This is a genomic window from Phenylobacterium sp. (assembly GCF_030680185.1).
In the GTDB taxonomy this organism is placed as follows: Bacteria; Pseudomonadota; Alphaproteobacteria; order Caulobacterales; family Caulobacteraceae; genus Phenylobacterium.
Genome location: NZ_JAUXVZ010000054.1, coordinates 1 through 222,570, shown reverse-complemented (window position 1 = coordinate 222,570; position 222,570 = coordinate 1). Strand labels below are relative to the sequence as shown.

Here is a 222,570-nt window from a genome sequence, read left to right as displayed (position 1 = left end):
ATCCACAAGGGGCTGCGTGATGATCATTCTTCTGGCGCGGGAATCGCTGGCATTTGTCGCTGTGGCGAGCTTCGTAGGTATGGTCTGTCAGTTCGCCTTTCTGGTCGGCTGACGGGGCGGGGCCATGGCTCGCGTGTCGGAGGCTCGAATGCAACAGCAGGATGGCGGGTTCGTGCACCTTCGGGTGCGCTCGGCCTATTCGCTGCTGGAAGGCGCCATCAAGGCTGACGCCATCGGCGCCCTGGCCGCCGCCCACGACATGCCCGCCGTCGCCCTGACCGACCGCACCAACCTCTATGGCGCGCTGGAGTTTTCCGTCGCCACCCAGGGGCAGGGGGTCCAGCCCATTGTCGGTTGCGCCCTGGCGGTGACCGGCATCGGTGATCGTCAGCCGGACAAGTGGGCGCGGACCCCGACCATTGTGCTCCTGGCCCAGAGCGAGGCGGGCTATCTCAATCTCTCGCGCCTGTCGTCCATGGCCTATATCGACAGTGTCGGCGGCGTCGAGGAGCCGGCGGTGGCCTGGGCCAAGGTGGTCGAGCATGCCGAGGGGCTGATCCTGCTGTCGGGGGGCTGGGACGGCCCGGTCGATCCGCTGATGGCGGCGGGCAAGGTGGCCGAGGGCCGCGCGGCCCTGGAAGAGATGCTGCGTGTCTTCGGCGCCCGCTTCTATGTGGAGCTTCAGCGGCACGGCCTGTCGGCCCAGGCCCTGGCGGAGCCGGAACTGGTGGCCTTCGCCTATGAGCGCGACGTGCCCCTGGTGGCGACCAATGACGCCTATTTCGCCAAGCAGGACATGCACCTGGCCCACGATGCGTTGCTGTGCATCGCCGATGGCGCCTTTGTCGGACAGGACGAGCGTCGCCGAGTGAGCCAGGAGCACTGGTTCAAGCCGGCGGCGGACATGCGCGCCCTGTTCGCCGACCTGCCGGAGGCCTGCGACAACACCCTCGACATCGCCCGGCGTTGCGCCTTCATGGTCCGCAAGCGCGACCCCATCCTGCCGCGCTTCCCCACCGAGGGCGATCGCACCGAGGCCGACGAGTTGGCCCATCAGGCCCGCGAAGGGCTCAAGGGCCGGCTCGCCCGGGGGCAGGCCAGTCACGCCCCGGAGGCGGAATATTTCGAACGGCTGGAACGGGAGATCGGGGTCATCACCCAGATGGGTTTCCCCGGCTACTTCCTGATCGTTGCGGACTTCATCAAATGGGCCAAGGCCCACGACATTCCGGTGGGACCTGGCCGGGGCTCGGGCGCCGGCTCGCTGGTGGCCTATTCCCTGACCATCACCGACCTTGACCCCCTGCGCTATGGTTTGCTGTTCGAGCGCTTCCTGAATCCGGAGCGGGTCTCCATGCCCGACTTCGACATCGACTTCTGCCAGGACCGGCGCGAAGAGGTGATCAGCTACGTCCAGCAGCGCTATGGCCGTGACCGGGTGGCGCAGATCATCACCTTCGGCACCCTGCAGGCGCGCGCCGTGCTGCGCGACGTCGGTCGGGTGCTCCAGCTGCCGCTCGGCCAGGTGGACCGTCTGGCCAAGATGGTGCCGGCCAATCCCGCCAACCCGGTGACGCTCGCCAAGGCTATCGAGATCGAGCCCCGGCTTCGACAGGCGCGCGAAGAGGACGAAGCGGTGTCCCGCCTGCTGGATGTCGCCCTGAAGCTCGAGGGCCTTTATCGCAACGCCTCGACCCATGCCGCCGGCGTCGTGATTTCCGATCGGCCCCTGACCGAACTGACGCCCCTCTACCAGGATCCCCGCTCGGACCTGCCAGCCACCCAGTTCAACATGAAGTGGGTGGAGAGCGCGGGCCTGGTGAAGTTCGACTTCCTGGGCCTGAAGACCCTGACGGTGATCGACAAGGCGCTGAAGTTCATGGACCAGCGCGGCGCCCGCGTGGACATGGGCGTGCTGCCGGTCGACGACGCCAAGTCCTATGAGCTGATGTCGGCGGGCCACACGGTGGGGGTCTTCCAGATGGAAGGCCAGGGGATGCGCGACACCCTGCGCCAGCTTCGCCCCAACTCTATCGAGGACGTGACCGCCGTCGGCGCGCTCTATCGACCCGGCCCGATGGACAACATCCCGGCCTTCGTGGACTGCAAGTTCGGCCGCCGGACCATCGACTATCTGCATCCGTCCCTGGAGCCTGTGCTCAAGGAGACCTACGGGATCATCGTCTACCAGGAACAGGTGATGCAGATCGCCCAGATCCTGGCGGGCTACTCGCTCGGGGGCGCCGACCTTCTCCGCCGGGCCATGGGCAAGAAGAAGAAGGACGAGATGGCCGAGCAGAAGGCCATGTTCGTCGCCGGGGCGTCCGCCCGCGGGGTGCCGGAGAGCCAGGCGGCCTCGATCTTCGAGCTGGTGGACAAGTTCGCGGGCTATGGCTTCAACAAGAGCCACGCGGCGGCCTATGCGGTGGTCTCCTACCAGACGGCCTGGCTGAAGGCGAACGCGCCGGTGGAGTTCTTCGCCGCCTCCATGAGCCTGGATATCGCCAACACCGATAAGCTGGCGGTCTTCTACCAGGACGCCAAGCGGTTCGGCGTGAAGGTCCGGGCGCCGGACATCAACGCCTCGGGCGCCGACTTCGAGGTCGAGGCCGGCGAGGTGCTCTACGCCCTGGGCGGCATCCGCAATGTCGGCCTGGCGGCCATGGAGCATGTGGTCGAGACCCGGCGTGAGGGCGGTCCCTTCCGCGACATCTTCGACTTCGTGGAGCGGGTCGATCCGCGCCATGTGAACAAGCGCACCTTCGAGACCTTGGCGCGGGCCGGCGCCTTCGACTCCATCCATCCCAATCGCGCCCAGCTGGCGGCGGCGGCCGACAGTCTGATCGCCTACGCCCAGAGCATGGCCGCAGACCGGGCCTCGGCTCAGGCCAGTCTGTTTGGCGGCGATCAGGCGGGCGTCGGCCGGCCGCGCATGCCGCGGGCCGACATGTGGACGCCGGTCGAGCGGCTGGACGAGGAACTATCGGCCGTGGGTTTCTATCTCTCCGGCCATCCCCTGGAAGACATGATCCCGGCCCTACGTCGGCGACGCACCGAGCTCCTGACCGATGTCATCGTCCGGGCCGAGGCCGGGGCCGAGGTGTTCCGCATGGCCGGCGTTGTGCGCCGCAAGCAGGAGCGCGCCTCCCAGTCCAGCGGCGAAAAGTTCGCCTTCGTCACCCTGTCTGATCCGACGGGGGAGTACGAGGTGCTGTTTCCACCGGAATCCCTGCGTCGCTGCCGCGACGTGCTGGAGCCTGGTCGCGCGGTCTCGATCAAGGTGCGGGCCAAGGCGCGGGACGGGGAGGTGCGGTTCTTCGGCGACGACGCCGAGCCGGTGGAAAAGGCGATCGAGAACGCCGTCGCCGGCCTGCGGGTGCATCTGGCGCCGCGCAGCGCCGAGATCGACGCCCTGAAGCGCAGGTTGGAAAGCGCGGCCAACAGCCGGGGCGGGGAGATCATCCTGACGGCGCCGGTGGAGGGCGGCCGCGAGGTGGAGCTGAAGCTGCCCGGCCGCTTCACCCTGGACGGCTCGGTCCGCGGGGCCCTGAAGACCTCGCCCGGCGTTCTCTACGTGGAAGACATCTGAGGCCCGCGAGCCTGCCCATATTCGCCAAATGGCGCATTAGGCTTGCTTTTTCCCACGCGCGAGCCTATCTCGCGGCCCATCACACACGCAGGCGTTCGGCGACCGACGGGGAGACATCCCAGAGGTTTCCGTTCCGGGCTCCCAAAAGGGGTTTTGGCTTGCGGAGGCATACCGGAAAAAGGAGCCATTCAATGGCGCTGCCCGACTTCACCATGCGTCAGCTTTTGGAAGCTGGTGCCCACTTCGGTCACCAGACCCATCGCTGGAACCCGAAGATGGAGCGCTACATCTTCGGCGCTCGCTCGAACATCCACATCATCGACCTGTCGCAGACCATCCCTCTGCTGCACCAGGCGCTGGTCAAGGCCCGCGACGTGGCCGCCGGCGGCGGTCGCATCCTGTTCGTGGGCACCAAGCGCCAGGCGTCCGATCCCGTGGCGACGGCGGCCAAGCGCTGCGCCCAATACTATGTGAACCACCGCTGGCTGGGCGGCACGCTCACCAACTGGCGCACCGTCTCGGGCTCGATCGCCCGCCTGCGCGAGCTGGAAGGCCTGCTGGAAGGCGAAGGCGTCGGCCGCGGCAAGAAGGAGCTGCTGCAGCTCACCCGCGAACGCGACAAGCTGGAACTGTCCCTGGGCGGCATCAAGGACATGGGCGGCATCCCCGACCTGATGTTCGTGATCGACACCAACAAGGAAGCGATCGCCATCCAGGAGGCCCGGAAGCTCAACATTCCGGTGATCTCGATCCTGGACACCAACTGCGATCCGGCCGGCATCACCTATCCGATCCCGGGCAATGACGACGCCGCCCGCGCGCTGCAGCTCTATTGCGACCTGATGGCCGACGCCATCCTCGACGGCCTCACCGCCGGTCAGGTTGCTTCGGGCGTGGATCTGGGCGCCTCGGAAACGCCGATGGAGCCCGTCCTGGCTCAGACGGCGGCCGCCGAAGCCCCGGCCGAAGCCGCCGCGCCCGTCGAAGGCGAGACCGCCGCGCAATCGTAATTCGGCGCGCCCCGGCCCCCGGGGCGCCGCCGTTCCGATATCAAACTGTGACGGCTGGGCTCCATATGTGGCCCAGCCGTTGATTCTAACCGAAGGAGCCGACCCATGGCGGAAATCACCGCTGCGCTGGTCAAGGAACTGCGCGAGAAGTCTGGCGCAGGCATGATGGACTGCAAGAAGGCCTTGCAGGAAAACGGCGGCGACGTCGATGCGGCCATGGACTGGCTGCGCACCAAGGGCCTCTCCAAGGCCGCCAAGAAGTCCGACCGCGCCGCCGCCGAAGGCCTCGTGGCCGCGGCCGTGCGCCAGGACGGCGCCGGCATGACCGGCGTGCTGGTCGAGCTGAACGCCGAGACCGACTTCGTCGCCCGCAACGAGCTCTTCCAGAATGCGGCCAAGGACGTGGCCCTGGTGGCTCTGGACGTCGAGGGCGTCGAGGCGATCTCGGCGGCCAAGACGGCCAAGGGCGAGGTGGTCTCCGACGTGATCACCAACCTGATCGCCACCATCGGCGAGAACATGATGCTGCGCCGCTCTGCCCGCATGAGCGTGCCGGCTGGCGCTGTGGCCAGCTACGTCCACGCCGCGGCCGCGCCGGACCTCGGCCGCATCGGCGTGCTGGTGGCCCTGGAAGGCGCCGGCGATCAGGCCAAACTGCAGGAGGTCGGTCGCAAGATCGCCATGCACGTGGCCGCGACGAACCCGCTGTCGCTGTCCACCGACGACCTCGATCCCGAGGCCGTGGAGCGTGAAAAGGCCATCTTCACCGAGCAGGCGCTGGCTTCGGGCAAGCCCGCTGGCGTGGTCGAGAAGATGGTCGAGGGCCGCATCCGCAAGTTCTACGAGGAAGTCGTCCTGCTGAAGCAGGCCTTCGTCATGAACCCCGACCAGACCATCGAGCAACTGATCGCCGAGCTTGCCAAGGAAACGGGCGCGCCCGTGACCATGAAGGGCTTTGTGCGCTTCGGTCTGGGTGAGGGCGTCGAGAAGAAGGTCGACGACTTCGCCGCGGAGGTGGCCCAACTCAGCGGTCAGGCGTAGAACCTCACGCAACCACAACGTGGGGCGCGGGCGCGTTCGACGCGCGCCGCGCCCTTGCGTTATCTTGCCTGTGACAGATTCGGAAAGCCGCGCCGATGCCCGAGACCCTTCCTACCCTTCGTTACAAGCGGATCCTGCTCAAGGTGTCGGGCGAGGTCCTGATGGGCGAGCAGGGTTTCGGAATCGATCCCAACACTCTGGAAGCCGTGGCGGAGGATATCGCCGAGGTCGTCAGTCACGGGGTCGAGCTTTGCCTGGTGATTGGCGGCGGAAATATCTTCCGCGGCGTCTCCCTGGCGGGCAAGGGGATGGAGCGGTCCAGCGCCGACTATATGGGCATGCTGGCCACGGTGATGAACGCCCTGGCTCTGCAGGGCGCTCTGGAAAAGGTCGGGGTCTTCACCCGCGTCCAGTCGGCCATCCCCATGGATGCGGTGTGTGAGCCCTATATCCGTCGCCGCGCCATGCGGCATCTGGAGAAGGGCCGTGTGGTGATTTTCGCCGCCGGCCTCGGCGCGCCCTTCTTCACCACCGACACGCCTGCGGCCCTGCGCTCGGCGGAGATGGGCTGCGAGGCCCTCTTCAAGGGCACCAGCGTCGATGGGGTCTACACCGCCGACCCCAAGAAGGCGCCGGACGCCGTGCGCTACGAAACGCTCAGCTATCATGATGTGCTGGCCCAGGACCTGCGGGTCATGGACGCCTCGGCCATCGCCCTGATGCGCGACAACCAGATCCCGATCGTGGTGTTCTCGATCCGCGAGCGGGGCAATTTCCTGAAGGTGCTGAAGGGCCAGGGCGTCTTTACGACGATCGCCTGAACCCCTCACGCCCCCATGTCCTGACCACGATTGGAGGAGCCCCATGGCCGCCGCAGAGAAGCCGGTTCTTGCAAGTTACAAAGATCGCATGGACAAGGCCGTCATCGCGCTGAAGGAGGAGTTCGCCTCCCTGCGTACGGGCCGGGCGTCAGCCGGGCTCCTCGATCAGGTGATGGTCGACGCCTATGGCTCCACCGTGCCGATCAGCCAGGTGGCCGCCGTCAGCGTGCCCGAGCCGCGGATGCTGACGGTCAGCGTCTGGGACAAGGGCGTCGCCGTCTCGGTGGAGAAGGCGATCCGCAATTCCGGTCTCGGCCTCAACCCCGTGGTCGATGGCCAGACCCTGCGCATTCCGATTCCGCCGCTGACCGAAGAACGCCGCAAGGATCTGGTGAAGATCGCCGGCAAGTACGCCGAACAGCAGAAGGTGGCCGTGCGTAACATCCGTCGCGACGCCAATGACGACCTGAAGCGCGCGGAGAAGGACGGCGTCATCAGCCAGGACGAGCAGAAGCGCATGGAGGGCGAGGTCCAGAAGTTCACCGATGAGGCGGTGAAGCGGGTGGACGAAGCCTTGAAAGTCAAAGAACAAGAGATCATGCAGGTCTGATCGTCGGTCTGGCGGCAAAGACGCACGAGGAACCCATGGCCCGCAGCCCCGAGCCGAACGCCGCCCTGCCGGCCGCCCAATCCTCGGCGGGCGAGGCTCTGCACGTGGCCCTCGTCATGGACGGCAACGGCCGCTGGGCCAAGCGCCGGGGCCTGCCGCGCAGCCTTGGGCACCGGGCCGGCGTCGAGGCGCTGAAGCGCACGGTGGCCGCCGCGCCGGATCTCAATATCCGCCATCTTACGGTGTTCGGCTTTTCGACGGAAAACTGGAGCCGGCCGGCCACCGAGGTGGCTGAACTGATGGCCCTGCCGCGCCGCTATTTCGAAAGCGATCTCGGCCGGCTTGAACGCGAGGGCGTCCGCGTCCGCGTCATCGGCCGTCGCCAGGGGCTGAACGCCGACCTGATCGAGATCATCGAGGAGGCCGAGCGCCGTACGGCCGGCAATGACAGCTTCTTCCTCCAGGTGGCCTTCAACTATGGCGGCCAGGCCGACCTGACCGACGGCGCACGGCGTTTCGCCGAGGATGTGGCCGCCGGCCGGCTGGCGCCGGCGGATCTCAATGAGGCGCGGTTCGCCGCCTACCTCTCCACCTCGGCCGCCCCGCCGCCGGACCTGATCGTGCGGCCGTCCGGCGAGCAGCGTCTCTCGAACTTCCTGTTGTGGGAGGCGGCCTATTCCGAGCTCGTCTTCCAGGATGTGCTATGGCCCGACTATGGCCCTGAGCATCTCAAGGCCGCCATCGCCGAGTATCGCACCCGCGACCGGCGCTATGGCGGCGCCGTGGCCGATGACGCCCTTGCCGCCGGCTAAACAGTTCGACTGGTCAAACCTCGCCATCCGCGCAGCCTCAGCCCTTGTGCTGGTGCCGGCGACGGTGGCGGCTGTCTGGTTCGGCGGTTGGCCGTTCCTGCTGCTGATCTCCGTCGGCGTCGCGCTGCTGTCGATCGAGTGGGCCGGGATGACGGCGCCCAAGGCCCCGATTCGGGTGCTGAGCGCGGTCCTGGTGGGGGTGCTGGCCGGGGTCTTCCTCATTTATCTGCGCTATGTGCCCCTGGCCTGGGCGGCCATGGCCCTGGGCGCCGGGGTCGCCGCCTTCATCGCCCGCCGGGTGGCCGAGCGACCAGCCGACGCCGCCTTCGGGGTGGTCTATATCGGCGTTCCCTGCCTGGCCCTGGTCTGGTTGCGGGGCACGCCGGACGGGGCGCTCTGGGTGCTGATGTTGTTCGCCGTCACCTGGGCGGCCGATATCGCCGCCTTCCTGGTGGGCAGCGTGCTCAAGGGCCCCAAGCTCTGGCCGAGGTTTTCGCCCAACAAGACCTGGTCCGGGTTCGTCGGCGGACTGGCTGCGGCCACCTGCGCCGGCGCCGGCTGCTCGATCCTGTTCGGCGAGGTCATGGGCCCCGTGACCGGCGCTGTGATCGGCTTCACGGGCGGCCTGGCGACCATGGGGGGCGACCTCTGGGAATCGATGCTCAAGCGGCGTTTCGGCGTGAAGGATTCAGGCGACCTGATCCCCGGTCATGGCGGCCTGCTTGATCGCGTAGACGGCCTGATGTTCGCCGTTCTTGTCGTGGCGCTCGCCCGCCTTGCGGAGTTTTTCACATGAACGCCCCTGCCGGCCTGCCTCGCAAGGTGACCATCCTCGGCGCCACCGGCTCTGTGGGCGTGTCCACCCTGGACCTGTTCGAACAGGCGCAGGTAGAGGTCGAGGTGGTCGGTCTGACCGGCGGCCGCAATGTGGCGCGGCTGGCGGAGCAGGCGCTGAAGTGGCGCCCGGCTCAGGCGGTCATCGAAGACGAACAAGGCCTGCCGGAACTCCGCGACCGGCTCCGGGGCTCGGGCATCGAGGCCGCAGCGGGCGCCTCGGCCATCGCCGATGTGGCGGCCGCCGACGCCCAATGGGTGATGTCGGCCATCGTAGGATTCGCGGGGCTTGCGCCCACCCTGGCCGCGGCCAGGTCCGGCGCCATCGTCGCCCTGGCCAATAAGGAAAGTCTGGTCTGCGGCGGGCCGGGTCTCCTGCGCACCGCCAAGTTGGCCGGCGGCCTCGTGATCCCGGTGGATTCGGAACACTCGGCGATCTTTCAGGTGTTCGATTCGCGGGCCACGGCCCAGGTCTCCCGGGTCATCCTGACCTCGTCCGGCGGGCCGTTCCGCACCTGGACCAAGGCCCAGATGACCCATGCCACCCCGGAGCAGGCGGTGGCCCACCCGAATTTTAGTATGGGCGCCAAGATTTCGGTCGATTCCGCGTCCATGATGAACAAGGGGCTCGAAATCATCGAGGCCGCCTACCTGTTCGCCATGCCGCCGGAGCGCCTCGACGTCTTGATCCATCACCAGCAGATCATCCATTCCATGGTGGAATATGCCGATGGCTCGACCCTGGCTCAGCTGGGGCCGCCGGACATGCGCGCGCCGATCGCCTGCGCCTTCGCCTGGCCCGACCGCCTGCCGTGGCCGGCGCCGAAGCTCGATCTGGTGGCGTCCGGCCCGCTGACCTTCGAGGCGCCGGACCTCACCCGCTTCCCGGCGCTCAGCCTCGCCAAGGCCGCGCTTTCGGCTGGCGGAGCCGCGCCCGGGGCGCTGAATGCGGCCAATGAGGTGGCTGTCGCCGCCTTCCTTGACCGAAAGATCGGCTTTCTCGATATTGCCGCCACCGTGTCTGAGACTCTGGAGCGTATGGAACGCGACGGGGACCTGGTCGGGGGGGCGAACGGCGACGCACTTGAAACGGCCCGGGAAACGGATGCAGCGGCCCGGCGCATCGCCTCGGCCGTCACGGCGTCGCTTTCCAGCGCCCGCTAGGCCCTTAGGAGCAGCCCCCACCAGATGTTCGGCTTTTTGCAGACCGCACTGACCTACATCGTCCCGTTCCTGCTGGTCCTGACCGTGGTCGTCACGATCCATGAGCTGGGACACTACTGGGCCGCCCGCGCCTGTCGCGTGGCCATCGACCAGTTCTCCATCGGCTTTGGCCGCAGGATCTTCGGCTGGCGCGATCGCCAGGGCGTCGAGTGGCGGGTCGGCTGGATCCCGCTTGGGGGCTATGTCAAGTTTTCCGGCGACGAGAACGCCGCCAGCGTGCCGGACCACGCCAATCTCGAGGCCCTGCGCCAGAAGATCGAGACCGAGCAGGGCAGGGGGGCGGCCGACCGCTACTTCCACTTCAAGCCCGTGTGGCAGCGCGCCTTCATCACCGCAGCCGGCCCCCTGGCTAACTTCGTCCTGGCGATCGTGCTGTTCTCCTTCCTGCTGATGACCGTGGGCGAGACCGTCCTGCCGGCCCGGGTGGCGGGCGTGGAGGCCGGCAGCGCCGCTCAGCGGGCCGGTTTCGTGGTGGACGACGTGGTCGTCGAAGCCAACGGCCAGAAGATCGACAACTTCTTCGACCTGCAGCAGATCATCGCTGTGCGGTCACAGGCGCCGACCACCTTTGTCGTCGATCGCGGCGGCCAGCTGGTGCGTCTCACCGCGACACCGGAGCGACGGATCGTGTCCGACCGCATGGGCGGCGAGCAGAAGATCGGCGTTCTGGGAATCGCCAGCCCAGCAGGAGCCACCGACCGCTCCGTGCGGCGATACGGCCCCCTGGAGGCGGTGGTCGCCGGGACGGAGCGGACCTGGCGGGTGCTGAGCACGACGGTCTATTATCTCGGCCGGGTCGTCACCGGCCGGGAAAGCGCCGATCAGCTGGGCGGGCCGCTCAGGATCGCCCAGGCCTCGGGGCAGGTGGCGCAATCGGGCGCTCAGGGCGCGCCAGACACTGGCGCGATGTTGCTGGGCAGCGCGGTGGCGCTGCTCGGCCTTACCGCGGTGCTGTCGGTGGGGATCGGCTTCATGAACCTGCTGCCGGTTCCGGTTCTCGATGGCGGGCACCTCGTCTTCTACGCCTACGAAGCTGTGGCCCGCCGCCCTCTTGCGGCCAAGGTTCAGGCGGCAGGGTACCGGGTGGGCCTTGCGCTCCTGCTCGGTTTGATGTTGTTCGCCACCTGGAACGATCTGCAGCAACTGCGCGTGTTCAAATTTCTTGGCGGCCTGGTCTCCTAGGCCCGCCTTCCTCCCTTTACGGCTGATCAGATGCAAAGATCTCGCGCTCGTGGCGCTGCGTTCGCTTCCGGCTTCGCCCTGCTGCTCGCCTCCACGGCCCTGACCGTGCCAACCGGCGCTGTGGCCCAGGTCCAGTCGCAGGTGGTGCAGCGCATCGTCGTCCAGGGCAATGAGCGGATCGAGCAGGCGACGGTCCTGTCCTATCTGCCGATCCAGCCTGGCGATCAGGTGGACGCCGAACAGCTCGACCTGGCGCTGAAGGCGCTCTATCGCACCGATCTGTTTGCGGACGTGCGGATCAGCGCCGTCTCAGGCGAGATCGTGGTCGAGGTGGTCGAGAACCCGATCATCAACCGCGTGATCTTCGAGGGGAACCGCGGCCTCAAGGAAGACAAGCTGCGCGACGAGGTCACCCTGCGTCCCCGCAGCATCTTCACCCGCGCCCGGGTGCAGCAGGACGTTCAGCGGATCGTCGAGCTCTATCGTCGCTCCGGCCGGATCTCGGCCGACGTGACGCCGAAGATTGTCGAGCTGCCGCAGAAGCGCGTGGACGTCATCTTCGAGATCGACGAGGGCGCCAAGAGCGGCGTGCTGCGCACCAACTTCCTGGGCAATGTCGAGTTCTCCGACAACGACCTGCGCGACGTGGTCGTGACCGAGCAGAGCGCCTGGTACAAGCTGTTCACCAGCAACGCCAACTACGACCCCGACCGGCTGGAATACGACAAGGAACAGCTGCGCGAGCATTACCGCAACCGTGGCTTCTACGATTTCCGCGTGATCTCCGCTGTGGCGGAACTGGCGCCGGACAAGAACGGCTTCGTCATCACCTATACGATCGACGAAGGGCCAGAATACCGGTTCGGGAAGGTCGAGGTGCAGACCGAGCTTGAGCGTCTCAACAAGGAGACCCTGGTTCAGATCCTGCCGATCCGCGAAGGCCAGATTTATCAGGACGAGCGGATCGAGCAGGCCACCGATACGCTGACCTTCGCCGCCGGCGCCGCGGGCTTTGCGTTCGTCGATGTGCGCCCGCGCTACACGCCCAACCGCGAAACCCGCACTGTGGATGTGACCTTCGCTGTCGATGAAGGGCCCCGGGTCTATGTCGATCGCATCGACATCATCGGCAATACGCGCACCCTGGACTATGTGGTTCGTCGCGAGATGAACCTGGCCGAAGGCGACGCCTATAACCGCGTCCTGGTGGACCGCTCGCGCAATCAGATCCGTGGCCTCGGTTTCTTCGAGAACGTGGCGATCGAGGAGACGCCTGGCTCGGCGCCCGATCGCACCAATCTCCAGGTCCAGGTGACCGAGCAGCCGACGGGCGAGCTGTCCTTCAGCGCCGGCTATTCGTCGGTCGACCAGCTGATCCTCGACCTCGGCGTCACCGAGCGCAATTTCCGCGGACGCGGCCAGAACGTCCGGGCCCGGGTCTCTGTGGGCTCCCTCCGCCAGCAGGTCGATTTCTCGTTTACCGAGCCGCGCTTCCTGGGCCGGGATCTGGGCGCCGGCCTCGACGTCTATTCCTACCGCTACGACCTCACCGACTATTCGTCCTACCGGACCAACACCATCGGCAGCGGCGTCCGGCTGGGCTTCCCGCTGACGCTGAATTCGCGCGCCTCGCTGCGCTACACGCTCCGCCGGGACGAGGTCGAGCTTCCGGCGTCCTACTGCGACCCGACCGCGCTCCTGGTGTCGATCTCGCTATGCCAGCAGCGGGGCTCCTATACGACCTCTCTCGTCGGCTACGGCGTGCGCCTCGACCGGCGTAACGATCCGATCAATCCGACCCGCGGATTCTATACGGCCCTCAACCAGGATCTGGCCGGGGTCGGCGGCGACGTGAACTATCTGAAGACCGAGGTCGAGGGCGGTTGGTACTACGGCTTCTCCCCGAGCTTCATCTTCAGCGCCACCGGCTCGGCCGGCTATGTGGACGGGTGGAGCGGCGATACGGTTCGGATCAACGACCGCTTCTACAAGGGTGGCAACAGCTTCCGCGGCTTTGAGACCGCCGGCATCGGTCCGCGGGACCTGAACTCCGGCCGCTCCGATTCCATGGGCGGCAAGGCCTACGCCATCGGTAATGTGGAACTCACCGTTCCGACCTTCCTGCCGGAGCAGTACGGGGTGAAGGCCGCCCTGTTCTCCGACTTCGGCACCTTGGGCATGCTGGACGATGAGGATAAGCTCACGGCCGCTGGCGTCGTCGATCCCAACATCGTCGATGACATGTCCCTGCGCGCCTCCGCTGGCCTCAGCATCTTCTGGCGCTCCCCCATGGGGCCCATCCGCTTCGACTTCAGCCAAGTTCTGGCCAAAGAAGATTACGACAAGACGGAAACCTTCCGGTTCTCCACCTCAACGAGGTTCTGATTTCATGACGACCAAAACCCTTGCCGCCGGCTTCGCCGCCGCCGCGGCCCTTGCGCTTACGCTCTCGACGGGCGCTCACGCCCAGCAGGCCGCCGCGGCGCCACAGGTCTCGCACGGCGCGGCCATCGCGGGCGTCTGCGTAATGTCCGTGGATGGCGCGATCGGCGCCTCTACGGTCGGCCAGTATGTCCAGACCCGGCTTCAGCAGATCGCCACCCAGGTGGAGGCTGAACTGAAGTCCGAAGAAACCGCCATCACCACGGAGGCGCAGACGCTGGAAACCCAGCGCACGACCCTGGGCCAGGACGCCTTCGAAACCCGTCGCGCCGCCCTGCAGGTGCGGGTTAACTCGTTCCAGCGCAAGGCCGCCCAACGCGAGCGCGAGCTGGCCGTGACCCAGCAGAAGGCCCTGGCCCGCGTTGGCCAAGAGATGGAGCCCCTGATCCGGGACGTCTACCAGCAGCGCCAGTGCGCCATGCTGGTCAATCGCGACGCCCTGCTGCTGGCCAATCCGCAGATGGACATCACCCAGCCCCTGGTCACGGCCCTGAACGCCAAGATCACGCAGTTTGCTTTTGACCGCGAGCGGCTGGACCAGCAGGCGTCGGGCGCCCAGACTAGATAATCGAACGACTCGCCATGGGGCGCGGGTTGCGCTTGGAATCCTATGCCTGACCCGCGCTTCTTCGAGGACCTCGGTCCCAAAACGCTTTACGATCTCGCCCGGGCCACCGGCGCGGAGCTTCATCCGTCTGCCGATGGCGCGCGGCTGGTCCACGCGGTCTCGGTTCTCGACCGCGCCTCGGCCGACAGCATCACCTTCCTTTCCGACAAGCGCCGCAAGGCCGATCTTGCGGCCAGCCAAGCGGGCGCCTGCTTCCTGCCTGCCAGCCTGGTTGAGGCGGCCCCGGAAGGCTGTGCGGTCCTGCTGACGCCATCGCCCCAGGCGGCCTATGCGATCTCGGCCCAGCTGCTCCACCGGACCCGGATCAACGGGGCGGACGCCTTTGTCTCGCCCACCGCAAAGATCGAGCCCGGCGCGCGGATCGCTCCGGGCGCCGTCGTCGGTGACGGGGCGCAGATCGGCGCCGGATCGGTGATTGGATCGGGGGCGGTCATCGGGCCGGGGGTCGCCATCGGGCGGGACTGCGAGATCGGCCCGCGGGCGGTGATCGGCTTTGCCCTGGTCGGCGACCGGGTGCGAATCTATGCCGGCGCCGTGATCGGCGAGGCTGGCTTCGGCGCCACGCCGGGCCCGTCGGGTCTGATCGACATTCCCCAGCTGGGGCGCGTGATCGTCCAGGACGGGGTGACGATCGGCGCGGGGACCTGCATCGACCGTGGGGCCTTCGACGACACGGTGATCGGCGAGAATACGAAGATCGACAACCTGGTCCAGATCGCCCACAACGTGCGCGTCGGACGCAACTGCGTCATGGCCGCTCACACGGGCATTTCCGGCAGCGTGACGATCGGCGACGGCGCTCAGTTCGGCGGCAGGGCCGGGGTGGCTGACCATGTGGCGATCGGCCAGGGGGCCAGGGTCGCCGCCGGGGCCGGGGTCATGAAAGACATTCCTCCAGGCGAAACCTGGGGCGGCGTGCCGGCGCGGCCGGTAAGAACATGGATGCGCGAGACCGCCTGGCTGTCAAAGATGGCCCAGCGCCGCGGAGAAGGAGCAGGCGCATGAGCCGAAAAGCGCCGGTGAACGAGAACCCGACCGAGATCGACATTTCCGAGGTGCTTCGGCGGATTCCACATCGCTATCCGTTTCTGCTCGTGGATCGCGCCGAGGAATACAAGCCGAGCGAGTCCATTGTCGGCATCAAGTGCGTGACCTTCAACGAGCCGTTCTTCGCCGGCCACTTTCCTGAGTATCCGGTCATGCCCGGCGTGCTGATCGTCGAGGCCCTGGCCCAGACAGGGGCGGTGCTGATGTCCAAGTCGCTCGACGTGGACGTGGCCGGCAAGACCATCCTGTTCATCTCGCTGGACAATTGCCGCTTCCGCAATCCGGTCCGGCCGGGCGACGTGCTGCGCATGCCGGTCGAGGTGGTCCGCCATCGCGGCGACCTGTTCAAATTCAAGGGCCACGCCATGGTCGGCGACAAGATCGCCGCCGAGGCCGAGTTCGCCGCCATGGTCGTGGCGACCCAATGAGCGTGGACATTCATCCCACCGCCATTGTCGCGCCCGGCGCAGAGCTGGCCGACGGGGTGAAGGTCGGCCCCTATTCGATTATCGGCGAGCACGTGAAGATCGGCCCGCGAACCGAGCTTCTGTCGCATGTGGTCATCGAGGGCCACACGACTATCGGCGCCGACTGCAGCATCCGCAACTTCTCCAATCTGGGCGGCCCGCCGCATCATACGGGCTACAAGGGCGAGCCGACCGAGCTGATCATCGGCGATCGCAATCGCCTCTGGGAGCATGTCACCATGCACATCGGCACCCCCGATGGCGGCGGCGTAACCCGGGTTGGCAATGACGGCATGTATATGGCCACCAGCCATGTGGGCCACGACTGCGCGGTCGGCGACAATGTTGTCCTGGCGCACTCGGCGACGCTTGGCGGGCATGTGGATGTCGGCGACTTCGTGATGGTCAGCGGCCTGGCCGCGGTGCACCAGCACTGCCGGGTCGGCCGCTACTCCTTCATCGGCGGCCTGGCGGCGGTGACCAAGGACGTCATCCCCTATGGCCTGGTCTGGGGGAACCACGCCCACCTCGAGGGCCTGAACCTCGTGGGTCTCAAGCGCCGCAACTTCTCCCGCGAAATGATCGCCGAGCTGCGTTCGGCCTATCGGCTGCTGTTCGCCGAGGAAGGCACATTCCAGGAGCGGATCGACGACGCCATGGCCACCTTTGGCCACAGCGCGCCGGTCATGGAAATCATCGACTTCATCCGCGCCGAGGCCAACCGGCCCCTCTGTCTGCCGGAGCGGGAGGTCTAGCACCTTGTCCAAGCTCGGCCTGATCGCCGGCGGCGGCGGACTTCCGGTCGAGATCGCCTCTGCCTGCCAGCAGGCGGGACGCCCCCTCTTTGTCGTGCGCCTCAAGGGGTTCGCCGGGCCTGATCTGGCCGCCTTTCCCGGCGCCGATATCGGCCTGGCCGAACTCGGCAAGTGTATCCGGGCGCTCAAGACGGCGGGATGTGCTTCGGTCTGCTTCGCGGGCAATGTCAGTCGCCCCGACTTTACCGCGCTGCGGCCCGACCTGCGCGGCCTGAAGGCCTTGCCCGGGCTGATCGCGGCGGCGCGTCACGGCGATGATGGTCTGCTTCGCGCCCTGCTGCAGGAATTCGAGGCCGAGGGCTTCGCCATCGAAGGCGCCGACGAGGCCATGGGCGATCTGCGTCTGCCGGCCGGCGCGCTTGGCAAGGTGCGTCCGGGGCCGGAACATGCCGGCGACATAGCCCGCGGCCTCCATGTAGCCCGCGAGCTTGGACGGCTGGACATCGGCCAGGGGGCTGTGGTCTGCGACGGCCTTGTCCTGGCGGTCGAGGCCCAGGAAGGCACCGACGCCATGCTCCGACGTGTGGCCGAGCTGCCTGGCGCGATCCGCGGGGGGCCAGGCGCCCCGCGCGGCGTGCTGGCCAAGGCGCCCAAGCCAATCCAGGAAACCCGGGTTGATCTGCCGACCATTGGCCTTGGCACCATCCAACGGGTGGCGCAGGCAGGGCTGGCGGGCGTGGTGGGGGAGGCTGGCCGCATGCTGGTGCTCGACCGCGCCGAGGTGATCGGCCTGGCCGACGAACTCGGCCTGTTCGTCGTCGGCGTAGAGCCTGAAGGCCGATGACCCAACCCCTCTGCATCATGCTGGTCGCAGCCGAGGCGTCTGGCGACGACCGCGGCGCTGGATTGATGGCCGCCCTGAAGGCGCGCCTTGGTCCGGAGAACGTCCGGTTCGTCGGCCTGGGCGGACAGGGGATGGCGGCCGAGGGGCTGGTCAGTCCCTTCGACATGTCAGAGCTGTCGATCCTGGGCCTTTTGGAGGGCCTGCTGGCCTATCGGAAGGTCGTGCGCCGGGCCGACGAGATGGCGGCCCTGGCGCGCCGGGAGAGGCCGGACGTGGCGGTGCTCATCGATTCCTGGGGCTTCACCCTGCGGGTGGCGCAGCGCCTGAAGGCGCAGCTGCCGGACATGCCGGTCATCAAGTATGTGGCGCCCCAGGTCTGGGCGTCACGGCCGGGCAGGGCCGCGGTTCTGGCGCGATACGTCGACCATCTGCTGTCGATCCACACCTTTGACGCGCCTTATTTCGAGAAGGTCGGCCTGCCAACCACCTTTGTGGGCAACAGCACCCTCAGCCTCGACCTGTCGGCCGCCGATCCCGCGGGCCTGCGCCGCCGCCTGGCGATCGGGCCGAACGAGCCGGTGCTGGTCGTGTTGCCCGGCAGCCGGCCCAGCGAGATCGCCCGCGTCCTGCCCCCGTTCGAGGAGGCCGTCGCGCTGCTGAAGGCGGCCAGGCCTGGCCTTCAGGTCATCGTGCCCGCCGCCGCAACCGTGGCCGACGCGGTCAAGGCGCGGGTCGCCGGGTGGCCGTATCGGGCGCACGTCGTGGAGGGGGAGGCCGATCGCTATTCGGCCATGAAGGCGGCCACCGTGGCGCTGGCCTGTTCCGGTACGGTGACCACCGAGCTCGCCCTGGCCGGCGCCCCCATGGTCGTGGGCTATCGGCTGGGTCCTGTGACCTACGCCATTCTTAAGCGGCTGATCCGCACCGACTATGTCACGCTGTTCAATATCGCCGCCCAGGACTTCGTCGCGCCGGAGCTGATTCAGGCCGACTGCAACGGTCCGAAGATCGCCCGGGAAATCGCCCGGCGGCTGGACGATCCGGACCTGCGCCGCGCCCAGGTTGAGGCCCAGGACAAGGCCCTGGCCCAAATGGGACGCGGCGGCCCCGATCCCTCGGAGGCCGCCGCGCGGGCCGTTCTAGAAGTGCTCGGTCGGGCCGCGGCTTAGCCGCGCTTGTCGACCGAGGTGTAGTCGCGCTGCGCCGCGCCGGTATAGATCTGGCGCGGACGCCCGATCTTCTGCGACGGATCTTCGACCATTTCCTTCCACTGGGCGATCCAGCCGACCGTCCGCGCGAGCGCGAACAGCACGGTGAACATTTCCGGCGGGAAGCCGAGCGCCCGCAGGGTGATGCCCGAATAGAAGTCGACGTTCGGATAGAGCTTGCGCTCGACGAAGTAGGGGTCGTTGAGCGCGATCTTCTCGAGCTCCATGGCCACCTTCAGCAGCGGGTCGTCGGTGTTGCCGACCTCGGCCAGCACTTCGTGGCAGGTGGCCTGCATGACCTTGGCGCGGGGGTCGTAGTTCTTATAGACCCGGTGACCGAAGCCCATCAGCCGGTAGCGACGGTCCTTCACGCCCTGGACGTATTCGGGGATGTTCTCCACCGAACCGATCTCGGCCAGCATGTTGAGCGCTTCTTCGTTGGCGCCCCCATGGCTGGGGCCCCACAGGCAGGCGATGCCGGCGGCGATGCAGGCGAACGGATTGGCGCCCGACGAACCGGCCAGGCGGACGGTCGAGGTCGAGGCGTTCTGTTCGTGATCGGCGTGCAGGATGAAGATGCGGTCCATGGCCCGGGTCAGGACCGGGTTGGGCTTCCAGTCCTCGGCCGGGACCGAGAAGCACATCCGCAGGAAGTTCTCGGCATAGGACTCGTCGTTGCGCGGATGCACGAACGGCTGGCCCTTGGAGTATTTGAAGGCCCGCGCCGCGATCGTCGGCATCTTGGCGATCATGCGATGGGCCGAGATCATCCGCTGCTGCGGATCATCGATGTTCGTGCTGTCGTGATAGAAGGCCGACAGGGCGCCGACCGCGCCGACCATGATGGCCATCGGGTGGGCGTCGCGGCGGAAGCCGGCGAAGAACCGGTCGAACTGTTCGTGCAACATCGTGTGGTAGGTGATGTTGTGGTCGAACTCGGTGAACTGCTCGGCCGTCGGCAGCTCGCCGTGCAGCAGCAGGTAGCAGACTTCCAGGAAGCTGGACTTCTCGGCCAGCTGGTCGATCGGATAGCCCCGGTGCAGCAGAATGCCGGCGTCGCCGTCGATATAGGTGATCTTGCTCTCGCAACTCGCCGTCGAGGTGAAGCCCGGATCGTAGGTAAAGACATCGGCCTCGGCGTACAGCTTGCGCACGTCCACCACGTCCGGACCCGTCGTACCCTTCAAGATGGGTAGCTCGACAGATTTGGCGCCAATGCTGATCTTCGCCGTATCGACCATGCCATCCCCTTTCAAATGACTAGGAATTAAAACGTCTGTTCGCTTGGCCTTATAGCGGTTTACGCAGCGGGCGAAAGCGCATCGTCAAGCCGACCCAGGCTTTCGTCCCGCCCGAGCGCGGTGAGCGCGCCCGCAAGGTCCGGGGCTGAAGCTTCGCCAGCCAGGCAAATGCGAAGCGCTTGGCCGAATTTGCCGATGCCGACACCCTCCGACTCCGCGAACGCCCGGATTTCCGCCTCAAGGGACGGGACGTCCCAGCCCTCGGCCACGGCGAGCCGATCCCGCAGCCGTCCCAGGCGCGCGCGCGTCTCATCGGTCAGCAGACTGGCGGCCTTTTCAGGCAGGGCAAGAGGGCGGCGTGCCAGGACGAACACCGTGGCGTCGGCCAGATCCAGCAGGGTCTTGGCGCCGTCGCGAACCAGCGGAATGGTCCGCTCCAGAACCGGACGCAGGTCGGCCGGGACCTTGAGGTCGCGGCTTTCGTGGATGCTCGTCACCAGGTCGGCCAGGCGGGCGATGTCGGCTTGGCGAATATAGTGGTTGTTGATGTGGTTGAGCTTGGCCCAGTCCAGGCGGGCCGGCGCGCTGACCACATCGGCGATATCGAACCAGCCGATCGCCTGTTCGTCGCTGAAGATCTCGTCGTCCCCATGGCCCCAGCCCAGGCGGGCCAGATAGTTGCGCATGGCCTCGGGCAGGTAGCCCATGGAATCGAACTCGCTCACGGCCTGGGCGCCGTGGCGCTTGGACAGCTTGGCGCCGTCGGGGCCATGGATCAGCGGCAGGTGGGCCCAGACCGGAACCTCCCAGCCCAGCGCCTTGTAGATCAGCGTTTGGCGGGCGGCGTTGTTGAGATGGTCGTCGCCGCGAATCACATGGGTCACGCCCATGTCGTGATCATCGACCACCACGGCCAGATTGTAGGTGGGCGAGCCGTCGGTGCGGAGCAGGATCAGGTCGTCCAGATCCTTGTTCTGAAACCGGATGTCGCCCTTCACCTTGTCGGCCACCACGGTGTCCCCGGTCAGCGGACTCTTGAGCCGCACGACGAACGGCCGGTCGGGGGCGTCATTGGGGGTGATGTCACGCCAAGGCGAGCGGACCACCCGGCCCTCGGCGCGCGCAGTCTCGCGCTCGGCTTCCAACTCCTCGGGCGTCATGTAGTCGCGATAGGCTTCGCCTCGGGCCAGAAGCTCTTCCACGGCGGCGCGGTGAAGCTCGGCGCGGGCCGCCTGGAACACCGGCGCCTCGTCGGCCTCGAGGCCCAGCCACTTCAGGCCCTCGAAGATGACGCCGACGGCGGCCTCGGTGGAGCGCTCGCGATCGGTGTCCTCCACCCGCAAAAGGAACTTTCCCCCGGTGCGCCTGGCATAAAGCCAGTTGAAAAGCGCCGTGCGGGCCGTGCCAATATGCATCGAGCCAGTGGGCGAGGGGGCGATCCGGGTGACGACGGGACGGTCGGGCATCGAGGTCGGGGGTTCTGGGGTGACGCAGGCCGACGGGTTCGCCGGGCGATGGGGCCGGCGTCTTAGCATGCGCTTCGCCAGGGCTCCTAGTCCGGGGGCGCTGGTCGCAGGCCTCGGCGCCGCCGTGCGGGACCAGGCCGACCGGTGGAGTCTGTGGACGCCGGTGGCCTTCGGCCTGGGCTGCGCAACCTACTTCGCCCTGGACCGCGAGCCCCTGGGCCTCGTCGCCTGGGCCGCGGCCGCCTTGGCGCTCACCCTTCTCATCACCGCGCGCCGGCTGAACATCGCGCGCGGCGCGTCCTTGCTGCTGATCCTCACGGCCTTTGGCTTGGCGGGATTTTCGGCCGCCAAGTTCCGCACGGACGCCGTGGCGGGCCCGATCGCGCCCGCCATGGTCCAACCGGCCCATATCGAAGGCTGGGTGGTGGATGTGGCGAGCCCCGGGCAGGGCGGCAGTCGCATCATCGTGGCGCCGACAAGGATTGAGGGCCTTTCGCCGGCCGACACCCCGAGCCGGGTTCGGATCACCCTGCGGGATGTCACGCCGCCGGCCCCGGGCCAGGCCGTGCGCATGCTGGCCCTGGTCAACCCGCCGCCGCCGCCCGCCAGCCCGGGCGGCTACGACTTCGCCCGCGACGCCTATTTCGAAAGCATCGGCGGTGTCGGCTTCGCCCTGACGCCGCCGGAGGCTGCCGACCTGCCGAGGCCTCCGGGTCGATTGCTCCTCGACATGAGGATCAACGCCGCCCGCTGGGTGCTGGCCCAACAGATCGTGGCGTCCATGGGGGCGGAGACGGGGGGCCTGGCCGCCGCCATGGTGATGGGCAACCAGGCCTTCATTCCCGCCGAACAGATCGAGCATATGCGGGCCTCGGGCCTGGCCCATCTGATCTCCATCTCGGGCCTGCACATGGCGATCGTCGGCGGCTTCGTTTTCGCCGGTGTGAGGGCGGGCGTCGCGGCCTGGCCCTGGCTGGCGCTGCGGGTTTCCAGCAAGAAGGTCGCGGCCCTGGCGGGCCTGAGCGCCGTGGCCTGCTATCTGGTGGTGTCAGGGGCGCCCGCGCCAGCCGAGCGGGCGGCCATCACCGCCTCGGTGGCCTTCGCCGCCGTGATCTTCGACCGCCGGGCGATCAGCTTGCATGGCCTGGCCCTGGCGGCTCTGATCGTCATGCTGATCCATCCGGAGGCGGTGACCGAGCCGGGCTTCCAGATGTCGTTCGCTGCGACCGCGGCGCTGGTGGCCCTGGCCGAGGCCTGGCCGCACCCGATCCGTGAGATCAGCGCGCCCTGGCCGATCCGCCTGGTCCAGACCAGCCTGACCTGGCTGGGCGCCAGTCTGGCCGCCAGCTTCGTCGCCGGCATGGCGACCGGTCCCTTTGCCCTGCAGCACTTCAATCGGATGGCGACCTTCGGCCTGGCGGCGAACCTGGCCGCCTCGCCGATCTCGTCCTTCCTGATGATGCCCAGCCTCGCCATCGGGGCGGCGCTGGCGCCCCTTGGCCTGGGCGACATTCCGCTGATGATCTCGGGCTGGGGGATCGGCATGATCACCGACGTGGCCGAGATCGCCGCCGAGGCGCCCGGCGCAAGCCTGCTGGTGGCCAGCGCGCCGTCCTGGGCTCTGCCAAGCGCCTTTCTCGGCATATTGTGGATGTGTCTCTGGAGAGGCCCGGTGCGATGGCTCGGCCTGCCGTTCGCCCTGGCGGTGAGCCTTGCGCCGCGGGGAGAGCCGCCGACACTCTGGGTCGCCGCTGACGGCGCACAGGTGGCCGTGCGGCACGGGGACCAGGCCATTCTGATGCGGCCCGACGTCAAACGGTTCGCCGCCGAACGCTGGGCGCAGAGGCGGGGACTGATCCCTTCGGTGGATGAGGCGCCCCGGGATGAGCTCTATGTCTGTGATCGCTGGACCTGCCGCCCAGGCCCCGGTGCGCCGGCTTCTGTCGCCGCCTACTGGAGCCGAAAGAGGCCTGACGCCGAAACCCTGGCGGAGCTTTGCGCCGCCGCCGAGGTGGTGGTCGTTCGGCCAGCGCTGACGCCGAACCTTTGTCCCGGCGTCATCGTCCTGAGCGGGGCCGATTTCGCCCAAGGCGGGGCGCTGGAATTGAGTCACAAGGACTCGACCTGGCGCGCCCTCTGGACCCAGGATCTGCGCGGGCGCAGACCCTGGTCCTGGGGGTTTAGTGGTAGCGGCGGATAAGGCCCACCAGACGGCCCTGAACGGCCACCTGATCAGGACCGAAAATGCGGGTCTCATAGGCCGGGTTCGCGGCCTCGAGCGCCACAGAGGCGCCCTTGCGGCGCAGGCGCTTGAGCGTCGCTTCCTCGCCCATGACCAGGGCGACGACGATGTCGCCGGAATTGGCGGAGTCGGCCCGGCGGATGACCACGTAGTCGCCGTCGAGAATGCCGGCGTTGATCATCGAGTCGCCCTGCACCTCGAGGACGAAATGCTCGCCGGCCCCCAGCATGGACTCCGGAACGTGGATCCGGTCGCGCTCCTGCTGGATGGCCTCGATGGGGGTGCCGGCGGCGATCTTGCCCAGAACCGAGAGCTCGCGGGTGTCATTGGCCGCGGCCGGAGCAGACGGCCCATCGCCGGGTTCGACCAGTTGAGGCCGAAAGGCCTGTCGACCCTTGGGCGGGGCGGCGGCCGTGGCCTGTTGCGGCAGCTTGACGACTTCCAGGGCCCGCGCCCGATGGGGCAGGCGGCGCAGGAACCCGCGCTCCTCCAGGGCCGTGATCAGGCGGTGGATGCCGGACTTGGAGGCCAGGTCGAGGGCTTCCTTCATCTCGTCGAAGGACGGAGAGACGCCGGTCTCCTTGATCCGCTCATGGATGAACATGAGCAGTTCGTGCTGCTTACGGGTCAGCATTGGACTTTCCCAACCTAAAGAACAAATCGCAAACGTTGTGAATGTTCTCTAGGCGTTCTTCCTTAATGTCAAGTTACCCACAAGGCCTTTGAAATCGTGGGAAATCTCAACATGGGCGGCTGTCCCCAGCGGACTCGGCCAGGTGTCAGCCGAGCAGGGCCCGAGCGGCCTTGGCCACATCAGCCTGACGCATCAGGCTTTCGCCGACCAGCATGGCGCGCGCTCCAGAGGCCTCCAGCCGGCGAACGTCGTCAGGTCCGGCGATGCCGCTTTCAGTGACCAGCAGGGCGCCGGGCGGGGCCAGGGCGGCCAAGCGCTCGGTGATCGAGAGATCTGTCTCAAAGGTGCGGAGATTGCGGTTGTTGACGCCGACCAGCTTGGCGCCCAGGCGACCGGCGCGGGCCATCTCGGCCTCGTCATGCACCTCGACCAGGGCGTCCATCCCCCAGGCGCTCGCCTCGGACAGGAGTTCGCCAGCGAGCGCGTCGTCGACCATGGCCATGATGATCAGGATGGCGTCGGCGCCCAGGGCGCGGGATTCGGCGACCTGCCAGGGATCGACCAGGAAGTCCTTGCGGATCGCCGGCAAGCGAACGGCGTCGCGGGCGGCGGTGAGATAGGCGTCGTCACCCTGGAAACTCGGGCCATCGGTCAGCACCGAGAGGCAGGCCGCGCCGCCGGCCTCATAGGCCTTGGCCAGGGCCGGGGGATCGAAGTCCGCACGGATCAGGCCCTTGGACGGCGAGGCCTTTTTGATCTCGGCGATCAGGGCCAGACGTCCCGGCGCATGGGCCTTGGCCAGGGCGGCTTGGAAGCCCCGGGGCGGGCTGGCGGCCCTGGCGGCGACCTCGACCTCGGACACGGTTCGAGCGGCCTTGCGCTCGGCCACCTCCGTCCGCTTGTAGGCGGCGATCTGGTCGAGGATGTCGCTCATGAGTTGGTGATCTCGCACAGGCGCTCGAGGGCGGTCAGCGCCCGGCCGTCGTCGATCACCTGCCTGGCCAGGGCCACACCCTCGCTGAGCGTCTCAACCTTGTCGGCGACCAGGAAGGCGGCGGCGGCGTTCAGGGCGACGATGTCCCGATAGGCGCCCGTCTCGCCCTGGAGCAGGGCGCGCAGGGCCGCGGCGTTCACGTCTGGCGCGCCGCCGGTCAGGTCCGACAGGGCCGCGCGGGGCAGGCCGACGGCCTCCGGCGTGACGGTGAACAGCCGCACCTGGCCGTCACGATACTCCGCCACCAGGGTCTCTCCGGTGGTGGTCATCTCATCCATGCCGCCGCCATGAACCACCCAGGCGCGCTCGGCGCCCAGCCCGCCCAGCACACGGGCCAGCGGCTCGACCCAGCGCTCGGAGAACACGCCCAGCACCTGGCGCTGGGCGCCGGCTGGATTGGCCAGCGGGCCCAGCAGGTTGAACAGGGTGCGGAAGCCAAGCTCGGCGCGGATAGGGGAGACGTGCTTCATCGCCCCGTGGTGGGCCTGGGCGAACAGAAAGCAGAGGCCGGCCTCGTCCAGGGCGCGAAGCTGCTGCTCGCCGCTGGCGTTGATGTTCACGCCGAGCGCGGCGAGCACGTCGGCGCCCCCGGACCGGGACGACAGGGCGCGATTGCCGTGCTTGGCCACCTTCAAGCCGCCGCCTGCCGCCACGAAGGCCACGGCGGTGGAGATGTTGAGGGTATGGAGCCCGTCGCCGCCGGTGCCGCAGACATCGATCACCTGGAAGGGATGGTCGAGCTTGACGGCGGCTTCGCGCATGGCCCGGGCGCAGGCGGTGATCTCGCCCACGGTCTCGCCGCGCATGCGCATGGCGGTCAGGGCGGCGGCCACCTGGGCCGGCGTCGGTTCGCCCCGCAGGCAGGCGGAGAAGAAAACCTGGGCGTCGGCTTCCGACAGCGTTGCGCCATCGGCCAGGCGCGCCAGCAAGGGCTTGAAAGCTTCCGACATGGGTCGATCTCAGGCCTCGGCGAGGCGCCGCGCGCCGGCGAGGTCGAGGAAGTTGGAGAGCAGGGCGTGGCCGCCCTCGGTGGCGATGGATTCCGGGTGAAATTGAACCCCGAAGATCGGCCGGCTCACATGCTGCACGCCCATGACCTCGCCATCCTCGGTCCAGGCGGTGATCTCCAGCACGTCGGGCATGGTCTCCCGACGCACCGACAGGCTGTGATAGCGGGTGGCGGTGAACGGATTGGGCAGGCCGGCGAAGACGCCCTTGCCGGTGTGATGCATGGGGCTGGTCTTGCCGTGCATCAGGGTGGCGGCCCGAACGACTTCGCCGCCGAACGCCTGGCCGATGGCCTGATGACCCAGGCAGACACCGAAGATCGGCAGGTCGTCGGGCGCCTTGGCCAGCAGGTCGAGGCAGAGGCCCGCCTCATTGGGGGTGCAGGGACCGGGCGACAGCAGCACGCCCTCGGGCTTGAGCGCGATCACCTCTTCGGCGCTCAGCGCGTCATTGCGATGGACCAGCGTCTCGGCCCCAAGCTCGTTCAGATAGTGGACGAGGTTGTAGGTGAAGCTGTCGTAGTTATCGACGACCAGGATCATGGGAGTTCTCTAGGCCAAACCTCTGTGGTGCGCAAAGCGCCGCGTTGCATATGGGGTGGGGCGGGCCGATGCTGCAAACATGACGGTTGCTGATTCCGCCCTCGATCCCGACGCCCTGGCCGAGGCGCGCAGCCTGCTGGCGACGCCGGCCCCGCGCGAACGACTCTGGCCCGTCCTGGCGGCGGCCGCCTTCGCCGCCACGGCGGCCCTGGCCCTGGCGGGCGCCATGATCACGGCCCCGCCGGTCGTCACGCAGCACCTGGCGGTCGAGTCAGGCGCATCCCTGGATGAAGCGCCGCTTGGCCAGGATCCGTTGGACGAAGCGCCCCTGACCGAAATGCCCCTGACCGAACTGCCTCTGGCCGAAGCGCCCTAGACGAATCGCCAGGCGTCCTCGGCGGCGCGGCGAAGGGCGCGGGCCTTGTGCAGGGTCTCGTCGTATTCGGCGTCGGGATCTGAGTCGGCCACCACGCCGCCGCCGGACTGGATGTACATCTGGCCATCCTTGAAGCAGGCGGTGCGCAGGACGATGCAGGTGTCCACCGAGCCATCGGCCCCGAAATAGCCGACCGCGCCGGCATAGGCGATGCCGCGCTTCTCGATCTCCAGTTCGTCGATGATCTGCATGGCGCGCACCTTGGGCGCCCCCGACAGGGTGCCGGCCGGCAGGGCCGCCATCAGCACATCGACCGGATCGACGCCGTCAGGCGCGTCGCCCTCAACATTGGAGACCAGATGCATGACGTGGCTGTAGCGCTCGACGAAGAAGCTGTCGGTCACCCGCACGCTGGGGCCCTTGGGGCGCGTCGCCGCGGCGTTGCGCCCGGGTTGGCGCAGCATGGCCACCCGGCCCACATCGTTGCGTCCCAGATCCAGCAGCATCAGGTGCTCGGCCCGCTCCTTGGGGTCGGCGATCAGCTCCTGTTCGAGAGCCAGATCCTCCTCCGGCGTGGCGCCGCGGGGGCGGGTGCCGGCGATGGGGCGGATGGTGATCTTGCCGTCCCGCAGGCGCACCAGGATTTCCGGGCTGGAGCCGGCCAGCTGGAAGTCGCCAAAGTTCAGATAGAACAGGAACGGCGAGGGGTTGGTCCGTCGCAGGGACCGATAGAGCGCCAGCGGGTCGAGCGCGAACGGCGCGCGGAATCGGTGGCTGGGGACCACCTGGAAGATATCGCCGGCGCGGATATAGGCCTTGGCCTTGCCGACGATCTCCCGATAGGCCTCGCGGCTGATCGGGGTGGTGAAGGCGTCGGCCTGGGGCGCGCCGTCCCGCTTCAGGGCGGGCGTCGGCCGGGCCAGATCGGCGACCACGGCGGCAAGGCGCGCCTGGGCCGCCGCATGGGCGGCCTCGGCGGATCCGGAACCCGGGCGCACGGTGGTGGCCAGGATGATCTCCTGACCGATGGAATCGAAGATCGCCACCACGGACGGCCGCGTCATCACCCCGTCCGGAAGGTCCAGGGGGTCTGGATTGACGTTGGGCAGCCGCTCCACCAGCCGGACCATGTCATAGCCCAGGGCGCCGAACACCCCGGCCACCATGGGCGGCAGGCCGGTGGGAATGTCCAATCGGCAGCCGGCCACCAGGTCGCGCAGGGAATCGAGGCTCGCCGCCGCCTGCGGCGTGAATCGGCCGGCGGCGATGTCGTCGCCCTCGGCGATCTCGGCCTTGTCGCCCCGGCAACGCCAGACCAGGTCCGGCTTCAGGGTGATGACCGAATAGCGCCCCCTCCAGGCACCCCCCTCCACGGATTCGAAAAGGAAGGCGTAGGGCTGGCCATGGCCGATCTTCAGATAGGCCGAGACCGGAGTCTCGAGGTCGTCGATCAGGCGGGTCCAGACCACCTGCGCTGCGCCTGCGTCGTAGCGGGCGGTGAAGTCGGCAATGGCAGGCTCGATGATCACGCCTTGGGCTCCGGCGCCTTGGTGGGGGCCTTTGCAGCCGGGGTGTCGGTCTCGGCGCGGGGCTGAAGACCCAGCACCGCCCGGGCGCGGTTCTCGTCGATGCGGACGCGGACCTTTTCGCGCGCCGACAGGCTGGCGGCCTCGGCGATGTCGCGGAACAGAGCCATGCTGGCCTGGCCACGGCCATTCTCCACGGCCGCAGCGATCTCGGCGGTGGCGCCAGGACGAATGGCCTCCAGCTTGGCGACGACGACGGCGAAGTCCACGGCGCGGGCGGTGAACACCTCATCGGGCTCGGCGGAGAAGGCCTTGACCAGCATGTCTTCGGAGAGCTGCTCGGTCTGCTGAGCGGTGGCGCGGCTCAGGCTGGTGGCGCGTGTCACCCGCGCGCCGATGGTTCCGGCGGCCGCCTCCAGGGTCTGGCCGCCACGCACCAGTTCGGCGAGCTCAGCGGCCTTGGCTTCAAGCCGGCGCACCATCTCCCGCTGCATCCAGGCGCGCGCCAGCAGGGGGCGAACCTCGTCCAGGGGGGGCAGGGCGGCCGGGATCACGCGCTCGACCTTGACGGCGAAGTACTGGCCCTCCGCCAGTTCAGTCAGGTCGCTCTCGCCGCCTTCGGAAAGCCCGAACGCCGTCTCCAGAACCTTCGGCGTGATTCCATCGACGGGCTGGCCCTCTGGGGTGCGGCCCTGTTCGCTGATGGCCGGCAGGGTGATCACGGTGGCTTCGGCGGCCTGGGCGGCCTCGGCCAGGGAAGCGCCGCCGATATGGGCCTCTTCATAGGCCTGGGTGCGCTCGTAGACCTTCTCGGCCGCAGCGTCCTCGCGAATCTCGGCTTCGAGCATCGGCCGGACATCTTCCAGCGTGGGCTGGCGGCCCGGGGTCACAGCGGTGACCTTGACCACCGCGAAGCCAAGGTCGCCCTCGATGGGCGTGCTGACCTCGCCAGCGGCCAGGGCGAAGGCGGCCTCGGCCACCTTGCGGTCGGCGATGGCGGTCCGCGGACGACCGTCGTAGCGGATCGGATCGACGCCCAGATCGCGGGCGACGGCGCCCGGGTCTTCACCCTCACGAAGCCGCTGGGCGATGCGTGCCGCGGCGGCCTGATCCTTGGCCGGGATCTGCACCAGGGTGCGGGTTTCCGGCTGGGACAGCGTGTCGCGACGGAATTCGAACCGCTCCTGAAGTTGGGCTTGGGTGACCTCGACCTCGAAATCCTGGGGGCGTGGCGCGAAGCGGACGAGCGACAGCACGCGGTATTCCGGCTGGGTCAGCTGGGCGGCGTTTTCCTGCATGAAGGCCTGGAGCTGCGCGTCGGTGGGCAGGGCCGGCTCCTCGACATTGTTCACATCCACCTGGAAGTAGCCCAGGTCCCGCTGCTCGCGGTCGATCATGGCCGCCAGGGCGCCATAGGCGCGGGGCGCGCGCAGGCCGCTGACCAGGCCCGCAGCGAAGTGCTGCTGGGCGATCTCGTCCTTCAACTCAACGAGGAAGTCGTCGGGGGTCAGGTCGGCCTGGGACAGGCGCTGGGCCATCAGATTGCTGTCGAACCGGCCGGTGATGGGGTCGAAGAAGGCCGGGATCTGTCGCAGCTGGTCGGCGACCAGGCTATCGCCCGGACGAATGCCCACCTTGTGCAGCATGGCCATCAGGGCCTCGCTGGTGGCGATCTGCTCGAGCAGGCGCGGGATGATGCCGTTCTCGTCGGCCATCTGCGGCGTGATCGGCTGGCCGACCTGCTGCTCGGTCTGCTGGCGCCACTGGTCATACTTCCGGCGGAAGCCCGTGTCGCTGAGCGTGCGGTCGCCCGCCTTGATGACGTCGTTCGAGAACTGTCCCTGCAACACATCGGACATGCCGAACACGGCGAAGCTGATGATCAGCAGGCCAATCAGGAGGGCCGCCACCCAGGATTTGGCGAAGGCGCGGAAAGCGGTAAGCATGGAGGACCCTTCCTCGGGCGCGAAGTCCGGAGGAGCGGGTATAGTGGAGGCGGCTTCCCCCCCGCAAGCACGTGACAGAGTCGATCGCTTGGCTTAACCGCCAGAACGACCTCACGGAGAGCCCAGATGAACGCACCCACCCCCCTGATCGCCGGCAACTGGAAGATGAACGGGACGGCGGGCGCCCTGGCCGAAGCCCAGGCGATTAAGGCCGGCGCGCCAGCCTCCGGCGTGCGGGTGGCCCTATGCCCCCCCGCCACCCTGGTTGAACGGATGAGCCGCGCCCTGGCTGGCGGCGGCGTGATCATCGGCGGCCAGGATTGTCATGCGGAGCCTTCGGGCGCGTTCACCGGGGACGTCTCGGCCGAGATGCTGGCCGACGCCGGCGCGAGCCTGGTGATCCTGGGGCACTCCGAACGCCGGGCGGGCCATGGCGAAAGCGACAGCGATGTGGTGGCCAAGGTCGAGGCCGCGCTGCGCGGCGGGCTGGAGCCCATCATCTGCGTCGGCGAAACCCTGGATGAGCGTGAGGCCGGCCGCGCCATCGAGGTGGTGACGCGGCAGGTGCGCGGCTCCCTGCCGGCCAGCCTCGCAGGCAAGGCCTTCACCGTGGCCTATGAGCCGGTCTGGGCGATCGGCACGGGGCTTACGCCCAGTTCGGACGATATTGTCGAGATCCATCAGGCGATCCGGGCGACGCTGCGCGAGATGTTCGGCGCCGGCGGCGACGGGCCAGCCATTCTCTATGGGGGCTCGGTGAAGCCCGGCAATGCAGCTGAAATCCTTGGCCTGCCTGAGGTTGGCGGGGCCCTGGTGGGCGGCGCCTCGTTGAAGGCCGCGGACTTCCTGGCCATTGTCGCGGGCGCCCCGAAGGCCTAGCTAGGGGCCAATCCCGCCGGCGTGCGGGGACAAATGGCGACGCCTATCGCCCCAAGAACAACGCCTTGGCCCTATGGCCTTGGCGGACGGGGGATGATAGAGCGCGCGCTTGGTTTTTCGGCGCAACCCCTTCTTTGAGGGCGCGCGCCAGACGTTGGACTTGTCCATGCTGCTCGGCATTCTGCTCGTCATTCAGATCATCGTCTGTCTGGTCCTGATCGGCCTCGTTCTGCTCCAGCGCTCCGAAGGGGGCGCGCTCGGCATGGGCGGCGGCGGATCGGGCAACTTCATGAGCGCCCGGGGGGCTGGCGATTTCCTGTCGCGCTTCACCTGGATTCTCGGCGGCGTCTTCTTCGCGCTCAGCCTGACCATCACCCTGGTCTCCGGCCGGCTCAGCGGCGGCTCGGCGGTGGACCGGCTGAACATCGAGTCCCTGGACCCGACGCAGTTGAACCAGCCCCCCGTCGCGCCGATCCCGGCGGCCCCCGCCCAGACCGCGCCGGCCACGGATGGTGTCCTCGACGCCCCGGCCGCCCAGATCCGCAACCCCTTCCTCGACGCCGAACCCGGCGAAGGGGAGGGCGCCCCGGCCGCGCCGGCGCCCTGAGCCCGACCGGCTCTGGCGTCCCTTTGCGGCGCCTGGGCCATGAGCTTTCCGTCACCGGCCGCGCCCTTGCGGCCACCCAAGACGTTTTGGCGCACCCGCAGATGCGGTGCTGCGCCCCGAATCGATGGTAGGTTGATCGCCCATGACCCGGTACATTTTCATCACCGGCGGCGTGGTCTCCTCATTGGGAAAAGGTCTCGCCTCCGCCGCCCTTGGCGCGCTCCTGCAGGCTCGCGGCTATAAGGTCCGCCTGCGCAAGCTCGACCCCTATCTGAACGTCGATCCGGGGACCATGAGCCCCTATCAGCACGGGGAGGTCTTCGTCACCGAGGACGGCGCCGAGACCGACCTCGATCTGGGCCACTACGAGCGGTTCACCGGCGTTAACGCCACCCGCGGCGACAACGTCACCACCGGCCAGATCTACAAGACCATCCTGGAGCGCGAGCGGCGCGGCGACTATCTGGGCGCCACCGTCCAGGTGATTCCCCACGTCACCGACGAGATCAAACGCTTCGTCCTGTCCGACCCCGGCGACGGCGTCGACTTCGTGCTGGTGGAGATCGGCGGCACGGTGGGCGACATCGAGGGCCTGCCCTTCTTCGAGGCCATCCGCCAGCTCGGCCAGCAACTGCCCCGGGGCAATGTCTGTTACGTCCACCTGACGCTGCTGCCCTATATCAAGACCGCCGGCGAGATGAAGACCAAGCCGACCCAGCACTCGGTGAAAGAGCTGCGGTCCATCGGCATCCAGCCCGACATCCTGCTCTGCCGCTGCGAGACCGAGATCCCGGCCGGCGAGCGGCGCAAGATCGCGCTGTTCTGCAATGTCCGCGAGAGCGCGGTGATCGAGGCCCAGGACTCCACCAGCATCTACACCGTGCCCCTGGACTATCACCGCCAGGGCCTGGACACCGAGGTGCTGGACGTCTTCGGCATCACCGACGCCCCGCCGCCGGATCTGTCGCGGTGGGAGACCATCGGCCACACCCTGACCCACCCCGACGGCGAGGTGAACATCGCCATCGTCGGCAAGTATACAGGCCTGACCGACGCCTATAAGTCCCTGGTCGAAGCCCTGGTCCATGGCGGGGTGGCCAACAATGTCCGGGTCAAGTTCGACTGGGTCGAGGGCGAGGCCTTCGAGGGCGGCGAGGAGGAGCTGATCTCCGAGCGCCTCACCGGCGTCCACGGGGTGCTGGTGCCCGGCGCCTTCGGCCAACGCGGCTCCGAAGGCATGATCCAGGCGGTTCGATTCGCCCGCGAGCACGAGATTCCCTATTTCGGCATCTGCTTCGGCATGCAGATGGCGATGATCGAAGCCGCCCGGAACCTGGCGGGCCTGAAGGACGCCTCATCGACCGAGTTCGGCCCGACCTCCGAGCCCGTGGTCGGCCTGATGACCGAATGGGTGCGCGGCAACGCCCGCGAAACCCGCGGCGAGGGCGACGACCTGGGCGGCACCATGCGGCTTGGGGCCTATGACGCCGTCCTGACGCCGGGCTCCAAGGTGTTCGACATCTATGGCGGCCCGGCCATCAGCGAGCGCCATCGCCACCGCTATGAGGTCAATATCGGCTATCGCGAGGCCATCGAGAGCACCGGCCTGCGGATGACCGGCCTGTCGCCGGACGGCGTCCTGCCCGAGATCTGCGAGCGCACCGACCACCCCTGGTTCGTCGGCGTCCAGTTCCACCCCGAACTCAAGAGCCGCCCCTTCGAACCCCACCCCCTGTTCGCCAGCTTCATCGGCGCGGCGAAGGAACGGAGCCGGTTGGTCTGATGACCAGACCCATAGCCCCGGCGGTGTCCCGTCGCCCAAGAGTGCTTGAAACCTCGGGCGGATTGCGTCATACACCCGCGCTCACGTCGGCGGCCCCCGCGGCCGCCGTCTCAATTTTATACGCCTGCGAGACTCCCTATGGCCGTTCCTAAGCGAAAAGTATCGCCCTCGCGGCGCAACATGCGGCGCTCCCATGATGCGCTGGGCAAGAACTCCTTCGTCGAAGACAAGGAAACCGGCGAACTGAAGCGCCCGCACCATGTCGACCTGAAGACCGGCATGTACAAGGGCCGCCAGGTCATGACGCCGAAGGAAGACTGAGGCTCTTTTAGAGTTCGTCTCCGTCGCAAGACATCAAGGCCTCGCCCGGACCGGGCGGGGCCTTTTGCGTGGCCGATTGCCCGCCAAGCCGAAGATGGCTAAGCCTCCCGGGCTTTCTGAAATCCGCCCTGCGCCTGCCGAAACGAGGACCGCCATGACCGAGATCGTCGATATCACCGCCCGCGAAATCCTCGACAGCCGCGGTAACCCTACGATCGAGGTCGATGTAGTGCTGGAAGACGGCTCCATGGGCCGGGCCGCCGTGCCCTCCGGCGCCTCGACTGGGGCTCATGAGGCGGTGGAGAAGCGGGACGGCGAGAAGGGCCGCTATCTGGGCAAGGGCGTCCTGCAGGCCGTCGAGGCGGTCAATGGCGAGATCTATGACGCCCTGTCGGGCTTCGACGCCGAGGACCAGCGCCGGCTGGACGACTTGCTGATCGAGCTGGACGGCACGGCCAACAAGTCGCGCCTGGGCGCCAACGCCATCCTGGGTGTCAGCCTGGCGGCGGCCAAGGCCGCGGCGGGCAGCGCCAACCTGGCGCTCTACAAGTATGTGGGCGGGGTCTCGGCCCGGGTCCTGCCGGTGCCGATGATGAACATCATCAACGGCGGCGCGCACGCCGACAATCCCATCGACATCCAGGAATTCATGATCCTGCCCACAGGCGCCGACTCCTTCGCCGAGGGCCTGCGCATGGGCGCCGAGATCTTCCACGGCCTGAAGAAGGCTCTGAAGGACGCGGGCCACAACACCAATGTCGGCGACGAGGGCGGCTTCGCCCCCAATATCGGCAGCGCCGAAGAGGCCCTGGCCTTCATCGTCAAGGCCGGCGAGTCGGCGGGCTATCGCTGCGGCGACCACTTCCATCTGGCCCTCGACGTGGCGTCGACCGAGTTCTTCAAGGACGGCAAGTACGTCCTGGGCGGCGAGGGCAAGACCTTCGATCAGGCCGGCATGGTCGATTACCTGGCCGCCCTGGTGGCCAAGTTCCCCATCGTCTCCATCGAGGATGGTTGCGCCGAGGATGATTTCGACGGCTGGAAGCTCATGACCGAGAAGCTGGGCGCCAAGGTCCAGCTGGTGGGCGATGATCTGTTCGTCACCAATCCGGCGCGGCTGTCGGACGGCGTCGACCAGGGCCTGGCCAACTCCATCCTGGTGAAGGTCAACCAGATCGGCACCCTGTCGGAGACTCTGGACGCCGTCGATATGGCCCATCGCGCCGGCTACACCGCCGTCATGAGCCATCGCTCGGGCGAGACCGAGGACTCCACCATCGCCGACCTGGCCGTGGCCACCAACTGCGGGCAGATCAAGACCGGCTCGCTGGCCCGCTCGGACCGGACGGCCAAGTACAACCAGCTGCTGCGCATCGAGCAGGAACTGGGCGACCAGGCCCTCTATCTGGGCCGCAAGGCCATCAAGCAGATCTAGCCGCGGCTTCGGGTCAGGATCAGCGTCAGGGCCAGCATGGCGGCTGGGACGGCCACATAGAGGCCCAGTCCCGCCGTCAGGCCCCAGGCGTCGGCCGCCAGCCCCACCAGCGCCGGGAAGCCGGCGCCGGCCAGGCCGATGGCTGACACCACCGCGCCGGTCGATCCCGCCTGTCCGGGGCGCAGGGTGAGGACGAGGCTTTGCAGGGCCGTATAGAAGACCGCCCCGCTGAAGCCGAACACCAGGCCGCCCAATACGACCAGCCAGGCCTGCGGGCCAAAGGCCATCACCGGCAGGCTGAGCGTGGCGATCAGGGCGGTGGGAACCAGCGCCCGTTTGGGCGTCGCGGCGGGGATAAGCCGACCCGCCAGGCTGTGGCCCAGCAACCCGCCGACCAGGGCGCCTGTGGCGAGGATCACCGCCAGGCCTGGCCCGTAGCCCGCCACCTGGTCGAGATAGGCGATCACGAAGGCCAGTAGCGGCTCGTCCAGCAGGGCGAACAGTCCCATGATCACCGCCATCAGCAGCACCCGCCTATCCGTGATCAGGGCGAGGAGGGCGAGGCGGGGTTCGGCGTCCTCGGCCTGCTTGTGGGGCGGCGGAAACCGCTGGGAGGCGAGCCAGAGTCCGTAGCCCAGCATCAGCCCACCGCCGGCCAGAAAGACGCCGCGCCAGCCAAAGCCAAAACCCGCGGCCAGGGCGAGCGTCAGCGGCGCCAGCAGATCGCCCAGGGCCGACCAGGCGTTCACCCGTCCCAGCACCCGTGGGAGGTCCTCGCCAGCCAGGTCGACCAGCGCCACCTCGCATCCATGGATGAAGGCGTCGCTGGCCGCCCCCCAGACGAAGGCGGCGGCGAACAACATGACGAAAGTTTCGGAGAGGCCAAAGGCGATCATGGCGCCGCCATAGGCCAGGGCGCCCAGGGCCGCGAGCCAGCGGCGGCTGACATAGTCTGCGGCCGCCTGGAAGACGATCCCGACGGCGCCGCCCAGGCTGAGCGCAGCCAGGACCAGCCCACCTTGCGCATAGCTTAGGCCGACATCCTCGCGCAGCGCCTCAAGAACGCCGGCCGGCAGGAAGGTGAACCACTCGTCGGCGAAACCGACCAGCAGCAAGGCCGTCACGAGGGAATAGGGCGCACGGACCAGGGGCGGCAGAAGCCATGCCGCGACGCGCTTCAGCCGGCTTGGTGAGGGCTCAGATCAATTGGGGGGATGTTTGTGATCCATGCTGGCCATCTTCATCGCCAAACAGCTGAGCCGCAACGCAAAATTAAGCACAATTGACGAGTCTGAACCGTCTCAATTGCAGAATCGCCGTGCTCACAGGTCTCCGCTCCTACATCTCGACCGCCGCCCTGGCGCTCCTGATCGTCTATTTCGCGTACCACGCCCTGACCGGCGATCAGGGCCTGCTGACCTCCGCCCAGCGAGAGCAGACCCTGGCGACCAAGTCGGCGGAACTGGCGAAGCTGACGGCTCAGAGGCAGGACCTGGAAGTGCGCGCCAAGCTGTTGCGCGACAGCTCGCTTTCGGCCGATCTTCTCGAGGAACGGGCCCGGTCCCTCCTAGGTTATAGCGATCCCAGGGACTATGTGATCCGCATTCAGGGCGATAACCCCACGGGCGGCTGACCAGCAGGCCAGCCCTGGGTTAGAGTGTCTGACGCAGAATCGACCCGGGAGAGACATATGGCGCGCGCCAAATCGGCCGCCAAGGCCGGCGACCAGTCGGCCGACACCGCAAAGAGTCTCGGCAAGGACGCCCTGCTGGGCTTCTACCGGAACATGCTGCTGATCCGCCGCTTCGAGGAGCGGGCCGGCCAGCTCTATGGCATGGGTCTGATCGGCGGGTTCTGCCATCTCTATATCGGCCAGGAGGCCATCGCCGTCGGGGTCCAGTCGATCCAGGAGGAGGGCGACCAGGTCATCACCGCCTATCGCGACCACGGGCACATGCTGGCCTGCGGCATGGACCCCAATGAAGTCATGGCCGAGCTGACCGGCCGGGCCGGGGGATCGTCCAAGGGCAAGGGCGGCTCGATGCACATGTTCTCCCGCGAGGCGGAGTTCTATGGCGGCCACGGGATCGTCGGGGCCTCGGCGCCGCTGGGCACCGGCCTGGCGCTCGCCAACCGCTACCGGGACAATGGCAAGGTCACCTTCACCTATTTCGGCGACGGCGCCGCCAACCAGGGCCAGGTCTATGAGAGCTTCAACATGGCCGCCCTATGGAAGCTCCCGGTCGTCTATGTGATCGAGAACAACCAGTACGCCATGGGCACGTCCCTGGAGCGGTCGTCGTCCGAGACCCACATGTACAAGCGCGGCGCCTCATTCCGCATTCCCGGCGAAGAGGTTGACGGCATGGACGTTCTGGCCGTGCGCGACGCCGCCAAACGCGCCGCCGCCCACGCGCGCAGCGGCGAGGGCCCCTTCATCCTGGAAATGAAGACCTATCGCTATCGCGGCCATTCCATGAGCGATCCGGCCAAGTACCGCACCCGCGAGGAGGTCGACGAGGTCCGCAAGACCCGAGACCCTATCGAGCACCTGCGCGAACTGCTGGAGAAGGAAGGGCTGGCCGACGAGGCCGCCCTCAAGGCGATCGACGCCGATGTGAAGAAGATCGTCGCCGAGGCTGCGGAATTCGCCCGCACCTCGCCCGAGCCTGAGCCGGCCGAGCTCTATACCGAGGTCTATGTGGAGGCCGCCCAGTGACCGACATTCTGATGCCGGCCCTGTCTCCGACCATGGAGGAGGGCACCCTGGCCAAATGGCACGTGAAGGTGGGCGACACCGTCTCTGCCGGCGACGTCATCGCCGAGATCGAGACCGACAAGGCGACCATGGAGGTCGAGGCGGTCGATGAAGGCGTCGTCGAGGAACTGCTGGTCGAGGCCGGCGCCGAAGGCGTGAAGGTCAATGCGCCCATCGCCCGGCTTGCGGGCGGCGCGGCCCCGGCCAAGGCCGAACCAGAGCCCAAGGCGTCCGACACCAAAGAAACCGAGGCCTCCGGCGACCCGGAGAAGACGCCGCCTGCCGACGCCCAGGCCGAGCAGCCCGAAGGCGAGGGACCTGCCGCCGTCCAGCCCGCCGAGGCGCTGGCCGATCCGGAAATCCCCGCCGACGCCAAGCTGGTGAAGACCACGGTCCGCGACGCTCTGCGCGACGCCATGGCCGAGGAGATGCGTCGGGACGAGAATGTCTTCCTGATGGGTGAGGAGGTCGCCCAGTACCAGGGCGCCTACAAGGTCAGCCGCGGCCTGCTGGAGGAGTTCGGCGAGCGCCGGGTGATCGACACCCCGATCACCGAATACGGCTTCGCCGGCCTTGGCGTCGGCGCGGCCATGGCAGGGTTGAAGCCCATCGTTGAGTTCATGACCTGGAACTTCGCCATGCAGGCGATCGACCACATCGTGAATTCCGCAGCCAAGACCCACTACATGTCCGGCGGCCAGATCACGACGCCGATGGTGTTCCGTGGGCCTAATGGCGCAGCGTCCCGAGTCGCGGCCCAGCATAGCCAGGACTATGCCGCCTGGTACGCCCATATTCCGGGCCTGAAGGTGATCGCCCCCTATGACGCCGCCGACGCCAAGGGGCTGCTGAAGGCGGCGATCCGCGACCCCAATCCGGTCGTCTTCCTTGAGCACGAGATGCTCTACGGCCAGGAATTCGACGTGCCTGAGGTGGACGACTACGTCCTGCCCATCGGCAAGGCCAAGGTCCGCCGGACCGGCGCCGACGTCACCATTACCGCCTATTCGCGGATGGTCGGCCTGGCGCTGAAGGCGGCCGAGGAACTGGCCGGCGAGGGCATCGAGGCTGAGGTCGTCGACCTGCGCACCCTGCGGCCCCTGGATCACGAGACGGTGGTCGAAAGCGTCCGCAAGACCCACCGCCTGGTGACCGTCGAGGAAGGATGGGGGCCGATGGGGATCGGCGCCGAGATCATCGCCCGGGTGATCGAGCACGCCTTCGACTATCTGGACGCCCCGCCCGCGCGGGTCTGCCAGGAGGATGTGCCGCTGCCCTATGCGGCCAATCTGGAAGCCCTGTCGCTGCCGTCGGTGGACAAGATCGTCAAGGCGGCCAAGGCGGTCAGCTATAAGTCATGAGCGACCCGGCCGACCTGATCTGGCGCGGCGGCGGCTGCCACTGTCAGCGGGTGCGGTTCGAGGCCGCCCTGCCGGCGCGCGTCGCCGCCCAGGCCTGCAACTGCTCGATCTGCGCCATGACGGGGTTCATCCACGCCATCGTGCCCGCCAGCCGCTTCCGGCTGCTCAAGGGTGAGGACGAACTCACCACCTATGTCTTCAACACCGAGGTCGCGCGCCACACCTTTTGCAAGGTCTGCGGCGTGAAGAGCTTCTATCGGCCGAGATCGAACCCCGATGGGTGGTCGGTGAATGTCCGCTGCCTCGACCCCGCCGACGACCTGGACTTCGACATCGAGCCTTTCGATGGTCAGAACTGGGAGGCCCATGCCGCGGGCCTCGCGCACCTCTCCAAGGAACCCGCATGACCGACATCCTGATGCCGGCGCTGTCGCCCACCATGGAGGAGGGCACCCTCGCCAAATGGCTGGTCAAGAAGGGCGACACCGTCTCGGCCGGTGACGTGATCGCCGAGATCGAGACCGACAAGGCGACCATGGAGGTCGAGGCGGTCGATGAGGGCGTCGTCGAGGAAATCCTCGTCGAGGCCGGGACCGAAGGCGTGAAGGTCAATGCGCCCATCGCCCGCCTGTCCGGCGGAACGGAAGCCAAGGCGCCCGAGCCCAAGCCCGCGGAAAAGGCCGAGCCTGAAGCGCCGGCCAAGGCTGAAGCCAAGTCTGAGGCGCCCGCCAAGGCGGAGCCCGCGCCGCCGAAGTCCGCCTCAACGAAGGCTAAGGGCGGCGAGCGCATCTTCGCCTCGCCGCTGGCGCGCCGGATCGCCGAGCAGAAGGGGCTGGATCTGGCGGCCATCAAGGGCTCTGGACCCCACGGCCGGATTATCGAGCGCGACGTCAAGGACGCCAAGCCGGGCGCAAAACCCGCCGCGACGGCGGCGGCTGCGCCGAGCGAGCGGCGGGGCGAGACGCGTCCGGTCCAGTCCCTGCAGCAGATGGGCATTCCTGAGGGCAGCTACGACCTGATCCCGCTGGACGGCATGCGCAAGACCGTGGCGCGGCGGATGACGGACTCCTTCCGCGACGTGCCCCACTTCCCCCTGACCATCGACCTCGAGATCGACCGCCTGCTCGAGGGCCGCGGCCGCATCAACAGGATGCTCGAGAAGGACGGGGTGAAGGTCAGCGTCAATGACATCATCCTCAAGGCCTGCGCCGTGGCCCTGAAGCGGGTGCCCGAGGCCAACGCCTCCTATTCGCCGGAGGGCATCGCCCTGCACCACCATGCGGACATCGCCATGGCGGTCGCCGTCGAGGGCGGGCTGATCACCCCGATCATCCGCAAGTGCGAGACCAAGGGCCTGGCGCAGATCGCCCAGGAGACCAAGGACCTGGCTGAGCGGGCCCGCACCCGCAAGCTGAAGCCCGAGGAATATCTGGGCGGCACCTTCAGCGTCTCCAATCTCGGCATGTTTGGGATCAAGTCGTTCGGCTCGATCATCAACGAGCCGCAGGGGGCGATCCTGTCGGTCGGGGCGGGGGTGAAGCAGCCCGTGGTCCGCGGCGACGAGCTGGCCATCGCCACGGTGATGTCGGTCACCATGACCTGTGACCACCGGGTGGTGGACGGGGCGACGGGCGCCCGCTGGCTGGAAGCGTTCAAGGCTCTGATCGAAGAGCCCCTGGCGATGATGGTCTAAAGGGGCCTTTCAAACATGGACTTCGACGTCATCATCGTGGGCGCAGGCCCCGGCGGCTATGTGGCTGCGATCCGCGCCAGCCAGTTGGGCTTGAAGACCGCCATCGTCGAGCGCGAGGCCCTGGGCGGGGTCTGCCTGAACTGGGGCTGCATCCCTACCAAGGCCCTGCTGAAGTCGGGCGAGGTCTATGAGCAACTGCACCACCTGGCCGATTACGGCCTGGCCGCCGACAAGCCCCGGTTCGACTTCGCCAAGGTCGTCGAGCGCTCGCGCAAGGTGGCTGGACAGCTGAACTCCGGCGTCGGCTTCCTGATGCGCAAGCACAAGATCGAGGTCATCGAGGGAAGCGCGCGCCTGGAAAAGGGCTCGCCGGCCCCCAAGGTCGTTATCGCCCAGAAGAAGGGCGGCGATCGCACCGTTCAGGCCAAGCACGTGATCCTGGCCACCGGCGCGCGTGCCCGGACCCTGCCGGACATCGGCCTGGAGCCGGACGGCGACCGGGTCTGGTCCTACCGCGAGGCCATGGTCCCGAAGGCGGCGCCCAAGTCGCTGATTGTCATCGGCTCCGGCGCCATCGGCATCGAGTTCGCCAGCTTCTACCGCGCCCTGGGCGCCGAGGTGATGGTGGTCGAAGCCCTGCCGCGCATCCTGCCGGTGGAGGACGAAGAGGTCTCCACCGCCGCCCGCAAGGCTTTTGAGCGGCGAGGCCTGAAGTTCCGCATCGGCGCGACCGTCAAGAAGCTGTCCAAGTCCAGGACCGGCGTCGCCGTCGAGATCGAGACCGGCGGCAAGGCCGAGACCCTGGAGGCCGAGCGCGCCATCGTGGCCGTGGGCATCGTCGGCAATGTCGAGGATCTGGGGCTCGAGGCTCTGGGCGTGAAGGTCGAGAAGACCCACGTGGTCACCGACAAGCACGGCGCCACCGGCGTGCCGGGGCTCTACGCCATCGGCGATGTGGCCGGCCCGCCCTGGCTGGCCCACAAGGCGAGCCACGAGGGCGTGCATTGCGTCGAGCACATCGCCGGCGAGCCCGCCAACAATCTCAACACGCCGATCCCCGGCTGCACCTATTCAAATCCCCAGATCGCCTCCATCGGCCTGACCGAGGCGGCCGCCAAGGCTGCTGGTCGCAAGGTCAAGGTCGGGCGCTTCCCCTTCAAGGCGAACGGCAAGGCCATTGCGGCCGGCGAGACCGATGGCTTTGTGAAGACCCTGTTCGACGACCAGACGGGCGCCCTTGTCGGGGCCCACATGATCGGCTCGGAGGTCACCGAGATGATCCAGGGCTTCGCCCTGGCCATGACGCTGGAGGCCACGGAGGCCGAACTGCAGGCCACCGTCTTCGCCCATCCGACGCTGAGCGAGGCGATGCACGAGTCCGTCCTCGACGCCTATGGCAAGGTCTTGCACATCTAGGCTCAGCCTGTGCGGCGTAGCTCGGCCTCGGCCATGCGCTGGATGGCCACATAGTCGGTCTTACCGGTGCCCAGGACGGGGATTTCCTGGATGCGGATGATCTTGCGCGGCACGGTCAGCTCCGAAGCCCCGATGGCCTTGGCGTGGGCGATCAGCGGATCGGGGGAGGCGTCGCGCTTGTCGGTCAGCAGGATCAGGCGCTCGCCCTTGCGCGCATCGGGCATGGCGATCACCGCGTGTCGGCATTCGGGCCAGACGCTGACCGCCAGGTCTTCGGCCGCGGTCAGGGAGACCATCTCGCCGCCCACCTTGGCGAAGCGCTTCACCCGGCCCAGGATCTTGATCCAGTTGTCGTCGGTGATGCTCACCACGTCGCCGGTGTCGTGCCAGCCGTCCACCGGGGGCTCGATGGTGCCGTCGGCGGCCAGATAGCCGGCCATGACGTTCGGGCCGCGCACGAACAGCTGGCCGCCGCCCGGGATGCCCTTCACCGGTTCCAGCCGCGTCTCGACGCCGGGAAGGACGCCGCCGACCGTGCCGCGGCGATTGTCCGTCGGCTTGTTCACTGCGATGACAGGCGAGGCTTCCGTCGCGCCATAGCCCTCCAGCAGGGGGATAGGGCCGAACCGCTCGGCGATCAGGTTGTGGGTTTCATCGCGCACCTTCTCGGCCCCGCAGACCACGAACTTCAGGCCCGACAGCTCGCCAGGCTCGGCGGCCCGGGCGTACTGGTTCACGAAGGTGTCGGTGGCCAGCAGGATCGAGGCGCCTGAGTCGCGGATCAGCGGCGGGATCTGCTTGGTGTGCAGGGGCGAGGGGTACTGGAAGGCCTTCATGCCGTTCAGGATCGGCAGCAGCACCCCGCCGGTCAGGCCGAAGCAGTGGAAAATGGGCAGGGGGTTGAACATCACCCAGGCCGGATCGAGTTCGATATGGGCGGCGATCTGGCGGGCGTTGGCCACCAGGTTGGCCTGGGTCAGCACCACGCCGCGGGGCGCGCCGAAGCTGCCGGAGGTGAATAGGATCACGCCCGGATCGGACGGCTTGCTTGAGGCGCTGAGCTGTTTCGGCAGGAACCCGCCGGCGGCTGCGAACAGCTTGTCGGCGGCGCCGACCTTTTCCCGGACGTCTTCCAGATAGACGACCCGCGTGATCGGCTCCAGGGCGTCGATCAGGTCGTGCAGCTTGCCCTGCTCGACAAAGCGGTGGGAGGTCAGCACCGTCTTGACCCCGGCCAGCTCGCAGGCGGCCTTCAGGTTGCGAATCCCGGCGGTGAAGTTGAGCATGGTCGGCGTGCGGCCGATGGCGTGCAGGGCGAAGAAGGTCACCACCCCGCCGGCGCTGGACGGCAGCATCACGCCGACCCGCTCGCCCTTGGTGGTGAAGCCCGAGATCTTTCGGCCCAGGGCGAAGGCGGCGCGGATCAGGTCGGTATAGGTGAGCGGATTGCGCTCCTGGTCCTCGAGGATCGCCGTCTTGGCCCCGAATTTGGTGCGGGCCTCGATGAGGGCGTCGAAGATCGAGACCTGGGCGTCGCGCGGATCGAAATCACGGGTCAAGGGCTGAGGTCCTCCGGCAGGTGAGCGCCCATTCGCGTCGGCGCCCGTCTTGTTGCGCCGGACGGTAGAGGCGCCCGACAGGCTTGGGAAGCTGTGTGCGCATGCGGCGTCAGCCAGCGGGGCGCATCATGCGCCAGGGGCGGGCCTCACGGCGCGCGCCTGGCTCGCCGCCTGGGCTAGGTGGTCCGTTATCGTTTCAAACCAGAGTGTTCGGTGGGAGTCTTCGCCCAGATGCAGCGCCGTGCCCGGATCCTGGGTGGCGATGTACTCGCAGGCCGCCAGCGTCGCGCAGAAGGTCTGGGCGGCGTCAGCCCCTTCGGCGGGACCAAGGATCAAGACCGGCATGCTCAAGGCGGGGGCCGCCAGGATCTGCGCCAGGGCCCTGGACTGCGCCGCCGCCCAGCCGAGACTTGGCCCGGTCAGCCTCAGATCGGGATTGGCCGTTTGCCAGGCGTGACGCACCTTGCCGCGCCACGGATCGGAGGCGACGCCGGCGGCGTGATCGTCGGGGGCCTCGCGGCTCCAGGCGCGCCAGCCTGGCGCGGGCGCTCGGGCGAGCCCGACGCGGCTGGCCAGGGACTCCCATCGTTTGGGCGCCGCCTGCGGTCGGAAGTCCGGGCCGCTGAGGATCATGGCGTCGATCGCCGCGCCGCCCTGGGCGGCCATCACGGCGGTGAGCGCCGCGTCGCCGGCGCCCAGCAGGATGAGGGGAACGTCGTCATCGGGACGAATGGCGCCAGCGATGAGGCTTCGCACCGCCTCTGCGCCAGCCTCGAAGCCGTCGGTGTGACCCAGGTCGTGGGGGCTGAGATAGCGGCCAGAGCCGCCCTGGCCGGCGCGCTCAAGCACCCAGACCGCATAGCCGCGGGCGTTCAGCTGTCGCGCCGTCTCGAACCAGACCTCGCCCGATTCGCCATAGGCCGGCACGATCAGCACCTGGGCGCGGGTCCCGACGGCCACCGGTGAGGACACCCCATAGCGCAGCTGAGGCTGGCCCTCGGCCTGGACCACCCCCCAGGCCCAGCCTTCGGGGGCCAGGAAGCGTGGCGACAGGCTGGGCGGCGGCCGGCTGTCGGTGAAGGCTTCGCGCCCCTGGCCCGGATCGCAGGCCGCCAGAACCAGGGCGGCGATGAGGAGGAGGGCGCGACGCATGGCGCAGTTTCAGCCTATGCGCCCCCTGCGACGCAAGTGCGCGCAATCACGGCTTGATCCGAGGCCGTTGAGAGCCGATCTAAGCCCTATGACCGTCGTCATCGACAATCTGGCCCGCCCGCGTCCCCGCCACCCCGAAAAGCAGGCGCGCCCCGACACGCCGCTGCTGCGCAAGCCGGAATGGCTGCGGGTTCGCGCCCCGGGCTCGGCCGGCTATGCCGCCACCCGCGAGGTGGTGAAGGCCCACGGCCTCGTCACAGTCTGCGAAGAGGCCGCCTGTCCGAATATCGGCGAGTGCTGGTCGCAGAGCCACGCCACCATGATGATCATGGGCGAGATCTGCACCCGGGCCTGCGCCTTCTGCAACGTCACCACCGGCAAGCCCGGGGCGCTGGATCCCACCGAGCCCGCGCGGGTCGGCGATGCGGTGGCCAAGATGGGGCTGAAGCACGTCGTCATCACCTCGGTGGACCGCGACGACCTGGCCGATGGCGGCGCCTGGCACTTCGCCGAAGTGGTGCGCGCGATCCGCGCTGCGGCGCCAGGGGCGACGGTGGAGATCCTGACGCCGGACTTCCTTCGCAAGCCCTTGAGCGCGGTGGAGACCATCATCGACGCCCGTCCGGACGTCTTCAACCACAACCTGGAGACCGTGCCGCGGCTCTATCTCTCCATCCGCCCCGGCGCACGCTACTACAACTCCCTGCGGCTGCTGGAGCGCGTCAAAGAACGCGACCCGGCGCAGTTCACCAAGTCCGGCCTGATGGTCGGCCTTGGCGAGAGCAAGGAGGAGGTCATGCAGGTGATGGACGACATGCGCTCGGCCGGCGTCGATTTCCTGACCATCGGCCAATACCTGCAGCCGACCCGCAAGCACGCGGCCATCGACCGCTATGTGACGCCCGAAGAGTTCGCCGGCTACGAAGAGATCGCCCGGGCCAAGGGTTTCCTGATGGTCTCGGCCAGTCCGCTCACCCGCTCGTCGCACCATGCGGGCGAGGACTTCGCCAAGCTGCAGGCCGCCCGCCATGCGCAGGAGGCGCGCCTAGCCGCCCAGGCTTCGGTCCGGGCCTAGAGTTCCCCTTGCATCACCGCGTCACTAAAGTCCTGCCCTATGGACCCGACCAGTTGTTCGCGCTTGTCGGCGATGTGGCGCGCTATCCGGAATTCGTGCCCTGGATCACGGGCATGCGGACCTGGAACCAGCGTGCGGTCGGGGAGGGCGTCGATATGCTGGACGCCGAGGTCGCCGTCGGCTTCTCTTTCCTGAAGGAACGCTTCTCCACCCGCGTGCGCCGCGACGCCAAGGCGCGCACCATCCAGGTCGGGCTGATCTCCGGCCCATTCAAGCGACTGGAGAACCGCTGGCGGTTCCACGACGACCCCGCGGGGACGAAGATCGAGTTCGAAATCGATTTCGAGTTCAAGTCCCGCCTGCTGGCGGCGCTCCTGAGCGCCAATTTCCACCAGGCGGTGGACCGGCTGATCGGCTGTTTCGAGGCCCGGGCCAGCGCGTTGTATGGTCCGCCAGCGGTCGCAGACGATCCCGCGGCCTAGGACTGGCTCAGGCGCTCGCGGAGCATCTCCAAGGCCGCCTGGGCGGCCGCCTGCTGGATTTCGAACCGGGTCTCGAACTCGAACAGCTCAGCCCGATGGGTCAGGCCGTGATTGGTCCGCGCCGTGGCGATGTGGACCGTGCCCACCGGCTTCATCCGCGTGCCGCCGTCGGGGCCGGCGATGCCGGTGATGGCCACGGCCAGGTGAGCGTTGGAGTTCTCCAGGGCGCCTTCGGCCATCATCCGCGCCACCGGCTCGGACACCGCACCGAGGTCGGCGATCAGGTCGCCGGGAACGCCCAGCATCTCCTGCTTGGCCCGGTTGGAATAGGTGACGAAACCCCGGTCCAGGACGTCCGATGCGCCGGGAATCGCGCAGATGGCGGCGCTGACCAGCCCGCCGGTGCAGCTCTCGGCGGTGACGATTCGCAGGGACTTCTGTCGCGCTTCGTCGATCAGCAGGCGGGCCAAGGTCTCGATTTCCAAGGAAAACATGGGCACTCCGACGCAACATCAGTAAGGCGCTAGGCGCCGGGCTGCGCAGACCACACCATTGCCGGACATGACCTTACAAGCCGAATCGGCGCGATGAGCCTGTCAGCGCCTCATCCCCAGGCCGCCCCCGCCGTCGCGCCGGCCCTGTTCGGCGTCACTGTCTTCGCCAGCGCCACGCTTGTGTTCATGGTCCAGCCCATGGCCGCCAAGCTGCTCCTGCCGCTCATGGGGGGCACGCCGGCGGTGTGGAACACCAGCATGGCCTTCTTCCAGGCCGCCCTGCTGGTCGGCTACGCCTATGCCCACCTGTTGCAAAGAGCCGGGTCGGTGCGCCGTCAGGCGATGATCCATGGCGCAGCCCTGCTGATAGCCGCTCTGGTGCTGCCGCTGCGCGTGCACGAGATGTTGGGGCCGCCGACCTCTGATCATCCAGCGCTGTGGCTGCTCGGCGCCTTGGGCTTGATGGTGGGGGCGCCCTTCGCCGTGCTCTCGGCGACGGCTCCGCTCGCGCAGGCCTGGCACGCGCGCATCTATCGGGAGGGGGAAGGGCGGGGCCCCTATGTGCTGTACGCCGCCAGCAATCTCGGCAGCTTGATCGCCCTGCTGGGCTATCCCATCGCCGTCGAGCCGACCCTGGCGGTCCAGGCCCAGACCATCGCCTGGAGCCTGGGCTATGGCGGCTTCGTCGTCTTGATGGCGTGTCTGGGCCTGATGGTCGCCCGCGCCCCGTCCCAGGTCGCCGCGGCGGTCGCCGTCGAGGCCGATGGCCAGGATCTGGCGCCGATCAGGCCATGGCGGACCCGCCTGATCTGGATCGGTCTGGCGGCCATTCCGTCCAGCCTGATGCTGGGGGTCACGACCCACATCACGACCGACGTCGCTTCGGCGCCCTTCATCTGGGTCGTGCCTTTGGCGCTCTATCTGCTGACCTTCGTCATCGCCTTCCAGGATCGGCCGCTGATTTCCCGGCGTGTCGGGCTGCTGTTCCACGCGGCGGCGCTGGCGGCCTGCGCCGTGATCATGCCGTTCCACACCACCAATCTGCTGCTTCAGCTGGGGATTCACCTGGCGGCATTCTTCCTGACGGCGCTGGTGTGCCACCAGACCCTGGTGGAGCGCCGCCCGCCGCCCAGCCGGCTCACAGAATTCTACCTGTGCCTGTCCATCGGCGGCGTGCTGGGGGGCGGGTTCAACGCCTTCGTCGCGCCGGTGATTTTCGTCAATGTCTGGGAATATCCCCTGGTCCTGGCCCTGGCCTGTCTGGGCCGGCCCTGGGAGATGGCGACGGACAAGGCCTGGCGCTGGGGCCTCTTCGCCATCGCCGTCGTCGCTCTGGCGGTCGCGCCTGTCCTGGCAGGCCTCTATGCCGGCAGCGAGTCGGTCGTTCGCATCCTGCTGGGCGTGGTCACCGTCGCCGCCTTTCTCATCCGGCGGAGCACGGTGCTCTTCTTCGCCACCATCACCATGCTGCTGATCTCCGCCCAGATGGTCGGCGACCGGGTCGATGTGCGTCAGCAATGGCGCAGCTTCTTCGGGGTCGCACGCCAGTCGGTGATGCCGGTCGAGGCGCTGGGCGGCACGGTCCATATGCTCGCCCACGGCACCACCCTGCACGGGGCCCAGGCGAGGGCCCCGGAACATCGCTGTCGTCCCATCGTCTACTATGCGCCCGAGACGCCGATCGGACAGGTGTTCGCCGCAAAACGCGCTGAAAAGGCCAGCCTGACCATTGGCGCCGTCGGCCTGGGGACAGGGACGGTGGCGGCCTTTGTACGACCGGAAGATCGGATGACCTTCTTCGAGATCGATCCGATGATGGTCCGCATCGCCAATGACCCGGCCTATTTCACCTACACCACCGAATGCGCCAAGGGGCCGATCGACTATGTGATCGGCGATGCGCGCCTGACCCTGCAGGATCAGCCCGAGGGCCAGTTCGATCTGCTGCTGCTTGACGCCTTCTCCTCGGACGCGGTGCCGGCCCACCTGCTGACGGTGGAGGCGGTGCGGATGTATCTGGCGCGGTTGAAGCCCGACGGGGTGCTGATCATGCACCTCTCGAACCGCAACCTCGACCTGATCTCGCCGGCCATGGCGGTGGTTGAGGCGGCGGGCGGCGTGGGTCTGCTGCAACGTCACGCCGCAGCCTATGAAAGCCCGCCGCTCTGGGAGTCGTCTGAGGATGTGGTGATCGTGGCCCGGTCCGAGGCGGCGCTTGAGCCCTACGAGAACGATGTCCGCTGGGACCCGATCGATCCGACCCTGGCCGCCCCCTGGACCGACGCCTACACCAACCTGCCCGGGGCGATGTATGCGCGGATGAAGGAGATCTGGGCCTGGCTGCCCTGAGAGGCGCTAGGGCGTGAGGCGCTAGCGCGGCGTCTCGACGGTGGCCAGGGCCTGGGCGGCGAGGCCTTCCTGCCGGCCGGTGAAGCCCATGCCCTCGGTGGTGGTGGCCTTGACGCTGATCCGGTCTTCGGGGAGGCCGAGGATCTCGGCGAGGCGCGCGCGCATGGCGTCCCGATGCGGCCGGATCTTGGGCCGCTCGCAGATCAGGGTGACGTCCACGTTGATGATCTCGCCGCCGCGGCTGCGCACCAGCTGGGCGGCGTGAGCCAGGAACTGGTCGGACGACGCGCCTCGCCACTGGGGATCGCTGGGTGGGAAGTGCTCGCCGATGTCGCCAGCGCCGATGGCCCCGAGCAGGGCGTCCGTCAGGGCGTGAAGGCCGGCGTCGGCGTCGGAGTGGCCGATCAGGGTCTGGTCGTGGTCGATGCGCACGCCGCAGAGCCAGACGGCGTCGCCGGGACCCCAGCGGTGGGCGTCAAATCCCTGGCCCGTGCGAACCAGCCGGGCGCCGCTCGCGAGTCGTTCGGCCATGGCGAAGTCCTCTGGATAGGTCAGCTTGAACAGCAAGGGATCGCCGGGACAGATCGCCACCGCGCCACCGGCGGCGGTCATCACCTGGGCGTCGTCCGTCGGCTCCTGGTCGCCGGGCCAGACGGCGTAGGCGGCGCTCAGTCGATCATGGGCGAAGGCCTGGGGGGTCTGGGCGCGCCACAACCCCTCGCGGGACGGGGTCTCAAGGACGCCGTCAGCCTGCCGCTTGAGCGTATCGGCGAGCGGCAGGGCGAGGATCGCCCCATCGGCCTGGGCGAGGGCGCCCAGCGCCTGCGACACATGGTCTCGGCTAAGGAAGGGGCGGGCGGCGTCGTGGATGAGGACAGGCCGATCTTGCCGATGCGGCGGGACGGCCGCCAGCGCAGCCCTGACCGAACCGGATCGGGTGGCGCCGCCCTCGACCAGGGTGATGTTGGGAAGCCCGTGCAAGGCCGTCCTTGCGGTCTCGACCATGTCGGCCGCCACCGCCACCACGACCTCATCGGCGCCGGCCGCCAAAAGGGCCTCAATCGACCAGCGAGCCACCGCCCGTCCGCCCAGCGGGCGCCAGGCCTTAGGCGTCCCTGCGCCCGCGCGGGTCCCGCTTCCCGCGGCGACAACTATGGCCGAAAAGCTCATGCGGCGTGTTTAGGGCGCCAAGGCCTGTTGTCCAGGCTTTACGGCGCCGCACAAATTGCCTAAAAAGGCAGCGGTAAGGGTGATCATAAAATGGGCAATAAGCTCAAGGTCGGGGAAATTGAGGTTGGCGGGCGCGTCTGGATCGCGCCCATGACCGGCGTATCCGACCTTCCATTTCGTCGCGCGGCCAGTCGCCTGGGCGCCCCCTATGTGGCCACGGAAATGGTCGCGTCGGACGAATTCGCCCGTGGCCGGCCTGACGTGGTCCGCCGCGCCGCGGTCGGCGAGGGCCTGCCCCTGATGGTGGTTCAATTGGTCGGGCGAGACCCGGCGACCATGGCCCAGGGCGCCCGGCTGGCGGCCAAGGCCGGCGCCGAGATCATCGACATCAACTTCGGTTGCCCGGCCCGCGAGGTGACCGGGGTCGCCTGCGGCTCGGCCCTGATGCGCGAGCCCGACCTTGCTGAAGCCATCGTCGATGCGATCGCCCAGGCCGTGGACGTGCCCGTCACCGTCAAGATGCGGCTGGGCTGGGACGCCGCCAACCTGAATGCGCCAGAGCTCGCCGCGCGATGCGTCGGCGTCGGCGCCCGGGCGGTCACGGTTCACGGTCGCACCCGCAGCCAGTTCTACAAGGGCGCCGCCGACTGGGCCGCCGTGGCCCGGGTGAAGGCGGCGGTGGACGTGCCGGTCATCGTCAATGGCGACATCGTGGACGGCGAGACCGCCCGCCAGGCCCTGGCGCTCTCGGGCGCCGACGGGGTCATGGTGGGCCGCGGCGTCTATGGCCGGCCCTGGATCGCCGCCGAGATCGAGGCCGCCCTGGAGGGCCGGACTTTCCAAGGGCCGGATGCGCAAACGCGGCTTTCGATCGTCCTCGCCCATTTCGAGGACGCCCTCGACTTCTATGGCGCGCGCCTGGGCCTGCGGATCTTCCGCAAGCATCTGGCCGCCTACATCGATAACGCGCCTTGGCCCATGCAGGCCGAGGCCAGGCGGGCCGCCCGTTCGCGGCTCTGCCGACTGGAGGATCCGTCCGAGGTGAAATCTGAACTGGCTGCGCTCTGGCGCGGCCCTGAGGCGAGGTTGGCCGCATGACGAGCCGGACCAAGACGACATCCAGCGGCGCGGAGCTGTCGGCGCTCAAATCCGCCGCTTTCGACCTGAGCCCCGAGCCGGCCATGGTCATCGATCGCGACGGCGCCCTGATCGCGGTGAATGAGGCGGCCGAGGCGCTGTTCGGCCAGGGCCTGGGCCTGTTGGCCAGAGGCCGTTTCCGGGCCGCCCTGCCGCCGGGCTCTCCCCTGGTCGAACTGCTCAACCGCGCCCTTGAGGAGGGCGGAGCGGTGCGCGAACGGGGTATCGGGATGAACCTCTTCGGCCTGCCGCCCTTCGAGGCCGACGGCGCAGCCGCCCCCCTGGGGGACGGCTCGGTGCTGCTGACCCTGCAGGTCAAGGGCGGGGTGTTCTCGGAGTTCGCCGGCGACGTGGCGGGCCTTCGCTCGATCATGGGTCTGGGCCGCATGCTGGCCCACGAGATCAAGAATCCCCTGGCCGGCATCCGCGGCGCCGCCCAGCTGCTGAAGGCCGGCGCCAAGGCCGAGGACGTGCCCCTGGCCCAGCTGATCGTCGATGAGACCGATCGGGTGAAGCGGCTGGTGGATCGCATGGAGGTGTTCGCCGACGATGCGCCGCCGGCCCGCAATCCGGTCAACATCCACGAAGTCCTCGACCGCGTCCGCGCCCTGGCGGTCAACGGCGTCGCCGATGGCCTGCTGCTGCGCGAACAGTACGATCCGTCCCTGCCATCGACGCCAGGCGACGAGGACCAGCTTATCCAGGTCTTCCTGAACCTGGTGAAGAACGCCTCGGAAGCCGCCCATGCCCGGGGCGACGGTCGCGGCGAGGTGCTGATCACTACCGCCTACCGCCATGGCGTGCGGGTGCGCTCGGCCAAGGACCGCCAGCTCCGCGGCACGCCGCTGGAAGTGCGGATCCAGGACAATGGCCCCGGCGTGCCCTCGCACCTGCGCGAAAGTCTCTTCCAGCCCTTCATCACCACCAAGCCGAATGGGGCCGGCCTTGGCCTGGCCCTGGTCTCCAAGCTGGTCGCCGGCCACGGCGGCCTGATCGATTTCGAGTCTGAACCTGGGCGGACAGTGTTCCGCGTGTTGCTTCCCATTGTGACCGAAAAGGACGTCTCGGCATGAGCGCCGCAGGTAAGAAGATCCTCATTGCGGATGATGATTCCTCCATCCGGCTTGTCCTCTCCCAGTCCTTCACCCGGCTGGGCTACCAGGTCCGGGCCACGGGCAACGCCTCGACCCTGCTGAAGTGGGTGTCGGAAGGCGAGGGCGATCTGGTCATCACCGACGTGATGATGCCCGACGAGAACGTGTTCGACGTCCTGCCGCGCATCCGCAAGGAGCGTCCCAAGCTGCCGGTCATCGTCATGAGCGCGCAGAACACCCTTCTGACCGCCGTCAACGCCGCCGAGATCGGCGCCTTCGACTATGTGCCCAAGCCCTTCGACCTGGACGACATGACCGCCGTGGCCCGCCGGGCCCTGTCGCGCCCCGCCGACGCCGAGGCCTCCCGCGCCCAGGCCCGGGCCATGCGCGACGAGCGGCTGCCGCTGATCGGCCGCTCGACGCCCATGCAGGAGGTCTATCGCACCATCGCCCGTCTGGTGGGCGCCGACCTGACCGTGCTGATCCTCGGCGAGTCCGGCACCGGCAAGGAGCTCGTGGCCCGCGCCCTGCACGACATGGGGCGGCGCAAGGACGGCAAGTTCGTCGTGATCAACCTGGCGGCCACCCCGCGCGAGCGGGTGGAGACCGAGCTGTTTGGCCGCGCCGACACCGACAGCGACAGCGGCAAGCTGGTGGAGGCAGACGGCGGCACCCTGTTCCTGGATGAGATCGGGGACATGCCCCTGGACGCCCAGACGCGCCTTCTGCGGGTGATCGACGGTTCCGAACCGGCTCTGAACCCCAAGACCGGCCGCCGGCCCAACGCCCGCCTGATCGCGGCCACCAATCGCGACCTGCGCGGCCTGATCCAGCAGGGCCTGTTCCGGGAGGACCTCTATTTCCGCCTGAACGTGGCGCCGATCCGTTTGCCGCCCCTGCGTGACCGCACAGAGGACATCCCGGATCTCGCCCGCTCGTTCCTGCTGCGGGCCAACCGCGAGGGCCTGCCGTCCAAGACCATCGACCAGGCGGCCCTGGAACGGCTGAAGCTCCATGCCTGGCCGGGCAATGTGCGCGAGCTGGAAAACCTGATCCGTCGGATCTGCGCCCTTTATGCCGAAGAGCTGATCACCGCCCGCATCGTCGAAAAGGAGCTGGTGGACCAGCAGCCCAGCCAGCCGGGCCAAGAGGGTCCGCTGACCCTGGCCCAGCTCGTGGAGCGGCATCTGGGCGGCTATTTCGCCGAGCAGCCCGATGGGGTCCCGCCGGCCGGCCTCTATGACCGGGTGCTGGAAGAGGTCGAACGGCCGCTGATCCAGCTCACCCTGGCGGCGACCCGGGGCAATCAGGTGCGGGCCGCCGAAATCCTGGGGCTCAACCGCAACACCCTGCGCAAGAAGATCCAGGATCTGGGGGTGGATCTGACCCGAGGGCGGCGCTGATCGACGGCGAATGACGGCGTCCGAACAACCTGGCGTAATCCAGCAACATCAGTGTTGAGTTCTAGACACAGTTGCGCCTAGGCTGACCCTGCATGGCGTCGTTGACTCTGACATCGGTAGCGTCGAGCGCGCCCGCCAGACTCTGGCGGGCGCTGCAGTCCCGCTATGTCCTCGGCGGCGGCTACATTCTGGCGGCGATCCTGACCGCGGTGGCCATTCTGCTGGCCGCCTCGCCGCCCGAGGCCGGGCCTCTGCGGCCGGCCTCCACGACCATCCTGACCGTTCTCAGCCTGAACCTGATCCTGATCCTGGTTCTCGCGGCTCTGGTCGGTTTCCGCCTGCTGGCCCTGCTCGATGCGCGCTCGGTGGACGCGGGCGCCCGGCTGCATCTGCGCTTCGTCACCCTGTTCGCCCTGGCCGCCGTGGCGCCCGCCGTGGTCGTCGCCCTGTTCTACGGGGTGCTTGTCAATCGCGGGGTCGACAACTGGTTCAGCGAACGGGTTCAGACTGTGGTCGAGAACTCGGCCACGGTGGCGCGCTCCTACGTGGAGGATCAGAAGCGCTATATCGGCGAGCACGTCTCCCTGATGTCGGTGGACCTGAACCGCGCCGCGCCGGCCCTGGGCGCCACGCCGGTGACCTTCAGCCACTTCCTGGCCCTGCAGTCTGCCTATCACGGCTTTCCCGCGGCCTATCTGATCGACCGCGAAGGCCGGGTGCTGGCCCGGACCGAGGCGCCCAATGCGCCGCCTTACATGGTGCCACCGGAATCCAGCTTCCAGGCCGCCGATGAAGGTGACATCTCGGTGCCGGCTTTTGATTCCGCCGACCTGATGCGCGCCCTCTATCGGCTGAACTCCTATCCCGACGCCTATCTCTATGTGACGCGGCCGGTGGAGTCGGGGATCATCAACCATCTGATCGAAGCCGAGGGCTCTCTGATCTCCTATCGCGAGGCGGCCCAGAGCCGGGCGCGAATCCAGACGGTCTTTGCGCTCAGCTATGTGGAGACGGCGCTCCTGGTGCTCGTCGGCGCGGTGTGGCTGGGCATGTCGGCGGCCAACGCCATCTCCGGTCCCGTTGCGCGGTTGGTCCAGGCTGCGGGCCGAGTGGCCGGCGGCGATCTGGACGCCCGGGTGGATGCGGACAACGATCCGGAAGAAATCGCCGTCTTGTCCCGTGCATTCAATAGTATGACCCATGATCTTCAGGTTCAGCAGGAGGCCTTGAAGCGGGCGGGCGATGAGGCTGAACGCCGCCGGGAGTTCATCGAGACCGTCCTGTCCGAGGTGAGCGCCGGGGTCATCGGTCTGGACGAGGGCGGGCGGATCTCGGCGGTGAACCGTCAGGCCGCCCACCTGCTGGAGCTGCCCGAAGAGATCGGCGAGGGCCAGACCCTGGCCGATCTCGTGCCGGAGCTTGGTCCCGTGGCCGCCCAGGCGGCCATTTCCGGCGAGGCGGAAGTCGAGGTGGATATCCAGCGCGACCGCGAAAACCACCGCCTGCGCGTCCGCGCCAGCCGCGGGGATAGCGGTCTGGTCCTGACCTTTGACGACATCACCCGCCTGGTGGCCGCTCAGCGAAACGCCGCCTGGAAGGATGTCGCCCGACGCATCGCCCACGAGATCAAGAACCCCCTGACCCCGATCCAGCTCTCGGCCGAGCGCATCCGCCGCAAGTTCCGCAAGGACGTGCCGGTCGCCGACCTGGAAACCTTTGATCGTTGCACCGACACCATTGTGCGCCAGGTGGGCGATATCGGCCGGATGGTCGACGAATTCTCGGCCTTCGCGCGCATGCCGGCGCCCCGGTTCTCGCCGCAGGATCTGGCCGAGCTGGTCCGCGCCCAGGTCTTTTCCCAGCGGGTCGCCAATCCGGACATCGAGATCGAAATCGCCGAGCCGCTGCCGGAGGCCTCGGCCATGGCCGATGGCCGCATGCTGGCCCAGGCCCTGACCAACATCCTGAAGAACGCCGCCGAGGCCGTCCACGCCCGCCTGGAGGCGACGCCCAGTCCGGCGGGCCGTATCCAGGTGCATATGGGCCTGGCCGACGATCTCATCACGATCGAGGTGGAGGACAATGGGGTGGGTCTGCCGGAAAAGGACCGCGACCGGCTGACCGAACCCTATGTGACGACCCGCGAGAAGGGCACCGGCCTGGGGCTGGCCATCGTCAAGCGCATCCTGGAGGACCACGGCGGCGACCTGGCCCTGGCCGATGCGAGGCGAGGGCGCGGCGCGCGGGCCACTTTGCAACTCCCGGCCGGAGGGCGCGCGACCGGCGCGCCCCCGGCTTCCGAAATGATGCTCGAAGGAGAGTCCCATGGCGGCTGACGTTCTGGTGGTGGACGACGAGGCCGACATCCGCGATCTGGTGGCGGGTATCCTGGCTGACGAGGGGTATGAGGTGCGCACCGCCTCTGACTCCGAGTCCGCCCTGGCGGGGGTGCGGGCGAGGCGGCCCTCCCTGTTGATCCTGGATATCTGGATGCAGGGCGGCGGCATGGACGGGCTCGAGCTGCTCGACCTGATCAAGTCGCTGGACCCGGACCTGCCGGTGGTGATGATCTCTGGCCACGGCAATATCGAGACCGCCGTCAGCGCCATCAAGCGCGGCGCCTACGACTTCCTGGAGAAGCCGTTCAAGTCCGACCGGCTGCTGCTGGTGGTCGAACGCGCCCTTGAGGCGGCCAACCTGCGCCGGGAAAATCGCCGTCTGCGGACCCAGGCCATCATGCCCGAGGGCCTGATCGGCAAGTCCATGCCCGCCCAGCATCTGCGCCAGATGATCGCCAAGCTGGCCGCGGCCAACAGCCGGGTTCTGATCGCCGGTCCCCCCGGCTCGGGCAAGGAGACCGTGGCGCGGCTGATCCATTCGGCCAGCCCCCGGGCCAAGGGCGAGTTCGTGGCCATCAGCGCCGCCGGCATGACGCCGGAGCGCATGGACGTGGAGCTCTTCGGCGTGGAAGGCGAGGGCGGTCATCCGGGCAAGATCGGGGTCTTCGAGCGCGCCCATGCCGGCACCCTCTATCTCGATGAAGTGGCCGACATGCCCCGGGAGACTCAGAGCCGCATCCTGCGGGTGCTGGTCGAGCAGCGGTTCAGGCGGGTGAACGGCGACGCCGATGTGCAGGTCGATGTGCGGGTCATCTCGTCCACCTCCCGGAACCTGCGCGAGGAGATCGCCGAGGGCCGGTTCCGCGAAGACCTGTTCCATCGCTTGAATGTGGTTCCCGTGGCCGTGCCCGGCGTCTCCGAGCGCAGGGAGGACATCCCCGAACTGGTGGAGAACTTCATCGAGCGCATCTGCGAGGCCAGCGGCATGCCCCGCCGCATCCTGGCCGAGGACGCCATCGCCTCGCTGCAGGTCCGCCCCTGGCCGGGCAATCTGCGGCAGTTGCGCAATGTGGTGGAGCGGATGCTGATCCTCAGCTCCGGCGATCCGGCCGAGCCGATCACCGCCGATATGGTGCCGTCGGACGCCCCGCCCGGGGATGGCGGCGGCCTGATGGGCGCCGACAAGATCATCGCCCTGCCGCTGCGCGAAGCCCGCGAGACCTTCGAGCGGGAATATCTCAGCGCCCAGATGATGCGCTTCTCCGGCAACATCTCGCGCACCGCAGCCTTCATCGGCATGGAGCGCTCGGCCCTTCACCGCAAACTCAAGTCCCTGGGCCTGTCCGGGGCCCGCGCGCTCGAGGAGGGCGTCGAATAGTCATGGGGCGTATCGCCTATGTGAACGGCCGCTATGGCCCCCATTCCGAAGCTGCGGTCCATATCGAGGATCGCGGCTATCAGCTGGCCGATGCGGTCTATGAAGTCTGGTCGGTGTTCGATGGAAAGCTCGCCGACGCCGAGGGTCACTTTGCGCGGCTGAAGCGCAGCCTGGGCGAGCTGCGGATCCCCGAGCCGATGTCGCGGGCCGCCCTGACCATCGTGCTGCGCGAGATGCTGCGCCGGAACAAGGTGCGCGAAGGCCTGATCTATCTGCAGATCAGCCGCGGCGTCGCGCCTCGCGACCACGCCTTTCCCGACCATCCCATCCGCCCGGCCGTGGTCATCACCGCCAAGTCCCTCGACCGGGCGGCGAGCGAGGCCAAGGCGGCGCTGGGCGTCTCGGTGATCACCACGCCTGAGAACCGCTGGGGCCGTTGTGACATCAAGACCGTCGGCCTGCTGCCCAACGTCCTGGCCCGGCAGGCGGCGCGGGAGCAGGGGGCGGCCGAGGCCCTGTTCGTCGACGAGGCGGGCCTGGTGACCGAGGGCGCCTCCGCCAATGCCTGGATTCTCGATCAGGCCGGCGTGCTGCGCACCCGGGACACCGGCGCCAACATCCTGCGCGGCGTCACCCGCCACACCCTGCTGGACGTGATCGCCCAGGCCCAGCTGAAGGTGGAGGAACGGCCCTTTACGCCGCAGGAGATGGCTGGGGCCAAGGAGGCCCTCATCACCGGCGCGGGCTCCCTCGTGCTGCCGGTGGTGAAGATCGACGGCCAGCCGATCGGCGGCGGAGAGCCGGGGCCAGTGGCGAAGCGTCTGCGGAGCCTCTATATCGAACGGGCGAAGCAGACCGCCCTCTGATCGGCTGACCGTGATTGCACGGCGGCTCCGGGTTGGACTAGCTTGCCTTGTGTGTGTGGGGGCGCGTGGCCCCTCGATCGGAGAAAAGGGCGAAAAGCCATGAGCGAAAAAAAGCAGAACCTGCAGGACACCTTCCTTAACAGCGTCCGCAAGGCCAAGACCCCGCTGACCATCTTCCTCGTGAACGGCGTCAAGCTGCAGGGCGTGGTCAGCTGGTTCGACAATTTCTGCGTGCTCCTGCGTCGCGACGGCCAGTCTCAGCTGGTCTACAAGCACGCCATCTCCACCATTATGCCGGCCCAGCCCGTCCAGCTGTATGAGCCGGCGGAAGACGAGACCGATTGAGCTCCCCACCCATCGACCATGAGACGCCCGTCCAGGGCGCGCTCATCATCCATCCCGAACGTGAAGGCCGCGGCGGCGCCCGGTCCTCGCAGGCGCGTCTCGACGAGGCTGCGGGCCTGGCGCTCGCGCTGGATCTCGAGATCCGCCGCGGGATGGTCGCGCCGCTTCGCAAACGCATGCCCGCCACCTTGTTCGGCAAGGGCAAGGTGGCCGAGATCGGCGAGCTCTGCGAAGAGCTCGAGATCGATGTCGCGGTCGTCGACGACGCCCTGACGCCGGTCCAGCAGCGCAATCTGGAAAAGGCCTGGAAGGTGAAGGTCATCGACCGCACCGGGCTGATCCTGGAAATCTTCGCCAGGCGCGCCCGCACCCGCGAGGGGCGGCTGCAGGTCGAGCTGGCCAGGCTCTCCTATGAGCGTTCGCGTCTGGTCCGCACCTGGACCCACCTGGAGCGTCAGCGGGGCGGCTTCGGCGTCATGGGCGGTCCTGGTGAAACCCAGATCGAGACCGACCGCCGGCTGCTGGCCGAGAAGATCGGCCGCCTGAAGAAGGAGCTGGTGGAGGTTCGCCGCACCCGCACCCTGCAGCGCTCGGCCCGCAAGCGTCGGCCCTATCCGGTCGTCGCCCTGGTCGGCTACACCAACGCCGGCAAGTCGACCCTGTTCAACCGCCTGACCAATTCCGAGGTCATGGCCGAGGACATGCTGTTCGCCACCCTCGATCCCACCCTGCGTATGCTGAACCTGCCCGACGGCCGGCCGGCCATCCTGTCAGATACTGTGGGCTTCATCTCAGACCTGCCGCACGAGCTGGTCGAGGCCTTCCGCGCCACCCTGGAAGAGGTGAAGGAGGCTGACGTCATCCTGCACGTCCGCGATATCGCCAGCCCCGAGAGCGCGGCCGAGGCGGCCGATGTCCGTGAGGTCCTGGAACGTCTCGGCGTCGACATGGATGAGCGCCGGGTGCTGGAGGTCTGGAACAAGATCGACCTGACGGACGCCGAAGATCGGCCGATGATCGAGGGGGATGCGCGCCGCGCCCATCCGCCAGCCCTGCTGGTCTCGGCGGTGACGGGGGAGGGCGTTACGCCCCTGCTGCTGGCGGTCGCCGACCTCGTCGACGAGTCCCCGGCGGTGGAGGCGCATCTGCCGGCCGGTGAAGGGGCCGCTATCGCCTGGCTCTATCAGAACGGCCGGGTGATCGACCGCCACACCGAAGACGACGGCGCTGTGCGGATGGCGGTGCGGCTGACGCCTAAGGCCCTGGGCCAGTTCGAGCAGCTGTTCCCGCGGATCGACCTGGGCGCCGTCTCCATTTCGGACGAAGACCCGATCTAGGCCCGCTCGGCCACCTTGGCGGCGTCCCACAGGGCGTCCATCTCGGCCAGATCCGACTCTTCGGCGGTACGGCCGCGCTCGGCCAGCGCGGCTTCGATGAACTGGAAACGTCGGGCGAACTTGGCGTTGGTGGCGCGCAGGGCGTCCTCGGGCTCGATGTCCAGTTTACGGGCCAGATTGGCCATGACGAACAGCACGTCGCCGATCTCGCCGCGCAGGGCGTCCTGATCGCCAGCCTCGATCTCGGCCTCCATCTCGCCGATCTCTTCGCGCAGCTTCTCCAGCACGAAGGACACCTCTGGCCAGTCGAAGCCGACGCGCGCGGCGCGCTTGGTCAGCTTCACCGCGCGGGTCATGGCGGGCAGGCCGGCGGGCACGTCATCCAGCAGGCTGCGGTCTCGGCCCTTGCCGGCGCGCTCCTGCGCCTTCATCGCCTCCCAGGCGGCGGTCTGCGCCTCGCCGGTGGCGTAGGTCTCCTCGCCGAACACATGGGGGTGGCGGCGGATCATCTTGTCATTGATGGCGCGGGCCACGTCCTCGAAGGCGAAGGCGCCCTGCTCCTCGGCGATGCGGGCGTGGAACACCACCTGCAGCAACAGGTCGCCCAGCTCCTCCTTGAGGTCGCCAAGGTCGTTCCGCTCGATCGCGTCGGCCACCTCATAGGCTTCCTCCACCGTATAGGGGGCGATGGTGGCGAAGCTCTGGGCCAGGTCCCAGGGGCAGCCGTGGGCCGGATCCCGCAACCGGGCCATGATGGCCAGCAGGCGCTCCAGGGGCGGCAGGCTACTGGGCGGGGCGGACGACGGCATGAATCTCCTCGGAGGTCTTGGGCTCGGCGCCAAACTCTGGCGCGGCCTCGGCCAGGTCCCGAGCCTCCAGCGCGCTGCGGATTTCGGCGTGGCGCTCGGCGTTGAGGGGATAGTTGATGATGATCCATCCGGCCAGCAGGGACAGAACCGCAGGCGCGGCCAGGAACATCACCTGCAGACCCACGAGACCCGAGGTCGAGTCCGCGGCCCGGGCGTTGAAGCCCACCAGATCCAGGCCCACATAGGTGATGCCGATGGCCGCAGCCGAGCCGATCTTCACCGTGCCGCTCAGCAACGCATAGAGCAGGCCCGTGCGGTCGGCGCCGGACTCCAGCCGTTCCTCGTCGCCGACATCGGCCATCATCGCGCGCAGCAGGAAGGGACCAGCCGAGAAGGGCAGGCCGATCAGGAACATCAGGCCCGCCGCGATCAGCCAGGCGCCAGGAGGAATGATCAGGGCGCCGGCGGTGACCACGGCGTAGAACACGGTCGAGACCGCGAGCGCCCGGTGCTTGCCAAGCTTGTAGGACAGCCGTGTCCAGATCGGCCCGCCGACCAGGCCGCCGATGAAATAGATCAGCAGCAGGCCGCCGGCCTCGGCCTTGTCGAAGGCCTTGATGCGCTCGAAGTAGAAGAAGAACAGCGCACCCGTGATCGCCGGGCCCGTGCCGATCGCGAGGTCGGCGGCCAGCAGGCGACGCACGCTGTTGCGCTTGAAGAGTCCCAGATATTCCTTCAGGCCCGACCGCTGCTGGGGCCGCACGATGAACGGCTCGGGCACCTTCCACAGCGCCAGGAGCCCGGTCAGCGGCAGCAGCAGGATGATGAACCATCCCATGGCCTCGACCCCCAGGGCGTGGCCGGGCACACCGAGCAGGCCCAGGAGCGGCGGCAGGGTCAGGACCAGGATCATCCCCACAACGTTGCCGCCCTGCCACCAGGAATAGATCCGCGATCGCTCATCATAGCCGGGCGACAGGACCGAGCCCCACGACAGGTGGGCGAGGGTGGCGATGGAGAAGCCGCCATAGATGACCAGCAGCCAGAGCCACAGATAGCCGGCGCTGACGCCGGGCTTGGCCATGAACAGCATGTAGGCCGCCAGCATCAGGATCGGGATGCCGATGCCGAACCAGAGACGGAACCGGCCATAGCGGGTGCGGGTCTTGTCCATGACGCCGCCAATGAACGGGTCAAAGGCGATGTCGAGGAGGCGTACGCCCATAAAGGCCGCCCCCACGGCCGAAAGGCTGAGGCCAAGCTCGTTGGCGTAGAACTCCGGCAGATAGACCACCAGGGGCAGGCCAAGCCCGGCCAATGGCAGGCATGGGGCGGCCAGAGCCGCCAGGGTCCAGCTCGAGCGACGCTCAGACGACATGACGGCAAATCTCACGGGGGGAACTTCGATAGGCGTCGATCAGACGGCGCCCCGCAATGCGAGGCAAGCCTGCATCAGCGTAGGGCGTATAGTTGGCCGCGGCTTAGGCGATGGGCGAAGCGATCGAACGTCCATTGGGCGTCGCCCCACACCGCCTGGCGTCGCGCATCGGTGATGTCGGTGGCGTACCAGCTGAACGAGACGGGGATGACCTTGCCATCGAAGGTGACCATCTGGCCCTCGATCGCCGCGCCGCCGATGGAAAAGCTGCGGAACGAGAGGCCCGGCCGATCACCCAGCTCCTTGCGCGTCGGCCGGTTCGGCTTGGCGTCGGTGAGCACGAGCTCGACCCGGCCGCCGGCCATGACGCCGGTGCGATCCAGTTCGCGGGCGACCTCGTCCCTTAGACCGTCGGCCAGGCGCTCGATCTCGGTCAGGCCGTAAGTATCCAGAGCCTTTTCGCGGAACTCAGGGGCGATGGATACGCTGACCCGCGGCGGTTGCACGGGGTCGATCTGATCGGCGAAAGCCAAGCGCGGCAGGACAAGGCCGGTCAAAGCGACGGCGACAAGGGCGCCAAGCGCGATCCTGAGCATGGAACAGCCTCCGATTGAGTTCCGTGAGGACGATGCGGCGAAACCGTGGCGCCACTGTGACGGAAGGGAAGGTGGCGGCTATTCGACCGAGTGCAACCCCTTTGCCTCAAGGACTCGCCAAAGATCCTCAGGCGTATCGGCGAATCCGAACAGGTCGAGATCGGCCGACGCAATCATGCCGTGCTCAGCCAAGGCCTCGAAATTTATCACCTTTCGCCAATAGGCCTCGTCGAACAGGGCGATGGGGATCGGCGGACTCTTGTGGGTCTGGCGCAGGGTCAGAAGCTCGAAAAATTCGTCCAGGGTGCCGAAGCCGCCAGGGAAGATCACCAGGCCGCTGGCCCGCATGGCCAGATGCATCTTGCGCATGGCGAAGTAGTGGAATCGGAAGGTCAGTTCCGGGGTCGAATAGGGGTTGGGCTCCTGCTCATGGGGCAGGGTGATGTTGAAGCCGATGGACGGCGCGCCGATGTCGAAGGCGCCACGGTTGGCGGCCTCCATGATTCCTGGCCCGCCGCCGGTGGCGACCACATTATGCCGGCCGCCGTCGCCGTTCAGCAGGGCGCCGCCCCGCTCCGAGGCCAGCCGTCCGAAGGCCCGGGCGGCGGCGTACCATCGTGGCTCCTCGCCGGGGCCGTCGGGGCGCACCCGGGCGCTGCCGAACACCACGATGGTCGATAGGACGCCCCATTTTCGCAGGGCGTCTTCGGCCTTGGCGTACTCCAGCAGGAAGCGCACGCCCCGCATGGTGTCGCCCAGCAGAAAGTCCTGATCCAGGGCCGCCAGGCGATAGGACGGCGAGGCCATCTGCTCGGAATTGCCGTTGGGGAAGGGGGTGTCATCTGTCATGGGGTCGGTTGTGCCTGGAGTCGGAATGATGGGTCGAGGCGCCCAAAGCGGGCGAAAAGAGGCGGATGCAACCGCTCGTTCACCTTGCTGAACAAAAAATCCCTTGAATTGTGGGTCTTGGGTCCATTTGCTCAGGTGACACCCGCTCAAGGCCTTGGCAGTGTCCAAGGCCGATTCCCAACCTGGAGCCATCCATGAACACCTCCGACATCATCGATCGCGTCGCCGCGGCCGACGACAAGCTGACCAAGGCGCAAGCCAAGCAGATTGTGGACGGCGTTTTCGCCGCCATCCGCGACGCCGCCATCAGCGGTGAGGAAGTGTCCCTGCCGGGCTTTGGCAAGTTCAAGGTGCAGAACAAGCCGGCGCGCACGGGCCGCAACCCCCAGACCGGCGAAGCCGTCCAGATCGCCGCCTCCAAGAAGGTGTCGTTCCAGCCGGCCAAGGCCCTGAAGGACGCCGTCAACGGCTAAGGCCGAGACGACCTTCGGACGGAATTCGCGGCTGTCACAGGCCGCCCGAGCGCCGTAACCATCCGGCGATCAAGGCCGGTGTCTCCGCGACACCGGCCTTTGTCTTGTCTGGCTCTTGGGTTGGGCGGCTCGACGCGAGGGGGAGGCCACAGGAACAGCCCGTCCAGGTCAGGATCGGACGACGCTACTCGGGGTTGATCACGCCCCCTAAGCTGGGCCATGGTGCGCCGGGGACTGGGCGCCTGTGCGCCTGTTGGGGGGATGGACATGATACGACGGCTCCTGGCCGTGGCTGCCGCATGCTTGGCGATGGCGGCCTGCACAACCACGAATACGAAGGTCGCCCTGGGCGCCGATCAGGCTCCGCCGCCGGGCGCCCGCGTGCTGCTGATGCAACCTGACGTTCAGCTGGGGCTGCTGACCGCCAGCGGGATTACGGAACCTCGGGCCGACTGGAGCCAGGCCGGGCAATCCAATCTCGCTCAAGAAATTCAAGCGCAGTTGAGCACGCGCTCTCACACGCTGAAGGTGTCCGATCCTGACAGCCTGATGGAAGGCCGACAGGGGCAGTTGCTCCGATTGCACCAAGCTGTCGGCGAGTCCGTCCTGATGTTCAACTATGGCCCCTTCAGGCTCCCCACCAAGCCTGGGTTCGATTGGACCCTGGGATCTGGGACTCAGACCATCGCCGCCGCGCAGGAGGCGGACTATGCGCTCTTTGTCCGGGGTCAGGGGAGCTACGCCAGCGGCGCCCGGGTCGCGACGGCGGTGGGCATGAGCTTGCTCGGTGTGGCGGTGCCGCTTGGCGAACAGCGCGTCTTCGCCTCTTTGGTCGACCTTCGGACCGGTAGATCATCTGGTTCAACGTAGCGGTCGCCGGTCCGCAAGCTGACATGCGCGAGGGGGAGGGGGCCGCCTCTCTCACGGCCTCGCTCCTCGAAGACATTCCGCTCTAAGGTGCCGGTCTACAGATCTGTCGCGCGCGCTCTGGTGCTGTCGCTGGCGGCGAACGCTGGGTATGCCGCGCCCCGGCCGCCCGGCATGATTCCGCCACCGGAAAGCGTCGAGGCCGGCTACTGGGATCTCATGGCCAAGGCTGAGCGCCAGGCGCAGCAGTCGGGGGAGCTCAATAAGGACCCGGCGTTGAACGCCTATGTCCGCGAGGTCACCTGCAAGGTCGCCGTCGAGTACTGCGACGAGTTGCGTCTCTACATCATGGACCGGCCGTTCATGAACGCCACCATGGCCCCGAACGGCTTTGGAGAAGTCTGGTCAGGCCTCTTGTTGAGGGTGGAGGACGAAGCTGGCCTCGCCTTTGTCCTGGGGCACGAGGTCAGTCACTATGCCGAGAGTCACTCGGTCGAAGCGGCGCTGGCTCACAAGAACCGACAGAACATCGCCTTGGCCGTGTCCATCGGCGTGGCTGCGGTGGGTGTTTACGCCGCTGCGTCGGTCGGCCCCTACGGCGATCCGGGTCCCATTCTCGATGCGACAGGGAACCTGATCGACGCCGTGTATCTGGCGTCGGTGACCGCCTTTTTCCGGTTCTCGCGCGAACATGAGACCGAGGCTGATCTGCTGGGCTTTCAGCGGGCTGCGGCGGCGGGCTACCGCCCGCAGGCAGCCGCCGAAAGCTGGCGGGTCGTCATGGCCGAAACCAGCGCTTCGGATTTTGAGCGGGTGCGCAAGCGTGACGCCCGTCTAGGGGTGTTCGATAGCCATCCTCTGCATCGCGACAGGGTTGTGGCCCTTGAGGCCGAAGCTGCAAAACTCACCGGCGAAGGGGTCCGGGGCCGTGAGCGGTATCGGGCCGCCATCCGCCCCCACCTGGCCGCATGGCTGAAAGACGATCTGCGTCGCCGGGATTTCGGCCAGACACTCCATCTTCTCGGCCGGTTGGAGACCTCCGGTGAAGACCTGGGGGTGATCAACTTCTACCGCGGTGAGGCCTATCGCCTGCGCAGGCAGTTGGATGACCTTGAGCGCGCCGAGGCGGCCTATTTCACGGCGTCGGTTCACTCTGATGCGCCCGTGGCTGTCTGGCGGGAACTGGGTGATCTGCGGCGTCGCCGCAACGCCGTGACCGAGGCGCTCACCGCCTATGAAACCTACCTCGCTCAAGCCCCCACGGCCGAGGACGCCTGGATCGTCCAGGACGCGGTCGCCAGCCTCAAAAAGGGACTCTCATGATCCGGCTCGTTCGTGTTGGCGCTGGCGTGTTCGGCGCCGCAGCCCTTCTTGCCGGCTGCGCCGGCATCACCAGCCTGCCGCCAGGTCCGGCTCGCATTGGCGGCGCTGAAATCACCCTGGGGCGTCAATGGTCGGACGTCAGCATCCTGATGCCTGGCCGATCGAACAAGGTGCGGTTGCTTTCCATCGATGGGCCGCTTCTGAACCGGCTCTATGTGACGGACGGCCTCGCGCCTGGCGACTATCTGGTCAAGCCGGCGCACAAGGAGCAGCCGACGCCGACGATCCGCGCCGATATGACGGTGAGCGAGCGGATCGAGTTCGTCACCGACAGCATTGCGGCCATGGACTATCTGCGTGTTGAGGCCATACGCCCAAGGCCGGCCACTCTGGAGGGGCAGCCGGCGGTTCGCTTCGATATCTCAGCCACGTCCCGCGACGGGTTGGATGTAAAGGGCGCCGCGCTGGCGTCTGAGGTCAAGGGCAAGACCTACGTTGTGATCTATCTCGCACCGGCCGAACACTATTACGAAGCGACGCTCACAGAGGCCGAAGCGATCATGGCTTCGGTCAAGGCGCGGGGTTGACGGGGCGGGCCTTGTTTCGCCTTCAACAGGCCCCATCCTGACGCTCGATCTCATGGGTGACAGAAGGAGGGGCTCATGTCGTTCATCGAAACCATCGCCGATCTGGAAGCCCTCTACGGCTCTCCCAACGCCGCCTCGACGGTGAAGGTCGCCGACCACGTGACGGCGCTCTACCGGCCGTTCGTGGAGGCCTCGCCCTTCGTGGCCCTGGCGACCAGCGGACCGGAAGGCCTGGACTGCTCGCCGCGGGGGGATCAGCCGGGCTTCGTGCGGATCGAGGCGCCGAACCGGCTGGTGATGCCGGATCGTCGCGGCAACAACCGCTGCGACAGTCTGCGCAATATCGTGGTCGACCCGCGCGCCGCCTTCCTGTTCCTCATACCGGGCTCTGGAACCTGCCTGAGGGTCAACGGGCGGGCGCGCCTGTCGATTGACGCCGATCTCCTGGCCAGTTTCGCGGTTGAGGGAAAACCGCCGCGCTGCGCCATCGTGCTGGAAACCCAGGCGGTCTATTTCCAGTGCGCCCGGGCCATCGTGCGATCCCACCTATGGGACGCCGCGCACCACGTGGACCCCGCCAGCCTGCCGACGCCTGGCCAGATCCTGGCGGCGATGTCCGACCACCAGGAGGGCGGCGAGACCTATGACCGCCAATGGCCCGCACGCGCCCAGGCCAGCCTCTGGTGAGGGCGTCTCAGCCCGCCGGGGTCAGGAACGGCAACGGCTCCATGTCCAGGGCCTTGCGGAAGGTGTTGTGATAGTGGTGCAGCGGCGGTTCGTTGCGGCCAAACAGGACCTCGGGCAGCAGGCCTGAGGCCAGGGCGCGCTGGGTGGTTTCGGCCGTGGCGTAGTCCTCGGCGGCGACCACCCGGGTGAAGCCTTCCGAGAAGGCGATGGCGAATTCCGGGTTTTCGGCCAGCACCTCCGGCGCGAAATAATAGCTGATCTTCGAGACCGACCGGCCGGGGTCGTCGGGATGCGGATAGACCCGCACGACGGCGATGCGGTGGGCGCCGACATTGATCACCACGTTTCGCGGAAGAAGCGGGCCCATTCCTGTTTCGCCAGGTCAGGACAGGTATAGGTCTCGGCCGGCGCGGCGCGGACGCCGCCAGCGTCGGCGTTCACGCCCTCATCGAGCTGTTGCAGGAGTTCGCGGAGGACTTCGACCTGGACGGCGTGTTTCATCGGGACTCACCTGGATCGCAAGGGTCAGAGGGCCGCATCGACAATGCGGAAGGCGGTGTGGATCTGGTTGCGTTGCATCTCTGGGGGCAGGGCGCGCCGGCTGGAGACGCGCAGGCCCTCCAGCAGCAGCATGAGCACCGCCGAGAGGTCGGCGGCCTTCTGCGCTGGGCAACCGGTTGTCAGGAGGCTGGCTTCGAAGGCGGCCTGCACACGGGCCAGATGGGCGCTGGCCCTTTGGCTCAGGGCGTCATCGACGCTGGCCATCTCCAGGCTGGTGTTCACCAGGAGGCAGCCCCAGTGGGACTCGCCGTCGCCCATGCGCCCCAGGCCCATCTCGAAGAACCGCTTCAGGCCGTCCAACGGCGAATGGGTTTCGAGGGTCGTGTTCAGAAAGTTCAGGGTCCGCTCGGCGAACAGGTCCAGGCATTCCAGGAACAGGGCGCGCTTGTCGCCGAAGGCGGCATAAAAGCTGCTGCGGCTGATCTCCATGGCCGCCACGAGGTCGGCGAGCGAGGCGGCCTGATAGCCCCGGCGCCAGAAGAGCAGCAGGGCGCGATCGCGGGCGAGGGTTCGGTCGAATTCAACGGGACGGGCCATGGCCCATAGTTCTGAACCGATCGTTCCGGAATCGCAATGCCTGTTGTTGACCCCTTGGCGCCGACGCATGTTTCGGGGGCAGGGCGCAACGCCGACGCGCCCGTCCCGATCGCGACGGCCCGCCCGGGTTGGGAAGTAGCCTGCGCCGCAGCGCGTTCGCGCGAGGGCTAGGTCCCTGGCTCGGAAGGGGCGGCGACCCCCTCGACCAGGTAGATCTTCCCGCGGCTGCCCTGGAGACGGTGGGGCCGCGCCGCCTGATATTCGGGGCTCGCATACCAGGCCCGGGCCGCCGCCATGTCCGGGAAGGCCAGGATGGCTACCCCATCCACAGGATCGCCTTCCAGCACGTCGTGAGGGCCATAGAAGGCGAGCGGCTCGAGCGGATGGGCCTTTCGCGCCGCGGGCGTCAATTCCCGGTAGCGCTCAAGGGCCGTCGGGTCGGTCACCGCGTCGCGGACGAAGATCACATAGGCGGTCATGGCGAGGCCTTGCGGATGTCGACGACCGGTTGGCCGGCGGTCTGAGGTTTGACGAAGGAATGGGTTAAGGAATGTTCCCGAGGCCGACCGTGTCGATCAGCTCGATGCGACCATAGTGTCGGCGGATCAGGCCTTGGGTCTCCAGCGCCCGAAGCCTGCGGTTCAAGGTCTGACGCGACAGGCCGGCGGGGCCGGACAGGTCGTCCTGACTGATCCTCAGGGTAGGGGGCGTTGGCCCGGCGGGATTTGGGCCAGCCATGGCGAGAAGCGTCTGGGCCAGCCGGCCGTTGACGGTCCGCCGGAGGGAGGCCCCGATATAGTCCAGCGCCATGCGTTGGTGGCGGCAGGCCAGCCGCGCGATGTCGCGATAGAGCCCGGGGTCGGTCTCGCCGAGATGGTTGATGCGCCGCTGGGGGATGTGGAACAGATGGGTCGCGCCCACGGCCACGGCGTCGTGAGGGCGCGGCGCTTCGTCCAAGGTGGACAGCTCCCCGAACCAGCCGGACGGCGGCACGATGAGATTGACCAGCTGTCGCCCGGCTGACGGATAGCTCACCAGCCGGATATGCCCGTCTAGAACCTGATAGAGGCCGTCCGGCGGGTCGCCCACCCGATAGGCCGCGGCCCCGTTGAGAATCTTCAGTCGTCGACCGGCGCCGAGCAGGGCGATGCGGCGCGCCGGCGCCAGGCCATCGAGCCATACTTCGCCGACGGGGTCAGGGCTCGGCTCCATGCCGGCCATGTCCACCGGATTAGACGACGCCATGGCTCCTCCAGAACGAGACTAGGTCTTATAGGCCGGATCGATGCGATCCAGCTTACGCAACAGGGCGGGCCAGGCCAGCATCTGAGAGATCATGGCCACGCCCGGCCCCGAGGACTGCTGCTCCACCTTTTCGGCCACGCCCTGGGGCGGCGTGTGCAGGCCGTTGCGGCCGGCGGCGAGCATGTGCACCTGAGCCTCGCAGGCGCGCTCCAGGAAGTACATTCGTACAAAGGCCGCCGCCACGCTGTCGCCGCAGGTCAGGGTTCCGTGGTTGCGCAGCAGCATGGCGTTCTTTGAGCCCAGGTCGGCGACGAGACGCTCGCGCTCCTCCAGATCCGTCGCGATGCCCTCGTACTCGTGATAGGCGATGTCGTGCCGTGCGATCATGGCGGTCTGGGTGTGGGGCAGGAGGCCTTCGCTCATCGCCGAGACGGCCTGTCCGTGCGGGGTGTGCAGATGCAGGACCGCCTGGGCGTCCTCGCGCCCCATGTGGATCGCCGAATGGATGGTGAAGCCTGCGGCGTTGACGATATGGGCTGTGTCGTCGACCGGCTGGCCGTCCATGTCGATCTTGACCAGGCTGGAGGCGGTCACTTCCTCGAACATCAGCTGATAGGGATTGATCAGGAAGTGGTGCTCGGGCCCGGGCACGCGCGCCGACAGGTGGGTGAAGATCAAGTCGTCCCAGCCGTAGAGCGCCACCAGACGAAAGGCCGCGGCCAGATCCACGCGACGGCTCCATTCCTCGGGCGAGACCTTGTCCTGCAGGTTTTCCACGGCGTCCTCCTTGGGCTTTGGGCAGCATAGGGGGCTGGGCCGAAACCAACTGTCGCGAGGTTTACAATTGGATGCGGCGGCTTAAGCCGGCGAGCCCATGTCGATCTCCCACCCCTCAAATGTTTATCGCCTAAGATAGATTATCGGAAATTATAGATAGCCGCTCCAGGCCATCCTTGACTCTGGCGGGTCCGACGCCGAAAATAGAACAAATGAGGAACAAGGCTCCAGAGCGCGATGAGATCGCCGCCCTGCGCGCGCAACTGGCGACCCTAGAAGGTCCCGGTGGCGGTCGGGTGCGGACGACCTCTGACTCTCTGGTCGAGTTCTCGCCGTTCAGCGCGGATTTTCAAGGGCTTCATGACCTTTATGCAGACAGCGTCGCAGACGCCGTGGCCGTTAACGCCTTCAGCCTGGGCCTGGCTCTGCGGACTGCGGCTGGTCGTCCCATCGTCTGGGGGCTGCATGACCAGATGACCCATGAGGCCGGCTGGCCCCATGGGCCGGGCCTGCAGGAAATGGGGATCGATCCGGCGGGGCTGCTGCTGGTGCGGGTCCGTGATGTGAAGACCTTGCTGGCGGTGGGTGAAGACGCTCTGCGCAGTCCCGCGGTGGGCGCTGTGCTGCTGAGCGCCTGGGGCGAGGCCAAGGCGCTCAGCCTGACCGCCAGCCGTCGCCTGGCCCTGGCGGCGGAGAGCGGTGGCGGGGCGCTGTTCCTGGCCCGGGCGGGCGCCGTCCCAGCGCCCAGCGCGGCCGAAACCCGCTGGTCGATCCGGGCGGTGGCCTCGCAGCCCCTGGAGGCCGGCGCCCCCGGATATCCGACCTTTCTGGCCACGCTGCTGCGGCGGCGCAGCGGCGGCGGCGAAACCAAGACCTGGTCCATGGAGTGGGATCGTGACCATCGATCGTTCCGCCCGCCGGCGCCGCTATCTGGCGATCTGGTTCCCCTGGTTGCCCAGCGAGCGCCGCCTGCGCCAGGCCGCCGCAGATCAGAAGGGCCAAGACGGGTCGCCTGAGGCTGTTCCATCCTCTGAGCCGATGCCCGTGGTTCTGATCGAGAAGATCAAGGGCGCCCTGCGCCTGGCGGCGGTGGACCCGGCTGCGGCCAAGGCGGGTCTGTCGCCGGGCCTGACCCTGGCCGACGCCCGAGCGCGGGTTCCGGCCTTGCGCACCCTGCCCCATCGCCCTGAGGCCGACGCCGCCCTGCTGGCGCGGGTGCTGGAGGATTTCGACCGCTTCACCCCGATGATCGCGCTGGATGCGCCCCACGGCCTGATGCTGGACATCACCGGCTGCGCTCATCTGTTCGGCGGCGAGGCGGGCCTGGTCGAGGCGGTGGAGGACCGCGCCCGGCGCATCGGCCTGCAGATCCGCGCCGCTCTGGCCGATACGCCCCAGGCGGCCCGGGCCCTGGCGCGCTTTGGTCCGGCGCGGATCTTCATCGCGCCGACGGCCCGCGACAGCCTGCGCCGCCTGCCGGTGGCTGCCCTGGAAATGTCGGAGGCCGAAGAAAGCGCGCTGCGCCGGGCGGGTCTGAAGCGGCTGGGCGACCTGGATGACCGCCCCAAGGCGCCCCTGGCCGCTCGCTTCGGCGCAGGCTTTCCCGCTCGTCTGGCGCGGATCCTCGGGGACGAGGACATCCGCATCACCCCCCATCGCGCGCCGCCGCCCATCGTCGTGGACCGGGTCTTCTTCGAACCGATCTCCAATCCCGACTTTGTCGAACAGGTGCTGACCGATCTGTTGATTGAGGCGGCCGACCGACTGGATCAGCTGGGCCATGGGGGGCGGGCTTTCGGCGCCGACTTCTACCGGGTCGATGGCCAGGTGCGCCGGGTCGTCGTGCAGACTGGCCGCCCGACGCGAGACCCGCCGAGCCTTGTGCGGCTGTATCGCGAACGGCTGGGCGCCCTGTCCAATCCTCTCGATCCCGGGTTCGGCTTCGACCAGATGCGCCTGTCGGTTCTGGTCACCGAACCTTTGGCGCCTAGCCAGCGGGGCCTGGACGGCGACCGGCCCGGCGACGAGGATTTCAGCCGCCTGATCGACCGGCTGACCGCAAGGCTGGGACCAGAGGCTGTGCTGCGCTTCCAGGCCCTTGGCTCGTACATTCCCGAACGGGCCGGGCGGCTGGTTCCCGCGAGCCTGGGGGCCAGCTTGGGCGCCGGCCAGGCGGCCTGGCCCGACCGGGCGCCCGAGGCCCCTCCCCTGCGACCTTTGCAGATGTTTCATCCGCCCCAGCCGGTGGAGACCCTGGCCGAGGTGCCCGACGGCTCGCCCCTGCGGTTCCGCTGGCGGCGGGTTCTGCACCAGGTGGTGCGCGCCGAAGGGCCGGAGCGGATCGCCGGCGAATGGTGGCGGGCGCCCGACCAGAAGACCCGGGACTATTACCGGGTGGAGGACAGCGAAGGCCGCCGCTTCTGGCTGTTCCGCCAGGGCCTGTATGGCGAGGCGCCGGAGCCGCGCTGGTTTATCCACGGCCTCTTTCCATGACGCCCGCCTCTTCTGTGGCCTATGCCGAGCTGGGGGCCACCAGCAACTTTTCCTTTCTGCAGGGCGCCTCCCACCCCAAGGACCTGGTGCTGACCGCCCTGCTGCGTGGCCAGGCAGGGCTGGGGCTGGCCGACCGCAATACGGTGGCCGGCGTGGTGCGGGCCTGGAGCGCGCTGAACGACCTGCGCCGCGATGGCCTGGCGCCGCCGGAAAAGCTGCGGGATGGCGGATCACCGGGCGAGGTGGCCTATCGCGAAGACCCCTTGAACGATCCCAGCCTGTCAGACGAGATCAAGCGCCGGGCCGCCGACTTTCGCCTGATCCTGGGGGCGCGGCTGGTCTTCAACGACGGGACGCCCGACATCCTGGCCTATCCCGAAAGCCGCGAGGGCTGGGGGCGGCTGACGCGGCTGCTCAGCCTGGGGAACCGCCGGGCCCGCAAGGGCGCGTGCGAGATCGGCCTTTCCGACCTGCTGAACCATCTGGATGGCCTGCTGCTGATCGTCATGCCGCCGGAGCGGCTGGCGGATCTGGAGACGGTCCTGCCGCGCCTGGCCCAGGCCGCCCCGGGCGCCCTCTGGCTCTCGGCGGCCATGCTGAGGCGGGGTGATGATCGTCGGCGCCTGGCGAGGCTGCAGGACCTGGCCGTCCGGAGCGAGGTCCCGCTGCTGGCGGTCAATGACGTCCTCTATCACTCCGCCAGCGAGCGCGATCTGCAGGATGTGCTGACCTGCATCCGGCATGGGGTGACCATCGAGGCCGCCGGGCGGCTGCTGGCCGCCAACGCCGAGCGCTGGCTGAAGCCCCCTGAGGAAATGGCTCATCTGTTCCGCGACGCGCCGGGGGCCGTGGGCGAAACCCTCAGCCTTCTGGACCGCGTCGCCTTCGATCTCGCAGACCTCCGCTACGAGTATCCGGAAGAGCCCATTCCCCCCGGCTGGAGCCCGCAAGGGTGGCTGGAGGAGCTGGTCCGGCGGCGCACCGACATTCGCTATCCGAACGGCGCGCCTGAGAAGGTTCAGAAGCTGTTGGCCAAGGAGTTGGCCTTTATTGGTGAGCGAAGTCTCGCCCCTTACTTCCTGACAATCCAGGATATTGTCCGGGTGGCGGAGGACAAGGGCATCCTTTGCCAGGGGCGCGGTTCGGCGGCCAATTCGGCGGTCTGCTACGTGCTCGGCATCACCTGCGTCGATCCGGCGACCCATGACCTGCTGTTCGAGCGCTTCCTGTCCTCCAACCGCAACGAGCCACCCGATATCGACGTCGATTTCGAGCATGAGCGGCGCGAGGAGATCATCCAGCACATCTATGAGCGCTATGGCCGCCATAGGGCCGGCATCGCCGCGACCGTCATCCGCTATCGCCCCAAGAGCGCCATCCGCGAGGTGGGCAAGGCCCTGGGTCTGACCGAGGACGTCACCGCCCGGCTGGCCGCCAGCCAGTGGGGCAGCTGGGGTTCGGAGATCGGGGACCGCCATGTGCAGCAGGCGGGCCTGGACCCCGCCAACCCCATGATCGGCCGCGCCGTGGCTATGGCGACGCGGCTGCTCGGCTTTCCCCGCCATCTTTCCCAGCATGTGGGGGGCTTCATCCTGACCCGCGGGCGGCTGGACGACCTGGTCCCCATCGGCAATGCGGCCATGGCCGACCGCACCTTCATCGAATGGGACAAGGACGACATCGACGAGCTCGGCCTGATGAAGGTCGATGTGCTGGCGCTCGGCATGCTGACCTGCATCCGCAAGGCCTTCGACCTGATCCGCGGCCACTCCGGCGAAGACTGGCGGCTTCACACCATCCCGCAGGAGGATCCGGCGGTCTACGACATGCTGTGCCAGGGCGATTCCATCGGCGTCTTCCAGGTGGAGAGCCGGGCCCAGATCAACATGCTGCCGCGGCTGAAGCCCCGCTGTCTCTATGACCTGGTGATCCAGGTGGCCATCGTGCGGCCGGGTCCGATCCAGGGGGACATGGTCCATCCCTATCTGCGTCGCCGGAGCAAGTTGGAGGAAGTCGAATGGGCTTCGCCCGGGCCCGGACACAACCAGAACGAACTAAGGAACGTCCTGGAGCGCACCCTCGGCGTGCCTCTGTTCCAGGAACAGGCCATGAGCGTGGCCATGGTGGCGGCGGAATTCACCGAGGCCGAGGCCAACGGCCTGCGCAAGGCCATGGGAACCTTCCGCGGCGACGGGACCCTGCACACCTATGAGGGCCGGATGGTCAACCGGATGATCGACCGGGGCTATGACCCGGAGTTCGCCCGGCGCTGCTTCGAACAGATCAAGGGCTTCGGCTCCTATGGCTTTCCAGAGAGCCACGCCGCCTCCTTCGCCCAACTCGTCTATGTCTCCTCGTGGATCAAGCGCCACCATCCGGCGGCCTTCGCCTGCGCGCTGCTCAACAGCCAGCCCATGGGCTTCTATGCGCCGGCCCAGATCGTGCGCGACGCCCAGGAGCATGGGGTGGAGGTGCGGCCCATCGATGTGGCCTTCAGCGGCTGGGACAATCATCTGGAGGGGCCGGCGGACGCGCCGGCTCTGCGGCTTGGCCTGCGCCAGATCGACGGCTTCCGCGAGGATTGGGCGACCGCCCTGACGGCGGCCCGCGACGGTCCCCTCCCCGATGTCGAGGTCCTGGCCAGGCGGGCCAACCTGCCGGGCGCCGCCATGCGCAAGCTGGCCGACGCCGACGCCTTCCGTTCGGCAGGCCTGGACCGGCGCCAGGCCCTGTGGGCGGTGCGGCGTCTACCCGACGATGATCCCCTGCCCCTGTTCGCCGCGGCGCGCGCCCGCGAGAACGGCGCGCGCGAACTGGGCGCCGAGCCGGACGCCAACCTTCCGCTCATGCCCTTGGGCGAGCATGTGGCCGCCGACTACCAGACCACGCGGCTGTCTTTGAAGGCCCATCCCATGGCCCTGCTCCGGCCGATCTTCGCCGCAGAAGGGGTGCTGAGCTGTGCGGAGACGACGGCGCGGCGGGGCGGCGCGGCGGCGCGGGTGGCTGGCGTGGTGTTGGTGCGTCAGAGACCAGGCTCAGGCAACGCCATCTTCGTCACCCTCGAAGACGAGAGCGGCATCGTCAATGTGGTGCTCTGGGCGCGGATGTTCGAACAGTTCCGCCGCGAGGTCATGGCCGCCCGCCTGATGGAGGTCGAGGGCCAGGTGGAGAAGAGCCCCGAGGGCGTGGTCCACCTCGTCGCCCGACGGATCATCGACCGGACAGCCGAGCTGTCAAAGCTCTCTGAAGAGCACGAGACCGATATCCAGTTGGCCCGGGCCGACGTGGTGGCCAACCCCCAGCCGCCCCGCCATCCCTCTCACCGTCATCCGCGGGATGTAAGAATCCTGCCGGGCTCCAGGGACTTCCACTGAGGCCGGCGGCTCTAAAGTTTAAGCCTTGGGCGCGTTTCGTCCCGATAACCGGGGTCCACTTATCGGAACGCGCTCTAGAAAAGGTCGAGGTCGCCCTCGTCCTGATCCTGGGGGACCGCGGGGACCGCCCCTGCGGCCATCTGGATGCGCCGCGCGACCTCGCCCAGCGTCAGGCCCTGCAGCGCGGCTGACAGGTCAAGCGCGCCCTCGTCCGGCGACTGCGCGCCCAGATGTTGGGTCAGGGCGCCGAGCGCCGCCAGATGCTGGCTGAGCAGATCCACCGCATGCAGTTCCTGCATCACCTTCATGCGGTCTTCCGGCGCGACGAGGTGGAGCAGGCCGCCCAGGGAGCCGTCCAGCCGCTGACAGGCCTCGCCAGCGTGACCGAGCTCTCCGGCCAGAACAGCCAGGGCCTGGGTGGGACTCACCCAGATGCGCTCTTCATTCGCGGCGGCCATTGCGGTCATGAATCTCTCCCCTGGGACGCCCCAAGGTCGCTCAGGCCGGCTTAAGGCGTGGTGAACGCCAGTTTGCGAATGCTGCGACTATCTGTCCGCCTGGCCCGCCCCGGGGAGGCCGATATCACCGGCGACGATGGCTTTCAGCGTCGTCAGGTAGAAGCCCGGTTCCAGGGCCGTCACGCGCTGGCCCAGGGTCTCGGGCGTATCGCCGGGCTCGACGGGGACGCTCAGGCGGGCGATCGCCGGGCCGTGGTCATAGTCGCCGTCCACCACGTGGATCACCGCGCCGCTTTCGGATACGCCGGCGGCGATCACCGCCTCATGGACCCGAGCGCCGTACATCCCCTCCCCGCCAAACTGCGGGAGTGGGCCGGGATGGATGTTGAGAATGCGGCCGGGAAAGGCCGCCAGCACCTTGGGCCCAAGCCGCCGCAGATAGCCCGACAGGATGACGAGATCGGCGCGGGCTTCCGTCAGCGCATTGGCCAGTTGCGCGTCGGCGGCCTCAGGATCACCGCGGGTGGGAATGCACAGGCTCGCCAGACCCGCCGCGCGGGCGGCCTCGAGGGCCGGCGCCTGGCGATTATTGCTGACGGCGATCACCCCTTCAGCGGCCAATTCTCCCGCGGCGATGGCCGAGAGGATGGCGCGCATGCTGCTGCCGTTTCGTGATGCGAGAAAAGCAAGCCTAAGCGGTTGGGTGTTCAAGACAATGCCGGGCCTGGCTGATGTTGAAAGCGAAGGCCGTCGAAGGCCGGCTCGACGCCCTTGGGCAGCCGCGCCGCCAGGTCTTTAAAGTCCAGGTCGATGTGGAGATTGGTCAGAATGGCGCGTCTTGGCGCCAGCCGTTCGATCCAGGACAGCGCCAGATCCACATGGGCGTGGGTCGGATGGGGCCGCCATCGCAGGGCGTCGACGATCCACACATCCAGGCCCTGAAGCGCCTCGAACGAGGCCTCAGGCAGCCCCACCAGGTCGCTGGAATAGGCGACGTCGCCGAAGCGATAGCCCACCGAGCGGACCCCGCCGTGGTCCTGGTCGAAGGTCGCCACGGGGATCGCGCCGCTCGGGCCTTCGATCTCGAAATCCTGCCCCAGCGGCGGCAGCATCACCGGGTCGCAGATCGCCGGATAGCCGCCCTCGGGCTCAAAGATATAGCCGAACCGCCTGGCCATCGTCTTCCAGGTGGCGGCGTCCATATGGCAGGGAATGCGCGCCCGCTGACGGATGAAGAAGGCCCGCACATCGTCGATGCCGTGCACCTGGTCGGCATGGTCGTGGGTCAGCAGCACCGCGTCCAGGCGGGTGACGCCTGCGCCGGCCGTCTGCAGCCGCAGGTCGGGCGCAGTGTCCACCAGCACGGTGGTCATCGGCGCTTCGGCGTCGGCGCCCACCCGCCGCACCAGCATCGAGCAGCGGGTGCGGGCGTTGCGGGGATCGGTGGGATCGCAGGCGCCCCAGTCGCCGTCGGCCCGGGGCACGCCGCCGGACGAGCCGCTGCCCAGGATGGTGAACTCCAGGGTCGCGCTCACGGCCGGGGAATCTTGTCGAACAGGGCGAAGAAGGCGTCTTCGGTGCGCGCCTCGGCCTCGGCCAGGCTCCAGCCGCGGATCTCCGCCAGCTTGGCCAGGACATGGGGCAGATAGGCCGGCTCGTTGCGCCGCCCGCGCTGTGGGACGGGGGCGAGATAGGGACAGTCGGTCTCGACGATGATGCGCTCGGCCGGCATGTCGGCGATCACGTCGCGGACGTCCTGGGCGGCCTTGAAGGTGGCGATGCCCGACACCGAGAACCAGGCGCCCAGCGCCGCGGCCCGGCGGGCGAGGTCCGCGCCGCTGGTGTAGCAGTGCATCAGCATGCGGAAGGGGCCGGCGGCGTATTCTTCTTCCAGGATTGCGGCCATCACCTCGTCGGCCTCGCGGGTGTGGACCACCAGGGGCAGGCCGGTTTCCCGGGCCGCGGCCACATGGGCGCGAAACACCCGCGCCTGAATGTCCCGCGGGCTGAGGTCGTAGTGGAAGTCGAGGCCGGTCTCGCCGATGCCCACCACCTTGGGATCGGCGGCCAGGTCGATCAGGGTCTGGGCCGAGAGGTCAGGGTCTTCCTTGGCCTCATGCGGATGGGTGCCGACGGTGCACCAGATGTCGTCCGCCTCAGCCACCGCGCGCACGGCGGCGAAGCCAGAAACCTTGTCGCTGATATTGACCATCAGGGCGATGCCGGCGGCCCGGGCGCGTTCGATCACGTCGGCCCGGTCCTCATCGAACTGGGGGGCGTGCAGATTGACGTGGCTGTCGATGAGCATGGATCAGCGGCGATCGGTCAGGCGCGGGCGGCGATCCGCAGCTCGCGAAGCACCGAGAACAGGGCGTCGGCGCGATCGAGGTTCAGGCCCTCGACCTCGCGCGGGAGGACGGTCAGCCTCTCCCATGCCTGCGCCCAGGGATCAAGGCCGCCCTGGCCCGAACGCGCCCGCTCCCGCACCTGGGTGTGGATGCGCTCCCCCAGGCGGTCGAGGAACAGCGTGAAGTTGGCCGCCCCCTCCCCGCCCCGGAACCGGTCGGTGAGCGCCAGCGCCGCGGCCTCGTCCAGGTCGGGCAGACGCCCGAGGATCTCTCGGGCCGCATCGTCCAGCGCGATGGCGGGGCCGGCGCCCAGCGTCAGCGCCCGGCCCGGCGCCTCGCCCGACATCCGCGCCAGTCGCAGGGCCTCCTCCGGATTGGCGTTGGTGTGGTTGCGCACGAAGGCGGCCGTCGCCTCCAGCCCCAGCGGCCGAAACAGCAGCCGGCGGCACCGCGACCGGATCGTGGGCAGCAGCCTTCCCGGCGAATGGGAGACGATGAAGATCACGCCCCGCGGCGGCGGTTCCTCCAGCGTCTTGAGCACCGCATTGGCGGCGTTGACGTTCAGGTCGTCGGCCGGATCGATGATCGCCACCCGGTGGGCGGCTGAGGCCGGCGATTTGGAGAAGAAGTCCGAGAGCTTGCGCGCCTCATCCACCGGGATCGATTTGCGCAGCTTGCCGTCCTCGCCCATCCGCTCGATGACCAGCAGGTCGGGATGGGAGCGGGCCGAGACCTGGCGGGCGACGGGATGATCGGGATCGACCCCCAGCACGCCATGGCCCTTGGCCGGCGGCGCGCCCAGCAGCCGCCGCGCGGCGCGATAGGCGAAGGTGGCCTTGCCTACCCCTTCCGGCCCGGTCAGCAGCCAGGCGTGATGCAGGCGGCCACGTTCCCGCGCGTCCTCGAAGGCGGCCTCGGACGCTTCATGGCCGGTCAGGTCGAAGACGTCGCGGGGATGGGGCGGGGCCGCGTCAGCCAAGGGGCGAGCCCCCCAGCCGTTCCTCCAGGGCCAGCCAGATCGACAGGCTGACGGCGTCCAGCGGCTGAGTGGCGTCGATGACGACGCAGCGCGCCGGCTCGGCCGCGGCGATGTCCAGGAAGGCTTGGCGCAGCCGGCTGTGGAAGGCCTCGCCCTTGGACTCAAACCGCGTCTCCGCGCCCGCCCGGCTGGCGGCCCGGGCCAGGCCCGTTTCCGGCGGCAGGTCGAGGATCAGGGTCAGGTCAGGCCTCACGCCGTCCAGCACATGAGTCTCCAGCGCCGCGATGAAGGCCGGATCGGTCCCGCCGGCGGCGCCCTGATAGGCCCGCGTGGAATCGGCGAAGCGGTCGCAGAGCACCCAGGCCCCCCGGGCCAGGGCCGGGCCGATCACCCGCTCCACATGGTCGCGGCGGGCGGCGTACATCAGCAGGGTCTCGGTCATGGCCGACCAGCGATCGGCCTCGCCCCGCACCAGCAGGTCGCGGATGGCCTCGGCGCCGAGCGAGCCGCCGGGCTCGCGGGTCGCCACCACCTCGTGGCCGGCGCCGGACAGGCGCTCGGTCAGGCGGCGCAGCTGGGTGGACTTGCCGCCCCCCTCCCCGCCTTCGAATGTGATGAAACGGCCCTGGTTCACAGGCCCCAAATTGGCCGTTTCGCCGCGTAAGTCCAGGGCCGGCCGTTCAGTAGGGGTGAATGACCCGGGCGTCTGGGAAGCCCGCGCGCGCCGCCTGGTCGCGGATCGCCCAGGCCTGACGCTCGTCGGCGCCGGCCTCCAGAATGACACGGTAGAAGCCGCCGCCGGTGGGCTCCACCACGACCTGGCCGGCATGGGCCAGCATGCTGACCGCCCGATCGGCGTTGGCCCGGTCGCCGAAGGCGCCGGCCTGCACCCGGTAGTTGGACCAGGGCGGCGGAGGCTCAGGGGCGGAATAGACCGGCTCTGGCTCAATCGGCGGCAGGCTGACGGCCGGCGCGGGCGCGGGCGCAGGGGGCGGCGTGGCCTGCGCCAGCTGGGTATAGGGAATCGGCGCCTGGGGCGTCGGCGCCGGCTCGGCCTGGGCGGTGCGCACCCCCAGATCGCCGCCGCCCCCCAGCGGCGCGCGGCCCACATAGCGGACCCGCACCTTGGCCAGGCCCTGGGACTCAAACCCAAGTTCGCGGGCCGCAGCGCGGGACAGGTCGATGATCCGGTCGCCGACGAAGGGGCCGCGGTCATTGACCCGCACCGTCACCTTGCGGCCGTTCTCCAGATTGGTCACCTCCACCAGGCTGGGCAGCGGCAGGGTGGTGTGGGCCGCGGTCATGGCGTTCATGTCGAACCGCTCGCCATTGGCCGTGGCCTTGGAGTGGAACTGCGCTCCGTACCAGGAGGCCGTGCCCACCTTGTTGTAGCTGGGATCTTCCCGCGGCACGTACCAGACGCCGCCCACCTGATAGGGCTTGCCGACCTTGTAGGTCCCGCCGGCCCCGGGGGCCGCTTTGCCCCCCTGGGAGGCGCCGGCGTCGGGCAGGCGGTTGGAGAGCTTCGGCTTGGGCGCGGCGCACGCCGTCAGCGCCAGCGCGCCCAGGCTGACCGCCACCAGGCCCCGCACGGCGCGGACGTCCATCCCTCGGACCAGACCCATCTTCGCCTCCTTTGCACGGGCGCCTTGGCCAACGTGCTTACCGGAGTGTGAAGACTGAGCCTTGAGACGAGGTTAAGCGGGGGCTCCAGACCGGCGCGCGCAACAGCCCTTGGAGGCGCGAGCCATCGCCTGCTATAGGCCGCCCCTCCGGACGGGTGGCCGAGTGGTTTAAGGCAGCGGTCTTGAAAACCGCCGTGGGTGGAAGCTCACCGTGGGTTCGAATCCCACCCCGTCCGCCATGTTTTCGCTCACGCCGTCTCACTGCTTTCGAGGGCTCCGCGGGGGCGGCCTGTTCGGCGGGTCGCGCGGTCGCGCTCCGGGTGTGGGTTGAGCCTAGGGCCCCAGCACTTTGCGGAGCGAAGCCTCGATCTGGCCGCCGCACCAGGCTTCGCCATAGTCGGCCCTCGCCTGCGCAGCCAGGGCGGCCAGCGGCGGCAGGGCGGCGACCCGGCGCGACAGGGCTGCCGTATTCGGGGCGGCGTCGCGCAGGATCGCGTCCAGGGCCGGAAAGCGGTCGGCCATGGTGGTCCACAGGGTGGCGGTGACCACGTCGGCCACGCCCGGCGCCTCGCCGCCCAGCAGGAAGCCCGAGGTCTCCGTCAGGCCATGGCGGCGCCCGGCCTCCTCCCAGAACGACATCCATTTGCGCAGGCGCGGCTCGAACTCCGCCCAGCGGTCCTTGGTCCACATCTGGCGACCGCCATCCAGGGTCAGCTCGTCGATGACGTCATTGGCGTCGTGGACCACCTTCATGGTCAGGGCCCGGGCCGCTGGCGTCGCGGGCAGCAGGTCTAGGGTCTCGCCCAGATAGAGGATGATGGCCGGCATCTGGGCGATGGCCACATCGGCCGCCCCATCCACCAGCACCGGCGGCCCCATGAAAGGCACGGGCATGTCGGCCACCGGCCGCCCCATCAGCTCGGAAATCTCATCCGCGCCAGCCTCGGTCCAGTCCTGGCCGGAGAAGGCCAGCACGGCGCGCACGAACTGCCCGCGGAACGGCACGGGCCAGTAGTAGAGTTTGTAGTCGGACATCCTCGCGCTCCCTCTGACGGCTGCGCCCCTTCAACGCAGGGCCCGCAGGGGGCGTTCACGGGAAAGGCCGCGACGCGAGGGCCTAGCCGGGCGGAGCCGTTTGGCGAGGTGGGTTTGGGCCTGCGGATGATTGTCGGCTATGGGCTAATTGGCGACGTTCGGAAGTTCCGCTTAGCCTCCACGGGCCGTCCACCTCGGCTATCTCAGCCGGAAGCCACCTCCGCTCGACGCACTGCTCAAGCTCGCAGACATCCTGCAGGTAGTTGCCTCTCAACTCCGTGCGTAGTTCTCTGCGAATCGGCCACGGCGAGATCGTTCCGTCAGGGGGGACGAACCAAGCGGATAAGGCTCCCCCCGCGGGCTGAATCCGGCCTCGGGCGAGCCTCAGTGCGTCGGCCGTGTACGGCCCTTCAAGAGCTAGGCCGACCCATCGGGTAACGGGATGATAGCCGCCCGGGTATGATTGAAACATGCCGCCGGCCTCGTAGAACTCTGACCCCTCACGCCATCCGAAAGCCTGGACAAACCGACCCCGCCAAAGTCGCGCGGCGCTCAAGTCATAGAACCAGAGTGCTCCTACCTGATCGTGCCACCAGCGCTCCCAACTGCGCGCAGCATAGCGCTCAATCCACACCTCGCCGGTTGCTGCAAGGACGCCAGCTGGATCGAAGCGCGCGAAGTCCGCCAGCCGGAGCCACAGGGGCGCAACTCCTTGAGTGCGGTAGCTTGAGGTCCGGGCGGAGATCGCCTCGACCGTGATATCGATCTGTTGGACTTCGATTGCCACGCGACGGTCGGTATGCTCGGCTGGATGTGCCAGGACGTCGATGCGCCGATCCCCGTCCAGGCTGGGCAGCCACGCCTCAAGCTCAACATGTACCCCGCGCGCGCGGAGCGCCGCAGCGAGTGTTCGCTGCGCGTTCAGATGTGCTTCGCTCATCCTTGAACCAAACGCGCAGGCGGCGTCGGGACGGTGCTGAAAATGCCAGGGCCGGATGCGGCCGGCGTGGAGGATAACGGGCGCGCCGCAGCCACGACACGCATAGGCGACACCGCGCACGGCGTGCGCCGCCTCAACATAGCCGCCGTCAGCCGCGCGCGCTGTGAGCATGTGGCGCGCGCAGCCGGCGCGGATCGTATTCGGGATCCCCACCGTGCCGGCGGCAATAACCGCCCCGTTCCACGGCGATTTTCCAGACGTCAGCTTTGAGTTGCCCGGTTCGACCGGCAACTCTAGACTTGCACCGCGTGCCGTCTTTATTGTGGCCCTGGCAGCGCACGCTGCCGCCAGTCGAGAGATACTCAATAAATGCCTCACGGGTAAGGCTGAGGCTTTCGGCCACAGCCGCCGTGGGGTCGATGAGATAGTCCGCAGCCTGTGCCGGGGTGAGTGGCGTCATCAACCTCTGCCACCCAAGGCCCTCATCAATCCAATAGTCTTGTCCGTGAGCAATATGCGTGCGGACAACTTCGCTCTCGAATTCGTCGGGCTTACGCCAGCCTGTCACCGGCTCGCGTTCAGATAAGATGTTGGGGATTTGGCGCCCCTTCGGCTGGTACTTCATCCGCCCGGCGAGAACGAGGAACGCCGACTGTCCGTGTCGCCCCGGAAGACCCGTGACTGCCTCGGCGAGCGCTAGGCTAAGCCCCTTTCCAAATTCGCTGTAAGCATGAAGGGCGGCTTGAGTCCGTTCCTCGCGGTCCTCAATTTGGGCCAGTTCTCGAGCGGCTTGCCGGCGGCGTTCCTGGGCGGCATCTAGGGCGCGTTCCGCGCGTTGGAGTTCTTCATTCGCGTCCACCAATCGCTTTAGGGCTGGATGCATCGTCGAACTTCCTCCTATTCGACTTTTTGCGGCGAGTCGGCCCCCGCGCGAAGTGGCTAGTTCCCGATCCGTTCGGCAGGACAAAGGGGCTTTGGCCATTTGGCTCACTGACGAAGTCTCTTTTCCGGCCGCGAGCCAGAGTGTGCTTCGGAGCGCATAGCCGCCCCTCCCCTACCCCGCACTCCTCAAGCCCGCCGCGAGCCCATTGATCGTCAGATAAATCCCGTCGCGGACGGCTTCAGTGTCGCGGCCGCGACGCAGGCGGCTAAGGCGCTTGATCTCTCCAAGGCTTGGCCGACCGCCTAGGATGGCCTTAAATGCAGCCCCTCGGCGGCGCACATTTCGAGGATTTCGCCAAGCTTAGCCATAGATCGTCGGCCGGCTTCGAGTTTATTCGGCGCCTGGTCTATCGATGGGGTGTGCACAACCTTCGCGAATTCAACGTCGTGTTCGCCCATGCGGACCTTGCCATGGCCGATATAGAATGAGGATTGGCGGCCATCGATTATGGCTATGCCGCAGAACGCCTTTCTGTCCCGCGATGTGTAGTGAGAAATTCGAATTCTGTCGGCTGACGGCTCAGCAGAGTGCAGGGCGCTGGCGATTCTTCTATTGTCTTCGCGTTCTTGGCTGTCGATCTCACAGGCCCCTGCCAGCAAGCCGAGCATGATCGAAACGGGAATCTTCATCGACCCAACTCCCAGGCGCACCCTTGTGCCGTGGATATTGGATGCTCGCGGTGATCGCGGTGTGACAGCCCTTACCCCGTATTCCTCAACCCCGCCGCGATCCCATTGATCGTCAGGTGAATCCCGTCGTGGACGGCTTCGGTGTCTTCGCCGCGGCGCAGGCGGCTGAGGAGTTCGATCTGCAGGTGGTTCAGGGGGTCGATATAGGGCAGGCGTGAGCGGATGGTGGCGGCGAGGTCGGGGTTGTGGTCCAGCAGGGCCGACTGGCCGGTGATGGCCAGGACCGCCTCGGTGGTGCGGTCCCACTCGGCGCGGATGTCACCGAAGACGCTGTCGGCCAGGGCGCGGTCCTCCACCAGGCCGGCGTAGCGGGCGGCGATGGCCATGTCGCCCTTGACCAGCACCATCTCCATATTGGCCATCATCGAGGAGAAGAACGGCCAGCTTTCCTGCAGCTCGCGCAGCTGGGCGATGGAGACGCCGGACCTGGCGACCGCCGAGCCGAAGCCGTACCAGCCCGGCAGCATGGCCCGCGACTGGGCCCAGGAAAACACCCACGGAATGGCCCGCAGGCCCTCGATGGTGCGCTTGGCCTGGCGGGAGGTTGGCCGGCTGCCGATGTTCAGGTCGGCGATCTCGCTGATCGGGGTGGCGGCGAAGAAGTAGTCGACGAAGCCCGGCCGCTCGTAAACCAGCGCGCGATAGGCGGCCATGGCTTCGCGGGCCATGGCGTCCATGGCCGCGCCGTGGGGGGCGGCCTGTTCGGTGGGCGCAGGTTTGCGCAGGGAGGCCAGGACCGTCCCGGCGGCCAGGGTCTCCAGGCTCTGGCGGGCGATCTCGGGGTCGGCGTACTTGTTGGCCACCACCTCGCCCTGCTCGGTCACCCGGATGCGGCCGCCGATGGTGCCCGGCGGCTGGGCCAGCAGCGCCTCGAAGCTGGAGCCCCCGCCCCGGCCCACCGCCCCGCCGCGGCCGTGGAACAGCTGCAACCGCACGCCGGCCTCGCGGGCCACTTCGGCCAGCGCGATGGAGGCCTGGTTCAGCTCCCAGGTGGAGGTGAGATAGCTGCCGTCCTTATTGGAGTCCGAATAGCCGATCATCACCTCCTGCACGCCGACGGGCGCCACCAGCTCGGCGATCAGGGGCAGGCCCAGATAGCGGGCCATGATGTCCGGCGCGGCGCGCAGGTCGGCGATGGTCTCGAACAGGGGCTCGGCGAAGACCTGGGTGTGGGCTGGCCCCTCGCCGACCGCCGCCGGCGTATAGAGCCCCACCTCCTTCAGCAGCACATAGACCTCCAGCAGGTCTGAGACAGACTGGGTGTTGGAGACGATGTGGGCGCGGATGGCGTCGCGGCCATAGCGGCGCTTCAGGTCGGCCGCGGCGGTCAGGATGTCGTACTCGCGCCTGGCCTCCTCGCTGTAGTCGGCGAACGGGGTGTGCAGCAGCCGGCCGTGGCCGAGCTCGGCCAGCAGCAGGTCGCAGCGGGCGTCCTCGTCCAGGGCCTCGTAGTCGGCGCAGACCCCGGCCCCCTTCAGCAGCTCGGCCACCACCCGGGCATGCACCGCGGAGTTCTGCCGCAGGTCCAGGCGGGCCAGGTGGAAGCCGAAGATCTCCACCCCGCGGATCAGGTCCGGCAGGGCGCCTTGCGCAAAGGCCTCGCCATAGCTGGCGATCAGGGCGTCCTGCACCGTCTGAAGGTCGGCCCGTAGGGCGTCGGCGCTCTCATAGGGCTCGGCGCGGCCGGCGGCGGGCCTGGGCGGCGCCTCGCCGGTCAGCAGCGGATAGGTGGCGGCCAGCCTGGCATAGATGCCGGTCAGCGCCCGGCGATAGGGCTCGTCGGCCCGCTGGGGCGACCCATCCGGCGAGGCCTCGGCCAGGGCCAGCAGGGCCGGCGGGATCGCCTCGGGCTCGCCGCTGATAGAGAGCTCGGCGCCGAGCGCATGGATCTGATCCAGATAGAGCCGCAGGGCGGCCCGCGACTGCCGCGCCATGGCCCGGCGCATCACCGCCTGGGTGACGTTGGGATTGCCGTCCCGGTCGCCGCCCACCCACGAGCCGACCCGCAAGAAGGACGGCAGCCGTTCCGGATGCCCAAGCACGTCGAGCCAGTGCTCATAGAGCCTGGGCAGTTCGGTAAGGAAGCTGCGCTCGAAATAGGAGACCGAGGTTTCGATCTCGTCCTCCACCCCCAGCTTGACCCGCCGCAGCAACCGGGTGCGCCAGAGGATCGATACCTGGCGCAGCAGGTCGCGGTCGAGGACCGTCCGGCCAGGGGCGCCCTCCTCGGTGTCGTCCATGGCGTCGAGGATGTTGGCGATGGCCGCCTGGCGGTCGAGCACGCTCTTGCGGCGCACCTCGCTGGGGTGGGCGGTGATCACCGGCGCCACCAGGGCGCCGTCCAGCAGCTCCATCACCTCGTCCACGCCGACGCCCTCGGCCGCCAGGGTGCGCACCGCGCCGGCCAGGGTGTCGGGGCGCGCGTCGCCGTCGCGGCCCTTGCGCCGCTGGATCTGATCCTCGGCGATGTTGGTGATCAGCAGGAAGCAGGCGAAGGAATGGGCGAAGCGCACCGTCTCGGCGGGGCTGAGCCGCGCCAGCCGCTCGTCCATCAGCCGGCCAGCCTCCGCGGCGCCCTCGCGATGGAAGGCGACCGAGGCCTGGCGGATGTCCTCGATCTGCCGGAAAACCGCCTCCCCGTCCTGGCTCCGGATGGCGTCGCCGAGGACGCGGCCCAGCAGGCGGACATTGGTGCGAAGCTTGGTCGGCAGGGACTGAGTCATGGGAGAGAGGCAAAACCCCCACTGGCCGGAAGTCAAACGGCGTAAGGCATGTTAACCCCGGGCCAGCGCGCATTTGCGGGCGAGGAGCTGAGACGGCCATGGCGATGGGCGCCACACACGCGATGACCGACGCCGACCGCCGGGCCCACCGCCTGGTGCAGGTCCGACGCCTGCGCCGCATCCTGCCCATCGCCGCCATCGCCCTGTTGCTGATCTGCCTGCTGCAAGTGGTGGTCGGCGGGTTTTCCAGCTCGGCGCCGGAGACGGACGGGGCCGAGGCCGCCAAGATGCTGAGCCCACGGTTTTCTGGCCGCGCGCCGGACGGCCGTCGTTTCGCCATCACCGGCGAAAGCGGCGTGCGCAACGAGGCCGACCTGGCCCAGATCCAGATCGCGACGCCCGTGCTCACCCTGCAGGACGGCGCGCGAACCCAGAGGATGACCGCCCTGTCCGGGACCTATGACGAGGCGGCCCACACCCTGCGGCTGGTCGGCGAGGTGAAGATCGACACCGGCGGTCAGGCCCAGCTGTCGGCCCAGGAGGTCGTGATCGACACCCGGACCGGCGCCATCAGCGGCCAGAAGGGCCTGCGGGCCCAGGCCGGGCCGCGGCAGGTGGAGGCCGAGTCCTTCACCGCCGACGAGGATGGCGAGCGCATCATCCTCAAGGGCGGGGTCCGCGGGCGCCTCGAGGCGCCGCGGTGAACCGGCGCCATTGCCAGGTCCGCCGGACTCGGCCACTGGCCTAGGCGATGGCCCGCCGCGCACCGCCCACCCAGGTCTGCTTCCTCTATATCGCCCAGACCCACCAGATCCTGCACAGCCTGCCCATCGCCGTGGCCCTGGCCAAGGGCTGGCCGCAGTTCGAGGTGCATCTGGCGGCCACCTCCCAGGACCAGCTCGACTATATCGACGCGGTGCTCGCCAGACTGGGCGGCGCGCCGGTCAGGACCGTGCTTCTCGGCCCGGCCTGGCTGCGGGCGGTGCGGCTGAACGGGGCCTCGGCGCCGCCCAAGGCCGCCATGCTGGTCGCCAACCTCGGCCGTCTCGCCGGCTATGGCGCGGTGGTGACGCCTGAGCGGACGACGGCTCTGGTCCGGCGACTGGGCGTGACCGGGCCGAAGCTCGTCTACACCCAGCACGGCGCCGGCGACCGGGGTGGCCCCTTCGAGCCGCGCCTGCGCCAGTTCGATCTGGTGATGGCGGCGGGGCCCAAACAGCGCGACCGCATGGTGGAGAGCGGCCTCGTGCGGCCCGAAAACTGCGCCATGGTCGGCTATCCCAAGTTCGACATCGTCGAGGCCCTGACGCCGCAACCGTCCAGCCCTTTCGCCGATGACCGGCCGGTGGTGGTCTACAACCCCCACTTCGACCCGCGCCTGAGCTCCTGGCCACGGTGGGGGCTGCGGGTGCTGCAGCAGTTCGCGGCCAATGATCGCTACAACCTGATCTTCGCCCCCCACATCCGCCTGTTCGACGAGGCGCCGGCCGCCGACCGCGAGGCGCTCGCGCCCTTCGCCGATCATCCGCGCATCCATATCGACCTGGGCGGGCCGGCCGCCATCGACATGACCTACACCCGCTGCGCCGACCTCTATCTGGGGGACGTCTCGAGCCAGATCTATGAGTTCCTGCGCCAGCCGCGGCCGGCGGTGTTTCTCAACGCTCACGCCGTCGACTGGCGGGGCGACGAGAGCTATCTGCACTGGACCTATGGCCCGGTGCTCGACAGCCCCGAGGGTCTGCTCGACCAGCTTGATGCGGCCATGGCCGGTCACGCGGCGTATCTGGCGGCCCAGCAGGCCGGCTTCGCCGCCAGCTTCGATATCCAGACCAGGCCATCCTCGGAGCGCGCCGCCGAGGCCATTGCGCGCCTGCTGGGCGCCGGGCAAGGCGCGGCGTGAGCGCCGAGGCGCCCCAGGATGGCGTCCTGCGCCGGGTCCTGGCCAATACCGGCGTGCTGCTGGGCGGCCGGGCGATGAACGCGGTCCTGAGCCTGGGCTATATGGCCCTGGCGGCCCGGTCCCTGGGGATCGGCGCCTTCGGCGTCCTGGTGCTGATCAACACCTTCGCCCAGTTCGTCAGCGACGTGGCCAAGTTCCAGGCCTGGCAGTCCATCCTGCATTTCGGCGCCGCCCCGCTGGCGGAGGGCCGCCGCGAGGTCTTTCAACGGGTGGTGCGCTTCGGCCTCGTCCTCGACCTGATCAGCGTCGCCTTCGGGGTCTGCGTCGGCGCGGCGGGCGCCTGGCTGCTCGGCCCGAGCCTCGGCCTGCCCGAGGCCGCCCGGGAAGAAGCCGCCGTCTATGCCCTCAGTGTCGCTGTCCTGGCGCCCACCGCCCAGGTGGGGCTGTTGCGGCTGTTTGATCGCTTTGGCCTGCTGGCGGCCCAGGGCGCGATCAGTTCAGCGGTCCGTCTGGCCGGCGGCGCCCTGGGCATGGCCATGGACGCGCCGCTGGTCTTCTTCCTGGTGGTGTGGGGCCTGGGCTCGGTGGCGGCCTTCGCCTATGTGACGGCGGCGGCGGCCCTGGAGATGCGTCGGCGCGACCTGTGGAGGGGCTTTTCTTGGGCAGGCCCCCTCGCCGCCGGCATGCCCAAGGCCTGGCGGTTCGCCTGGGCCACCAACGCCTCGAGCAGCGTCGACGTCGCCTTCACCCATGTGGCCACCCTCGCTGTCGGGGCCCTGGCCGGCGCAGCCGACGCTGGCCTGTGGCGAGTCGCCCGGCAGATCGCCGACGCCTTGGCCAAGCCGGCCCGCCTGTTGATTCCGGCGCTCTATCCCGAACTCGCCAAGCTCCACGCCTCGGGCCGACGCGGCGCCATGGGCCAGCTGGCCCTTCGTGTGGGACTGGTCGGCGGCGCGACGGCGAGCCTCCTGCTGTTCGTCGCCGTCGTCGCCGGGGACACCCTGCTGGCCGTCGTCCTGGATGAGGACTTCGCTGCGGCCCAGTCCACCATGATCTGGCAACTGGCCGCCGCGGTGATCGGCGTGTGGGCCCTGCCCCTTGAGCCCATGCTGGTGTCCATGGGGAGACCGGGCGTTGTGGTGTGGGTGCGCTTGACCGCGGCCATGGCCTTTCTGGCGGCCCTGCCGTTCGTGATCGGGACCTATGGTCTGCCGGGCGCCGGGGCCGCCCTGGTGGCGGCGACCCTGGCCATGGCGGCAGGGATGCTGGTGCGTCTGTGGCAGATCACAGGCAGTCGTCGTCCTGACATAAAATTTCCATAAGAATTTCTTGCCGACCCCGCGGAACCGGGTCAAAGCCAGGGCGATGATCACCCCGACTTCGCCTGGACGCGCCCTCCGCCGCGCCGATTTTGTCAGCTTGATTGAAGCCTTGGACTACGCCGCACAGGGCGAGACCGGCCTCAACTTCCACGGGCTTCGCGGTGAGCTCGTCGAGGCCCTGACCTATCGTGATCTTCAGGCCGCAGCGCGGGCGCTGGCGGCGCGCCTGCTCGCCACTGGCCTGAGGCCCGGCGACCGGGTGGGCCTGATCGCCGAGACCGACGGCGACTTCGCCCGCGCCTTCTTCGCCTGCCAGTATGCAGGCCTGGTTCCAGCCCCCCTGCCCCTGCCTGCGCCGCTCGGCGGGCGGGCCAACTATATCGAGCAGATGGCCCGGATGCTGGACGCCGCCGACGCGGACGCCCTGTTGGGGCCGCAGGCCATGGCGGCCTGGGTGAACGACATCGCCACAGTGCGGCCCCTGAGGTTCGCCGGCGCGCTCGCCGAACTGCCGCAGGCCAGCCATCAGGTCCTGCCGGAGATCACGCCGGACAGCCCCTGCTATCTTCAGTTTTCGTCCGGCAGCACGCGCTTCCCCACCGGCGTCCTGGTCACCCATCGCGCGCTGATGGCCAACGCCCTGGCGATCACCCGGGACGGGCTTCAGGTCCAGGCCCAGGATCGGGCGTTTTCCTGGCTGCCGCTCTATCACGACATGGGTCTCGTCGGCTTCCTGCTCAGCCCGCTGACCGCCCAGATGTCAGCCGATCTCATGCCCACCGGCGCCTTTGTCCGTCGCCCGCTGCTCTGGCTGGACCTCATGGGCCGGAACGGCGCGACCATCTCCTATAGCCCCACCTTCGGCTACGAGCTCTGTGCGCGCCGGGCGGAGAACGCCAGCCTAGAGGCCTATGACCTGTCGCGCTGGCGGATCGCCGGCCTGGGGGGCGACATGATCCGCACCAAGCCCCTGCGGGACTTCGCCGAGCGCTTCTCGGCGACGGGCTTCAGCCCCAAGGCCTATGTGGCGAGCTACGGCATGGCTGAAGCCACCCTGGCCCTGACCATGGCGCCCCTGGGCCGCGGCCTGGTCGCCGAACACCTGGATGTCGACCGCCTGGAGCGAGATGGGGTTGCGGTTTGCGGCGCGCCTTCGACGCGCGCCCGGGAGTTCGCCCGCTGCGGCCCCCCCTTGCCGGGGCATGAGCTGCAGGTCCTGGGCGAGCAGGGCGAGCCCTTGCCAGAGCGCCGGACGGGCCGGGTTTTCGCCCGCGGCCCCAGCCTGATGAGCGGCTATTTCCAGGACAGCGCCGCCACCAGCCGCGCCTTGACGGCCGACGGTTGGCTCGACACCGGCGACATCGGCTATCTGTCCGACGGCGAGATCGTCCTGACCGGGCGCAGCAAGGACCTGATCATCCTCAATGGCCGCAACATCTGGCCGCAGGATCTGGAGTGGACGGCCGAGGCCGAGATCGCCGGGCTCCGCAGCGGCGATGTTGCGGCCTTTTCCGTCCCCGCAGACGGCGAAGAGACGGTCGTGGTCTTGGTTCAGAGCCGCAGCAGCGACGCTGAGGCGCGCTACAGACTGGCCCTGGAGATTACAGACCTGCTTCGCCAGCGCCACGGGGTGGAAGCCCAGGTGACCCTGGTGGGCGGGCACGCCCTGCCGCAGACCTCATCGGGAAAACTCAGCCGTTCCCGGGCCAAGGCGAACTATCTCGCCGGTCTCGCCGAAACCGAGCTCGCCTAGGGTGTCACGCGGCCTGGTCACGGTCACCGGCGCGACGGGGTTTCTCGGCCGTCATCTCGTCCCTGCGCTCGTGGCGGACGGTTGGCGGATACGGGTCCTGGCGCGCCGCGACGTCATCCATCCCCTCTGGCGCGATCTGGAGGTTGAGGTTGTCCCCGGCGAACTCGGCGATGAACGCGCCCTGGACATCGCCTGCTCGGGCGCTGACCTGATCGTTCACGCCGCGGGCCTGATCAAGGCCCGGAGCCGGTCGGCCTTCTTCGCCGTCAACGCCGATGGCGCACGCCGGGTGGCGGAGCGGGCGCAGGGCGCCATGCTGCTGATCTCCAGCCTGGCCGCCCGGGAGCCGGGCCTGTCGGACTACGCCGCCAGCAAACGGGCCGGTGAGATTGCGGCTCAGGACGTCCTGGGTGACCGCCTGACCATCGTGCGCCCGCCCGCCCTCTACGGGCCTGGCGATCCCGAGACCCTGCCCCTCTTCCAGCTCGCCGCGGCCAGCCCGGTGCTGCCGGTGCTCGATCCCAAGGCGCGGATGGCCATGATGCATGTCGAGGACGCCGCGCGACAGATCGCCGCCCTGACGGGCGCAGCGGGGGGCCAGACCGTCACCCTCTCCGATGGCCGCCCTGAGGGTTACGGCTGGCGCGAGGTCCTGCAGACCGCCGCCGAAGCCTTTGGCCGGCGGCCCAGGGTCCAGCGCATCCCGAGCGTCGCTTTGAAACTGGTCGCCGCCTTGGGCGTCGTGCAGAGTGGCGGCTCGCCGCCCATGCTGACCTTTGGCAAGCTGCGGGAGATCGCCCACCCCGATTGGTCGGTGGCGCAGGCGGAGCGGGCCGAGGGTCTTCCGCCCTCCCGCTTCAATCTCGCAGAGGGTTTCCTACATACCATTCTGGCGTACGAGGCGGCTGGCGTCCGGTTTCACAACCCCCCAGTTCGGCCAGCGATCTGATGCTGACGCCAGCGTCATATTGCGCCAATGATGCGGCGTTAACGGACGATCGTTCTAGGGGGGCGAGTCGGTCTTTATGCAACTGGTGACAGATCCCACCGTGCTTGAGGTGGCGAAGGCGGCTGGGGCGGTGTTGGAGCGCGACGTCCTCGTGACCGCCGCCTCGGACATATCGCGCGACCTCGCCGTAGACTCGCTGGCCCTCATGAACATCGTGATGGAGCTGGAAGATCGCTTCGACATCTCCATCCCCATCGACCGCCTGAGCGAAGTCCAGACCGTGGGCGATCTCGCCGCGCTTATCGACAACATCCGGAACAAGGTTTGAGCATGGCTCTGCTCGATAGGCACGCGGCGTCGAGAGACGCCTACAAGGCGCTTCGCGATACTGCGGCCGATCCGTTCGGGGTCCGGTTCGACGCCGTGATCTCCCCCACCGAAGGGGTCGTCGAGGGCCGTCCCACCATACTGCTCGGCACCAACAACTATCTGGGGCTGACCTTCGACGAAGCCTGCGTCGAGGACTCCGTCCGTGCGGTGCGCGAGCGCGGGACCGGCACCACGGGATCGCGCATCGCCAATGGCAGTTATGAGGGCCATGTGGAGCTGGAGCGCGCCCTGGAGGCGTTTTACGGCCGCCAGCACGCCATGGTTTTCACGACCGGCTATCAGGCCAATCTCGGCGTGCTGTCGACCCTGGTGGGTCGCGGCGACCACCTGCTCCTGGACGCCGACAGCCACGCCAGCATCTATGACGGCTCGCGCCTCGGCCACGCGGAGGTCACGCGATTCCGCCACAATGATCCCGAGGACCTCTACAAGCGCCTGCGGCGCCTCAAGGACACGCCCGGCGAGAAGCTCATCGTCGTCGAGGGCATCTATTCCATGGTCGGCGACGTCGCGCCCCTGCGGGAGATCGCCGCGGTGAAGCGCGAGATGGGCGCCTATCTGCTGGTGGACGAGGCCCATTCCATGGGGGTCCTGGGCGCCACCGGCCGTGGCCTGGCCGAAGAGGCTGGGGTCGAGGCCGATGTGGATGTGATCGTCGGCACCTTCTCCAAGAGCCTGGGCTCGGTCGGCGGCTTCTGCGTGTCCGACATGGCCGACTTCGACGTCATGCGCATCGTCTGCCGTCCCTACATGTTCACCGCCTCGCTGCCGCCGGCGGTGATCGCCTCGACGCTCGGGGCGCTGCGCCGGGTGCAGGAAGCGCCGGAGTTGCGTCACAAGCTGCACGCCAACGCCCAGCATCTCTATGACGGGCTCACTGCGCTCGGGCTGGCCACGGGGCCGACCTGCAGCCCCATCGTGGCGGTGACCATGCCCGACCAGGCGGTGGCCGCAGCCATGTGGAACCTGCTGCTGCAGAACGGCGTCTATCTCAACCTCGCCCTGCCGCCGGCCACGCCGGACAATCGTCCCCTGCTCCGCTCCAGCGTCAGCGCCGCCCACAGCATCGAACAGCTGGACCAGGTGATCGCGGTGATGGGCAGGGTGGCCCGGGAACTCGGCGTGCTCGAGAGCGAGCCCAAGCGCGCCCTCGGCTGATGGGCGGGTGGGCAGGCTCGCTCAGCCGCCGCTGGCGGTCTGGGCGCGACGGGCCTTCCACAACCGCCAGAACACGCCGGGCGAGGCCAGGATCGGGTGCTTTTCACGCCAGGGCGTCAAGGGCACTCGCAGGCCGGTGTGTCGCTCGATCTTCCAGGCGGCGTAGCGGGCCGCGCCTTCGAAGGTGAAGGCCGCCTTGGCGAGGCGGGCCAGGTTCAGGGGCTTGCCGAGCGCGCGCCGACGCCGCCAGGCCGCCAGGATGCGCCCCCGTTCATCCGCGGCCAGCACAGGGCGCACGGCGCCTTGAGCCCCCGCCTCGAACCTCAGGCCCTGGGCGCGCCAGGCGGCCTGCAGCAGCCGCTCGTAGCGACCCGGATCGACGCCCAGAATGTCATTCTCGCGACCCCGGGCCTCGACCCGGAACTCGGCCGCATAGGTCTGCTGGAACAAGGCCCGCCAGAAGTCCAGCGGCCCGCCTTCCAGGGGGCCCAGGGCGGCGGCGAACCGCGTGGCGGCGCAGGCGGCTGTGGCTACCGCCTCCGCGATATGGCGGGGCGTCTCGGCCCCTGACGACCAGACCAGAGCCGCAGGCTGGACGAAGCGGGTCCAGATGGTCGTATCGATCCGCCGGCCTGTGACCGCGGACTGGAACTGGGCCAGGGTCATGGTCGCCACCTTGGCCCGCAGCACCCGTCCCTCGATCTCCAGCTCGTGATAGCTGACATCGGGCCAGAGAACCCGGCCCGCCAGGCCGCGCCAGCCCGGACGCGGGCCGTGGGTCAGGACGTAAAAGTCCATGACGCCGTCCAGGTCGCCTGTACGCAGAACCGATCCATAGAAGAGGATGGCCGCTGCGCCCTCGAAGCGCGTGGCCAGCGCCTGGGCCATGGATCGCCCGGGTGGCGGGGCGGGCCGCGCCAGGTCTTCGGCCACCAGGGTCAGCAGAGCGTCCATCACGGAACCAGGAATCGCAACGGCGGGGCCAGGCTGATTGTGATCTCGCCGCCGGGAAAGACGTCGCCATCGATGACCACAGACTCCGGGCTGGAGATGATCAGCCCCTCGGCCAGGGCGCGGCGATAGCCGTGGCGCCGAAGCCAGGCCTCGGCGCCGCCCAGCAGCACCGCCGGCAGGGCCAGGGCCAGGCGTTTGGGCGGGGCGGAGACCTCCAGGACCTTGAGGCCCTCCTGCGGCGGTCCGAACGGGCGAAGGCCAAGGGGAAGGCGCTTGAGGGCGGTGGCGAGCACCACGAAGCGCGCGGCGGTCGTCGCTTCCTCCCCATCGATGGCGAGACGAGCGCTCACGCCCTGGCGCCATCCGTCGCTGTCGCGGCCAAACAGGGCGCCGAAGGCCGCGCCGACGACGGTCAGGGCGACGGCCAGGCTATGGAACGCCCCCATCCGATGAACGGCATGCGACATCTGAGTGGCGCGAACGAAGGCGCCCAGGCCGAAGATGAAGCCCTGCACCGGCGGCTGAGACCCGGCGCTCCAGCGCAGGGCCAGCGGACGTCGGGTCTTCAGGATCAGTGGCCCGCGGGTGACCTGCGCCAGGGCGGCGTCCAGGGTCCAGCGGGGCTGGACGCCCAGGTCCAGCGCCAGGACATTGGTCTTTCCCGACGGCAGGACGGCCAGGATGGGCGCGTCGGCCCCAAAGGCGCCGGGCAAGGCGCTCAAGACTTCACGCACGGTGCCATCGCCGCCATCGACCACCACCAACGCCACATTCGCCTCGGCGAACCGTCGCAGGTCGTCGGCCAGGGCCTCTGGCGTTTCCGGCTCGCCCCAGAGGACTCCCTCCGGAGGCGTCGGTACCTGGTCGCGGTTGGCATGGCTCCGTCGATTGCGGATCACGCCGATCTTCGTCAATTCGAGAGCCACGATGTGACCCGGCCTCTGGGCGCCAGCAGGCCCTGGACCATCTGCGCCACGTGGACAGCCAGGGACAGGGCCGTCCACACGGCCACCAGGACCAGACCGATATCGGGTCGGCCCAACAGGGCTGCAGGCGTCAGGAGCAGCAGGTTCGGATTTCGCCGCGCGGTGATCAGCCGGAAGAAGCTGTCGAAGGGCCGCCAGGCGTGCATCTCCACCTTGAAGGCGGCGAGGAAGGCCCCCTCCAACAAACGCTGGATGATATAGCCGACGAAGATCACGCTCAGGATCAGGGTCGGCGCGCCGACGGGATGCTCGCGCGCCTGAACGCCGACCAGCCAGGCCCACCACCAGAAGGGCGGGTGCACCAGGTCGATGCCATGGTCGAAGACATTGCCCCATTTGGACGAGGTGAGCGTCACCCGGGCGAGCTTGCCGTCCACCGTATCGAGGAAGGTCATGCCCCAGGCCGCGGCCAGGCCCCAGCCGAAATGCCCGGTCCAGAACAGGCCAAACGCCAGCAGCACGAGCAGGAAGCTGGCGAAGGTCACCTGGTTGGGCGTGATCCTGGCCAGGGCGCACCACCGGGTGACCACCCGGGCGGGGGCGGGCCAGACATATTTGGTCACCAGATCGGTGACGCCCTTGTACGAGCCCTGGAACAGACGCCGCTCGACGGCGCGCACGTCGCCGGCCGTCAGGCGACGCAGAATGGGCGGCTCGCGCTTGCGCAGTTCGCTGTTGTAGGCCGAGCCCAACTCGTGGGCGCTCATGGGGCGACATTCACCCGCCACCGCGGCGATCGCCTCGCCCGCGGCCAGTCGCCGGGCGGCGGCGCCCAGGGCGTGGATCGCGGCGGGCGCGCCGTCCTCATCGACCAGGACGACGCCAGGATGCTGGGCCAGGGCCTTGATCAGCGATTCGTCGAACACATAGCTGGCGTCCGCCGCCACCAACCCACCGGTGGTCGCCGCGCCTTCCTCCAGGCCAAGGCGCCGGAAGGTGCGATGCAGCCGTTCGGCCGCCGTCATGCCCCAGATGCGGGCCTCGCCCTCACCGATCACCCGCGCCGCAGGCCGGGTCTGTTCGTCCGTATTCGTCAATTCCACCAACCGCCTTGCGCCTGTAAGGACGTGATAGCGAGCTTCGCCCCACCCTGACTAGAAACCTTCGCCCCGTGCCGCCTTTTCGACTGGCCCATATCTCCGACCCTCACCTGCCGCCTCCCGAGGGCTCGCTGGGTCTGAGTGACCTCGTCTCCAAGCGGGCGCTCAGCGCCATCGCCTGGCGGCGAAAGGGCGGCCAGCACGACAAGGCGGTTCTCGACGCCCTGGTGGCCGATATAGGCGCCCGGGGGCCCGACCACATCGCCATCACCGGCGATCTCACCAACTTCTCCACCGCTCAGGAAGTCACCGCAGCCCAGGCCTGGCTGAGCGCCCTGGCGCCCCTCGGTCGTGTGACGGTCAGCCCCGGCAATCATGACGCCCTGGTCGGCCCCGACGAGGCGCATCGATTTGCGCCATGGGGTCCCTGGTTGGCCGATGACGAAACGCTGGCCTTCCCTCATGTCCGGGTCCGCGAGCATGTGGCGATCATCAATCTCTGCAGCGCCGTGCCCACCGCGCCGTGGCTGGCCACCGGCCGCCTGGGGCGAACCCAACTGTCGCGGTTGGTAGAGGTCCTGCCGGACCTGGCCGCGCTCGGGCTCTATCGGGTGGTGATGCTGCATCATCCGCCAGTCCCCGGTGTGGTTTCGGCCCGCAAGGCGCTGGAGGATGGCGAAGCCCTGCGGACGATCCTGGCCACCCACGGCGCCGAACTTGTGCTGCACGGCCATGCCCACGAGGCGGTGCTCGGCGCCCTGCCCGGCCCTATGGGCCCCGTGCCGGTCCTTGGCGTGCCCTCGGCCTCGGCCGCGCCCGGTGGCGGTCATCCGCCGGCCCGCTGGCATGAGATCGAGATCGGTTCGGCGGCCGATGACCGCCAGGTCTGGATCACAGCCCGCGGCCTCTCGACCTCGACCGGGGCGTTTGAGGCGCTGGGACGCTATCGTCTGGCCGCCCGCTAGCGCTGATAGCGCATGGAGATGGGGACCTGAGTGTTTCCTGGCCCGGCGCGAAACCGCACGCTCTCGAATGAGGGCAGGCCGACGCGCGTCGGGGCGTTGTTGGAAAACCCGAACCCCTCGGCGGGCATGCCGACGACCGTACGGTTGAAGTCCTGGTCGCTGTTTACGTCGTGATAGACGGCGATGGCGTAGTGGGCAGGTTCCGGCACCCAGAAACAGACCTCCGTCACCCGGGGCGTCGCCTCGACCCGCGCGCGCAGCAGCTTGCCCCTCGGGGCCAGAAACCGGCGCGCATTGTCAGGATACAGGGTGACCGCCACCTGGCCTCGAACAGGGGTCACGCCGGTGACGACGACCGAAACCTTGTGCGGGCTTTGTGGCCCGACGCAGGTCTCGGCCAGGCTCGGCGCAGCGACGCCAAGCGTCATGGCGAAGGTAAGGCCTGCAAGGGCGGTTCGGACTTTCATGGGCTGTGACGACCCCCTATGTTTGCGCCGACGGCGGATGGCGCCCGATCAGCAGGGTGCATCATGAGCAATGCGACCGCGGTGAACTTCGGTTTTCCCCACTCGCTTGTGGGTGAAACGGACCATTGGCTGGTTCTTGTGCGCCCCAAGCAACCCACATTTGGGTCTCTTGTCCTGGTGTGCAAGGAGCCAGCCCAAGCATTTTCAGATCTCAGCCGTGAGGCTTTCGAAGATCTGCAAGTCGCGGTCGGCGGCATCGAGCGCTTGCTGCGCAGCGCGGTGAATTACACCAAGATCAACTACCTGATGCTTATGATGGTCGATCCTGACGTCCATTTTCACGTGATTCCCCGCTACGAGGGCGCGCGCGAGCATGGCGGGGAGACCTTCACCGACGCCGGATGGCCGGGCCAGCCAGATCTGGGGGCGGCCGTGGCGCTGAGCCCTGAAGCCCTGCGCGCGCTCGCCGAGAAGTGGCGCCGCGAGTGGCGCGCGGCGTGACCACGGCCCTGACGCCCAGGCCCACCTTCACGTTCGGCCTGCCGCTGCTGGATCGCTACGTTCTCAGGCTGACGGCCAGCCCCATGCTGGGCTGCCTGGCGGTGACCCTGATCGCACTTCTGCTGGAGCGGGCCCTTCGTCTGCTAGACCTGCTGGCCCAGAGCAGCGACCGCTTCGGCTTCGTGGTCCAGCTGACCGGTCAGCTGGTGCCGCATTATTTCGGCCTGGCCCTGCCCGTGGCCTTCTTCGTCGCCCTGTTCATCGTCATCACGCGCCTCAGCGACGGCTCGGAGATCGACGCCCTGCTGGCCAGCGGCGTCTCCCTCCCCCGTCTGGCGACCCCTTTCATCTGCCTTGGCCTGGCGCTTACCTTGGTCAGCCTTATCGTGTTCGGCTACATGCAGCCCTACAGCCGCTACGCCTACCGCGCGGTGATGCACGCGGCGGCCAACGCCGGCTGGAACGGCGAACTGCAGGCCGGCGCCTTTGTCACCGACGACCGCCTGATCATGACCGCCGACCGGGCCGATCCCCAGGGCCAGCGGCTGGAGGGTCTGTTCATACGCCGGCTGACGCCGACCGGCCGCGAGGAGGTGATCACCGCGACCACGGCCGACCTGCAGGTGTCCCAGGACCGGCTGAATGTGACCCTCAACCTCCAGAATGGCCGACGTATCCTGGAGGGCGCGGACGGCGTCTATGACATCCTGGACTTCGACAGCTTCAACACCACAGCGCCCTTGGCCGGCGCCACCGAACTGCTTCGCGCCCGAGGCGGCGACGAGCGCGAACTGACCCTGGGCGAGCTGTCGAGCCTGGCCGCGTCCGGCGATAGCGTCCTGCCCCGCAGCACCCTCTTGTCCGAGCTCTACGGACGTTTGGCGCGGGCCGCCTTCCTGCCCTTTCTGCCTTTGATCGCCTTTCCCCTCGGCCTGGCGACCAAGCGGGGGCGGCGCACGCCCGGCCTGGTCTTTGCGGGCATCTTGCTGCTGGCGTTCCAGCACGCCCTTCAGCTTGGCCAATCCCTGGCCGAGAGCGGGGTCGTCTCGGCCTTCTTCGGAATCTGGACGCCCTTCGCCCTCTTCACCGGGTTTGGCGTCTGGATGTTCATGGGCAGTCGGGATCGCCCTGGGGAGACCCCCATCAGCCGGCTGATCGGGACGGCCGGCGACCGGATCGCCCGGGCGATGGCCGCTCGGGATGCGCGGGTCCAGGCCGCGTGAAACTCTACAGCTACATCCTGTCGATCGTCGGCACGCGCATTCTGGCCGCCGCCGCCATCCTGCTGGGGATCCTGCAGGTGCTGGAATTGCTGGAGTCCACGCCGGAGATCCTTGAGCGCGGGCTGGGCGTGGGGGGCGTCGCCTATCACGCTGTGCTGCGCCTGCCCCGCATGCTGGAGCAGGCCGCGCCCCTCGCCGTGCTGGCCGGAGCCCTCTTCGCCTTTGGACAACTGGCCCGGGAACAGGCCGTGACGGCCATGCGGGCTTCCGGCGTCTCGGTGTACCGATTGCTGGGGGTGTCGGCCCTGGCGGCCATCGGCGTTCTGGTGATCGACCTGATGGCGCTGGAAGTCGTGGCGCCGCGTACCGACCTCACTCTGGCCAACTGGTGGCGCGCCACGGCCGCCGAAGCCGACAGGTCCGATCCCGAGCTTCGCGCCTTCCGATCCGGCGACGAGCTGGTCGTGGCGCGGGCGAGCGACGAGCAGGGCGACCGTCTGGACGAGGTGCGCATCTATCGGCGCGATGCCGACGGCCAGGTCATCGAACGCATCGCCGCGCCCTCGGCCAACTATGGCGCTGAGGGATGGCGCCTCGACCAGCCGAGCCTCGTACGCTTCACCGAGGGGGAAGCCATGGCGTCCTCGGCCGAGGCGCTGATCTGGCCCACCCGGCTGCGGCCCGCCGATGTCCGCGCCCTGCTGTTCAGCGATCAGGCGCCCAGCGGCGCCACCGCCCGCCGCGCCCTGGGCGGCGTCGGCTCCGAGCGGCCGGAGAGCTACTACGCCGTGCGGGTCCATCGCACCCTGGCCGAGCCGGTGGCGGTTCTGGTCATGCTGCTGCTGGCGGCGCCTGTGGCGCTGGCCAACTTCCGCACGACGCAGGGGGCCGTGCTGTCGGCCGCCGCCCTGGCCGCTGGCCTGACCTTCCTCGTGCTGGATGGTTTGCTGACTGCCCTGGGCGAAGGCGGCGCCCTGGCGCCTGTGTTGGCCGCCTGGACGGCGCCGGCGGTGTTCGCCGCCATGGCCGTCACCGTGCTTCTCAGGATGGAGGGCTGACCCTGAGCGTCGCCGCCTCACCCGCCGCCCCACCCCTGATCATCCGGCAGGCGGTGTCCAAGTCCGACATGCGGCGCTTCATCGCCGTGCCCATGCATCTGAACGCCCACGACCCGGCCTGGATCGCGCCGCTGGTCAGCGAGCGTCTGGCGGCCTTCAGCCCCGCCGGAAACCCCTTCTTCGAGCATGCCGAAGTCGCCTTCTGGATCGCATCGCGCGGCGACCGTGATGTGGGTCGGATCAGCGCGCAAATCGATCGCCTCGCGCCCCAGAACCCGGACCGGCCCACCGGCCATTTCGGCCTCATCGCCGGGGAGGATGACCCCGAGGTGTTCGAAGGCCTGTTCGCCACGGCGGAGAATTGGCTGAAGGCCCGGGGCTGCACGCGCGCCCTTGGCCCCTTCAACCTGTCCGTCAACGAAGAGGTCGGCCTGCTGGTGGACGGCTTCGAGACGCCGCCCATGGTCCTGATGGGCCACGACCAGCCCTATGTCGGTCGCCGCATTGAGGCCCAGGGCTACGGCAAGGCCAAGGACGTCTACGCCTATCTCTGCCAGATGAGCGACGACATCCCGGCCCACATTCTGCGCCGGGTGCGCCGCGGGCCGGCCGCCGGCGTCACCCTGCGGATGCTCGACATGAGCCGCTATGACGCCGAGGTCAGCGCCATGACCGAGGTGCTCAACGACGCCTGGAGCGGCAACTGGGGCTTCACGCCGACGACCGAGGCGGAGACCGCCCAGCTGGGCAAGTCCCTGCGGGCGGTCATCGAGCCGAAGATGATCTGGTTCGCCGAGATCGACGGCGAGACCGCGGGCTTTGTCGTCCTGCTGCCCAATGTGAATGAGGCCATCGCCGACCTGAATGGGCGCCTGTTACCGTTCGGCTGGGCCAAGCTGCTGTGGCGGCTCAAGGTCGCCCGGGTGAAGTCGGTCCGCATCCCGCTGATGGGGGTCAAGCGCAAGTTCGCCGACACCCTGAGGGGACAGATGCTGCCCTTCCAGTTGATGGACGCTGGCGCCACCCAGGCCCGCGCCCTGGGCTACCAGACCTATGAGCTGTCCTGGATCCTGGAGGATAATGCGCCGATGAACCGCATCTGCGCGTCCCTCGGCGGCAAGATCTACAAGACCTACCGCATCTATCAGAAGGATCTGGCGTGACCGGGTTTCGCGCCCTGGTCCTGGCCGGCTCGCGCCCGGAAGTCGATCCCCTGCTGGCCTATGCCGATGTGGCCCACAAGAGCCTGATCCCCCTTCAGGGCCAGACGCTACTGAACCGCGTCGTCGACGCCCTGACCGCGGCTGGCGCGAGCGCCATTGGGGTCTGCACATCGCATCCGGCGGTCATCGAGGCCGTGGGCCAGATCGCCACATCCGGCCGACTGACGATCCTTCCGGCGGCTGACAGCCCCAGCCTGAGCGTCGACCAGGGCGCCCGCGCCATGGGGTTCCCCCTGCTGGTGACCACGGCCGATCACGCCCTGCTTCGGCCCGAATGGGTGCGGGCGTTCCTGGCCGACATTCCGGCCGAGGCCGACATCGCCGCCCTGCTGGCGCCCGAAACCGCGGTCAGGGCTGCTGCGCCGGACGGGAAGCGCACCTATCTCGCCTTCCGCGACGGCCGGTATTCCGGCTGCAATCTGTTCTATCTGCGCACCGAGGCCGCCCTGAGCGCCGTGGCCCTCTGGCGGCAGGTGGAGGCGCGGCGCAAGCAGCCCTGGAAGATCGCCGCCCTGCTGGGGCCGGGCATGCTGCTGGCCTATCTCGCAGGCCGCCTGACCCTGGACCAGGCCGTCGCGCGGCTAGGGCGCAAGGCCGGCGTTCGGGCCTGCGCAGTACGCGCCGCCCATGGGCTGGCGGCTGTCGATGTGGACAAGCCCGCAGATCTGGATCTGGTGCGAAGCCTGGTGGCGACTGCCTAGACAGCGACCTTGAGCTGGCTCCAGGCCTCGGTCAGGGCCAGATTGCGCGGAACGTCCTCGGGGAAGTCCATCTCCGCCCAGTCCAGCCCCTCGATGGAGGCCACAGCCACGGCGCCGGGATCGGCCGCCATCTCGTTGATCACGCTGAGATACCAGCGCTTAAGACCCTCCGGCGCGCGAAGCGCCGTCTCCACCGTGCGAACAAAGGCCGCCGCGCCCTCTGCCGAAAAGCGCAGGAAGCCGATGGATTCAGCGTCGAAGGCCGGAATGGTCTTGCCGATCGCCCGCAACTGGTCGCCCTCGGTCAGCACCTTCATATCGTCGGCGTCATAGGCGCTCTTGCGATCGATGGTCACGGTCACAGGCGCGGGCGCCGCCGCCAGCAGGGTTTGGGCGATGGCGGGCTCGAAAAGTGTGTCGCCGTTCAGCAGCAGGAAGGGACCGCTCATCTCGCCGCGGGCGAGCCAGCAGGTCGCGAGATTATCGGTCACCCCATAGAACGGGTTGAACAGGGTCCGCACCGCCATGCCCGGCAGGTCCAGCCCGGCGACCTCCGCCTCGACCAGATCGGCGCCGAAGCCTGTCACCACCACGACTTCGGAAATCCCGACCGCGTGCAGGTGGAGCAGTTGCCAGTGCAGAACGCTGCGCCCGGACAGGTCGATCAGGCATTTGGGCCGGCTGTCGGTCAGCGGCGAAAGCCGCCTGCCCTGACCCGCACTGAGCACGATGGCCTTGCGGGTTTCGTTCATCACCACGGTCGCTCTCGTCCCAAACTTTCCGGCGGATTCGACTCATGTAACAGGCCCCGGGGTCCGGCGCATCAGGGGGCCGGCCGCCAAAATCGCCGCAGCCGCGCCCGATGCGCTCCGGCTGGGCGATCATCCGCCGTCTGTGTGAATTTTACGCCCAGCCTCACGAGCCAGGGGCTTGCCTAGGATATTAATTCGATAATATTGGAACTATGGAATCTGAATCGGCGATGCTCGCCTTGTCTGCTCTCTCCCAGCCCACACGGGTGGAGGTTTTTCGCTTGCTGGTCCGTCATGAGCCTGACGGCCGGCCGGCGGGCGAGATCGCGCAGGCCTTGGGCGTTCCGGCCAACACCCTGTCGTCACACCTGGCCGTCCTGGCCCGCGCCGGCCTGGTGACGTCTGAGCGGCGCAGCCGTTCGATCATCTATCGCGCAGACCTCGAGGGGCTGCGGACCGTGATCCTGTTTCTGCTGAAAGACTGCTGCGGCGGCCGCGCTGACATCTGCGCGCCGCTGCTGGCTGAACTTGCCCCCTGCTGACCTGAGGCGCCCATGGACATCGTCATCTATCACAACCCGCAATGCGGGACGTCGCGCAACGTCCTGGAGCTCATCCGCCACGTGGGGATCGAGCCGCATGTGGTGGAATATCTGAAGACGCCGCCCACGCGGGCCCTGGTCGCTCAGCTTGTGGCCCGGATGGGGGTGAGCGTGCGCGACATCCTGCGGGAGAAAGGCACACCCTATGCCGAACTTGGCCTCAATGATCCCAGCCTGACCGATGACGCCCTGCTTGACGCCATCGAGGCCCATCCGATCCTGATGAACCGCCCGATCGTGGTCACCCCGGCCGGGGTGAAGCTGTGCCGGCCCTCTGAAACCGTCCTCGACCTGCTGCCGGCGGAGGGGCTGAAGCCCTTTACCAAGGAGGACGGCGAGGTGGTGGTCGACTCCGACGGCCGGCGGGTGCGCTGATGGCCGAGATCGCGACGCCTGTGTCGCCGCGGCGGCTGTCCTTCCTGGATCGATGGCTGACCCTCTGGATCTTCGTCGCCATGGGGCTGGGGGTTCTGCTTGGCACGGTCGTGCCCGGCCTGCCGGCCTGGATCGACAGCCTGTCCATCGGTTCGACCAACATTCCCATCGCCATCGGCCTGATCCTGATGATGTATCCGCCGCTGGCGCGGGTGAAGTACGAGGAGCTGCCCAGGGTGTTCGCCGACAAGCGCGTCCTGGCCCTGTCCCTGTTTCAGAACTGGGTGCTCGGCCCGGTGCTGATGTTCGCCCTGGCCGTCATCTTCCTCCGCGACCAGCCGGAGTACATGACCGGCGTCATCCTCATCGGCCTGGCCCGCTGCATCGCCATGGTGCTGGTCTGGAACCAGCTCGCCCGGGGCGACAACCAGTATGTCGCGGCCCTGGTGGCCTTCAACTCGGTCTTCCAGATCCTGTTCTTCAGCGTCTATGCGTGGTTTTTCCTGACCGTGCTGCCACCCCTCTTCGGCCTGGAGAGTAGTGTGGTGGCGGTCAGCTTCTGGACCATCGCCGGCGCGGTGCTGATCTATCTGGGCCTGCCCTTCCTGGCCGGCTTCCTGACCCGCCGGGTGCTGGTCCGCGCCCGCGGGGCCGACTGGTATGAAACCCGATTCCTGCCCAGGATCGCGCCCCTGACCCTGGCGGCCTTGCTGTTCACCATCCTGGCCATGTTCAGCCTCAAGGGCGGCGACGTGGTCGCCCTGCCCTTCGACGCCCTGCGGATCGCCGTGCCGCTGGCGATCTATTTCTTCGTCATGTTCGTGGTCAGCTTCCTGATGGGAAAGCTGATTGAGACCGACTATCCGCGCACGACGGCCCTGGCCTTCACCGCGGCCTCAAACAACTTCGAGCTGGCCATCGCCGTCGCCATCGCCGCGTTCGGCCTGACCTCGCCCGTCGCCTTCGCCGCGGTCATCGGACCCCTGGTGGAGGTGCCGGTCCTCGTCCTGCTGGTCTCGGTCGCCCTCTGGCTTGGCCGCCGCTTTTTCCCTGACACCGCGCCGCCGCGGGAAGACGCCGCATGAGCCGGCTGCGCGACCTCCCCGACCCCGACAGCCTTCCGGCTCTGGACCCCGCCTTCCTGGCCCGACGGCCGGCATTCGGCCTAGGCCCCGAGGATCATCCGCCCAGGATCCTGCTGCTCTATGGCTCTCTTCGGCCGATGGCCTTTTCGCGGCTCTGCGTGGAAGAGGCCGCCCGCCTGCTCCGCTTCATGGGCTGCGAGACCCGCATCTTCGATCCTTCAGACCTCCCCCTGCCCGATCAGATCCCAGGTGACGACCACCCGGCGGTCGCCGAGCTGCGGGACCACGCCATGTGGTCGGAGGGCATGGTCTGGTGCAGCCCCGAGCGCCATGGGCAGGTCACAGGCGTCATGAAGCTGCAGATCGATCACCTGCCGCTCAATATGGGCGGCATGCGGCCCACCCAGGGCCGGACCCTGGCGGTGATGCAGGTCTGCGCCGGCTCGCAGAGCTTCAATGTGGTGAACACCCTGCGTCTCCTGGGGCGCTGGATGCGGATGATCACCATCCCCAACCAGTCCAGCGTCGCCAAGGCCTACGAAGAATTCGACGAGGCGGGTCGGATGAAGCCCTCGGCCTATTATGACCGCATCGTCGACGTCATGGAGGAGCTGGTCCGCTTCACCATCCTCACGCGTCCGCACGCCCAGGGTCTGGTGGATCGCTATTCGGAGCGTAAGGCGGCGGGCGTTCCAATCGACCCCGAGCGCGATCCTTCGGCGATCGCCACCCGCCCTCAATAGGCCGATCAGCCCGCTCGTTCACGCCTTCGGTATGCAACCCCTCGGCGGCGCAAGGGATTTCCTTGATAGGCCATAGCTGTTGGCCTTCACCCCAAGGAGGAACCATGAGCCCCGCCGATAAGCCGGCTGCCCAGGCCGAAGAAGCCGCCAAGGCGATGAAGCGCAAAGAGCAGGCCGATCAGCCGCATCACCCGCAGCCGGGCCGCACGGCTGACGAAGGCATGGCGTCCAATCCCAACCCGACCATCGCTCCGTCTGGCGCGCTGGATGCGGAGGGCCAACGGCCGGTGCTGGAGCGATCGCGCAAGGCGCGCTGATCCTCGTCCCCGTCCTCAGGCTTTCCGGAGCAACACATGCAGATTCAAGTAAACACCTCCAACAATATCGAGGGGCGAGACGCCCTTATCGCGGGCGTGGAACGCGACATCCGGACGCGCCTCTCACGGTTTGAAAGCCGCCTCACCCGCGTGGAGGCGCATCTGGGGGACGAAAACGGCCCCCGCAACGAGGGCGCTGACAAGCGTTGCGTGCTCGAGGCTCGCCCCTCGGGCCTCAACCCCATCACGGTGTCCGAGAATGCGGGCTCTATCGACCAGGCCACAGCCGGCGCGCTCAGCAAGCTGGCGTCGGCCCTCGACCGGACCTTCGGCAAGTTGACCGATCGCAAGGGCCACTAGGCGCCCGCGGGGCTCAGGCGTCCTCGTCGGTCGCCAGCCGATAGCCGACGCCGGGCTCCGTCAGCAGGACCCGCGGCGCCGCGGGGTTCTCTTCCAGCTTCTGCCTTAACTGGGCCACAAGGACGCGGACGAACTGCGCGTCCACTGTGGCCTGAGGCCCCCAGACCGCGGCGATGAGCTGCTTGTGCGTCACGACGCGACCGGCGTGACGCGCGAGCGCTCGGATCAGGTCGTATTCCCGGGGCGTGAGGCGGATTTCCTGATCCTGCACGAAGGCGCGCCGTGTTGCGAAATTCACCTCCAGCTCGGCGCTGCGGAACTGCGCCTGGCCCGACAGCCGCCGATCGCGGCCGCGCACCGAAGCGCGAATTCGGGCGAGAAGCTCGCCGACGCCAAAGGGCTTGTTCACGAAGTCGTCGGCCCCGAGATCAAGCGCGGCGATCTTTTCGGTTTCCAGATCGCGGGCTGAAAGCACGACAATCGGCACTTCCGACCACTCGCGGATATGGGCGATGACCTGCTTGCCGTCCATGTCGGGGAGGCCGAGGTCCAGGATCACCACGTCACAGGCTTCGGACGCGAGATGGGCCAGGGCGGCGGCCCCGTTCTCGGCCGTCGTGACCTCATAGCCCGCGGCCGCCAGGGCAGGCCGGAGCGCGCGCAGAATCTGCGGTTCATCATCAACCAGGAGAAGATGGCCGGAGGTGGTCATGATTTGGCGCTCGGCAGAATCAGCGCGACGACCAGTCCATCCCGGTCGTCGCGGTTACGGGCGATCGCCTTGCCGCCCATCGCCTCAATGAGGCCTTTCACGATGGAGAGGCCGAGACCGGCGCCCTGAAGGTTCGTGTTCGCCGAGGGGGATCGATAGAACTTCTCGAAAATGCGCGCGAGTTCATCGGCGCGCACCCCTGGGCCTTCATCGGCGACTTCCACAATCAACATGTCATCCCGCCGTTGCAGGCTTACCTCCACGGTCCCCTGCTCGGGACTGAAGCGCAGGGCGTTCTCCAGCACGTTCGCCAGGGCCTGCTCGAAGAGAATCGGGTCCCCCCAGGCGGCGAGGCGATCGCCTTCGACGCGGATGGCGATCATGCGCCCGCCGCGTCGGCGTTCAAAGCGTCTGACCAGGCGGTCGAGGCTTTCGGCCATCTCGAAGGTCACACCCTGGATCGCGAGCGCGCCAGCCTCCAGCTTGGTCATGTTCAGCAGGTTGCCGACGAAGGCGTTCAGGCGCTCGGCCTCTTCCTGGATCGTGTCGAGGAGGTCGTTGCGCACCTCGGCGTCAAAGGTGTCGCCAAACGCCCGCAGGCTGCTGGCGGAGGCCTGGATGGACGCCAGCGGGGTTCGCAGGTCGTGGGAGATGGATGACAGGAGCGCGTTGCGAAGCGACTGCGTACGGTCAGTCGCCTCGACCTCGGCCCAGGCGCGACTGAGCCTGGCCCGCGCCACCGATGTGGCGCCCATGTCCAGCAGGACGTGAATGAGTTGGGCGCCGTCGGGCTCATCGTCGCTGCGCCAGGCTGCGGCGCCCAGACGACGGCCCTCGGCCCATAGATTGCGCAGCCGCCAATCCCCCACCTTGGCCGACGTGGCGCCAGGCGCCTCCAAGGCGGCGAGCGCATCGATCAGAGTGTCGGGCGGATCCTGGTCGGGCGCGGCGAAGCATCGTCCGTCGATCAACACCACGGCCTGTCCCTGGGCGGCCTCGGCAAGGCCGGTGGCGAGGCGCTGGGCGATTTCTGCTTCTTCATCCATTCCCGCGAAATCGCGCCCGGCCTGGAACAGCACGCCACTGGTTCGAGCCCGTTCCTGAGCGCGGATGGCGTCGTCCCGAACCCGTCCGGCCAGGCCCCCGGTCATCATGGCGACCGCCAGGAACACCACGAGGATGATGATGTCCTCCGACTCCACCCCAAAGGTGAAGCGTGGCTCGACCAGATAGAAGTTGTAGCTGACGAACCCCAGCACCGCCGCCAGGTAGGCCGGCCCAGATCCAAGCAGGACGGCGACGACGAGAACCCCGCCCAGGAAGATCATCGAAACCCGGACATAACCCAGGCCTTCGGCGACGATCAGGGCCAGGAGATTGGCGAGCAGCACGACGAGGATCGCCGAAGCATAGCCCACCAGCCTTGGCCGGCGGCGGACCCAGTTCGAAATCATGTCTGACATGAAGGCCCCTGAACGCCCCGAGGCCGATATCACAAGGGTTCGCCAGCCTCGCCGACAACGCCCAGGGGGTGAGGGACGGCGAAGCCGACGAACCGGGTCGGTAGCGGCCGACCGGGAGGCAACCTGCAAGAGGCCGTGGGGAGCGTCAATTATGGGCAGGTTATAGGGCGACTTATAAGCTTCTTATGCTTGCTCTCGCACGGCGGCGAGGCCCCTCTTCGCGCTCCTCGAATGACGGATGCGCCGGATGAACCAGCCCCGACACCTTCACGCCCGCGGGCGAGCCTAGTCCCGCGCCATGCTGCGTCCTGGCCAACCTACCCCTTGGTTCACCACGCCCTCCCCGGTGAATCCGGAGTTCGCCTTTGGCAGTCTGGGCGGGCGGTTCATGCTGATGGTGTTTCTGCCTGAGCCTGGCGAGGCCCGTGAGGTCGTCCTGGGCCATCTGCGGGCCAACAGCGGCCTGTTCGACGATGACAAGGTCTATGCCTTCGCCGTCGCCCGCGACGAGCCCACCATCGCCACCGCCACGAACACGCGCGCCCTGCGCTGGTTTTTCGATCCGGATGGAAAGGTCTCGCGCCTCTATCACGCGCTGAGCGACCAGGGGCCAAACCCCCACTTTGTGCTTATCGACCCGTCCATGCGGATCTACGCGGTTTCGCCGATTGACGGCGCCGAAGCCATGATGCGCGTCGTGGCGCAACTGCCGTCGCCCGACGACCACGCCCGGACGCCGCTGCATGCGCCGGTGCTCATCGTGCCCCGGATATTCGAGCCGGACATCTGCCGACAGCTCATGACCTTTTATGAGGAGCACGGCGGCCGACCGTCTGGCGTGATGCGAGAAATCAACGGCCAGGTTCAACCGGTCATGGACCACACCAAGCGCCGCCGCGACGCCATGGTGGAGGACGAGGGCCTGCGCGCCCTCCTCCGCCAGAGGCTTCAGACGCGGCTTCTGCCCGAGATCGCCAAGGCCTTCCAATTTCAGGTCACCCGGGTCGAACGCTATCTGGTGGCCTGCTACGACTCGAATGGTGGCGGCTTCTTCCAGCCCCATCGCGACAACACGACCCGGGCTACGGCCCATCGTCAGTTCGCCTGCTCGATCAATTTGAACGCCGAAGGCCATGAGGGCGGCGACCTGCGCTTCCCCGAGTTTGGATCGCGCACCTATCGCCCGCCCAGCGGCGGCGCCGTGGTGTTTTCCTGCTCCCTCATGCACGAGGCGACCCCGGTGACGTCGGGCAAGCGCTATTGCTTTCTACCCTTCTTCTACAACGAGCCAGCCGCCCAACTCCGCGAGCGCTACCTGGCCGAGGAGGCCGCCGCCAAGGTCGCCGCCAGCGCTGAGCCGGCTGTTCAACCGGCCTAGGCCCGTTCGGCCGCCACTAGGCGGTCGACCTGGTTCACATAGGCCTCGGCGTCGAAGCTCTTGAAGGTGTTGGGCCCCATCGACCGGACCGTGCCGAAGACCGGCTGGGTGGGCCACGGCCGGTCGTGGAGGCCGAAAATCCAGCCGACGTTGGTGTAGGAATTGGCGTCGCGGCCATCGAGAAGATAGCGGTTGTTCAGCCGCAGGATCGTGTCGAAGGCGGCTCGGGGATTGGCTGACCACTGCAGGATCTTCTTGCCCCAGTACATCCGCAGTCGGTTGTGCATATACCCCGTCGCGACCATCTCGCGCTGGGCCGCATTCCAATAAGGGTCGTGGGTCTCGCCGGCTTCCAGCTGGCTTTCGGAATAGAGATGGGGCCGCGGATCGGCCTCATGGGCCTCCAGCGTCAGCCGCGCCCATTCCGGCAAGCCATCATAGCTGTCGTAGTCGGCAGGCGCCCACCAGGCATGATTGATCGCGAGCTCACGCCGCACGATCAGTTCTTCAAGATAGACACGCTTGGTCTCGCTGTCGGGACCCACGGCCTCGCGGACGGCCAGGGCGATTTCGACGGGCGAGATCTGGCCATAGTGAAGATAGGGGCTGAGATAGGACACCGCCGCCCGCTCGGGCTTGCCACGCTCTTCGCCATAGCGGGCCAGCCCATCGTCGATGAAGGCCTGCAGTCGGCGCCGGGCCTCCACCTCGCCGCCCCTGAAACGGCGAACCGGCGCCAGGCTGTGGTCGATATCCAGGCCAGCGAGCGCCTTGAGACCGTCGCTAAGATCGATGTCTGAGGCGACCGCGTCGGTCATCCTGTGGCGCACCTCGCGACGGCGCAGCGGCGTGAGGTAGTCTTCCCACAGCCTGTGGATGCGCGGACGGATCGTGCGGGCCGCATACTCGTGCTTGTTGGAAACCTGCAGGATAGGCGCGACCACGTCGCCCTCGACCCGGATCAGGGGCCTGTCCATCGCCTCGGCGAGATCACGCCGCCACTGGCGTTGCAGGCGAAGATAGCCGGCGTCGCAGACCACCAGGGCCGCATGCTGCGACAGTTCCAGGGCGACCTTGTCCGGCTGGCCCTTGCGGATGACGAAGCCGACCCCGCGCCCCGCCAGGCTCTCGGCCACATCGGCGAGACCTTGAAGCATGAAGGCGTAGTGGCGGGCGCTGGCTTCGGGATAGGCTTCGGCCAGACCGAAGCCAACCAGCACGGGCAAGCCGCGATGGTTGGCTTCTTCGATGGCGTATTCCAGGGCGGGGTTGAACTCCGCGCGCTGGGCCGACTGCATCCAGTAGAGGACATAGCGGGCCTCGCGGCCCTCAGGGGCGTCCTTGAGCGCGCGGATACGCGTAGACTGGATCGCCATGAGGGCCGCTAAACGTCGCTACTTCTGACGCCAGGCGCCATCAGCGGTCTGGTAGAATTCGCCAGGGCGCAGCCGCGAGGAGACCACCTCGGTAAAGGCCGCCGCGCCCGCGGCCGCCTCGGACACGCCATTGCGCGCCGCCGCCTGCCGATAAAGCGCCGCCCGGCCAGCATTGATCTCGTTGACCGCCGCCTGCAGGGCCGCGTCGCCCGAGCCGCTGACGAAGCCGAGATAGCCGTCGTTTTTCTCGCCCACCGTGCCCTGAGCCTTGGCCGCGTCCACCTGGGCCTTGGCCTGGGCGCTTTGAGCGAAGGCGGGGCCGGCGATGGCGCCGACGGTGACCACTCCGGCCGCGCCCAGAATGGCGGCGGCGAGAGCCAGATATTTCATGCGGGTCATGAGCATCCCCTAGAACAGGTTCGGATTCTGCTGGATCAACGCTCGGACATCTTCGTCCAGGCGCACGCGCACATCGGCGTCCAGCTTTGCATAGATATTGATGGGATCGACCTGGACCCGCACCGTCGGCGTACAGGCGCCGAGCGCGGCCCCCAGGGCCGAGGCGCCCATCAGCACCCCGATCATATGTCTCTTTGTTGTCGTCAAGGTCACGGCTCCCTCGGGTGTGCGAGTTTTAGCGTTCAAGCTCATTCTGGCGAAGGCGGCTGAACCGCGCCTGAACCGTTGTAGTCCTGAGCGGCGGCATAGTCGGCCAACAGCTCATTCAGGTTGAGCGACGTGTCCAGCGTCAAATCCACCTTTGTGCCAGATGGCAGGGGAAGCTCCTTGTTGAGGAAGCTGCGGCTGATCAGTTCGCCCAGGGTCAGACGGATTTCCTGTCGCTGCGGCGGGCTATGCTCGCCCCGGATCTTGAACAGCACGCCCAGGCGTCCGCCCGGCAGGCTGTTGACCTCGGCGTCCAGCAGATCAAAGGCCAGATGCTCCATGGCCTGATAGGCGAAATCGACCGCCGCATTGGCGTGATCTTCCTGGGCCACAGGCACAGCCTGGTCGCCAAGACCCTCGGCGCTGGCGCTCGCCGCCCCGCCGGTGGCGTCGACCTGGGTCAGGGCTTCCCGGCGAATGGCCAGCCGCCCCGGCGAAATGGCCGTGAGCTTGCCCTGGATGAAGGTCACGCCGTCAGGGCCGACCACGAAGGGCAATCGCCCGCTGACCACGGCGTCCAGATCGACCCGGTCGGCGAAGGGAGTGGCCTCGACGAACTCGGACAACTGGACCGCTTCGATCACCAGCTCGCCGGGCCAGGACTTGGTCTGATCGAGGGGGATCGACATGGGCGCGATCCGCACCGTGCCGCCGCCGACCTGGAAGGCGCCGGCCGACAGGGTCAGCTGATCAGGCAGCAGCTGGAAGGTCACCTGCGACCCCGTCACGGGAGCCAGAATCTGGACGGTGTTGGCCTTCAGGACCTGGTCTGGCGCGGTTTCCAGGGGGACCAGGCTGGTGAATTCGATCTGGCCGTTCAGGCCCTGGACCGCGCCGGCCGGACTTTTGAAATCAAGCGACGGCACGTCGAGGCGGCCCCGGCTTTGCAGGCCCCCGGGGTTCCAATCGATGGCGCCGATGAACAGCGCCGATCCCTCGACCGGCTCGCCCACGACCTCGGCCAGGGGCGACAGCGCGGCGGGTTGAAGGCCTTCGGCGGTGAAGGCCAGGGTTCCGGTGTCGATGGTCACGCCCCCGGCCCCGCTGGCGCCACTGTGGCGCAGGCCGATCTCGGCCACCCGATAGCCGCCGGACTCTAGTTCGAGGGCGCCGGTCCAGGCATCGGCCTGCAGGCCCACGACGCCGGTCAGGTCCAGCGGATGGAAGCGCGGTTCGGCGCTGGTGTCTGAAACCTTCGCCCGCGCCACCTGCGCCTCGACGAACAGGCCTGCACGATTGGTCCCCAGCCGGAGATCGGCCTCGGCTCCGCTGGCGCGGGCGAGGAGAAAGGGAATGTCGGCGCTGGCGGCCTTGGCCGTGGCGTCGAGAGCCCATTGTCCGCCCTGGACGACCACCAGGGGCTGGTCTGTGGGACAGAGCTCGGCCTGGATGTCGACGACGCTGGTCTCTCCCGTTTCGAGCCGCGCCATCTGGAAGGGCGCGCAGCCGCTGGCGACAAAGGTCATCCGACCGTCGGCGACGTTCAGGCGGCCCTGGGCCTGGCCCTCCATCCCGCGCAAGGGGCCGAAGTCCGTCGCGAAGGTCAGTCCTGCGGTGGCGGCGAGCTTGCCGACATCAAGCCTATAGCTGGCGACCTGGGCTTCGATCTGCGGCAGCCCGCCCCCCGATGTGGCCAGATTGAGCGCGCCGCCCTGGCCGCCATAGAGCGGGGCCCCGGCGCGCGGGCTCACTCGAACCAGCCCGCCAGACGCCGTCCGAAGGGTCGCGGCCTGGGCGAGGCCAACCCGGACGTCGCCGCCGCCGAGGCTCAGCCGGACCTCAGGGGCCGCTAGCTGGAAGTCCGCGGCGGCGCGCTTGATCGCCGCGAGCTCGGCAAAGTCGTCAGGGGTTACGGCCCCCAGACCACTCCACCCCCCTGCCCCCGCCATGGGGCCGGAAAGATTCAGGACGAGCCCGCCGGCGCCATAGGCCGCCGCGCCGTCGAGACTTGCGGTTGCACGACGGAGGGCGAGGTCGCCGGCCCTCACATCTTCGGCCTCCAGGCTGGTTCGGACGTCGCCCGTGAATTGGCCCCCCTCGCCGCGGCGCCAAGCCATGTTGTCCGAGGCCGCCGAGGCCTTGATCACGCCGAGATTCGCGCCGGCGTTCGACAGCCCCTCGCCGCTGACGGTGACAGCGGTCTGGCCCCGTAGACTCAGCCGGTCGAGGGCGCCCTGGGCCACACCCCGGAAGCTGCCGTTCAGGCGAACGCGGTCGCCCTTGATTTCACCGTGGGCGAACTCGGCGGCGTTGAGGTCGGCCACCAGAACCACCGGACCGTCGATCGCGCGGGCTTCAAGATCGGGATAGGCCGCAGCGGCGGCCAGGTTCAGGGCGCCGCGGCCAAACGTGGTCTCGCCCAAACGGCCGGACGTGAGCGCGCCCACGAAGCTGAGGCTGCTCCGCCCGTCCCGGGTCACGAGGCCGATGCGGGCGTCGGCGATATCCAGCTTCAGGGCGTCCGTTTCGAACCGCGTGGGCTCCATGCGCCCGGAAAGACTGACAAGCACGCCTTGCGACATATGGGCGTCGGCGTGGATGACCGCCTGGCCTGAGGCGTGTGTCACCCGCAGCACGCCGTCCTCGACCAGGATCTCGGGCGCCGGCGTGTCAGCCCGCGCCGGCCGGTCTCTGAGTTCGGCGATCAGCGGATCGAGCTGACCCAGGCTGACGCCGGTCTCTGTCAGCTGGATGCGGATATCCGGCTGGAGCAGGCGTATCCGCGCCACCTCGACGCCAAAGGCCTCCCCGCGCCAGGGGCCAGCCAGGCGATAGCTCACCTCCGCCCGCGCGGCGGTGACGATGGGGGAAGCAGCGGGGCCGATCCGAAGCTGGCCCACCAGACCTCGCGGCCCGAGGGATTCGAAGCTCGCATCGGCCTCGACGCCGCGGGCCTGCAGCCACCCGACCAGCGCCTCCCGCGCCAGATGCCGACGGGCGCCATAGGCTATGGCCAGGGCGATGAGCAGCACGGCCACCACGGCAAGCACCAGCCAACGCGCCTTGGGCCGGCGGGCTGTGGCGGCTTTCGAGCCGGTCGCGGAGGGGGAATCTGATGAACGTGTCACGGAAGGTCCGGCGATAATGCGCAGGCTTCGCTATTGGCTCCAACCCTCCCTTGAAAACCACGGAAGCCGCCTGGCCCGCGCAGCCTAGGACAGAGCCTGTGGCGCGAACATGGCGCGCCCCAGACGCCCCAGGGCTGGCCGCTTCAGGCCGGGCGCCTCAAGGGACGTCGTCCGGCGCCTGGGACAGGGGCGGCGCCACCTCTTCCAGAGGCCGACGTTCAGCCACGACGCCCAGCTTCATTTCCACAAGCGCCGCCAGCACCATGAGCCCGCCGCCCAGGAGGTAGCCCCAGAGAATCTGGCTGCGTTCGCCGGTATCGATCAAGGCGCCGAACAGCACGGGTCCGCCCACGCCGCCGATCAGGGTGCCGAAGGCGTAGAACATGGAGATGGTCACCGCCCGGATCTCCAGGGGGAAGCTCTCGCCGATGGTCAGATAGGCGGCGCTGGCGCCGGCCGAGGCGAAGAAGAAGATCACCGTCCAGGCCGCGGTCTGGGCCGGCGCCGACAGCAGACCTGCGCTGAACAGCCAGCCAGTGATGCACATCAGCACGCCGGCCACCCCGTAGGTCAGACTGATCATCGGCTTTCGACCCCAGGAGTCGAAGAATTTCCCGAGCAGGAGCGGCCCCATGAAATTCCCCACGGCGAAGGGGAGCATGAACCAGCCGATGCTGGCCGGCTCGATCCCATAGAACCGGGTGAGAATAAGGGCGTAGGTGAAGAAGATGGCGTTGTAGCAGAAGGCCTGGGTGGCCATCAGGACGATGCCGAGCACGGTCCGTTCCGGATAGCGGCGTATCAGGGTCCTGCCGATCTCCACCCAGCTGGTCGTAGTGCGCCGGATCAGGCGGAGGCTTTGCAGGCTCTCATGCGGCGGCAGCTTCTGGCCGGTGGAGCGCTCCACCCGGGCCTCGATCTCGGCGATGATCGCCTCGGCTTCGGCCTCTCGCCCGTGGGTCATCAGCCACCTGGGACTCTCAGGCATGAAGCGCCGGATCCAGATGATGATCAGGGCCAGGGCCCCGCCGATGATGAAGGCCAGCCGCCAGCCCAGTTCCTGGTCGATGAAGGTGGCGTTGAGCAGAAAGATCGAGGCCAGCGCCCCAAACGCCGCCCCGACCCAGAAGCTGCCATTGATGACCAGGTCGGTGAACCCGCGTCGACGGGCGGGGATCAGTTCCTGGATGGCGGAGTTCACCGCCCCATATTCGCCCCCGATGCCCGCGCCGGTCAGAAAGCGGAACACCATGAAGGACCAGAAGTCCCAGGAGAAACCCGTGGCGATCGTCGCGATCATGTAGACGAAGACCGTGGCGGTGAAGAGCTTCTTGCGCCCGAACCGGTCTGTGAGGCGGCCGAACAACAAGGCCCCGACCACGGCCCCGAGAATATAGGCGCTGCCGGTGAGGCCGACCTGGGTGGCCGTCAGGTTCAGGCCGTCGGAACCTGCGATGGCCGGCGACAGCGAACCGACCAGAGTTACTTCCAGCCCGTCGAGGATCCAGGTCACCCCCAGCGCTGTCACCACCAGCCAGTGGAACCGGCTCCAGGGCAGGCGATCCAGCCTTGCCGGGACATTGGTGACGAAGACGTCGGAACGGGCCATGGACTTCCCCCCTTCTCTCGCGAGCCGCCGGCCTAACGCATGAACAGGCAGGCTGGACGCACGGCTGCTGCGGGAATTTCAGGCGCAGGCGCTTTCGTCCTGCGAGCCGCAGCGCTATGGGGGCGGCATGTCACCCCCTGAAATCCTCGTCGACGCCCGGGGTCACCGCTGTCCGGTCCCCACGCTGCGTCTCAGGCGCGCCCTGGAGGCTGCGCCGCCGGGGGCGCGGATCCGGCTGTTGGCCGACGATCCGCTGGCCCGTATCGATGTGCCCCACTTCGCCGCAGCGGTCGGCGCCGTGGTCATCGCCCAGGAGATGCGCGACGGCGCGCTCAGCTTCCTGGTCGAGAAGTCAGTCTCGGGTTCTGGGGACGGAGATCCCGCAGAAGGCTGAGACGGCGGTGCTCGTCCAGCCGGATTTCGATCTCCGTGGCCAGGGCGCCGCCGAAGAAGACGGCGTTCACGCTCCAGGACAGCCAGATCAGGAACACCACCACGGCGGTGACCGAACCATAGGTCGCGCCCAGATGGGCGATCTGCTCCACATAGAAGGCGCTGGCCCATGACGCGAACAGGCAGAGCATGGCCGCGGAAAACCCACCGCAGACCGAGGCGCGCCAGTCCACCGTGCGTCGGGACATGGCGTAGCGATAGATGAGGCTCATCCCCAGGGTCAGGCCGGCGCTGGCCCAGGTCCATTCGCTGTAGAGCCAGGACACGCCGGCCAGGGGCCGCAAGTCCATGGTGGCCGCCGCCACCCGCAGCCCCAGGAACAGGGATGACACCAGGCCCATCATGGCCGCCGCCGCCAGAAGGACCATGAGGGCCAGCAGATTGAAGCCGACGAATCCCCGCGGGTCCGGCTCGTCGTGAATGAAGGACAGGCCCGCCAGCAACGCCTTGAAGCCGCGATGGGCGGCGTAGGCGCCGATGACCAGCGCCACGCCGCTCTGGGCCGAGATGGCGTCCCGCGGCGCATGGGCCAGACGCTCAAGCTCGGCCTGGAACAGGTCCCGGGCGCCGGTGGGCATCAGGCGCGCCAGGGCTTCAGCCTGGAATTCCGCCTGGGCCGGGTCGGCCAACAGGCTGTAGGCGCCGATCAGCAGGGCCACGGCCGGAAAGATGGCCAGCATGATGAAGAATGACGTCCCGCCCACGTAGAGCATGACATCACGACCCCACAGTCGGGTCAGGGAGCGCCCGAGCGTGGACAGCCCCAGGCGCCCCGCATGGATCGGGTCCCAGCCACGCAAGCTCAAGCGGTCCAGCTCCTGGTGGATCGACATGGGCGCAGGTTGATCAAGGAATGGGACGGGGCGCAAGCGTCCCTTCAAAGGTGACGACGCGCCCCCAGCTTAGCCAGGGGCGCGCCATCGATGGGCGTGTCAGCCATCGGGTCGGCGCCGCTTCGAGGGACGGGAGAGCGCGGCGTTCAACCTGGGGACACTATTGAGCCCGGCGGCTGAACCGCATCTGAACGGAGTTACGCCTTCCCGTTCAGAGTCTTAGGCCGGATCGGCGACGGCGCCCGCACTCCGTAGCGCGGTGATGTCGGCGGCCGAGAATCCCCAGTCCGTGAGGGCGCTGTCGTCATGGGCGCCAATGGCCGGGGGCGGCCCCTGGATGGCGCCAGGCGTGGCGGAAAACCGCGGCGCAGGCGCCGGCTGCACGACTCCGGACACGTCGACGAAGGTCTGCCGGGCCTGGTTGTGGGGGTGACTCGGCGCCTCATCCATGTCGAGGACCGGCGCGAAGCACACATCGGTGCCGCCCATGATCTCGGTCCACTCGTCCCGGGTCTTGCCGGCGATGACCTCGGCCAGCTTGCCGCGCAGGCTCTCCCATTCGCCGCGGTCCATCTGTTTCTGGAAGGCGGGATCGGTGATTCCGGTCTTCTCCAGCAGCAGGGCGTAGAACTGCGGCTCGATCGAGCCGATGGAGACCCACTTGCCGTCCTTGCACTGGTAGGTGTCGTAGAAGTGGGCGCCGCCATCGAGCAGGTTGTTGCGACGGCCGGGCGACCACATGCCAGACGCCTTGAAGCCATAGAACATGGCCATCAGCGAGGCCGCGCCGTCGCTCATGGCGCAGTCGATGACCTGCCCCTGCCCGCTTTCCCGGGCATGGATCACCCCGGCCAAAAGGCCGAAGGCGAGATAGAGCGCGCCGCCGCCGAAATCCCCCACCAGGTTCAGGGGCGGCACGGGCTTGTCCTGCGTGCCGATCGCGTCCAGGGCGCCGGTGATGGCGATATAGTTCATGTCGTGGCCAGCCGCGTGCGCATAGGGGCCGGTCTGGCCCCAGCCGGTCATCCGGCCATAGACGAGCTTGGGATTTCGCTTCAGGGCGACCTCAGGGCCAAGGCCCAGCCGTTCCATCACGCCGGGCCGGAAGCCCTCGAACACCGCATCGGCGCCCTCCATCAGCTTCAGGCAGGCCTCGATCGCCTCGGGCGACTTCAGGTTCATGCCCACCGAGCGGCGGCCTCGGGCGGTGATGTCGGCGGGTGAAGCGCGCCCCTTGCCCATCCGGTCGATCCGCACGACATCGGCGCCAAGGTCCGAAAGCAGCATGCCGGCGAAGGGTCCAGGCCCGATCCCGGCGAACTCGATGACCTTCAGCCCCGTTAGCGGTCCCTGGCCCATCTGCGATCTCCCCTATGTGATTTTGCGCCAGCCTAGAGCCCGTGACGCCCCGTCAGCCAAGCCAACTCAGGGCAGAGATTGACCATCGTCGATCGTGATGAGCGTACCCGTAATGGCGCGCGCCGCCGGTCCAGCCAGCATGAGGAGCGCCACGTCCAGGTCGTCAGCCTCCATCAGGCGTCGCCGGGGAAAGCCCTTGATCTGGCGCTGGCCGGCCTCGGTGGCGAACCAGGCGCCATTGATGTCGGTCTCCACATAGCCGGGGCAGAGCGCATTCACAGCGATCCCATGCCGCGCCCACTCCCGTCCGAGCGACTTGGTCAGCATGGCCACCGCCGCCTTTGACGCACAGTAGGCGGGCAAGCCCGGCAAGACCGTGTGGCTGGCGATGGAGGCGATGTTGACGATCCGCGCGGCGCCCTGCTCGGCCACGCCGCTGTCGATCATCTGCCGCGCGGCGGCCTGGGCGCAGAAGAAGACCCCGCGGACATTGACGTCGAAGGCCTGGTCCCAGGCCTCTGGGGTGAGATCCAGCGCGCGCCCCTCCCCGCCGACGCCCGCATTGTTGATGAGGATCGACACTGGCCCGATCTCGTCCGCCACCGCGTCGAACAGCGGCGCGATTTCGCTGAGATTGGTGACGTCCAGAGCCCGGGCATGGGCGCGCCCGCCGGCCTCGGTGATGGCGCGGGCTTCCGCCTCCACCTTGTCCAGGCGCCGGGCGGTGAGGACGACCTCAGCGCCGGCGGCCGCCAGGACGCGGGCGAAATGGGCGCCGAGCCCTCCCGATGCGCCGGTGACAAGCGCCACCTTGCCCTGCAACGTCTGATCCGCGACCATTGGCCCCTCCTCCAGATGCGAGGCGCGTGGCCTCGTCCCTCGCCCGCGCCTCTGCGGCGGGATAACGTCTCGAAGCCCGATTCTGCCGCCGAGGCGGCCAGACGTCGGGAACTTGTTTGCGTCAAAGGTGCAGAGAATGTCCGCAGGCGTCCAGGCGCGTGTCCTGATCATCGCGCGAGACGATGGACTGGCCGGTCCGCTGGCCGAGGGGCTTGACCGCCTCGGCTGGCGCACGATCACCGCGCGGGGTCCGTATGCGGGAATCGCCGCCCTGGCCGATCTGCAGATCGAGGCGGCCATCGTCGACCTGCATAGCGGCGGGCCCGAGGCGCGCACCCTGGCGCGACGGCTGAAGGCCGCCTGCGCCCCGCGCCGCCTCCCCGTGGTGGCCATCGGCGCCCCCGACGACGAGGACCTGGACTTCGATCTCATTCTGGCGCCGCCGCTGCATCCGGCCCAGGCGGTCCTGCGCCTGGAGAACCTGGTGCGCATGGCCGTGGCCGAGGAGGAGTATGAGCTCCGCCACGAGACCTTCGCCGAGAAGAACCGCGCCCTGGACCCGGCCGATATCGATCCCGCCCCCTTCCGCGTGCTGGCGATCGGTGAACCGGCGCCGCAGTTCTTGGCCCTGTCCAATGCGCTCGCCCGCAGCGGCGCCGAGGTGGTGGGCGCCTTCACCGCCTATACGGCGTTCGACTATCTGCACGAGCGGCCGTTCGACACCGTGGTCCTGTGGGCCGGGGACAACCCCAATGAGGCCCTGTCCATCGCTGCGGGCATGCGCCGGAACACGCGCCTCTATCACGTGCCCGCCCTGCTCTACATGCGCGAGGAATCCTACATGACCATGTCGGAGGCCTTTCACCGGGGCGTGTCCGACGTGGCCTCGCCCGGCACGGCCGAGAGCGAGACCGCCGGCCGGGTGATGGAGCTGGCCCGCAGCTATCGCCGCCAGACCGCGACGCGCAAGGCGCTGGAACATGCGCGCAGTTCGGGCCTGATGGACCCGGCGACGGGCCTCTTCACACGGGATCTGTTCGCGACCCATCTGGGACGCCTGGCCCAGGCCGCGCGCATCCGCAACCGGCCGCTGTCGGTCTGCGTCCTGAAGGTGTCCGAGCGCGCCGAGGTGGCCGAGGCCCGCGCCCAGGGCTGGCTTGACCGCGCCGTCCCTCAGATCGGCGCCATGATCGGCCGGCTGGTTCGGGTGGAGGACACCGCCGCCCGACTGAGCCACGAGGTCTTCGCCCTCGCCCTGCCGGCCACGCCGGCCGCAGCCGCGCGGGCGGCGGGCGAGCGGATCGCCGCGGTGATCGGCTGCACGGCCTTCGAGGCTGGCGAGGGCAAGCCGCCCTTCGTGGTGGAGTTCGATATCGGCGTCGCCGAGGTTAGCCCGGCCCAAGGCGCCGGCCGCGCCCTGGAAGAAGCCGCCCGCAAGGCCATGGCGACCTAGGCGGCGAGCGCCAGCCGCGAGAGTTCGGTGAGGATGCGTTCGGCGGCGTTCAGCCGCTGCTCGGGGCTTTCCCATTCGCCCTTGACCACGGCCTTGTTGTCCGGCCGCAGACGCCAGCCCATCTGGTTGCGGTGGACGAACTCGATCAGGCCGCCCGGGTTCGGGAAGGCGTCGTTGCGGAAGGTGACGACCGCGCCCTTGGGGCCAACATCGATTTTCGACACGTTCGCCTGACGGCACATGCCCTTGATGGCCACGACCTTGAGCAGCTGATCGGTCTCCGGCGGCAGCGGGCCGAAGCGGTCGATCAGCTCGGCGGCCAGGGCCTCGCGGTCGGCGGCCTGCTCGGCGTCTGACAGGCGGCGATAGAGCGAAAGGCGCACATTCAGGTCCGGCACATAGGCCTCGGGGATCAGCACGGCGGCGCCGGTGTTGATCTGCGGCGACCAGCCGCGATCGACCACGCCCTCGGCCCCGACCAGCTCCTTGAGCTCGTTGACCGCGTCCTCCAACATCTGCTGGTAGAGCTCGACGCCGATCTCGCGAATATGTCCTGACTGTTCTTCGCCCAGCAGATTGCCGCCGCCGCGGATGTCCAGGTCGTGACTGGCCAGCTGGAAGCCGGCGCCCAGACTGTCGAGGGACTGCAGCACACGCAGCCGCTTCTCCGCCGACAGGGTGATGGGCTTGTCTTCCGGCGTGGTCATATAGGCATAGGCGCGCGCCTTGGCCCGGCCGACCCGGCCGCGGATCTGATAGAGCTGCGAGAGGCCGAACATGTCGGCCCGGTGGATGATCAGCGTGTTGGCCGTAGGGACGTCCAGGCCCGACTCTACGATCGTGGTCGAGAGCAGCACGTCGTACTGGCCGTCATAGAAGGCCGACATGACCTCTTCGAGCTGGGTCGGCGCCATCTGGCCGTGGCCGACCACGAAGCGCACCTCCGGCACGTTTTCGCGCAGGAACCGCTCCAGGTTTGGCAGGTCGGCGATCCTGGGCGTGACGAAATAGGCCTGGCCGCCGCGATACTTCTCCCGCAGCAGGGCTTCGCGCACCGTGATGGGATCCCACGGGGTGACATAGGTGCGCACCGCCAGGCGATCGACCGGCGGGGTGGCGATGATGGACATCTCGCGGATGCCCGACAGGGACATCTGCAGGGTGCGCGGGATCGGCGTCGCAGTCAGGGTCAGCATGTGCACGTCGGCGCGCAGCTCCTTGAGCTGCTCCTTGTGCTTGACCCCGAAGTGTTGCTCCTCATCGACGATCACGAGGCCCAGGTCCTTGAACCCGACCTGCTTGGACAGCACCGCATGGGTGCCGACCACGATCTCGATCTCGCCGGTCTTGAGCCCTTCACGGGTCTCGGCCGCCTCCTTGGGCGGTACCAGGCGCGACAGGCGCCGCACCTTGATCGGCCAGCCCTGGAAGCGGGCTTCGAAGGTCTTGAAGTGCTGTCGGGCCAGAAGCGTGGTGGGACAGACGACCGCCACCTGCTGACCGCTCATGGCCGCCACAAAGGCCGCGCGCAGGGCGACTTCGGTCTTGCCGAAGCCGACGTCGCCGCAGATCAGCCGGTCCATGGGTCGGCCAGAGCCGAGGTCGGTCAGCACGTCGCCGATGGCGTTGAGCTGGTCTTCCGTCTCCTCATAGGGGAAACGGGCGCAGAACTCGTCGAACACCCCCTGCGGCGGATCGATGCCCGGGGTGGTCTTCATGGCGCGCTCGGCGGCGATGCGGATCAGGCCGCCGGCCATTTCGCGCAGCCGCTCCTTGGCGCGGGCCTTGCGGGCCTGCCAGGCCGCGCCGCCCAGGCGGTCGAGAACCACCCCGTCGGATTCTGCGCCATAGCGGCTGAGCAGGTCGATGTTCTCGACCGGCAGATAGAGCTTGGCCTCGCCGCCGTACTGCAGTTCCAGGCAGTCGTGCGGCGCGCCCTGGATGTCGAGGGTCTTCAGGCCTTCATACCGGCCGATGCCGTGCTCGATATGGACGACCAGGTCGCCCGGCGTCAGGGCCGAGGCCTCGGCCAGGAAGTTGGCCGCGCGGCGGCGCTTGCGCGGCCTCGCCAGACGGTCGCCCAGGATGTCGGTCTCGGAAATGACCGCCAGCTTGTCGGTCTCGAAGCCGGCTTCCAGCGGCAGAACCACCCGCTGCGGCGTCTTCGGATCGGCGGCCTTGGCCGCCTGCCAATAGGCGGCCTGGGAGATTTTCGCCAGACCGTGGTCGGCCAGCATGCCGCCGAGGCGTTCGGACGCGCCCTCGCTCCAGGAGGCGAACAGCACCCGCTTGCCGGCCGCCGTCAGCGCCTTGGCGTGGTCCACCGTGGCCTCGAACAGATTGACGCTGTCGCGCTGGCGTTCGGGCGCAAAGCTGCGTCCTGCCCGGGCGCCGAGGTCGATGACCTGCTCGCCCTCGACGGCGTTGAAGGCGGAGAACCGGCGGTTCGGCCGCACGGCCAGGGCCTGCTCCCATTCCTCGGCGTCGAGATAAAGCCGCTCGGGCGACAGGGGCCGATAGTTGGACTTGCGACCGGCCTCGGCCCGCGCCGAATAGGCGTCCTGGACCATGGATAGACGCTCATCACGAGCCTCGGCCGCCAGGTGATCGACGCCGATCAGGGTCCCGGCCGGCAGATAGTCGAACACCGTCTCAAGGGCCGGATAGTAGAGCGGCAGCCAGTGCTCCATCCCCGCCCGCCGGCCGCCCTCGCTGACCGTGGCGTAGAGGGGATCGTCGCCCGCCGCGCCGAAGGCCTCGATATAGCCGCGCCGGAAGCGCGAGACGGCCTCGGCGTCCAGCAGGGCCTCGCTGACCGCCAGCAGTCTGATTTCGGTGAGCTGGCGGGTGGAGCGCTGGGTCTCCGGATCGAAGGCGCGGATGGATTCGAGGATGTCGCCGAACAGGTCCAGGCGGACGGGCTCGTCCGCAGACGGCGGAAAGACGTCGATGACCCCGCCGCGGATCGCAAACTCGCCGCGCTCCGACACGGTCGAGGCCCGCTGGTAGCCGTTGACGGCGAAATAGCGCTCCAGATCAGCGATCAGCACCTGGCGGCCCACATGGGCGCTGAACGAGGCGGCCTCCACGGCGGACCGGGGCGGAACCCGCTGGATCATGGCCGGCACCGCGGCCACCAGCAGGGCCGGCTTCTTGGGATCGAAGCCGCCAGCGGCCAGGCGCGCCAGGGTGGTCATGCGTTGGGCGGCGACGCCGGGCGACGGGCCGATCCGGTCATAGGGTAGGCAGTCCCAGGACGGCAGGCGCATGACCTCCACATCCGGGGCGAAGAAGGCGAAGGCCTCGGCGAAGGCGCTCATCCGGGCTGTGTCCCGGGCGATGAAGACGCTCAGGCCGCCGCGGGCGCGCAGGATGTCGGACATCACCAGGGCGTCGAAGCCCTCCGGCGCGCCGACCAGGTCGATGCGCTCGGGGTCGGTATTGATGCGCTTGAGCTGGGTGGCGCTCGGGCCCGCGCCGTCAGCCGCCATGGGGTGCGCCGAGGGACTTGTGAGCCACGTCCCGGAAGGCCTTGATCATGTTCATGATCTCGCCATCGAACTCAGGCGGCGTGGGAACGCGCTCAATGATCCAGGCATAGATGTCCTGGTCGGGTTGATCGAGCAGATGCTCCAGGGTGTCGAGCTGGGCCTCGCTGAGATCGCGGGCATGGTTGTCCACAAACGGCCCCAGGATGAGGTCGGCTTCGACAAAGCCCCGATGCCAGGCTCGGAACTTCAGGCGCTTCAGGCGGATGGCGTGTGCGTCAGACATTGAGGCCGCGGATATAGAGCGCCGGCCCTTGGGGCGCCAGCACCATCGGTCCTCAATCGCCCCCGAACCAGAAGAAGACGAGGCTCTCCAGGGGGGCGTCGCCGATCTGGCCGTCGAGCCAGAGCACCGTCGCCGGTTCGGCGCCGCTCGGGTCAGAGGCCTGGGCCTCGCGCAGCCGATCGAGATCGAGCCGCCCCCGGAACCGAATCTCGCCGACTTCCGGCGCCGCGCCGACAAACGCGACGCCGCCGGCGCCCACGCGATAGGCCGTCGGCAGGACCCGGACCCGGCGCTCGTGCCCCTCCTGGCCCAGCTCGTTGGTGACCAGGGGGCTGGAGAGATCTGCGAACTCCAGCATGACCGGGGCATAGGTCTCCATCCGCTCACCCTGCTCCCAGGCCGTGAACTCCATCTCGCTGCCGATATGGATGTGATCCAGCCGCAGGTCGCCGATCCGGATCTCCTCGGTTGGCAGGTAATAGCCAAACAGGTTTTCGTTCTCGATGTGCGCGAACCCGACGGTGGCCGGGGGCGTCACCGGGATCGGCAAGGGCTCCAGCTCCGTCTGTGAATAGGGCGGCGCAGAGACCTGCGCCTCGTCGCCCGCTCCACAGCTGCCCAGCATCATCGCCAGGGCGAGGCCCGTCAGCGCTCGTCTCATGAACCATCCCCAGCTTTCGCCCACATCGGCGCAAGATCACCATAGCCGACAAACTGCGTCCACCGCGCGCCGGGCGAACGGTCGCGCTATGTTCTTGGCCATGCGCCCGGAGATTCTCTTCCCCCTGTTCGCCCCGGTCGACACGCTGAAGGGCGTGGGACCGCGGGTTGCGCCTTTGCTGGAGAAGCTGGCGGGGCCGATCGTCCGGGACGTGGCCTTCCTGGCGCCCCACAGCCTCATTCATCGCCATCCGGCCCGGGTGGACGCCGCCCTCGAAGGGGCGGTCCAGACCTTCGTGGTGACGATCGAGGCCTATCAGCCGCCGCGGAGCCCTTCCCAACCCTGGCGGGTGCGCGCCTTCGACGGCACGGGTTTCCTGACCCTGGTCTATTTCGGCGGCCTGGGCGGGCGCATCGAGGCCCAGCACCCGATCGGCGCCCAACGGCTGGTGAGCGGCAAGGTCGAGCGGTTCGGCTCGGAGATCCAGATCGCCCATCCGGACTATCTGGTCCCGGTCGAGAAGGCCGACCAGATCCCCGAGATCGAGGCTGTCTATCCGGCCACGGCCGGCCTGCCGGCCCGCACGGTGCGGCGACTGGCCCTGGACGCCCTGGCGCGGTGTCCCGACCTCGCCGAATGGCAGGACCCCGCCTGGCTCGCCCGCCAGGGCTGGGGGACGTGGCGCGACAGCCTGGCCCGACTGCACGCCCCGGAAAGCGAGGCCGACCTCACCGCCCAGGCGCCTCACCGCCAGCGCCTGGCCTTCGACGAACTGCTGGCCCATCAACTGGCCATGGGCCAACGCAAGGCCGAGCGTCGGGCCGAGCCCGCCCCGCCGATCGCCGCAGGTCGCCTGGCCGAGGCCCTGGCGGCGGCCCTGCCCTTCCAGCTGACCGGCGCCCAGGACCGCGCCCTGGCCGACATCCGCGCCGACCTGGCCTGTGGCGAGCGGATGTCGCGGCTGCTGCAGGGGGATGTGGGCTCAGGCAAGACGGTCGTGGCCATGCTGGCCATGGCCGATGTGGCCGAGGCTGGCGGCCAGAGCGCCCTGATGGCGCCCACCGAGATCCTCGCGCGCCAGCATTTCGAGACCCTGGCGGGGCCGCTGGAGGCCCAGGGCCTGGCCGCGGTCCTGCTGACCGGCCGTGACAAGGGCGGCGCCCGGGCCGAGAAGCTGCGGGCCCTGGCCAGCGGCGCCGTCCAGGTCGCCGTCGGCACGCACGCCCTCTTTCAGAACGATGTGGTCTTCCACGACCTGCGCCTGACCGTCATCGACGAGCAGCATCGCTTCGGCGTGGCTGAGCGCCAGCGCCTGCAGGCCAAGGGACAGGCCACTCACCTGCTGGCCATGTCGGCGACGCCGATCCCGCGCACTCTCGAGCTGACTGTTTTCGGCGACCTGGACGTCTCCCGCATCGACGAGAAGCCGCCCGGTCGCACCCCGGTCGCCACCCGGGCCATCCCCATGGGGCGGATGGCCGAGGTCGAGGCGCGGTTGAAGTCCGTGGTCGCCCAGGGCGCCCAAGCCTTCTGGATCTGTCCCCTGGTGTCTGAATCGGAGAAGACCGACCTTGCCGCCGCCGAGCGCCGGGCGGGCGAACTGCGGCAGCGGATCGGTCCCAGCGTTGGTCTTGTTCACGGCAAGATGCCCGGCCCGGAGAAGGACGCCGTCATGGCCCGCTTCGCCCAGGGGGAGCTGTCGGTGCTGGTGGCCACCACGGTTGTCGAGGTGGGCGTGAATGTGCCCAACGCCACCATCATGGTCATCGAACAGGCCGAGCGGTTCGGCCTGGCCCAGCTCCACCAGCTCCGCGGCCGGGTGGGCCGGGGGCGGGCCGAGAGCGCCTGCGTCCTGCTCTATGACCCACCGCTTCCGGAGGCGGGTCAGAAGCGGCTCGACATCCTGCGCCGTACCGATGACGGCTTCCTGATCGCTGAACGGGACTTGGAACTACGCGGCGGCGGCGATCCCCTGGGCCTGCGGCAGAGCGGTTTTCCGGCCTATGTGTTCGCCGATCCCATCGCCCATCGTGACCTGATCGCCGCGGCGGGTGACGATGCGCGCCTGGTCCTGGCCCGCGACCCGGGCCTGACCTCCGAGCGGGGCAAGGCCCTGCGAACCCTGCAGGCGCTGTTCGACTGGCAAGCCCAGTCGACCCTGCAGGACGCGGGCTGACCGTCTTTCAGTCGATGCGATGGACCGGCGCGGCGCCCACCTCGGCGCCTTCCGGAATCTGCCGGGCGGCGCGCGGAAAGTTGGGGTCGGCCATCAGGGTGTTGAGCCGCGCCTCGGCGTTGGCCTCAAGATCTCCGTAGAAGAGATTGTATCCCGGCATCTTCTGCCGATCCGCCCACGACCCGATCGGGCGGAAGGCCGCCGATCTCGGCCGGGAGACGCGCAGGACGCTATTCTCGCAATGCGCCCCCACCTGTCGGCTTTGCAGCGCGGGGCGAGCGCCCCATTCTAGGCCGGTCGCATTGGTCGCCCCCCGGGCCAGCCGCGCGGGCGCGACCGCATCGCTGACCTGGCCCAGGATCGGATTATAGCAGGCTGCCAGCCCCGACAGATTGATCAGCGCGCCGTCCTGCGTCCAGACCAGCGAACGGTCGCGGAGCTCCTGGGCCCGCTCGCGATCCCCCTCATAGGCAGACATCCACGCCGCCAGACAGCCGGGCTCGGTGGGCGTCGTGCAAAGGGGGATGGGCGGGGCGGCCGCCGGAACGGCTGTCTGGATGAGATAGGCCGCCACCAGCCTGCTGCGGATGTCAGGGTCGCTTGCGACCTCTTCGGCCAGAAGGCGGGCGGCGAGCGTCCCACCCTGTTCCACGCCGACGATCAGGAAGGGACGTCCATGGTTGTAGAGCGAGATGTAGTGGCGGAAGGCCCGCCGCACGTCGCCATAGGCGAACCGCCGCGCCTCTCGGGCGTCATCGCGCAAGGTCAGCATCGAATAGAGGCTGGCCTGTCGGTACTGGGGGGCGAACAGGCGGCCGACCCGCACGAAGGGTCCCACATAGTTCGGCCCGATGGTGCGGCGGAAAAAGGCCTCGGACCGCGCATCGTCTATGGGGGCGTTCCAATGGCGGCCCCCGTCATAGAGGGTTGGGCCGATGAAGAAGACGTCGGCCACGGGATCGTCGTCCGCCCAGGTCTGTGGGCTTTCCGGCAGCAGGCTCCAGGCCTCCCGCTCCGCGTAGTTGGGCGCCGGCGGCGGGTCATAGGTCTGGAACGGCTCTTTGGGATCGAGGCCCGTGCGCAGGATGTCGTCGCGCCAGACCAATCCGCCGGCGATCAGCACGCCGACGACCACGACCGCAATCGCGGCGAACAGCATCCTGGTGCGTCGGGAGGTCTCGGCCATGTCCGGGCCTTATCTCACAGTCCCGGCCGCCGGCGAAAGCGCCTCAGCGATAAGGATCGGGCTTGGCCAGGAAGCCCTGGACGTAATCGTCAATCCCAGCCTCCAGGCTCGTGAAGGGCGCGTCGTATCCAGCCTGACGAAGGCGACCCATCTGCGCCTGGGTGAAGTACTGGTACCGCTCGCGGATCGCCTCGGGCATCGGGATATAGGCGATGTCGGGCGCCTGGCCGGCGGACGCGAACACCGCCTGCGCCATCTCGGCGAACGACCGCGCCTGGCCCGAGCCCAGATTGAAGACTCCGTTCACCTGCGGATTGGCCGCCAGCCAGACCACCACATCGGCCACGTCGCGGACATAGACGAAGTCGCGGAGCTGGCCGCCATGCGCCACGTCGGGCCGGTGGGACTGGAAGAGCTGCACGGTCTCGCCGGCGCTGACCTTGGGCCAGATCTGCGCGGCCACCGACTTCATGCCGTGCTTGTGGCCCTCATTGGGGCCGTAGACGTTGAAGAACTTGAGGCCCACCCACTGCGGCGGCGCGACGCCCCGGCTCGCCTGCCGCACGGCGTGCAGGTCGAACAGGGCCTTGGACCAGCCATAGGTGTTCAGGGGCGCCAGGGCCGCCAGGGCCTCGAAGCTGTTGTCGTCGTCGAACCCCAGGGCGCCGTCGCCATAGGTGGCCGCCGACGAGGCATAGATCAGCCGCCGCTGGCGCGCCGCACACCAGGCGAACAGGTCCCGCGACAGGGTGAAGTTGGAGTGGATGATCTTGTCGGCGTCCGGCTCGGTCGTCGAAGACACCGCCCCCATGTGGATCACCAGCTCCACATCGCTCCAGTGAGCTTCCAGCCAGTCGAACATGGCTTCGGGCGCGACGAAGTCGGCGATGGGGTGCTTGGCGATGTTGCGCCACTTGCCAAGCTCGGCCTCCCGCAGCCGGTCGCAGACCACGACCTCCAGGCTGCGGTCCTCCGCCAGGCGGGCGACGATGTTGGAACCGATGAAGCCGGCCCCGCCGGTGACGAAGACGATGCGGCGGCTCATGGCTTGTCCTGCATGCGGGAAATCGCGGCCGTGGTGGAAAAGCCCTGGACGATCTGGGCGAGCTTCACCTCGCCGCCCCAGGCGCGCACCTGCGCGGCGCCGACCACCTGGTCCTCGGAATAGTCGGCGCCCTTGACCAGCACGTCGGGGCGAACCGCCTCGATCAGCTTCATCGGCGTGTCCTCTTCGAAGGGCACGACGAGATCGACCGAACCCAGCCCGGCCAGGACGATGGCGCGGCTCTCCAGGTCGTTGACCGGCCGCCCCTCCCCCTTCAGGCGCTTGACGGAGGCGTCGTCATTGACGCCGACCACCAGCCGGTCGCACCAGCTGCGGGCCTGGTCCAGATACGCGACGTGCCCCTTGTGGAGGATGTCGAAACAGCCATTGGTGAAGCCCACACGAAGCCCCTTGGCCTTCCAGCGTGCGACCTCGTCGGCCATCCGCAGGGGCGTGGCCACCTTGGCCTCGGCCGGGGCCATATGGGCCGCCAGTGTCGCCTCCATCAGCTCGGCCGGTGTGACCACGGCGGTGCCGGCCTTGCCCACGGCGACGCCCGAGGCGAGCATGGCGAAGGCCACCGCATCTTCCATTGAGGCCTTTGCGGCCAGGGCCAGGCCGAGGGCGGCCAGGGTCGTGTCGCCCGCCCCGGAGGCGTCGAACACCTCCTTGGGCACACCGGGAAAGTGTCGCACCGCCTCGCCACGCACCGCCAGGGAGATGCCCTTGGCCGAGCGGGTCACCAGGATGGCCTGGGCCTCGCAGAGGCTGAGGGCGTGGGCCAGGGCCGCGGTGATCTCCTCATCGGTGTCGGTGGCCATGTCGGTGGCGTGGGCCAGTTCCGCGGCGTTGGGCTTGATGATGTCCACCGCGCCGTAGCGGGCGAAGGACCTGGCCTTTGAGTCGACGATCACCCGGGCGCCGGCCGCGCGGCAGGCGGCGATGACGGCTGGCGTGACCACCCCCTTGCCGTAGTCCGACAGCAGGATCAGCCCCACATCGGCGGCCACATCGCGGATCGTGCGGACCAGACGGTCTTCGACCTCGCCCTGGGCCGGCGTCGCAACCTCGTTGTCCACCCGCAGCAGTTGCTGACCGCCGGAGACGAAGCGGGTCTTGAGCGTGGTGGGGCGGTCCGGGTCGCTGACGATGAAGCCCTCGACGCCCGCCTCGGCCGACACCAGGCGCAGGGCCTCGTGCCCCTCGCCGTCGCCACCCACCAGGCCCACCAGGCAGACATGACCACCGAGGGCTGCGACATTGCGGGCGACATTGCCGGCCGCCCCCAGCATCACCAGTTCCCGTCGCCGGGCCAGAACCGGGATCGGCGCCTCAGGCGACACCCGGCTGACGTCGCCATAGACGAAGCGGTCGACCATCAGGTCGCCGACGCAGGCCACCCGGACGCCGGGAATGGCCGAGAGCAGATGCTGAAGGGCGGCGAGATCCACAGGCGTCAGGCCTGAACCGCGGCGCGCAGGGCTGCCAGGGTTCGCAGCAGCGGCTCGGCCTGGCTCAACGGCAGGCAGCTGGGCCCGTCGCAGAGCGCGCGATCCGGATCGTGGTGGAATTCCAGGAACACGCCGTCGGCCCCCGCCGCGACCGCGGCCTTGGCGATGATCGGCACCCCTTCGCGGCGGCCGCCGGTGGAGGCGCCGTTGGACTTCGGATTGGCGCCCGGCAACTGGACGGCGTGGGTGGCGTCGATGGTCACGGGCGCGCCCAGGGCCTGCATCTCGGAAATGCCCAGCATGTCCACGACGAGGTTGTTGTAGCCGAAGCTGACGCCGCGCTCGCACAGGATGGTCATGTCGACGCCGACCGCCTCCTTGATCTTGTCGAGGATGTTGCGGCAGTCCCAGGGCGCCAGGAACTGGCCCTTCTTGACATGCAGCAGCCCGCCGGCGGCCTTGGTCGCCTCGGCCGTGGCCACCACCAGATCGGTCTGGCGGCAGAGGAAGGCCGGGATCTGGACCAGATCGGCGACGGCCGCCACCGGTTGCGCCTGGCTGACCTCATGCAGGTCGGTGCAGATCGGGACGTCGAACTCGTCCTTGATCTGGCGGAGGATTTTCAGACCCTCCTCGAGGCCCGGGCCACGATAGCTGCGGATCGAAGAGCGGTTGGCCTTGTCGAAGCTGGCCTTGAACACATAGGGCAGACCAAGGTCGGCGCAGACGGCCTTCAGATGTCGCGCCGCATCCCGGGCGAGCTCGAGATCCTCCAGGACATTGAGCCCGGCGATCACCACCAGGGGCTGATCGGCGCCGATGGCGAGGTTCCACGTCTTGAGCTCGAGCGCGGCCATGCGATCCTCCTGAGGTCTGCGGATCGGGCCTAAGTGGCGCCCGCCCGGCGGCTTCACAAGCCAGAAATCCGACGCTTGCGCCGCAGCTTGCGTCCGCGGCCCCGGCCTGGCCGTAAACTCGGCTCCGGCTTGGAGTCGCCCGTCGGTGTTTGCATGTTATGGTACGAAAGACACGAGGGGTTAGCGAAGATGACTATCACCCACGACTCGTCATCCCTGGCCGAACTGGCCCAAACGCCGGGCGCTCTGCGCCGCGCGCCGGAGCTGTCAGGCTCGACCGCCGCCTTCCGCAGCGCCCTGGGCCTTCTCGCCCGCAACTGGAGTGTGGGTGAGCTCACCTTTGTCCTGCCCAACGGCAAGGAGCTCACCATCGCTGGCGCTGAGCCTGGCCCTACGGCGCGGTTGGTGGTGCGGGACTACGCCTTCATGAACCGGGTGCTCTCGGCCGGCGATATCGGCTTTGCCGAAGGCTATATGGCCCGCCAGTGGGACACGCCGGACATGGCCGCCCTGCTCTGCGCCTTCAGCCTGAACTTCGACAAGATCGAGCGCCTGGCCCTCGGCGCGCCGCTCATGTGGGTGCTGAACCGAATCCTGCACGTCTTCCGCGACAACAGCCGCGCCGGCGCCAAGAAGAACATCCATGCCCATTACGACCTGGGCAACGCCTTCTATTCGCAGTGGCTGGACGCCACCATGACCTATTCGGCGGCCCGCTACGCCCATGAGGGCCAGGACCTGGCGCAGGCGCAACAGAACAAATACCGCCTGCTCACCCAGCAGATGGCCCTGGAGCCGCAGCACCATGTGCTGGAGATCGGCTGCGGCTGGGGCGGCTTTGCGGAGTACGCCGCAAAGCACGTCGGCGCCAAGGTGACCGCCATCACCATCTCGCAGGAACAGTACGACTTCGCCGCCAAGCGCATCTTCGATCAGGGCTTGGCCGAGCGGGCGGAAATCCGCCTGGTGGATTATCGCGACGTGGACGGGACCTACGACCGGGTCGCCTCCATCGAGATGTTCGAGGCGGTCGGCGAGAAGTACTGGCCGAGCTATTTCGGCAAGATCGCCGAGGTGCTGAAGCCTGGCGGCCGGGCCGGTCTGCAGATCATCACCATCCAGGACGAGTTCTTCGAGGGCTATCGCCGCCGCGCCGACTTTATCCAGCGATACATTTTTCCTGGCGGCATGCTGATCAGCGAGGCGCGGCTGCGCCAGGAAACCTCGGCGGCGGGCCTGGGCTGGCGCGACATCAGCCGCTTTGGTCAGGACTATGCCGACACGCTGGCGGAGTGGACCCGAAGGTTCGAGGCCGCCTGGCCGAACATCCGCGAGAATGGCTTCGATGAGCGGTTCCGCCGGCTCTGGCGCTTCTACCTGGCCTATTGCGAGGCGGGTTTCCGCACGGCGCGCACCGATGTGGTCCAGCTCAGCCTGTCGAAAAGCTGAGCGGCCGCGCCGCTTGCCCCTGTTCCTGGGCCGATGGCGCGCTTAAGTAGCGGCCCATGACCGTCGCAAACAGCGTTCTCGACACCATCGGCAACACGCCGCTCATCCGCCTCAACCGCGCCAGCGAACTGACTGGCTGCGAAATTCTGGGCAAGGCGGAATTCATGAATCCCGGCCAGTCGGTCAAGGACCGGGCGGCGCTCTATATCGTGCGCGAGGCCGAGGCCAAGGGCCTGCTGCGCCCCGGCGGCCGGATCGTCGAGGGCACGGCGGGCAATACCGGCATCGGCCTGGCCATGGTCGCCAAGGCGCTGGGCTATCGCGCCACCATCGTCATCCCCCGGACCCAGAGCCAGGAGAAGAAGGACGCCATCCGCCTGTTCGGCGCCGAACTGGTCGAGGTGGACGCCGTCCCCTACTCCAACCCCGACAACTATGTCCGCTATTCCGGCCGCCTGGCCGAAGAGCTGGCCGCTCGCGAACCCAATGGGGCCATCTGGGCCAACCAGTTCGACAATGTCGCCAACCGTCAGGCCCACGCCGAGACGACTGGCCCCGAAATCTGGGCGCAGACCGAGGGCAAGGTGGATGGCTTCATCTGCGCCGTCGGGTCCGGCGGCACCCTCGCGGGCGTGGCCCAGGCCCTGCGGGCCGAACGGGCTGACGTGCAGATCGGCCTGGCCGATCCCTATGGCGCGGCGCTCTATTCCTACTACACGACCGGCGAGCTGAAGTCCGAGGGCGGCTCCATCAGCGAGGGCATTGGCCAGGGCCGTATCACCGCCAACCTCGAGGGTCTCAAGGTCGATCAGGCCTACCGGATCGCCGACGATGAGATGCTGGGGGTGATCTACGATCTCGTAGAGCACGAGGGCCTGGTGATGGGCGGCTCCACCGGCGTCAATGTGGCCGGCGCCATCCGCATGGCCAAGGCCATGGGGCCAGGCCACACCATCGTGACCATCCTGTGCGACCAGGGCGCGCGCTATCAGAGCAAGATCTTCAACCGGGCCTTCCTGACGGAAAAGGGCCTGCCGATCCCGTCCTGGCTTTAGCCATGGAGACCGGCCCCCTCGTTTCGGTCGACTGGCTGGCCCAGCGGTTGGGTGACCCCGACCTGCGGGTGGTGGACGCCACCTGGTATATGCCGGCCGAACAGCGGCCAGGCCTGGAGGAATTCCGTCAGGGGCATATTCCCGGCGCGGTGTTCTTCGACATCGATCTGATCTCCGATCCGGCGACCGACCTGCCGCACATGCTGCCGCCCCAGGCCGCTTTCGCCGCGGCCGCCTCGCAACTCGGCCTTGGCCCCGCGCACCAGATCGTCGTCTATGATGGCCAGGGGATCTTCTCCAGCCCGCGGGTCTGGTGGACCTTGCGCGTCATGGGCTTTGAAAGGGTGGCGGTGCTCGATGGGGGGCTGAAAGCCTGGCGCGCGGCGGGCCAGCCGGTGGAAACCGGTGACCCCGCGCCGCGGGCCGTCGAGAGTTCGGCGCGGCTTCAGCCGCATCTGGTGCGAAACCTGGAGGAGGTGCGTCAGGCCCTGGGCGACCCCAAGATCCAGCTGCTCGACGCGCGTCCGGCCGGCCGGTTCCTGGGCCAGGTTCCCGAGCCCCGGCCTGGCCTGCGCGGCGGCCATATGCCAGGCGCCTGCAACCTGCCTTGGAACGCTGTGATCGCCGCCGACGGGACCTTGCGGTCGCCCGATGAATTGCGCGGGGCCTTCGCCGTGGCCGGCGTCAATCTGGAGCGTCCGATCATCACCACCTGCGGCTCTGGCGTCAGCGCCGCCGTGCTCGCCCTGGCTCTGGCGCGCCTTGGGGTCGATCAGGTCCCGATCTATGACGGCTCCTGGAGCGAATGGGGCGCCCGGTCCGATACGCCGGTGGCCGTTGGGACCTGAGCCAGATGATCATCCGCGCCGCCCGACCTGACGATCTTGCCCTGCTGCCGGAGATCGAGCTGTCGGCGGCCAGTCTCTTTCGGGACGAAGGCATCGATATCATCGCCGGCGAGCCGGACGATGCGCCCCTCGACTTCACCCCGGCCGAGGTCTGGGCGCCGATCGCTGAGGCCGGGCTTCTGTGGGTGATGACGCCGGACGATGGCCCACCGGGCGCCTTTCTGGCCGCTCGCATCGAGGAAGGCCGTCTCCACATCCTGGAGTTCGACGTCCACCGGCGTCATCAGGGTCAGGGACTCGGCCGGCGCCTGCTGGCCTTCGCTATCGACGAGGCGCGTCGGCGTGGGCTCTCAGGCCTCAGCCTCACGACCTTTCGCGACGCTCCCTGGAACGCCCCCTTCTACGCCTCGGCCGGTTTTGAGATCATCGAACGGGACGTCGCGCCGGCGACTCTTCTGGCTTATCTCGACCGCGAGGCGTCGCGCGGCCTCGACCCCGCCCGCCGCTGCGCCATGGTCCTAAGGTTCTAGCGCACCGGCGGGGCGTAGATCAGGCCCGGATTGGGGGCGCTCCAGAGGGCGTTCAGACCCCGCTCCAGCTTCAGCCCGGAGTCGGCGCCCAGGTTGCGGCGGAAGATTTCATTATAGGCCCCGACCTGCGCGATGGCCTGATAGGCCCAGTCGTCCTCCAACCCGAGCAGGGCGCCCAGCTCGCCATCGACCCCCAGGAGCCGGCGGGTTTCCGGATCCGACGCGGTCTCGCGGGAGCCTTCCACCGTGGTTGAGTTCACGCCGAGTTCTTCAGCAATAATAAGCGCATTCACCGTCCATCTGACGATGTCGGTCCAGGCCGGATCATCCTGGCGCACCACGGGCCCTAGGGGCTCCTTGGAGATGACCGTCGGCAGGATCACATGGGCGTTGGGGTTGTTCATGATGGAGCGGGCTGAGGCCAGGGCCGAGACGTCCGCGGTGAAGACGTCGCATTCCTCGGCCTCATAGGCGGTGCGGGCGTCGGCCTCGTTGTCGATGACCACGGGGGTGAATTCGAGACCGCGGGCGCGGAAATAGTCCGCCAGATTGCTCTCGGTGACCGTGGCCGATTGCACGCAAATCCGCGCGCCATTGAGTTCGTCGGCGCTGGTCAGGTTGAGGGACCGCGGGGCCAGGAAGCCTTGGCCGTCATAATAGGTGACCGTGGGAAAATCGAGACCGAGGCCGGCGTCCCGCGACAGGGTCCAGGAGGTGTTGCGCGACAGGATGTCGACCGAACCCTCCTGAAGTTCGGCGAATCGGTTCTGGGCCGAGACCGACCGGAAGCGCACGGCGTTGGCGTCCCCCAGCACCGCAGCGGCCACCGCGCGGCAGATGTCCACATCAAAGCCCCGCCAGACCCCGCGCACATCCTGCACCGCAAAGCCCGCCAGCCCCGCATGAACGCCGCACAGCACATGGCCTCGCCGGCGCACCGCCTCGAGGGTCGGGCTGGGGGTCGCAGCAAAGTCCCGCGCGACCGTCGTGGTCTTCGGCGCGGGCGCAGGTTCAGGTTCCGGGGACTCCGTCTCCCGGCCACATCCAACCAGGACCAGCGACAGGACAGCGGACGCCGCGAGGCGTCGGATCATGGGGGGCTCCTTGATCGGACAGGACGGGAAAGGTCTAGTACAGGGAGTTTCGCCCCTGATGCCTCACGAACGTCAACCCGCATGACCGAAGAAACGCGCCTGATCCACTCGGGTCTGGCAGAAACACCCCTTGCGCGCACCGTCGGCCCGCCGATCCAGCGCGGCTCCACCGTTCTGCTGCCCAATGCAGCGGCGCTGTATGACGACGCCGCGCACCTGACCTATGGCCGCCAGGGCCTGGCCGCCCAGAGCGCGCTGATGACCGCCTTGGGCGACCTGGAGCATGCCGAGGCGGTCACCCTCTATCCGTCGGGCCTGGCGGCGCTGACCGGCGCCATGCTGGCCGTGCTGAAGGCGGGCGACGAGGTGCTGGTCGTCGACACCATCTACAAGCCCACCCGCCGCTTCTGTGACGCCGTCCTGGTCCGCTATGGGGTCAAGGTTCGCTACTATGCGCCAAGCCTGGGACCTGCAGACCTCATCGCGCTATGCGGGCCAGCCACCCGGCTGATCGTGCTGGAGTCGCCGGGCTCGCTCAGCTTCGAGATGCAGGACGTTCCCGGCATCGCGGCGGCGGCTCAGGCTCGGAACATCCTGACCCTGATCGACAACACCTGGGCCGCCGGCCTGCTCTTCAAGCCGCTGGACCATGGAGTCGACATCAGCATCCAGGCGCTGACCAAGTATGTGGGCGGCCATTCAGACGTCTTCATGGGCTCGGTCGCGGTCCGCGACAGGGCGCTGGTCCAGGCCATGGACGACGGCGTGCTGCATATCGGCTGGGCCGTGTCGCCGGACGACGCCTATCAGATGCTGCGGGGCCTGCGGACGCTGGCCACGCGGATGGCCCGGCACGACCAGTCGGCCCGGCGCATCGCCGCCTGGCTGGCGGAACGGCCGGAAGTGGCGCAGATGCGCCATCCCGCCCTGCCCGGCTGCCCAGGCCACGACATCTGGCGTCGGGACTATAGCGGCGCCTGTGGTTTGTTCGCCTTCACCCTGAAGCCAGCGCCGGCGACGGCCACGGCGGCCTTCCTCAATGCGCTCAAGGTGTTCGGCCTCGGCTTTTCCTGGGGCGGCTTCGAAAGCCTGGCCATCGACTGTGGACCGCAGCTTCGCTGCCGCGAGGACGGCGGCGCCGGGGACGGCGCCTTGATCCGCCTGCACATCGGACTGGAAGACCCAGACGACCTGATCGCCGACCTGACGGCGGCGCTCGACGCCTGGCGGAGCCTCGCCTGAGCGTGGACCCGACATGGGCGGCTGGCTTCCTGGCCGAGCACGACCTGCCGCTGGCCTATGGCCGCACCCTGGAGGTGGTCGCAGCCCCCCTGGCCGCGCGCATCGTCGCCGACGTCGCCGGCGCCGACGCGCCGCTGCTGGTCGGGATCTGCGGGCCGCAGGCTGCGGGAAAGTCCACCCTGACCGCCGCGCTCGCCGGCTTGATGCAGGCGCAGGGCCTCTCCGTCGCCGTCCTGTCCATCGACGATCTCTACCTGTCCCACGCCGCCCGCCAGCGCCTGGGTCGCGAGATCCATCCCCTGCTCGCCACCCGCGGACCGCCCGGCACCCACGATGTCGGGCTCGGCCTAGGGGTGTTGGACGCTCTGTCCGAGGGCCAGCCCGCCGCCCTGCCCCGCTTCGACAAGGCGAGCGATGACCTGATCCCGGCCAGCGCCTGGCCACAGGCGCCGGCCAAGGTCAACGTGATGTTGTTTGAAGGCTGGTGTGTGGGCGCCCGCCCGCAGCCCGCTGCGGCCCTGATCGCGCCGGCCAATGACCTGGAGGCGCGGCGCGACCCCGATGGCCGTTGGCGCCGCCACGTCAATGACAGCCTGGCGGGACCCTATCAGGAGCTGTTCAGGCTGCTCGACCGCCTGATCCTGCTGCAGGCGCCCGGGTTCGAGGTGGTGGCCGCCTGGCGTCAGGAGCAGGAGCGCAAGCTGCGAATGAGGCTGGCGGCCGAGGGCGCCGCCCCAGCGCGCAGCATGAGCGACGACGAGGTGCTGGCCTTCATCCAGCTCTATGAGCGGCTCACCACCCACATCCTGGCGACCATGCCGGCCTATGCCGACGCCATTGTCCCGATGGCCCTCGACCGGACTATGAGGCCGCCGCAGTGGGCGGCTCGGCCGCGGGCGAAAGTTTGACCTCATCCTCGGCGGCGAAGTATCGCACCGTGCCGATCAGGGCGTTGCGCCGGTCATGCACGATCACCTGGGCGTCGCCGCCGGCTGACGCGATGACCTGCGCCAGGCTGCGCGCCTTGGCCTCGGCGTGCGCGCCGGAAAAGAACATCAGAGGATGATCGGCCAGGGACGAGGTCACCGACCAGCCCCCCTCGACAGGCGTCACGGTGACCACATTGTCCAACGCTGCTCCGGCCTTCTCCAACCAAGCCATGCGCCACTCCCGTCCAAGCATATGACCGCCGCCAGCGGCCATTTTGCTTAAGATTATGACTACCTAGAGACGAGTTCGTCTGTGGCGCAGCCGACAGATCGCAAAAACTTGATTGACTGTCAGGCCCAGTGTTCGTCCCCGGCGGCCGAAACCGTCCGGGGACTTTTCCAGAAAACACCCAATGGCGATCCGGCTCAGGTGAGCTGCCCGCCATCGACGTTGAGGATGGCGCCCGTGATGTGCCGCGCCGCCGGGCTGGCGAGGAAGGCGACGGCGGCGGCGACATCCTCGGGCGCGCCGTACCGACCAAGTGGGCTCAGGCTCCGCTGGAAGTCGGAGAATTCGCCGTCGGCGGGGTTCATCTCGGTATTGGTCGACCCTGGCTGGACGAGGTTGACGGTGATGTCCAGGGGGCCGAGTTCGCGGGCGAGGCCCCGGGTGAACGACTGGAGCGCGGACTTCGTCATGTAATAGACCGTGCCGGTGTCGCCCACGATCCGCTCGGCTCCGGCCGAACCGATCGTCACGATTCGCCCGCCCGCCTTGAGATGCGGAATGGCGGCCTGGGCGGCGAGCAACGGCCCCCGCACATTGACGGCCAGCAGAGCGTCGATGTCCTTTACGGGGAAACGGGCGATGGTCTCATAGAGCGCGATGGCCGCGTTGTTGATGAGGATGTCCAGACCGCCGAGCGCCTGAGCCGCCTCATCCACCGATCGTTTGACCGCACCCGGATCGGCGCTGTCGGCCTGAATGGCCAGGCCGTGTCGACCCTTCGCCTCAATCGCGCGAACCACCTCGGCGGCCCTGGCGCTGGAACGCTCATACGTGATGGCGACGTCTGCGCCCTTGTCCGCCAGCGCCAAGGCTATGGCTGCGCCAATGCCCCGCGATCCGCCGGTCACAAGTGCGCGCTTGCCTGCAAGTTCCGTCATGTTCGATCTTTCTGGAGTGTACGATACAGAATTAGCTAGGAACGTTGCCGGACGTCTTCAATGGGTTTATCTATCGATCGATGCAAAAATCAGATCAAACCTCAGCAGGCGACTTTTCGGCCCGCGGCCGGGGGCGCCCTCGCACGTTCGACCGCGAGGCGGCGTTGGGACGGGCCACCTGCCTGTTCTGGAGCAAGGGTTTCGAGGCGACCTCAATCACGGACCTGACCCAGGCGATGGGCATCGGCGCGCCGAGCCTCTACGCCGCGTTCGGGTCAAAGGAGGCGCTCTATGCCGAAGCGCTGAGCCATTACCTTGAGACCAATGAGCATCTGGCCTGGGCGGGCTTTTTCGCCGCGAAGACCGCCCGCGACGCGGTGATGGCCTTCCTCATGGATTCGGCCGCCGCCCTCGCCAGCGGAGATGAGGGCGCGCCAAGAGGCTGCATGGTCACGCTCTCGGCGGTCGGCAGTGAGGGCCATGCCGCGCTTGGGGAGATGGTGCGCGCAGCGCGCACCATGACGTTCGACCGCATCAAAGCGCGCCTGGACCTCGCCGTGGCCGAGGGAGAGATACCCGCCTCGATCGACACCCACGGGCTCGCGCGGTTCGTCCAGACGGTCCAGAACGGCATGTCTCTACTTGCCCGAGACGAGGCCGCCCGCGAGGAATTGGAGGCTGTCGCCGAGGTCGCGATGCTGGGCTGGGACGCCCGCGCCGGCCGCCAATCTTCGGCGCCAGCCTGACCGGCGCCTCACCCGCGCGGGCAAGCCAAGGCCCCTGGCGCGCCCTGCAGGACTCGAACCTGCAACCGTCCGCTTAGAAGGCGGATGCTCTATCCGGTTGAGCTAAGGGCGCCTGGGGTTTGCGGGCCTTAGTGGGTCCAGGGGACCTTGCGGCCGAAGGCGAAGTTGTCCGCATAGGCCTTGATGATGCGCTTGGCGGGCTTGGGGTCGAAGACCTCGAAGGCGACGCCGTGCTGCTCGGCATAGGCCACGGCCTCTTCCTTGGTCTCGAAGGACAGGCGCAGCTGGGTGCGGGTGTCGTCGGTCTGGGTCCAGCCCATCAGGGCGTCGGGTCTGCGAGCGCTGGCCGGTTCGAATTCCAGGACCCAGTCGCGGGACTTGGCGTGTCCGGACTGCATGGCGTTCTTGGCGGGGCGGAAGATGCGCGCGAGCATGTGATTGTCCCATTAGCGATCCCGGAGCCCGAAGGCTCCCACGTCGGCGTCTGGTCGGGGCGGCGTGATTCGAACACGCGACCCTCTGGTCCCAAACCAGATGCGCTACCAGGCTGCGCTACGCCCCGAGACGGACGCCGACAGTGGCCGTCTCATGCCATGCAAGGCGCCGCGCCGCAATGTGAGCGGTGCGATCAGGCCCGCTTGTGCATCAGTTTGAAGACGCCCGAGCCCCGCACCACGTCGCGGCCGCCCACATAGGCCCGACCCTCGACGAAGGCGACGTCGCGGGTCAGGCGGGTGACGCGGGATTCGCCCATCACCCACTCCCCCACCCGCGCCATGTGCAGGAAGTCCACCGACAGGTGGATCGTCACCCCTGGCCGGCGCGCAGCGCGGAACACCGCGGCCCCCATCAGCCCGTCCAGGAAGCTGGTGAGCATGCCGCCATGGACGAGGCCCAGGCCGTTGGCGTGCCGCGGCAGGGCGAAGAAGGCCTGTTCGGTGCTCTCGCCCTGCTGGGCGCGGTGGAAATAGGGGCCGTTGTGGCCGGAAAATGCGCCGCGGCCTTCGGAGAGAACGAAACCCTCGGGCGGCGGCGGGGCCGGCTTGCCGCCGTCTTCAGGCTCACCCATTGGGGAAGATCCGGTGCCGCACGCGGTCTCCCGGCAGGGCGCCGATCTCGGCCGCCCGGCCGCCGACCAGTTCCAGAACGGCCCGGACCGGGCCGCCGGAGGGCACGCCCTCTTCGGACATCGGCGTGGTGTTACGGGCGATGGACAGGATCCGCCCGTCGTTCCGGATGAAGATCATGTCGAGCGAGATGTACGTGTTGCGCATCCAGAAGGCGACCGGGCGCGGGGTGTGGAAGTCGAACAGCATGCCGCGGTCCGGCGCCAGGGACTTGCGATACATCAGCCCACGGGCGCGGGCGGCGTCGTCGGCGGCCACCTCGACCTGGAAGCTGACCGGTCCGCGGCTGGTGAGGATGGACAGCGGCTCAAGGGCGGTCGCGGTCTTGGCGATGGCCAGGCTTGGCGTGGCCAGGCCCGGGACCGCCAGGGCTGAGAGACCTGCCAGAAAGGCGCGCCGCGGAAGGGTGGAGTTCGACACGGGCTTAGGTCCTCCGGCGAATGGCGACGGCGGGGCCGTCGCGCCTCAGGCCAGACCTATCGGTTCGATCTCGGCGACGACAAGCCCTTTTGGGCCTTCGGCGAACCTCACCATCACGTCATCGCCGGGCTGCAGGTCTTCCAGGCCTGCGCGGCGGAGGGTCTCGATGTGGATGAAGATGTCGCCGGAATGGGTTTCGCGGACCACGAAGCCATAGCCCTTGGCGCGGTTGAACCATTTGACCTTGGCCCGCTCCAGCGGACCGGCCGCCAGGGGCGGGCGTTTGGGGCGCGCGGTGAACCCGCCGGTGTCGCCCCGGTCATGCGACCGCTCATAGGGACGGTCCCGGCGGCCGAATTCAGGTTCCCGGGGACGGCGGGCCTCGGGCGGCGGTGCGGCGCTCTCGTCCAGCTCCAGCACCTCGGCGACCTGCCAGCCCTTGGGTCTGCGGATGGCGTCACAGACGATGATCGCCCCTTCCAGGGCGCTCTCATGGCCGGAATTGCGCAGGGAGGTGACGTGCAGCAACACGTCCTTGAGCCCGGTCTGGCTGGGATCGTCCGGGACGACGAACCCATATCCCTTGCCGGCGTCAAACCACTTTACGCGACCACTGATGCGGACAGACTCGTCTGCGCCAGCATCTTCAAAATCGTAACCAGACATGCGCCCCTCTGGCCCGCTTCACCCCTGATCCTTAAGGGCGGGCCAACTATAACACTGTTCTCGTAAGTCGAGAGGCGTCAAGCGCAACCAACGTGAACAGGCTCGCAAAGGCCGATTCGCAGCCTCTGCGAGCAAGTTCAGGTCTAGATGGTCAGACTGGAGGTAGACGGTGGCTCAACCGCCCGTGTTGGGCAGGTTCACCGGCGGCAGGTTCTCGTCGGTCTCGGCCGCCCCCTCGGTCGCAGGCGCCGCCGGTGCGACGGGGCTCGCGCCCTCCCCGGCCAATCCAGTTTCGCCCGCATCCGGAGCTGGCGAAGCATCCACGCTGGTGTCGGGCATGGCCGCGGCGGTGGATGTTTCCTCAGGCGTCGTATCCGTGCAGGCGGCAAGCGCCAGGGCGGCTACGCCAGCGGCGAAGAAGGTCAGGGTCTTCATCAGGGCTCTCTCCGTCAATTGCCGGACTCAAACGCAAAGCAACGCTGTTTCGTTGCGCCGCCTGGGCCAAGACCCGTGCCGATCCGAGGTGAGAGAGAAGCTCCGCGTGGCAGTCCCTAGGGGAGTCGAACCCCTCTCTCCAGGTTGAAAACCTGGCGTCCTAACCGATAGACGAAGGGACCACTCGACGCGGAGGGCGGCTCTATATCCGCCTTCCCTGTGGCTTGCAACCACGCTCTAGACGTTTTTGCGACGGGGATCGGCGGCGTCGTCGATCTCAAGCTCCACGCCCTGGCGGCCATTCCAGTCATCCGCCTTCAGACGACCCACCACATGAACGGCCCCGCCCTCGGACATGAGGCGCCTTCCCATCTCCGTCGCCTCGGCCCGCCACGCTACGGCCTTCAGGCGGCCGCCAGAGCGGTCCGTCAGGGTGCAGCGGACATGCCCGCCCCTCAGCATCATCGGACGCTCTACGCGCACCTCTGCAGCCGCGAAGACCGGCTCGGGATTTCCGGGGCCGAAGGGCGCCAGGCGCTGGAAAGATTCGAGCAGGCCGCGATCAGCGCCGGCCGTGGTGATCAGGGCGTCGATATCGATGCTGTCCGATTCGGCCGCGGCCTGGGCCTCCACCGCCACGCGCTCGCAAAGAAAGGCCCGCAACTCAGGCAGCAGGTGTGGGCGCACCGACAGGCCCGCCGCCATGGCGTGTCCGCCGCCGGCCAGCAGCAGGCCCTCGTCGAAGGCCGCCTGGACCGCGCGGCCCAGATTGACGCCGGGCTGAGAGCGCCCCGATCCCTTACCTACGTCGGCCGCTCGATCGACGCCGACCACCAGGGTCGGCTTGCGGAACCGCTCTCGCAGCCGGCCAGCCACGATGCCGATCACCCCTGGATGCCAGTCATCGGCGGCCACCAGCAGCAGGGGCAGGTCGGCGAAATTGCTCTCCCGCTCGACGATGCGCACGGCGGCTTCCAGCACCTCGGCCTCGACCTCCCGGCGCGAGGCGTTCAGGGCGTCGAGCTCGAGGGCCAGGCGTCGCGCCTCGTCGGGGTCGTCGGTGGACAGCAGGCGCGCGCCCAGGTCGGAGCGGCCGATTCGCCCCCCAGCATTGATTCGCGGCCCCAGCACGAAGCCGGCATGAAAGGTGGTGGCTGGCCCCTTGGAGCCGGCGGCCTCCAGCAGCGCCTTCAGTCCCGGATTGCGCCAGGCCGACATGGTTTTGAGCCCCTGGGCGGTCAGGGCGCGATTGAACCCCACCAGCTGGGTGACGTCGCAGACCGCCCCCATGGCGGCCAGGTCCAGCCACTGGCGCAGGTCCGGTTCAGCCCGCTCGGCGAACAGGCCCCGGCCGCGGGCTTCGCGGTTGAGCGCCGCCAGCAGGACGAAGGTGACGCCTGCGGCGGCCAGCACTCCCTGGCCCGACTGACAGTCGGGGCGGTTGGGGTTGACCAGGGCGGCGCAGATCGGGATCTCGTCGCGCATCAGGTGATGGTCGATCACCACCACGTCGAGGCCGATCTCGCCGGCGCAGGCGATGGCGTCCACGGCCGCAGCCCCGCAGTCCACAGTGACCACCAGTTCGGCCCCCTCCTCCCGCAGGCGGCGGAAGGCGGCTGGCGAGGGGCCATAGCCCTCGGTCACCCGGTCAGGCACATAGATCGAGAGGCGCTTGCCCATGGCGGCGAACCAGCGAACCAGCAGGGCTGCGCTGGAGGCCCCGTCCACATCATAGTCGGCGAACACCACCACAGGCCGGTCGGCGACCAGGGCGTCCACCAGAACGGCGGCGGCCTTGTCCATGTCGGCAAAGCTGGAGGGATCGGGGAACAGGGCCTTGAGCGTCGGCGTCAGATAGCTTTCCGCCGCCTCCGCCGTGATCCCCCTGGCCGCCAGGGCCCGCGCCATGGGCTCGTCGAGGCCCAACATCATCTGGTGGCGGCGGGTCAGCTCGGCGTCAGCCGGGCGCGCGCGCCATCGCCGCCCGCTGAGCGAGCGATCCACATCGAGATAGCCGAGTTGGGCTGCGCCGTCGGCCATGGGGTCAGACCGGCCGCTTCATCCGCACTTCGCGAACCGTGCGGGTAGACGAATTCATCACCATGGAATGGGTGTGGACCATGCCATTGCGCAGGCGCACGCCGTCCAGCAGCGCGCCCTTGGTGACGCCCGTGGCCGCGAAGATTGCCTCGGCGCGGACCATCTCGTGCAGGTCGTACTTCTTGTCGAACTCGGTGATGCCGCAGCGCTCGGCGCGCATCCGCTCGTCGCTGTTGCGGAACACCAGGCGGCCCTGGAACTGGCCGCCGACGCACTTCAGCGCCGCGCAGGCCAGCACACCCTCCGGCGCGCCGCCCAGGCCGAGATAGAGATCCACGCCGGTGTCGGGATCGGCGGTGTTGATCACGCCAGCGATGTCCCCGTCGGTGATCAGATGCACCCGCGCGCCGGCCTCACGGACCTTGGCGATGATCTCCCCGTGGCGGGGGCGGTCGAGGATGCAGACGGTGATCTGGTTTTCATCCACGCCCTTGGCGCGGGCCAGGGCCCGGACATTTTCGGCCGGCGTGGCGTCCAGGTCGATCAGCCCTGCGGGAAAGCCCGGCCCGCAGGCGATCTTGTCCATATAGGTGTCGGGCGCATTGAGCAGCGTGCCCTTGGGCGCCCAGGCCATGACGGTGAGCGCGTTGGACATGGCCTTGGCCGTCAGGGTCGTGCCTTCCAGAGGGTCCAGCGCGATGTCCACCGCCGGCCCGCCCCGGCCGACCTTCTCGCCGATATAGAGCATCGGCGCCTCGTCGCGCTCGCCCTCGCCGATGACGATCTCGCCGTCGATATCCAGGTCGTTGAGCCCGGTGCGCATGGCGTCGACGGCGGCCTGGTCGGCGGCCTTCTCGTCCCCGCGGCCCACAAGGCTCCAGGCGGCGATGGCGGCGATCTCCGTCACCCGGACCGAGTCCAGCACCAGTCCGCGATCCAGAGTCTCAGCGGTCATGACGGTCTCCTCGGCCTTTGGAACCTCTAGTTTCGCCGGATTCTCAGATCCGTGCGATTCGCATCAGTCGTGGCGCCTCGATCACCGCCGGATGCCCGCCGATCCGCGCCACGGCTTCAGCCAGCACGGCCTCGGACACCGAATGGGTGGTCAGTACGATCGGGACCCCTTGCGCGTCCTCGACGGGCTTCTGCAGGAAGCTCTCGATGGAGACGCCGGCTTCGGCCAAGGTCTCGGAGACCGCCGCGATCACGCCGGGCTCGTCCTTGACCAGCAGGCGCAGATAGGCGCGAACCAGGCTGCGGCTGCGATCCACCGGCGTGAAGGCGGCGAGCTCGGTGGCCGGACGCTGGAAGACCGGGCGAACGGCCTGGGTCATCACATCGGCGATGTCGGCGGCGACGGCGGCGGCCGTGGGACCCGCGCCCGCGCCCGCGCCCTGGATGAAGATGCGACCCAGCCGTTCGCCTTCGATGAACAGGGCGTTGAGCGCCCCGCCGGCTTGCGCCAGGGGATGGGCGAGCGGCACGAGCGAGGGATGGACGCGCACCGCGACCCCCTCGTCGCTGCGGTCGGCCGAGGCGATCAGCTTGATGCGATAGCCCAGGTCCTTGGCCATGCGGATGTCGAGCAGCTCGACCTGACCGATGCCCTCGACCTCGCAGGCGGCGAAGTCCGGGGCGCAGTTGAAGGCGAGCGCCGCCAGGATGGTGATCTTGTGGGCCGCGTCGAAGCCGCCCACGTCCATGGTCGGCTCGGCCTCGGCATAGCCCAGCCGCTGGGCCTCGGCGAGCACGTCCTCGAAGGCGCGGCCGCCCTGCTCCATCTCGGTCAGGATGAAGTTGCAGGTGCCGTTGAGAATGCCCGACAGGCTGCGGACATCGTCGCCGACCATGGCCTCGCGGACCATCTTCACCGCCGGCGTGCCACCCATGACGGCGGCCTCGAACAGCAGCGGGACGCCCGCCGCCTCAGCCAGGGCGGCGAGCTCGGCGCCATGTTCGGCGATCAGCGCCTTGTTGGCCGTAACCACGGGCTTGCCAGCCTTCAGCGCGGCCTCGACCGCGGCCTTGGCCGGGCCGTCGGAGCCGCCGATCAGCTCGACGAAGATGTCGATCTCGTCCGACTGAGCCAGGGCCACGGGATCGTCGAACCAGGGCAGGTTCGAGATGTCGAAACCCCGGGGCCTGGTCCGCGACCGGGCCGAGACGCCGGCCACACGCACCTGACCGCCGGCTGGCGCAAAGGCCGGCCGCTCAGCGAGAAAGGTCAGCAGGCCTGTGCCGACGGTGCCCAGGCCGGCGACGCCGATGCGCCAGTCGCGCGGGCTCATTGGGCGGCCATGGTGTTGTGCGCCCGCTCGAGGATCTCGTCGGCCGAGCCCAGGAACTTCTTCACATTGCGGGCGGCCTGACGGATGCGGTGCTCGTTCTCGACCAGGCCGACGCGAACAAAGCCTTCGCCATACTCTCCGAAGCCCACGCCGGGGGCGACGGCCACGCCGGCCTCTTCGATCAGCAGCTTGGAGAACATCAGAGCCCCGGCTTCCTTGAATTTCTCGGGCACAGGCGCCCAGGCGAACATGGAGGCCTGGGGCGAGGGAATATCCCAGCCTGCCCGCTTCATGGATTCCACCAGCACGTCGCGGCGGGACTTATAGATGGCGCGGATTTCGGCGACGCAGTCCTGCGGGCCGTTCAGCGCCGTGGCCGCAGCCACCTGGATCGGCGTGTAGGCGCCGTAGTCCAGATAGGACTTCACGCGCGCCAGGGCGTTGCAGATCCGCTCATTGCCCACGACCATCCCGACCCGCCAGCCGGCCATGGCGTAGGTCTTGGACAGGGAGTTGACCTCGACGGCGATGTCCTTGGCGCCTTCGACCTGCAGGACCGACGGCGGCGGGTTGTCGTCGAAATAGATCTCCGAATAGGCGATGTCGGAGATGACCAGCAGGTCGTGCTTCCGGGCCAGCGCAATGGCGTCCTTGTAGAAGTCCAGGTCCACGCACTGGGCCGTGGGGTTGGACGGATAGGACAGGATCAGGACGCTGGGCGGCGGGGCCGAATGCTTCACCGCCCGCGAAACGCCAGCCAGATACTCCTCGGGCGAATGCGCCGGCACATGGCGGATGACGCCGCCGGCCATGATGAAGCCATAGGCGTGGATCGGATAGGCCGGGTTCGGACAGATGATGACGTCGCCGGGCGCGGTCAGCGCCTGGGCCAGGTTGGCGAAGCCTTCCTTGGAGCCCAGGGTGGCGATCACCTCGGTGTCCGGGTTCAGGGTGACGCCAAAGCGACGCTTGTAGTAGCCGGCCATGGCGCGGCGCAGGCCGATGATGCCCTTGGAGGCCGAATAGCGCCCCGCCTTGGGGTCGCGGGCGGTCTCGATCATCTTTTCGACGATGTGCTTGGGCGTCGGCATGTCGGGATTGCCCATGCCGAAGTCGATGATGTCGGTGCCCTCGGCGCGAAGCCGCGCCTTGATGCGGTTCACCTCCTCGAGAACATAGGGCGGGAGGCGTCGGATGCGGTGGAATTCGGGGGTCATTTTAAGCTCTGCCGCGACTGCGGCGTCTGGGAGCTGAAGGTCGCGCATGGATAGACTCCAGGCTGGAGTCCGCCAAGCAGGCTCAGGGAACTTTTCGCCTCCGCAGGCCCCCTCAACGGGGCGACGGAGGCGGTGTAGCTCGCGCCCTGGCGTCCCGGGCGAAGGCCTCGGTGTCGCTCGTGGTGATCGCCGGCGGCGGCGTCGCGGCGGCCTGGGCCCGCGCGGCGAACGCGGTCGTGCCGTCCAGGGTCCAGGTCCCGGGCGCGGTCTGGGCCGCGAGCTCTGCGCCGGCGGCTTCGACCCCGGCCACGGCCTGCGCCCAGCTGCGCGCCGGACGAGGATTGGCGGGCGTCGGCGGGATGTCGCTGAACTTCGGATAGGCGGTCTCGGCCCGCGCGCCCTCGAGCACCGCCTGGGCGGCCGGCGATTCCGGATCCACGGGTGCGGTGGCGAACGGGCTGGCGCCAGCGCAGCCGCCCAGGATGGAGAGCCCCAGACACGCGCCTGCGCCGCGCCACCAAGGGGCGCTTTGTGCGTTTTGAAAAAGGCGAGCCAAGACGTTCATGTCCGCCTCGCTCTTATGACATGATGCGATCTAGTGAAAGGGCTGCAATCGGCCCACCTGCCGGGAGGATGGCGTTCCATGAGCGAAAAAGGCTCGCAGACCAAGGGCTCCGGCTCGAAGAGCGGAACGAAGCCCAAGACATCCGCTCCCAAATCGAAGGCTACGCGCAAGGCCGCCGACAAGGCCGCAGCCACGCCGGTCGAGGCCAAGGCCGCGTCGGCGCGGAAGACCACGCCCAAACCCCCTCGCAAGCCCAGATCCGCGGCCCCGCCCCCGCCCCAGCAGGAACCCGCCCAAGCGGCCTCTCAGGCGAAGCCGCAGGACGCCCCCTCGCCGGCCGTCTTCCCGGACCTCACCGCCGAGCAACGCCGCCTGCTCGAGAATCTGTCGACCAACCTGGCCCGGGCGGCCATGACCGCCCAGGGCGCCATCGCTGAGGCGGCCCTGCGTCAGGCCGACCGACCGGCCGCGCTTTCGCCCGACCCCTTCCACATCGGACCGTCCCTGACCGAGGTCATGGGCAAGCTGGCCAGCCAGCCCGACCGCCTGGTCCGCGCCCAGGCCGACCTCCTGACCCGCTACATGGACCTCTGGCAGGCGACGGCCCGACGCATGGCCGGCGAGACGCCTGACCCGGTCGCCCAGCCCCCCAAGGGCGACAAGCGGTTCCTTGACCCGGACTGGTCAGAGAACCCGGTCTTCGACGTGATGAAGCAGTCCTACCTCGTCACCGCCGATTGGCTGCAGGGCCTGGTGGGCGGCGTGGAGGGCGTCGAGCCGATCTCGCGCCGCCGGGTCGAGTTCTTCATGAAGCTGCTGACCGACGCCTTTTCGCCGACCAACTTCCTGGCCTCCAACCCCACGGCCATGCGCGAGATCATGGCCACCGGCGGCGAGAGCCTGGTGCGGGGCATGGAGAACTTCGCCGCCGACCTGGCGCGCGGCGGCGGCCAGCTGGCGATCAGCCAGACCGACTACGAACAGTTCAAGATCGGCGAGAACGTCGCCACGGCGCCGGGCAAGGTCGTCTTCCAGAACGAGCTGCTACAGCTGGTTCAGTTCTCGCCGTCCACCAAGACGGTGCACGAAATCCCGCTGATCATCTTCCCGCCGTGGATCAACAAGTTCTACATCCTGGATCTTCGCCCGGACAATTCGATGATCCGCTGGCTGGCCGACCAGGGGATTACCGTCTTCGTCGCCTCCTGGGTCAACCCGGACAAGAGCCTGGCGGGCAAGACCTTCGAGGACTATCTGCGCCAGGGCATCTATGAGGCCACCGACGCGGTCATGAAGCAGGCGGGCGTCGATCGCGTGAACGCCGTCGGCTACTGCATCGGCGGGACGCTGCTGTCGGCGGCCCTGGCCCATATGGCGGCCAAGAAAGACTCGCGGATCGCCTCGGCCACCTTCTTCGCCGCCCAGCAGGACTTCAGCGAAGCCGGCGACCTGCTGCTGTTCACCGACGAGTCCTGGCTGAAGGACCTGGAGCAGAAGATGGACGCCGAGGGCGGGGTCCTGTCGGGCCAGGCCATGGCCGACACCTTCAACGTCCTGCGCTCCAACGACCTGATCTGGTCCTTCTTCGTGAACAACTATCTGATGGGCAAGGAGCCGCGCCCCTTCGACCTGCTGTTCTGGAACTCCGACCAGACCCGCATGCCCAAGGCGCTGCACATGTTCTATCTGCGCCAGTTCTACGGACAGAACGCCCTGGCAAAGGGCGAGCTGGAGCTGGGCGGCGTGCGCCTGGATCTCGGCGCGGTGAAGACGCCGGTCTATGTGCAGTCGTCCAAGGAGGACCACATCGCCCCGGCGGTTTCGGTCTATCGCGGGGCGCGCCTGTTCGGCGGCCCGACCACCTTCACGCTTTCGGGTTCAGGGCACATCGCCGGGGTGGTCAATCCGCCGTCGGCGAAGAAGTACCAGCACTGGACCTTCGACCAACTCCCCGAAAGCCTGGCCGACTGGCAGGCGAACGCGGTCGAAACGCCCGGCTCCTGGTGGCCGCACTGGATCGAATGGCTGAAGGGCTATTCCGGCGACATGGTCCCGGCCCGCGACCCGGCCAAGGGGCCATTCAAGCCGATCGAGGATGCGCCGGGCAGCTATGTTCAGGTGAAGTCGTAGGGGCGGACCGCCGCCGAGGCTGGCGGCGGTCCCCTAACCCTTAGTCCGTCGTCAGCGCCTCATAGACGAGACGCGGCGAGATGTCCCGCATGGGCGGCGTGCCGGCGCCTGGAATGCTGCCCCGCAGGTTCTGGATCATGCCGACAAAGACCAGGTCGTTGGTCGGGTCGATCCAGAACCAGGTCCCGAAGGCCCCGCCCCAGTAGAACGAGTTCAGCCCTTGCGGCGTGCCGGCGGCCTGCGGATCGTTGATGACTGCGAAGTCCAGACCAAAGCCGGTTCCAGTCTGGCTGGGACCATAGAGGTCGACCGTCACGCCTTCGGCCAGCACATTGGTGCGCATCAGCTCGACTGTCTCGGGCTTGAGAATGCGGGCGCCGTCCAGCTCCCCGCCATTGGCCAGCATCTGGGCGAACCGCCAGTAGTCTTCTGCGGTTGAGAACAGCCCGCCGCTGCCCGACAGGAAGGCCGGCGGGCTGGTGGGCGCCGCCCTCACCTCGCCGGCCGGCGCGATCAGGCCGTCGTCGCCATAGGTGTGGACCGCCGACACGCGGGCCAGCTTGGCGCTGTCCACGTGGAAGCCGGTGTCGTCCATCTTCAGGGGATCGAAGATCCGGCTTTTGAAGAAGGCGTCGAGAGTCTGGCCCGACAGCTTCTCGACGATATAGCCCTGGATGTTGACGCTCGGCCCATAGCGCCAGTCGGTCCCCGGCTGCACGGCCAGCGGCAGGGCGGCCAGCTTGTCGATCATCGCCTGGAGATCGTCGTCCTGCAGGCCATCGTCGTCATAGCCGGCGCTGACATCGAAGCCCGCCGTATGGCTCATCAGCTCGCGCATGGTCATGGGATGGGCCTGAGGCTCGGTTCCACCGTCGGGGGTGGCCACCTTCAGGTCTGCGAATTCCGGGATATATTTGGCGACCGGATCGTCCAGGCTCCACTTGCCCTCTTCCCAGAGGATCATCATGGCCACGCCGGTGATCGGCTTGGTCATGGAGGCGATGCGATAGATGGTGTCCCGGTCCGTCGCCTGGCCGGTGGCGACATCCTGGACGCCATAGGCTTCGAAGTGGACGACCTTGCCCTCGCGTGCCAGCAAGGTGACGGCGCCAGCCAGCTTCTTCTGATCGACCAGGGCCTGCATCTCGGCCTTCAGGGCTTCGACGCCCGTCGCCGAGAAGCCGGCCTCCGCAGGCGCCGCCATGGGGACGTCGGCGGCCAGGACCGGCCCGGTCGCCAGAGCGGCCAGCGCCAGGGCCGACGCTGCGCCGGCCAGCCGACGCGCAAGGTGAAGTCGCATAGTGCCTCCCTAAGATGTCTTTCTTGTTGGGAGCACTCTTAGGGCGCCGCCGAACTACGGCCTAGATGTTCGTCGCCTCGCTTGTCAGGCCGGCACGAATTTCAGCGCCACGCCATTGTTGCAGTAGCGCAGGCCTGTCGGGCGCGGCCCGTCCTTGAACACATGGCCCTGGTGCCCGAGGCAGCGGGCGCAGTGGTACTCCGTGCGAGGTATCCCGATCTTGAAGTCGGTCTTCTCGCCCAGGGCGCCGTCGATATAGGTGTAGAAGCTCGGCCAGCCGGTGCCGCTGTCATACTTCCAGTCGGACTTGAACAGCGGCAGTTCGCAGCCGGCGCAGACAAACGTCCCTTTGCGCTTCTCGCGGTCCAGGGGGCTCGATCCGGCCCGCTCGGTGCCTTCCCGGCGCAGGACCTGATAGGCGGCCGGCGACAGGCGGCTCTTCCATTGGGCGTCGGTGAGTTTGCGCCAGGACGAGTTGGCATGGGCGTCGGCCGCCTGGGCCTGCGACCCGCTGCTGCAGGCGGCGAGCGCGCTGGCGCCCAACAGAAAGCCCCGGCGATGAAAGGCGTGCATGAGGTTCATGCTTCATCATACGCCGGAAAACCGCATCTGGATGAGGCCGCCGCGAGTCTTAGGCCGCAACGACCGCCTGGATGCCGGCCAGCAGGGTGGCGGCCGTGATCGGCTTGGCCACGTGGATATCGGCGCCGGCCGCTATGGCCTCGTTCTGATGCTCGACCATGGCGTTGGCGCTCAGCATGATAAGGGGCGTGCGCGCTGCGCCGCGCTCAGCCTCCAGCGTCCGGATGGCGCGGGTGGCGGCCAAGCCGTCCATGTGCGGCATCTGCATGTCCATGAGCACCACGTCGAAGGCGCCTGAGGCATAGGCCGATACCGCCTGCAGGCCGTCTTCGACCGTCACCAACTCGGCCGCCTGGCTGGCCAGGATCAGCTGAACCACCCGCTGGTTGGTCGGATGATCTTCGGCGAGCAAGACCCTCAAGGGGCGCTCGCATCTTGGCTGCTGCGCCGATGGGCGGTGATGGGCGATCTGGTCTTCCGTCGGCCCCTCGGCCCGGGGCAAGGGAATGGTGACCACGAAGCGACTGCCCTGCCCGGGCTGAGACGTGGCGGTAATCTTGCCGCCCATCAGGTCGGCCAGGGAGCGACAGATGGAGAGGCCGAGCCCGGTGCCGCCGAACCGGCGGCTGATGGTCGCATCGGCCTGGCTGAAACGGTCGAACAGGCGGGCGGCCTGTTCGGCGTCGAAGCCGACGCCGGTGTCCTCGACCTCAAAGCTCAGGTGCTCGCCGTCAGGAGCCTCGATTCGGCCGATGCGCAGGATGACGTGGCCCCGCTCGGTAAACTTCACCGCGTTGGACAAAAGGTTGCTGATGATCTGGCCGATGCGCGTGGCGTCGCCCACGAAACGCCCCTGAACCGCCGGGTCACGCTCCACCTTCAGGGCCAGGCCCTTGTCATCGACCCGGTGGCGGGTGACTTCGATATAGGGGCGCAGCGCCTCGTCCAGGTCGAAGGGGCGGGTCTCCAGCTCAAGCTGTCCGGCCTCGATCTTGGAGACGATCAGGAAGTCCGACACCAGCCGTTCCAGGATCACGCCGGAATCCCGCACCAGACCGACCATCTCGGCCTGTTCGGGGCTCAGCGGGGTGCGTGACAGGGCGTCGATGATGCCGATCACCCCATTGAGCGGGGTGCGCACCTCGTGACTCATATTGGCCAGGAAGTCCGTCTTGGCCCGGCTGGCCGCCTCGGCCATCGCCTTGGCCTCCAGCAGTTCCCGCTCGGCCGCCACCCGCTCGGTGACATCCCGCGCGACGCCATAGATGCGATCGCCGTAGCGCTGGGCGCGCCACTCCAGGGTGCGATAGCCCCCGTTCCGGTGACGGTAGCGATTGATGAAGCCGAGCACCGGGTCGCCGGGTCGACGCTGCTCGACCTCGGTGACGCTGTGCTGGGTGCCGGGAAGGTCGTCGGGGTGGACCAGGCGCAGCAGCGGCAGGCCTTCCATGTCCTCTGGATCATGGCCGAGAATCGTCTGCCAGGAGCGGCTGGCCTTCAGCACGCGCCCCTCAAGGTCGCGGATCACCAGAAGATCGAGGGACACCTCGAAAAAGGTGCCGATATCCAGGTCCCACGCGTCCCGCCCCCGGGCCGACGCGTCGTCCTGCGGATCAACGAATGACGCGTGGGTCATGAGCGAGAGATCCTTGTAAGCGCCACACGACGACCTGGGCAGATTGGGCGCCGTAGAGTTAAGCTCTGATTGCCGACCCTTGGTCGACGGGGCAGAATCGGCACAAGCCGCGCCGAATTCTGCATATCCCTAGGGGCGACTCAATCCTTCCCCCTCATCCAGGCCCAGCATCAGGTTCAGGTTCTGCACGGCTGCGCCCGACGCCCCCTTCCCGAGGTTGTCCAGCACAGCCAATAGGCGGGCCTGGCCCTTGGCGTCGTCTCCGAACACTTGGAGATGCAAGGCGTTCGTGCCATTCAAGGCCTCGGGATCCAGGGCTTGGACATATCCGCCGGCGCCGGCTCGCGCCCGACTGAGCTGGGAGGTCTCCAGATCGGTCGCCACCTGCACGAAGGCCTCGCCGACATAGGCTTCCGACAGAGCCGCGCGCAGATCTCCCGCGGCTGGCCGCCCCGGCAGCGCCCACAGCGCCACAGGGACCTCGACAATCATGCCCTGGGCGTAGCGGCCCACGGCGGGCGAGAAGATCGGCGGATGGGAAAGCCCCGTATAGGCCACCATCTCCGGCAGATGCTTGTGCGCCAGGGTCATGCCGTACGGCCGGAAGGCGTCGGCCGAGGAAGCTGGCGGCGCCTGTTCGAACTCTTCGATCAACCCCCTGCCGCCGCCGGAATAGCCCGAGACCCCATGGACGCTGAGGGCCGCTTCGGCCGGGATCAGGCCCGCCCGCACCAGGGGCGCGACCAGAGCGATGAAGCCGGTGGACCAGCAGCCGGGATTGGTCACCCGCTTGGAGGCGGCGATGGCCTCGCGATGGCCGGGCGCCATCTCGGGGAAGCCGAACACCCAGCCCGGCGCGGTCCTGTGAGCCGTGGACGGGTCGATGACCCGCACATCGGGATTTTCGATCATCGCCACGGCCTCCCGCGCGCCCTCGTCGGGCAGGCAGAGAATGGCCACGTCCACGCTGTTCAGCAGTTCGGCCCGGGCGTCGGCGTCCTTGCGCCGCGCCGGATCGATGGACACCACCTCCAGGTCCCGCCGGTCGGCCAGGCGCTGACGGATCTGCAGGCCTGTGGTGCCGGCCTCGCCGTCGATGAAGATCCTGTGGGCCATGGTCGTCTCCCGTGGACGATGAACAAGAACTGGGACGCTGGACAAAGAAAAAGGGCGCTCCGGTCTCCCGAAGCGCCCCAATTCGCATACGCGGTGTTCGCGCGCGATTAGCGCTTCGAGAACTGGAAGCTACGGCGGGCCTTGGCCTTGCCGTACTTCTTACGCTCGACGACGCGCGAGTCGCGGGTCAGGAAGCCGTGCGGCTTCAGGACGGGACGCAGGCCCGGCTCGTAATAGGTCAGCGCCTTGGCGATGCCGTGGCGAACCGCGCCGGCCTGACCCGACAGGCCAGAGCCCTTCACGGTCACGATGACGTCGAACTGACCCAGACGGTCGGCGATCTCCAGCGGCTGGGCGATCATCATGCGCAGCACGGGGCGCGCAAAATAGACTTCCTGAGTACGGCCGTTGATGGTGATCACGCCCTTGCCAGGCTTGATCCACACGCGGGCCACGGCGTTCTTGCGCTTGCCGGTGGCGTAGGCGCGGCCGTACTGGTCGATGACCGGTTCGCGCGGCGCGGCTTCGGGATTGGAAGAGAGGCTTTGCAGGGCCTCGAAACCTTGGGTCTCGGACATGGGCCTCAGGCGCTCCGCACGTTCTTGGCGTTCATCTCGGCGAACGCGATGGTCTCGGGGTTCTGGGCGGCGTGCGGATGCTCAGCGCTCGTATAGATACGCAGGTGAGTCATCTGCTTGCGGGCCAGAGGGCTTTCCTTGGGGAGCATGCGCTCCACAGCCTTTTCCAGGATGCGCTCGGGGAACTTGCCGCCGAGGATCTTGTCGGCGGTCCGTTCCTTGATGCCGCCCGGATGGCCGGTGTGCCAGTAGTAGACCTTGTCGGTCAGCTTCTTGCCGGTGAACTTCACCTTGTCGGCGTTGACGACGACGACGAAGTCGCCGCAATCGACGTGCGGGGTGTAGTCGGGCCGATGCTTGCCGCGAAGACGCATGGCGATGAACGAGGCGAGGCGGCCGACCACGGCGTTCTCAGCATCGATCACGATCCACTTCTTCTCGACCTCGGCAGGCTTCAAAGAAGCCGTGGTCTTCATCATGGGGACGATCCGTTAGTTGCGACGGCGGCAAGGCGCCGGCGACGTGAGGCGCGGCATGTACGGGTCGAACGCCACCTTGTCAACACGAATGGGGCCGGAAAGCCTTATAAAACACGGCCTCTAGGCGCAAGGTATCATATTACCTCAGATGATTGACGCCGCCTATCGCGCCTTCAGGCCCTGCTGCTCCAGACGCCACTTGAACTGGTCGAAGCGGTCCTGGCCGAAGAAGGGCTCGCCGTTAAAGGCGATCATCGGCACGCCATAATGGCCGGCCTGTCGTTGCGCGGTCTGGTTGGCCTCTACGACGGCGTCGAGGCGCGCCGATTCGGCGTCGACGGCGCTGGCCAGTTCCTCGGGGTCGAGGCCGGCGCGCGTCGCGGCCTGGGCCAGGTGGTCGCCCTGATGCCAGTTCTCGACCGCGCCGCTCCAGATCACCCGGCTGACCTCGGTCAGATAGGCCAGGCCCCTGCCCCGCTCGGCGGCGGCGACGCCCATCTGGGTCAAGCGATGGATGTGGGGCTGGTCCTTGGGATAGGTGCGCGTGGCCATGTCCATATAAACTGGGTCCGGGCGCGGCCAGGCGAAGGGCAGGCCAAGGAAGGCCGCCTCCCGGTGAATGTCGGTCAGGAAGTAGCTGAACCAGAGCGGGTCGCGGGTTTCGAAGAATTCAGGCGTGCGCACGGCCAGGGGATAGACAGGCCGGATGTTCCCCTTCACATCGTAAGCCGCCTCAAGCGTCATCAGCCGCGGCGTGATCATATAGGAATAGGGCGACCGGAAGGACCAGTAGAGGTCGTAGGTCAGGGTCATGGCGCCACTCCTGTACGCGAAGCCGCCGCGGCCCTCGCTATTGTGGCATGATAACTGTCATTTCTGAGGGTTCCAAGACCAGGAGCGCAGCGTCATCGCCTCGCCATGGCTTTGTCGTATGATGTCGCCACCTAGAGATTCCTGACCACGGACGCCCCATGACCCTTCACCGTCGCGCCCTGCTGGGCGCCGCTGCGGCCGGCGCCGCCTTCTCCGGCTACGCCCTGCGCGCCCAGGCGCAGACCGCGGCCGCCCAGGCCTCGGCTGGCGAGACCTATCTCAATGAGGTCCATGGCTATGGCCCGCTGATCCCCGATCCCTACAAGATCCTCGACCTGCCCGAGGGCTTTTCCTACCGGGTGATCTCCCATGCCGGTCAGACCATGGATGACGGGTTCTTCGTCCCCTACAAGGCCGACGGCATGGCGGCCATCCCGATCGGCGGGTCCAGGATCGCCCTGCTGCGCAATCACGAGCTCAATCCCCGCGACCTGAACTATGGCCCCACCGGGCCTGGTCGCAAGCTGATCGACAAGCTGAAGCCCGAGCAGGCCTATGATGTCGGCCCGGACGGCCATCCCCTGCCCGGCGGCGTCACCACGCTGATCTACGACCTGAAGCGCCAGCGGCTGGAAAGCCAGCATCTCAGCCTGACCGGAACCCTGGTGAACTGCGCGGGCGGCGCGACGCCCTGGGGGTCGTGGCTGTCCTGCGAGGAGACGACGCTGTCGCCCCAGGCAGGCCTTGGCAAGTCGCACGGCTGGGTCTTCGAAGTCCCCGCCACAGCCAAGGGCCTGGTGGATCCTGTCCCCCTGACCGCCATGGGCCGTTTCCAGCACGAGGCCGCCGCCGTCGATCCCGGGACCGGGGTGATCTACGAGACCGAGGACTCCTTCGACTCCAAGGGACTCTTCTACCGCTTCCTGCCCAATGATCGGCGCAACCCGGCCAAGGGCGGCCGGCTGCAGGTCCTGGGCTTCCGCGACGCCCCCGAGGGCGGCGATGCACGCAACATGAAGGGCTCGGAGCCCACCTGGCGGGTCGGCGAGTCCCGCGACTGCGTCTGGATCGACGTCGAAGGTTCGGACAATCCCCACGAGGACCTGCGCCTGCGCATGCAGGCGGCGGGCGCCGCCTTCGTCGGCCGTGGCGAAGGGATCTTCTGGAGCCCGGACGGGGTCTATTTCACCTGCACGTCCAGCGGCCCGGCCGGCCACGGCCAGGTGCTGCGCTACATCCCAAGCCCGCACGAGGGCCAGGCTGGCGAGGCCGATGCGCCTGGCCGGCTGGAGCTGTTCGTCGAACCGACGGACGCCCGGGTCATGGACTTCGCCGACAACCTGGCGATCTCGCCCTGGGGGCACATGTTCGCCTGCGAGGACCGCTATTCGGAGACCCTGCGCAATCACCTGAAGGGCATCACCCCCGACGGCCGGGTCTACACGATCGCCCGCAACGTCTTCGAGGGGAACGCCGAGCTGGCCGGCGCCTGCTTCTCGCCCGACGGCTCGACCTGCTTCGTCAATATCTACTGGCCGGGCCTGACCCTGGCGATCACCGGCCCCTGGAACAGCTTCCGCGTCTAGCCAGAGCGCGTTCCGACTAACTCTAGACGCGGCGGATGCGCCAGGCGAAGGCGGTCGCCAGACCCAGCACCACGGCGGCCATCAGCTGGTGCAGCATGCCTAGCCACAGGGGCACGGCCAGCATCAGGGTGGCGATCCCCAGCAGGGCCTGCAGCAGGGTGGCGTGCGTGGTGGCCATTATCAGCCGCTTGGCCGGCGGCGGCACATAGTTGGTCCGTCGGGCGCTGATCGCCATCCAGATGACGGCGATGGTCAGCACATAGCCGCCCAGACGGTGATGAAGCTGCACCGCGCCCTGGCTGTGGGCCAGCGTGCCCCAGAGCCCGTCACCGGCGTAGTCTCGGGGGAAGAGCGTGCCGTTCATCAGCGGCCAGTCGTTGTAGACGAGGCCTGCATCGTTGCCGGCCACCAGGGCGCCCAGCAGAATCTGGATGAAGATCAGGCCCATCAAACCCAGGGCCAGCGCGCTCCAGGGGCTGGGCAAGGGCTGTCGCGCCTCCCCGCGCCAGGCGTCCAGCGCCGTCCAGATCAGGGTGGCGAACAGGATGAAGGCCAGGCCCAGATGGACCATCAGCCGCTCGGGCGCCACCGAGACCCGGTCCGCCAGCCCGCTGGCCACCATCCACCAGCCGATCGCGCCTTGCAGCCCGCCCAGCGCCAGCAGGCCGACGCAGCGCAGGATCAGCCGCTTGGGAATCTCTCGTCGCGCCAGGAAGTAGACGAACGGCAGGGCGTAGACGAGGCCCACCAGCCGCCCGAGGAACCGGTGCGCCCATTCCCACCAATAGATGGTCTTGAACTCGTCAAGGCTCATGCCCCGGTTGACCTGCTGGTACTGGGGGATTTCCCGATACTTGGCGAACTCGGCGTTCCAGTGCGCGTCCGACATCGGCGGCAGGGCGCCGGTGACGGGCTTCCATTCGGTGATGGAGAGGCCGGAGTCCGTCAGGCGAGTCGCGCCGCCGACCACCACCATCGCAAGCACGAGAGCAGCCACGATGGCGAGCCAGATAGCGACCGGCGTCGACCGGTCCGAGCGCAGGAAAGAGGTCATTACGGCGAGATCGCGCCTCTTTTGGGTTTAAGTTGGGCCATGGGCTAAAGCACGGGAGGATTTCCGTCCATGCCTTGTCCGCTTCCCAGGAAATTGGGAACCCCCCAAGCTTGACCGCATTCAGGGTGGGCGGCGTCTTCAGCCGTCTTCTGGGAGGGATATAGCCATGAGCGGCGTCGGAATTCTGAGCGCGATCATCATCGGCATCTTCGCCGGCTGGATCGCCGAAAAGATCATGAAGCGCAACCACGGGCTCTTCACCAATCTGCTGGTGGGTCTGGTCGGCGCCTTGATCGGCAGCTTCATCGCCAACCTGATCAACTTCCCCTTCAGCGGCTTCATCGGCAGCCTGCTCGTCTCCACGATCGGCGCAGTCCTGCTTCTGGCCCTCCTGGGTCTGATCCGCCGGAAGTGACATGCCCCCGGCGCGCGCCCTATAGGAGGTGCGCGCCGATCCGGCGCGAGGTTCGATGGGGCTTTCCATGAGCGCGCGCCAACGCAAGCTGGTCGGCATGTTCGTCATCATCGCCTTCGTGGCCGCCTATGCCGTGGCCGCCGTCGCCATCGGCGAGCGTCTGCCCGACAACATTGCGATCCAGGCCCTGTTCTACGGCGTTGTCGGCCTGGCCTGGGGCGTGCCGATCCTGCCGCTCATCTCATGGATGAACCGCGGCCGCTGAGCGACGCCCCGCTGCACGCGGCGATAGATTTCATATGACGTTTGTTTCGACCCCGCCCATTCAGGCGATGGTCGGAGCGGCGGGATTCGAACCCACGACCCCTTGACCCCCAGTCAAGTGCGCTACCAGGCTGCGCTACGCTCCGTCGCCAGCGGCGAGGTCGCGTCTTATAGGCGGGCGCCTGCGGCCCGGCAACCCGCAAAGTCAGGCCTGTTGGCCGTCGTCCCCAAGCAGCCGATCCAGCCTCGCCTTCGCCGCCTCAAGGTCTTCCAGAACAAGGGCCAGGCGGTCTCGGATCTCAGAGTCCGCAAGGCCGCTGTCGGGGGCCGTCGGCCCCGGATCGACGCCCGATTCGTCCAGGAGCCGGCGCAGGCCCTGGTCCTTATGGAGCTTCTGGACGCCCTTGATCGTGTAGCCTTCGTCGTGCAGCAGCCGCCGCACGCCCTGCAGGACGGCGATATCCTGGGGTCGGTAGAACCGGCGCCCCCCGGCCCGCTTCATGGGGCGAATGAAAGAGAACTTGGTCTCCCAGAACCGCAGCACGTGCTGGGGCACGTCCAGCTCCTCAGCCGCTTCCGAAATCGTCCGGAAGGCTTCGGGGCCCTTGGCCACGACCTAGTCTTCCTCTGCGAGCGCCTTATCGACCCTCGCCTTCATCACCTGGGACGCGCGGAAACCGATCACCCGGCGCGGCTCGATGGCCGCCGGCTCCCCGGTCTTGGGATTGCGACCCATGCGCGCGCGCTTGGCGCGGACCTGAAAGACGCCGAACCCGGAAAGCTTGACCTGTTCACCGGCCTCCAGGGCCTGGATCATCAGTTCGAGAGTGCGTTCGACGAGCGTCGCGCAGTCCTGGCGAGACAGTCCGACCTCGTCGTGAACCGCCTCGCAAAGATCAGCTCGCGTCAAAGTCGAGCCCTTCATGCGTACCCTGCCCCCGGACAAAACTACTGGTCCCCTCATGCCGTGATTGTCGGGCAAGGTCAAAGGGTTCCAGTCCAGTTCTGTGCCCAGGTTCAGAAGCGCAGCACGCAGGCGCCCCAGGTCAGACCGCCGCCCATGGCCTCCAGCAACAACAGGTCGCCCGGTTTGATGCGTCCGTCTCCCACCGCGACGGCCATGGCCAGCGGGATCGAGGCGGCCGAGGTGTTGGCGTGATCGGCCACCGTGGTGATCACCTTGGATTCGGGAATGCCCAGGCGGCGCGCCACCCCCTCGAGGATCCGCATATTGGCCTGATGCGGCACGAACCAGTCTACGGCGGCGACATCGATCCCGGCGTCGGCGGCCGCAGCCGTCACGGCCTCGGAGATGTTGACCACGGCGTGGCGGAACACCTGGTTGCCCTGCATCCGCAGCTTGCCGACCTCGCCATTGGTCGAAGGGCCGCCGTCCACATAGAGGAGGTCCTGCTTGGTTCCGTCGGCGCGCAGGGCGAAGCCCAGCAGGCCGCGATCGTCCGTGGTCCCCGCGCCGGCCACGGGCTCGAGCACCACGGCGCCGGCGCCATCGCCGAACAGGACGCAGGTGCCCCGATCAGTCCAGTCCATCAGCCGCGTCATGGCCTCGGCGCCGATCACCAGGGCGCACTTGGATCGGCCATGGGCGACGAAGCCGTCGGCCACCGACAGGGCGTAGACGAAGCCCGAGCAGACCGCCTGGATGTCGAAAGCGATGCCCACCGGACACCCCAGCTTGCGCTGGACGATGGCCGCGGTCGCCGGAAAGGTCAGGTCCGGGGTCGTGGTGGCGACGATGATCAGGTCGATATCGTCCGGCGTGCGGCCAGCCGCGGCCAGGGCCTTACGGGCGGCCTCGACCGCCAGGTCGGAGACGGCCTGGTCCGGCCCCGCGCGATGGCGCTTCTGGATGCCGGTGCGCTCGCGAATCCATTCGTCGCTGGTGTCGACGAAGCGAGACAGATCGTCATTGGTGACGACCTCGTCGGGCAGATAGCCACCCACGCCGGTGACAGCGCTGCGAAGCACGGAACTCAACTCACTCGCCTCCCTGGCCCGCGGGCGGCGGCGGACTGGCGCCGAAGCCGAGACGGGTCATGCTTCGTGTAATCTCGGCGGCGAAGTCGTTCCGCGCCAGATCCGCGGCCACCTGGATTGCATCGGCGAAATCGCGAACCTCGGCGCCGCCGTGGCTCTTGACCACCACACCATTGAGGCCAAGCAGGGGCGCTGCGGCCGGCGGGCTGAGCTTTTCACGGAAGGCCAGCAGCGCCTTTCGGGCCATCATCGCCCCAAGCTTGGACGGCAGGCTCGACATCAGGGCGGCGCGCAGCTCGCTGGTGATGAACTTGGCCACGCCTTCGGCGGTCTTCAGGGCGACATTGCCGGTGAAGCCGTCGGTGACGACCACATCGACGACGCCGCGGGTCAGGTCGTCGCCCTCGACGAAGCCGTAATAGTTCAGGCCAAAGCCGCCCTCCCGCAACATCCGGTGGGCCTCGCGGACCTCTTCATGGCCCTTGATGTCTTCCGAGCCGACGTTGAGCAGACCGATGCTGGGGCGCTCCACCCCATGGGCGGCGCGGTGGAAGGCCTCGCCCAGGATGGCGAACTCCACCAGCCGTTCGGCGTCGCAATCCACATTGGCGCCCACATCCAGCACCGTGGTGAAACCTGAGACGGTCGGCCAGCTGGCCGTCAGGCAGGGGCGGTCCAGATCTGCGCTCATCCGCAGGACCAGCTTGGAGATCGCCATCAGCGCGCCGGTGTTGCCGGCCGAGACCGCGCCCTGGGCTTCGCCGAGCTTCACCGCCTCGACGGCGTTCCACATGCTTGAGCCCTTGCCCCGACGCAGGGCCGTGGCGGGCTTTTCCTCGCTGGCCACCACCTTGTCGGTGTGGCGAACCTCGACCCTGCCGGTCAGTTGCGGCAGGCGGGCCAGTTCTGGTTCGATGAGAGCGGCGTCCCCATGGGCCAGGAAGCGCAAGCCCTCCCCCATCTTGCCGGCGGCGCGGGCCAGGGCCGGGATGGTGACGGCTGGACCGTGATCGCCGCCCATGGCGTCGACGGATATGGTGACCGATTGGCTCACGACGTGAATTCAGCCCCTGTTCGCCGCAGATCCGCGGCGTTGTGCCCGGCGCATGGCCGAGGATCACCCATTGTCGTCCTTAAGCCGCTTAAGCACGGCGAAGGGCGAGTCGTCATCCTGCGGCGGCGTGTAGTCGAAGGTTTCTCCCGGCAGTCGGGGAAAGGGGTCGATCTCCACGGCCAGGTGTTCGATCACATAGGCGGCGAGATCGATCGTGTCGCCCTCAAGGATTTCCGGCGGATCGGGCGAGTCGGGATCAAGCTCGATCTCGACCTCCGGGTCGGGCGCGTTCGGGCTTCCGGCGGGCACAAGCCGAACCTCGATCGGCCCCTCGACCGTCTGATCGAAGACCTCCAGCGACAGTCCGGATTCCTGCTCGACCACGGCCTGGAACCGGCCGCCGATCTCCACCCCATCGAGCCAGGTTCGCAGCCGCAGGTCCGCGCTGAGGCTCTTGATCGCCCGCACGCCCAGTTGCGGCGCCAGCGCCTTGAGGATGGCCGCCTCTGGCTCCAGGCGCAGGGTCACCGGGCCACGGGCCAGCGCGCCCATCTTGAACGGGTGGCTCCAGATTTCGGTCACGGCGCCACCCAGGTGACATCGCCGGCGACGAGCGCGTCCAAGGGCTGGTCGGCCAGGGCCTGACGCTGCCGCAGGACGTAGGCCACCATGTCCTGCGTCGGCGCATCGGCGGCTTCGGCATAGACTGTCCGCCCGACCAGCGCCGCCAGGGCCGTCTCATCCGGCAGAGCCGCCAGGGCGGCCTCGTAGGATTTGACCCGGCCATAGAAGGCCTCGCCCAGCTTGCGCATCTTCTTGCCCACCGACAGGTCGCCGACCCCCATCTCGCGCAGGGCGTCATCCAGGGCCGAGACATAGGCGTCGAACAGGGCCTGGGCGGTATCGGCCGCCGGCTCTCCCTGCCGCTTCAGGCGGTCCAGCAGCAGGACCACGTGCAGGGAGTAGAGCTCGAACCGGCCCTCCACCGTGTCAGGGGCGCCGAGGCGGCTGTAAAAGTCGGGCTGACGGGCCTGAGATACGACCTCGGCATAGAGCTTCTGCCCGGCGACCTTCGCGGGTTTGGGACGAAAGAGACGCTCCAGGATCATCTTGGCCTCGATTTCGCCGCCACAGGGCTTTAACGGCGGCATTGAACTAAGGCCCCGCGGGCGATAGGTCAAAGTCTTGAAGTCTTGAACAGGTCCGGTTCCCACATGTTTCGCCGTGTCGCCTTCGCCGCCCTTACGGTCGGCCTGCTGACCACCAGCGCCTGCGCGCCGATGACCACCTATTCCGGATTCCAGGCCATCGACGCCAATCCGAAGGACGTCAAGGTCGGCGAGGACACCAAGTCCACGGTTCGCGGCAGCCTCGGCTCGCCCTCGGCCACCTCGACTTTCGAGGACGATATCTGGTTCTATATCGCCCAGGTGAAGGAGCGCGTGGCCTTCCGGCGCGGCCAGGTGGTCAACCGCGAGGTGGTGTCGATCACCTTCAATCCCGACACCGAGGTCGTGGAGAAGGTAGACCACTACACCCTCGAGGACGGCAAGGTGATCGCCTACAATGATCGCGAGACGCCGACCCGCGGCCGTGAGTTGACGGTGCTGGAACAGCTGCTCGGCAATGTGGGCCGTGGCGGCATGCTGCCCCGGGATGACGAAGGGGTGCCCGGCACCCGCCCCGGCGACCGCTAGATCCGAGCTCAACTCAGAGCCGAAACGAGAAACGCCCCGGAGATCGCTCTCCGGGGCGTTCTTCGTTCTGGTTCGAGGCTGGGCCTATCCGACGCCGTGGGCGAGGACGGCCAGCAGCAGCAGGGCGACGATATTGGTGATCTTGATCATCGGGTTCACCGCAGGGCCTGCGGTGTCCTTATAGGGATCGCCAACGGTGTCGCCGGTGACGGCGGCCTTGTGCGCCTCCGACCCCTTGCCGCCGTGGTGGCCCTCTTCGATCAGCTTCTTGGCGTTGTCCCAGGCGCCGCCGCCCGACGTCATCGAAATCGCCACGAACAGGCCCGTGACGATCACCCCCATCAGCATGGCGCCGAGCGCCGAGAAGGCGTCGCCCTTGCCGGCGATGGCCATGATCACGAAGAAGAGCACCACGGGCGAGACGACCGGCAACAGGCTGGGCACGATCATCTCGCGGATGGCCGCCTTGGTCAGGATGTCGACGGCGCGCCCGTACTCCGGCTTGACCTCGCCGGTCATGATGCCGGGGTTCTCCTTGAACTGGCGGCGCACCTCGACGACCACGGCTTCGGCGGCCCGTCCCACGGCGGTCATGGACATGCCCCCGAACAGGAAGGGCAAGAGCCCCCCGAACAGCAGGCCGACCACGACATAGGGGTTGGACAGGTCGAAGGCGACCGGCGCCATTCCCTCGAAGAACGAACCGGGCTCGGCCGTGGCGATGAAGTAGCGCAGGTCCTCGGTATAGGCGGCGAACAGCACCAGGGCGCCGAGGCCGGCCGAGCCGATGGCGTAGCCCTTGGTGACGGCCTTCGTCGTATTGCCGACCGCGTCGAGGGCGTCGGTGGAGACGCGAACCTCGGCCGGCAGCCCGGCCATTTCAGCGATGCCGCCGGCGTTGTCGGTGACCGGGCCGAAAGCGTCCAGGGCCACGATGAAGCCCGCCAGGGACAGCATGGCCGTCGTGGCGATGGCGATGCCGAACAGGCCGGCCAGGCCATTGGCGACGATGATGCCGGCGACGATCACCAGGGCCGGAAGAGCCGTGGACTCCAGGCTGACGGCAAGGCCCTGAATGACATTGGTGCCATGGCCCGAGACGCTGGACTTGGCCACCGACTTCACCGGCCGGAAGGCCGTGCTGGTATAGTATTCGGTGATTACGACGATCGCCGCGGTGACAGCCAGGCCGACCAGTCCGCAATAGAACAGGGACATGCCGTCGAAGCTGCGCGCGCCGACGCTGACCACGCCCGGAAGCATGGTGGTGGTGACCCACCAGATGGCGCCCACCGATAACAGGCCCGTGACGATCAGCCCCTGATAGAGGGCGCCCATGATGTTGCGGGACTTGCCCAGGCGCACGAAGAACGTGCCGATGATCGAGGTGATGATACAGACCCCGCAGATGGCCAGGGGCAGCAGCATCATGGTCTCGACCGCCGCCGTGCCGCGGAAGAAGATCGCCGCCAGCACCATGGTGGCCACGGTGGTCACCGCATAGGTCTCGAACAGGTCCGCGGCCATGCCGGCGCAGTCGCCGACATTGTCGCCCACATTGTCGGCGATGGTGGCGGCGTTGCGCGGGTCATCCTCCGGGATGCCGGCCTCCACCTTGCCCACCATGTCGCCGCCCACGTCGGCGCCCTTGGTGAAGATGCCGCCGCCCAGCCGGGCGAAGATCGAGATCAGCGACGCGCCGAAGCCGAGGGCCACCAGGGAGTCGACCACGGTGCGGCTCGTCAACTCATGGCCGAGCGGCCCGGTGAGGACGAAGAAGTAGCCCGCCACGCCCACCAGGGCGAAGCCGGCCACCAGCATGCCGGTGACTGCGCCAGACCTGAAGGCGAGCGACAGGCCCTTCTCCAGGCTTTCCGAGGCCGCCTGGGCGGTTCGCACATTGGCCCGGACCGAGATCAGCATGCCGGCGAAGCCTGCGCCGCCCGACAGCACCGCGCCGATCACGAAGCCGATGGCCGGCTCCAGACCCAGCAGGAGCCAGACCGCGATCAGGATCACGACGCCGACCATGGCTATGGTGGTGTACTGACGTCGCAGATAGGCCTGGGCGCCTTCCTGGATCGCCGCAGCGATCTCCTGCATCCGTTCGTTGCCGGGCGAAGCCCGCATCAGAAATGCGGACTGGACGATGCCGTAAAGCACCGCCAGTAGGCCGGCGACAATCACCAGCGTAAGCACGAGACTCATCGTTTAAGCGCCCCTTTGATGGCGCGAGCCGGCTCTGGCTCGCCCCCGAATGGGAGCGGCCGCCGGTCGCTACGTTTCCTCTTGGGTGGGCCGACGTACGTGCGCCGACCCTTGTTCTTTCTAGCCCTGGGACTGTGCCAAGGTTGCCAGGGGGGCGCAACGGTTGTGGTTGGTGGCGCGCTCGCCCTCAGGGACGTCCGCGATCAAGCGCTGGGCGGCTTGGGGACGCCGGTGCGCCGCTTGGCCGTCTGGGACATGACGGAGACGGACTGGATGTCCTTCCCGCCCAGGCGCACCGCTTCCTTGAGCATCACCGACTTCAGCCGGGCGACGTCCAGACTCAGATAGTCTTCCTGGCTGGTGAACGGCGTCCGATGGCCCGCGCGCACCAGGGCGTCCCGAAAGAAGGGCTCACGCTCCCTGAGCTTCTGGATGTTCGCCACCTGCGACAGATTCAGCCGCACGGCGACGAAGACGTAGTTGACCACCAGATCGCGGACCACAACGGGCAGGGCGACCGGGGAGATGTCCACATACTGGCCGCCGGCCGCCTTCTCCTTCGGGGCCGCCCCGGCCGCAAGGCTGGGACCGGCCAGCAGGGCCATGGGCAAGGCGGAGATGAAAGCGCGGCGGAGCATGGCTGAAGCTTAGCTCCAACAGGGTTGCCGCAGTCTTTACGATGCTGCCGGCCAGGGCTCAGGGGTGGGTCCAACCCCTGCGGCCCGTCGACACAGGCTTGCCATCGATCAGGACCAGGACCCCCTCCCCGGCCTCGACCACGCCGATCACCGGCAGGCCGAGCCGCGCGCTGGCATCGGGCGGGGCGGTCAGGACGAGTTCGTAGTCATCCCCCGATGTGGCCAGCCTCATGAGCGCCTGCGAGCGATCCGGCTGCTCGGTCAGCCAGGCGGCGCCGGCGCGGGACAAGGGCATGCGTTCGAGATTCAGGCGAAGGGCTACGCCGCTGGCCCGGGCGATGTGGCCTGCATCGGCGATCAGGCCATCGGATACGTCCGCGCCGGCGCTCGCCTGATCCCGCAGGGGCTCGATCAGGTCCAGGCGGGGGCGCGGCAGGCGGTAGCGTTCGGCCAGATAGCCGTCAGGGTCACTCAACTGGGCCATGACCGCCTCAAGCCCCAACCCGCCATCGCCGATCGGGCCACTGACCATCACCAGGTCCCCTGGCTGCGCGCCGGACCGGCGCACCGCACGCCCCTGCGGAACCCAGCCCAGCAAGGTGAGGCTCGCCACCAGCGGACCCGCCGTCGAAACCGTGTCTCCCCCGAGCAGGCTCACGCCAAAGGTCTCGCCGTCCAGACGCAGGCCCTCGGCGAACAGCTGGCGTGCGGCGAAGTCGGTCCCCGAGGGCCAGGCCACGGCGAGGAAATAGCCGTAGGGCTCGGCGCCCATGGCCGCCAGATCCGACAGATTGGTTCGCAGGAGCTTCCGCGCCACGAGGTCGAGCGCTTCGCCAGGGGGGAAATGCACGCCCTCCACCAGGGCGTCCTTGGTCACCACCAGATCGAAGCCCGGGCGCTGCGGGATGACGGCGGCGTCGTCCAGCAGGCCCAGGGCCTCGGGCGCCCCGCGAGTCAGCGGCCGATAGAGCCGGGCGATCTGCTCGAACTCGTCCGGCTGGGCGGGGGCGTCCTCAGCCCCGGACATCCTGGGCCACGCCGTCGAGGGCGCCGTTGACGAAGCCAGGCTCGGGCCCCTCGAAGAAGGACTTGGCGAGTTCGACATATTCGTCGATCACCACCTCGGTGGGGATGTCGGTCCGCTCCACCAGCTCATAGGCGCCGGCCCGCAGGATGGCGCGGGCGGTGGCGTCCAGCCGGTCCAGCCGCCAGCCCTGGGCCAATCGCTTGACCACGGCCTTGTCCACATCGGCCTGGCGGGTGATCACGCCGCGCAGGAGCTCGGCGAAAAAGGTTTCGTCGGCCCCGCTCAGCGCAAAGCCCTCCACGTCGCGATCGAAGCGATGGTCGGAGAACTCGCGGATCACCGCCTCGACGCCGGCGCCGGACACTTCCATCTGATAGAGCGCCTGCACGACCGCCAGACGGGCGACCGAACGGGACTGGCGGGAAATGGGGCCGGTGGGAATGGGGATATCCTGGCTCATTGGTCGTGTCCCGACAGCCGCGCGCGGAGACTGATCATTTCAACGCAAGTCCTGGCCGCCGCCCCGCCGCGATCGCCCTGGCTCGCCCGAGCCCGTTCCCAGGCCTGGTCTTCTTCGTCGACCGTCAGGACGCCATTTCCGATGCACAGGCGGCGGCTCAAGGTCAGGTCCATGAGGCCGCGCGCCGATTCGTTGGCCATGATCTCGAAGTGGTAGGTCTCGCCACGGATAATGCAGCCCAGGGCCACATAGCCGTCATAGGCCACGCCGCCGCCGCTGCCCGACGCATCGGCGAAGGCGATGGCGCCTGGAATCTCCAGCTCGCCGGGCACGGTCACGACGTCGAATTCCACGTCATGGGCCGACAGCACATCGGTGGCCCCGGCCAGCAGGGCGTCGGCGATCTGGCCATGGAACCGCGCCTCGACCACGAGGACGCGCAGCTTCTCGTCTTGCATCACAAAATCCAGCGATCGCGGGAGGCGATCCAAGGGGACAGCCTTTAGGCGGTTTCGCGCCATCGCGCGAGATAGCGCGCCAGCATGTCGATCTCCAGATTGACCTTCGAGCCCACGACAAGCCGCCCCAGCGTGGTCACGTCCCAGGTGTGAGGGATCAGATTGACCCCGAACACATCGTCCTCCACCTCGTTCACGGTCAGGGAGACGCCCTCCACGGTGATCGACCCCTTGGGCGCGATATACCTATGCAGCGGCCGCGGCACGCGCACCTTCACGCGGTGCGAGCCGCCTTCGGACACGATGGAGATGATCTCGCCGACGCCGTCCACATGGCCCGAGACGATGTGGCCGCCCAGTTCGTCGCCGACCCGGGCCGAGCGTTCCAGATTGACAGGCCGTCCCTCGGTCCATTCACCGATTGTGGTTCGGTCCAGGGTCTCGCCGGAGACCTCGACGGCGAACCAGTTTGGCCCCTTCTCGACCACGGTCAGGCAGCAACCGGCGTGGGCGATGGAGGCGCCGATCTCGACCGTCGAGAGATCGAAGGCGGTCTCGATCTCGAACCTGCGGTCGCGATCGGTGTCGCGCACGGCGCGCACCTTGCCGACATCGGTGACAATTCCCGTGAACATTCAGATCCTTTCGTAGCGTTCCCAAAGGTCTTCGCCGAGGACGGAGACCTCGATTCGACGCAGGCGCGGGGCCTCATCGAGGCGTGAGAGACATAAGCCCCCGATAGCCGGGCGGCCCTCGTCGCCGATGATCTGCGGCCCCCGGAACCACTCCATGCGATCCACAAGCCCGCAGCGGAGAAAACTGGCCGCCACCTGCCCGCCCCCCTCGACGAACAGGCGCCTGAGGCCGCGGGCGGCAAGCATGGCGACGACGGCGGGCAAGTCTGGCCGTCCGTCGTCAAGCGCAGGCACCTGGATAATCTGGACGCCGGCCGCCAGCAGGGCCGGATCGGGCGCGCCCGTGGCGACCACATGAACGGGGATGTCCTGGGCCGAGCGCGCCAGGCGTGAAGTGGGCGGCAACCGCTGGCGACTATCGAGCACCACCCGCGCGGGCTGCGGCCCGGCATAGCCGGGCAGGCGCACGGTCAAATCCGGGTCATCCGCCAGGGCCGTCTCAGCGCCGACCAGGACCGCGTCATGTTCGGCGCGCAGTCGGTGGACCTCAGTCCGCGCCTCAGGCCCCGTGATCCAGCGGCTGTCGCCCTGGCCGGTGGCGATGCGACCGTCCAGGGATGTGGCGAGCTTCAACGTGATCATGGGCGAACGTCGGCGCAGCGCCCCTTAGCGCTCCTCGTCCGGGGCGTCGGACAAGCCCTCGCGCCCGAGGAAGTCGGCGAAGTCCCTGGTCTCGCGGAAGTCGCGATAGACTGAGGCGTAACGGACATAGGCCACGTCATCGAGGGTCTTGAGCGCCTTCATCACCAGTTCGCCGACCACTTCGGAGCCGATTTCGGTCTCGCCCATGCTCTCGAGCTGTCGCGTAATGCCATTGACCATCCGTTCGACCTGTTCGGGATCAATGGACCGCTTGCGGGTGGCGATGTCGATGGAGCGCAGCAGCTTTTCCCGCTCGAACGGCGTGCGCCGGCCAGACCGCTTGATCACGGTCAGCTCGCGCAGCTGGATGCGTTCGAATGTGGTGAACCGACCACCACAGGCCGGGCACAGCCGTCGACGTCGGATGGCCGCGCCGTCTTCCGACGGGCGGCTGTCCTTCACCTGGCTCTCAGTATGGCCGCAGAATGGGCATCGCATCAGGTCAGCCCCTCCCCGGCCGCATCCGTTTAGGCCTAGTTGTAGATCGGGAACCGGCGGGTCAAGGCCAGCACCTCGTCACGGACCTTGGCCTCGACCGCCGAGTTATCGCCGCCTTTCGCCAGACCATCGACCACCTCGGCGATCAGCTGGCCGATGCGGCGGAACTCGGCCGGGCCAAAGCCCCGCGACGTGCCGGCCGGCGAACCCAGGCGCAGGCCCGAGGTCTGGGTGAAGGGCAGCGGGTCGAACGGAATGCCGTTCTTGTTGCAGGTGATGTTCGCCCGCTCCAGGGCGATCTCGGCGTCGGCGCCGGTCACCCCCTTGGGCGTCAGGTCCACCAGCATCAGGTGGCTGTCGGTGCCGCCGGAGACGATCTTGAGGCCGCCGGCCGCCAGGGCGTCAGCCAGGGCGCGGGCGTTCTCCACCACCTGGCGGGCATAGAGCTTGAATTCCGGACGCAGGGCCTCGCCGAAGGCCACCGCCTTGGCGGCGATCACATGCATCAGGGGGCCGCCCTGCAGGCCGGGGAAGACCGCCGAATCGATCTTCTTGGCCAGCTTCTTGTCGTTGGTCAGGATCATGCCGCCGCGGGGACCGCGCAGGGTCTTGTGGGTCGTCGTCGTGACCACATGGGCGTGGGGCATGGGGTTCGGATAGGCGCCGCCGGCCACAAGGCCCGCATAGTGGGCGATGTCGACCATCAGGATGGCGCCGACACTGTCGGCGATCTGGCGGAAACGGGCGAAGTCGATCTCGCGGCTATAGGCCGAACCGCCGGCGATGATCACCTTGGGCTTGGCGGCCAGCGCCACTTCGGCGGCTTCGTCATAGTCGATCAACTGGTCCTGCTGGCGAACCGCATAGGACACCGGATTGAACCACTTGCCCGACTGATTGACGTTCTTGCCATGGGTCAGGTGGCCGCCCGCCGCCAGATCCATGCCCATGAAGGTGTCGCCCGGGCTCATGGTCGCCATGAAGACGGCCTGGTTGGCCTGGCTGCCGGAATGGGGTTGAACATTGGCGTACTCGGCGCCGAACAGGCGCTTGGCCCGCTCGATGGCCAGGGCTTCGGCCACGTCCACTTCCTCACAACCGCCGTAGTAGCGCTTGCCGGGATAGCCCTCGGCGTACTTGTTGGTCAGGACCGAGCCCTGCGCTTCCATCACCGCGCGGGAGACGATGTTCTCCGAGGCGATCAGTTCGATCTGATCCTGCTGGCGCTTGAGTTCGCGGCGGAGGACCTCGGCGATTTCGCGGTCAGTCTCGGCCACGCCTTGGCTGAAGAAGGCGTCGGCGGCGGAGGCGGTCTGGGCTTGGGCGGTCAAGGGCGGCTCTCGCGTCGGAATCTGCTGGGGGGCGGAGGCGCCTTTTACTCCCATTCCCGCCCGGGTTCCAACCGCCTCCACAATATGCGGGAACGAAGTCTGATCGTCGGCGTTTTTCGCCCGTCCGAGCGCCTCCAAGCTTTGCGCCGAACCTTGTGTGGTCAGAGGGGAAAGTAATGAGTGTTGATAGCGGACTCACGGCGCGTTCGGGGGATATGCTTCGTCTCGGCGTCGATATCGTATCCGCCTATGTGAGCCGCAATCCAATCAGCACTGACGCCGTGCCGGACCTGATCCGCGCGGTCCACGACACCCTGGCGACCTTGGGCGAGCCTGAGGCTCCGCCCCCCGAGGAACGGCCGAAGCCCGCAGTTCCGATCAGCAAATCCGTTCAGGACGACTACATCGTCTGTCTGGAAGACGGGAAGCGCCTGAAGATGCTCAAGCGCTACCTGCGTTCGCGCTACGACATGAGCCCCGAGGACTATCGTCGCCGCTGGGGTCTGCCGCCGGACTATCCGATGGTCGCGCCGACCTATGCCGCGCGTCGCTCGGACTTCGCCAAGCAGATCGGCCTGGGCCGCGGGGTGCGCCGGCGCAGCTAGCGCTTAGGCGGCGACGCCGCCGACCCGCTGGACGTTGCAGTGGACCCACAGGGCTTCGAGCGCCTTGGCGAGATGATCGATCATCTCGTCGCTGTGGGCCGGCGACGGCGTGAAGCGCAGGCGCTCGGTGCCGCGCGGCACGGTCGGATAGTTGATCGGCTGCACATAGACGCCGTAGTCGCTGAGCAGGATGTCGGAGATCATCTTGCAGTGGACCGGGTCGCCGACCAGCACCGGCACGATATGGCTTTCCGACGGCATGACCGGCAGGCCAGCCTTGGTCAGCCGTTCCTTGAGGGCCTGAGCGCGACCCTGGTGGGCCACGCGGACCTCATTGTGTTCCTTCAGATAGCGGATCGACGCCACCGCGCCGGCGGCCAGGGCCGGCGGGATCGAGGTGGTGAAGATGAAGCCATCGGCATAGGAGCGGATCGCGTCGATGATCACCGCGTCGGCGGCGATATAGCCGCCCATGACGCCGAACGCCTTGCCCAGCGTGCCTTCGATGATGTCGATCTGATCCATCACCCCGTCGCGCTCGGCGACGCCAGCGCCGCGGGGGCCGTACATGCCCACCGCATGGACCTCGTCGAGATAGGTCATGGCGCCATACTTCTTGGCCAGGGCGACCATGGCCGGCATGTCGGCGATGTCGCCGTCCATGGAATAGACGCTCTCGAAGGCGATCAGCTTGGGGGCGTCGGCGGGCGCCGCGGCCAGCAGCTCCTCAAGATGCGCCAGATCGTTGTGGCGGAACACGCGGCGCTGCTCGCGGGCGCCGGCGCGGATGCCCGAGATCATCGAATTATGGTTGAGCTCATCGGAGAACATGATGAGCCCGGGCAGGATCTTATAGAGGGTCGAGAGCGACGCCTCGTTGGACACATAGCCCGAGGTGAACAGAAGCGCGGCTTCCTTGCCGTGCAGGTCGGCCAGCTCGTGCTCGAGCTCGACATGATAGTGGGTCGTGCCGGAGATGTTGCGGGTGCCGCCGGAGCCGGCGCCGGCCTCGTCGATGGCCGTCTTCATGGCCTCGATCACGACCGGGTTCTGGCCCTGGCCGAGATAGTCGTTGGAGCACCAGACCACGATGTCCTGGGCTTCGCCGTCCGGGCGCGTCCAGGTGGCGCGGGGGAAGTTCCCGCGATGGCGCTTCAGGTCGGCGAAAACCCGATAACGGCCTTCGGCGTGAACCCGCTCGAGGGCGTTGTGGAAAGCGGTCCTGTAATCCATCGACACGAAATCCGGCGGCACGCTCGACGATCTCACGCCGCAGCCGGTCCCCTTAATATTCCGCCCGGCTTTTCGCACCGGGTTCGGAGCATGTCTACAAGGCGCAGTGTCGCGCCAGCTTGATCTACGTCAACGAACGCCCATTCTTCGCCAGCCGTCAGGCAAGCAGGTCCAGTCGTCCGCGCAGCACCTGAATTAGGCCCGAAAAGTCCTTTTCACCATAGCCTAGACGGTCAAACAGCGCATAAAGCGCCTCGGCCTGCGCCCCCAGGGGCGTGGAAGCCCCCACTGAAGCCGCCGCCCCCTGGGCCAGCTTCAGGTCCTTCAGCATCATGGCGCCGGCGAATCCGCCCTCATAGCCACGGTTTGACGGCGCAGCCGCCACCGGGCCCGGCCAAGGGCAGTAGGAGGTCAGCGACCAGCACTGCCCCGACGAGGCCGAGGCGATCTCGACGAATCGCTCGGGGTCGAGTCCCAGCCCTTCGGCCAGAGACAGGGCCTCGCAGGCGCCGATCATCGATATGCCCAGCAGCATGTTGTTGCAGATCTTGGCCGCCTGCCCTGCCCCGGCGTCGCCGGCCCGCACCACGGTCTTGGCCATCGGCCTCAGCACCGCTTCCACATCGGCGAAGTCGTCTTCGGCGCAACCCACCATGAAGGTGAGTCCGCCCGCCGCAGCCGCCGTCACGCCGCCCGAGACAGGCGCATCGGCGGGACGCAGGCCCGCGGCCGTAGCCTGACCGGCCACCAGGCGGGCCGTATCGACGTCGATGGTGGAACAGTCGATCACCAGCGCGTTCCTGGCCGCGCCGGCCAGGACAGCCTGCTGGTAGACCTCGTGCACATGGGTCCCGGCGGGCAGCATGGTGATGACGACCTCAGCGCCAGAGACGGCGTCGAGGGCGGACGCCGAAGACGTCGCGCCCGCGGCGACGGCGCGGGCCAGGGCGTCGGCGGAAAGGTCGGAGGCCCTCACCTCATGCCCCGCTGCGGCCAACACGGCGGCCATGCCGCCGCCCATATTGCCCAGGCCGATGAAGGCGTAGCAGGTCATGCCCGCCCCGCGGGACTGGTGGTCTGCATGGCGATCTCCCTTGGTGGCGGACGCGCGCCGCCTTACTCCAAGGGTAGCGGCCGCCAGGCCTGGGCGGAAGGCAGGGGGGCGAATATCTCGTCGAGCATGGTGTCGGTGACGCCTTCGAGACGATCGGGATTCCAGCGGGGCGCATTGTCCTTGTCGATGATCACCGCGCGGACCCCCTCGATGAAGTCGTAGAGGCCGACCACCCGGGCGCCGATGCGATACTCCATCTCCATATTCTCGGCGAAGGTCTCGGCCTGAGCCCCCAGGGCCAGCTGCCGGAAGGCGACCTTGAGGGTCTGGGGCGACTTGGTCTTCAGGACGTCCAGTTGGGCGGCGGCCCAGGCGCCGTCGTCGGCCTCCAGGGCGGCGAAGATCGCCTCGACACTGTCGCCGTCGAACAGCCGGTCCATCTCGTCGCGATGAAGACCCAGGGGCGGACGTCCGGCGTCAGCCTCCAGCAGGGTGAGATGCGTCTCGACGGCGGCGGGATCGGCGACGAGTTGCGCCTTCAGCGCCTCGATGTTGGCGGAGTCCACATAGTCGGTGGCCAGGCCCAGCAGTTCGCAGTCAGCCGCCTTCAGCCGGGCGCCGGTCAGGGCGAGCCAGAGGCCGGACTTGCCCGGCAGCCGCGGCAGATGCCAGCCGCCGCCCACGTCGGGAAACAGGCCGATCCCCGTTTCCGGCATGGCAAAGGTCGTCCTTTCGGTGGCGACCCGATAGCGCGCCGGCAGAGCCAGGCCGACGCCGCCGCCCATGGTCACCCCGTCCATGATCGCCATGACCGGCTTGGGATATTCGAAGATCAGGTGGTTGAGCCGGTACTCGGTGAAGAAGAATTCCCGGGCCGCAAAGCCGTCGCGGGCGCCGCTCTCGGCGAGCATGCGGATATCGCCGCCCGCGCAGAAGCCCCGCTCGCCGGAATGGTCGATCAGGACGAAGTCCACCGCCGGATCGGTCCGCCAGTCCACCAGGGCGTCGATCATCGTCCGGCACATGCTGGTCGTCAGGGCGTGCAGGGCCTTGGGGCGGTTCAGCGTGATCCGTCCGACGGCGCCCTCGATACGGGTCAGGACCTCGGGCTCGTCGGTCATCGAAACATCTCCCGGGCGATGATCACCCGCATGATTTCGTTCGTCCCCTCCAGGATCTGGTGGACGCGCAGGTCGCGGACGATCCGCTCCAGCGGGTAGTCGGCCAGGTAGCCGTAGCCGCCATGCAGTTGCAGGGCCTCGTTGGCCACATGGAAGCCGGCGTCGGTGGCGAAGCGCTTGGCCATGGCGCAGAGCTTGGTGGCGTCGGGGCGTCCGGCGTCCAGGGCGGCGGCGGCGCGGCGCACCATCAGCCGGGCCGCCTCGAGTTCGGTGGCCATATCGGCCAGCTTGAACTGCAGGGCCTGGAAGTCGCGCAACGGGCGGCCAAACTGGCGGCGCTCGGCGAGGTAGGCCTGGGCGGTGTCCAGGGCCAGGGCCGCGCCGCCCAGGGAACAGGAGGCGATGTTCAGCCTTCCGCCATCCAGGCCCATCATGGCGAAACGGAAGCCCTCCCCTTCGGCGCCGATCCGATTGCTGGCCGGCACGCGCACGCCGTCGAAGTTCACCTGGGCGGTGGGCTGGGCGTTCCAGCCCATCTTCCGCTCCCGCGCCCCGAATGACAGGCCCGGCGTCCCCGCCTCGACGACAAAGGCCGAGACGCCGCCGGCGCCCGGCCCGCCCGTGCGGGCCATCACCACATAGAGGTCGGAGGTCCCGCCGCCGGAGATGAAGGCCTTGGAGCCGTTCAGCACATAGACCTCGTCATCGCGGACGGCGGTCGTGGTCAGGGCTGCGGCGTCGGAGCCGGCCCCAGGCTCCGTCAGGCAATAGGACGCCACCAACTCCATGGTCGTCAGCCGGGGCAGATAGCGGGCTCGAAGATCGGCGTCGCCGAACCTGTCGATCATCCAGGCGGCCATGTTGTGGATGGTCAGATAGGCGGTGGAGGCGACATCCCCATAGGCGAGCGCTTCAAAGATGATCGAAGCGTCCAGGCGCGACAGCCCCGCCCCGCCCACATCCTCTGACAGGTAGATGCCGGCAAACCCAAGGCTGGCCGCTCGGCGCAGCGTGTCGACCGGAAAGTGGCTTTCGCGGTCCCATTGCGCCGAAAAGGGCGTCAGTTCGGCCGCGGCGAAGGCCTGGGCCGCAGCCTGAAGGGCCCGCTGATCCTCGGAGAACTCGAAATCCATGACCTTGGGCCTCCCTGGGCTTGAGGAAGTCGCGCGGGCGGCGCACCCTGTCAACGACAGGGGGAGATCAGAATGACCTTCAACAGCGGCGGCGCCAGCGCCGTGGAGTCGGGCCGCAACCTCGCCCTTCTCAATTACGCCTTGATGTTCGCCGCCGTCTTCTTCGCCGGCGTGCCGGCCCTGGCGGCGGTGATCATCGCCTATACCCAGCGCGATTCGGCGCAGGAGCCCGCGCGCAGCCACTTCGGCTTTCAGATCCGCAGCTTCTGGGTGGCCTTCGTCCTGGCCTTGCTGGCCGGCGTCTGTGGCCTGGCCGCCGTCATCCACATCCTGGCCTCGCTCTATGGCCTGGCCAACACCGCGGGCTGGGGCGGCGTCGATCAGATGGAGGTGGTGATCGGCCAGGTGGCCATCGACGCCACCCTGCTGTTCCTGATCGTCGGCGCGATCGCCCTCGGCTTCCTGTCGGGGCTCTGGCTGATCGGCGCTTCCATTGTCGGCGCCGTCAGGCTTGCGTCGGACAAGACGATGGGTAAGAGCCGGGCCCTATGAGCCTTCCCCCCCTCGCCGCCTACCCCGCCCTGCGTCTGCGCCGCCTGCGCCAGGCCGACTGGATTCGCAGCCTTGTCCGCGAAACCGTCCTCACGCCGTCCGATCTGATCTGGTCGATGGTGGTCCATGAGGGCGAGGGCCAGGTTCCGGTGGCCTCGATGCCCGGCGTCGCCCGACTGTCGGTGGCCGAGGCGGCCAAGGCTGCGGTCGAGGCGCGGCGGTTGGGAATTCCGGCCATCGCCATCTTCCCGCACATCGACATGGCCCGGAAGGACGCCTCAGGCTCCCTGGCGGCTGACCCGGACGGGGTGATCTGCCGGGCGGTCAAGGCCATGAAGGACGCCGCCCCCGAGGTCGGCATCATGTGCGATGTGGCGCTCGATCCCTTCACCGATCACGGCCACGACGGCCTGATCGAGAACGGCCGCATCCTCAACGACGCCACGATCGAGCGACTGGTCGAGCAGGCCCTGGTCCAGGCCAAGGCCGGCTGCGATATCCTGGCCCCGTCGGACATGATGGATGGCCGGGTCGGCGCCCTGCGCAGCGCCCTGGAGGCCGAAGGTCTGCAGGACGTGATGATCATGTCCTATGCGGCCAAGTACGCCTCGGCCTTCTACGGCCCCTATCGCGACGCCATCGGCTCGGGGAAACTAGGCACAGGCACTGTGGATAATCCTGGGGACAAGAAGACCTACCAGATGGACCCGGCCAATACGGAGGAGGCCCTGCGCGAGGTCGCCCTCGATATCGCCGAGGGCGCCGACATGGTGATGGTCAAGCCGGGCCTCCCCTATCTCGACATCCTGCGCCGCCTGGTGGAGGCCTATCGCCTGCCGACCTTCGCCTTCCAGGTGTCGGGGGAGTACGCCATGATCAAGGCCGCCGGCGCCAATGGCTGGATCGACGAGGATCGCGCCATCCTGGAGAGCCTTGGCGCCTTCAAGCGCGCCGGCGCCGCCGGCACCATCACCTACTTCGCCCCCCACGCCGCGCGCCTTCTGGGCGCCTGATCCTCAGGTCTGACCAACCCCGGCAAGGTAGTAGGCGCTGGGTTGGTCCCAGCCTTCCAGTTGGCGGACGTCGACGAACCGCAGGCCGATCTTCTCGAGCACCCTGCGCGAGGCCAGGTTGTCCGGGTTGACGATGGCCGCGACGGTCTCAAGGCCGAGCACCTCTTGGGCATGGGCCAGCACGGCGGCGGCGGCCTCCTGGGCGTAACCCTGGCCCCAGGCCCGCTCAAGGAAGGCATAGCCCACATCCACATGCGGCAGGACCTCACGCTTGACGAGACCTGCCAGGCCTATGGGCTCAGGGGAATCTCTCGGCGTCACCACCCACATGCCGAAGCCGTGGTCCAGGTAGCTGCTGATGATGCGGGTCTCGATATAGGCCTGCGCCTCTTCCAGGGTGCGGACGCCGCGATCACCGATCCCCTGGACGAATCCCGGGGCATTGAGCAGTTCGAGGATGAAGGCCGCGTCGCTGGCCTCCGCCGCCCGCAGCCGCAGCCGCGCGGTCTGCAGGATCATTTCGGCCGTTCCAGGCGGGCCACGAGGCTGGAGGTGTCCCAGCGCGCGCCGCCCATGGCCTGGACCTCCGCATAGTAGCTGTCCACCAGACGGGTCACGTCGAGGCGCGCGCCGTTGTCGCCGGCCTCGTCCAGGACAAGACCCAGATCCTTACGCATCCAGTCGACGGCGAAGCCGAAATCGAACCGCCCCTCGGCCATGGTCGGCCAGCGATTATCCATCTGCCAGGACTGAGCCGCGCCCTTGGAGATCGCCGCCAGCACGTCGGCCGGGTCGAGCCCCGCGCGCTGGGCGAAATGCAGGCCTTCGGCCAGACCCTGGACCACGCCGGCGATGCAGATCTGGTTGACCATCTTGGTGAGTTGGCCAGCGCCCGCCGGTCCCATCAGCTTCACCGCCTTGGCATAGGCGCCGACGACGGCCTCGGCGCGGGCGAAGGCGCCGGCGTCGCCCCCGCACATGATGGTCAGCTGGCCAGCTTCGACGCCCGCCTGACCGCCGGACACCGGCGCATCGATGAAGCTCGCGCCGGCCTCGGCGCAAAGCTGCGCCATCTCCCGCGCCAGCCTGGCCGAGGTCGTGGTGTGGTCGACAATCACCGCGTTCGGGGCAAGCGATGGAAGGGCCTGCGTCACCACAGCGCGGACGTCGTCGTCATTGCCCACGCAGAGCAAAAGGAACTCGGCGTCCTGAGCGGCTTCCGCCGCCGTGGCGCCGGCGCGCCCCCCGTGGGTCGCCACCCAGCGGCCCGCCTTTTCCGGACTACGGTTAAAGACCGCGACCTCGTGGCCGGCCTTGGCCAGATGGCCGGCCATGGGAAATCCCATCACGCCCAGGCCCGCAAACGCCAGTTTCATAAGGTTCGGCCCCCTTCAGACTCATCGAATGGCAACGCCATCTTAACGAGCCGCACGTCACCTTGCGGGTCAATTAGCGTTAACCGGGGTGTGTCGATGGCGACGGGCGAGCGGCCGATCGTTATCAAGAAGGTCAAGAAGGGCGGCGGCCATGGGCACCATGGCGGCGCCTGGAAGGTGGCCTATGCCGACTTCGTCACCGCGATGATGGCCTTCTTCCTGCTGATGTGGCTGATCAACACCACCAGCCCTGAGCAGAAGCGCGGCATCGCCGACTATTTCGCGCCGGCCAGCATTTCGTCGACGACCTCGGGTTCGGGCGGCATTCTGGGCGGCACCGCCCTGGGCGCCGATGGCGCCAAGTCCTCCGGCTCGATGTCGATCATCGAGCAGATGTCGCCGGAATCACCGAACCCGGAAGAAGACGGCAAGACGCAGGACCCCTCCGCCACGAGCCAGATGCAGGAGGCCAGCACCGAGGCCCTGCGCGAAGCCCTGCAAAAACGAGAAGAAGCCGCCTTCCAGTCCGCGGCCCAGTCCTTGCGGCAGGCGCTGCAGGACATGCCCGAGCTGGCCGAGCTGTCGAAGAACATCATCATCGACCAGACGCCAGAAGGCCTGCGCATCCAACTGGTCGATCAGGAGGGCCGCTCCATGTTCGCCGAAGGATCAGGTCAGCCCAACGACCGGGCTCGGCTGCTTCTGCGCGCGGTCTCCAAGATCATCACCCAGCTGCCCAACCGGGTGAGCATCTATGGCCACACCAGCGTAAGCGCAGACGGCTCCCGCGCCGAGGGCGACTGGGCCCTGTCGGCGACACGGGCTGATTCCTCGCGCCGGGTGCTGCAGACCGCAGGCGTCGCCTCGGATCGGATCTATCAGGTCGCGGGCAAGGCCAATTCCGAGCCGCTCTATCCCGATGACCCGACCCTGCCCGGTAACCGCCGGATCGCCATCGTTCTGCTTCGCGAAGCGCCCGTGCTTCCGCCAGATGTGCGTCCCTGACGAGGGTTCGTTCCGCGGCCGGATTGCTCACCGAAATGTGTCGGCTTGCCTGCGAGCCGCACATGCCTCCTAATCGGTTCCTCAACAGGGGTTCGAGGGCGAACGCAGGTCCGTGACGCAGCATTTCCCGACGCGACAGCTTAGGTTTTTCCTGACCGCGCCGTCGCCTTGCCCCTACCTGCCGGGTCGCTTCGAACGCAAGGTGTTCGCCCACCTGCCCATGTCCGACGGTCCAGGCGTCAACGACTCCCTCACCCAGATCGGCTTCCGGCGCTCTCAGAACATCGCCTATCGCCCGGCCTGCGAAGCCTGCGTGGCTTGCGTGTCGGCCCGCCTGCCGGTCGAAGACTATGTGTTCTCGCGGTCGGAACGGCGGATTCTTGCCCGCAACGACGACATTGTTCGGTCCGTCGTCGAGGCCGAGGCGACCATGGAGCAGTTCGAACTACTCCGGCGCTATCTGAGCACCCGTCACGCCGAGGGCGGCATGGCCGAGATGAGCTGGCCCGACTATGTCGCCATGGTCGAGGATACCGCCGTGCGAACCCATCTGGTGGAGTATCGTGTCCAATCCGACGATGGCGGCCCCGGCGATCTGATCGCCTGCGCCCTGATCGACCTGATGTCGGACGGCCTGTCGATGGTCTACAGCTTCTACAACCCCGCCGAGGCCCGTCGCAGCCTGGGCTCCTTCATGATCCTCGATCACGTCGTGCAGGCAGGCCTCATCGGGGTGCCTTGCGTCTATCTGGGCTATTGGGTGCGGGGCAGCGAGAAGATGGACTACAAGGCCCGCTTCTCGCCGATAGAACTGCTCCGCCCCGAAGGCTGGGTGCGGATGAGCAGCCGCGAGGCCCTGGGCCCGCGCGGCTGACCTTCCTGCCCGCTCAAGCGCGGCGCGCGCTAGTCGCGGGAGCCTTCCATGGTGAAGCCGACCTTCAAATAGACCTGGAAGTGACCGACCTGGCCATCGACGATCTCGCCGCGGGTGGCGGTGACCTCGTACCAGCGCATGTCACGCAGCGACTTGCTGGCCTCGGAGATGGCGTTGCGGATCGCATCATCGATGCTGTCCTTGGACGACCCGACCAGTTCAACGACCCTGTAGACGTGCTCCGACATGGTGAACTCCCTCATAGGCGCCCCGATGGCGCAGGACAGCTAAGCGCCCACAACCGCCGCCGCGTTCCGCCGCCCTGCACAGGACGGTGGCGTTCATCCCCAGGGGCCTGCGCCTCGCAGCATCGACCAGCGCCAACGCGCCTGATAGATTCGTGCGTGAAATGAGTTCCTTAGGACATGGACCATGGCCCGGCAGCTTCGGCTGAAGCTTCGACGCCCGCCGTCCTATGACCGGGAGGCCTTCGCCCCCGGCCCCTCCAACGCCGCAGCGCGCGCCGCTCTGACCGCCTGGCCGGCCTGGCACGGCGGCGCCCTGGTCCTGGTGGGCCCCGAGGGCGTCGGCAAGACCCACCTCGCCAGCCTCTGGGCCCAAGACGTCGGCGCGCGCCGACTTGGCCCCCGCGACGTGGACCTGGCTGACGCCGGTCCTGTGCTGATCGAGGATGTGGACCAGGGGTTCGACGCCGAATTCCTGTTTCACCGGATCAACATGGCCGGCCGACCTGGGGCCGGCCTGCTGCTGACCGCCCGCACCGCGCCGGCCGGTTGGCCGGCCGAGCTTCCGGACCTTCGCTCGCGCCTGAACGCCCTTCAGGTGGCCGAGATCGAGGCGCCGGACGACGAGGTGCTCGAGGCGATCCTGCGGCGGCAGTTCGCCCGCTGCAACATCACCCCGCACGACGACGTGATCCCCTACATCCTGCGCCGGATCGAGCGCTCGGCGCCGGCCGCCTGGGAGGTGGTGCGCCGACTGGACGCCGCCTCCGGCGAGAGCCACCGGCCGGTGTCTCGCGTGCTGGCGCGGCAGGTTCTTGAAACCGACACCGAAAATCTTGACCTTTTCGAGTGACCCTCAGGCCTGGATCGGCGAGGCTCGCACCGTTCCATGTTTCGAGAGGTCCCCATGTCCTACGTCGCGTCCCAACCGCCCAAAGGCGAATCCCAGGTCGGGAAAGCGCTGGGCTGGGACGCCGACATGGCGGCCTCCAGCGACCGGTTCTTCAACCGGGAAATCTCGTGGCTGGCCTTCAATGAGCGGGTGCTCTCAGAGAGCAAGAATCCCCGCCACCCGCTGCTGGAGCGGCTGCGGTTCCTGTCGATCTCAGCCAACAATCTCGACGAATTCTACATGGTCCGCGTGGCGGGCCTGAAGGCCCAGGTGCGCGAACGTGTCCGCTCCATCAGCCAGGACGGCCTGACCGCCGCCGAGCAGCTGGAAAAGGTCAACGCCGAGGCCGCCATGCTGATGACCGACCAGCAGAACCGCTGGCGCGACCTGCGGCGGGAACTGGCGGCGGAAGGCCTGCGCCTGGTGGAGGCCGATGAGGTGACCCCAGCCGAGCGGGCCAGCCTTGAGGCGGCCTTTCTCAGCCTGGTCTTCCCGATCCTGACCCCGCTGGCCATCGACCCGGCTCACCCCTTCCCGTTCATCCCGAACCTGGCCTTCTCCCTGGCCCTGACCCTTCAGCGGGAGTCCGACGGCAAGAAGTTCAACGCCCTGGTGCCGATCCCCGCCCAGGTGGCGCGCTTCTGGCAGCTGGAAGCCCCCCGGGGCGGTCGCAAGCCCGCCAAGCCGCAACGGCGCTCGATCTCGCTCGAGGGCATGGTCGCCCTGTTCGTGGATCACCTGTTTCCCGGCTGTGATGTCGAAGCCAGCGGCGTGTTCCGCCTGATCCGCGATTCCGACGTGGAGATCGAGGAAGAGGCCGAGGACCTGGTGCGCGAGTTCGAGGCGCGGCTGAAGCAGCGGCGCCTGGGCTCGGTGGTTCGGGTCGAGATCGAACAGGCCATGCCCGAGAGCCTGCGCGGCTTCATCTGCGAAAACCTCAGCGCCCAGCCCGACGACGTCCTGCTGATCGATGGCCTGCTGGGCCTGGATGAGCTCTCGCAGCTCATTCCGCCTGATCGTCCGGACCTGAAGTTCAAGCCGTTCACCGCCCGCTTTCCGGAGCGCATCCTCGACCACGGGGGCGATTGCTTCTCGGCGATCCGGGAAAAGGACATCCTGGTCCACCACCCTTTCGAGAGCTTCGATGTGGTGGTGCAGTTCGTGCGCCAGGCCGCCCGCGACCCGCACGTCCTGGCGATCAAGCAGACCCTTTATCGAACCTCATCGGACAGCCCGATCGTCGCGGCCCTGATCGAGGCGGCCGAGAACGGCAAGAACGTCACCGCCGTCATCGAGATCAAGGCGCGGTTCGACGAAGAGGCCAATCTGAAATGGGCCCGGGACCTGGAGCGGGCCGGCGTCCACGTGGTCTTCGGCTTCGTGGAGTACAAGACCCACGCCAAGCTCTCGGTGGTGGTCCGTCGCGAGGGCGATCAGGTTCGCACCTATTGTCACTACGGCACCGGCAACTATCACCCGGTCACGGCGCGAATCTATACCGACCTGTCACTGTTCACGACCGATCCGGCCCTGGCGCGGGACTCCTCGCGGGTGTTCAATTTCATCACTGGCTATGCCCGGCCGACCCAGCTGGAGAAGCTGTCCTTCTCGCCGGTGACCATGAAGGACGACCTGATCAGTCTGATCGGTCAGGAGGCCGCCAACGCCAAGGCCGGCAAGCCGGCCGCCATCTGGGCCAAGATGAACGCCCTGGTCGATCCCGAGGTTATCGACGCCGTCTATGTCGCCAGTCAGGACGGCGTCTCCATCGACCTCGTCATCCGCGGCATCTGCTGTCTGCGGCCAGGCGTGCCGGGCCTGTCAGAGAATATCCGGGTCAAGAGCATCGTCGGCCGCTTTCTGGAGCATTCGCGGATCGTGGCCTTCGCCAACGGCCATCCCATGCCGTCCGGCAAGGCCAGAGTGTTCATCTCGTCGGCCGACTGGATGCCGCGCAACCTGGACCGCCGGGTCGAAAGCCTGGTGCCGGTGGAAAATCCGACGGTGCACCAGCAGGTGCTGCAGCAGATCATGGTCGCCAGCCTCAAGGATGAGGCCCAGAGCTGGACGCTGGATGCTTCGGGGCGCTACACCCGCGATCCCAACTGGGACCATCCCAGCGCCTTTTCCGCGCACGAGTACTTCATGACCAATCCAAGCCTGTCTGGCCGGGGACAACGTGTGAAGGATATGCCGCGCGCGATCGATCATGTCGCCGCACGAAGCTAGGCCTGAAAGCCGCCAGGCGGCCGTCATCGACGTTGGCTCCAACTCTGTCCGACTGGTGATCTACCGGCTCGAAGGGCGCGCCATCTGGACCGTCTATAACGAAAAGGCCCTGGCGGGGCTTGGCCGGGAGTTGGCCGAGACCGGTCGGCTGGCCCCGGACGGCGTCGAGATCGCGCTGGGCGCCCTGCGCCGGTTCCGCGCCATCCTCCAGGGCTGGGAGCCGCATGAGATCGTGTCCGTCGCCACGGCCGCCGTCCGCGAGGCCGAGGATGGGCCGGCCTTCGCCGAGCGGTTGCGCGGCGAGCTCGGCCTGCCGTTGCGGGTGCTTTCGGGGGAAGAAGAGGCCTACTTCGCCGCCGCCGGCGTCCTGGCGGGCCATCCGGGCGCTCGCGGCCTGGCCGGCGACCTCGGCGGCTCGAGCCTGGAGCTGGTGCGTCTTGGCCATGATGGGCCGGAGCCGGGAGTCACCCTGCCGCTCGGGCCATTCGCTCTTGGGGCGCCGCGGCCGCTGGCCGTGGATGACGCCAGACGGCTGATCGACGCCAGCCTCGATCCCCTGGCCGACGGACTCAACTGCGCGGAATTTCACGCCGTGGGCGGCGCCTGGCGCAATCTCGGCCTGTTGCACATGATCATGACGGACTACCCCCTGCGGGTGGCCCATCAGTACGAGATGTCCCGCTCCGAGGCCCTGGACCTGAGCCGCTTCGTGGTCCGGCAATCACGAAATTCGCTGGAGCGGATCGAGGGGCTGTCGAAGAAGCGCTACGAGACCCTCCCCTATGCGGCGCTCGTGCTGGAGACCCTGATCGAGCGCCTGGGCCTGGAGCGGATCGTGATCTCGGCCTTCGGCCTGCGGGAGGGCCTGCTGTGGCACGGCATGGACGAGGCGGTCCGTCGGCGCGATCCCCTGCTGGAGGGCTGCGTGGCCATGAGCGCCATGCGGGGCCTGTCGGCGGGCGATCTTACCAGCGCCCTGCATGCCTGGGTCACGCCGGCCCTGCGCGTCCTGCCGCCGGTGTTCGAGGATCGAGATCCACTGCTGATCGCCGCGGCCTGCCGGCTGGCCGACCTCGGCGGCCGCCTGCACCCCGACCATCGCGCCGAACTGGCCTTCGCCCAGGTCCTGAGGGCGCCCATCGCGGGCATGAGCCACGCCGAGCGGTGCTTCCTGGCGCTGGCGACCTTCGCCCGCCATTCCGCCTCCAGCAACATCCCGGAGTCCGCCACCATCATGCGCGTGCTCAGCGCCGAGCGCCGGGCCCGGGCCAGGGCCCTGGGCGCCGCCCTGCGCCTCGGCGCCGACCTCTCGGGCCGCAACGGCCAGCTCCTGTCGGAAGCCCGGCTGGAGGTGGATGGCCCGGTCCTTCGCCTGACGGCGACTCCCGGCTGGTCTGACCTCTTGCTTGGGGAGCAGACAAAGAAAAGGGCGGCGACACTGGCCGCCGCCCTGAAACTCAAGCTCGAACTTAAGGCGCTTTAGCCGACAAGCCTTAGGAGGACTGGCGCGGCGCGCGGCGGACCTCAACGACGCGCACCCGTGCGCCGTCGAGCACCAGGGCCAGTTCGCCGCGCTTCACCCGCAGGGCGTCCTCGCCAAAAGCTTCCCGGCGCCAACCCTGCAGGGCGGGCGTCTCGGCGTCGTCGTCATTGGCGATCTGTTCCAGGTCGGAGACCGTCGCGATGAGCTTCGAGGCGACGCCGGCGTCCTCGGCGCGGGCCTTGAGCAGCACCTTGAGCAGCTCGACCACGGCGCCTGCGGCCGGCGAGTTGGTGCTGCGGGCGCGCTCCACCTGCGGGGCGTTGGCCTCGGGATTCTTCAGTCCCTCGCGGATGGCCTCGAGGAGGTCGGGGCCAAACTTCGAGCCGGAGAAGCCCTTGGGCACCGAGCGAAGCCGATCGAGGCCGGCGGCGTCCGTCGGGGCCTGCGTCGCCACTTCGTCGATGGCGTCGTCCTTCAGGATGCGCCCGCGGGGCTGGTCGCGGCTTTGGGCGGTCCGTTCGCGCCAGGCGGCCACGGCCTTGTAGACCGACAGATATTTCGAGGTGTGCCGGCGCGGCTTCAGCCGCTTCCAGGCGTTCTCCGGCTCGACATCGTAATTGGCCGGATCGGTCAGGGCCTGCATCTCGTCGGTCACCCAGACCAGGCGGTTCTCCTTCTCCAGCCGCGCGCGCAGCATGGGATAGAGCTTGGCCAGGTGTGTGACGTCGGCCAGCGCATAGGTCAGCTGAGATTCCGCCAGCGGCCGCCGGGCCCAGTCGGTGAAGCGGCTCGACTTGTCGAGCTCGATCTTCAGCATCTGTCGGACCAGGGCGTCATAGGCGATCTGCTCGCCGAACCCGGCGGCCATCCCGGCCACCTGGGTGTCGAACAGCGGCTTCGGCATGGCCTTCAGGTTGTTGAAGATTTCAACGTCCTGTCGGGCGGCGTGGAAGACCTTCAGGATGGTCTCGTCCCGCATGATTTCCAGGAATGGCTCAAGGTCCATACCCTCGGCCATGGGGTCGATGACCGCTTCGTCGCTGGGGGTCGCCGCCTGGATCAGGCAGAGCTTGGGCCAGTATGTGGTCTCGCGCATGAACTCGGTGTCCACGGCGACGAAGGGCTGCCCCTTCAGTCTGTCGCAGAACGCCGCGAGTTCGGCGGTGGTTGTAATCGGCGTCATCCGGTAGCTATAGCCTCGCGCGCGACCGAGTCTGCAAGCGCCCGATGCATGGGCGCATCAATTTCTTTCCGCCCCCGAAGGGGCCAGGGCATACGAAATGACCGATCGGCCAAACGGCCTGACCTACGCCCAGGCGGGTGTCGATATCGACGCCGGCGCCGCCCTTGTGGACGCCATCAAGCCCCTGGCCAAGGCCACGCGCCGCCCAGGCGCCGAGGCTTCCCTAGGGGGATTTGGCGCCCTGTTCGATCTCAAGGCCGCTGGCTATGACGACCCTCTGCTGGTCACGACCACGGACGGAGTCGGCACCAAGCTGAAGATCGCCATTGAGACAGGCCTGCACGACACGGTCGGCATCGACCTGGTGGCCATGTGCGTCAACGACCTGCTGGCCCAGGGCGCAGAGCCGCTGATGTTCCTGGACTATCTGGCCACCAGCAAGCTGGACGTGGCGGTCGCGACCCGGGTCGTGGCCGGCATCGCCGAGGGCTGTAAGCTGGCCGGCGCGGCCCTGGTGGGCGGCGAGACCGCCGAGATGCCGGGCATGTACGCCGGCGACGATTACGACCTGGCGGGCTTTTCCGTGGGCGCGGTGGATCGCAATCGCGTGCTGCCGCGGATGGACGACCAGGCGGCCGGCGACCTGCTGATCGGCCTGGCCTCGTCGGGGCCGCACTCCAACGGCTATTCGCTGATCCGCAAGATCGTCGAGCGTTCGGGCCTGGCCTGGGACGCGGCCGCCCCGTTCGCCGAGGGCCAAAGCCTCGCCCAGGCGCTGATGACGCCGACGCGCATCTATGCCCGCAGCCTGACGCCCCTGATCAAGGCCGGTCAGATCAAAGGCCTGGCCCACATCACCGGCGGCGGCCTGACCGAAAATCCCCCCCGGGCGATCGCAGATGGTCTGGCGCCACGCTTCGATTGGAGCGCCTGGAGCCAGCCGCCGGTGTTCGACTGGCTGCAGGAGGTCGGCGGCGTGGCCGAGACTGAGATGCGCCGGACCTTCAACTGCGGGATCGGCATGATGTTGATCGTCGGGGCAGAGGAAGCGCCAGCCGTGCTCGAGGCCCTGCTGGGCGCAGGCGACGACGCCTTCATCTGCGGCGAGCTGATCGCCGCCTGAGCCCTCTGGCGGTTCGGCCATGAAAAAGGGCCGCAGCGGTCAACGCTGCGGCCCTCTGTCGTTCCGGCGATGACGCCGATCAGCCGACGATCTGGTCTTCGGTGAAGAACTGGGCGATTTCCAACTTGGCGTTGTCCTGGCTGTCGGAGCCGTGGACCGAGTTTTCGCCGACGTTCTTGGCGAAGAGCTTGCGGATGGTGCCTTCGGCGGCCTGTTCCGGGTTCGTCGCGCCCATGATCTCACGATACTTGGCCACGGCGTTTTCGCCTTCCAGAACCTGGACCACCACGGGGGCGGAGGTCATCTGGCCGACCAGCTCGCCGTAGAACGGGCGGTCCTTGTGGACTTCGTAGAAGGTCTTGGCCTGGGCTTCGGTCATGCGAATGCGGCGTTGGGCGACGATGCGCAGGCCGGCGTCTTCGATGACCGCATTGATCTTGCCGGTGAGGTTCCGCTCGGTCGCGTCCGGCTTGAGGATCGAGAAGGTGCGTTCGGTCATGGGATTTTTTCTTCAGGAATGGGGTCTTGGGGCGGGAGTTCGCCCAGAGGCGCGCGTGTATAGCTTCCCGCCTTGCCCGCGCCAAGTCGCAGCGGGGCGATACCCCCTGACGGGCGAGGCCAGGTCTGCTATGAGCGCGGCCACGGTCGGGACGGCGGCGGCGCAAGATCTCGAAACTTCCGGCCCCCTCCCCCATGACGGCGAGCCCGCCTGCAGGCGTGCGGCCGCACGCAATCTCGCCTGCCTCTTACTGTTGTGCCCTGACGCTCATGCTGCAAATTCACGAACTGGTCTTCGACGCCTGGGGCCGCCGCTTCTTCGATGGCGCCACGGTCAGCCTGCCCCGCAACGCCAAGGTCGGCCTGGTGGGCCGCAACGGCGTGGGCAAGTCCACCCTGTTCAAGCTGATCAAGGGCGAACTGGTCCTGGGGTCCGGCGAGATCAGCCTGCCCAAGGGCGCACGCCTGGGCTCGGTCGACCAGGAGCATCCGGCGACGCCAGTGTCGCTGATCGACACCGTGCTGGCCGCCGACGAGGTCCGCCATGGTCTGCTGGCCGATCTGGAGACCGCCGAGCCTGAACAGATGGGCGAAATCTATGCCCGCCTGATCGAGATCGATGCTGACCGTGCGCCCTCGCGGGCCGCAGAAATCCTCGCCGGCCTGGGCTTCTCCACCGAGGATCTGGAACGGCCGATGTCGGAATTCTCCGGCGGCTGGCGGATGCGGGTGGCCCTGGCCGCGGCCTTGTTCTCAGAGCCGGACATGCTGCTGCTGGACGAGCCGACCAACTATCTCGACCTCGAAGGCGCGCTTTGGCTCGAGGCGCGCCTGCGCGTCTATCCCTACAATGCGCTGATCATCAGCCATGACCGCGAGCTGCTGAACAACTCCATCGACCACACCCTGCATCTCGCCGACGGCAAGCTGACCCTCTATGCCGGCGGCTACGACGCCTTTGAAACCCAGCGGGCCGAGAAGGCGCGGCTGCAGGAGGCGATGCGCTCGAAGATCGAGGCCAAGCGCGCGCACATGCAGTCCTTCGTCGATCGCTTCCGGGCCAAGGCCAGCAAGGCGACGCAGGCCCAGTCGCGCCTGAAGGCCCTGGCCAAGCTGCCGGTGATCGATTCGATCGACAGCGAGAGCGTGGCCCCCTTCACCCTGCCCTCGCCTGAGCGGCCTCTGGCCCCGCCCCTCGTGCGACTGGAAGGAGTCAGCGTCGGCTATGGCGGTCCGCCCATTCTGCGGGACCTGAACCTGCGGCTGGACGTCGACGACCGCATCGGTCTGCTCGGCGTCAACGGCGCGGGCAAGTCCACCTTCGCCAAGATGGTGGCCGAGGCCCTGGCCATCGAGCACGGCCACCTGCACCGAGACCGCCGCATGCGGGTGGGCTGGTTCCACCAGCACCAGATCGAGGCCATGGACCCGACGGATACGCCGCTCGACATCATTCGCCGGGCCATGCCCGAGGCGTCGGAGGCTTCGCGGCGCTCCAGGCTCGCCCAGTACGGCTTCAACCGCGACAAGGTCGAGACCACGGTCGCCGACCTGTCCGGCGGCGAGCGCGCGCGGCTGTTGCTGAACATGGTGGCGGCCGAGGCGCCCCACCTGTTGATCCTCGATGAGCCCACCAACCACCTGGATATCGACTCCCGCCGCGCCCTGCTGGAGGCGCTGAACGACTTCGCCGGCGCGGTCATCCTGATCACCCACGACCGTTCGCTGATGGAGATGGTCGCCGATCGCCTCTGGCTCGCCGCCGATGGGACGATCACGCCGTTCGAAGGCGATCTGGAAGACTATTCCCGCTATGTGATCGAGCGCGCCAAGGCCCGGGTCCGGGCGCCGACCCAGGTGCGTGAGGAGGCCCCGGCTCCCGCCCCGCCTCCCCCGCCGCCAGCCCGCAAGGCGCCCACCGGCAACGCCCGCCGCCGCGCCGAGGCCGCCGAGGCCGCCTTGGCCCGGGCCACCGAGGCCGTCGCCGAGCTCGACAGGCAGTTGAGCGCCCCCGACGTCTTCGCGCAGAATCCCGACAGGGCTGTCGCGCTCGGGAAGCAGCGGGATGTCGCTCAGGCGAAACTGGAAGCGGCCGAGGCCGAATGGATGGCCGCGGTCGAGGCCTATGAAGCGTTGAAGGCCGGCGTGGGCTAGGGTGCCGGCTGCGGCCTCAGCGAGAGAATCAGCTGAGGCGTTTTCAGCTTTGTTCACCCCCTCAGGCCTAGGTTCAGGCCCAAGATGCGTATGGACGGTTTAGACAGCTCCGCCAATCCACAGCCTGCGGCCGCGGTCCTCACGGGCAGGTTGTCGCGGGCGCTTGCGGCGATGCCGCACGGCATAGCTCTGATCGATCCAGATGGCCGGGTCTCGTGGGTCAATGACGGCTTCACGGCGATTACGGGCTTGTCGGCCATCGATGCGCTCGGTCACGGCGTGGGCAAGCTCCTGTTCGATAACCCGTCCTCCGAGGCGGCGGCGGCCATCGATCTGCTGACCCTGGGCGCGCAGTCCCATTGCAGGGTCGACATCGCTGGGCGACGGGCGTCGGGCGAAGCCTACTGGGCCGACGCCGATCTCCGCGCCGTGCCGGCCGAAGGCGGCGGGTTCGACGGCTTTGTCCTTACCTTGGTCGACATGACCGAAGCCCGGGAAAGCCAGCGCCGTTCAGAAGCGGCGTCCGAGGCGCTGAAGGAGGCCGCCAGATTGGCCGGCCTTGGCGGCTGGGAGATCGATTTCCTGAAGAGTGAAGTTCGTTACAGCGACGAACTTCGCGCGATGGCCGGACATCCGAGCGCCACGGATGAATTCCAGCGCGCCATGGACGTCTATCTGCCGGAACATCGCGAAACCGTGCTCGCGGCCATGATTGAAACAGCCCAGAGCGGCACGCGCATGGACTTCGAGGCGGAGATCAGGACCGCGTCGGGCGAGCGCCGCTGGCTGCGCGTCATGGGATTGGCGGAAATCGTCGACGGCGTCTGTGTCGCCATCCGCGGGGCGAGCCAGGACATTACCGCCACCCGCAACGCCCTGGCCGATCTGCGTGCGTCTGAGGGCTTCGCTCGAGGGGTCATCGACGGTATCGCCGCCATGGTCGCCGTGATCGACGCCGATGGGCACCTCGTGGAAGCCAATCGCACCTTCCGAGAGACCGGCGCCGCCATCCGAGATCGGGATGAATACCCGATGGACCGGAGCATGTTCGACATCTTCAGGGGCCTTCCCGGCGCTCATGGTCGCGCCCTGGAGCGCGGCGTTCGTGCCGTGCTGGCCGGCGAGCGCGAGACCTTCATTCGCGCCTACGAAGCCAAGGATGGCGAGTGGTTTCGCCTGAGCGCCTCGAGGTTCCGGGGCCCCGGCCCCGTGCGGGCGGTGCTGTTCACCCAGTCGGTCGCCGACCTCAAGCGCTCGGAGCGGCGGCTTCGCACGCTGAACGCCAATCTCAAACGCGCCCGCGACCAGGCTGACGCGGCCAATGTCGCCAAGAGCGCCTTCCTCGCCACCATGAGCCACGAGATCCGCACGCCGTTGAACGGGGTGCTGGGCATGGCCCAGGCCATGGCGCGCGATGAGTTGCCCGAAGCGCAGCGCGAGCGCCTGGCGGTGATCCGGCAGGCGGGGGAAACGCTTCTGGTGCTGTTGAACGACCTGCTGGATCTGTCACGGATCGAGGCCGGCCGCCTGGAGCTGGAAGACGGCCTGGTGGACATCGTGCGGATCGCCGAGGGCACCCAGGCGACCTTCACCACCCTGGCCGCCGAGAAGGATCTGTATTTCTGCCTCGATATCGACCCCTCGGCCCGAGGCTACTGGCGGGGCGACCCGACCCGGGTCCGGCAGGTGCTTTACAACCTCGTGTCGAACGCCGTGAAGTTCACCGCGCGCGGCTCGGTGCAGGTCAACGTGGCGCGAAAGGGCGCCCATCTCGTCCTCAATGTCGCCGATACGGGCCCCGGAATTGCGCCGGACCGGCTCGGCTCGCTGTTTGAGAAGTTCGTCCAGGCCGACGCCTCCACGACGCGGAAGTTCGGCGGCTCGGGCTTGGGGTTGGCGATCTGTCGCGAGCTGTGCGGCCTCATGGGCGGCACGATCACCGTGCAGAGCGTTCTGGACCAGGGTTCGAGCTTCACCGTCCGGCTCCCCTTGCCTCCGGCCGAGGCGCCTGAGCCGGCGCCGGCGCACTCTGGCCCGTTGGGTCTGGCCGCGCCGGAGGGCAGATTGATTCGCGTATTGGCGGCCGAAGACAACACGATGAACCAGCTGGTCTTGAAGACCCTGCTGTCGCCCATGATGATCGATCTTCACATCGTCGATGACGGCGAGCGCGCCGTCGAAGCCTGGGCCGACAGCACATGGGACGTCATTCTCATGGATGTGCAGATGCCGAGGATGGATGGGCCGACCGCGGCCCGCGCCATCCGTGCGCGAGAAGAGGCCGAGGGGCGGCCTCGGACCCCCATCATCGCCCTGACGGCCAACGCCATGTCGCACCACGAAAAGGAATATCTGGACGCCGGCATGGACGCCCTGACGCCCAAACCCATCGAGCTGGAGCGGCTGCTCGGCGCTCTGGACGCTGTGCTTAGCGCCGGCGGGGCGGCCTAGCCATGCCGGACTGGGCGCGCCTGATCTACCTGCTGCTGCTTCTGGTGCTGCTGGCGCCGGCTGGCGTGGCGATCATCCGACGCTGGATGAACCGGCGATAGGCCTCAGCCGCAGCGCACCTCTTTGATCAGCCCGGTCTCGGCGTCATAGAAGAAGTTCAGGCGCCGCGGATGGAAATCCATGGTGACCGGACAGGTCGTGCAGGCCACGCGCTGCAGACCGGGATTCACCGGCACCGGGATCTCGCTGCGATGGCGACCGACGAGGCGCTGGGCCTGGGCTGCGCCGCACTGATCCGCAGGCTGGCTGGGCGGCATGGGCCGCGGGGCCGGCGTTTGGGTGGGGGGCGGCTGCGTCGGCGCGGGTTCGCTTGCGCAGGCCGACAGGAGAAATCCAGCGGCGATCGCCAGGACGAGATTGCGTGTCATGCCTGTTTCTCCCAACCTCGGGTCAATTGCCGCCAATAGCTCACCGGCAGCCCCTGCTTCTTGATGGCGCCCCATTGCGCCCTTGCTGTGGCGAGAGCCGCCTCGTCACGGCCGTCAAACAGCACGATGCACCGGACAAATCCGTCGAGCCCGCCCGCATCGGCGCCGTCGAGCAGAAATACCACATCGGCGCCGTTTGGATTGTCCATGCCGGTGGTCAGCAGCACCGGCTGGGCGGCCGCATGCGGCTCGTCTGCGGCGCCATGCGGCAGGAAGCTGTCGTCCCGATAGCTCCACAGCCAGCCGTCCAGGTGTTCCAGGCGTTCGGGCAGGCGCGACCTGACAAGCGCCTTCCACTTCCGCGCCAGGGTCTTCTCCAGAAGATCTGGCAGCACCTGATCAAGGCCAGAGCGCTCCAGATGGTAGAACCAGACCTCGCAGGGCGCCTCAGCCATGAACGTCCACCGCGATCTCGCGGCTCAGGGCCTGGATCATGCCGGCCACTTCGCGCGGGGCCGTAAGCGGCGAGAGGTGGTTGAGCTGGAGCCGCCGAACCCGCCAGCCCATGTCGCGCGCGGCCTGGGCCTGATCTTCGTAGGCGCCGCTGAGCTGCAGATAGCCGCCGGGGCCTGAAAGCGCTCCAGGCGGCGCTGGCTCTTCGAAATAGGCGAGCGGAAGCGGCCCAAGCTCGGCCAGCAGCGACGCCCGAAGGGCTGGATCGGGCACGAGCCGATCCAGCGCGCCCGGCGGCCACCAGGCGTCCCACGAGGGCAGCTCTCCGCCCTGGGAGCCGAGAGTCAGATCCTGGCGAAGGGCCGGCGGCGCGGTGTCGAGCCAGCTGAGGCTGGGATGCGGCAGGATGGCGTCCACGAGGATCGTGCCGATCACGGGGACGCTGAGCGCCTGCGCCGTCGCCGGCGCAAGGGCGCCCGCCCCGCTATGGGCGACCAGGATGACCGGATCATCGCCGACGTCCTCGATCGTGCGCGCCATCGTCTTGGCCAGGGTCGCGTAGAAGTCGCCGGAGATGTCGGTCAGCGGCGTCCAGGCCGGCGCCACCGCCGCCAGCCCGCGGCCGGTCAGACCTTGGGCCACGCCCTGCCAGGTCAAGGGGCCCAGCAGGGGGCTATGCAACAGGATCAGCCTCACCGCCCTCTCCCAGCGCGCGAACCGATCAGCCCTCGTACTTGTCGGCGACCATGCGGTTGAGCAGGCGAACGCCGTAGCCCGTGGCGCCGTCAGGGATGGTCGGCACGCTGGACGGCTTCTTCCAGGCCGTCGAGGCGATATCCATGTGCGCCCACGGCAGCCCGTTGACGAACCGCTGCAGGAAGAGGGCCGCGGTGATCGAGCCGCCCGGACGGCCGCCGGTGTTCTTCACATCGGCGATGATGCTGTCGATCTGCTTGTCGTAGGCCGGCGGCAGCGGCATCCGCCACAGGGGCTCGGCCTCGGTCTTGGACGCGGCCAGCAGATTGTCGGCCAGTTCGTCATTGTTGGAGAAGACGCCGGCATAGTCATTGCCCAGGCTGATGATGATGGCCCCGGTCAGGGTGGCCAGATCGACCATGAACTTCGGCTTGAACCGATCCTGGCAGTACCAGAGCGCGTCGGCCAGGACGAGACGGCCCTCGGCGTCGGTGTTGATGATCTCGATGGTCTGGCCCGACATGCTGGTGACCACGTCGCCGGGACGCTGGGCGTCGCCGTCGGGCATGTTCTCGACCAGGCCAAGAATGCCGATGGCGTTGACCTTGGCCTTGCGGCCGGCCAGCACGTGCATGAGGCCGGCCACGGCGGCGGCGCCGCCCATGTCCCACTTCATGTCTTCCATGCCGTCGGCCGGTTTCAGCGAGATGCCGCCGGTGTCGAAGCAGACGCCCTTGCCCACGAACGCGACGGGCTGGGCGGCAGGATCGGACGCCCCGTTCCAGCGCATGATCGCCAGTTGGCTTTCCTTGCGGCTGCCCTGGCCCACGCCGAGCAGGGAGCCCATGCCGAGCTTCGCCATCTCGGCCTCGCCGAGGATTTCGACCTCGAGCCCCAGGCTCTCGAGAGCCTTCACCCGGCGGGCGAACTCCGCGGGGTAGAGAACGTTCGGCGGCTCAGACACCAGGTCGCGGGCGAACGAAATGGCGTCGGCCAGGGCCGCCTGTTCCACATAGGCGGCCTGGGCGGCCGCGGCGTCGACGCTGACGATCTCAGCCCGGACAATCGAGGGCTTCTTATCGGCCGGCTCCTTGGTGCGGTAGCGGTCGAAGCGATAGGCGGCCAGGCGAACGCCGAGCGCAGCCCGCTCCGGCTTGCCGATCGTCGGATCGGCGAAGGCCACGCGCAGCACGGTGAGTCCCGAGAGCTTGACCGCGCTGTAGGCGCTGGCCGCCGCCAGCTCGGCGCCGACATCGTCAAAGGCCTCTCGCTTGCCCGCACCGACTAACACCAGCCGCTCAGCCGCATGGCCGGCCGGCGCCGTCAGATCCAGGACCTGACCCTTGGCGCCGGTGAAGCGCCCTTGCGCCAGGGCGCGGCCCACCACACCTCCGGCCTGCTGGTCAGCCTCGGCGGCCGCCCCGGAAAGGACAGAACCTTCAAAGACGATGAGGGCGAGCGCCGTTTTTTCGGCGATATCTGAACCGGGCGCGACGAATTGGATGTCCATGCGAATTCTCTATCAAAGCAAAGCTGAAGGCGCTCCACCGCCAGGGCGCCCAGACTGGCGTCTCCTGCGGCGGTTGTGTGGCGCAGCAACGCATGGTTTAGAACAGCTTCGCGCCAAGGGCGCGCCAAATCACGCCGGCGACGCCTTTTTTTCATGCGCCTGATCGACCGATATCTGCTGCGCCAACTGGTGGGTCCCACCCTGTTGGCGGCGCTCGCCCTGACCTCGGTGGCTCTGCTTAGCCAGAGCCTCTCGGCGCTTGATGTCATCATCAATCAGCGCCAGAGCGCTGGCGTGTTCCTGAAGATCACGCTGCTGGCGATGCCGCAACTGATCAACATGGTCATGCCCATCGCCCTGTTCGTCGCCGCCCTCGTGGCGCTCAACCGGCTGCAGAGCGAGCAGGAGCTGGTCGTCTGCTACGCAGGCGGCATGAGTCGCTGGCGCGTCATTGCGCCGTCCATGCGGCTGGCGGCCATGATCGCCCTGGCGGCCCTGGTGTTGAACCTCTTCATCCAGCCCGCAGCGTTTCGTGAACTGAGGAACACCCTGTTCGACGTGCGGACCGACCTCGCCGCGACCCTGGTGCGCGAGGGCGAGTTCACCGAGCCCGCGCCGGGCCTGACCGTCTATGCGCAGAGCGTCGACAGCCGCGGGGGGATGGGCAACCTCTTCATCCACGTGGCGGAATCCGATGGCGTGGCGACGACCTACACCGCCGATGAAGGCCGGCTGGCGACCAGGGGCGGCGTGCCCGTCCTGATCATGGCCCGCGGATCGACCCAGGAGTTCAGCGAGACCGGCGTCCTGAACTATCTGACCTTTGACGAGTACATCTTCGACCTCAGCCCGCTGGTCGCGTCCGAGGAGCTGATCCACTACAAACCCTCTGACCGCTATCTCCACGAGCTGTTCTTCCCCGACCTCACCCAGGATTGGGAACAGCGCAATCGCCTGGAAATGCTGGCCGAAGGTCATGCCCGGCTGGCCAGCCCCCTCTACAACATCGCCTTCATGGCCATGGCGCTGGCCGCCATCCTGGGCGGCGGTTATGACCGGATGGGCTATGGCCGACGGATCGCCTGGGCGGGGGCTGCGGCGGCGATCACACGAATCCTGGGCTTCATCGCCCAGGCCGCCAGTGAATCCCATGCCTGGCTGAATCTCCTGCAGTACGCCATCCCCCTGGCCGCCACGGGCCTGGCCCTGCGCAACGTGTTCCGCCAGAAGGTCTCGCGCTTCATCGACATGCGTTCGCGCCCCAACCGGATCGCGCGGGGGGGCGCCGCCTGATGCGATTTGGTCGGATCGAGGCCTATGTTCTGAGCCGCAGCCTGTTGAGCGTCGGCGTCGCCCTGGCCGTCATTTCCGCGGTGATCCTGCTGGTGCAGTTCGTGGAGCTGTCCCGCTCGGTGGGTGTGCGCGCCGAGGTCAGTGTCAGCCAGCTGTTCGGGCTCACGGCCCTGGGCATGCCGTCCCTGATCCTGGTGCTTCTGCCCTTCGTGTTTCTGTTCGGCTGCATGTCGGCCTATGTGAGCCTCAATCGGCGCAGCGAGCTTGTGGCCATGCGGGCGGCCGGGGTCTCGGCCTGGCGCTTCATCCTGCCCACGGCGGCGGCGGCCGCCGTTGTCGGGGTGATCACCGTAACCCTCCTGAACCCGCTGGCCGCCGCGTCGAACGCCAGGTTCGCCAGCGAGCGGGCCCGGATCATGGACAATTATCTCGTCGACGCGCCGCAGGACGTCTGGCTGCGGCAAGGCGATGAGCGCAGCCAGATCGTGATTCACGCCAGCGACCGCGAAATCGTCGACGGCTCGGTCGTGCTACGGGGGGTCTCGCTGTTCGTCTATCAGAAGGATGAGGATGGCGCGCCGCAGTTCACCCGCCGGCTGGAGGCGGCCGAGGCCAGGCTGCTGCCTGGGTTCTGGCGTTTGACCGATGTCCGCGAGGCCGCAGCCGGGGAAAGCTCCGTCCGGTCCGAAAGCCTGTCCCTGCGCTCAAGTCTCGACAGCGAATCGGCCATGGAACGGTTCGCCTCGCCGGAGGCCATCGCCTTCTGGCGTCTGCCGGCCGCCATTCGGACGACCGAGCAGGCCGGCTTCAGCGCCAGCCGATATCAGCTTCGCTTCCACCAGCTCCTGGCCACGCCGGTGCTGTTCGCCGCCATGACCATCCTGGCCGCGGCCTTCTCCCTGCGTCTGGTCCGCCTGGGCGGCCTGGCGGGCCTGGCGGGCGCTGGCGTGGCCCTGGGCTTCGTCTTTTTCTTCCTGAACGAATTCGCAGGCGCCCTGGCCAATGCGAACATCATTCCCCTTGCCGCGGCGGCCTGGGCGCCGCCTGTGATCGCCCTCCTGTCGGGGGTCACGCTGCTCTGCTACACCGAAGACGGTTGAAAGACACCGCCACGCCGCTATTCCCTGCGCTCCTGGCGCGGCAAGAAGGGATTCACGCTTGAAGACGTCACCTCGGCGCGTATCGCTCGCCTCGGTCAAGCGCAGCCTCCTGGCCGGGGCGGCGGTGGCCAGCCTGTGCGCCGGCGCCGCAACCGCTCAGACGACGGACGTGGTCCAGCCCGAAACCGCGCCGGCCGAAGGCCAGGCCCGAGGCCCCGATGGCCTGGCGCCCGGCTCGCTCTACATGGAGGCCGACTCCATGGTCCGCGACGACTCCCGTGAGCGGACGACCGCCACCGGCGAGGTCGAGGCCCGCTACGACAGCCGCAATCTGCGCGCCGACGCGCTGGTCTATGACGAGGCCCAGGGCGTGCTGGAAGCCTCCAATGTCGAGATCTTCAATCCCGACGGCAGCGTGGAGTTCGCCCGCGAGATCGTCCTGGACGACCAGATGAAGGCCGGCATCGCCCGGGGCTTCGCCGCGCGGCTGCCGATGAACGTCAAGCTGGCGGCGGCCAGCGCCGTCCGCCGCAACGAGAACGTCAACGAACTGAACCGGGCGATCTACACCCCCTGCGACATCTGCGCCGACAACACCGACAAGACGCCAACCTGGTCGATCCAGGCCGAGAAGGTGGTTCAGGATCGCGAGCGTCAACTGGTCTATTACCAGGGGGCGGTGTTCCGCCTGTTCGGCGCGCCGGTGCTCTATCTGCCGCTCTTCTGGCATCCCGACCCGACGGCCGCGCGCAAGTCCGGCCTTCTGACCCCGGACATCTCGGCCTCAGACCGGCGGGGCCTGTCCTATGAACAGCCCTATCTGTTCGTCCTGTCGCCGTCCTCGGACCTGACGCTCAGCCCGCAGATCAACACCAAGGTCGCCCCCTTCCTCAACGCCCGCTACCGCAAGCGATTCTATTCCGGCGAGATCGACGTGCGGGGCGGCTACACCTACGCCCAGGACTTCGACAGCAGCGGCCGGTTCGGGGACCGGACCTCCCGCAGCTACATCCTGGCCCGCGGCGCCTTCGCCATAGACGAGAATTGGGAGTGGGGCTTCACCGCCGAGCGCGCGTCCGAAGACCTCCTGTTCGACAAGTACGAGATCGGCGACGTCTTTCAGTCCCGCGGCCCCTATATCGCCGATGATCGCCGGCTGATCTCCCAGCTCTATGCGATCCGCCAGGACGACAATTCCTACCTTTCCACCGCCGTGCTGGACATTCAGGGCCTCCGCCCCGGCGACGACGACAGCATCTTCCCGACCGTGGCCCCGGTGATCGAGGGCCGATGGTCGCCAGACGTCCGGCTGGCCGGCGGCCGGGTGAATCTGCAGTTGGACGCCGTCGCCCTGGAGCGCGATCGGTCGCCGGCCAGCACCGCGCTTTCGAACCTCCCCGGCCTGGACAGCCGCCGGGTGATCGGCCAGGCCGACTGGCGCGCCAGCTATACCCTGGCCGGCGGCGTCCGCATTCAGCCCTTCGTCAATCTCCGCGCCGACGCCTACAGCCTGGGCGACATCCCTTCGGAAGGCTACGGCGGCAGGACCGAGACCCGCGGCATGGCCACGGTCGGCGCCGATCTTAGCTGGCCATTCTATCGTAGATTCAATGACAAGACGGTGGTTCTTGAGCCATTGGTTCAGGTTGCCGCCTCCCCTCGCCCCAACCAGATCCAGGTGGACGTCGACGCCAATGGCGACCCCGTCTATCTCGATGAAGACAGCCTCGCTTTCGAGTTTGACGAGACCAACCTCTTCCTCGCCGACAAGTTTCCGGGCTTTGATCTGATGGAAGGCGGACTGCGCGCCAGCGTCGCGGGCCGCGCCAGTGTGCTTTGGGACGACGGGCGGCGCGCCAGCTTCCTGATCGGCCGCAGCTTCCGGGACTCCGAGGAGCAGGCCTTCTCTGTTCGGACGGGCCTTCGCGATACGGAATCAGACTGGATCGTCGCGGCCGAGGCCCAGCCCATCCGGGGCCTGTCGGTCTTCAGCCGCGCCCGTCTGGATGGCAAGAGCCTGGACGTCCGCCGGGCGGAGACCGGCGCCAACCTGGCCATCGCCCAAGGTTCGGGTTTCTTCCGCTATCTGTGGGATGACCTCGACATCAACGGCGTGAAGCGCGAGAACCTCGACCTGGGCGGCGAAGTGTTCCTCACCCAGAATTGGGGCCTCACCGCCTATGGCAATCGGGACATGGTGCAGGACGCCTGGGTGGTGCGCGACATCGGCGTAGTCTATCGGGACGAATGTACGCGGATCGAAGTCGTCTATCGTCGCGAAGACACCGTCATAGGTCGCCTGGGTCCCAGCGAGTCGGTCGCTGTGCGCCTAACCCTCGCCACATTGGGCGAACCTATCTATGCCAACTAGGATCAGCGGCGTTTCAAGCCGCCTCGAAGGAATGACCCAAGCGATGTTTTCTGCGCGTTCAGTCCGCGGCCGAGCGGCCTGCGGCGTCGCCCTTGCGGCCCTCCTGACGGCCGCCGCTCCCTCCAGCGTGGCGATGGCTCAAACCTCCGAAGCCGAGGCGCCCCAAGCGACGCCCGCCCCCCAGGTTCAACCCCAGGGGATGACCGAGTACGCGGCCGCCGTCGTCAATGACGAGATCATCTCGACCTATGACCTGGCGCAGCGGATGCGCCTGCTGATCGCCACGACAGGCGTTCAACCCACCGAACAGACCCTGCCGCAAATCCAGCAGGAGGCGCTGATCTCGCTCGTGGACGAGGCGCTGCAGTTCCAGGAACTTCGGCGCGTCGAGCGGGAACAGAAGTTCTCCATCATCGCCTCGGACGAGGATGTGAACGAGGAACTGGCCGAGATGGCCGCGGGCAACGAGATGACGCCCGAACAGTTCACCTCGATGCTTCAAAGCCAGGGCGTGCTCGCCTCCTTGCGTGAGCAGCTTCGCGCCCAGGCCAGCTGGCAGCGTTGGATCCAGGGGCGCTATGGCTCGCGCCTGCGGATTGGCGACGATCAGGTGCAGGCGGTGCTCGCCCAGCAGGCGGCTCAGGCCTCGCGCCCGCAGTTCCAGGTCAGCGAAGTCTTCATCGACGCCGCCCGCGTCGGGGGCATGGATACCGCCCTGCGCGGCGGCGAGCAGCTGGTCAGCCAGATGCAGCAGGGCGCGCCCTTCCAGGCCGTGGCCCGCCAGTTCTCCGCTGCGCCGACCGCCGCAGCCGGCGGCGACGCCGGCTGGATCGGTCCCGGCGAGATGCCGCCCGAGGTGGAACAGGCTCTCGAGCAGATGCGCCCGGGCCAGCTGTCGCGGCCGATCCCGGTCACTGACGGGGTCTATATCGTCTATCTGCGGGACAAGCGCTCAGGCGCCGGCGCTACGCTCGTCAGCCTCAAACAGGCGGCCATAGGCCTGCCGGCGGGTTCGGATCCTTCGGTCGTCGAGGCGACGCGGGCGCGTCTCATGACGCTGCGGTCGCAGATCACCGGCTGTGGCGATCTGGAAACTGTGGCCAATGGTCAGCAAGGCGTCGTGGCCGGCGACCTGGGCGAGGCCGAGATCGGCGATCTGGCTCCGGCCTTCCGCGCCGCGGCTGAAACGCTTGAGGTCGGCCAGCTCTCCGAGCCGATCCGCACCGACGCCGGGATGCACATCGTGGCGGTCTGCGGCAAGCGGGCCACCGGCGCCGACCAGCCGACGGCTCAACTGGTCGAGCGTCGGCTGTTCTTCCAGCAACTGGGCCTGATCGCCCGGCGTTATATGCGTGACCTTCGGAATTCCGCGACCATCGAGACCCGTTGAAAAACCGACCCCTCGCCGTAAGCCTCGGCGATCCCGCCGGCATCGGCCCGGAGATCGTCTTCAAGGCCTGGAGCGCCCTTCGGCACACCGGGCCCAGCTTTGTCGTGGTCGGCGATCTTCGCCAAGTCGCCGCCGGGTCTGCGGGCACAGCCGGGCTGGTCCGTCAGGTCAGCGCTGCTGACGACGCCAACCGCGTGTTCAGCCAGGCTGTCCCGGTCATCGACATCCCATTGCTGGAGCCGGTGGTCGCCGGAAACCCCTCGTCGCGGGCCGCCAAGGCCGTGATCGCCTGGATCGAGACCGCGGTTGGCCTGGCCCTGTCGGGCGCCGTCGGGGGTGTGGTGACCGCGCCCATCGCCAAGGAAAGTCTCTACGGCGCGGGCTTCCCCTTCCCTGGCCATACCGAGTTCCTGGGCGAGCTAACCCTGGCGCACCGCTATGACGGCGCGCGGGGGCCCATCATGATGTTGGCCGCCCCTGGCCTGCGCGTCTCCCTGGTGACCGTCCACAAGCCCCTGGCCGAGGTGCCGGCGTCGCTGAGCGTGGAAAAGATCGTCAATGCCGGGCTGGTGACCGCCCAGGCCCTGCGCCGGGACTTCGGCATCGAACGCCCCCGTCTGGCGGTCGCCGGACTTAATCCCCATGCCGGCGAGAACGGGACGATAGGCCGTGAAGAGGTCCAGATTGTCGGCCCCGCCGTGCGCGCCCTGCGCGACCTGGGCGTCGCCGCGACGGGCCCCAGCCCCGCCGACAGCCTGTTCCACGAGGCGGCGCGGGCGAAGTATGACGCCGTCCTCTGCCTCTATCACGACCAGGCCCTGATCCCGGTGAAGATGCTCGACTTCTGGGGCGGGGTGAACATCACCCTGGGCCTGCCCATCGTTCGAACCTCGCCGGACCACGGCACGGCCTTCGACATCGCCGGCCGCGGCCTGGCCAGGGCCGACAGCATGATCGCCGCCATCCGCATGGCCAAAGAGATTGCTGACCGTCGACTATGAGCGCGCTTACAGACCTGCCGCCCCTGCGCCAGAGCCTCGAAGCCCATGGGCTGATGGCCGACAAGGGCCTGGGCCAGCACTTCCTGCTCGACCTCAACATCACCCGCAAGATCGCCCGGCTGGCGGGGCCTCTCGATGGCCTGACGGTGATCGAGGTGGGGCCAGGGCCCGGCGGTCTGACCCGCGCGCTGCTTGAGGCGGGCGCGCATGTGACGGTCATTGAGAAGGATGAGCGTTTTCTGCCGCTTCTCAATGAGTTGTCAGAAGTCTCTGAGGGCCAACTTCGCATCATCATGGGTGATGCGCTCAAGGCTGACGAAGCCGCATTGGCCACGAACCAACCCGTCCCGATCGTCGCCAACCTGCCCTATAATGTGGGAACGGCCCTCCTGATCAAATGGCTGACCGGCGCCTACCGACCGGCGTCCATGACGCTGATGTTCCAGAAGGAGGTCGCCGAGCGGATCGTCGCCCGCCCTGGGGACGACGCCTATGGCCGCCTGGCCGTCATCGCCCAGGCCACGGCCAAGGCCAGGATCGTGATGGAGGCGCCGGCCCGGGCCTTCACCCCGCCGCCCAAGGTCGACTCCGCCGTGGTCCGCCTCGACCCCCATGACATGCGGCCGCCAGAACCCTTGCTGGCGGCCCTGGAACGGATCACCCAGGCCGCCTTTGGCCAGCGCCGAAAGATGCTGCGCTCCAGCCTCAAGGTCCTCGGGGGCGGCGAACTCTGCGAAGCCGCCGGCATCGATCCCTCGCGCCGCGCCGAGACCCTGGCCCTGGAGGAGTTCCTGGCTCTGGCTGGCAAGCTCCTGGAGCGGCCCTAGCTCACAAGCCTTGCCCCTGCGGGGTCGGCTCCTCTAGGACCGGGCCATGTTCGAACTCGACCTGACCCTGAGCAGCCTCAACGACTATCCGCATCTCCAGACCCTGGCCGGTCTGGGCGCGCTGGCGCTGCTGGCCGCGATCATCAACTGGCTGACCCACCACGTCCTCCTGCGCATCGTCCGCCGCGCGCTCAGCCTGTCGCTGAAGGACAGGTCCGAGACCGTCTTCCGGGAGGTCATGGCCCGCCTGGCCAATGTGGCGCCGGCCATCGTGATCTATCAGGGCGTGCTGGTGGTGCCGAACCTGCCGCCGGAAGCCGAGACCGTCGTGCGGAACGTCGCCGCGGCCTTCATGATCCTGACGGTGATCCTGGCGCTCACCGGCGGGCTCAACCTGGTCAACGAGCTCTATTCCCGCCGCCCTGAGGCCCGGCAACGGCCCATCAAGGGCTATATCCAGGTCGGTAAGATCATCCTCTACGCCGCCGCGGCCATCCTGGTGGTGGCTACCCTGCTCGACCGCTCGCCCCTGCTGCTGATCTCGGGCCTGGGCGCCATGGCTGCGGTCCTGCTGCTGGTGTTCAAGGACACGATCCTGTCCCTGGTGGCCTCGGTACAGCTGACCAGCAACGACATGATCCGCGTGGGCGACTGGATCGAGATGCCGCAGCTGAACGCCAACGGCGACGTCATCGACCTGGCCCTTCACACGGTGAAGATCCAGAACTTCGACAAGACCATCACCGCCATTCCCACCTGGCGGCTGATCAATGAGTCCTTCGTCAACTGGCGCGGGATGCAGGAGTCTGGCGGGCGGCGTATCATGCGCTCGGTGCTGCTGGACCAGACGTCGATCCGCTTCCTCACGCCCGATGAGCGGGACGGTCTTCGCCGTTTCGCCCTGCTCGACGTCTATCTCGACAGCAAGGCCAAGGATCTTGAGGCCTGGAACGAGTCCCTGATCCGGTCGGGCCGTGACCCGGTCAACACCCGACGCCTGACCAATGTCGGCACGTTCCGCGCTTACATGCTGGCCTATCTGAAGGTTCATCCCGGCGTGGCCAAGGACAAGACGATCATGGTGCGCCAGCGGGACCCGACCCCGGAGGGCCTGCCCCTAGAGGTGTACTGCTTCGCCAATACGGTGGAGTGGGGCGCCTATGAGGCGATCCAAAGCGATCTCTTCGATCACTTCCTGGCCATCCTGCCTGAGTTCGATCTACGCCTGTTCCAGGCCCCGACCGGCCGCGACATGCGGGCGATGACGGACGGCCTCAGGTCGTCCGAAGCCTAGATCTGTTCGTCCAGCAGGGTCTGAACGAAGGTCTTCAGGCCCGGGTTGCGGACCCGCTTCTGGCGCTCGGCGTGGTAGATGTGGGCGAGATCGGCGAAGGCCCGGTCATAGTCGTCATTGACGATGACGTAGTCGTAGTCCACCGCGCGCTCGATTTCGCCATAGGCCCGCCCCAGGCGGCGCTGGATGACGTCTTCGCGATCCTGCGCGCGCGCGTGCAGCCGCCGCGACAGTTCGGCCATGCTGGGGGGCAGGATGAAGACCCGCACGACGTCGCTCGGCGCCTTCTCGGCGATCTGGGCCGCGCCTTGCCAGTCGATGTCGAACAGCACGTCCTGGCCCTGGCCCAAGGCCTCCATCACCGGCGCCTTGGGGCTGCCGTAGCGATGCTCGTGCACATTGGCCCATTCCAGGAAGGCGTCCTGCTCGATCATCGCATCGAAGGCGGGCCGGTCCACGAAATGGTACTCTCGGCCATCCTCCTCCCCTGGCCGCGGATCGCGCGTGGTGGCGGAGATCGACAGGTTCAGGTCCGCGTGATCGGCCACCAGACGGCGCGACAGCGATGTCTTGCCGGCCCCCGAGGGGCTGGAGATTAGCAGCATAAGGCCGCGGCGGGGAACGGAAGTGTAGGGCATCAGGATTCGATCTGCGCGCGGCCGGAGGAGTCGCGCTCTCTATTCCACATTCTGCACCTGCTCGCGAAGCTGCTCGATCACGGCCTTGAGCTCGAGCCCCACCGCGGTCAGGCTTGAAAGCGCCGACTTGGAGCAGAGGGTGTTGGCCTCGCGCATGAATTCCTGGGTCAGGAAGTCCAGCCGGCGCCCCACCGGCCCGTCGCCGGCCAACAGGTCTCGGGCCGAATCCACGTGGCCGGCCAGACGGTCGAGCTCCTCACGGACATCGACCTTGACCGCCATGGCCGCGGCCTCCTGCACGATGCGCTCCTCCAGGCCGGCCGGATCGCCGATCAGCTCGCGCATCCGCCGCTCGAACCGGGCTTTCAGGACCGCCGGCTGCTCTTCGGCGAGAGCGCCAGCCTGGGCGGTGAGTTGTGCGATCTTTTCAGTCAGGCCGGTCAGCACACCGGTCAGGGCCGCGCCCTCGGCGTCGCGCGCCGCCTTAAGGGCGTCCAGCGCCTGGCCGATAGAAGCAGCCATCGCCTGCTCAAGGCTTGCCTGGGCTTCCGGATCGGCGTCGGGCTCGGCGGCTTCGATGACGCCGCGAAGGGCCAGCAGGCCATCCAGGCTGGGCGGCGACGCGCGGCCCGCGGCCACCAGGGGCGCGGTCGCCTCCAGATAGCGCTCCACCTGGTCAAGATTGATCCGCACCTGGACCTGGCCCTCGGCCCGCTTGGCCTGCAGGCCGACGGTCACCTGGCCCCGTTGAAACCGCGCCTGGGCGCCTTCCCGCGCGGCGCGTTCGAGACCGTCGAAGCCGGGGGGGCCGCGAAACCGGACATCGAGATTGCGCCCATTGACCGAGCGCGCCTCGGCCGCCCAGCTCCAGTCGCCCTGCGCCCCTTCCACCCGGCCAAAGCCCGTCATCCCTGAGATCGTCATGCTCGATTGTCTTTCCTTGGCGCGCTCCAGGTTCCCAGCGGGGACGTCAAGGCGCGGCCGGAACCTGGGGCGCGGCGGCTGGCGATTCGGACCCGCTGGCCGCCGGAGGCGCAGGCGTGCGATTGCGCTCGATCTCCCGCCAGCGGCTCACATTGCGCCGGTGCTCGTCATAGCTCGTTGCGAAGGCATGGCCCCCGCTGCCGTCAGCCACGAAGAACAGATAGTCGGTCTGGGGCGGATCCAGCACCGCCGCCAGGGCCGCCCGGCCAGGATTGCAGATCGGCGTCGGGGGCAGCCCGTCGATCATATAGGTGTTGTACGGCGTCGCGCCGGTCAGCTCGGACATGCGGATGCCACGCCCCAGGGGCCGCCCCTTGGTCAGGCCGTAGATGATGGTGGGATCGCTCTCCAGGCGCATGCCGCGGCGTAGGCGGTTGACGAACACCGAGGCGACCTGCGGACGCTCGCTCGCTACGCCGGTCTCCTTTTCCACCACCGACGCCAGGATCACGGCCTCTTCGGGGCTTTGCACCGGCAGGCCAGGCTGACGCCTGGACCACAGGAGCGCCAGAACCTCGTCATGGGCGTCCATCATCCGCTGCAGGACGGCGGCCCGGTCTTCGCCCCGCTCGATCTGGTAGGTCTCGGGCAGGATCACCCCTTCGGGCGGGGCCGGCGCCACGCCGGTCAGGAGCGGGTTTTCCGCGAGGATTTCCACCACCATCTCCGACGTCATGCCCTCGGGTATGGTCACGAAGTGGCGGACCACCTTGCCGGCCCGGATGTCGTTCAGGACCCGGGCCATGGAGGCGCGACTGGGGAACTCATACTCCCCGGCCTTGAGCTCCCGCGCCGCGCCAGTGGCCTGGGCGGCGGCGAGAAAGATCGGCGCCGAGGAGATGACGCCGGACGTTTCGAGCGTGCTGGCGATCTCCGGCAGGCCGGCCCCGCGGCGGAGCATCACCGTCGTGGTTTCCGAAGTCGCCTCTGGGCCAGGGCCACGGTACATCCACGTCGCCCAGAGGCCCGCCAGCACCAGGACCAGGAGAAAGGTCAAGGCGGCGCTGGTCAGCGTCACGATCAGGCGACGCAGGGGCGAGGACCCGGCGCCCTTCTTGGCCGGTCGGGCGCGGGGCTTTCGGGCCATCGGCTCAGACTTGCTTGAACACCACGGAGGCGTTCGTGCCGCCGAAGCCGAAGCTGTTGGACAGCGCCACCTTGATCTCCCGCGGCTGGGCCTTGTTGGCGGCCAGGTCGATGGGCGTCTGAACCGAGGGATTGTCCAGATTAATGGTCGGCGGCGCGATCTGGTCGCGGATGGCCAGGCAGGTGAAGGCCGCCTCGATGGCGCCCGCCGCCCCCAGCAGATGGCCTGTGGCCGACTTGGTCGAGGACATGGTCACCCGTGAGGCCGCATCGCCCAGCATCCGCTCGACCGCCCCAAGCTCGATCTCGTCGCCGAGGGGCGTCGAGGTGCCGTGGGCGTTGATATAGTCGATGTCGGCCGGGGAGATGCCGGCGTCCTTGATGGCCGCCTGCATGGCGCGGAAGCCGCCGTCGCCGTCCTCGGCCGGGGCCGTGATGTGATAGGCGTCGCCCGCCAGGCCGTAGCCGGCGACTTCGGCGTAAATCTTGGCCCCCCGGGCCTTGGCGTGCTCGTATTCTTCCAGCACCAGGACGCCGGCGCCCTCGCCCATCACAAAGCCGTCGCGGTCCTTGTCATAGGGCCGGCTGGCCTTGGTCGGGTTGTCGTTGAAGTCGGTCGACATGGCGCGGCAGGCGATGAAGCCGGCGATGCCCACCGGGCAGATGGCCGCCTCGGCGCCGCCGGCGATCATCACGTCGGCGTCGCCATACTTGATCAGGCGCGCGGCGTCGCCGACCGCATGGGCCCCCGTGGCGCAGGCCGTCACCACCGAGTGGTTGGGGCCCTTGAAGCCGTGGCGGATCGAAACCTGGCCCGAGGCCAGATTGATCAGGGCCGACGGAATGAAGAAGGGGCTAACCCGGCGGGGGCCCTTTTCGTGCAGCTCGATGCTGGTCTTCTCGATGGTCGCCAGACCGCCAATGCCCGAGCCGATGATGACGCCGGTCCGCTCGCGGCCCTCGTCGTCCTCCGGCGCCCATCCGGAGTCGCGCACGGCTTCGTCGGCCGCGGCGATGGCGTAGAGGATGAAGTCGTCGATCCGCCGCTGATCCTTGGACGACATGACGGCGTCGGGATCGAAGGCGCCCTCGACATCGGGGCCGCCGCCGCCGCGACCGTCGACGCGGGGCACTTCGCAGGCGACGTTGCAGGCATAGTCGCTGGCGTCGAAGGTCGTGATGTTCCCGGCGCCGGACTTGCCGGCCAGGATCGCCTTCCAGGTGACCTCGACGCCCGAACCGAGCGGGGTCACAAGGCCAAGACCGGTCACGACGACGCGGCGGGTGTTAGGGTTCGACATGGCGTTTTCTACTCCCCAGCCGCCTAAACGAAAACCGCCGCGCCTCTCTGGCGCAGGGGCCTAAGGGACGCGGCGGTCATTATCGGTACTTCAGGGCGAGACGCCCAGGCGTCAGGCGCCCAGACGTTCCTGAATGAACTTCACGGCGTCGCCGACCGTCTGAATATGCTCAGCGGCGTCGTCCGGGATTTCGATATCGAATTCTTCTTCAAAGGCCATGACCAGCTCGACGTTGTCGAGGCTGTCCGCGCCCAGGTCGTCGATGAAGCTGGCCTTCTCAGTGACCTTCTCGGGATCGGCGTCGAGGTGCTCGATGACGATCTTGCGCACGCGTTCCAGAATGTCGGACATTCGCTTTTAGTCCCTCTAATTTCAACTGATGCATCCGCGACGGGAGACTGCTTGTCAACCGTCGCCGGTGTTGGGTTTGAGACCTCGGACGTGGTCCCGGGCAGTCCAGGCCAGCTCAATCGGCGTGCGCCGTAGCATGTTCCCACCGGCGAGGCCAGCGGGCAGCAGACGCCGAAAACCAGCCCTCAGATCATCGCCATGCCACCATTCACATGCAGGGTCTGGCCGGTGACATAGGCGGCTTCCGCGCTGGCCAGATAGACGCAGGACGCGGCGATTTCGTCGCCCGTGCCCAGACGACCGGCCGGAATTGTCGAAAGAATCTGACCCTTCTGAGCCTCGTTCAGGGCCTCGGTCATCGGGCTTTCGATGAAGCCCGGCGCGATGCAGTTGACCGTGATTCCCCGGCTGGCGACCTCCTGGGCGAGCGCCTTGGAGAAGCCGATCATCCCGGCCTTCGAGGCCGCATAGTTGGTCTGGCCGGGATTGCCCATCACACCCACCACCGAGGTGATGCCGATGATTCGCCCATGACGGCGCTTCATCATGCCCTTCACAGCTGCGCGACTGAGCCGGAAATAGGACTCCAGGTTCACCCGGATCACCGAATCCCAGTCCTCATCCTTCATCCGCATCAACAGTCCGTCGCGGGTGATGCCGGCATTGGCCACCAGGATGTCCAGGGGCGCGCCGGCGGCGGCCTCGGCCTTGGCGACCAGTCCATCGACAGACTCGGCGTCCGACAGATTGGCCGAGGCGATGCTGACCCGCTCCTTGAGTTCGCCAGCCAGGTCCTCAAGCACGGCCTCGCGCGTGCCCGACAGGGTCACGTGGGCGCCCTGGGCGTGGAGGGCGCGGGCGAGGGCTGCGCCGATGCCTCCCGTCGCGCCGGTCACCAGGGCGGTCTTTCCAGACAGATCAAACATCTAAAGCGCCTCCATGGCGGTTTCGGCTCAGAGGGACTTGGCGAAGGCTTCGAGGTCGGCCGGCGCATTCAGCGGCGTCGCCTCGGCGTCGGGGGAGATGCGCTTGACCATGCCCGACAGCACCTTGCCGGCCCCGGCCTCGGCGAAGCGGGTCACCCCGCCGGTCTCCACCAGCCAGGCGATGCTCTCGCGCCAGCGCACCCGGCCAGTCACCTGCTCCACCAGCAGGCGGCGGATCTCTTCGGGATCGTGAACCGGACGGGCGGTGACATTGGCCACCAGCGGCGCGCGGGGCGAGACGATGGTCGCCGCCGCCAGCGCCTCGGCCATCTCGTCGGCGGCCGGCTGCATCAGGGGACAATGGAAGGGGGCGGACACGTTCAGCGGAATGGCGCGGGCGCCCAGCTCCTTAGCCTTCTCCACCGCGCGGTCGACCGCGGCCTTGGCGCCGGAGATCACCACATTGCCCTGGTTGTTGTCGTTGGCCACGACGCAGACGCCGACCTCGGCGCCGGCGGCCGCCGCGGCTTCGGCCAGGGCGACATCGGTCTTGGGCCCGATCAGGGAGGCCATGGCGCCCTCGCCCACCGGCACGGCTCGCTGCATGGCCTGGCCTCTCAATTTCAGCAGGCGGGCGGTGTCGGCCAGGCTGATGGATCCCGCAGCGGCCAGGGCCGAATACTCGCCAAGGCTATGGCCGGCCACGAAGGCGGCCTTGTCGACGCCCAGGCCAAACTCGTGCTCCAGCACCCGGGTGACCGCCAGGCTGACCGCCATCAGGGCCGGCTGTGCGTTCTCGGTCAGGGTCAGGTCGCCCTCTGGGCCATCGCGCATCAGGGCGAAAAGCTTCTGTCCCAGTGCGTCGTCCACCTCCTGGAAGACTTCCCGAGCGGGGGCGAAGGCGGTGGCGAGATCGACGCCCATGCCGATGGCCTGGCTGCCCTGGCCGGGGAAGATGAAGGCGAGGCTCATGGATGCGCTCCCTGCAAGGCGGCGTCCGGCTGGCGGCGCGCGCTCTGGTCGATTCCGAGCCGCGAGGGTTAGGGGATTAGGCCGAAGGCGGCAAGCTTGGGGCCATCCCCCGGGGTGACGGGGGCGATGCAATGAGTCAGACTTTACGGCCTTCTCATTCCCAAAGGCTCGCCGGAAACCGCCCATGGACGACCGCCATCTGATCTACTTCGCCGATCCCATGTGTTCCTGGTGCTACGGGTTCTGGCCGGTGATCACGGCGGTGCGTCTGGCCTTTGGCGAGACCCTGCCGATCCGCCTGGTCATGGGCGGTCTGCGCCCCGGCGTCGCCGAACCGATGACCGAGGCGGCCAAGGTCGAACTGCGCAGCCATTGGGTCCATGTGGCCGAAGCCTCCGGCCAGGGCTTTTCCGATGAGGCCATGGCTCAGCCGGGCTTCACCTACGACACCGACCCCGCGGCCCGCGCCGTGGTGGTGATCCGCCGCGAGCGGCCGGACCTGGCCATCGATTATCTCGGCGCCATCCAGCACGCCTTCTATGGAGAGGGGCGTGACGTGACTCAGGAACAGGTGCTGAGCGATATCCTGGCCGAGGTGGTCCCGGGCGCCGATATCGACGCCTTCCAGGCCACCTGGCGCAGCGAGGACGCCCGCAACGAGACCTGGGCCGACTACGCCATTTCGCAGAAGGCCGGCGTCACAGGCTTTCCCACCCTGGTGGGCGGCCCCGATGAGTCCGGGCAGTATGGCGCTGTGACCCGCGGCTTTGCGCCAGCTCAGCAGGTGCTGCCCGTCCTGGCCGACTGGATCGGCCGGCCCATGCACTGATCGGGTCAGGCGCTCGGCGCCGGCCCACAGTTGAGATAGCCCCGCTCGACCATCCGACGCATGGCTTCGTAGGCCTCGGTCAGTTCCTCGAAGGCCGATCGCAGATGGGCGAGCCTGGAGACTTCCGTCGGCCCCAGGAGATGGGAGCGCTGGCTCAAGGCCACGGCTTCGGCCACCCAGGCGGCCCGGGCGTGGGCCGCGGCGATCGCCAGGCGCTGGAACTTGGCCACGTCCACAGCCCCCAGCATCTGGGCCACGACCTCGCGATTGGAGGCGAAGGCGGTGTAGTCGATCTGCTCGAGCAGCCCACGCAGACGGCGCTGGGCGGCGGGATCGCTATCGTCCTGCGGCTCGAAATGGTCGGAGACGGTCCGACGGTATGAGGACGTCATCATGGAAGACATGCGCTTCCTCCCTGCCGGAAGTCAGATATCCGGACCATCGCATCATAGATTCGCTTGATTAATTTTCATTTGCCGCCGGACTGGATGCGCGAAGAACGGGTTGCGCGAAGACAGGCGGCGAGCACGGCCGTATAACGAAGGTCATCTTCAAGGGAGCCGCACCATGTCACGCCTGCAAGGCCTTCTGGCGTCCACCCTGCCCGCGGTCGCCCTGGCTGCGGCCTTTGCGACGCCGGCTCAGGCCGCCCTGGCCCCCGGCGCCCGCGCACCGGACTTCAAGGCGCCGGCGTTCCTGGCGGGCAAGCCCACAGCCTTCTCCCTGGCCGAGGCCCGGGCCAAGGGACCTGTCGTCGTCTACTTCTTCCCTGCCGCCGAAACCGCCGGCTGCAACCTGGAAGCCCGGCTGTTCGCCGAAGCCGTAGACGAGTTCAGAAGGAATGGCGCCACCGTCATCGGCGTGACCGCCGGCAATCTGGATCGCCTGCAGGCCTTCTCGGCCGACACCGAGAAGTGCGCCGGCAAGTTCCCGGTCGCCAGCGACCCCGGGGCCAAGATCGCCAAGCAGTACGACGCCACCCTCGCCGTGCGCCCGGGCTGGTCGAGCCGGACCTCCTATGTGATCGCCCCGGACGGCAAGGTGCTGCACGCCTTCAGCGCGTCGTCGCCCAACGACCACGTCGCCGAGACCCTGAGCGCGGTGAAGGCCTGGAAGAGCGCCGCGCGCTGAGGCGCCCGCCTTGGCCCAAGCCCTTGCTCTTGGGAGGGATTTCGCGTACTAGCCCGCCTCTTCACGGATGGCGGTCTCTAGCCGGAACGCGAACAGGTCGGGATAAGCTCGACCGCCGCGCCTGAGATCCATCGCGTCTGCGGAACTTCCGCCCCAGACGCGCCGCCCTCCCCAACGGAAGAGGAACAATGGCGCTTTACGAACACGTGGTCATTTCGCGGCAGGATATCTCGCCGCAACAGGCCGAAGCCCTGAACGACCAGCTCAAGGCGATGATCGAGGAAACCGGCGGAGCCGTGGCCAAGATCGAGTACTGGGGCCTCCGCAACCTCACCTATCGCATCAAGAAGAACCGCAAGGGTCACTACTCCCTGCTGGCCATCGATGCGAAGCCCGAGGCCGTCAAGGAGATGGAGCGCCAGCTCTCCCTCAACGAAGACGTCCTTCGCTACATGACCGTTCGCGTCGAAGAACTGGACCTGGAGCTGTCTCCGGTTCTGGCCCGTCGCGACCGTGATCGTGAGCCCCGCCGTGAAGATGGCCCCCGTCGTGACGGCGAAGGCCGTCGTGACGAACCGCGCCGCGACGACGCCTAAGGGGAGGATCTGGAACCATGACCGATACGAACAACACCGACGCCCCGGCCTCCGCCGCTGCGCCCCGTCGCCCCTTCTTCCGTCGCCGCAAGGTTTGCCCGTTCTCGGGCGCCGGCGCGCCGAAGATCGACTACAAGGATGTGAAGCTGCTTCAGCGCTACGTGTCCGAACGTGGCAAGATCGTGCCCTCGCGGATCACCGCCGTGTCGGCCAAGAAGCAGCGTGAACTGGCCCGCGCCATCAAGCGCGCCCGCTTCCTCGCCCTTCTTCCCTACGTCGTGAAGTAAGGGACCAGGATCATGAAGGTCATTCTGCTCGAACGCGTCGAAGGCCGTGGCGGCCTCGGC

At 68.0% G+C, this 222,570-nt stretch carries 220 protein-coding genes and 5 tRNA genes; 107 read left to right on the top strand and 118 right to left on the bottom strand.

Annotation, left to right across the window (positions count from 1 at the left end):
* Positions 1-19: 19 nt before the first annotated feature.
* From sidA to lpxB, 17 genes are all read left to right on the top strand, one after another.
* Positions 20-112, top strand: a complete 93-nt coding sequence (sidA, locus tag Q8L83_RS14385; protein WP_300579390.1) for a cell division inhibitor SidA — start codon at positions 20-22, stop codon at positions 110-112.
* A gap of 36 nt (positions 113-148) precedes the next feature.
* The gene (dnaE, locus tag Q8L83_RS14380) at positions 149-3,589 is read left to right on the top strand and encodes a DNA polymerase III subunit alpha (RefSeq protein ID WP_305288064.1); all 3,441 of its coding nucleotides are present in this window, start codon (positions 149-151) and stop codon (positions 3,587-3,589) included.
* Positions 3,590-3,780: 191 nt separating this feature from the next.
* Positions 3,781-4,599 carry a 30S ribosomal protein S2 gene (rpsB, locus tag Q8L83_RS14375; protein ID WP_305288062.1) on the top strand — a complete coding sequence of 273 codons (819 nt, stop codon included), beginning with the start codon at positions 3,781-3,783 and terminating at the stop codon, positions 4,597-4,599.
* A 105-nt stretch (positions 4,600-4,704) separates the two neighbouring features.
* Positions 4,705-5,640 carry a translation elongation factor Ts gene (tsf, locus tag Q8L83_RS14370; RefSeq protein ID WP_305288061.1) on the top strand — a complete coding sequence of 312 codons (936 nt, stop codon included), beginning with the start codon at positions 4,705-4,707 and terminating at the stop codon, positions 5,638-5,640.
* 95 nt (positions 5,641-5,735) lie between these two features.
* Positions 5,736-6,461, top strand: coding sequence for a UMP kinase (gene pyrH / locus Q8L83_RS14365; RefSeq protein ID WP_304712953.1), 726 nt, complete (start codon positions 5,736-5,738; stop codon positions 6,459-6,461).
* A gap of 43 nt (positions 6,462-6,504) precedes the next feature.
* Complete coding sequence (gene frr / locus Q8L83_RS14360; protein WP_305288060.1) at positions 6,505-7,071, top strand: ribosome recycling factor; 567 nt, start codon at positions 6,505-6,507, stop codon at positions 7,069-7,071.
* A gap of 35 nt (positions 7,072-7,106) precedes the next feature.
* Entirely contained in the window at positions 7,107-7,883 is a 777-nt protein-coding gene (gene uppS / locus Q8L83_RS14355; RefSeq protein WP_305288059.1) for a polyprenyl diphosphate synthase, read from the top strand.
* Positions 7,861-8,679: a phosphatidate cytidylyltransferase gene (locus tag Q8L83_RS14350; RefSeq protein WP_305288056.1), complete on the top strand. Its 819-nt coding sequence runs from the start codon at positions 7,861-7,863 to the stop codon at positions 8,677-8,679. The genes uppS and Q8L83_RS14350 overlap by 23 nt, the downstream gene beginning before the upstream one ends.
* Positions 8,676-9,881: a 1-deoxy-D-xylulose-5-phosphate reductoisomerase gene (gene dxr, locus Q8L83_RS14345; protein WP_305288055.1), complete on the top strand. Its 1,206-nt coding sequence runs from the start codon at positions 8,676-8,678 to the stop codon at positions 9,879-9,881. Before Q8L83_RS14350 ends, dxr begins: the two co-directional genes overlap by 4 nt.
* Positions 9,882-9,905: 24 nt before the next feature.
* A complete protein-coding gene (locus tag Q8L83_RS14340) occupies positions 9,906-11,123 on the top strand; it encodes an RIP metalloprotease (RefSeq protein WP_305288053.1) in 1,218 nt (405 codons plus the stop codon).
* Between the two features lie 30 nt (positions 11,124-11,153).
* Positions 11,154-13,508 (top strand): outer membrane protein assembly factor BamA, encoded by a 2,355-nt coding sequence (gene bamA, locus Q8L83_RS14335; protein WP_305288051.1) that lies wholly within the window; start codon positions 11,154-11,156, stop codon positions 13,506-13,508.
* Between the two features lie 4 nt (positions 13,509-13,512).
* On the top strand, positions 13,513-14,133 hold the full coding sequence (locus tag Q8L83_RS14330; RefSeq protein WP_305288049.1) for an OmpH family outer membrane protein: 621 nt from the start codon (positions 13,513-13,515) through the stop codon (positions 14,131-14,133).
* A gap of 42 nt (positions 14,134-14,175) precedes the next feature.
* The gene (gene lpxD / locus Q8L83_RS14325) at positions 14,176-15,198 is read left to right on the top strand and encodes a UDP-3-O-(3-hydroxymyristoyl)glucosamine N-acyltransferase (RefSeq protein ID WP_305288047.1); all 1,023 of its coding nucleotides are present in this window, start codon (positions 14,176-14,178) and stop codon (positions 15,196-15,198) included.
* Entirely contained in the window at positions 15,195-15,668 is a 474-nt protein-coding gene (gene fabZ / locus Q8L83_RS14320; RefSeq protein ID WP_305288045.1) for a 3-hydroxyacyl-ACP dehydratase FabZ, read from the top strand. The genes lpxD and fabZ overlap by 4 nt, the downstream gene beginning before the upstream one ends.
* A gap of 2 nt (positions 15,669-15,670) precedes the next feature.
* On the top strand, positions 15,671-16,462 hold the full coding sequence (gene lpxA, locus Q8L83_RS14315; RefSeq protein ID WP_305288106.1) for an acyl-ACP--UDP-N-acetylglucosamine O-acyltransferase: 792 nt from the start codon (positions 15,671-15,673) through the stop codon (positions 16,460-16,462).
* A 4-nt stretch (positions 16,463-16,466) separates the two neighbouring features.
* A complete protein-coding gene (locus tag Q8L83_RS14310; protein WP_305288043.1) occupies positions 16,467-17,306 on the top strand; it encodes an LpxI family protein in 840 nt (279 codons plus the stop codon).
* Positions 17,303-18,475 (top strand): lipid-A-disaccharide synthase, encoded by a 1,173-nt coding sequence (gene lpxB, locus Q8L83_RS14305; RefSeq protein WP_305288041.1) that lies wholly within the window; start codon positions 17,303-17,305, stop codon positions 18,473-18,475. Before Q8L83_RS14310 ends, lpxB begins: the two co-directional genes overlap by 4 nt.
* On the opposite strand, the gene gltA is transcribed toward lpxB, so the two are convergent.
* A complete protein-coding gene (gene gltA / locus Q8L83_RS14300; RefSeq protein WP_305288039.1) occupies positions 18,472-19,755 on the bottom strand; it encodes a citrate synthase in 1,284 nt (427 codons plus the stop codon). The genes lpxB and gltA overlap by 4 nt on opposite strands.
* 59 nt (positions 19,756-19,814) lie before the next feature.
* Positions 19,815-21,221 carry a glutamate--tRNA ligase gene (gene gltX, locus Q8L83_RS14295; protein WP_305288037.1) on the bottom strand — a complete coding sequence of 469 codons (1,407 nt, stop codon included), beginning with the start codon at positions 21,219-21,221 and terminating at the stop codon, positions 19,815-19,817.
* A 67-nt stretch (positions 21,222-21,288) separates the two neighbouring features.
* Between gltX and Q8L83_RS14290 the strand changes: the two genes are divergently transcribed.
* A complete protein-coding gene (locus tag Q8L83_RS14290; RefSeq protein ID WP_305288035.1) occupies positions 21,289-23,421 on the top strand; it encodes a ComEC/Rec2 family competence protein in 2,133 nt (710 codons plus the stop codon).
* Here the strand turns inward: Q8L83_RS14290 and lexA are convergent.
* The 4 genes from lexA to Q8L83_RS14270 form a co-directional block, all read right to left on the bottom strand.
* The gene (gene lexA, locus Q8L83_RS14285) at positions 23,402-24,097 is read right to left on the bottom strand and encodes a transcriptional repressor LexA (protein WP_305288033.1); all 696 of its coding nucleotides are present in this window, start codon (positions 24,095-24,097) and stop codon (positions 23,402-23,404) included. The two genes, Q8L83_RS14290 and lexA, sit on opposite strands and share 20 nt — an antisense overlap.
* A 145-nt stretch (positions 24,098-24,242) precedes the next feature.
* The gene (gene trpC / locus Q8L83_RS14280; RefSeq protein WP_305288031.1) at positions 24,243-25,031 is read right to left on the bottom strand and encodes an indole-3-glycerol phosphate synthase TrpC; all 789 of its coding nucleotides are present in this window, start codon (positions 25,029-25,031) and stop codon (positions 24,243-24,245) included.
* On the bottom strand, positions 25,028-26,041 hold the full coding sequence (trpD, locus tag Q8L83_RS14275; protein WP_305288029.1) for an anthranilate phosphoribosyltransferase: 1,014 nt from the start codon (positions 26,039-26,041) through the stop codon (positions 25,028-25,030). The genes trpC and trpD overlap by 4 nt, the downstream gene beginning before the upstream one ends.
* 9 nt (positions 26,042-26,050) lie before the next feature.
* Complete coding sequence (locus tag Q8L83_RS14270) at positions 26,051-26,641, bottom strand: aminodeoxychorismate/anthranilate synthase component II (RefSeq protein ID WP_305288027.1); 591 nt, start codon at positions 26,639-26,641, stop codon at positions 26,051-26,053.
* 79 nt (positions 26,642-26,720) lie between these two features.
* On the opposite strand from Q8L83_RS14270, the gene Q8L83_RS18660 reads away from it, so the two are divergent.
* A complete protein-coding gene (locus Q8L83_RS18660) occupies positions 26,721-27,017 on the top strand; it encodes a hypothetical protein (protein ID WP_370868402.1) in 297 nt (98 codons plus the stop codon).
* Here the strand turns inward: Q8L83_RS18660 and trpE are convergent.
* The gene (trpE, locus tag Q8L83_RS14260; RefSeq protein WP_305288026.1) at positions 27,014-28,546 is read right to left on the bottom strand and encodes an anthranilate synthase component I; all 1,533 of its coding nucleotides are present in this window, start codon (positions 28,544-28,546) and stop codon (positions 27,014-27,016) included. The genes Q8L83_RS18660 and trpE overlap by 4 nt on opposite strands.
* Complete coding sequence (locus tag Q8L83_RS14255) at positions 28,543-30,489, bottom strand: peptidylprolyl isomerase (RefSeq protein ID WP_305288024.1); 1,947 nt, start codon at positions 30,487-30,489, stop codon at positions 28,543-28,545. The genes trpE and Q8L83_RS14255 overlap by 4 nt, the downstream gene beginning before the upstream one ends.
* Positions 30,490-30,615: 126 nt before the next feature.
* On the opposite strand from Q8L83_RS14255, the gene tpiA reads away from it, so the two are divergent.
* The 5 genes from tpiA to eno all read left to right on the top strand — a co-directional run bounded on the left by tpiA (position 30,616) and on the right by eno (position 35,514).
* A complete protein-coding gene (gene tpiA, locus Q8L83_RS14250; RefSeq protein WP_305288022.1) occupies positions 30,616-31,368 on the top strand; it encodes a triose-phosphate isomerase in 753 nt (250 codons plus the stop codon).
* A 166-nt stretch (positions 31,369-31,534) separates the two neighbouring features.
* Positions 31,535-31,975 (top strand): preprotein translocase subunit SecG, encoded by a 441-nt coding sequence (gene secG / locus Q8L83_RS14245; RefSeq protein WP_305288021.1) that lies wholly within the window; start codon positions 31,535-31,537, stop codon positions 31,973-31,975.
* Positions 31,976-32,117: 142 nt separating this feature from the next.
* Positions 32,118-33,758: a CTP synthase gene (locus Q8L83_RS14240; RefSeq protein ID WP_305288019.1), complete on the top strand. Its 1,641-nt coding sequence runs from the start codon at positions 32,118-32,120 to the stop codon at positions 33,756-33,758.
* A gap of 138 nt (positions 33,759-33,896) precedes the next feature.
* On the top strand, positions 33,897-34,079 hold the full coding sequence (gene rpmF / locus Q8L83_RS14235) for a 50S ribosomal protein L32 (protein ID WP_300579361.1): 183 nt from the start codon (positions 33,897-33,899) through the stop codon (positions 34,077-34,079).
* A gap of 154 nt (positions 34,080-34,233) precedes the next feature.
* The gene (eno, locus tag Q8L83_RS14230; RefSeq protein WP_305288017.1) at positions 34,234-35,514 is read left to right on the top strand and encodes a phosphopyruvate hydratase; all 1,281 of its coding nucleotides are present in this window, start codon (positions 34,234-34,236) and stop codon (positions 35,512-35,514) included.
* Here eno and Q8L83_RS14225 read toward each other — a convergent pair.
* Positions 35,511-36,629, bottom strand: coding sequence for a sugar MFS transporter (locus tag Q8L83_RS14225; RefSeq protein ID WP_305288015.1), 1,119 nt, complete (start codon positions 36,627-36,629; stop codon positions 35,511-35,513). The genes eno and Q8L83_RS14225 overlap by 4 nt on opposite strands.
* Before the next feature lie 203 nt (positions 36,630-36,832).
* Between Q8L83_RS14225 and Q8L83_RS14220 the strand changes: the two genes are divergently transcribed.
* The 6 genes from Q8L83_RS14220 to lpdA are packed head-to-tail and all read left to right on the top strand — an operon-like array spanning position 36,833 to position 42,742.
* The gene (locus Q8L83_RS14220; protein ID WP_305288013.1) at positions 36,833-37,147 is read left to right on the top strand and encodes a septum formation initiator family protein; all 315 of its coding nucleotides are present in this window, start codon (positions 36,833-36,835) and stop codon (positions 37,145-37,147) included.
* A gap of 57 nt (positions 37,148-37,204) precedes the next feature.
* Positions 37,205-38,233: a pyruvate dehydrogenase (acetyl-transferring) E1 component subunit alpha gene (gene pdhA, locus Q8L83_RS14215; RefSeq protein WP_305288011.1), complete on the top strand. Its 1,029-nt coding sequence runs from the start codon at positions 37,205-37,207 to the stop codon at positions 38,231-38,233.
* Entirely contained in the window at positions 38,230-39,633 is a 1,404-nt protein-coding gene (locus tag Q8L83_RS14210; RefSeq protein ID WP_305288009.1) for a pyruvate dehydrogenase complex E1 component subunit beta, read from the top strand. The genes pdhA and Q8L83_RS14210 overlap by 4 nt, the downstream gene beginning before the upstream one ends.
* The gene (locus tag Q8L83_RS14205; protein WP_305288007.1) at positions 39,630-40,040 is read left to right on the top strand and encodes a GFA family protein; all 411 of its coding nucleotides are present in this window, start codon (positions 39,630-39,632) and stop codon (positions 40,038-40,040) included. The genes Q8L83_RS14210 and Q8L83_RS14205 overlap by 4 nt, the downstream gene beginning before the upstream one ends.
* Positions 40,037-41,326 carry a pyruvate dehydrogenase complex dihydrolipoamide acetyltransferase gene (locus Q8L83_RS14200; RefSeq protein WP_305288005.1) on the top strand — a complete coding sequence of 430 codons (1,290 nt, stop codon included), beginning with the start codon at positions 40,037-40,039 and terminating at the stop codon, positions 41,324-41,326. The genes Q8L83_RS14205 and Q8L83_RS14200 overlap by 4 nt, the downstream gene beginning before the upstream one ends.
* Positions 41,327-41,341: 15 nt before the next feature.
* The gene (gene lpdA / locus Q8L83_RS14195; RefSeq protein WP_305288003.1) at positions 41,342-42,742 is read left to right on the top strand and encodes a dihydrolipoyl dehydrogenase; all 1,401 of its coding nucleotides are present in this window, start codon (positions 41,342-41,344) and stop codon (positions 42,740-42,742) included.
* Between the two features lie 2 nt (positions 42,743-42,744).
* On the opposite strand, the gene Q8L83_RS14190 is transcribed toward lpdA, so the two are convergent.
* Positions 42,745-44,301 carry an AMP-binding protein gene (locus tag Q8L83_RS14190; RefSeq protein WP_305288001.1) on the bottom strand — a complete coding sequence of 519 codons (1,557 nt, stop codon included), beginning with the start codon at positions 44,299-44,301 and terminating at the stop codon, positions 42,745-42,747.
* A 126-nt stretch (positions 44,302-44,427) separates the two neighbouring features.
* Positions 44,428-45,453, bottom strand: a complete 1,026-nt coding sequence (locus tag Q8L83_RS14185) for a serine aminopeptidase domain-containing protein (protein WP_305287999.1) — start codon at positions 45,451-45,453, stop codon at positions 44,428-44,430.
* An 88-nt stretch (positions 45,454-45,541) separates the two neighbouring features.
* Between Q8L83_RS14185 and lipA the strand changes: the two genes are divergently transcribed.
* The gene (gene lipA / locus Q8L83_RS14180) at positions 45,542-46,528 is read left to right on the top strand and encodes a lipoyl synthase (RefSeq protein ID WP_305287997.1); all 987 of its coding nucleotides are present in this window, start codon (positions 45,542-45,544) and stop codon (positions 46,526-46,528) included.
* Positions 46,529-46,536: 8 nt separating this feature from the next.
* Positions 46,537-47,010, top strand: coding sequence for a type II toxin-antitoxin system RatA family toxin (locus Q8L83_RS14175; RefSeq protein ID WP_305287996.1), 474 nt, complete (start codon positions 46,537-46,539; stop codon positions 47,008-47,010).
* On the opposite strand, the gene Q8L83_RS14170 is transcribed toward Q8L83_RS14175, so the two are convergent.
* Positions 47,007-47,504 (bottom strand): CinA family protein, encoded by a 498-nt coding sequence (locus Q8L83_RS14170; protein ID WP_305287994.1) that lies wholly within the window; start codon positions 47,502-47,504, stop codon positions 47,007-47,009. The genes Q8L83_RS14175 and Q8L83_RS14170 overlap by 4 nt on opposite strands.
* 93 nt (positions 47,505-47,597) lie before the next feature.
* Between Q8L83_RS14170 and Q8L83_RS14165 the strand changes: the two genes are divergently transcribed.
* The gene (locus tag Q8L83_RS14165; protein ID WP_305287992.1) at positions 47,598-49,853 is read left to right on the top strand and encodes a spermidine synthase; all 2,256 of its coding nucleotides are present in this window, start codon (positions 47,598-47,600) and stop codon (positions 49,851-49,853) included.
* Between the two features lie 21 nt (positions 49,854-49,874).
* Here Q8L83_RS14165 and Q8L83_RS14160 read toward each other — a convergent pair whose 3' ends face one another.
* Complete coding sequence (locus tag Q8L83_RS14160) at positions 49,875-51,023, bottom strand: bifunctional 2-C-methyl-D-erythritol 4-phosphate cytidylyltransferase/2-C-methyl-D-erythritol 2,4-cyclodiphosphate synthase (RefSeq protein ID WP_305287990.1); 1,149 nt, start codon at positions 51,021-51,023, stop codon at positions 49,875-49,877.
* A gap of 90 nt (positions 51,024-51,113) precedes the next feature.
* On the opposite strand from Q8L83_RS14160, the gene dusB reads away from it, so the two are divergent.
* The 8 genes from dusB (at position 51,114) to hflX (ending at position 60,922) form a co-directional block, all read left to right on the top strand.
* Positions 51,114-52,121 carry a tRNA dihydrouridine synthase DusB gene (dusB, locus tag Q8L83_RS14155; RefSeq protein ID WP_305287988.1) on the top strand — a complete coding sequence of 336 codons (1,008 nt, stop codon included), beginning with the start codon at positions 51,114-51,116 and terminating at the stop codon, positions 52,119-52,121.
* Positions 52,118-53,233 (top strand): nitrogen regulation protein NR(II), encoded by a 1,116-nt coding sequence (locus tag Q8L83_RS14150; protein ID WP_305287986.1) that lies wholly within the window; start codon positions 52,118-52,120, stop codon positions 53,231-53,233. Before dusB ends, Q8L83_RS14150 begins: the two co-directional genes overlap by 4 nt.
* Positions 53,230-54,657 (top strand): sigma 54-interacting transcriptional regulator, encoded by a 1,428-nt coding sequence (locus tag Q8L83_RS14145; RefSeq protein ID WP_305287984.1) that lies wholly within the window; start codon positions 53,230-53,232, stop codon positions 54,655-54,657. The genes Q8L83_RS14150 and Q8L83_RS14145 overlap by 4 nt, the downstream gene beginning before the upstream one ends.
* A 92-nt stretch (positions 54,658-54,749) precedes the next feature.
* The gene (locus Q8L83_RS14140) at positions 54,750-56,993 is read left to right on the top strand and encodes a PAS domain-containing sensor histidine kinase (protein WP_305287982.1); all 2,244 of its coding nucleotides are present in this window, start codon (positions 54,750-54,752) and stop codon (positions 56,991-56,993) included.
* Complete coding sequence (locus Q8L83_RS14135) at positions 56,983-58,374, top strand: sigma-54 dependent transcriptional regulator (protein ID WP_305287980.1); 1,392 nt, start codon at positions 56,983-56,985, stop codon at positions 58,372-58,374. Before Q8L83_RS14140 ends, Q8L83_RS14135 begins: the two co-directional genes overlap by 11 nt.
* Positions 58,375-58,376: 2 nt before the next feature.
* Positions 58,377-59,240 (top strand): D-amino-acid transaminase, encoded by an 864-nt coding sequence (locus Q8L83_RS14130; RefSeq protein WP_305287977.1) that lies wholly within the window; start codon positions 58,377-58,379, stop codon positions 59,238-59,240.
* A 99-nt stretch (positions 59,241-59,339) separates the two neighbouring features.
* Complete coding sequence (gene hfq, locus Q8L83_RS14125) at positions 59,340-59,585, top strand: RNA chaperone Hfq (protein ID WP_293318910.1); 246 nt, start codon at positions 59,340-59,342, stop codon at positions 59,583-59,585.
* A complete protein-coding gene (gene hflX, locus Q8L83_RS14120) occupies positions 59,582-60,922 on the top strand; it encodes a GTPase HflX (RefSeq protein ID WP_305287975.1) in 1,341 nt (446 codons plus the stop codon). Before hfq ends, hflX begins: the two co-directional genes overlap by 4 nt.
* Here the strand turns inward: hflX and mazG are convergent.
* The 4 genes from mazG to Q8L83_RS14100 form a co-directional block, all read right to left on the bottom strand.
* Complete coding sequence (mazG, locus tag Q8L83_RS14115; RefSeq protein WP_305287973.1) at positions 60,919-61,731, bottom strand: nucleoside triphosphate pyrophosphohydrolase; 813 nt, start codon at positions 61,729-61,731, stop codon at positions 60,919-60,921. The two genes, hflX and mazG, sit on opposite strands and share 4 nt — an antisense overlap.
* The gene (locus tag Q8L83_RS14110) at positions 61,706-63,109 is read right to left on the bottom strand and encodes an MFS transporter (RefSeq protein ID WP_305287972.1); all 1,404 of its coding nucleotides are present in this window, start codon (positions 63,107-63,109) and stop codon (positions 61,706-61,708) included. The genes mazG and Q8L83_RS14110 overlap by 26 nt, the downstream gene beginning before the upstream one ends.
* A 74-nt stretch (positions 63,110-63,183) precedes the next feature.
* On the bottom strand, positions 63,184-63,705 hold the full coding sequence (locus tag Q8L83_RS14105; RefSeq protein WP_305287970.1) for a hypothetical protein: 522 nt from the start codon (positions 63,703-63,705) through the stop codon (positions 63,184-63,186).
* 78 nt (positions 63,706-63,783) lie between these two features.
* Positions 63,784-64,554 carry an LOG family protein gene (locus tag Q8L83_RS14100; protein ID WP_305287968.1) on the bottom strand — a complete coding sequence of 257 codons (771 nt, stop codon included), beginning with the start codon at positions 64,552-64,554 and terminating at the stop codon, positions 63,784-63,786.
* A 194-nt stretch (positions 64,555-64,748) separates the two neighbouring features.
* On the opposite strand from Q8L83_RS14100, the gene Q8L83_RS14095 reads away from it, so the two are divergent.
* The 5 genes from Q8L83_RS14095 to Q8L83_RS14075 all read left to right on the top strand — a co-directional run bounded on the left by Q8L83_RS14095 (position 64,749) and on the right by Q8L83_RS14075 (position 68,491).
* Positions 64,749-65,027 carry an HU family DNA-binding protein gene (locus Q8L83_RS14095; RefSeq protein WP_304752677.1) on the top strand — a complete coding sequence of 93 codons (279 nt, stop codon included), beginning with the start codon at positions 64,749-64,751 and terminating at the stop codon, positions 65,025-65,027.
* A gap of 303 nt (positions 65,028-65,330) precedes the next feature.
* Entirely contained in the window at positions 65,331-65,897 is a 567-nt protein-coding gene (locus Q8L83_RS14090) for a hypothetical protein (RefSeq protein WP_305287966.1), read from the top strand.
* A gap of 171 nt (positions 65,898-66,068) precedes the next feature.
* Positions 66,069-67,217 carry a M48 family metallopeptidase gene (locus Q8L83_RS14085; protein ID WP_305287964.1) on the top strand — a complete coding sequence of 383 codons (1,149 nt, stop codon included), beginning with the start codon at positions 66,069-66,071 and terminating at the stop codon, positions 67,215-67,217.
* Complete coding sequence (locus tag Q8L83_RS14080) at positions 67,214-67,804, top strand: hypothetical protein (RefSeq protein ID WP_305287962.1); 591 nt, start codon at positions 67,214-67,216, stop codon at positions 67,802-67,804. The genes Q8L83_RS14085 and Q8L83_RS14080 overlap by 4 nt, the downstream gene beginning before the upstream one ends.
* A gap of 75 nt (positions 67,805-67,879) precedes the next feature.
* Entirely contained in the window at positions 67,880-68,491 is a 612-nt protein-coding gene (locus Q8L83_RS14075; RefSeq protein ID WP_305287961.1) for a pyridoxamine 5'-phosphate oxidase family protein, read from the top strand.
* Between the two features lie 7 nt (positions 68,492-68,498).
* On the opposite strand, the gene Q8L83_RS14070 is transcribed toward Q8L83_RS14075, so the two are convergent.
* The 6 genes from Q8L83_RS14070 to Q8L83_RS14045 all read right to left on the bottom strand — a co-directional run bounded on the left by Q8L83_RS14070 (position 68,499) and on the right by Q8L83_RS14045 (position 71,611).
* Positions 68,499-68,858 (bottom strand): SRPBCC family protein, encoded by a 360-nt coding sequence (locus tag Q8L83_RS14070; RefSeq protein ID WP_305287959.1) that lies wholly within the window; start codon positions 68,856-68,858, stop codon positions 68,499-68,501.
* Complete coding sequence (locus tag Q8L83_RS14065; RefSeq protein WP_305287957.1) at positions 68,828-68,992, bottom strand: hypothetical protein; 165 nt, start codon at positions 68,990-68,992, stop codon at positions 68,828-68,830. The genes Q8L83_RS14070 and Q8L83_RS14065 overlap by 31 nt, the downstream gene beginning before the upstream one ends.
* Before the next feature lie 24 nt (positions 68,993-69,016).
* Positions 69,017-69,589 (bottom strand): TetR/AcrR family transcriptional regulator, encoded by a 573-nt coding sequence (locus Q8L83_RS14060; protein ID WP_305287956.1) that lies wholly within the window; start codon positions 69,587-69,589, stop codon positions 69,017-69,019.
* A 167-nt stretch (positions 69,590-69,756) separates the two neighbouring features.
* The gene (locus Q8L83_RS14055; RefSeq protein ID WP_305287954.1) at positions 69,757-70,068 is read right to left on the bottom strand and encodes a DUF1330 domain-containing protein; all 312 of its coding nucleotides are present in this window, start codon (positions 70,066-70,068) and stop codon (positions 69,757-69,759) included.
* 64 nt (positions 70,069-70,132) lie between these two features.
* Entirely contained in the window at positions 70,133-70,834 is a 702-nt protein-coding gene (locus Q8L83_RS14050) for a Crp/Fnr family transcriptional regulator (RefSeq protein ID WP_305287952.1), read from the bottom strand.
* A gap of 18 nt (positions 70,835-70,852) precedes the next feature.
* On the bottom strand, positions 70,853-71,611 hold the full coding sequence (locus tag Q8L83_RS14045) for a class II aldolase/adducin family protein (protein ID WP_305287950.1): 759 nt from the start codon (positions 71,609-71,611) through the stop codon (positions 70,853-70,855).
* A gap of 212 nt (positions 71,612-71,823) precedes the next feature.
* Here Q8L83_RS14045 and Q8L83_RS14040 point away from each other — a divergent pair, with 212 nt between their 5' ends.
* Genes Q8L83_RS14040 through Q8L83_RS14030 form a run of 3 tightly spaced genes read left to right on the top strand, consistent with a single transcriptional unit; the run spans position 71,824 to position 77,478 of the window.
* A complete protein-coding gene (locus Q8L83_RS14040) occupies positions 71,824-72,627 on the top strand; it encodes an ImuA family protein (protein WP_305287948.1) in 804 nt (267 codons plus the stop codon).
* A gap of 22 nt (positions 72,628-72,649) precedes the next feature.
* Positions 72,650-74,104, top strand: a complete 1,455-nt coding sequence (locus Q8L83_RS14035) for a DNA polymerase Y family protein (protein ID WP_305288103.1) — start codon at positions 72,650-72,652, stop codon at positions 74,102-74,104.
* Positions 74,101-77,478, top strand: a complete 3,378-nt coding sequence (locus Q8L83_RS14030) for an error-prone DNA polymerase (protein ID WP_305287946.1) — start codon at positions 74,101-74,103, stop codon at positions 77,476-77,478. The genes Q8L83_RS14035 and Q8L83_RS14030 overlap by 4 nt, the downstream gene beginning before the upstream one ends.
* A gap of 74 nt (positions 77,479-77,552) precedes the next feature.
* Here the strand turns inward: Q8L83_RS14030 and Q8L83_RS14025 are convergent, their stop codons facing one another.
* The 7 genes from Q8L83_RS14025 to Q8L83_RS13995 all read right to left on the bottom strand — a co-directional run bounded on the left by Q8L83_RS14025 (position 77,553) and on the right by Q8L83_RS13995 (position 82,888).
* Positions 77,553-77,945 carry a hypothetical protein gene (locus Q8L83_RS14025; RefSeq protein ID WP_305287944.1) on the bottom strand — a complete coding sequence of 131 codons (393 nt, stop codon included), beginning with the start codon at positions 77,943-77,945 and terminating at the stop codon, positions 77,553-77,555.
* Positions 77,946-78,023: 78 nt separating this feature from the next.
* The gene (locus tag Q8L83_RS14020; protein ID WP_305287942.1) at positions 78,024-78,647 is read right to left on the bottom strand and encodes a formyltransferase family protein; all 624 of its coding nucleotides are present in this window, start codon (positions 78,645-78,647) and stop codon (positions 78,024-78,026) included.
* The gene (locus Q8L83_RS14015) at positions 78,644-79,471 is read right to left on the bottom strand and encodes an MBL fold metallo-hydrolase (RefSeq protein WP_305287940.1); all 828 of its coding nucleotides are present in this window, start codon (positions 79,469-79,471) and stop codon (positions 78,644-78,646) included. The genes Q8L83_RS14020 and Q8L83_RS14015 overlap by 4 nt, the downstream gene beginning before the upstream one ends.
* The gene (locus tag Q8L83_RS14010) at positions 79,468-80,244 is read right to left on the bottom strand and encodes a TatD family hydrolase (protein ID WP_305287937.1); all 777 of its coding nucleotides are present in this window, start codon (positions 80,242-80,244) and stop codon (positions 79,468-79,470) included. Before Q8L83_RS14010 ends, Q8L83_RS14015 begins: the two co-directional genes overlap by 4 nt.
* Positions 80,245-80,261: 17 nt before the next feature.
* Positions 80,262-81,263, bottom strand: coding sequence for a DNA polymerase III subunit delta' (locus Q8L83_RS14005; RefSeq protein WP_305287935.1), 1,002 nt, complete (start codon positions 81,261-81,263; stop codon positions 80,262-80,264).
* On the bottom strand, positions 81,256-81,897 hold the full coding sequence (gene tmk, locus Q8L83_RS14000; protein WP_305287933.1) for a dTMP kinase: 642 nt from the start codon (positions 81,895-81,897) through the stop codon (positions 81,256-81,258). Before tmk ends, Q8L83_RS14005 begins: the two co-directional genes overlap by 8 nt.
* A 46-nt stretch (positions 81,898-81,943) precedes the next feature.
* Positions 81,944-82,888: a septal ring lytic transglycosylase RlpA family protein gene (locus tag Q8L83_RS13995; protein ID WP_305287931.1), complete on the bottom strand. Its 945-nt coding sequence runs from the start codon at positions 82,886-82,888 to the stop codon at positions 81,944-81,946.
* A gap of 149 nt (positions 82,889-83,037) precedes the next feature.
* On the opposite strand from Q8L83_RS13995, the gene Q8L83_RS13990 reads away from it, so the two are divergent.
* Positions 83,038-83,127: transfer RNA gene (locus Q8L83_RS13990), tRNA-Ser, on the top strand.
* 94 nt (positions 83,128-83,221) lie between these two features.
* On the opposite strand, the gene Q8L83_RS13985 is transcribed toward Q8L83_RS13990, so the two are convergent.
* From Q8L83_RS13985 to ppc, 5 genes are all read right to left on the bottom strand, one after another.
* Positions 83,222-83,923 carry a glutathione S-transferase gene (locus Q8L83_RS13985; protein ID WP_305287929.1) on the bottom strand — a complete coding sequence of 234 codons (702 nt, stop codon included), beginning with the start codon at positions 83,921-83,923 and terminating at the stop codon, positions 83,222-83,224.
* A gap of 82 nt (positions 83,924-84,005) precedes the next feature.
* Positions 84,006-85,034 carry a competence protein CoiA gene (locus tag Q8L83_RS18655; RefSeq protein ID WP_370868401.1) on the bottom strand — a complete coding sequence of 343 codons (1,029 nt, stop codon included), beginning with the start codon at positions 85,032-85,034 and terminating at the stop codon, positions 84,006-84,008.
* Positions 85,012-85,746 (bottom strand): hypothetical protein, encoded by a 735-nt coding sequence (locus Q8L83_RS13980; RefSeq protein WP_305287927.1) that lies wholly within the window; start codon positions 85,744-85,746, stop codon positions 85,012-85,014. Before Q8L83_RS13980 ends, Q8L83_RS18655 begins: the two co-directional genes overlap by 23 nt.
* Positions 85,747-86,048: 302 nt before the next feature.
* Positions 86,049-86,435, bottom strand: coding sequence for a hypothetical protein (locus Q8L83_RS13975; RefSeq protein ID WP_305287925.1), 387 nt, complete (start codon positions 86,433-86,435; stop codon positions 86,049-86,051).
* A gap of 71 nt (positions 86,436-86,506) precedes the next feature.
* Complete coding sequence (gene ppc, locus Q8L83_RS13970; RefSeq protein ID WP_305287923.1) at positions 86,507-89,218, bottom strand: phosphoenolpyruvate carboxylase; 2,712 nt, start codon at positions 89,216-89,218, stop codon at positions 86,507-86,509.
* A 98-nt stretch (positions 89,219-89,316) separates the two neighbouring features.
* Between ppc and lptC the strand changes: the two genes are divergently transcribed.
* The 7 genes from lptC (at position 89,317) to Q8L83_RS13935 (ending at position 96,693) form a co-directional block, all read left to right on the top strand.
* Complete coding sequence (lptC, locus tag Q8L83_RS13965; protein WP_305287921.1) at positions 89,317-89,922, top strand: LPS export ABC transporter periplasmic protein LptC; 606 nt, start codon at positions 89,317-89,319, stop codon at positions 89,920-89,922.
* A gap of 47 nt (positions 89,923-89,969) precedes the next feature.
* Positions 89,970-91,121, top strand: coding sequence for a glycerophosphotransferase (locus tag Q8L83_RS13960; protein ID WP_305287919.1), 1,152 nt, complete (start codon positions 89,970-89,972; stop codon positions 91,119-91,121).
* Positions 91,118-92,443, top strand: coding sequence for a lipopolysaccharide biosynthesis protein (locus tag Q8L83_RS13955; RefSeq protein WP_305287918.1), 1,326 nt, complete (start codon positions 91,118-91,120; stop codon positions 92,441-92,443). The genes Q8L83_RS13960 and Q8L83_RS13955 overlap by 4 nt, the downstream gene beginning before the upstream one ends.
* A gap of 43 nt (positions 92,444-92,486) precedes the next feature.
* Positions 92,487-94,196: a fatty acyl-AMP ligase gene (locus Q8L83_RS13950; protein WP_305287916.1), complete on the top strand. Its 1,710-nt coding sequence runs from the start codon at positions 92,487-92,489 to the stop codon at positions 94,194-94,196.
* Position 94,197: 1 nt separating this feature from the next.
* Positions 94,198-95,145: an NAD(P)-dependent oxidoreductase gene (locus tag Q8L83_RS13945; protein ID WP_305287914.1), complete on the top strand. Its 948-nt coding sequence runs from the start codon at positions 94,198-94,200 to the stop codon at positions 95,143-95,145.
* Between the two features lie 76 nt (positions 95,146-95,221).
* Positions 95,222-95,473, top strand: a complete 252-nt coding sequence (locus tag Q8L83_RS13940; RefSeq protein WP_305287912.1) for an acyl carrier protein — start codon at positions 95,222-95,224, stop codon at positions 95,471-95,473.
* 2 nt (positions 95,474-95,475) lie between these two features.
* A complete protein-coding gene (locus tag Q8L83_RS13935; protein WP_305287910.1) occupies positions 95,476-96,693 on the top strand; it encodes a pyridoxal phosphate-dependent aminotransferase family protein in 1,218 nt (405 codons plus the stop codon).
* 21 nt (positions 96,694-96,714) lie between these two features.
* Here Q8L83_RS13935 and Q8L83_RS13930 read toward each other — a convergent pair whose 3' ends face one another.
* The 3 genes from Q8L83_RS13930 to Q8L83_RS13920 are packed head-to-tail and all read right to left on the bottom strand — an operon-like array spanning position 96,715 to position 99,670.
* Positions 96,715-97,647: a hypothetical protein gene (locus Q8L83_RS13930; protein ID WP_305287909.1), complete on the bottom strand. Its 933-nt coding sequence runs from the start codon at positions 97,645-97,647 to the stop codon at positions 96,715-96,717.
* Positions 97,647-98,573: a diacylglycerol kinase family protein gene (locus Q8L83_RS13925; RefSeq protein WP_305287907.1), complete on the bottom strand. Its 927-nt coding sequence runs from the start codon at positions 98,571-98,573 to the stop codon at positions 97,647-97,649. The genes Q8L83_RS13930 and Q8L83_RS13925 overlap by 1 nt, the downstream gene beginning before the upstream one ends.
* Positions 98,558-99,670 (bottom strand): CDP-alcohol phosphatidyltransferase family protein, encoded by a 1,113-nt coding sequence (locus Q8L83_RS13920; protein ID WP_305288101.1) that lies wholly within the window; start codon positions 99,668-99,670, stop codon positions 98,558-98,560. The genes Q8L83_RS13925 and Q8L83_RS13920 overlap by 16 nt, the downstream gene beginning before the upstream one ends.
* Positions 99,671-99,744: 74 nt before the next feature.
* Here Q8L83_RS13920 and Q8L83_RS13915 point away from each other — a divergent pair, with 74 nt between their 5' ends.
* Positions 99,745-100,638, top strand: coding sequence for a metallophosphoesterase (locus Q8L83_RS13915; protein WP_305287905.1), 894 nt, complete (start codon positions 99,745-99,747; stop codon positions 100,636-100,638).
* Here the strand turns inward: Q8L83_RS13915 and Q8L83_RS13910 are convergent.
* On the bottom strand, positions 100,635-101,105 hold the full coding sequence (locus Q8L83_RS13910; RefSeq protein WP_305287903.1) for a DUF2141 domain-containing protein: 471 nt from the start codon (positions 101,103-101,105) through the stop codon (positions 100,635-100,637). The genes Q8L83_RS13915 and Q8L83_RS13910 overlap by 4 nt on opposite strands.
* 63 nt (positions 101,106-101,168) lie before the next feature.
* On the opposite strand from Q8L83_RS13910, the gene Q8L83_RS13905 reads away from it, so the two are divergent.
* The 5 genes from Q8L83_RS13905 to Q8L83_RS13885 all read left to right on the top strand — a co-directional run bounded on the left by Q8L83_RS13905 (position 101,169) and on the right by Q8L83_RS13885 (position 105,811).
* A complete protein-coding gene (locus Q8L83_RS13905) occupies positions 101,169-101,606 on the top strand; it encodes an HIT family protein (RefSeq protein WP_305287901.1) in 438 nt (145 codons plus the stop codon).
* Positions 101,603-102,829, top strand: coding sequence for an LptF/LptG family permease (locus Q8L83_RS13900; RefSeq protein WP_305287899.1), 1,227 nt, complete (start codon positions 101,603-101,605; stop codon positions 102,827-102,829). The genes Q8L83_RS13905 and Q8L83_RS13900 overlap by 4 nt, the downstream gene beginning before the upstream one ends.
* Positions 102,826-103,887, top strand: a complete 1,062-nt coding sequence (locus Q8L83_RS13895; protein WP_305287898.1) for an LptF/LptG family permease — start codon at positions 102,826-102,828, stop codon at positions 103,885-103,887. Before Q8L83_RS13900 ends, Q8L83_RS13895 begins: the two co-directional genes overlap by 4 nt.
* Positions 103,888-103,955: 68 nt before the next feature.
* On the top strand, positions 103,956-105,050 hold the full coding sequence (locus Q8L83_RS13890) for a dATP pyrophosphohydrolase (RefSeq protein ID WP_305288098.1): 1,095 nt from the start codon (positions 103,956-103,958) through the stop codon (positions 105,048-105,050).
* The gene (locus Q8L83_RS13885) at positions 105,047-105,811 is read left to right on the top strand and encodes an NTP transferase domain-containing protein (protein WP_305287897.1); all 765 of its coding nucleotides are present in this window, start codon (positions 105,047-105,049) and stop codon (positions 105,809-105,811) included. The genes Q8L83_RS13890 and Q8L83_RS13885 overlap by 4 nt, the downstream gene beginning before the upstream one ends.
* On the opposite strand, the gene Q8L83_RS13880 is transcribed toward Q8L83_RS13885, so the two are convergent.
* Complete coding sequence (locus Q8L83_RS13880; protein WP_305287895.1) at positions 105,808-106,563, bottom strand: NTP transferase domain-containing protein; 756 nt, start codon at positions 106,561-106,563, stop codon at positions 105,808-105,810. The genes Q8L83_RS13885 and Q8L83_RS13880 overlap by 4 nt on opposite strands.
* Positions 106,564-106,775: 212 nt before the next feature.
* Between Q8L83_RS13880 and Q8L83_RS13875 the strand changes: the two genes are divergently transcribed.
* The 6 genes from Q8L83_RS13875 to Q8L83_RS13850 all read left to right on the top strand — a co-directional run bounded on the left by Q8L83_RS13875 (position 106,776) and on the right by Q8L83_RS13850 (position 110,045).
* Positions 106,776-107,105, top strand: coding sequence for a helix-turn-helix transcriptional regulator (locus Q8L83_RS13875; protein ID WP_305287893.1), 330 nt, complete (start codon positions 106,776-106,778; stop codon positions 107,103-107,105).
* 12 nt (positions 107,106-107,117) lie between these two features.
* Positions 107,118-107,540: an arsenate reductase (glutaredoxin) gene (gene arsC / locus Q8L83_RS13870; protein ID WP_305287891.1), complete on the top strand. Its 423-nt coding sequence runs from the start codon at positions 107,118-107,120 to the stop codon at positions 107,538-107,540.
* 20 nt (positions 107,541-107,560) lie between these two features.
* Entirely contained in the window at positions 107,561-108,625 is a 1,065-nt protein-coding gene (arsB, locus tag Q8L83_RS13865; protein WP_370868403.1) for an ACR3 family arsenite efflux transporter, read from the top strand.
* The gene (gene arsH, locus Q8L83_RS13860) at positions 108,622-109,368 is read left to right on the top strand and encodes an arsenical resistance protein ArsH (RefSeq protein ID WP_305287887.1); all 747 of its coding nucleotides are present in this window, start codon (positions 108,622-108,624) and stop codon (positions 109,366-109,368) included. Before arsB ends, arsH begins: the two co-directional genes overlap by 4 nt.
* Before the next feature lie 104 nt (positions 109,369-109,472).
* The gene (locus tag Q8L83_RS13855; protein WP_305287886.1) at positions 109,473-109,685 is read left to right on the top strand and encodes a hypothetical protein; all 213 of its coding nucleotides are present in this window, start codon (positions 109,473-109,475) and stop codon (positions 109,683-109,685) included.
* Between the two features lie 36 nt (positions 109,686-109,721).
* Positions 109,722-110,045 carry an HPF/RaiA family ribosome-associated protein gene (locus Q8L83_RS13850; RefSeq protein WP_305287885.1) on the top strand — a complete coding sequence of 108 codons (324 nt, stop codon included), beginning with the start codon at positions 109,722-109,724 and terminating at the stop codon, positions 110,043-110,045.
* Between the two features lie 13 nt (positions 110,046-110,058).
* Here Q8L83_RS13850 and Q8L83_RS13845 read toward each other — a convergent pair whose 3' ends face one another.
* On the bottom strand, positions 110,059-110,757 hold the full coding sequence (locus Q8L83_RS13845) for a response regulator (protein ID WP_305287882.1): 699 nt from the start codon (positions 110,755-110,757) through the stop codon (positions 110,059-110,061).
* On the bottom strand, positions 110,754-112,220 hold the full coding sequence (locus Q8L83_RS13840; protein ID WP_305287880.1) for an ATP-binding protein: 1,467 nt from the start codon (positions 112,218-112,220) through the stop codon (positions 110,754-110,756). The genes Q8L83_RS13845 and Q8L83_RS13840 overlap by 4 nt, the downstream gene beginning before the upstream one ends.
* 298 nt (positions 112,221-112,518) lie before the next feature.
* On the opposite strand from Q8L83_RS13840, the gene Q8L83_RS13835 reads away from it, so the two are divergent.
* Positions 112,519-113,598: a 2OG-Fe(II) oxygenase gene (locus Q8L83_RS13835; protein WP_305287878.1), complete on the top strand. Its 1,080-nt coding sequence runs from the start codon at positions 112,519-112,521 to the stop codon at positions 113,596-113,598.
* Here Q8L83_RS13835 and Q8L83_RS13830 read toward each other — a convergent pair.
* The 5 genes from Q8L83_RS13830 to Q8L83_RS13810 all read right to left on the bottom strand — a co-directional run bounded on the left by Q8L83_RS13830 (position 113,595) and on the right by Q8L83_RS13810 (position 120,317).
* A complete protein-coding gene (locus Q8L83_RS13830; RefSeq protein ID WP_305287877.1) occupies positions 113,595-114,974 on the bottom strand; it encodes a deoxyribodipyrimidine photo-lyase in 1,380 nt (459 codons plus the stop codon). The genes Q8L83_RS13835 and Q8L83_RS13830 overlap by 4 nt on opposite strands.
* Before the next feature lie 18 nt (positions 114,975-114,992).
* On the bottom strand, positions 114,993-115,373 hold the full coding sequence (locus Q8L83_RS13825; protein WP_370868400.1) for a YdbL family protein: 381 nt from the start codon (positions 115,371-115,373) through the stop codon (positions 114,993-114,995).
* 9 nt (positions 115,374-115,382) lie between these two features.
* Positions 115,383-115,559 (bottom strand): YnbE family lipoprotein, encoded by a 177-nt coding sequence (locus Q8L83_RS13820; protein WP_335650192.1) that lies wholly within the window; start codon positions 115,557-115,559, stop codon positions 115,383-115,385.
* A 62-nt stretch (positions 115,560-115,621) separates the two neighbouring features.
* Positions 115,622-118,708, bottom strand: a complete 3,087-nt coding sequence (locus tag Q8L83_RS13815; RefSeq protein WP_305287871.1) for a YdbH domain-containing protein — start codon at positions 118,706-118,708, stop codon at positions 115,622-115,624.
* Between the two features lie 157 nt (positions 118,709-118,865).
* A complete protein-coding gene (locus Q8L83_RS13810; RefSeq protein ID WP_305287869.1) occupies positions 118,866-120,317 on the bottom strand; it encodes an MFS transporter in 1,452 nt (483 codons plus the stop codon).
* Between the two features lie 127 nt (positions 120,318-120,444).
* Here Q8L83_RS13810 and Q8L83_RS13805 point away from each other — a divergent pair, with 127 nt between their 5' ends.
* A complete protein-coding gene (locus Q8L83_RS13805) occupies positions 120,445-120,711 on the top strand; it encodes a sulfurtransferase TusA family protein (RefSeq protein ID WP_305287867.1) in 267 nt (88 codons plus the stop codon).
* On the opposite strand, the gene Q8L83_RS13800 is transcribed toward Q8L83_RS13805, so the two are convergent.
* The 3 genes from Q8L83_RS13800 to Q8L83_RS13790 all read right to left on the bottom strand — a co-directional run bounded on the left by Q8L83_RS13800 (position 120,650) and on the right by Q8L83_RS13790 (position 123,802).
* Complete coding sequence (locus Q8L83_RS13800; protein ID WP_305287866.1) at positions 120,650-121,576, bottom strand: YihY/virulence factor BrkB family protein; 927 nt, start codon at positions 121,574-121,576, stop codon at positions 120,650-120,652. The two genes, Q8L83_RS13805 and Q8L83_RS13800, sit on opposite strands and share 62 nt — an antisense overlap.
* Before the next feature lie 246 nt (positions 121,577-121,822).
* Entirely contained in the window at positions 121,823-122,962 is a 1,140-nt protein-coding gene (locus Q8L83_RS13795; protein WP_305287865.1) for a CaiB/BaiF CoA-transferase family protein, read from the bottom strand.
* Between the two features lie 66 nt (positions 122,963-123,028).
* Entirely contained in the window at positions 123,029-123,802 is a 774-nt protein-coding gene (locus tag Q8L83_RS13790) for an SDR family NAD(P)-dependent oxidoreductase (protein WP_305287863.1), read from the bottom strand.
* 136 nt (positions 123,803-123,938) lie between these two features.
* On the opposite strand from Q8L83_RS13790, the gene Q8L83_RS13785 reads away from it, so the two are divergent.
* Positions 123,939-125,255 carry a diguanylate cyclase domain-containing protein gene (locus Q8L83_RS13785; protein WP_305287861.1) on the top strand — a complete coding sequence of 439 codons (1,317 nt, stop codon included), beginning with the start codon at positions 123,939-123,941 and terminating at the stop codon, positions 125,253-125,255.
* Here the strand turns inward: Q8L83_RS13785 and mfd are convergent.
* Genes mfd through Q8L83_RS13770 form a run of 3 tightly spaced genes read right to left on the bottom strand, consistent with a single transcriptional unit; the run spans position 125,252 to position 129,690 of the window.
* A complete protein-coding gene (gene mfd / locus Q8L83_RS13780; protein ID WP_305287858.1) occupies positions 125,252-128,746 on the bottom strand; it encodes a transcription-repair coupling factor in 3,495 nt (1,164 codons plus the stop codon). The two genes, Q8L83_RS13785 and mfd, sit on opposite strands and share 4 nt — an antisense overlap.
* A complete protein-coding gene (locus Q8L83_RS13775; protein WP_305287856.1) occupies positions 128,736-129,029 on the bottom strand; it encodes a succinate dehydrogenase assembly factor 2 in 294 nt (97 codons plus the stop codon). Before Q8L83_RS13775 ends, mfd begins: the two co-directional genes overlap by 11 nt.
* A 52-nt stretch (positions 129,030-129,081) precedes the next feature.
* Positions 129,082-129,690, bottom strand: a complete 609-nt coding sequence (locus Q8L83_RS13770; protein WP_305287854.1) for a hypothetical protein — start codon at positions 129,688-129,690, stop codon at positions 129,082-129,084.
* A 100-nt stretch (positions 129,691-129,790) separates the two neighbouring features.
* Here Q8L83_RS13770 and recG point away from each other — a divergent pair, with 100 nt between their 5' ends.
* Complete coding sequence (recG, locus tag Q8L83_RS13765) at positions 129,791-131,866, top strand: ATP-dependent DNA helicase RecG (RefSeq protein WP_305287852.1); 2,076 nt, start codon at positions 129,791-129,793, stop codon at positions 131,864-131,866.
* A 7-nt stretch (positions 131,867-131,873) separates the two neighbouring features.
* Here the strand turns inward: recG and Q8L83_RS13760 are convergent, their stop codons facing one another.
* The 4 genes from Q8L83_RS13760 to kdsA are packed head-to-tail and all read right to left on the bottom strand — an operon-like array spanning position 131,874 to position 136,405.
* A complete protein-coding gene (locus tag Q8L83_RS13760; RefSeq protein WP_305287850.1) occupies positions 131,874-133,052 on the bottom strand; it encodes a DUF3089 domain-containing protein in 1,179 nt (392 codons plus the stop codon).
* A 43-nt stretch (positions 133,053-133,095) separates the two neighbouring features.
* Positions 133,096-134,097, bottom strand: coding sequence for an ADP-glyceromanno-heptose 6-epimerase (rfaD, locus tag Q8L83_RS13755; protein ID WP_305287849.1), 1,002 nt, complete (start codon positions 134,095-134,097; stop codon positions 133,096-133,098).
* Entirely contained in the window at positions 134,094-135,548 is a 1,455-nt protein-coding gene (gene rfaE2 / locus Q8L83_RS13750) for a D-glycero-beta-D-manno-heptose 1-phosphate adenylyltransferase (RefSeq protein ID WP_305287848.1), read from the bottom strand. Before rfaE2 ends, rfaD begins: the two co-directional genes overlap by 4 nt.
* 5 nt (positions 135,549-135,553) lie before the next feature.
* The gene (gene kdsA, locus Q8L83_RS13745) at positions 135,554-136,405 is read right to left on the bottom strand and encodes a 3-deoxy-8-phosphooctulonate synthase (protein ID WP_305287846.1); all 852 of its coding nucleotides are present in this window, start codon (positions 136,403-136,405) and stop codon (positions 135,554-135,556) included.
* Between the two features lie 189 nt (positions 136,406-136,594).
* On the opposite strand from kdsA, the gene Q8L83_RS13740 reads away from it, so the two are divergent.
* The 4 genes from Q8L83_RS13740 to Q8L83_RS13725 are packed head-to-tail and all read left to right on the top strand — an operon-like array spanning position 136,595 to position 140,287.
* Positions 136,595-137,854, top strand: a complete 1,260-nt coding sequence (locus tag Q8L83_RS13740) for a cyclopropane-fatty-acyl-phospholipid synthase family protein (RefSeq protein WP_305287845.1) — start codon at positions 136,595-136,597, stop codon at positions 137,852-137,854.
* 56 nt (positions 137,855-137,910) lie between these two features.
* The gene (locus tag Q8L83_RS13735) at positions 137,911-138,909 is read left to right on the top strand and encodes a cysteine synthase A (protein WP_305287844.1); all 999 of its coding nucleotides are present in this window, start codon (positions 137,911-137,913) and stop codon (positions 138,907-138,909) included.
* A 2-nt stretch (positions 138,910-138,911) separates the two neighbouring features.
* A complete protein-coding gene (gene sseA, locus Q8L83_RS13730; RefSeq protein ID WP_305287843.1) occupies positions 138,912-139,757 on the top strand; it encodes a 3-mercaptopyruvate sulfurtransferase in 846 nt (281 codons plus the stop codon).
* A 5-nt stretch (positions 139,758-139,762) separates the two neighbouring features.
* Positions 139,763-140,287 (top strand): GNAT family N-acetyltransferase, encoded by a 525-nt coding sequence (locus Q8L83_RS13725; RefSeq protein WP_305287842.1) that lies wholly within the window; start codon positions 139,763-139,765, stop codon positions 140,285-140,287.
* On the opposite strand, the gene Q8L83_RS13720 is transcribed toward Q8L83_RS13725, so the two are convergent.
* On the bottom strand, positions 140,284-141,381 hold the full coding sequence (locus tag Q8L83_RS13720) for an amino acid ABC transporter substrate-binding protein (RefSeq protein ID WP_305287841.1): 1,098 nt from the start codon (positions 141,379-141,381) through the stop codon (positions 140,284-140,286). The two genes, Q8L83_RS13725 and Q8L83_RS13720, sit on opposite strands and share 4 nt — an antisense overlap.
* Positions 141,382-141,462: 81 nt before the next feature.
* On the opposite strand from Q8L83_RS13720, the gene metC reads away from it, so the two are divergent.
* Together metC and Q8L83_RS13710 are read left to right on the top strand one after the other, a co-directional pair.
* Positions 141,463-142,623: a cystathionine beta-lyase gene (gene metC / locus Q8L83_RS13715; protein ID WP_305287840.1), complete on the top strand. Its 1,161-nt coding sequence runs from the start codon at positions 141,463-141,465 to the stop codon at positions 142,621-142,623.
* A gap of 2 nt (positions 142,624-142,625) precedes the next feature.
* A complete protein-coding gene (locus Q8L83_RS13710) occupies positions 142,626-143,531 on the top strand; it encodes a kinase (RefSeq protein WP_305287839.1) in 906 nt (301 codons plus the stop codon).
* On the opposite strand, the gene Q8L83_RS13705 is transcribed toward Q8L83_RS13710, so the two are convergent.
* Both Q8L83_RS13705 and Q8L83_RS13700 read right to left on the bottom strand, forming a co-directional pair.
* Positions 143,485-143,784 carry a hypothetical protein gene (locus Q8L83_RS13705; protein ID WP_305287837.1) on the bottom strand — a complete coding sequence of 100 codons (300 nt, stop codon included), beginning with the start codon at positions 143,782-143,784 and terminating at the stop codon, positions 143,485-143,487. The two genes, Q8L83_RS13710 and Q8L83_RS13705, sit on opposite strands and share 47 nt — an antisense overlap.
* A 194-nt stretch (positions 143,785-143,978) precedes the next feature.
* Positions 143,979-144,719: an SDR family NAD(P)-dependent oxidoreductase gene (locus Q8L83_RS13700; protein ID WP_305287834.1), complete on the bottom strand. Its 741-nt coding sequence runs from the start codon at positions 144,717-144,719 to the stop codon at positions 143,979-143,981.
* Positions 144,720-144,763: 44 nt separating this feature from the next.
* Here Q8L83_RS13700 and Q8L83_RS13695 point away from each other — a divergent pair, with 44 nt between their 5' ends.
* Positions 144,764-145,465: a TetR/AcrR family transcriptional regulator gene (locus tag Q8L83_RS13695; RefSeq protein ID WP_305287832.1), complete on the top strand. Its 702-nt coding sequence runs from the start codon at positions 144,764-144,766 to the stop codon at positions 145,463-145,465.
* 35 nt (positions 145,466-145,500) lie between these two features.
* On the opposite strand, the gene Q8L83_RS13690 is transcribed toward Q8L83_RS13695, so the two are convergent.
* The 13 genes from Q8L83_RS13690 to Q8L83_RS13630 all read right to left on the bottom strand — a co-directional run bounded on the left by Q8L83_RS13690 (position 145,501) and on the right by Q8L83_RS13630 (position 154,223).
* Positions 145,501-145,577, bottom strand: a tRNA-Arg gene (locus Q8L83_RS13690).
* A gap of 16 nt (positions 145,578-145,593) precedes the next feature.
* A complete protein-coding gene (locus Q8L83_RS13685) occupies positions 145,594-145,899 on the bottom strand; it encodes an ETC complex I subunit (protein WP_305287829.1) in 306 nt (101 codons plus the stop codon).
* Between the two features lie 51 nt (positions 145,900-145,950).
* Positions 145,951-146,027, bottom strand: a tRNA-Pro gene (locus Q8L83_RS13680).
* A gap of 66 nt (positions 146,028-146,093) precedes the next feature.
* On the bottom strand, positions 146,094-146,534 hold the full coding sequence (locus Q8L83_RS13675) for a PaaI family thioesterase (protein WP_305287828.1): 441 nt from the start codon (positions 146,532-146,534) through the stop codon (positions 146,094-146,096).
* Positions 146,527-147,012: a DUF192 domain-containing protein gene (locus Q8L83_RS13670; RefSeq protein ID WP_305287826.1), complete on the bottom strand. Its 486-nt coding sequence runs from the start codon at positions 147,010-147,012 to the stop codon at positions 146,527-146,529. Before Q8L83_RS13670 ends, Q8L83_RS13675 begins: the two co-directional genes overlap by 8 nt.
* A gap of 45 nt (positions 147,013-147,057) precedes the next feature.
* Positions 147,058-147,678 (bottom strand): cold-shock protein, encoded by a 621-nt coding sequence (locus Q8L83_RS13665; protein ID WP_305287824.1) that lies wholly within the window; start codon positions 147,676-147,678, stop codon positions 147,058-147,060.
* Positions 147,679-147,852: 174 nt separating this feature from the next.
* Positions 147,853-148,113, bottom strand: a complete 261-nt coding sequence (locus Q8L83_RS13660) for a hypothetical protein (protein WP_305287822.1) — start codon at positions 148,111-148,113, stop codon at positions 147,853-147,855.
* 107 nt (positions 148,114-148,220) lie between these two features.
* Positions 148,221-148,295: transfer RNA gene (locus tag Q8L83_RS13655), tRNA-Glu, on the bottom strand.
* Positions 148,296-148,350: 55 nt separating this feature from the next.
* A complete protein-coding gene (gene recJ / locus Q8L83_RS13650; RefSeq protein ID WP_305287820.1) occupies positions 148,351-150,153 on the bottom strand; it encodes a single-stranded-DNA-specific exonuclease RecJ in 1,803 nt (600 codons plus the stop codon).
* 4 nt (positions 150,154-150,157) lie between these two features.
* Entirely contained in the window at positions 150,158-151,108 is a 951-nt protein-coding gene (glpX, locus tag Q8L83_RS13645; protein WP_305287818.1) for a class II fructose-bisphosphatase, read from the bottom strand.
* Positions 151,109-151,151: 43 nt separating this feature from the next.
* Positions 151,152-152,441 (bottom strand): homoserine dehydrogenase, encoded by a 1,290-nt coding sequence (locus Q8L83_RS13640; RefSeq protein WP_305287816.1) that lies wholly within the window; start codon positions 152,439-152,441, stop codon positions 151,152-151,154.
* The gene (locus tag Q8L83_RS13635; RefSeq protein ID WP_305287814.1) at positions 152,438-153,658 is read right to left on the bottom strand and encodes an LL-diaminopimelate aminotransferase; all 1,221 of its coding nucleotides are present in this window, start codon (positions 153,656-153,658) and stop codon (positions 152,438-152,440) included. The genes Q8L83_RS13640 and Q8L83_RS13635 overlap by 4 nt, the downstream gene beginning before the upstream one ends.
* Before the next feature lie 112 nt (positions 153,659-153,770).
* Complete coding sequence (locus Q8L83_RS13630; RefSeq protein WP_305287813.1) at positions 153,771-154,223, bottom strand: hypothetical protein; 453 nt, start codon at positions 154,221-154,223, stop codon at positions 153,771-153,773.
* Positions 154,224-154,301: 78 nt separating this feature from the next.
* Between Q8L83_RS13630 and phaC the strand changes: the two genes are divergently transcribed.
* Complete coding sequence (gene phaC / locus Q8L83_RS13625) at positions 154,302-156,353, top strand: class I poly(R)-hydroxyalkanoic acid synthase (protein WP_305287812.1); 2,052 nt, start codon at positions 154,302-154,304, stop codon at positions 156,351-156,353.
* 40 nt (positions 156,354-156,393) lie between these two features.
* On the opposite strand, the gene Q8L83_RS13620 is transcribed toward phaC, so the two are convergent.
* The 7 genes from Q8L83_RS13620 to Q8L83_RS13590 form a co-directional block, all read right to left on the bottom strand.
* Complete coding sequence (locus Q8L83_RS13620) at positions 156,394-157,653, bottom strand: serine hydrolase (protein ID WP_305287810.1); 1,260 nt, start codon at positions 157,651-157,653, stop codon at positions 156,394-156,396.
* An 84-nt stretch (positions 157,654-157,737) separates the two neighbouring features.
* A complete protein-coding gene (gene msrB, locus Q8L83_RS13615) occupies positions 157,738-158,235 on the bottom strand; it encodes a peptide-methionine (R)-S-oxide reductase MsrB (protein WP_305287808.1) in 498 nt (165 codons plus the stop codon).
* Positions 158,236-158,284: 49 nt separating this feature from the next.
* Positions 158,285-159,871: an ATP-binding protein gene (locus tag Q8L83_RS13610; RefSeq protein WP_305287806.1), complete on the bottom strand. Its 1,587-nt coding sequence runs from the start codon at positions 159,869-159,871 to the stop codon at positions 158,285-158,287.
* A gap of 129 nt (positions 159,872-160,000) precedes the next feature.
* Positions 160,001-160,987, bottom strand: coding sequence for an N-acetyl-gamma-glutamyl-phosphate reductase (argC, locus tag Q8L83_RS13605; RefSeq protein ID WP_305287804.1), 987 nt, complete (start codon positions 160,985-160,987; stop codon positions 160,001-160,003).
* 107 nt (positions 160,988-161,094) lie between these two features.
* Complete coding sequence (rpsI, locus tag Q8L83_RS13600; RefSeq protein ID WP_305287802.1) at positions 161,095-161,565, bottom strand: 30S ribosomal protein S9; 471 nt, start codon at positions 161,563-161,565, stop codon at positions 161,095-161,097.
* A 5-nt stretch (positions 161,566-161,570) separates the two neighbouring features.
* Positions 161,571-162,044, bottom strand: coding sequence for a 50S ribosomal protein L13 (rplM, locus tag Q8L83_RS13595; RefSeq protein WP_305287800.1), 474 nt, complete (start codon positions 162,042-162,044; stop codon positions 161,571-161,573).
* Between the two features lie 162 nt (positions 162,045-162,206).
* Positions 162,207-162,857: a 2-hydroxychromene-2-carboxylate isomerase gene (locus tag Q8L83_RS13590; protein WP_305287798.1), complete on the bottom strand. Its 651-nt coding sequence runs from the start codon at positions 162,855-162,857 to the stop codon at positions 162,207-162,209.
* Positions 162,858-163,015: 158 nt separating this feature from the next.
* Between Q8L83_RS13590 and Q8L83_RS13585 the strand changes: the two genes are divergently transcribed.
* Positions 163,016-164,443: an alkaline phosphatase PhoX gene (locus Q8L83_RS13585; RefSeq protein ID WP_305287796.1), complete on the top strand. Its 1,428-nt coding sequence runs from the start codon at positions 163,016-163,018 to the stop codon at positions 164,441-164,443.
* Positions 164,444-164,465: 22 nt separating this feature from the next.
* Here the strand turns inward: Q8L83_RS13585 and Q8L83_RS13580 are convergent, their stop codons facing one another.
* Positions 164,466-165,497: a COX15/CtaA family protein gene (locus Q8L83_RS13580; protein WP_305287794.1), complete on the bottom strand. Its 1,032-nt coding sequence runs from the start codon at positions 165,495-165,497 to the stop codon at positions 164,466-164,468.
* 166 nt (positions 165,498-165,663) lie between these two features.
* On the opposite strand from Q8L83_RS13580, the gene Q8L83_RS13575 reads away from it, so the two are divergent.
* Together Q8L83_RS13575 and Q8L83_RS13570 are read left to right on the top strand one after the other, a co-directional pair.
* Positions 165,664-165,912, top strand: coding sequence for a GlsB/YeaQ/YmgE family stress response membrane protein (locus tag Q8L83_RS13575; RefSeq protein ID WP_305287792.1), 249 nt, complete (start codon positions 165,664-165,666; stop codon positions 165,910-165,912).
* Between the two features lie 67 nt (positions 165,913-165,979).
* The gene (locus Q8L83_RS13570; protein WP_305287790.1) at positions 165,980-166,177 is read left to right on the top strand and encodes a DUF2842 domain-containing protein; all 198 of its coding nucleotides are present in this window, start codon (positions 165,980-165,982) and stop codon (positions 166,175-166,177) included.
* 68 nt (positions 166,178-166,245) lie between these two features.
* Here the strand turns inward: Q8L83_RS13570 and Q8L83_RS13565 are convergent.
* The 7 genes from Q8L83_RS13565 to Q8L83_RS13535 all read right to left on the bottom strand — a co-directional run bounded on the left by Q8L83_RS13565 (position 166,246) and on the right by Q8L83_RS13535 (position 170,379).
* A tRNA-Pro gene (locus tag Q8L83_RS13565) sits at positions 166,246-166,322 on the bottom strand.
* Between the two features lie 59 nt (positions 166,323-166,381).
* Positions 166,382-166,789, bottom strand: a complete 408-nt coding sequence (locus Q8L83_RS13560) for a MerR family transcriptional regulator (RefSeq protein ID WP_305287788.1) — start codon at positions 166,787-166,789, stop codon at positions 166,382-166,384.
* A 3-nt stretch (positions 166,790-166,792) separates the two neighbouring features.
* The gene (locus Q8L83_RS13555; protein WP_300578845.1) at positions 166,793-167,101 is read right to left on the bottom strand and encodes an integration host factor subunit alpha; all 309 of its coding nucleotides are present in this window, start codon (positions 167,099-167,101) and stop codon (positions 166,793-166,795) included.
* A 92-nt stretch (positions 167,102-167,193) separates the two neighbouring features.
* Positions 167,194-168,174, bottom strand: coding sequence for a beta-ketoacyl-ACP synthase III (locus tag Q8L83_RS13550; protein WP_305287786.1), 981 nt, complete (start codon positions 168,172-168,174; stop codon positions 167,194-167,196).
* Between the two features lies 1 nt (position 168,175).
* The gene (gene plsX, locus Q8L83_RS13545; RefSeq protein ID WP_305287784.1) at positions 168,176-169,228 is read right to left on the bottom strand and encodes a phosphate acyltransferase PlsX; all 1,053 of its coding nucleotides are present in this window, start codon (positions 169,226-169,228) and stop codon (positions 168,176-168,178) included.
* 63 nt (positions 169,229-169,291) lie between these two features.
* Positions 169,292-169,810, bottom strand: a complete 519-nt coding sequence (locus Q8L83_RS13540) for a DUF177 domain-containing protein (RefSeq protein ID WP_305287782.1) — start codon at positions 169,808-169,810, stop codon at positions 169,292-169,294.
* Entirely contained in the window at positions 169,807-170,379 is a 573-nt protein-coding gene (locus Q8L83_RS13535; RefSeq protein WP_370868399.1) for a ubiquinol-cytochrome C chaperone family protein, read from the bottom strand. The genes Q8L83_RS13540 and Q8L83_RS13535 overlap by 4 nt, the downstream gene beginning before the upstream one ends.
* Before the next feature lie 63 nt (positions 170,380-170,442).
* Between Q8L83_RS13535 and Q8L83_RS13530 the strand changes: the two genes are divergently transcribed.
* Positions 170,443-170,925: an outer membrane protein assembly factor BamE gene (locus tag Q8L83_RS13530; protein ID WP_305287780.1), complete on the top strand. Its 483-nt coding sequence runs from the start codon at positions 170,443-170,445 to the stop codon at positions 170,923-170,925.
* A gap of 84 nt (positions 170,926-171,009) precedes the next feature.
* Here Q8L83_RS13530 and Q8L83_RS13525 read toward each other — a convergent pair whose 3' ends face one another.
* The 9 genes from Q8L83_RS13525 to glyA all read right to left on the bottom strand — a co-directional run bounded on the left by Q8L83_RS13525 (position 171,010) and on the right by glyA (position 178,822).
* Positions 171,010-173,133, bottom strand: coding sequence for a sodium-translocating pyrophosphatase (locus Q8L83_RS13525; RefSeq protein WP_305287778.1), 2,124 nt, complete (start codon positions 173,131-173,133; stop codon positions 171,010-171,012).
* Positions 173,134-173,336: 203 nt separating this feature from the next.
* Positions 173,337-173,771, bottom strand: coding sequence for a hypothetical protein (locus tag Q8L83_RS13520; RefSeq protein ID WP_305287776.1), 435 nt, complete (start codon positions 173,769-173,771; stop codon positions 173,337-173,339).
* Positions 173,772-173,829: 58 nt separating this feature from the next.
* Positions 173,830-174,876, bottom strand: coding sequence for a thiamine-phosphate kinase (gene thiL / locus Q8L83_RS13515; protein WP_370868398.1), 1,047 nt, complete (start codon positions 174,874-174,876; stop codon positions 173,830-173,832).
* The gene (gene nusB, locus Q8L83_RS13510) at positions 174,785-175,258 is read right to left on the bottom strand and encodes a transcription antitermination factor NusB (RefSeq protein ID WP_305287772.1); all 474 of its coding nucleotides are present in this window, start codon (positions 175,256-175,258) and stop codon (positions 174,785-174,787) included. The genes thiL and nusB overlap by 92 nt, the downstream gene beginning before the upstream one ends.
* Positions 175,255-175,716 carry a 6,7-dimethyl-8-ribityllumazine synthase gene (ribH, locus tag Q8L83_RS13505; protein WP_305287771.1) on the bottom strand — a complete coding sequence of 154 codons (462 nt, stop codon included), beginning with the start codon at positions 175,714-175,716 and terminating at the stop codon, positions 175,255-175,257. Before ribH ends, nusB begins: the two co-directional genes overlap by 4 nt.
* A 44-nt stretch (positions 175,717-175,760) precedes the next feature.
* A complete protein-coding gene (locus Q8L83_RS13500) occupies positions 175,761-176,351 on the bottom strand; it encodes a riboflavin synthase (RefSeq protein WP_305287769.1) in 591 nt (196 codons plus the stop codon).
* On the bottom strand, positions 176,352-176,993 hold the full coding sequence (locus Q8L83_RS13495; protein WP_305287767.1) for a RibD family protein: 642 nt from the start codon (positions 176,991-176,993) through the stop codon (positions 176,352-176,354). It abuts the gene before it with no gap.
* Between the two features lie 24 nt (positions 176,994-177,017).
* Positions 177,018-177,491 carry a transcriptional regulator NrdR gene (gene nrdR / locus Q8L83_RS13490; protein ID WP_305287765.1) on the bottom strand — a complete coding sequence of 158 codons (474 nt, stop codon included), beginning with the start codon at positions 177,489-177,491 and terminating at the stop codon, positions 177,018-177,020.
* 35 nt (positions 177,492-177,526) lie between these two features.
* Positions 177,527-178,822, bottom strand: coding sequence for a serine hydroxymethyltransferase (gene glyA / locus Q8L83_RS13485; RefSeq protein WP_370868397.1), 1,296 nt, complete (start codon positions 178,820-178,822; stop codon positions 177,527-177,529).
* A 176-nt stretch (positions 178,823-178,998) separates the two neighbouring features.
* On the opposite strand from glyA, the gene Q8L83_RS13480 reads away from it, so the two are divergent.
* A complete protein-coding gene (locus Q8L83_RS13480; protein ID WP_370868396.1) occupies positions 178,999-179,427 on the top strand; it encodes a MucR family transcriptional regulator in 429 nt (142 codons plus the stop codon).
* 3 nt (positions 179,428-179,430) lie between these two features.
* Here Q8L83_RS13480 and hemA read toward each other — a convergent pair whose 3' ends face one another.
* The 4 genes from hemA to Q8L83_RS13460 form a co-directional block, all read right to left on the bottom strand.
* Positions 179,431-180,660 (bottom strand): 5-aminolevulinate synthase, encoded by a 1,230-nt coding sequence (hemA, locus tag Q8L83_RS13475; RefSeq protein ID WP_305287760.1) that lies wholly within the window; start codon positions 180,658-180,660, stop codon positions 179,431-179,433.
* A 157-nt stretch (positions 180,661-180,817) separates the two neighbouring features.
* On the bottom strand, positions 180,818-181,714 hold the full coding sequence (gene mmsB / locus Q8L83_RS13470) for a 3-hydroxyisobutyrate dehydrogenase (RefSeq protein ID WP_305287758.1): 897 nt from the start codon (positions 181,712-181,714) through the stop codon (positions 180,818-180,820).
* A 62-nt stretch (positions 181,715-181,776) separates the two neighbouring features.
* Entirely contained in the window at positions 181,777-182,835 is a 1,059-nt protein-coding gene (locus Q8L83_RS13465) for an enoyl-CoA hydratase/isomerase family protein (RefSeq protein ID WP_305287756.1), read from the bottom strand.
* The gene (locus Q8L83_RS13460; RefSeq protein WP_305287754.1) at positions 182,832-183,968 is read right to left on the bottom strand and encodes an acyl-CoA dehydrogenase family protein; all 1,137 of its coding nucleotides are present in this window, start codon (positions 183,966-183,968) and stop codon (positions 182,832-182,834) included. The genes Q8L83_RS13465 and Q8L83_RS13460 overlap by 4 nt, the downstream gene beginning before the upstream one ends.
* Positions 183,969-184,040: 72 nt before the next feature.
* Here Q8L83_RS13460 and Q8L83_RS13455 point away from each other — a divergent pair, with 72 nt between their 5' ends.
* Complete coding sequence (locus tag Q8L83_RS13455; protein ID WP_305287752.1) at positions 184,041-184,520, top strand: hypothetical protein; 480 nt, start codon at positions 184,041-184,043, stop codon at positions 184,518-184,520.
* The gene (hemB, locus tag Q8L83_RS13450) at positions 184,517-185,533 is read left to right on the top strand and encodes a porphobilinogen synthase (RefSeq protein WP_305287750.1); all 1,017 of its coding nucleotides are present in this window, start codon (positions 184,517-184,519) and stop codon (positions 185,531-185,533) included. Before Q8L83_RS13455 ends, hemB begins: the two co-directional genes overlap by 4 nt.
* Positions 185,534-185,536: 3 nt before the next feature.
* On the opposite strand, the gene Q8L83_RS13445 is transcribed toward hemB, so the two are convergent.
* Together Q8L83_RS13445 and Q8L83_RS13440 are read right to left on the bottom strand one after the other, a co-directional pair.
* Entirely contained in the window at positions 185,537-186,052 is a 516-nt protein-coding gene (locus Q8L83_RS13445) for a GNAT family N-acetyltransferase (RefSeq protein WP_305287749.1), read from the bottom strand.
* A complete protein-coding gene (locus Q8L83_RS13440) occupies positions 186,049-186,909 on the bottom strand; it encodes an NAD(P)-dependent oxidoreductase (protein ID WP_305287747.1) in 861 nt (286 codons plus the stop codon). Before Q8L83_RS13440 ends, Q8L83_RS13445 begins: the two co-directional genes overlap by 4 nt.
* A gap of 96 nt (positions 186,910-187,005) precedes the next feature.
* On the opposite strand from Q8L83_RS13440, the gene Q8L83_RS13435 reads away from it, so the two are divergent.
* On the top strand, positions 187,006-187,914 hold the full coding sequence (locus Q8L83_RS13435) for a flagellar motor protein MotB (RefSeq protein ID WP_305287745.1): 909 nt from the start codon (positions 187,006-187,008) through the stop codon (positions 187,912-187,914).
* A 112-nt stretch (positions 187,915-188,026) separates the two neighbouring features.
* Positions 188,027-188,788 (top strand): arginyltransferase, encoded by a 762-nt coding sequence (locus Q8L83_RS13430; protein WP_305287743.1) that lies wholly within the window; start codon positions 188,027-188,029, stop codon positions 188,786-188,788.
* Between the two features lie 29 nt (positions 188,789-188,817).
* Here the strand turns inward: Q8L83_RS13430 and Q8L83_RS13425 are convergent, their stop codons facing one another.
* Entirely contained in the window at positions 188,818-189,036 is a 219-nt protein-coding gene (locus Q8L83_RS13425; RefSeq protein WP_304712272.1) for a dodecin, read from the bottom strand.
* A 184-nt stretch (positions 189,037-189,220) separates the two neighbouring features.
* On the opposite strand from Q8L83_RS13425, the gene Q8L83_RS13420 reads away from it, so the two are divergent.
* From Q8L83_RS13420 to Q8L83_RS13410, 3 genes are all read left to right on the top strand, one after another.
* Positions 189,221-189,886 (top strand): chromosomal replication initiator DnaA, encoded by a 666-nt coding sequence (locus tag Q8L83_RS13420; RefSeq protein ID WP_305287740.1) that lies wholly within the window; start codon positions 189,221-189,223, stop codon positions 189,884-189,886.
* A 126-nt stretch (positions 189,887-190,012) separates the two neighbouring features.
* Complete coding sequence (locus Q8L83_RS13415; protein WP_305288090.1) at positions 190,013-192,154, top strand: RNA degradosome polyphosphate kinase; 2,142 nt, start codon at positions 190,013-190,015, stop codon at positions 192,152-192,154.
* On the top strand, positions 192,135-193,637 hold the full coding sequence (locus Q8L83_RS13410) for a Ppx/GppA phosphatase family protein (protein WP_305287738.1): 1,503 nt from the start codon (positions 192,135-192,137) through the stop codon (positions 193,635-193,637). The genes Q8L83_RS13415 and Q8L83_RS13410 overlap by 20 nt, the downstream gene beginning before the upstream one ends.
* A gap of 10 nt (positions 193,638-193,647) precedes the next feature.
* Here the strand turns inward: Q8L83_RS13410 and rnd are convergent, their stop codons facing one another.
* Entirely contained in the window at positions 193,648-194,820 is a 1,173-nt protein-coding gene (gene rnd, locus Q8L83_RS13405; RefSeq protein ID WP_305287736.1) for a ribonuclease D, read from the bottom strand.
* A 97-nt stretch (positions 194,821-194,917) separates the two neighbouring features.
* Between rnd and purM the strand changes: the two genes are divergently transcribed.
* On the top strand, positions 194,918-195,943 hold the full coding sequence (gene purM, locus Q8L83_RS13400) for a phosphoribosylformylglycinamidine cyclo-ligase (RefSeq protein ID WP_305287735.1): 1,026 nt from the start codon (positions 194,918-194,920) through the stop codon (positions 195,941-195,943).
* A 79-nt stretch (positions 195,944-196,022) separates the two neighbouring features.
* On the opposite strand, the gene ndk is transcribed toward purM, so the two are convergent.
* Positions 196,023-196,442: a nucleoside-diphosphate kinase gene (gene ndk, locus Q8L83_RS13395; protein WP_305287733.1), complete on the bottom strand. Its 420-nt coding sequence runs from the start codon at positions 196,440-196,442 to the stop codon at positions 196,023-196,025.
* Between the two features lie 269 nt (positions 196,443-196,711).
* On the opposite strand from ndk, the gene Q8L83_RS13390 reads away from it, so the two are divergent.
* Both Q8L83_RS13390 and Q8L83_RS13385 read left to right on the top strand, forming a co-directional pair.
* The gene (locus Q8L83_RS13390) at positions 196,712-198,595 is read left to right on the top strand and encodes an ABC-F family ATP-binding cassette domain-containing protein (protein ID WP_305287731.1); all 1,884 of its coding nucleotides are present in this window, start codon (positions 196,712-196,714) and stop codon (positions 198,593-198,595) included.
* 84 nt (positions 198,596-198,679) lie between these two features.
* Positions 198,680-201,046, top strand: coding sequence for an ATP-binding protein (locus Q8L83_RS13385; protein ID WP_370868395.1), 2,367 nt, complete (start codon positions 198,680-198,682; stop codon positions 201,044-201,046).
* Between the two features lie 104 nt (positions 201,047-201,150).
* Here Q8L83_RS13385 and Q8L83_RS13380 read toward each other — a convergent pair whose 3' ends face one another.
* Genes Q8L83_RS13380 through Q8L83_RS13365 form a run of 4 tightly spaced genes read right to left on the bottom strand, consistent with a single transcriptional unit; the run spans position 201,151 to position 204,133 of the window.
* Entirely contained in the window at positions 201,151-201,474 is a 324-nt protein-coding gene (locus tag Q8L83_RS13380) for a peptidase inhibitor I78 (RefSeq protein ID WP_305287727.1), read from the bottom strand.
* The gene (locus Q8L83_RS13375) at positions 201,471-201,929 is read right to left on the bottom strand and encodes a DNA polymerase III subunit chi (RefSeq protein ID WP_305287725.1); all 459 of its coding nucleotides are present in this window, start codon (positions 201,927-201,929) and stop codon (positions 201,471-201,473) included. Before Q8L83_RS13375 ends, Q8L83_RS13380 begins: the two co-directional genes overlap by 4 nt.
* Entirely contained in the window at positions 201,922-202,623 is a 702-nt protein-coding gene (locus Q8L83_RS13370; RefSeq protein WP_305287723.1) for a hypothetical protein, read from the bottom strand. The genes Q8L83_RS13375 and Q8L83_RS13370 overlap by 8 nt, the downstream gene beginning before the upstream one ends.
* 25 nt (positions 202,624-202,648) lie before the next feature.
* Positions 202,649-204,133 carry a leucyl aminopeptidase gene (locus Q8L83_RS13365; protein WP_305287721.1) on the bottom strand — a complete coding sequence of 495 codons (1,485 nt, stop codon included), beginning with the start codon at positions 204,131-204,133 and terminating at the stop codon, positions 202,649-202,651.
* Positions 204,134-204,286: 153 nt separating this feature from the next.
* Here Q8L83_RS13365 and lptF point away from each other — a divergent pair, with 153 nt between their 5' ends.
* From lptF to Q8L83_RS13330, 7 genes are all read left to right on the top strand, one after another.
* Entirely contained in the window at positions 204,287-205,426 is a 1,140-nt protein-coding gene (lptF, locus tag Q8L83_RS13360; protein WP_305287719.1) for an LPS export ABC transporter permease LptF, read from the top strand.
* Positions 205,426-206,526 carry an LPS export ABC transporter permease LptG gene (gene lptG / locus Q8L83_RS13355; RefSeq protein WP_370868394.1) on the top strand — a complete coding sequence of 367 codons (1,101 nt, stop codon included), beginning with the start codon at positions 205,426-205,428 and terminating at the stop codon, positions 206,524-206,526. The genes lptF and lptG overlap by 1 nt, the downstream gene beginning before the upstream one ends.
* A 58-nt stretch (positions 206,527-206,584) precedes the next feature.
* Entirely contained in the window at positions 206,585-208,897 is a 2,313-nt protein-coding gene (locus tag Q8L83_RS13350) for an LPS-assembly protein LptD (RefSeq protein ID WP_305287717.1), read from the top strand.
* Positions 208,898-209,030: 133 nt separating this feature from the next.
* Positions 209,031-210,287 (top strand): peptidylprolyl isomerase, encoded by a 1,257-nt coding sequence (locus Q8L83_RS13345; RefSeq protein ID WP_305287715.1) that lies wholly within the window; start codon positions 209,031-209,033, stop codon positions 210,285-210,287.
* Positions 210,284-211,288 (top strand): 4-hydroxythreonine-4-phosphate dehydrogenase PdxA, encoded by a 1,005-nt coding sequence (gene pdxA, locus Q8L83_RS13340; RefSeq protein ID WP_305287713.1) that lies wholly within the window; start codon positions 210,284-210,286, stop codon positions 211,286-211,288. The genes Q8L83_RS13345 and pdxA overlap by 4 nt, the downstream gene beginning before the upstream one ends.
* On the top strand, positions 211,285-212,115 hold the full coding sequence (rsmA, locus tag Q8L83_RS13335) for a 16S rRNA (adenine(1518)-N(6)/adenine(1519)-N(6))-dimethyltransferase RsmA (RefSeq protein ID WP_305287711.1): 831 nt from the start codon (positions 211,285-211,287) through the stop codon (positions 212,113-212,115). Before pdxA ends, rsmA begins: the two co-directional genes overlap by 4 nt.
* 46 nt (positions 212,116-212,161) lie before the next feature.
* The gene (locus Q8L83_RS13330) at positions 212,162-213,409 is read left to right on the top strand and encodes a mechanosensitive ion channel family protein (protein WP_305287709.1); all 1,248 of its coding nucleotides are present in this window, start codon (positions 212,162-212,164) and stop codon (positions 213,407-213,409) included.
* On the opposite strand, the gene gmk is transcribed toward Q8L83_RS13330, so the two are convergent.
* The 7 genes from gmk to fabD all read right to left on the bottom strand — a co-directional run bounded on the left by gmk (position 213,406) and on the right by fabD (position 219,667).
* Positions 213,406-214,047 carry a guanylate kinase gene (gmk, locus tag Q8L83_RS13325; RefSeq protein WP_305287707.1) on the bottom strand — a complete coding sequence of 214 codons (642 nt, stop codon included), beginning with the start codon at positions 214,045-214,047 and terminating at the stop codon, positions 213,406-213,408. The two genes, Q8L83_RS13330 and gmk, sit on opposite strands and share 4 nt — an antisense overlap.
* Before the next feature lie 39 nt (positions 214,048-214,086).
* Positions 214,087-214,971 (bottom strand): YicC/YloC family endoribonuclease, encoded by an 885-nt coding sequence (locus Q8L83_RS13320; RefSeq protein WP_305287705.1) that lies wholly within the window; start codon positions 214,969-214,971, stop codon positions 214,087-214,089.
* 46 nt (positions 214,972-215,017) lie between these two features.
* Entirely contained in the window at positions 215,018-216,118 is a 1,101-nt protein-coding gene (gene mltG, locus Q8L83_RS13315) for an endolytic transglycosylase MltG (protein ID WP_305287703.1), read from the bottom strand.
* A gap of 4 nt (positions 216,119-216,122) precedes the next feature.
* Positions 216,123-217,418 (bottom strand): beta-ketoacyl-ACP synthase II, encoded by a 1,296-nt coding sequence (gene fabF, locus Q8L83_RS13310; RefSeq protein ID WP_305287701.1) that lies wholly within the window; start codon positions 217,416-217,418, stop codon positions 216,123-216,125.
* A gap of 111 nt (positions 217,419-217,529) precedes the next feature.
* Positions 217,530-217,769, bottom strand: coding sequence for an acyl carrier protein (locus tag Q8L83_RS13305; protein WP_293318447.1), 240 nt, complete (start codon positions 217,767-217,769; stop codon positions 217,530-217,532).
* Positions 217,770-217,954: 185 nt separating this feature from the next.
* Positions 217,955-218,695, bottom strand: a complete 741-nt coding sequence (gene fabG, locus Q8L83_RS13300) for a 3-oxoacyl-[acyl-carrier-protein] reductase (RefSeq protein WP_305287699.1) — start codon at positions 218,693-218,695, stop codon at positions 217,955-217,957.
* Positions 218,696-218,722: 27 nt separating this feature from the next.
* Entirely contained in the window at positions 218,723-219,667 is a 945-nt protein-coding gene (gene fabD, locus Q8L83_RS13295) for an ACP S-malonyltransferase (RefSeq protein ID WP_305287697.1), read from the bottom strand.
* Between the two features lie 184 nt (positions 219,668-219,851).
* On the opposite strand from fabD, the gene Q8L83_RS13290 reads away from it, so the two are divergent.
* Entirely contained in the window at positions 219,852-220,496 is a 645-nt protein-coding gene (locus tag Q8L83_RS13290; RefSeq protein ID WP_305287695.1) for a DsbA family protein, read from the top strand.
* Positions 220,497-220,501: 5 nt separating this feature from the next.
* On the opposite strand, the gene Q8L83_RS13285 is transcribed toward Q8L83_RS13290, so the two are convergent.
* Complete coding sequence (locus Q8L83_RS13285) at positions 220,502-220,900, bottom strand: hypothetical protein (RefSeq protein ID WP_305287693.1); 399 nt, start codon at positions 220,898-220,900, stop codon at positions 220,502-220,504.
* Between the two features lie 163 nt (positions 220,901-221,063).
* Here Q8L83_RS13285 and Q8L83_RS13280 point away from each other — a divergent pair, with 163 nt between their 5' ends.
* The 3 genes from Q8L83_RS13280 to rpsR all read left to right on the top strand — a co-directional run bounded on the left by Q8L83_RS13280 (position 221,064) and on the right by rpsR (position 222,510).
* The gene (locus Q8L83_RS13280; RefSeq protein ID WP_305287691.1) at positions 221,064-221,627 is read left to right on the top strand and encodes a peroxiredoxin; all 564 of its coding nucleotides are present in this window, start codon (positions 221,064-221,066) and stop codon (positions 221,625-221,627) included.
* A gap of 188 nt (positions 221,628-221,815) precedes the next feature.
* Positions 221,816-222,223: a 30S ribosomal protein S6 gene (gene rpsF, locus Q8L83_RS13275; RefSeq protein WP_300578734.1), complete on the top strand. Its 408-nt coding sequence runs from the start codon at positions 221,816-221,818 to the stop codon at positions 222,221-222,223.
* A gap of 17 nt (positions 222,224-222,240) precedes the next feature.
* Complete coding sequence (rpsR, locus tag Q8L83_RS13270; protein WP_305287687.1) at positions 222,241-222,510, top strand: 30S ribosomal protein S18; 270 nt, start codon at positions 222,241-222,243, stop codon at positions 222,508-222,510.
* Positions 222,511-222,570 lie beyond the last annotated feature (60 nt).

Coding starts and splice junctions, on each gene's coding strand:
- ndk (WP_305287733.1), bottom strand. CDS start 196,442: ATGACCGAACGCACCTTCTCGATCCTCAAGCCGGACGCGACCGAGCGG.
- rplM (WP_305287800.1), bottom strand. CDS start 162,044: ATGATGAAGACCACGGCTTCTTTGAAGCCTGCCGAGGTCGAGAAGAAG.
- Q8L83_RS13760 (WP_305287850.1), bottom strand. CDS start 133,052: ATGGCCGAGACCTCCCGACGCACCAGGATGCTGTTCGCCGCGATTGCG.
- Q8L83_RS13525 (WP_305287778.1), bottom strand. CDS start 173,133: ATGAGTCTCGTGCTTACGCTGGTGATTGTCGCCGGCCTACTGGCGGTG.
- Q8L83_RS13530 (WP_305287780.1), top strand. CDS start 170,443: ATGTTTCGCCGTGTCGCCTTCGCCGCCCTTACGGTCGGCCTGCTGACC.
- Q8L83_RS13735 (WP_305287844.1), top strand. CDS start 137,911: ATGACCGTCGCAAACAGCGTTCTCGACACCATCGGCAACACGCCGCTC.
- Q8L83_RS13630 (WP_305287813.1), bottom strand. CDS start 154,223: ATGAACGTCTTGGCTCGCCTTTTTCAAAACGCACAAAGCGCCCCTTGG.
- Q8L83_RS13620 (WP_305287810.1), bottom strand. CDS start 157,653: ATGCGACTTCACCTTGCGCGTCGGCTGGCCGGCGCAGCGTCGGCCCTG.
- Q8L83_RS13835 (WP_305287878.1), top strand. CDS start 112,519: ATGCTGCGTCCTGGCCAACCTACCCCTTGGTTCACCACGCCCTCCCCG.
- hfq (WP_293318910.1), top strand. CDS start 59,340: ATGAGCGAAAAAAAGCAGAACCTGCAGGACACCTTCCTTAACAGCGTC.
- Q8L83_RS14160 (WP_305287990.1), bottom strand. CDS start 51,023: ATGAGCTTTTCGGCCATAGTTGTCGCCGCGGGAAGCGGGACCCGCGCG.
- recJ (WP_305287820.1), bottom strand. CDS start 150,153: ATGGCCGACGGCGCAGCCCAACTCGGCTATCTCGATGTGGATCGCTCG.
- Q8L83_RS14060 (WP_305287956.1), bottom strand. CDS start 69,589: ATGGCCCGTCCCGTTGAATTCGACCGAACCCTCGCCCGCGATCGCGCC.
- Q8L83_RS13665 (WP_305287824.1), bottom strand. CDS start 147,678: ATGTCTGGTTACGATTTTGAAGATGCTGGCGCAGACGAGTCTGTCCGC.
- Q8L83_RS14025 (WP_305287944.1), bottom strand. CDS start 77,945: ATGACCGCAATGGCCGCCGCGAATGAAGAGCGCATCTGGGTGAGTCCC.
- Q8L83_RS13445 (WP_305287749.1), bottom strand. CDS start 186,052: ATGATCCTGCAGACCGCGCGGCTGCGGCTGCGGGCGGCGGAGGCCAGC.
- Q8L83_RS14100 (WP_305287968.1), bottom strand. CDS start 64,554: ATGACAGATGACACCCCCTTCCCCAACGGCAATTCCGAGCAGATGGCC.
- Q8L83_RS14165 (WP_305287992.1), top strand. CDS start 47,598: ATGAGCCTGTCAGCGCCTCATCCCCAGGCCGCCCCCGCCGTCGCGCCG.
- rpsF (WP_300578734.1), top strand. CDS start 221,816: ATGGCGCTTTACGAACACGTGGTCATTTCGCGGCAGGATATCTCGCCG.
- nusB (WP_305287772.1), bottom strand. CDS start 175,258: ATGAGCCAGGATATCCCCATTCCCACCGGCCCCATTTCCCGCCAGTCC.
- Q8L83_RS14050 (WP_305287952.1), bottom strand. CDS start 70,834: ATGGCGTCGTCTAATCCGGTGGACATGGCCGGCATGGAGCCGAGCCCT.
- Q8L83_RS13320 (WP_305287705.1), bottom strand. CDS start 214,971: ATGACGATCTCAGGGATGACGGGCTTTGGCCGGGTGGAAGGGGCGCAG.
- Q8L83_RS13950 (WP_305287916.1), top strand. CDS start 92,487: ATGATCACCCCGACTTCGCCTGGACGCGCCCTCCGCCGCGCCGATTTT.
- mazG (WP_305287973.1), bottom strand. CDS start 61,731: ATGCCGTCGTCCGCCCCGCCCAGTAGCCTGCCGCCCCTGGAGCGCCTG.
- kdsA (WP_305287846.1), bottom strand. CDS start 136,405: ATGGCCGCGCTCGAGCTCAAGACGTGGAACCTCGCCATCGGCGCCGAT.
- Q8L83_RS14035 (WP_305288103.1), top strand. CDS start 72,650: ATGCCCGTGGTTCTGATCGAGAAGATCAAGGGCGCCCTGCGCCTGGCG.
- Q8L83_RS13705 (WP_305287837.1), bottom strand. CDS start 143,784: ATGGCTTGGTTGGAGAAGGCCGGAGCAGCGTTGGACAATGTGGTCACC.
- Q8L83_RS14255 (WP_305288024.1), bottom strand. CDS start 30,489: ATGCTTACCGCTTTCCGCGCCTTCGCCAAATCCTGGGTGGCGGCCCTC.
- Q8L83_RS13555 (WP_300578845.1), bottom strand. CDS start 167,101: ATGAAGGGCTCGACTTTGACGCGAGCTGATCTTTGCGAGGCGGTTCAC.
- phaC (WP_305287812.1), top strand. CDS start 154,302: ATGAGCGAAAAAGGCTCGCAGACCAAGGGCTCCGGCTCGAAGAGCGGA.
- Q8L83_RS13830 (WP_305287877.1), bottom strand. CDS start 114,974: ATGGCGATCCAGTCTACGCGTATCCGCGCGCTCAAGGACGCCCCTGAG.
- Q8L83_RS13685 (WP_305287829.1), bottom strand. CDS start 145,899: ATGCTCGCGCGCATCTTCCGCCCCGCCAAGAACGCCATGCAGTCCGGA.
- lexA (WP_305288033.1), bottom strand. CDS start 24,097: ATGCTGACCCGTAAGCAGCACGAACTGCTCATGTTCATCCATGAGCGG.
- lptC (WP_305287921.1), top strand. CDS start 89,317: ATGGCGATGGGCGCCACACACGCGATGACCGACGCCGACCGCCGGGCC.
- glpX (WP_305287818.1), bottom strand. CDS start 151,108: ATGACCGCTGAGACTCTGGATCGCGGACTGGTGCTGGACTCGGTCCGG.
- Q8L83_RS13345 (WP_305287715.1), top strand. CDS start 209,031: ATGGCTCAAACCTCCGAAGCCGAGGCGCCCCAAGCGACGCCCGCCCCC.
- Q8L83_RS13775 (WP_305287856.1), bottom strand. CDS start 129,029: ATGTCTGACGCACACGCCATCCGCCTGAAGCGCCTGAAGTTCCGAGCC.
- mltG (WP_305287703.1), bottom strand. CDS start 216,118: ATGGCCCGAAAGCCCCGCGCCCGACCGGCCAAGAAGGGCGCCGGGTCC.
- lptG (WP_370868394.1), top strand. CDS start 205,426: ATGCGATTTGGTCGGATCGAGGCCTATGTTCTGAGCCGCAGCCTGTTG.
- Q8L83_RS14340 (WP_305288053.1), top strand. CDS start 9,906: ATGTTCGGCTTTTTGCAGACCGCACTGACCTACATCGTCCCGTTCCTG.
- Q8L83_RS13980 (WP_305287927.1), bottom strand. CDS start 85,746: ATGCATCCAGCCCTAAAGCGATTGGTGGACGCGAATGAAGAACTCCAA.
- rfaD (WP_305287849.1), bottom strand. CDS start 134,097: ATGAGCCGCCGCATCGTCTTCGTCACCGGCGGGGCCGGCTTCATCGGT.
- Q8L83_RS13810 (WP_305287869.1), bottom strand. CDS start 120,317: ATGGCCCGTTCCGACGTCTTCGTCACCAATGTCCCGGCAAGGCTGGAT.
- gltA (WP_305288039.1), bottom strand. CDS start 19,755: ATGGTCGATACGGCGAAGATCAGCATTGGCGCCAAATCTGTCGAGCTA.
- Q8L83_RS13585 (WP_305287796.1), top strand. CDS start 163,016: ATGACCCTTCACCGTCGCGCCCTGCTGGGCGCCGCTGCGGCCGGCGCC.
- Q8L83_RS14040 (WP_305287948.1), top strand. CDS start 71,824: ATGAGGAACAAGGCTCCAGAGCGCGATGAGATCGCCGCCCTGCGCGCG.
- Q8L83_RS13700 (WP_305287834.1), bottom strand. CDS start 144,719: ATGACGGAACTTGCAGGCAAGCGCGCACTTGTGACCGGCGGATCGCGG.
- Q8L83_RS14065 (WP_305287957.1), bottom strand. CDS start 68,992: ATGAAACACGCCGTCCAGGTCGAAGTCCTCCGCGAACTCCTGCAACAG.
- metC (WP_305287840.1), top strand. CDS start 141,463: ATGACCGAAGAAACGCGCCTGATCCACTCGGGTCTGGCAGAAACACCC.
- gmk (WP_305287707.1), bottom strand. CDS start 214,047: ATGCCCTACACTTCCGTTCCCCGCCGCGGCCTTATGCTGCTAATCTCC.
- Q8L83_RS13500 (WP_305287769.1), bottom strand. CDS start 176,351: ATGTTCACGGGAATTGTCACCGATGTCGGCAAGGTGCGCGCCGTGCGC.
- Q8L83_RS13375 (WP_305287725.1), bottom strand. CDS start 201,929: ATGGCTGAGGCGCCCTGCGAGGTCTGGTTCTACCATCTGGAGCGCTCT.
- Q8L83_RS13930 (WP_305287909.1), bottom strand. CDS start 97,647: ATGGACGCTCTGCTGACCCTGGTGGCCGAAGACCTGGCGCGGCCCGCC.
- mmsB (WP_305287758.1), bottom strand. CDS start 181,714: ATGACCTGCTACGCCTTCATCGGCCTGGGCAATATGGGCGGCGGCATG.
- Q8L83_RS13290 (WP_305287695.1), top strand. CDS start 219,852: ATGGACGACCGCCATCTGATCTACTTCGCCGATCCCATGTGTTCCTGG.
- lipA (WP_305287997.1), top strand. CDS start 45,542: ATGACCGTCGTCATCGACAATCTGGCCCGCCCGCGTCCCCGCCACCCC.
- Q8L83_RS14135 (WP_305287980.1), top strand. CDS start 56,983: ATGGCGGCTGACGTTCTGGTGGTGGACGACGAGGCCGACATCCGCGAT.
- Q8L83_RS13720 (WP_305287841.1), bottom strand. CDS start 141,381: ATGATCCGACGCCTCGCGGCGTCCGCTGTCCTGTCGCTGGTCCTGGTT.
- Q8L83_RS14095 (WP_304752677.1), top strand. CDS start 64,749: ATGAACACCTCCGACATCATCGATCGCGTCGCCGCGGCCGACGACAAG.
- Q8L83_RS13785 (WP_305287861.1), top strand. CDS start 123,939: ATGTCCGCAGGCGTCCAGGCGCGTGTCCTGATCATCGCGCGAGACGAT.
- hemB (WP_305287750.1), top strand. CDS start 184,517: ATGAGCCTTCCCCCCCTCGCCGCCTACCCCGCCCTGCGTCTGCGCCGC.
- rnd (WP_305287736.1), bottom strand. CDS start 194,820: ATGACGCCGATTACAACCACCGCCGAACTCGCGGCGTTCTGCGACAGA.
- Q8L83_RS14270 (WP_305288027.1), bottom strand. CDS start 26,641: ATGATCCTGGTCGTCGATAACTACGACAGCTTCACCTACAACCTCGTC.
- Q8L83_RS13875 (WP_305287893.1), top strand. CDS start 106,776: ATGGAATCTGAATCGGCGATGCTCGCCTTGTCTGCTCTCTCCCAGCCC.
- dusB (WP_305287988.1), top strand. CDS start 51,114: ATGGGCAATAAGCTCAAGGTCGGGGAAATTGAGGTTGGCGGGCGCGTC.
- Q8L83_RS14055 (WP_305287954.1), bottom strand. CDS start 70,068: ATGACCGCCTATGTGATCTTCGTCCGCGACGCGGTGACCGACCCGACG.
- Q8L83_RS14030 (WP_305287946.1), top strand. CDS start 74,101: ATGACGCCCGCCTCTTCTGTGGCCTATGCCGAGCTGGGGGCCACCAGC.
- frr (WP_305288060.1), top strand. CDS start 6,505: ATGGCCGCCGCAGAGAAGCCGGTTCTTGCAAGTTACAAAGATCGCATG.
- arsC (WP_305287891.1), top strand. CDS start 107,118: ATGGACATCGTCATCTATCACAACCCGCAATGCGGGACGTCGCGCAAC.
- Q8L83_RS14350 (WP_305288056.1), top strand. CDS start 7,861: ATGACGCCCTTGCCGCCGGCTAAACAGTTCGACTGGTCAAACCTCGCC.
- Q8L83_RS13725 (WP_305287842.1), top strand. CDS start 139,763: ATGATCATCCGCGCCGCCCGACCTGACGATCTTGCCCTGCTGCCGGAG.
- sidA (WP_300579390.1), top strand. CDS start 20: ATGATCATTCTTCTGGCGCGGGAATCGCTGGCATTTGTCGCTGTGGCG.
- Q8L83_RS13960 (WP_305287919.1), top strand. CDS start 89,970: ATGGCCCGCCGCGCACCGCCCACCCAGGTCTGCTTCCTCTATATCGCC.
- msrB (WP_305287808.1), bottom strand. CDS start 158,235: ATGAACCTCATGCACGCCTTTCATCGCCGGGGCTTTCTGTTGGGCGCC.
- rpmF (WP_300579361.1), top strand. CDS start 33,897: ATGGCCGTTCCTAAGCGAAAAGTATCGCCCTCGCGGCGCAACATGCGG.
- Q8L83_RS13415 (WP_305288090.1), top strand. CDS start 190,013: ATGGCGGCCTCCAGCGACCGGTTCTTCAACCGGGAAATCTCGTGGCTG.
- pdhA (WP_305288011.1), top strand. CDS start 37,205: ATGGCGCGCGCCAAATCGGCCGCCAAGGCCGGCGACCAGTCGGCCGAC.
- Q8L83_RS13380 (WP_305287727.1), bottom strand. CDS start 201,474: ATGACACGCAATCTCGTCCTGGCGATCGCCGCTGGATTTCTCCTGTCG.
- Q8L83_RS13580 (WP_305287794.1), bottom strand. CDS start 165,497: ATGACCTCTTTCCTGCGCTCGGACCGGTCGACGCCGGTCGCTATCTGG.
- sseA (WP_305287843.1), top strand. CDS start 138,912: ATGGAGACCGGCCCCCTCGTTTCGGTCGACTGGCTGGCCCAGCGGTTG.
- Q8L83_RS13985 (WP_305287929.1), bottom strand. CDS start 83,923: ATGTCCGACTACAAACTCTACTACTGGCCCGTGCCGTTCCGCGGGCAG.
- purM (WP_305287735.1), top strand. CDS start 194,918: ATGACCGATCGGCCAAACGGCCTGACCTACGCCCAGGCGGGTGTCGAT.
- fabF (WP_305287701.1), bottom strand. CDS start 217,418: ATGTCGAACCCTAACACCCGCCGCGTCGTCGTGACCGGTCTTGGCCTT.
- secG (WP_305288021.1), top strand. CDS start 31,535: ATGCTGCTCGGCATTCTGCTCGTCATTCAGATCATCGTCTGTCTGGTC.
- Q8L83_RS14070 (WP_305287959.1), bottom strand. CDS start 68,858: ATGGGCCCGCTTCTTCCGCGAAACGTGGTGATCAATGTCGGCGCCCAC.
- hemA (WP_305287760.1), bottom strand. CDS start 180,660: ATGGATTACAGGACCGCTTTCCACAACGCCCTCGAGCGGGTTCACGCC.
- Q8L83_RS13640 (WP_305287816.1), bottom strand. CDS start 152,441: ATGAGCCCGCGCGACTGGCGCATCGGCGTCGCCGGCCTGGGCACCGTC.
- Q8L83_RS13840 (WP_305287880.1), bottom strand. CDS start 112,220: ATGTCAGACATGATTTCGAACTGGGTCCGCCGCCGGCCAAGGCTGGTG.
- Q8L83_RS14105 (WP_305287970.1), bottom strand. CDS start 63,705: ATGCTCAGGATCGCGCTTGGCGCCCTTGTCGCCGTCGCTTTGACCGGC.
- Q8L83_RS14170 (WP_305287994.1), bottom strand. CDS start 47,504: ATGTTTTCCTTGGAAATCGAGACCTTGGCCCGCCTGCTGATCGACGAA.
- trpD (WP_305288029.1), bottom strand. CDS start 26,041: ATGTCGGAAGCTTTCAAGCCCTTGCTGGCGCGCCTGGCCGATGGCGCA.
- lpxB (WP_305288041.1), top strand. CDS start 17,303: ATGACCCAACCCCTCTGCATCATGCTGGTCGCAGCCGAGGCGTCTGGC.
- recG (WP_305287852.1), top strand. CDS start 129,791: ATGCGCCCGGAGATTCTCTTCCCCCTGTTCGCCCCGGTCGACACGCTG.
- mfd (WP_305287858.1), bottom strand. CDS start 128,746: ATGGCGGCTGACGGCGCGGGCCCGAGCGCCACCCAGCTCAAGCGCATC.
- Q8L83_RS13935 (WP_305287910.1), top strand. CDS start 95,476: ATGGCTCTGCTCGATAGGCACGCGGCGTCGAGAGACGCCTACAAGGCG.
- Q8L83_RS13365 (WP_305287721.1), bottom strand. CDS start 204,133: ATGGACATCCAATTCGTCGCGCCCGGTTCAGATATCGCCGAAAAAACG.
- rsmA (WP_305287711.1), top strand. CDS start 211,285: ATGAGCGCGCTTACAGACCTGCCGCCCCTGCGCCAGAGCCTCGAAGCC.
- Q8L83_RS13280 (WP_305287691.1), top strand. CDS start 221,064: ATGTCACGCCTGCAAGGCCTTCTGGCGTCCACCCTGCCCGCGGTCGCC.
- Q8L83_RS13330 (WP_305287709.1), top strand. CDS start 212,162: ATGTTCGAACTCGACCTGACCCTGAGCAGCCTCAACGACTATCCGCAT.
- Q8L83_RS13570 (WP_305287790.1), top strand. CDS start 165,980: ATGAGCGCGCGCCAACGCAAGCTGGTCGGCATGTTCGTCATCATCGCC.
- Q8L83_RS13740 (WP_305287845.1), top strand. CDS start 136,595: ATGACTATCACCCACGACTCGTCATCCCTGGCCGAACTGGCCCAAACG.
- thiL (WP_370868398.1), bottom strand. CDS start 174,876: ATGTCGAACTCGCCAAGTCCTTCTTCGAGGGGCCCGAGCCTGGCTTCG.
- uppS (WP_305288059.1), top strand. CDS start 7,107: ATGGCCCGCAGCCCCGAGCCGAACGCCGCCCTGCCGGCCGCCCAATCC.
- Q8L83_RS13410 (WP_305287738.1), top strand. CDS start 192,135: ATGTCGCCGCACGAAGCTAGGCCTGAAAGCCGCCAGGCGGCCGTCATC.
- Q8L83_RS18655 (WP_370868401.1), bottom strand. CDS start 85,034: ATGCTCACAGCGCGCGCGGCTGACGGCGGCTATGTTGAGGCGGCGCAC.
- Q8L83_RS14110 (WP_305287972.1), bottom strand. CDS start 63,109: ATGTCGTCTGAGCGTCGCTCGAGCTGGACCCTGGCGGCTCTGGCCGCC.
- ppc (WP_305287923.1), bottom strand. CDS start 89,218: ATGACTCAGTCCCTGCCGACCAAGCTTCGCACCAATGTCCGCCTGCTG.
- Q8L83_RS13975 (WP_305287925.1), bottom strand. CDS start 86,435: ATGAAGATTCCCGTTTCGATCATGCTCGGCTTGCTGGCAGGGGCCTGT.
- nrdR (WP_305287765.1), bottom strand. CDS start 177,491: ATGCGATGCCCATTCTGCGGCCATACTGAGAGCCAGGTGAAGGACAGC.
- Q8L83_RS13820 (WP_335650192.1), bottom strand. CDS start 115,559: ATGATCGGGGTGCTGATGGGCGCCTCGGCCCTGGGGGCCGCGCTCGGC.
- rpsI (WP_305287802.1), bottom strand. CDS start 161,565: ATGTCCGAGACCCAAGGTTTCGAGGCCCTGCAAAGCCTCTCTTCCAAT.
- Q8L83_RS13910 (WP_305287903.1), bottom strand. CDS start 101,105: ATGAAAGTCCGAACCGCCCTTGCAGGCCTTACCTTCGCCATGACGCTT.
- Q8L83_RS14080 (WP_305287962.1), top strand. CDS start 67,214: ATGATCCGGCTCGTTCGTGTTGGCGCTGGCGTGTTCGGCGCCGCAGCC.
- rpsR (WP_305287687.1), top strand. CDS start 222,241: ATGACCGATACGAACAACACCGACGCCCCGGCCTCCGCCGCTGCGCCC.
- Q8L83_RS13590 (WP_305287798.1), bottom strand. CDS start 162,857: ATGACCCTGACCTACGACCTCTACTGGTCCTTCCGGTCGCCCTATTCC.
- Q8L83_RS13660 (WP_305287822.1), bottom strand. CDS start 148,113: ATGAAGACCCTGACCTTCTTCGCCGCTGGCGTAGCCGCCCTGGCGCTT.
- tpiA (WP_305288022.1), top strand. CDS start 30,616: ATGAACGCACCCACCCCCCTGATCGCCGGCAACTGGAAGATGAACGGG.
- pyrH (WP_304712953.1), top strand. CDS start 5,736: ATGCCCGAGACCCTTCCTACCCTTCGTTACAAGCGGATCCTGCTCAAG.
- Q8L83_RS14240 (WP_305288019.1), top strand. CDS start 32,118: ATGACCCGGTACATTTTCATCACCGGCGGCGTGGTCTCCTCATTGGGA.
- Q8L83_RS18660 (WP_370868402.1), top strand. CDS start 26,721: ATGACGGTTGCTGATTCCGCCCTCGATCCCGACGCCCTGGCCGAGGCG.
- tsf (WP_305288061.1), top strand. CDS start 4,705: ATGGCGGAAATCACCGCTGCGCTGGTCAAGGAACTGCGCGAGAAGTCT.
- bamA (WP_305288051.1), top strand. CDS start 11,154: ATGCAAAGATCTCGCGCTCGTGGCGCTGCGTTCGCTTCCGGCTTCGCC.
- Q8L83_RS13845 (WP_305287882.1), bottom strand. CDS start 110,757: ATGACCACCTCCGGCCATCTTCTCCTGGTTGATGATGAACCGCAGATT.
- Q8L83_RS13790 (WP_305287863.1), bottom strand. CDS start 123,802: ATGGTCGCGGATCAGACGTTGCAGGGCAAGGTGGCGCTTGTCACCGGC.
- Q8L83_RS14205 (WP_305288007.1), top strand. CDS start 39,630: ATGAGCGACCCGGCCGACCTGATCTGGCGCGGCGGCGGCTGCCACTGT.
- Q8L83_RS13855 (WP_305287886.1), top strand. CDS start 109,473: ATGAGCCCCGCCGATAAGCCGGCTGCCCAGGCCGAAGAAGCCGCCAAG.
- ribH (WP_305287771.1), bottom strand. CDS start 175,716: ATGCAAGACGAGAAGCTGCGCGTCCTCGTGGTCGAGGCGCGGTTCCAT.
- Q8L83_RS14085 (WP_305287964.1), top strand. CDS start 66,069: ATGATTCCGCCACCGGAAAGCGTCGAGGCCGGCTACTGGGATCTCATG.
- Q8L83_RS13880 (WP_305287895.1), bottom strand. CDS start 106,563: ATGAACGAAACCCGCAAGGCCATCGTGCTCAGTGCGGGTCAGGGCAGG.
- trpC (WP_305288031.1), bottom strand. CDS start 25,031: ATGAGCGACATCCTCGACCAGATCGCCGCCTACAAGCGGACGGAGGTG.
- Q8L83_RS13940 (WP_305287912.1), top strand. CDS start 95,222: ATGCAACTGGTGACAGATCCCACCGTGCTTGAGGTGGCGAAGGCGGCT.
- lptF (WP_305287719.1), top strand. CDS start 204,287: ATGCGCCTGATCGACCGATATCTGCTGCGCCAACTGGTGGGTCCCACC.
- Q8L83_RS13465 (WP_305287756.1), bottom strand. CDS start 182,835: ATGACCGACGAGCCCGAGGTCCTGACCCGTATCGAGGGCGCCGTCGGA.
- Q8L83_RS13435 (WP_305287745.1), top strand. CDS start 187,006: ATGGCGACGGGCGAGCGGCCGATCGTTATCAAGAAGGTCAAGAAGGGC.
- Q8L83_RS14145 (WP_305287984.1), top strand. CDS start 53,230: ATGAGCGCCGCAGGTAAGAAGATCCTCATTGCGGATGATGATTCCTCC.
- Q8L83_RS14200 (WP_305288005.1), top strand. CDS start 40,037: ATGACCGACATCCTGATGCCGGCGCTGTCGCCCACCATGGAGGAGGGC.
- Q8L83_RS13535 (WP_370868399.1), bottom strand. CDS start 170,379: ATGCCGCCGTTAAAGCCCTGTGGCGGCGAAATCGAGGCCAAGATGATC.
- lpdA (WP_305288003.1), top strand. CDS start 41,342: ATGGACTTCGACGTCATCATCGTGGGCGCAGGCCCCGGCGGCTATGTG.
- gltX (WP_305288037.1), bottom strand. CDS start 21,221: ATGCCCGACCGTCCCGTCGTCACCCGGATCGCCCCCTCGCCCACTGGC.
- Q8L83_RS13825 (WP_370868400.1), bottom strand. CDS start 115,373: ATGACCCGCATGAAATATCTGGCTCTCGCCGCCGCCATTCTGGGCGCG.
- Q8L83_RS14185 (WP_305287999.1), bottom strand. CDS start 45,453: ATGCGTCGCGCCCTCCTCCTCATCGCCGCCCTGGTTCTGGCGGCCTGC.
- lpxD (WP_305288047.1), top strand. CDS start 14,176: ATGCCTGACCCGCGCTTCTTCGAGGACCTCGGTCCCAAAACGCTTTAC.
- Q8L83_RS14290 (WP_305288035.1), top strand. CDS start 21,289: ATGCGCTTCGCCAGGGCTCCTAGTCCGGGGGCGCTGGTCGCAGGCCTC.
- Q8L83_RS13795 (WP_305287865.1), bottom strand. CDS start 122,962: ATGGGCCAGGGACCGCTAACGGGGCTGAAGGTCATCGAGTTCGCCGGG.
- Q8L83_RS13305 (WP_293318447.1), bottom strand. CDS start 217,769: ATGTCCGACATTCTGGAACGCGTGCGCAAGATCGTCATCGAGCACCTC.
- fabZ (WP_305288045.1), top strand. CDS start 15,195: ATGAGCCGAAAAGCGCCGGTGAACGAGAACCCGACCGAGATCGACATT.
- Q8L83_RS13635 (WP_305287814.1), bottom strand. CDS start 153,658: ATGACCCCCGAATTCCACCGCATCCGACGCCTCCCGCCCTATGTTCTC.
- Q8L83_RS14330 (WP_305288049.1), top strand. CDS start 13,513: ATGACGACCAAAACCCTTGCCGCCGGCTTCGCCGCCGCCGCGGCCCTT.
- dxr (WP_305288055.1), top strand. CDS start 8,676: ATGAACGCCCCTGCCGGCCTGCCTCGCAAGGTGACCATCCTCGGCGCC.
- Q8L83_RS13905 (WP_305287901.1), top strand. CDS start 101,169: ATGAGCAATGCGACCGCGGTGAACTTCGGTTTTCCCCACTCGCTTGTG.
- Q8L83_RS13575 (WP_305287792.1), top strand. CDS start 165,664: ATGAGCGGCGTCGGAATTCTGAGCGCGATCATCATCGGCATCTTCGCC.
- Q8L83_RS13995 (WP_305287931.1), bottom strand. CDS start 82,888: ATGGGTCTGGTCCGAGGGATGGACGTCCGCGCCGTGCGGGGCCTGGTG.
- Q8L83_RS14150 (WP_305287986.1), top strand. CDS start 52,118: ATGACGAGCCGGACCAAGACGACATCCAGCGGCGCGGAGCTGTCGGCG.
- fabG (WP_305287699.1), bottom strand. CDS start 218,695: ATGTTTGATCTGTCTGGAAAGACCGCCCTGGTGACCGGCGCGACGGGA.
- Q8L83_RS13385 (WP_370868395.1), top strand. CDS start 198,680: ATGCGTATGGACGGTTTAGACAGCTCCGCCAATCCACAGCCTGCGGCC.
- Q8L83_RS13425 (WP_304712272.1), bottom strand. CDS start 189,036: ATGTCGGAGCACGTCTACAGGGTCGTTGAACTGGTCGGGTCGTCCAAG.
- eno (WP_305288017.1), top strand. CDS start 34,234: ATGACCGAGATCGTCGATATCACCGCCCGCGAAATCCTCGACAGCCGC.
- Q8L83_RS13390 (WP_305287731.1), top strand. CDS start 196,712: ATGCTGCAAATTCACGAACTGGTCTTCGACGCCTGGGGCCGCCGCTTC.
- Q8L83_RS13460 (WP_305287754.1), bottom strand. CDS start 183,968: ATGGATTTCGAGTTCTCCGAGGATCAGCGGGCCCTTCAGGCTGCGGCC.
- Q8L83_RS13420 (WP_305287740.1), top strand. CDS start 189,221: ATGGCCCGGCAGCTTCGGCTGAAGCTTCGACGCCCGCCGTCCTATGAC.
- fabD (WP_305287697.1), bottom strand. CDS start 219,667: ATGAGCCTCGCCTTCATCTTCCCCGGCCAGGGCAGCCAGGCCATCGGC.
- Q8L83_RS13770 (WP_305287854.1), bottom strand. CDS start 129,690: ATGAGACGAGCGCTGACGGGCCTCGCCCTGGCGATGATGCTGGGCAGC.
- rpsB (WP_305288062.1), top strand. CDS start 3,781: ATGGCGCTGCCCGACTTCACCATGCGTCAGCTTTTGGAAGCTGGTGCC.
- arsH (WP_305287887.1), top strand. CDS start 108,622: ATGAGCCGGCTGCGCGACCTCCCCGACCCCGACAGCCTTCCGGCTCTG.
- Q8L83_RS14010 (WP_305287937.1), bottom strand. CDS start 80,244: ATGCTCATCGACAGCCACGTCAATCTGCACGCCCCCCAGTTCGATGAG.
- Q8L83_RS13890 (WP_305288098.1), top strand. CDS start 103,956: ATGCGGCGCTTCATCGCCGTGCCCATGCATCTGAACGCCCACGACCCG.
- Q8L83_RS13850 (WP_305287885.1), top strand. CDS start 109,722: ATGCAGATTCAAGTAAACACCTCCAACAATATCGAGGGGCGAGACGCC.
- Q8L83_RS14140 (WP_305287982.1), top strand. CDS start 54,750: ATGGCGTCGTTGACTCTGACATCGGTAGCGTCGAGCGCGCCCGCCAGA.
- Q8L83_RS13610 (WP_305287806.1), bottom strand. CDS start 159,871: ATGACCCACGCGTCATTCGTTGATCCGCAGGACGACGCGTCGGCCCGG.
- Q8L83_RS13480 (WP_370868396.1), top strand. CDS start 178,999: ATGAGTGTTGATAGCGGACTCACGGCGCGTTCGGGGGATATGCTTCGT.
- Q8L83_RS14130 (WP_305287977.1), top strand. CDS start 58,377: ATGGGGCGTATCGCCTATGTGAACGGCCGCTATGGCCCCCATTCCGAA.
- argC (WP_305287804.1), bottom strand. CDS start 160,987: ATGGCCCACAGGATCTTCATCGACGGCGAGGCCGGCACCACAGGCCTG.
- Q8L83_RS13805 (WP_305287867.1), top strand. CDS start 120,445: ATGTCACCCCCTGAAATCCTCGTCGACGCCCGGGGTCACCGCTGTCCG.
- Q8L83_RS13455 (WP_305287752.1), top strand. CDS start 184,041: ATGACCTTCAACAGCGGCGGCGCCAGCGCCGTGGAGTCGGGCCGCAAC.
- Q8L83_RS14075 (WP_305287961.1), top strand. CDS start 67,880: ATGTCGTTCATCGAAACCATCGCCGATCTGGAAGCCCTCTACGGCTCT.
- Q8L83_RS13520 (WP_305287776.1), bottom strand. CDS start 173,771: ATGCTCCGCCGCGCTTTCATCTCCGCCTTGCCCATGGCCCTGCTGGCC.
- Q8L83_RS13675 (WP_305287828.1), bottom strand. CDS start 146,534: ATGGGTGAGCCTGAAGACGGCGGCAAGCCGGCCCCGCCGCCGCCCGAG.
- dnaE (WP_305288064.1), top strand. CDS start 149: ATGCAACAGCAGGATGGCGGGTTCGTGCACCTTCGGGTGCGCTCGGCC.
- Q8L83_RS13440 (WP_305287747.1), bottom strand. CDS start 186,909: ATGAAACTGGCGTTTGCGGGCCTGGGCGTGATGGGATTTCCCATGGCC.
- Q8L83_RS13495 (WP_305287767.1), bottom strand. CDS start 176,993: ATGATCACGTTGAAGCTCGCCACATCCCTGGACGGTCGCATCGCCACC.
- Q8L83_RS13285 (WP_305287693.1), bottom strand. CDS start 220,900: ATGTCTTCCATGATGACGTCCTCATACCGTCGGACCGTCTCCGACCAT.